Origin of the sequence: Mammaliicoccus vitulinus (assembly GCF_029024305.1) — a bacterium.
Lineage (GTDB): Bacteria > Bacillota > Bacilli > Staphylococcales > Staphylococcaceae > Mammaliicoccus > Mammaliicoccus vitulinus.
The window spans coordinates 288,357-519,042 of the sequence record NZ_CP118974.1 but is presented as its reverse complement, the minus strand read 5'-3'; the positions used below and the strand labels follow the sequence as shown (position 1 = coordinate 519,042).

Sequence of the window (230,686 nt, the reverse complement as noted above, 5' to 3'; positions counted from 1 at the left end):
TCTTTTACCCAGAAATATATATTCTAACTATGACAATTATTTTTTTACGTAATTTTGATGAACATAGATTAATTCTTTTGCCATTTCTTTAATAACTTCTGTGGAAATAAGTTGATCTTCTGCATGCATCAGTAAGAGATTTAGCGGTATTGTTTCTCCACTAGCTTCTGATTGAATTAAATCTTTATGCACTTTATGACCATCAACTAAAAATTGATTGCCTTCAACAATTAAATCTTCAGATTCTTTAAAGTTACCATCTTTAGCTTCTTTAATAGCTTGCATATAAGTACTCTTAGCCATACCTACATGCGTTATAATTTGAAAAGCTATTTGTTCATATTTCTCCATATTATCACCTTATTCCATTAAGCTTTCAGCATGTTTCAACACACTTTCTCCATCCATCATGCCATACTGTTGCATATCTATAACATCTACTGGAACTTTACCGTTCGTGACTTTTTCTACTTGTGCTTTTTGAAATCTCACTTGTGGCCCAAGTAAAATAACATTTACATCATCAATCTTAGATTCTGCTTCGGATAAAGCTAAAGCCTCAATCTCATAGTCTTTTCCTTCTTTATCTGCTGTTTCTTGCATCTTCTTAACTAACATACTTGTCGACATACCTGCTGAACAAACTAATAGTATTTTTTTCATTTACACCATCTCCTGAATATTAAATTTAAAGAACGCCCACGGTTTTAAATAATTGAGTAATTGCAAATCATGAGGCGCGATTCTACCAATTAAATTAACTTGTCCAGTGTTAATCATAGGCTTCAAAGCAATTTGTAATTCTCCTTTATATTGTCCGTATGCTTCATTATCAATCAATATATCTCCTCTTTTAATTGCAATCGTATGATGAACTGGAAATGATTCTGATTTATATTTCACTCTACTTTGAGTAGAACGAATCATATAATCACTAACATCACCTCTATAAAAATGTGCTTCTTCAGTTACAATTTTTCTTTCTAAATCTGTAATATCATCAAATAATTTTGCATCAAATGTGATTGGTTCATCTTTTAAATTGCTAACCATTTTTAATTCTTCTCTTGAAGGGTAACAATTACTAATAATCACGTCGTCAATGAGACCTGTCGCCCATAAATATTGAGCTTGTGTAGAAATCGGCAAGCCCCTATGTTCTTCTAATGTTGGTAAGCCTTCTGTAATTGGCCAAGGTCCGAATTCAGCGATCTCACTTGAAACAAATGCTGCAGTTCTGAGACCATACTTTTTAAATTTTTGGCTACCTTCTAGAAAGAATGATTCACTTATTCCTGCATATCGATGAGGATAAAAATTATGACACCCTACTAAGCATGCTCGATTAGGTTCAAAATCCATCACGTTATCTAAGTAGTGATTCATCACACTCATATTCAGCTCAATCATAATGCCATAAGGATTGTACGTCATGTCGCTTGTCTCTTTAGCCCCAACGCCTTCATCAAGTCTAATACCATCAACACCTAACTCATTAAAAAAAGTTAAATCAGTAGGTTCAATACCTAGTACTTTAAATGTTCTTGGTGCTACATCAATAAATATTTCAAAGTTTAAATTTTTGGCATATTGTATCGTTTTTTCAATAGTAGGTAATAAAGTCGATTTATTCTCCTCTGTTAATTGCAATAAATTCGTAAAAACTCTAGAAAATCCATACTCATGCGCTATTTCAAGGTATTGTATATCTTCAGCTTCATTAGATTTTCCTGGATACAAAGATATTCCTAAGCGTCTCATCATTATCACTTCCATTCGTTATATAATAATTTTTTTATTATTTTGAATATTTTATCTATTTAGTTTATACTATAACAAAATCGAAACGCTTACAAACGAAGGGGGACTTTTTCGTGAATAACTTTGCTACTTGGATGGAAAGTAAACTGTCGGGTCCAATGACAAAGCTTTCCAATCAACGTCATTTACTTGCTATCCGTGACGGGGTCATTTCAGCACTCCCATTCATCATTTTCGGTTCATTCTTTTTAATATTTGCAACGCCTCCACTTCCAGAATCGTGGGCAATCACTCAGTGGGCAACAGCACATGCAGAACAAATTTTAATTCCTTATAGAATGACAATGTTCATCATGAGTTTATACATTGTCTTCGGCATAGGTTATAATCTCGCAAAGTCATATGATTTAGATCCATTGTCAGCAGCACAATTATCTACAGCAGCTTTCTTATTAACGATATCTCCGACAATGGATAAAGATTTAGGTTTCGTCTTACCTATGACTAACTTAGGCGGCCATGGTTTATTCGTCGCAATGTTCGTTGCCATTTTTTCTGTCGAAACATATAGATTGTGTAAAAATAAAAACATTACCATTAAGATGCCACCTCAAGTACCACCGTCCGTTAGTCGCTCGTTTGAATCTTTAATTCCTGTAGTCTTTGTACTCGGTGCAATGAGTATTATTACAGTTGCATTCCAACTCGATTTACATATGCTTGTAGATAAAATTGTAGGTCCACTCGTCTTTGCAGGTGACACATTACCAGGTGTATTAGTACCTGTATTCTTAACAACATTTTTTTGGTCATTTGGTATTCATGGTATGTCAATTGTTGGTACGATTGAACGTCCATTATGGGAAGTTTATTTAGCTAAAAATGCAGAAGCACATGCAGCTGGAGAACCTTTACCACATATAGCACCTGAGACATTCTTCCAGTGGTTCGTGTGGATTGGAGGAGCCGGAGCAACATTAGGACTGGTCATCTGTATATTATTATTTGCAAAATCTCAGTTCTTGAAGAAATTCGGCAAAGCCGTATCAATTCCATCTTTATTTAATATAAATGAACCGGTCATTTTCGGTTTACCAATCGTATTAAACCCAATTATGGTTATACCATTTATAATCATACCAATCGTATTAACAATCATTACCTATATCGCAACATGGCTTGGGCTCGTCAATGCAACAAGCGTAATGGCGCCATGGACACTACCAGCTCCAATCGGTGCATATTTAGCAACAGGAGGCGATTGGCGTGCCATTATTCTTGTCTTGTTTAATATAGCTGTGTCTGTCATTATTTATTTCCCATTCTTTAAAATGTATGACCGGAAAATGGTTTTAGAAGAGAGTGGAGAATCTAAAGAAGAAATTGAAAAAGACATGAAAGAAGGAAACTAAATAATACTTACGTTCATTTATAAAACCCCATCTGTTGGACATCGGCACTGCACCCTTACTAAGGGAGCTCAATAAAAACACTATTTTCTAGGCTGCTAATTTCCTATATTCTATAGGGGATAAGTAGCCTAGTTTTTGTTGAATTCTAACTTTATTATAGTTTTCAATGTAATTTTCGACAATATCTATTACAATGGTATTAGAGCTTCTAAGCTCACTGTTTAAGTAGAATGTTTCACACTTTAGAGAGGCATGAAAACATTCTATTGGGGCATTATCAGCTGGCGTTCCCTTACGGGACATGCTTCTGGTAATGCCTTTTTCTGTACATAGGGCATAGTATTCATAAGAAGTATACACACTTCCTTGATCACTATGTAATATAGTACCTGGTTCCAATTGAAGTTGTTTTAATGTCTCATTTACTAATTCTTGATTTTGTTTATTACCGATTTTATATGCCACAATTTCACCATTGTAAGCATCCATGATAGATGAAAGATACAACATTGTATTCCCGAAGGGTAAATAAGTGATATCTGTTAAAAGTACTTCTAAAGGTTTCTCTGCTTTGAAGTTTCTATTTAATAGATTATGTGTTTTATAATATGCATTCCCTGGTCTTTTCGATTTTTTCATTCGTACTTTACAATTTAAATTATGTTTTTGCATAATCCTTTGTACTTTTTTGTGATTAATTGGTTTATTATTTTTTCTATTTAACAAGGCAGTTATTTTTCTATAACCATATGTAAAACGATGTTTCTTACATAGTTCTATAATTTCTCGTTCATCCTCAGATATACTGAAATCTTTGTTTTTCCATCTGTAATAATTTGATTTTGGAATATCTAAAGTTTCTAAAATGACTTTCACTGTATATTTAGATTTCAATTCATTTACTAATTCAACAACTACCTCTGGGACCACTTCCTTTCCAATTCCTTGTACTTTTTTAAAATTTCATTTTCTACTTCTTTGCGCTTTAATTCAATTTTTAGCGTCTCAACAGTACTCAATTCTTCATTTCCTTTTCCGTAGGAATATTGTTTACCTACTTGTTGATTGAATCTATGTGTTTCCCCATTTCTATACCATTTCCACCACACTTTAACTTGAGATTCATTTTTAATATTTAAAGCATCCATTATTTCTCTTGTACTATATCCTTTAAGTTTCATTTCTACTACTTTATATTTTGTTTCAACTGAATATGCCACTCTTTTCATAGAAAAAACACCTCCGTATAAATTCATTTTAATATGAATTCAACGAAAGTGTTTTTATTTTACTCCCACATCATGGGGTTAGCGCACATCCAACGAATGGGGTTTTTTATTAAAATATAATATCGATAAAGAACCATATAATCATAACGATCATGATTAATGCTTTAGCAATCGAACTTGTTAAGAATCCGAGTAATGAGCCGATACTTGCATTTGTAGCGGCTGTTATATCGCTTTTTTGAATTATTTCAGTAACGAATACTAATACAAACGGTACGAGGATAATACCAAACGGTGGGAATACGAAACAACCAATAATGACACCAACTGCTGCCATTGTTTCTCCTAGTTTAGATCCACCAAATTTCTTCACGAAATAGCTATTCATAATGATATCGGAAAGTATCATAAATATAGTGAATAGCACCATTACTGTCCAGAAAACCCATGATAATTTACTTGAATCGATAGCAAAATGATATATAAAATAACCTACCCATAAAAATAATACTGATGGAATGATGGGTTTGATTAAGCCGATAAAAGCAATGGCAAACATTAATATAATTAATAACCAACTAATTGTTGTCATAATTTTACTCCTAACTTATTTTAGCTTCTTTTTGTGTTGAATGTTCTACTGTAAAAATTAATAATATGAATGCTACTCCAATAGATAAACTTGATACGAAGAACACATTTCCTAAACCTACTATATCACTCATATAACCACCGAGTAAATTTCCGCCTAATTGCCCGATCACCATTGCATTCGCAAATAATGTTGAAGCATATCCTGGAAATTCTGGTAAAATGTCTTGGAAATAGCTGATACCTAATCCAAGTAAAATGGCTAAGAAAAATGCTAATGCTAATTGCCCAATTAACATGGCTACAAAACTATCAAACACGCCTATACTAAAGTAATAACCGAAGCCGAATATTGAACCGACCATGAGCAATGTTTTAGTTTTAAATTTACTTGCAATAATGCCTAAAATAATCATAAATGGCACTTCTAATCCAGCACATAAACTTGCTAAAAAGCCCACATGTGATTCATCATCTTTCAAATACTCTGTAACATACAATGGCATATTTAATGTATACATCCATTGCCCAACATGTAATAGAATAAACGCTAAAAAAGGTATCAATAATGTTGGTTCATATATTAAATTTGGTGCTTTCCTTTCTGGAAAGTTTCCGATTGCGTTGTTAATAATTTTTTTAGGTTCTTTATAAAAAATGATCAATAAGACTAAAACGGTTAAAAATAATGACATCGTTCCACCAAACAAGCCATCATATCCTAATATACCGAGCAATACTGTCCCGATTAATGGTCCAAATAAAAATCCTAATGAAAATGTTGATCGCAAAACGGTATTTGCAAATATACTTCTATCCTTATAAGAGGATTCATTTATAGATTCACGTGCAGAGGCATACATTTGAGGCATTGCAGGTGCAGCAAGTCCTTGAAACATTGCATATAAAACAATGAATATCCAAATTGTATGTATGTAGAAATAAATAGAGAAACATAGCGCACCCATTATAAGTGCAGTAATGATGAGATATTTACGGTTTATTTTCCCACTATCTGAATACCTTGCAACAATTGAGTTCACTGTAAATGATGCACCAGCAGCTAACGCCATTAACAAGCCATACTGGCCTTTTGTCATGCCTAAATGTTGAGTCGCATATAACACTAAAAATGGTACTGTTATAGCAATAGCCATTCCTAATAAACCCATATTTATTAAAAAGAGTTTATAATTTTTTATTTGAAATAATTTCAAAAACATGAATTCACAACTTCCTCTATTTTATTATATGATTGTACTTTAATGCTAATCACCCATTACGTCAATGCTTTATTGATATATTTCACTCTAACATGTAAAATCAATAACAACTATTATTAAAGGGGTTATTATAGTGGAATACAAAGTTGACTACATTTCAATCGGAAAAGTCACAAACATCACATTTGGTGACCAAAAATCTAAAAAAACTGCTATTTTGAAAGAACCATTTAAAGATAACATGTACCTATCTAAAACGGGATTTGTTGAAGATGAACAACAATACAAAGGTCATGGTGGCCCTGAAAAAGCGATTTGTTTCTACAGTAAAGATCATTATCCATATTGGAATGACATCATTGACCTTTTACCTAAATATGCTATTTTCGGTGAAAACATCACAGTATCTGGTTTAACAGAAGAACACTTAAATATTGGAGATAGCTATCAACTTGGAGAGGCAGTCATTCAAGTTTCTTGTCCAAGACAGCCTTGTGCAACCATCGCTCAAAGATACGGTATTAAAGATTTAGTCAAACGTATGGCAAGCACCTTTAAAACAGGTTGTTATTTCCGTGTACTTAAAGAAGGTTATGTTGCTCAAAATGATAATATGAAATTGCTAAATACATACAAGCCACAACTTTCTATTTATGAACTTAACGAAACACGTTTCAAAGATCATAAAAATGCCGAACGCATAGAATATATATTGAATCACGATGGCATAAATGAAGAAACGAAAGATATATTCACTAAATTACAGAAGCGTTTATCATAATCGATACAACTGAGATACTTGGTATATTATTTAAGTTAAGTTCTGTGTAAAAAAGTAAGAGCTTGGAACATTCAGACGTTCTATGTTGCTTGTTTAGCCAGTCTTGCAACTTTCAGGCCTTCTATGTTGCTTGTTTGGTCAGTCTTGCAACTTTCAGGCCTTCTATGTTGCTTGTTTAGCCAGTCTTGCAACTTTCATGCCTTCTATGTTGCTTGTTTGGTCAGTCTTGCAACTTTCAGACCTTCTATGTTGCTTGTTTGATCAGTCTTGCAACTTACAAGCGTTCTATGTTGCTTGTTTGGTCAGTCTAGCAACATAGAGCATGTACTTAAAAGAACAAAAGAAAAAATATTATAGAAATGAATATTACTCACGATTTTGTAAAGTGCTGACGCCCGGGGGAATAGTATGAGTGAGAGACTACAGGCTCGAGCCATACCCCAGGCAAGCATGCACTTTCAAAATCGTAAGATTTTAAAACATATTACGCTATTTACTAAAAAAACAGTAGCGTGAATTGAGCATAATGTCTCTACATTCTTCGTACAATTCACCCTAATTTTACTTTGGTTCGTTCTCACGATTTTGTAAAGCGCTGACGCCCGGGGGAATAGTATGCCGCGCGCGACTACAGGCTCGAGCCACACCCCTAGGCAAGCATGCACTTTCAAAATCGTAAGATTCTATAAAAAAACAACTCATTTCACTGATTTATTCAGCTAGAAATGAGTTGTTATTTATTTTAAGAGGGAATTATGTACCAGCCTCTTATTTTTTACCTATTTCAAGTTTATTAATATAATTTTTTAATACTTCTATGAAAGACTTAATTTGTGGTAACTGCAATACATTATGTTCATAACAAATATATGTTGAACGTGTAAGTGGTTTGCGCATAACATTTAATTTTTTAATTTCAAATCTATTTGTATCAATATCCCCAATAACCAACTCTGGTAAAACTGTAACTCCTACCCCATTCAACAACAATTCTTTACATGTTGCGATTTGATCGACTTTAATAAGCGCATGATATTCTTTCTGTAAATAATCTGAATACCATTCTTCTATTTGCTTTAAATAAATAGGTTCTGCCTGAAACTCTATCATTGGTAATAGATGTAAGTCTTGTTTTCTATTTTTAGGATAAATAAAATAATGTTGTTCATTTAGTAAAAGGTCGTTTTGAACATTCATGACTTCATTCCCTCTCACAACCATGATGTGAAAGTCATTTTGATATTGTTTAATATGTTCACTAGAACCAATTTGTAATTGAATGTCTACATTTGGATATAAGTTAGTATATTCTCCTAGAACTTGTGGAAGTATTGTTTGTCCGATTAATGAAGAAACACCTATAGAAATACTGCCGTTTACTTCTCCTATTTTCGAACTAATTTTATCTAACAATAGACGTTCTTCTTTCAACATTTTTCGTGCATGCTCAATCACAAGTGCCCCTTCATTCGTTGTAATGAGTTGCTTTTTTGTTCTTATAAATATATTTATACCGAAAAAGTTTTCGATAGATTTTAATCTTTGACTCACTGCTGGTTGTGATATGTAGAGAATGTCTGCTGCTTTTCGTAAAGTTTTTACATCTTCTAATGTTACGAGTAACTTATAATCATCTACTTTCAAATGACACACTCCTTACTTTCATTTTATTATAACATGATTTAATTTGACGATTATGAACCACACTACAACTTTAGACCGAAATATAAGTTTTTTTATTTATAAAATTGAAACTCAATAAATAATTCGTTATAGTTGAGCATGTAAATTAAACAGAAAGGATCCAATCATGCTTATTATAGAAATTATCAAATATATTTTTCTTGGCTTGCTCCAAGGTATAACAGAACCTATCCCCGTTTCTTCAAGCGGACATCTTGTAATGGCACAAGAATTTTTAGGATTACATACAGACGGATTAACATTTGAAATTGTTGTGAATACCGCTTCATTGGTTGCTGTTCTCATTTTATTTAGAAAAGACATTATCGAATTAATAATCGACACGCTTAAATATATTAAAGGTGAGCGTACTGAAACTGTTAAAAAGAACTTTCAACTTGCTATGTATTTAGTTATCGCTACTATCCCTGCAGGTATTTTAGGCGTTATCTTTAAAGATGTTATCGGCGATACTAAAAGCGTACTCTTGGTAGGTATCATGTTGATCGTAACAGGTATCGCATTATGGTTTATTAAAAATAAACGTGGTCAAAAGTTAGAACGTGATTTAACACTTAAAGACGCAATCATTGTTGGTTTATTCCAAGCAGTTGCACTCATACCAGGACTTAGCCGAAGTGGTGCTACTATCGTTGGTGCATTAGGTGTGGGTATGAATCAAAAAACAGCTTTTAAATTCTCATTCTTACTTTATATTCCTGTAAGTTTAGGAACAGCTTTACTAGGTATTAAAGATATTGTCGAGACACCACCAGACACATCATTAATGATTTCATATGTATTCGCATTCGTTGCTTCACTTGTAGCGAGTTATTTCTCATTGAAATGGTTACAAGGTATTATGGAACGTGGTCAATTAGGTATCTTTAGTAAATATTGTTTCATCGTTGGACCAATCGCTATCATTTTAGCTTTAATATTCTTATAAAAAAAACGGGGAACGCCATCTTTAAAGGGCTTCCTCGTTTTTCTATATAGAAATATTCAATGATACAGTTATTTAATTACTTTGCATTCATAATTTCATGAAAACAATATCTAATTCTCTTTTCCATACCTTTAAAGTCTGTTTCTAATTTAAACATAATCTCATGAGCTGTAACGTATGCTCTATGAAATTGCGCTTTAGATATTTTCTTCTCATTGAGCATTCTTTCTAAGTCATCTTCATCAACAAGTTCATATTCACCCGACTTCGGTATGACCAACACGTCCAAACATAAATCTAATGTTCTAGCATTACCGAGTTGCGTGATATTCCTCAAATTCACATCAAAATAGTACTGCACTGGTTTGTTTTGTTTGTCGTACATGACAGTTATACTATACGGCTTTTTCTCTGGTAATATTTGCATCCATTTATAACCATTATCCGCCACTGTGATTTCTTTCCCTACAACATTTACCTTTAAAGGTTCCTTGACTTGTACCATTGTAACTAATCCTACAAGTCCTTTAAAATGATTTGTATCCAGCACAACTTCTTTATATTCGCGATTAAGGAGACGTCGCCAATGACGTTTGTCAATATACTTAACTTTCACAAGTTACCAACTCCTTTTTTACATTATATAAAAAAACAAGCCCGATTCAAAGCATTCAAGATAGGATTTCAAAATTAAATTTATATTTATAAAAAAATACTACAAGAAACGTTATGTTTCTTGTAGTATTTCAACAATTAATTTTTAATATATAATTTAAAAATACAAAGTGAATTTATATTTTTAATTCCCGAATTCATGTCTATTCGTTAGATAAATAATGAGATTTATCTTTTAAGAATAAACTTAATATTAATGCAATCACACTAAATAATGTGGCAATCCAGAAAGCATCATTGATACCTTGAACTGTTGCTAATTTATTAAAATATTCTAAAAGTGCAGATGTTCCTGCTTGTTCTCCTCCAACTGATTCAGAAAGTGCTTTAACTTGTTCTTGAATCATAGGATTAGTTGAATCCAGGTTATCTGACATATTAGCTAAATGAGAAGTTGTATTTTGCGTCATCACTGTTACAAGTATTGCTGTACCAATTGATCCTGCTAACTGTCTCACTGTGTTACTAATCGCATTACCATGTGGAATAAGTCTTTGAGGTAATGAATTCATACCTGCAGTCATGATTGGCATCATGATAAAACTCATACCGAATGAACGCACGATATATATAACTAAAATTGTTGTATATGGTGTATCCATATTTAATTGTGTTAATTCCCATGTTCCAATTGTCATGATTGTTAAACCAATTAAAGCAAGTGGTTTAATACCAAATGAATCTAGCATTTTACCAGCAATAGGACCCATGAATCCCATAATTAATGAACCAGGCAATAACAATAGACCTGAATCTAATGGGGAGAATCCACGTAAATTTTGTAAGTAGATTGGTAGTAAGATCATACCACCGAATAAACTCATTGTTACAATTACATTGATTAACGTTGTTAACGTAAATCCTGAATATTTAAGTGCTGACATATCAAGCATTGGATTTTTCATTCTAACTTCACGAACAACAAATAATATCGTAAAGATTAGACCGATAATTAATGATCCTGAAACTGTCACAGACGTCCATCCATCATTACCTGCTTCACTAAATCCATATAATAACATGCCAAATCCTAAAGTACTGAATATAATACCTTGAACGTCAGCTTTCGGTTTAGATGTTTGTTGGTAAATTTTAAACCAAAAGAAACTAATAAATATCGCTATTAGACCTATAGCAAACATACCGTAGAACATAACGTTCCAATGATAGTTTTGAACAATCCAACCTGATAACGTTGGACCAATTGCAGGTGCTAAAATAAAAGCGATACCTAATGTACCCATTGCAGCACCACGTTTTTCTGGTGGGAAGATTGTCATAAATACATTTGAACCTAACGGCATTAATATACCCGCACCAACTGCTTGAATAACACGTCCTGACATCATCAGTGGGAAGTTAAATGATAATGCACATATTATAGAACCAATTGTAAATAACGTCATCGCTATTAGGAATAATCTTCTATAAGAATATTTACTAATTAAAAAAGCACTTATCGGTATTAAAATACCATTTACTAACATGAATCCAGTCATTAACCATTGTCCTGTAGACGCTGAGATACTAAATTCATTATTAATAACAGGCAATGCAACGTTTAATAGCGTTTGGTTTAATATTGCTATAAACATACCGAACATCATTGCAACTAATATTTTATTTCTTGAGATACCTTTTCCGTATACGAAGTTAACATGATTTTTTTTAATTTGTTCATTAATAGGTTCATGCTCATTTAATTCCATACCACGATTAGATGTATCTTCCTGTTCTTCAGTAGATTGATTTTGCTCTACTGAATTCATATCGTTAGAAGTCGTTTTTTCCCTCTCTGTTTTAGACGTTTTATTATCTTCTTCCATTTTTTCAATATGTGAATATTTGTTTTGATCGATGTTTTCTTCATCTTTAGATTTCAATTGAGTCTCATCATTCACGCTTGAATGATCTGAGCTATCTTTAGAAATTGATTTAGTGTTTTTACGTTTTACTACAAACGCGTTAATTCCAACCCATAAAAGGATTGCAATGATTATATAAGCCACCGTAAAGGTTGATGTCATAATACACCCTCCTTAATTCTTGTGGATTCGAACTTCAACATTCATTCCTGGAACAACATTTGTTGATGGCTTAGAATCAAATGTGATTTTCACTGGAACAACTTGCGTCACTTTTGTATAGTTTCCATTACTATTTGATGAAGGCATCAATGAGAAACTTGATGCAGTTGCTAATCCAACTTGAGACACTTTACCTTTAACACTAGCTTCTTGGCCATCGATATAAACGTCAACAGCTTGTCCTCTTTCTACATCTTCAACATCTGTATCATCAATGTTTGCTGTTACATATAAATCATCAAAGTTATATGCATAAGCGATTGGTGATCCAGCTTGAACTAAATTATTTTCTGTTGCTGAAGTTTTGACGATTGTACTTTTTGAAGGTGCTTTGATATCCATATTTTGAGATTCGCCATCTTCACCTTTACCAGCTACCTCGCCAATTTTATCGCCTTTATCGAATGTTTTTCCTTCTTCAGCATCAAAGCTGTTTAAATTACCTGATACTGGGCTCGCAATTTTAATTTGCTCACCGTCAACTTTTGCGTTTTCTGTTTTTACATAATCTGTCGCTTCACTATAATAGTGGAATCCTACTAGGCCGATAGCCACTAAAATCACTATAGTAATAACATTTACAAGCACGATTTTTTTCATTACTCTATTTCCTCCAAATTTCAATGATTTATTTATTATAAGCCTCGTCAACCATGATTTAAACCAACAAATTTCATAAGTTTGTCGGGTTAAAATAGCGGAAAAATCAGATAATTATTCATAATATCTTCATATTTAAAATGAAAATTAATGTATATTTAGAGTTGTTTTTGTTAAAATATATGTTATGTAATTATTCGAGGTGAACTATGAAAAAACATGCTAGACAATTAATAACGAGTAACATGGTTTACTTATTAGAACATTATCATTTTGATGAAATCACTATAAAAATGTTATGTGCTGAATGTGGCATTAACCGTTCAACATTTTATGCACACTTTAAAGATAAATATGAAACGTATGAAGAAATTAAAAGATTCCATATGACGAACTATGAAACTTTAATGGATAATATTGAACAATCTATAACAGATAATCCTGATGACAAACGAAAATACGTTAAACAGTATTTCACAAATGTATTTTATTACATTGCAAGACATCAAAGATTTTTTACAAGCGTATTCGTCGTACATCCTGAGAAAGAATTGATTATTAGTTTTATTAAACTCATAAAGTTTAGATTTGAGAAGTTGATTCGCAGTATAAGTACACTTCAAGATATAAACTTCTTCCTTGATTACACAGTTGGTGGACAAATTGCATCTATTTATAGATGGTTAAAAAATGGTTGTGAAGAAACACCAGAAAAAATGGCTGACATTATGTATCGCAATATTATTAAAATTAATAGATAACCAAAAAAATCACACCTTCATAATTGAAGTGTGATTTTTTGGTTGCTGATAAACAATATTCTTACGAAATATTATAATCTTAAAAGCTAGATAATCCGGTCTTTTCTTGTATTCTATACATGACTCTTTTCCATAGTGATTCATCTTTAAAATCATCATATTGAGCAGTCATCGTATGTTCCTTATTATCCCATGCATCATTAAAAGTTCGAGATAGTTTTGCAAATGCTTCGTCAGTTTGTTTACCTTTAATAATGATATCTGACTCTAAATTGTAATCGCCCATGTTTCTACGCGTTAGATTAGACGAACCTAATATCATAGTAGCATTCTTATTTTCATTTTGCTCAAATAACAAGTATTTCGAGTGATACTGTTCTCCGTTACTGAGCGCCCATTTCACTTTAATATTTCCTTTTGAGCGATTAACTAACTCACTTGCTACAGGCTTATTAGGTACACCTGGTTTTTCTTTTCCAAAAGCTTCTTTATTGATATCTAATATGAGTTTGATTTTCACATTCCTCTTAGATGCTTTAATCAGTTCATTGATCACATCTCTATCAGAAAGGTAAAACATTCCTATAGAAATACGATCTTTAGATTGTGTTTTTTTTATATTTTTAATAATTTGCTCTTTAATTTTTCCTTCTGTTGCCAGTTGCACTGAATAAGTAGCATCATCACGCCAACTATTATGATTAATTTTAAAATCGCTGGCCGAATACTGTGCACCACTCATATTGGCTACTGCTAATTCAGATTTAATCAACGCATTTTGGATAGGTCCTGTTACTCTTACACCGACATTTTGATGATAGCCACTTGAGTCATGTGGATTACTTGAAAGCACCATACCGTGTTTTTCTGTCACAAGCGTTTTTCTATGATTTGCTTTCATATTTAAAATCCCCAAATATCCTCTTACTGTAACATCTGGTGCTTCACTACTTATCGGGTTGCTTAACTTGCCGTTTTCACTATTCCCAAACCATTGAAAGAATGTTCTATATGTACCAGAATAAATTGGATTCGAATCTCTTAATTTATTTAAATCTGTATATTGAACATCTATATTATATTCTTTTAAATCTTTAATATTTTCTGGCGTATAAGAACCGTAAAATGAATTAAGTGGGTCAGTTATCACAATAATTCTCATGTTTGGATTCTCTTGCTTTTTAGCAATTAAAGACTGTGTGAGTCGATTCGCTATGTCTGGATAAGTTTTATCTCCCGTTTTATAACTATTAAATAAGAACATGTCCATAATAATAAAGTCATTCGCTTCATTTATCGTTTCATTAACTTTTTCAAATATTTCTTGATCATAATTCATTTCGTCTCCGGATTTATAAGTAACATCCGTTAATAATTCTACATGCTCAGTCTTAGTTTCAGAACTTGTTTTTGAAACGCCGTGAGGTAAAATTTTAAACACGTGGAAAATACTTACCGCTATAACAAATGCTAATAATATGTATGCAAGCCATAATAAATACTTCTTTTGAAATTTATGCTTCTTTTTTGGATGTTTCTTTTTCTGATTTTTATTTTTTACAGGTGGACGCTTCTTTTTTGTAATTTTTTTAGTTTTATTAGCCAAGTGTTTAATAACCTCCTTTTAATCTCATTATACCAAAATTAAATTGACAACGATGTATTACTTTGTTACTTTTAATGAATATTGAATTTTTCAGAATTTTTAGAGTATATACATAGGAGTGAATTAAATTGACTGAGCAATTAAGACCTTTCCGCGCTGATCATGTCGGAAGTTTATTAAGAACTGAACCATTAAAAAAAGCACGTCAACAATATTCAGAAGGTGCTATATCTGAAGCTGAATTACGAAAAATTGAAGATCAAGAAATTGATCAAATCATTGAAAAACAATTAGAAGTCGGATTAAAAAGTATAACTGACGGTGAATTCAGACGTTCTTATTGGCATTTTGATTTCTTAGAAAATTTAACTGGTATTGAAGATTACGTACCAGAAATTGGTCTTACGTTTAATGGTGTTGAAACTAAAAAACACAATGTAAGAGTAGCTGGAAAAGTTGAATTTAATCCAGAACATCCACATTTCGAGCATTTTACTTATTTACATAAACAAGTAAATGGTAGAGCTATGAGTAAAGTTTCTATCCCGAGCCCTAACCAGTTATTCCATCCAAACATATTAAATCATGATATTTATCCAGATATTAACGAATATGCTAAAGATGTATCAGAAGCTTACCGCCAATCTATACTTAAATTTTATGACTTAGGATGTCGCTATTTACAAATTGATGATGTTTATTGGGCTGGATTAGCAGCAACAAAACAATTAATTAAAAATAGAGAACGTACTGAAGATGAAAAAGCAGAAGCTATTAAATTAGCTGCAAAGGTCGTGAATGACGCTTTAGCAGACTTGCCAGAAGATTTACTGATTACTACACATATTTGTCGTGGTAACTATCAATCCTCATGGGCCATCACAGGTGGGTACGAACCAATCGCTAAAGAACTATTTACAGAAAAATTACAAGGCTTCTTCTTAGAGTATGATGATAATCGTTCAGGCGATTTCGAACCTTTAAGACATTTCAATAGAGATGATGCTTATATTGTATTAGGTCTTTTTACATCGAAGACTGGAGAACTAGAAAACAAACAAAACATTTTAGACAGATTAGATGAAGCTAGAAAATACGTTTCAAAAGATCAAATATGTCTAAGTCCACAATGTGGTTTTGCTTCAACAGAAGAAGGTAATATTTTATCTGAAGAAGATCAATGGCGTAAATTATCTTACGTGATCGAAACGGCAAAAGAAGTATATGGTGAGCTATAAATACTTGTATAAGATAAATTAAAGTCTATAAACAGAGACAGAGGGCACACTTATTAATCGTGTGCCCTCTGTTGTTTTAGTTTTATATAGATTCAAATGCATACTTTTTAATAGCTTCTTCATGCTGTGGATATTGTTCTAGCAAGTGCGCTTGTGTAAACAGTTCAAACTTTTCAAATTGGAAACCTGGTGAACACATACAGCCTACTAATGCATAGTCATTATCCCCTTCAACTGTTGAAGCAAATATTACGCCTTTAGGTACGAGTGCCTGTAATACATCACCATCTTCAATATTAGGCCCTACTTTAACTTGTTCATATTTTCCATCTGGATGTATCATATGAACGGTTAATGTTTGACCAGCATGATAATACCAAACTTCATCTGATTGTATTCTATGAAAATGAGAGATATTATTTTTCTCTAATAGGAAATAAATACTTGTATACATAGCATTATCATCACTTAATGTTTGTTGTGATTTAATGATTTCTTTAAAATATCCACCTTCTGGATGTGGTGTTAAATCAAGCATTTCAATCCATTTATCTTTATTCATAGCTTCTCCCATTACAAATCTACATTATGAAATACTTGTTGAACATCTTCTAAATCTTCAAGAGCATCTACTAATTTTTCAAAAGTATCTTGATCTTCTTCTGATAAAGTAACTTCTGACTGAGCTAACATTGAAAGTTCCGCAACTTCAAAATCTTCTACACCATTCTCTTTAAGAACATTTTGAACTTGTGCAAATTGCTCAGGCTCAGCGTATACAATCGTTAATTCTTCTTCTTCAATAACATCTCTAACATCTAAATCTTCTTCTAATAAAAGCTCAAAAATTTCATCAGATGATTTTTCTTTGAATGCAAATACTGCTGTGTGATTAAACATGTATGCTACAGATCCAGATACACCCATATTCCCACCATTCTTACCGAATGCTGCACGAACATCACTAGCTGTACGGTTAACATTGTTTGTTAACGCATCAACAATTAACATTGTACCGCTTGGTCCAAAACCTTCGTATCTTAATTCATCGTAGTTCTCTTCTGATCCACCTTTTGCTTTTTCGATGGCTCTATCTATAATATGTTTTGGAACAGAATAAGTTTTAGCTTTTTCTAATACAAATTTAAGGTTTTGGTTTGATTCAGGATCTGGTTCACCTGATTTTGCTGCCATATATATTTCACGGCCAAATTTCGCATAAATTCTACTTGTATTTTTATCTTTTTGGGCTTTCTTTTCCTTAATATTATTCCATTTACGTCCCATAATTCCATCTCTCTTTCAAAGTGAGTTATTTAACATACCTATTATACAATATTGATCTAATCTGGCAAAGTTTACCGTTCAATAAAATCTTGGACATAAATAGCGTGATATGTTTTAAAATCTTACGATTTTGAAAGTGCATGCTTGCCTGGGGGTATGGTTCGAGCCTGTAGTCTCTCTCACATACTATTCCCCCGGGCGTCAGCACTTCACAAAATCGTTATAAGTATTCATTTTCCTTATATTTTTTCGTTTGTTCTTTTAAGTATATGCTGTACCAAACAAGCAACATAGAACGTCTGTAAGTTGCAAGACTACCCAAACAAGCAACATAGAAGCTCTGTATGTTGCAAGACTACCCAAACAAGCAACATAGAAGGTCTGTAAGTTGCAAGACTGATCAAACAAGCAACATAGAAAGCCTGTAAGTTGCAAGACTACCCAAACAAGCAACATAGAAAGCCTGTAAGTTGCAAGACTGATCAAACAAGCAACATAGAAGGCCTGAATGTTGCAAGACTACCTAAACAAGCAACATAGAAAGCCTGTAAGTTGCAAGACTGACCAAACAAGCAACATAGAAAGCCTGTAAGTTGCAAGACTTATCAAACAAGCAACATAGAAGGCCTGAATGTTGCAAGACTTATCAAACAAGCAACATAGAAGGTCTGTAAGTATTAAAAGCATAATAAAAAGAGCATAAATTCTTCGAAAAATAAGAATTTACGCTCTTTTACGTTAACCAGTGATGTTAATGTCACAAGCTCTAGTAAACGTATTTTAATCTTTAATAATACTTGCAAGTCTTAATATGTGCATAATAATATTCAGTAGATTTATAAATAAATTAAAGCCCATTTCTCTTGGAGAGAAATTACCGAGTTTCATACGGTTAAAGTCATAAACTGTATATAACAAGAATAAACCTATACCGATTACTGATAATACGGTATGAAAGATTGGGTTATTTATAAATAATCCTAATAAACTTGCGAAAATAAGTGCTATTAATGTAACGAATAAATATTTACCTAAACCTGATGCATCATCAATCATGAAATAGCCTAAAATTCCGAACGCTGCGAATGCACCAATAGCTAACGCTATATTTCCATAAAATGCTTGCGTGCCTAATGCACCTAAATAATACATAAACGATGTATATGATAGTACACCAATTAAGAATGCAAACACATTAGATATAAGACCACCAAATTTTCTAGATGATTTTACAAATAGTGAAATCATTATAAGTACAAATAATCCTATCGTAATTGGAAGTTGAAGAGCAGGTGGTACAAATTGACCTAAATATGTTCCAATCCCAAAAATAACCCAATAATATAAGAAATAAAGCCACGTTTTTCTAATTGCTGAACCATGTGTATCAGCAGCTTCATAAGATCCATAATTATGTTCATAACTCATTCATAATCAATCCTTTTTAAAGTAATACCAACATTTTACATGCAATTACTATATATATCAATCTTGATGTTTCTTCACAATTGTAACAATCTTCCCCTTACATAATTTGCCATATTGCATATGGATGCGTTCACAACAGTTTTGGTAGGGTTATATACATTCATAAAAGCGCATTCTAATTATTGTTTTTTTATTACAAAGTGATTACATACAGTACAGATAATGCTATTTTTGTTACCATTAATGCTATCGAAGGATTTATATATTTGCATGTAGTTTTTATATATTTTAAATAATGAGGAGGATAAGCCTTTGAAAAAATTTGCATTCGCAGTAACAGCAGTTTCAGGTGTTGCAGCTATAGCAGCTCATAACGACGCTGAAGCATCAACTCAACACACTGTAAAAAATGGTGAATCTTTATGGGTTATCGCAGACGAATATGGTGTATCTGTAGACCAACTGAAATCTAGTAATAACATTTCAGGAAACATGATCTTCCCAGGACAAGTCATTACTGTAAACGGAAGTAGTTCAACTGGAGGAAGTGGCTCTCAAGAAAGTACAGCAACTTCAGGTTCTACGTACACAGTTAAAAGTGGTGATTCATTAGATGTAATCGCTCAACAACACGGTGTTTCTGTTGACCAACTTATGAAATCAAATAATTTAAAAGGTTATATTATCTATCCTGGTCAAACTTTAAAAATTGCAGGTGGAAGCGGTAGTGAAACATCAACTGCCCCATCAAACAATACACAACCATCTCAAACGAGTAGTAACCAAACATTTAATGACCAAAACTTATACGACTGGGGTCAATGTACATATTACGTATTCGACCGTAGAGCACAAGCTGGTAGTGCAATAAGCACATACTGGGGAGACGCAAAATATTGGGCAGGCGCAGCACAAGCTAACGGTTTCCGTGTAGATAACACACCTGCAGTAGGATCAATCATGCAATCTACATCAGGTCAATATGGTCACGTTTCTTATGTTGAATCTATTAACTCAGACGGTAGTTTACTTATTTCAGAAACTAACTACAATACGCCTCCTGGTGTAACTGATTATAGAACAATACCTGCTTCACAAGTTTATAACTACTCTTATATTCATTAATATCCAAAGAGTAAGGGACATAACAAAAGAGCTCTTCATTAGGCGATAACCTAGTGAAGAGCTTTTTTGTATTATATAATCTCACGATTTTGAAAGTGCATGCTTGCCTAGGGATATGGTTCGAGCCTGTAGTCTCTCTCGCATACTATTCCCTCAGGCGTCAGCACTTTACAAAATCGTGAGGAAAGTATTATAAAGAATTTTTACTATTTATCATGTGGAGCCTGACTTGATAAATTCACAAGCCCTATTTATAGGCAAACAAAAAAACATCCAAATTTTATAATTAGGATGTTTTTTAATATTTTTATACAAATAACATACAAAAGTGATAAATAACAAATGAAAGTATGATTGAAACTGGTAAAGTTACAATCCATGTAATGATCATTCTTTGTGCTGTTGTCCATTTAACGCCTTTAACGCGTTGTGATGAACCTACACCTAATATAGATGAAGATACAACATGAGTAGTTGATACTGGTAAGTGTATGAAAGTAGCACCAAATATAACGAATGCTGATGATAAGTCTGCTGCTACGCCGTTAGCTGGACGTATTTTCATAATGTTTCCACCAACAGTTTTAATGATTTTCCATCCACCTACTGCTGTTCCAAGTCCCATTGCGGTAGCACAACTTATTTTAACCCATAGCTCAATATCTGTTGTTGTTTGCATATTAGCTGAAATAAGTGCCATCGTAATAATACCCATTGCTTTTTGAGCATCGTTTGTACCGTGAGAAAATGCTTGTAACGCAGCAGTACCAATTTGAATAAATCTAAAGTTTCTATTTGTTTTAGTCAAATTATTATTTTTAAATACTACTTTGAAAATAGAATATACTATAAAACCAACTATAAAAGCTAATATCGGTGATGCAATTAAAGCTAATATAATTTTAGAAAATCCTTGGTAATGTAATACACCAAATCCTGCAGATGCGATAGCTGCTCCTGCAATCGACCCTATTAATGCATGTGAAGATGAACTTGGAATCCCGAAGTACCAAGTTAAAAGATTCCATGCTATTGCCGAAATTAAAGCTGCTAAAATAACAATTGAACCATTCTCTAATTTAAATGGATCTACGATATCTTTTGCAATCGTTTGAGCAACACCAGTTGCCATTAATGCACCAAGAAAGTTCATGATTGCTGCTAATAAAATTGCATGTCTTGGTTTAAGTGCTTTAGTAGATACTGCTGTAGCGATTGCATTGGCTGTATCATGGAAACCATTAATAAAGTCAAAAATTAACGCAAATGCAACAATAGCTACGGTAATAATGAGTAAACTATCCATTTTTCTAAAACTCCTTAGCTATTTTTCATAATAATTTGTTCTAATTTATTTGCTACTAATTGACATTTATCTGCTACATCTTCTAAAGATTCATAAATATCTTTAATTTTAATTAAAGTTACTGGGTCTGTTTCGCTATTGAAAATATATTTGATAGATTGTCTTAAAATGCTATCACAATTCGTTTCATATTCTTTAATGTTAATAGAATGCACACGAATATGTGAGAATTTCTTCTCAGCTACTAAAGTTACAGCTATTTCAATTTCTTTTACAGCTGCTTGGATGTTTTTCACGAATTCAGCCATGTAATCATCTGAATAACTGATAGAGTACATTTCAAACATTGCTGAAGTTTCTTCCATTTCATCTAATACATCATCTAATGCGTCACACAATTCTAAAATATCTTCTCTTTCAATTGGTGTGATGAACGTCTGATTTAAATCAGTGATCATTTGGTGCATAAGATCATCACCATTAGACTCATAGGCTTTTATTTTATCTGAATAAGCTTTTAAGTCGAAATCTGAATCAAAATCCATTTCTCCAAATTCAACTGACGCGCGGCTTAAATTCTCAGCTATAGCTTCTAGCTGAATACCAAACTTATCCTTCTTCTTATTAAACATTTAGTAATCCTCCCAAAATTTACATCTTAATTTACGTAATTACTCTTTCATTGTACTCTTTCAAAATGAATTCGACCACTGTTTATTAATTAATTTTTAAATTTTCGTCTTGTTTGTAAACTTTCTGTATACACAAAGTTCACATTGGTATTTTATAACATAAAAAAGGACTAATGACAAGCATTAGTCCTAAAATAGTTTTATAATACGCGTTGGATAACTTGTTTAGAATGTACATAAGCTAATATTGCAAATAATATATAAATTAAAGAATATAGCGACATGACAATAAGTACTGGTGTGTAGAATGATTGTCCCATGAAGAACCACGCTGATTTAGCTGCGAAATACCCGTGACTCAATCCAATAATTAATGGTAATGCAAAATTAAATCCAATTTTCAATGCAATTCCTTTAGACATATCTTTAGATGTATAACCTAATTTTCTTAATATAACATAGTTTGAAGTCTCATCTTCTGTTTCATCAATTTGCTTAATGTAAATGATACAGCCAGTTGATAGTAGAAATGCGATGCCTAAAAATCCGAGAATAAATAACATGACGCCAAGACTACTTTTAGAGTCCTTATATATCTGTTGATATGAAAGCGATGATTCATTTGACTTTACTTGTTTACTAAAGATTTGTTCTGCTTTATGAACGTCTTTTTCGTCACTTAAATTAATGCCATACTGTTCATTATGATTATCATTTTTCGCTTCATGCTGTTTCATTTGATCAAATGTATGATCTGAAACAACATAAACAGGCGCATTATATGAAATATTAGTTGATAAATAAGTTTCTTTACTAATGGACTTCACTTTAAGCTGCTTAGTTTGATCATTTAATTTATATGATATGTTTTCATCATCATGAACTGTAATCATTTTATCAAGAATATCACTATAACCTACTATAGCAACTTCGTTATCTTGTAAATTCAAATCTTTAAATTCTGATGATTTAGCAATTGTTGAAGGAAATTGAGATGATGTACTAGTCAGTTCATCATCATATGCGAACACTTTAGTATCATCAATCTCATAGCGCGTCACATGATAATTATTTTCCTTGAACTTGATATTATTGTCATTTAGCGCTTTTTTGAATTGATTATTTGCATCTTTGTTTATAAAAATATAATCATCAGGTGCAGTATTCCGAGCAGTTTCTGCTGCATTGTAATATGAGACATAACTTAATGCTAAAAGACCCACTGACATAGCTGAAACAATTGCAATTATTGTAAGCGATAAAGCATTAGTTTTCATCTTATGCATGATAGATGATGTTGAAACGACGTCTGTTACACTAAGCATACCTTTTTTATATTTACGAATGGTGTTGAATATAAGTGATATTGAACACCTAAATAATAGATACGCCCCAACGATCGTTAAGAACAATACAGTGATCATTCTTAAATAAAGACCCATCATGGCATTTCCTTTAAGATTATCAAATATTACACTAGATAAATAGTACCCTCCGATAATCATCAAAATGCCAATTGCACCAAAAATTAATTCATATAACTTAATTTTTTTAATTTTTGTATCTGTAACATTATATTCATTCATAAGTGCTAGAATCGTTTTTCTCTTAATAAACACAATATTTTGAAGAGATATGATCATATAAATGCCAACCATTAAAACGACTGTTTGAATAAAGGCTTCTATACTAAAATTTAAATGCGCTTCTTGCTGAACATCTATAATCTTATACAAAATCATTAATAATATTTTCGAAGAGAAAAAGCCTAGAATGGAACCTAGCACAGCAGTTATTGCAAATAAGATAAAGTTTTCTAAAGCAAATATTTTGAAGACTTCTCGTTTTGTCATACCGATTAACTGGTATAACCCTATTTCTCTTGATCTTCTTTTAATAAAAAGTTTGTTTGCATAAAGCAAGAATACGACGATAATAATCGTTAATATTGTGACACCTATTTGAATACCCACTCCTAGCTTAACGCCAGATTGTAGACCCTTCAAATCTTCTGAATGCTTCAAAGTAACAAACCCGAAAAACAGCATGACACTCATCGTAATTGAAAAGACATACATACTATAATGACGGATGTTACGTCTTAAGTTTTTAATAATGATGTGATTAAAGCTCATTTACAACACCACCTAACACGCTTTGTGTTTTGATGATTTCCTTATAAAATGTCTCTCTATCATCGTCTCCTTTATAAAGTTCAGAATAGATTTTACCATCTTTCAAGAAAATAACGCGATTTGAATAACTTGCCGCTGCGGAATCATGTGTAACCATTATGATTGTAGATTGCGTCGTCTGATTCATTTGATTTAACTTATTTAATAAGTCAGATGCGGATTTAGAATCTAAAGCACCAGTTGGTTCATCGGCAAATATAATAGATGGTTGTCCTATAAATGCCCTTGCTGCAGATGTTCTTTGCTTTTGACCACCTGAAATCTCACTTGGATATTTATGTTGAATATCTAGAATACCTAATGCTTTACTTATTTCTTCATATCTTATTTGCGCTTCTTTTTTTGAAATGTTTTGAATCGTCAAAGGCAACATAATATTTTCTTGAACAGTGAGCGTATTCAGCAAATTATACTCTTGAAATATAAAGCCTAATTCTTTTTTTCTAAAGTTAGACATTTGTCTATTATTCATGTTTTGTAATTGATGTCCATTAATTTCAATTTGACCGTTCGTAGCATAATCAATTGAACTCAAAACATTTAAAAGCGTTGTTTTACCAGAACCTGATGCCCCCATAATGCTAATGAATTCACCTTTTTCTACCGTCATATCTATTTGTTTTAATACTTCTTGTTGATTTTTTTTAGAACCATAAACTTTTACCAGTTGTTCAGTTTTTAAAATACTCATCTTCAGCACTCCTTTGAAATTTGTCTATGATTCCATATTAAAGGCTTTTTTAGTTAAGTTCCTTCGAATCATCGCACATTTTAAGGTTTGAAGTGACATTATTGTCACTTGATTGTTCAAGCGCTGTAAAATGATTAGGATGAGGGAAGATGAGCAATACTGTTGTACCTTCTCCATATGTAGATTGAATATTTACTTTAATGCTTAAGCCATCAGCAATTTCTTTCACCAAATAAAGCCCCATTCCTGTGGCTGTTGACTCTCGTCTATTTGTAGTAGAAGTAAACCCTCTTTCAAATATACGTGGTATATCTCGTGACTTTATCCCTCTACCAGTATCTTGAATCTTCAAATGCATTTGATTATTTTGTTCGAAAGTGGAAATGGTGATCTCACTATTTTCTGTATATTTCAATGCGTTACTTATAATTTGTCTAATGATGGTACGACACCATTTTTCATCTGTATAAACTTTTTCCTGATCGATTTGAATATCATAGCCTATCCTTTTAGCCATACTAATATTACGTGTATGCTGAATTTCACTAATAACCATATCTTTTAAAGAATAATGACCAAAATAAAAATCATTACTTTTTGAAGATAATCTTCTAATATAAAGTTGTTGATCAAGCAAATAGTCTATTCGACTCCACTCATATAATAAATCTTGCTTTAATTCCGCTTCTTCTATTTGATCTAATAACAATTTCATTGCTGTTATAGGTGTCTTTACTTCATGTATCCAATCCAACAAGTCATTTTTAGTCAGCTGAATTTCTTTATTTTGATCGTGAATTGTACGTCTTGTACTTTCATCATAGTTTTGGATATAATCAAAAATTATTTTTTCATATGCAGATTGATTCAACTCTTTATGCTCAATTTCTTTTATTGGAACATCTTTCTTTAAAGCATCATAAAAACGAGTTTCTCTCGTATAAATTAGCCATAAAAATACGCCAAATAAAATAACGTTTATACCTATTAAGTACAGCGCACTTTTGGTTGAAAATGCTACATCTAACCAACTTGTTAAGATTATAATAAGCTGCATAAGCATAAAAAATAATATCCATGTCAATCTTTCCCTAACAAAATATTTTATCATTTTATCCCTCCAGCTCATGAGCTATGTAGCCTTTACCTACTTTCGTTTCTATTAAATCATTGAGTCCAATATCCGCTAATTTTTTTCTTAAACGATTTACATTAACGGTTAAAGTATTATCACTTACAAATTGTTCATCATCCCATAATGCCGTTATAATCTTATCTCGACTCACAATTTCGTTCTTATGATTGAGTAAAATTTCTAATATAAACATTTCATTTTTAGTTAACGATATCTCAGAGCTATTTTTTTCTATGATGTGTTTGCCATAATCTACACGCGCTTTATTCCACAACTTAATTCTAGGTTCATCTTTATTGTATTGATAAACTCTTCTATAAATGGCCTGTAATTTAGCAACGAGCACTTCAGTATGAAAAGGTTTTTGAATGAAATCATCAGCACCAAGTTCCATACTCATCACTTGATCCATAGGATGATCTCTTGAAGAAAGAAATACAATCGGAATATTAGAATGTTTTCTAATCGCTCGACACCAGTAAAATCCATCATACTGTGGTAATTGTATATCAATAATCACCATGTCAGGATCAATCGCTTTATACTCCTCAAAAACTGAACTAAAGTCATTGATTCCATGTACAGACCAATCCCATTTTTCTAGTTGGCTTTTCATTGCTTTAAATAACGTTTCATCATCTTCAATAATTAGTAATTCCATACTATCCCTCTTACTTTGTATATTTTTTGACTTCTCCAGCTAATGTACGTAATTGAAAGTCTTTTATTCTACAATCAACTTCAAAGCCTTTCATCGTCACATTGTGAATAGGCGCTTGTGATAAATAGTAAATACTCCACGGTAATTTAGGTATATAGTTAAATAAATGCACAACAAATTCATTCGTCAGTTTGAGCTTTCTAAATTCCAACACACCATTATCTTCATATTTATTAACCGTAAGTGCGCCTCCAACAACTTTAAACTGAATGATATCTTCATGGATGCTTGGGTTAACTCTTTGTAATTTCAGCAATGGATTGCTTCGATGTTTAAAGTACACATAATACATATCTCCAATTAATTCAGTCGTCATAAGCGTACCACTCGTTTCTTGTAACCAATCAAAATAATATTTTACAACTTGTTCTAAATCCCACTGATAAGGTATAGGCATTCTGTCTACACTTCTGACATCATCAAATTTAGATTTTTGTAACTCTATAGATACAGCTGGTCGTTTAATTGACTGAGCTGTTGTATGAACTTCAATTCCTGTTGAACTTAATATATCTATCGTTTCTTGATCAAATGGAGAACCTGTAATATATATGATTTTCTTTACATTATTCTCTTTGCAAGCTTTTGCCATATTATCACTCGCGATTACATTCAAATTACGAGCAGTGCTTTGCGTCAATTTTGCAGACTTTTTATTAGGATCTAAATAATAAATTGCAATGTCTATATCTTTCAAAGCTTTCGTCATATCTTTTAATACATAAATATCACATTTTCTCCAAGTAACATCTGTATCAGTCATGTCCTCTTCATATTTTGTGATAGTAAATAAATTTCCGATATCTTTTAATGTACTGATTAAATGCTTACCTATATATCCTGAACCACCAGAAATGAGTACATTCGCTTTCATTTTAAGCACTCCTTTACATTCGGACTTTATATGTGTGTTATAATATTTATAACTTATTGCATATTTACCATAAATATAACATTGTTTGTAATTTATAAATAGAAATAGGAGATATTTTATGAAAGAAATCATACGCGAAATTCGAATAAATGATGTAGAAAACTTTAATAAATTATTAGATAGCGTCATTAATCAATCAGAATATCTATTATTTAATCCAGGTGAACACCAAATTTCAATACAAAATCAAACTTTATTTCTAGAAGAAATGATTACAACAAGTAATTCTACGATTATCGTGGCAGAACTAAACGATGCTTTAGTTGGATATGTGACACTTCAAGGTGGAAGAACTAAAAGAAATAATCATGCAGCTAAGATTGCAATGGGGTTGTTACCATCATTTAGAAACAAAGGTATTGGCTATAAATTGCTCCAAGAAACTGAAGCTTGGGCTATAAGACAACAACTTCACCGACTAGAACTAAATGTTGTTACTGAGAACGAACCAGCTTATCGCTTATATGAAAAATTTGGTTTTAAAGTTGAAGGTAAGAGAGAAGATACACTGTTTTTCAACGATAAATATTATGATGAATTTATGATGGGAAAATTATTATAAAAAAACAAACTAAGCGAACTTAGTTTGTTTTTTTATTTATCTTTTTTAATAACTGTTTCAGATTCTTGACTTGCGTTATTCTCATATGGTGATTGTTTTGTATTGGCACCTAAGAACATCATGACACTGTTATAAGTCTTCTTAGACTCTTTTAAATTCATGTGAAATTGGTATTGATGACGTAAACCATGCGTACCATCAAAGAATGAAGTCGTTGTTTCTACACCTTGCTCATTTAAAACTTCATCAAATTCCCTATTTTGTGGATCGAATGGATCAGCATCCCCCACTGTTAAAAATGTAGGTGGATAATATTTCGTTACTTGATCGACAGTAGACAATTGATTTATTTGTGCAAAGTTCTTTTCCCATTCTTTCGTACCCGTATAACTTGTCATAAATAAATCGATTCTTGGAAATTCAGTACCTCTGACAGTTTGCATATTATAAAGGCCACCAAATAGAATGGCACCTCTTAAATAATCCCTCTTAATACTAGGCTTCATATCCATTTGCTGTTGTAACTTAGGATTAGTTTGAATTGCTACATATTGACTTGCAATTTGAGCGCCTGCAGAGTCACCACCATAGAGTATTTGTTTATAATCAATATTAAATTTATTTTTATGTTTCAACGTATATTTAGTTGCTTGATCTAATTGTTCTATCGGTGTTGGATATTGTGAATCAGGTGCTAAAGCATAATTAACATTTACAATGATATATCCTTTTTCAGCGATTTGTGCCAAGTATGGATTTTTAGGTCTTTTATCTCCTGCGATAAAACCACCGCCATGCGTCCAAAATATAACAGGTAATTTTTCGTTTTTCTTTATATTTGAAGGCATAATAACATCCATTTGACTATTTGGAGCGTTGTGCCCGTATGAAACATCACGTATCAATTTCACTTTTTTATTGTTAAGGAGTAATTGATTGGCTCTTTGAGCTTGTAATTGTATTTCTCGTTGCTTATGTTCCTGATATTTATTGTAAATATAAAATCCACTTACAACAACGATAATCGCTACAACCAAAATAAACAATCGTCGTTTTTTTCTCTTCATATGTTTCACTTCCTCATGTAAGAAGATAGTTTAACATATTCAATTATTTTATGCGATATGTTTTTTATTATCTTTTTTTCTTGAAATGTATTTAACAAGTATCGCACCACATATCACTAAACCAATTACACCCATTGCTGGATATAGCTTATCAATTAGTGCTGAGAAACCTACGAAACTTAAACCATACGCTAATAACATTGCTATTGTTAGTAATAAAACATATTTTTTAGAAAACGGCACTGTAAATCTAGCAGTAAATGAATACATTAATCCTAAAATAGTATTATACATAACCATTAACATAATAACTGATAACGCAAAACCAACTATAGGAGAAATCGTTCTAGCTAACGCTAATGTTGGAATTTCTACATCTTTGATACTAGGATATTCAGCTAATAAACCAGAATTAATAAGCGCTAATAATACCAAGTAGATAACGCCACCAATAATTCCACCTAATCCTGAAATTCTACGTTTATCAGCATCTCCACCTATTGCAATTAAAGTACTAAAACCTACAGAAAAGGCTAAGCCTCCGTAAATAAAGCCTTGAGCAATGCCCCAAAACAGACTTGGTTCTTCAACAGTACGATTAACTTCTAAAATACTAACATGTCCATTCATAAAGAAATAACCTGCAATTATAAGAATGATGATGATCAAGAATGGTGTCACCACACCTAAAGCTTTTACAATTTTATCAAAGTCTAATAAGAGCGTTACATAAATAACAGCACACATAATTAATGCGCCTAACCAAGTTGGCACACCAAAACTTTCTTGGAATGCAGAACCGGCACCTGCTATCATCGTGACAGATATTCCAAATAAGAAGAATATCAATATATAGTCGATGACAATACCAGCTTTACCGAATAAATAATTGATAGTAGAACTATGATCATCAGCATCTAGTGCTGTACCAATTTTGGCTACTTGTCTACCAAAAAAGGCTAACATGATTCCTGAAATAATCACCCCTAAATAGCCATACAAACCATAATGGGTAAAGAATTTCATTACTTCTTGGCCTGTTGAAAACCCTGCTCCAACTACGACACCTACATAGGCAAAACCTATTTTTGTTGCTTCTTTAACATTTGACACAAATGTTCCTCCTTATTTACATGTTCAACATATTGACATATACCCCATATATTCAAAAATATTCCATAAAATCAAAAGAGACTGAGTCTGAGACATAAATCCCACTTAAAATAAATCACCCAATCCATAGGAATAATTTTGGATTGGGTGATTTTTATATTTCTAATTTTGTAAAGTGCTGACGCCCGGGGGAATAGTATGTGCGAGAGACTACAGGCTCGAGCCATACCCCCAGGCAAGCATGCACGTTACAAAATCATTATAGTTTAGGACATTTATGTCCCAGACTCAGTCTGAAACCACAAATTTTATTAAGAATTTTCTTCCAATGATTTACTATAGTTTGCTCTTGTAACTGTAAATCCTACAATTACCGCAAAAGCTAATAATACAATACCAAACCAGTATGACTGATGTATGCCCTCAGTCATCGCATGATTAATTTGTTCTGTTGTTGGATTTTTAATACCTTTAAGTGCAGCGGTTTGACCACCATTCATAATACTGACAAATATCGCAATACCTAATGCGCCACCAATTGGTTGTAACATATTGGAAACAGCTGTTCCATGTGGGTACAATTCTTTTGGTAAGGCATTTACAGCATTCGTATTCGCTGGCATTAATACAGCAGAGATACTGATCATTAAAATGATATACACGACTACAAATACCCAAACTGAAATACCTGGGTGAATCGTTGAATAAAATATCGCAACACATAATAGTATAATTAATCCTGGTACAACTAGTTTTCTTGGTCCAACTTTATCAAATATTGCACCCATAAATGGTGATAAGAAACCATTCAATAGAGCTCCCGGTAATAAAATAAGTCCAGCAACTTTAGCACTGAATCCCATTGGTCCTTGTAAGTACATAGGCATAACAATTTCAGAGGCGAACATTGTCATAATTACAACAACAAATATGATGACGCCCTTCGTATAGTTATGGTACTTAAATACTTTTAAATCTAATAACGGTTCTTCTAATTTAAGTTGTCTCAATACAAATAACGTCATCGCGATTAAACCAACAATTAACGTTATAAAAATTGATGGATTAGTGAATCCACCTGCAGTACTACTTACTGAAGATACACTATAAATAATTGATGATATTCCTATTGTAGACAAAACAATTGAGAAAATATCGATTTTAGGTTTCGTAATTTCGCCAACATTTTGCAGATATCTATGGGCAAAAATAAACGTAAATAACATAAATGGAAGGACAATTAAAAATAACCATCTCCATCCCATATAATCTACAATCACCCCTGATAATGTCGGTCCTAATGCTGGTGCAAACATAATGACTAAACCAAATTGCCCCATAATTTTCCCACGTTCATTTTCGCTATATAACATGAGCATAGCATTCATAACTGTAGGAATCATAAGACCTGTTCCTGCAGCTTGAATCATTCGACCTACCAATAACATAGGAAAATTGACTGCTAACCCTGCTATTAAAGTTCCAAGTGAGAATATTGTTACTAACCCTAAAAATAACCTTCTCGTTGTAAACCATTGATTCACCACGGCAGACAATGGCGTTAGTACACCCATTACTAACATAAAACCAGTTGCCATCCATTGGACAGTTGGCGCATCTAAATTAAACACTGACATTAATTCTTTTAATGCAATATTTAAAAGCGTCTCGTTTAAAATCATGAAGAATGTACCAACTAAAAATACAATCATAATTATTTTTCTTTTAAACTGATTATCCATTTATATCTCCTAATATTTATTTTTTATAACTTTCCAATAATGGCATAAAAAATAAACCTAGTCAAACAACTAGGTTTAAGCATTTTGAGATTTAGATAGTTGTGCAAAGTCTACAACAACTTTATCCATTCTCTTAGCCGTTTCTTTCATTATATTTCTAGCAACTTTATTTTCAGGATCTATTTTTAGTATTTGTTTACTGATATCAAAAGCTTGTTTGTCAGAAAGCAAAGGTTCTGGAATTGCATGTAATAAAAGCATTTGCAACAAACTCTTCACTTCTTTGTGCTCGGTCAATACCATCGATCTTTCAGCATGATAATAAGCTGAACGAAACGCACCATCATTTTCACTATAAGGATAGACATGTAACAAAAACGCTAAGTCATGAAGTTCACTTGTTTCTTCCTTCTTAATAGAATCTAATATAAATGTATAAAACATTGTACTTTCTTCTTCGTGAGCTGCTGAAATGAAGTGTTCCTCAAATTCCAAGAAATTCACTTCGGACATCAATCTATATGCAGTATCAAATTCGCCACTTAATATATGACCCTTTATTAAATCTTTCATTCAATGTCCTCCTTCTCTCTATGCAACATTCACCTTATTCTTAAATCTCGTTTTTATAGTTAAAAATATTATAACACATTTTGTAATAAATTACCTTTAAATTCCGTTGGCAAATTAAATTTTAAAATACAAATGGTGATGATATTTGCATCGATGATTAAACCTTGAATCACAGTGTGGGCATACTTCTTTAAGCATATAATCATTTATTGAAAGTGTTTGTTTACACACGCCACACAAAATTGCATGTTCATCGAATTCACTTTTTTCCCATCTTTTAGCTTCATGTTTTTCACATTCATTATGACATTTATAACAAGGATAGAATTTGTTACAACATTTAAATTTAATTGCGATGATATCCAATGGTGTTTGGTAATGCTCACATCTAGATTCATCATCTACTGTTAAACCATATATATTTACCATAGTATCCTCCAAAATTTTTATTCAAACAAACATCTCATAATAATGTCTATTTTGTCAATTTATAATCCATTGACAGAAAACGTTATTTTTAATAGAATTAACATATGAACATATATTCATATGTAGAGGAGAAGATGTTAATGAGTACTTACAATATATTAGACGATGAAACACTGTTACTTGTATCACAAACTTTTAAAGCGTTAAGTGATCCAACACGCGTAAAAATATTACATTTATTATGTACAGGTAGACATTCAGTTGGTTGTATAGCTGAAACACTTTCATTAAGCCAATCTTCAGTATCTCATCAGTTGAGATTTTTAAAGAATCTTCGTCTTGTGAAATTTGAACGTGAAGGAAAGAGTATCTACTACTCCATTGACGACGACCACGTTATTTTATTATTAAAACAAGCAATCGAACACGCTAAACATTAATACAATTTTGGAGGTGTTTTCATGGGACATGAACATCACGGACATGAGCACAACCATGTTCATACAAACAATAAAAAAATATTGCTAATTTCATTCTTTATCATAACGATATTTATGATTGTAGAAGTAATTGGTGGATATGTAACAAATAGTTTAGCATTGTTATCAGACGCTGGTCATATGCTAAGTGATGCAATTTCATTATTTATTGCACTTATGGCTTTTAAATTTGGTGAACGTGTCGCAAACCAACGTAAAACTTATGGTTATCGCCGTTTCGAAATTTTAGCTGCTTTTATTAACGGCATTTTGTTGATTGCAATTAGCTTATATATTTTCTATGAAGCAATTACACGTTTTATAAATCCACCAGAAGTCGCATCAACAGGTATGCTTATTATAAGTACACTTGGATTAATCGTTAACTTATTTATTGCTTGGTTAATGTTTAAAGGTTCTGATACTAAAAACAACTTAAATATGCGAGGCGCCTTTATTCACGTACTCGGTGACTTACTCGGTTCAGTCGGTGCAATAGTCGCAGCACTCATCATGTTAACATTTGGTTGGAAGATCGCTGACCCAATCGCAAGTGTTGTTGTTGCAATATTAATTATAAGAAGCGGGTATGGCGTTACAAAATCAGCATTAAATGTGTTGATGGAAGGCACTCCTTCAAACATCAATATACATGAAATTTCAGAAACAATCACATCCCATCCAGATATTATAGATGTACATGATTTACACATATGGTCAATCACAAGTGATTTAACAGCATTAAGTTGTCACGCAGTTGTAGATAGAAGAAAGACAGTATTAGAATGTGACATTATAATAGAAGAAATCAATCACAAATTAAATGACAAATCCATACACCATGCCACAATCCAATTAGAAACAACAGACCATCAACACGATAGTTCCTTATTATGTTGTATGGATCATAAAGAGCATGTTCATTAAAAAAGTAAGCACGAGGCTTTGTTAGACTCGTGCTTACTTTTTTGTTAATACAGATTTTGATTGAGTTATGGTATTTGTTGAAGTTAAGGTTGAGATAAAATCGGAGTATGACTAGCTTTAATATTTGGTTGGATAGATAATTTAGAACTGAAACGCACAATATCTTTTGAGTCTTCGTGCGTTTTATCCAATATTTACCATAATCGCACGATATCTATTGAGTCTTCGTGCGTTTTATCCATATTTTACCATAATCGCACGATATCTTTTGAGTCTTCGTGCGTTTTATCCAATATTTACCATAAACGCACAATATCTTTTGAGTCTTCGTGCGCTTTGCTTTAGTTTCCCATAACACACATAAATTTATATTTTCATTTGTCGGTATACAACCTTATTAATAGTATACTTTAGTTTTATTTTTCAATTTAACTTTAAAATGACCTTTCATTATATATAAAAGGGTATTTCTATGTACTCCATTACACCATTTCCTTGCTTCTCTCATTGTAAATGGGGCGCCTTTAATACATAACAATTCTTCAAGTGTCTTCAAGATTAGTTCTTTTCTAGAAACTGTCGTGTAGCAATTATGACAAGTAATCATTTTCTGTTTGTTCTCTAGTGATCTTTCTATTATATTCATACAATATGTACATCTTATACCTGGTTTTACATTTTCAAATTTATAAATTGGATATTGGTTAAACTCATCTTCAAATGGGTCGTGAAGCGTTTGTAACGTAGTTTTAATTAAGTAGTTATTTTGGGGTTCGTTGTTTTGAATTAATTGGTTTATTTTTTTAATTTGCGTAGGTAAAATAAATAAATCATCGTTTGTATCACCAGAGAGGGTGAATTTATCATTAGTAAAAACGAGATAACTCTTTACTATTCTTTGTATATTCAACTTGGTAATAATATGCTCTAAATAATATTCGTTTCTCTCTAACTGTGCGGATGGGTATTTAATTATAAATCCATTTTGTCCGATTAAATTGCCGTCTTTAAATTCATATGCGCCGTAATAATTTTTAATTTCAAATTGATATATGACTTTATCTGTTATCACAATAAAATCATATTGATAATATTGGTTGTTTTTCAATTGTAAATTATATATGTACTCTACATGGTTTATAGATTTTAATATACTTATAAATTTATCTTCACCTTCTCTTCCCTTTTTATAATTTTCATACTTTTGTATTTCTTGGTTGCTAAGTTCTATTCTCCCTATTAATGATTCTATTAAAGTGTAATAATTCATTATTATAAAAACACCTCTTTCCTGAATTTTACATTTCCATTTTAATCCAATTCAAACAAAAAATCGAGGCTGGGACAATTGAATTGTCTCAGCCTCGATTTTAATATTGGCAAGGAAATCTTTTTCAAGAAACATAAGATTTCTATCCTACTCCTGATTACTATTATATAAATGATTCAAAAATAAGTTGTTTGCCTGGTACATCTTTTTCATCAAATCCATCTAAAAATGGTTGATTATCATATGGTACTTTAACGCGTTCTACATTTATTGCGCCGTTGTTAACTTCGACGATTCCATATACTGCATAAGCACCGTTGTTTAAACCGACTGATCCTGGATTAAAGTATATTGTTTCAATATCATCAAAGTGATGTAACACGTGATTGTGTCCAAAGGTTACAAAGTCAGCATCTATACCATTGAATAATCCGTGTACATGTTCTAATGATGGGTCAATAATTGGTTCAAATGGATCTTCACTAATATGTTGCTTCATATTTTCTTCGAGTATGCGGTAATGCGTGAAATAAAAGTTTAACCCTTCTATTTCTTGCGTAACTTCACGTTGCAACCCATCCAAGAAGTTATAATATTTTGTATCTAGATGTTCAACTATCCATTGATGATGTTCGTAAAATTTATTTTTCAAACTTTCTGGATAAGGTTCATTATGTGCAACTGCCATAATCGCTTCATCATGATTTCCTGAAATATAAGTCATATCATCTCGATTTGTTACAACTTCAAGAACTTCATTTGTTCTATGACCAACACCGATATTATCGCCTAAGTTATAAATGTGTTCGATATCGTGTCTGCTATCTATATCATCAAGCACCGCTGTTAAAGCATCATAATTTCCGTGTATATCTGTTAAAATTGCAAATTTAACCATAATACAACTCCTTAATGATTAGTTATTAAATTGGTCTACCGCTTCTTTAATGTCTACGTCGCCTGAAACAACTTGAAATTCTTGTCCAATTTTCTTATCATTATTCAACACTTCTACTAACACGCTCGCAACATCTTTACGTGTTACTTTTCCAGGCTCAACTTCTTCAGCTAATTCTACTTTTCCTAATCCTTCGTCATTAGTTAATCCACCAGGATGTACGATTGTATATGGTATACCTGAATTTCTCAAATGTAAATCTGCATAATGTTTCGCAATTGTATAAGGTTTTAAGTCACCTTCGAAAGCTGATCTTCTAGTATCAAATGAAGATACGAGTACGAAATGTTTAGTTCCTACTTTTTTACTAGCTTCTATCGATTTAACAGCACCATCTAGATCGATGATAATTGTTTGATCTGCTCCAGTATGTCCGCCAGATCCAGCAGTGAATACTACTTTATCAGCATCTTTTATTTTTTCAGAAATGTCATCAATATCATCATATTCTAAATCAAGTGGCGCAGTTTTAGCACCTAATTCTTCAAAGAAAGCTGCTTGACTATTTTTTCTAATACCTGCAGTTACTTCATTTCCTTGTTCTACTAAGTCTTTTACTAAATGACGTCCTATTTGTCCATTTGCACCTATTACGAATATATTCATTTAAAACACTCCTTTTAATTTTTTAATGTATAAATTGATAATTACTTAATCTATCAGGGGTAATTAACCTTTCTGTCACTTCATATGGTTTTTCATAATTCATATCTGAAACGACAATTGAACCATCACTTTTCACTTTATTGACGATTGCAACATGTCCTAACTTGCCATAATCTGTTTGTAAGATCGATCCTTCACTAGGTGTACCGTTAACTTTAAAGCCTTCTTCTTTAGCACGATTGTCCCAATTTTTAGCGTCACCCCATGATGACCCAATTCTTTTATCAATCTTTAACCTTTCTTCATAAACATAAAATGTACATTGACCTTCTTGGTAGTAATTTCCTAACGAGCGGTCATCTGTCTTATCATTTTTCTTAATTTGTTCTGTTCGTAAAGCTATTTCTTTTTGCTTCAATTGCGTTTTAATATCTTTAGTATAATCATGTACAAATTCAAAACCACCTTGGCTTTTAAAAAGCAGTGCCATTGCAATAATCGAAGTCCATGTTGCAAGTATAACAATGAAGCGGAATAACTGTTTCATAGCTCACTCCTAAAAATCTTATACTTTAAATATATGAGTAATTTAATATGATATCAAATAAAGTGCCTATTACGATCTTATAAATGCTTATATTTAAAATCCCTTTTGCCAATTAAATGCCATTCGAAATGTTTTTTATGGTACCCTAATAATACAAATAGACAACGAGGTGAATCATATGTTTCAATTTCAACTGGACTACTTTAGAAATGGACAAGGATTCCATTTAAAAACAATTTTATTATCGATTATTTCTTCAGTTATTATGTTCCTATTAATGTTAATACCGGGGATTTCATTTTTAATTGGTGTTATTTCGTTAATATCTTCCCAAGACTACTCTGGAGAACCTTCTGGAGCTGGCCTTGCAATATTTATAATATCCATATTAATAGGGTTTTTACTAACAATTTTATTATATATCTTTGTATTAATTCCTTTGAGTTACGGAATGCTAAAATTTTACAAAGATACTGATTTAGGGATTAATCCACGTTTTAATGACTTATTCATGTTCTTAAAAAAAGGGAATTATGTTAAAACATTAAAACTAACTGTTATTATTGGTTTAATCTGTATCGCAATGTCCATCGCGATATCAATTATCGTCTCCATCGTACAATTGATATTCTACGTAATATTTGGTACTTCAATGGCATTGATGCTAGAAAGTGGATTTAGTGAAAACACTGGAGTAATGTCTGTATCATATGTTGTGTTAATGCTATTCATGATATTAATATTATTCGCTTTATATATACCTTTATATTACTTAAGTATCTTTATCACTAATACCATACTTGTACATATCGACCAAAGATCTTTACCAACACTTACTAAGTTCTCAATTGGTTGGAACATTACAAGTAAAGGGCCACACAATGCTTGGAAACTATTATTCAGCAACATAATATACATTGTGGTTTCAGCTATCATCATAGGCATTTTAACAGGTATATTTGCTATGATCTTGTCATTTATGCCTACTGCTTTACAAATTATATTTGGTATTTTAGGATTCATTCTATACATCATATTCCTGATTGCGATGAATTATTTCATTTATGGAAGCATAATGAACTTCTATCATAAAAATAAAAATGCACTTTATCCGCAAAATAATTAATATATTATAATGAAATGCTCATTCTAGCTGCCAACAGATGTTGGCAGCTTTTTATTTTAAAATCTTACGATTTTGAAAGTGCATGCTTGCCTGGGGTATGGCTCGAGCCTGTAGTCTCTCACGCATACTATTCCCCCGGGCGTCAGCACTTTGCAAAATCGTAAAGGACAAATTATAAAGATTTTTTACTATTTATCATGTGGACCTTCACTTGATAAATTCAAAGTAAAATTCAACATAGAATCAACTCCTAAATAAAATTTCAGCTACTCTATAATATAATTTTTTAATATTGGGCATTTTTTAGCGCTGACTCCTGCGGGAACAGCATGATTCGAAGACTACAGGCTGAGAACATGCCCGCGGAAAGCATGCGCATAAAAAAATGCCGAAAAAGTTTAAGATTTTGCCGACACACTGAAGCTTCCAACATATGTTGGCAGCTTTTTTTATAATAAATCTTTCACACCATATATAGATTGGAATTCATAATCTGGTTCAACTTCTATATATTCAAACTCACTGAAATTTCGGTTAATCCAAGCAGTTTGAAAACCAAACTTTTGAGCACCTACTATATCCCACTTGTTTGACGACACGAACAGAACTTCATTTTTTTCACATTCAACCTTTTCTTCTAACAACATATAGGCGTTTGAATTAGGCTTGTACATCGCAAATTCCTCAAGGGATAAAATATATTTAAAACTGTTCTCTATATTTGAATGCGCCAATACTTTTTCAATCATTTCACGATTACCATTACTAAAAATAACTTTATCAACACGTGTCATTTCATTTAATGTTTGTGATACTTCGGGAAATACTGTTAATCGATCATATGCTTCCATACATTCATGAATATCCTTTAATGAATAATCAAATTCGTTTCGATCAAGTACATATTCAAGTGCGTCTTTTATGACTTTACTAAACGGTTTATATTGATCAACAAGCTGCCTTACGTGGGTATATTCAATAAGTTTGTGTCGCCAGGCTTTAGCTATTTTTTCACCGTTTCCTGGAAATAGTTTCTCACATTTTCCTTGAACACTATTTATATCAAATAAAGTCCCATATAAATCAAAGACAAGAGTTTTAATCATATCATCACTCCTTTTAGCTCCGTTCATTTTATTATATCCAAATGTATATAAAACAATCATATAAAATATATTGTTAGCAATATATTTGTGCACATATGCTAGGCAAACATGGATTTTACAATATAAAAATCACCCAATCCGAAAATGTCTTTACCGGATTGGGTGATTTATTTTGAGAAAGGACATGATGCCGCTTGCTCTATCATTATATTCACAGCAACTAACTGACTTGGAATCTTTATATCAATTAGAATTCTGTCTTACACGATTTAGTTGATTAAAAATTTCTCTGTTAAATAATCAGCTACACCGTTTTCTTCGTTTGTGCGTCTAGTCACTTCTTTACCTAATGCTTTAATATGATCTGGTGCATTTTTCATAACAATTGGATAATCCACATGCTCTAACATTTGTTTATCATTATCACTATCACCGATTGCATATGTTTGAACATCATGATCTATGCCTATATATTTTAAAGCAGCTTGAATAGCCGTTGCTTTGTTTACACCTGATGGCATCGTTTCTAGATTACATGGTGTTGAATGAGAAATTGAAATATTGAGTTCTTCTTGCATAGGTAATATTATTTCTTCCCATTTCTTAATTTCTGATTTATGTTTTTTGAAAAAGTAAAATTTTGAATAGGCATCTTCTGGTATTTCGTCTACCCATTCTAATTTTTCACTGATGGCTTCTTGTCGAGATTTCCATTCATTAATTTCTACATCGCCTGTTTTATCCGTTGTTATTTCTGATAATAGCAACGTTTTATCACGGTTTAAAGCAATTCTATCTTTATAATATGGGAACAATTCATAATATATTTGATGTTCTTCTGCTAGATCAACTAGTTTATGTACAGTTTCCATCGGTAACACATTTTTGAATATCTCTTGACCATTAATATAACCTACCGCACCATTTGATGATAAAATACCATCTACTTCAAAATTCTCAGGTACTAAATACGGAATCTCGTCATATGCTCGTCCCGTAGCTATAAATACTTTAATGCCTTTTTGTCGAACTTCTTGAATAACCTCATTTGTATGTTGAGATACTCTATTTTCTTCATTTAAAATGGTACCATCCATATCTAAAAACACTGCTTGCGTTGTCATGTTGAATCCTCCATATCATTTATCAATATCTATTATTTCATGTGCCTATTAGAAAGGCAATTTTTTAAATTCATATTACTTTTTAGACAATATCGGTCTATCATTCTTAAAGGTAACATCAACATTAATATTGAATAATTCACTCATATTTTTATCATTAACAACAGATTGTATATTTCCAGATTCAAACACTTCTCCATCTTTTAATAATAAGATTTTTTTAAATACAGGGAGTACTTCTTCTAAGTGATGCGTAACATATATCATTGTAGGTCCATTTTTATCTTGACCAATATTGCCGATTCTTTCTAACAAATCTTCTCTTGCCACGAAATCTAAGCCATTTGTAGGTTCATCGAGAATAAGCAGCCTAGGTTCAGACATTAATGCACGACCAATTAATACGCGTGTTTGTTCACCTTGTGATAAAGTCCCGAATCTACGATTAATATAATGTGTAATGCCTAATGTTTCACAAATCGCTTTTGCTTTTTCTTTAATTTGTTCACTAGGCTCTTCATATACACCTATAGAAGCAAAAGCTCCACTTATGACTGTCGTAAATGCATTGTCTTCTTGTCGCATTTTTTTAAATAAAGATTGAGAAACGTAACCAATTTGTTTTCTAATACCGTCAGCAGAATACCCTGGTTTGCCTTGTTTCATATCTAATATTTCAAATTCACCTGAAGAAGGTGCCGTATAAGCATTAATAATATCAAGTATTGTAGATTTACCAGCACCATTTAATCCATACAATACCCAATGTTCGCCATCATTTATTTCCCAAGAAATATCTTTTAATATGTATTTACCTTCACGTATCCAATTAATATTTTTCAAATCAAGAAGCATATTTGCATCCCCTTTATTAAACTATATTTACAATATTCACTTATTGTACATGAAAGTTTAGTTATATTAAAGTTGATTGGATGTGAAGGTAATATAAAACTATTATCACGCAGGATTTATTTCAAATCGTAAACCATCTGGTGAAGTCACAACTTTTGTTTCAACATTTGGCTGTTGTATCATAATATTCGCTAAGCCATAACTGTTGTCTGATTCTTCTCTCGGTTTATTTGATTGCCACGTGTTAATCGCAATATGATGATGATAATTTTTTGTAGACATAAATAAAGCATTCGGAAAGTTGCATACTACCGGATTTAAACTCAAAGTATTTAAATAAAATGATTTTGACGCATCTATATCATTTGTCTTTAAATGTAAGTGCCCAATTATAGCACCATGAGGCATGCCGTTCCATCCTTCAGCTGAAGCTTGTTCAATTAACGCCTCAGCATTTACTTCATGTGTATCCATCTGCACATTGCCATCGTTCCAGTTCCAATTACGTGAATCACGATCTCTGTATACTTCTATACCATTTCCTTCAGGATCATTTAAATATAAAGCTTCAGACACTATATGATCGCCAGCACCTAACGGAACATTTAATTTTGAAGCATGTATAAGAAAGTCAGCTAAATCCGCTGTTGTAGGCAATAATAGCGCAATGTGGAATAAACCCGCTTCTCTCATGCTAGGCTGTCTACCTTCCTTTAATAAATTTAAAGTAATCGTATGACCTGACTGACCAATTTCAAATACTGTTTGGTTTTCAGTCTTATTTATTACTGTTAATCCTATTATACTGTCATAAAAAACAGTCATTTTTTCTAAATCTTTCACATTTAATGTTATACCTTTAACTAATACTGCATCGCTACCGTGAAACATATATAGCACCTCTTTTTTATTTTCTATATCAATAACTTTAGTATACTTTATATACTATAAAAAGTATACTTATATGTCTAGCAATTAAAAAAATCCATAAACGCTCTACCATTTGGTAAATACGTCTATGGATAGTTCTCTTTATAATTCTAATTCTAGTCTCACCATATCTTTGCATTGTGTACCATTCTCAAAAAGTTGATTATCATCGGCAAAAGTTATCATTACTTCACCTTCAACATTTAATTTTGGGAAGTTTTCTTCCTTTTAATAAACCAAACAATAAATACAACAATGCCAATCGCTATAACGGCATACATAATATTGGAATAGACATCCATATAGTTAACGATTTGATGCCAATTATCGCCAACTTTAGCGCCCACGATAACTAAAACTAAATTCCAAATAAGCGTTCCTAAAGTTGTTAATAGTAAGAATAACCATTGATTCATACCGCTCATACCAGCTGGAACAGAAATCAAGCTTCTAATAAGTGGTATAAACCTACAGAAGAATACTGTCCATGGACCATACTTATCAAACCATGCATCAGCTTTTCTTACATCTTCCTTAGTTAATCTAAGATACTTACCCCACTTTTCGATAATTCTTTCGATTCTATCGACGTTAAGTATACGACCAATCCAATATAAAATAACTGCTCCAACAACTGAGCCAATAGTAGATGCAATAACCACTCCGATTATCGTCAGCTCTGATTTAGTCGTCATAAAGCCACCAAACGTCAAAATCACTTCAGACGGAATGGGTGGAAAAACATTTTCTAATAATATCAATAAGGCTATACCTACATAACCAAATTGTTCCATCACACTTGTAATCCAACTCTCCATTAATTTGCTCCTTTAAGTTGTTCTTTCTCTATAGATACCTTTTCAAGCTAAAAAGTAAACCTTTAAAAATAATGATATTTAAAACATAACGTTTAAATATCATTATATAATAAAACAATCATAAGAAGAGTCAGACTTAAGAATGAATATTTATAATTTCACTTTTTTTAATCTCAATGCGTTTGTTACAACACTAACTGAACTTAACGCCATAGCAGCACCTGCAACCCATGGAGCTAATAATCCTAATGCAGCTATTGGAATGCCAGCTGTATTATAACCAAATGCCCAGAATAAGTTTTGTTTTATATTTTTTATAGTAGCATGACTAATTTTAATTGCTTTTGGTATGAGCAACAAGTCTCCACCTAAAATGGTTACATCCGCCGCTTCAATTGCAACTTCTGTTCCTGTACCTATTGCAATACCTATATCTGCTATAGCCAATGCTGGTGCATCATTAACACCATCCCCAACCATCGCTACTTTTTTACCTAAGTTTTGTAATTCTTTTATTTTGTTTGCTTTTTCTTCTGGCAATACTTCTGATATTACGTGATGAATACCTACTTGGTTTGCGATCGCTTGTGCCGTTCTTTCATTATCACCGGTAAGCATTATCACTTCCATGCCTTCTTCATGCAACATTTTAATCGCTTCAGGTGCATGCTCTTTAATTGTATCTGCTACAGCCACGATACCTTTAAATGTGTTATCAATTGCAACTAGCATCGCTGTCTTACCTTCAGTTTCCAAATTAGATAAATCTTTCTCAAATATGTTTATATCAATACCGTGCTCTGACATCAATTTTCTATTACCTACTAAAATCTCTTTACCATTCACATGCGCTTTTATACCGTATCCTGGTATAGCATCGAAATCATCTACATTGTTAATTGTTATATCTTGTTCTGTTGCATATGCCACGATAGCTTCAGCTAATGGATGTTCTGATCCTTTTTCAGCACTGGCCAATAATTGTAAAGTTTCTGCATCTCCAGTATAGTCAGTCACTTCAGGTTTCCCTTTTGTAATGGTTCCAGTCTTATCCAAAACAATCGTATTTAGTGCATGTGTGCGTTCTAAATGTTCTCCACCTTTAAATAAAATACCACTTTCTGCTGCTTTTCCAGTTCCCACCATTATTGATGTAGGTGTAGCCAACCCTAGTGCACATGGACAAGCTATAACAAGAACGGCAATTGCTGCTACAAGTGCATTTTCAAATTGTCCTGCATCAATTAAAGTAATCCATATTACGAAAGTTAAAATAGCTATACCGACTACTATTGGAACAAAGTAACCTGATATAACATCTGCCAATCGTTGAATAGGTGCTTTAGATCCTTGTGCTTCTTCAACGATTTTAACGATTGATGCTAACGCTGTTTCTTTACCTACTTTAGTTGCTTTAATATTAATTAAGCCATTTTTATTAATCGTTGATCCTATAACTTCTTCGTTGATTGATTTTTCTACTGGTATAGATTCACCTGTTATCACAGACTCATCAATAGATGTTCTACCCTTTTCTATAACACCATCTACAGGTACCTTTTCACCAGGTTTAATATTTAATATATCTCCAACAACGACATCTTCTACGGGAATCATCACTTCTTCATGATTACGAATGACTCTCGCTTCTTTTGCTTGTAAGTTTAATAGTGAAGATAGCGCATTTGTCGTTTGACTTTTAGCACGTTTTTCTAAATATTTACCAAACAAGATTAGCGTAATTAAAACTGCACTTGTTTCAAAGTATAAATGCGGCATATACGCTGGATTAGCAATTGTTTTTATCGCTTCATATAAGCTATAAAAATATGCTGCACTTGTACCTAATGCAACAAGTACATCCATATTTGCGCCGCCATTTTTCAAGTTTTTATAAGCGCCAACATAAAATTGCCAACCTATTATAAACTGAACGGGTGTGGCTAAAGTAAATTGAAACCAAGGATTCATTAAAATTTGTGGTAAAGAAAGATTAAACAAATGAACAAACATTGTTAATATAAGTGGCAACGACAAAACACCTGAAACAATAAGCTTTATTTTCATCTGTTTAACTTCATTTTCTTTATATGACTTTTTATCTTTTGAATCATTTTGAGACTTAGCATCGTAGCCAATTTTTTTAATTTTATCAATAATTGATTTTTCATCAATCAATTCTGGATTATATTCAACATTTGCTTGTTCAGTAGTTAAGTTTACAGAAGCTTTTTCAACACCTTCTTGTCGATTTAATACTTTTTCTATTCGACTTGAACATGCGGCACATGTCATGCCATAAATATCTAAATCCACTTTTTCAGTTAGCACACCATATCCTAAATTTTCTATTTTTTTCTTAATATCGGATAAGTTTGTGTCATCATCATTGAATGTAATAGAAGCTTTCTCTGTAGATAAATTGACTTGAGCTTCCACACCATCCATTCTATTCAACACTTTTTCAATTCGACTTGAGCATGCCGCACATGTCATACCTGTCACGCCAACAGTTACTTGTTTAGAATCATTCATTTAATGAACCTCCTCACTTAGAAAATTGTTTAAGTACACTCATCAACTCATCTATCGTCTCATCACCTTCGCCATTTTGAATAGCATCTGTAACACAATGTTTAATATGGCGTTCCGTTACTGCAAACCCTACATTTTTTAAAGCAGATTGAACAGCACTAATCTGCACGAGAATATCAACACAATATCTATCTTCATCAACCATACTTTGTATACCTCTAACTTGCCCTTCAATACGTTTAAGTCGATTAATTACTTTATCTTTTTCCTCTTTCGTTCTTGGTGTTACTGTATGTTCATGTAAAGACTCACCCATAAACTCACGTCCTCTCTTTAATTAATACTATACCCCCCTACCGTATATTATTCAATTTAAATGCTCAAAACAAAAAAAGCCTAGGACATAAATGTCCTAAACTATAATGATTTTATAAAGTTTTTTTGCTATTTATCATGTGGACCTCGACTTGATAAATTCAACGGCTCTATTTATCATGTGGACCCTGACTTGATAAATTCAACGGCTCTATTTATCATGTGGACCCTGACTTGATAAATTCAACGGCTCTATTTATCATGTGGACCTTCACTTGATAAATTCAACGGCTCTATTTATCATGTGGGACTCGACTTGATAAATTCAACAGCTCTATTTATCATGTGGAGCCTGACTTGATAAATTCAATGGCTCTATTTATCATGTGGACCTCGACTTGATAAATTCAACGGCTCTATTTATCATATGGAGCCTGACTTGATAAATTCAATGGCTCTATTTATCATGTGGACCTCGACTTGATAAATTCAAAATAAAATTTAACATAGAATCAACTCCTAAATAAAATTTCATCTATTTTATAATATAATTTGTTAATATTCGGTATTTTTTTAGCGCTGACTCCTGCGGGGACAGCATGATTCGAAGACTACAGGCTGAGAACATGCCCGCGGAAAGCATGCGCATAAAAAATGCCGACAAAGTCTAAAAACTTTGTCGACACACTGAGTCTAGGACATAAATGTCCCAAACGCTTTATATATAAATTATTCTACAGTAACTGATTTAGCTAAGTTACGTGGTTTATCTACGTCACAACCTCTGTGTAATGCTGCGTAATAAGAAATAAGTTGTAATGTAACAACTGAAACAAGTGGAGATAACATTTCATGTACATGTGGTATAACATACGTATCATGATCGTGTTCTAAACCTTCCATTGAGATAATACATGGATGAGCGCCACGTGCTACTACTTCTTTAACGTTACCACGAATTGATAAGTTAACTTTTGCTTGTGTAGCTAAAGCAACAATTGGTGTACCTTCTTCAATTAAAGCAATCGTTCCGTGTTTCAATTCTCCACCAGCAAATCCTTCTGCTTGTATATAAGAGATTTCTTTAAGTTTTAATGCACCTTCAAGTCCAACATAGTAATCCAATGTACGTCCAATGAAGAATGCGTTACGAGTCGTTTCTAAAAAGTCTTTTGCAATTTGTTCCATTTTTGGTGCATCGTCAACAATTGCTGTAATTGCTGTCGTCACTTTTGCTAACTCAGGTATAATATCAACACCTGTTTCTTTATTATGTGCATTAGCCACTACTTGAGAAAGAATTGCTAATACTGCTATTTGAGCTGTATATGCTTTTGTAGAAGCAACAGCGATTTCTGGACCTGCATGTAAGATCAATGTATGATCCGCTTCACGTGATAGCGTAGAGCCTGGAACGTTCGTGATTGTTAATGCTTTATGTCCTAAACGTTTCGCTTCTACTAATACTGCACGGCTATCTGCTGTTTCACCTGATTGTGAAATAAAGATAAATAATGGTTTTTCAGATAATAAAGGCATGTTATAAACAAATTCAGATGCAACATGTACTTCTGTTGGCACGCCAGCCCATTTTTCAATAAACTCTTTACCTACTAAACCTGCATGATAACTTGTACCACAAGCAACGATATAAATTCTATCAGCTTGAGCTACATCGTCGATGATTGCTTTATCTATTTTAAGATTGCCATCTTCATCTTGGTAATTTTGAATAATGTTACGCATAACACCAGGTTGTTCATGAATTTCTTTTAACATGTAATGTTCATAAGTACCTTTTTCAACATCTGAAGCATCGATTTCAGCTTTATAGCTATCTCTTTCGATTACTTCACCATCTTGATTTTTAATGATTACTTCATCACGTTTAACAATTACAATTTCATTGTCTACTAATTCTTTGTAAGTATCTGTAACAGCTAACATCGCAATTGCATCTGAAGCAATAACGTTAAAGCCTTCTCCGATACCAACTAATAGAGGTGATTTATTTTTAGCTACATAAATTGTTTCTGCATCTTGTTCATCTAATAAACCAAGTGCATAAGAACCATGTAATAATGATAATACTTTATTGAAAGCTTCTTCAGTCGTCAAACCTTCATTAGAGAAGTGTCCGATCAATTCTACAATTACTTCAGTATCAGTATCTGATTTGAATGTGATACCTTCTAAATATTCACTTTTTAGTTGTTCATAATTTTCAATTACACCATTGTGTACTAGTGTAAAACGTCCAGATGTAGATTGGTGAGGGTGAGCATTTTCATAGTTTGGCACACCGTGTGTTGCCCAACGTGTATGTCCAATACCAATATTTCCATCGAAATCATCTGAAGCTGCTTTACGTAATTCAGCTATTCTACCTTTTGCTTTAAACACTTTAATTTCTTCTTCGTTTCTAACAGCAATACCTGCTGAATCATAACCTCTATATTCTAGTTTTTCTAAACCTTTAAGTAACAATTCTTTAGCATTTTCTGAACCTATATATCCTACTATTCCACACATAAACAAATTTCCTCCAATTTTAAATAAGCGGTTAGACATTCCAAAATATCGTCCAGTCGCTTTCAATACTTAATTTAATTTATGGCTATTTCAATGACTTTGGACATACAGTCACCTGTATGCTTTAAACATTGAACTTTCGAATGGGCCACATCCGGGATAGCATCCGCCGATAATTCGATAACTATCCTCCTCGTCAACAAAGACAACAACATTCATTCAACATGTATCTGAATATACACGCATCTACAGTCATGTATGATCTTTGTTCAGGCGCTATAAGTTTCCTTATTTTAACAAACCTCACATTCCTCCTTAAGTAAGCTTCCTTCATTCTACAATGAATTAGTAAGTAGTGCAATTATAATACGATATTTCATTTTAATATGTTACTTTCTAACACATTTTTAACTACATTTCCCATTCAGCCAGCTACTCACAATAAAATAAAGAGGCAGAGACAATTAACTTGTCCCCACCTCTATTACTATTATTCAATGCCCATTTCGTCTTTTACAACTTCTGCAATACTATTTACATATCTTTCAGCATCTTCTTCTGTTTTAGCTTCTACCATCACTCGAACTAATGGCTCAGTTCCTGAAGGTCTTACTAATATACGACCTTCACCATTCATTTCAACTTCCACTTTAGTAATGATTTCTGCAACTTTTGTATTTTCTTCTACGCCGTATTTGTCAGAAACTCTTACATTCACTAATCTTTGTGGATATTTTTTCATTTTGCTCGTTAAATCACTAAGACTTTTTCCAGATCTTTTAACGATGCTTGCTAAATGTGCACCCGTTAATAATCCATCACCAGTTGTATTATAATCCATAAGAACAATATGTCCAGACTGCTCGCCACCAAGACTATAAGAAGCTCGTCTCATTTCTTCAACAACATATCTGTCGCCTACTTTTGTTTTATTAGATTTAATACCTTCTTCTTCAAGTGCTTTATAAAAGCCTAAATTACTCATAACAGTAGAAACAACCATATTGTCTTTTAAGTCACCATTTTTAGCCATATCTTGAGCTAAAACGAACATAATTTGGTCTCCGTCAACGATTTGACCCTTTTCATCTACAGCAATAATTCTATCGCCATCTCCATCAAATGCTAAGCCTAAATCAGCACCATAATCTACTACAGCTTTAGCCAATTCTTCTGGATGTGTAGAACCGACATTCAAATTGATATTATATCCGTCAGGTTTACAACCAATCGTTTCACTATTTGCCTCTAAATCTCCAAATAAGTATGGTGCAAGTGAATATGTAGCACCATGCGCGCCATCTAACACAATTTTCAGTCCATCTAAATCTCCATCAACTGTAGATTTAATATAGCTTATATATTTTTGAGCACCTTCAAAATAATCAGAAGTATGATTTAATTGGTTCCCAGTTGGTCGTGGTAAGTTATCTTCTGTTGAATCTAATAGTTTTTCAATTTCTAATTCTTCTTCATCAGTTAACTTAAAGCCATCTGGTCCAAAGAATTTAATGCCATTGTCAGCAACAGGGTTATGAGAGGCACTGATCATTACACCAAGGTCAGCATCTACTTCTCTCGTTAAATATGCAACACCAGGAGTAGAAATAACACCTAATCTCATTACTTCTGCACCAATTGATGAAAGACCAGCAATTAAAGCTGATTCTAACATTTCTCCAGAAACACGTGTATCTCTACCTACTAATACCTTTGGATTCTCACTATTGTGTTTCTTTGATAATACATAACCCCCAAATCTACCTAATCTGAATGCGATTTCTGGCGTCAACTCAGAATTGGCTACACCTCTTACACCGTCAGTACCAAAATATTTGCCCATTATAATTCTCCTTTAATTCCATTAGTTTTTAGAAGTTTCAATTTTTGCTTCAACATCTTTAACATCTGCTTCATCCACACCATCAGGCAAGTCCAAACCAACTGTTTTAGTTGTATTTCCATCAACGTTAGAAACATCAACAGGTACATCTATTGATCCAATGCCATCAAGTACATTTCGTGAACCATATATTTTAACTTCAGTTTTATCTAAATTAATCTCATTTATAATAATACCTTTTGAGGTTGAACCCTTTGTAATGGGATTTAAACTCACTGTTTTACTAGATCTCGCTACTTTTATATTTACATTTACTGTATCTGGTCTAATTTGTACATCCAATTTATTTAAGTTACTATCAAGCACACTGATACCAGCTTTTTCAGTTGTATTGTCTGTTAATTGCTTGTTTTCATCCAACGTTGCTTTAACATAGGCAATTTTATTCAACTCTTCCTGGCCACCAGTAATCGTTACTTGCGATGGACTGATCGTTTCTCCAACTAATTCGTAACCTGAAGCAATTCTATTTTGATTGATTTCAGCTTCAATCGGATATTTTTTCGATACTTTTTCTTGTAATGTAACATTAGCACTTTTTGGAATAACTGTAGCTTTTAACTCATCACTTAAACCTTTAATTTTAAAGTTTTCTTTATATTGACCAACTGATTTATTTCGTAGATCCAATTCTACTTTAAAATTCAATAATTTCTCAGCTTGTAAAATTGTTGATTGAGGTCCTGAAACTTTTACATCTACAGTTTTAGGTGCACCAGACAAATATAATTCTTTCGTATTATATAACGTATCAACAGGTACATCCTCTATAGTATGCGCAGAATTTTTCAATGCATTTTCTGAAAACAAACTTCCGAATACATTATTAACAGATAAAAACATGAGTAATGCTAGTATTAAAGCTACAAAACGTAATCCCCATTTAGACTCTAGCATCTACTTCACATCCTTTCTGCTTTGAACAGAACCAAACCAATGCTCAACTAGTAATTCTCTAAATGCTTCACTTGATATTTCTTTTCTAAGTTTGCCGTTAATCGTTACAGAAATCGAACCCGTTTCTTCAGATACAACAACTGTAAATGCATCTGATACTTCTGATATTCCTACAGCTGCTCTATGTCTAGTACCTAAACTTTTAGAGATTTTCTGACTATCAGATAAAGGTAAATAACTTGCCGCTGTAGCAATTTTTTGTTCTTGGATGATCATTGCTCCATCATGTAATGGCGTATTAGGAATGAAAATATTAGTGAGTAACTCTTGAGAAATGTCAGCATTAATAGGTATACCTGTTTCTATGTAATCTTGCAGTCCTGTTTCTTTTTCAAACACAATTAATGCACCAATTCTTCTTTTAGCCATATATTGCACTGCTTTATCGACACTATCAGTTAACCTTTCTTGTTCTGCTGATGTCGTGACATTGACTCGTTTAAATAAACTTCCACGCCCTAATTGTTCTAAAGCTCTTCTGAACTCTGGTTGGAATATTACAATGATTGCTAAAAAACCCCACTGCAATACAAAATCAAATAGGACTGTAGTAGTTGTTAAATTTAAAAAATTACTTACTGTTCTACCTATTATGATGAAAAATATACCTTTTAATAATTGTATCGCTTTTGTACCTTTAACAACAGTTATAATCAAGTACAATACATACCATACAATAATTAAATCAAGTATACCTGTTATAACCTTTAAGGCACTTAATTCACCAAAAATATCAGGTAACTGCATAGTATCTCCTCCGTGTTTCATTTACCTAGTGCTTATTATAACAATTTTTTAGATATATTGTTAATTTAATTATATATAAAATAAAAAAAGTCTCTTCATTAGAGACTTCTTTATTTAAATATATTCTATAGACAATTGTCAATTACAATAATTTTTCACCGAAGAATGATCCCATCAAACCTATAGCTTGGTGTGCAGTCTTGTTATACTCATCAATAAGAGGATTAACTTCAACTAAATCAGCTGAAACAATCAAATTGGATTCATGTAGCATTTCCATTGCTAAATGACTTTCTCTATATGTTACACCTCCAGGGACAGTCGTTCCTGTACCAGGTGTTTCAACAGGATCTAAAGCATCTACATCAAGAGAAAGATGAATACCATCTGTTTTATCTTTCAAATAATCGATTGTTTCAGAAATGACTTTACTCATTCCAAGTTTATCGATATCTGCCATCGTGTATGTACGGATGCCTACTTCTTTAATATATTCCTTTTCCCCATCGTCTAAATCTCTCATCCCTATTAAGACAACATTCTCAGGTTTCACTTTATTTTTATATCCACCAATATTAGTCAGATTCTCGTCTCCATCACCTAATAACGCTCTTAAAGGCATACCGTGAATATTACCACTCGGAGAAGAATCTAATGTATTTAAATCACCATGAGCATCATACCAAATCACACCCAAATTTTCATAGTGTTTACTAATACCTGCAATTGAACCAATGGATAAAGAATGATCTCCGCCTAGAATGAGTGGGAAATTATTTTTACGCTTTGTTTCATTTACAGCTTCATATAAATTAGTAGAAAACTTAATAACTTCATCTAAATTTCTTAACCCTTTTTGTTCGTTTTTATATTTTTTCATGTCAATGGCTGGTGATTCGACATTACCTTTATCTATTACTTCATGACCTATATTTTCTATTCTTTCTATTAAACCTGCATATCTTAATGCGTCTGGCCCAAAATTAACGCCTAATTTACGCTGACCAAAAGCTGTTGGTGCACCTATAATCTCAATGCATTTTTTCATGAAATAAAATCCCCCTTATTTAGCATTACTATTACATTCTAGTATATGTAAGCACTTACATCAAGCTATACAAGGTTTTGTGGATATTATTAATATATTCCAAATATTTATGCGTATATGTATAAATATATGTATATTTTTCTTATAATAAAAAACAAAAAAAAGAGACGCTAGTATAAACTAGGTCTCTTACTTATGAGCCATAGAGGATTCGAACCTCTGACCCTCTGATTAAAAGTCAGATGCTCTACCAACTGAGCTAATGGCTCTAAAAAAATGGCTGGGCTAGCTGGATTCGAACCAGCGGGTGACGGAGTCAAAGTCCGTTGCCTTACCGCTTGGCTATAGCCCAATCATGGTGGAGGGAGGCAGATTCGAACTGCCGAACCCGAAGGAGCGGATTTACAGTCCGCCGCGTTTAGCCACTTCGCTATCCCTCCAGCTTATTTACTTGAAAATGGTGGAGAATGACGGGTTCGAACCGCCGACCCTCTGCTTGTAAGGCAGATGCTCTCCCAGCTGAGCTAATTCTCCATGAATAAAAAATGACCCCTACGGGATTCGAACCCGTGTTACCGCCGTGAAAGGGCGGTGTCTTAACCGCTTGACCAAGGGGCCATGGCTCCACAGGTAGGACTCGAACCTACGACCGATCGGTTAACAGCCGATAGCTCTACCACTGAGCTACTGTGGAATAATGAATATTTGCCCGGCAACGTCCTACTCTCGCGGAACGTAAGCCCAACTACCATCGGCGCTAAAGAGCTTAACTTCTGTGTTCGGCATGGGAACAGGTGTGACCTCTTTGCTATCGTCACCAGACAAATAAAAATTATATTAGAATGTATTGCACATTCAAAACTAGATAGTAAGCAGATTTTACGGCAAAAAACCGATTTAAAAATTTTGATTAAGTCTTCGATCGATTAGTATTCGTCAGCTACACACATTACTGCGCTTACACCCCGAACCTATTAACCTCATCATCTTTGAGGGATCTTATAACCGAAGTTGGGAAATCTCATCTTGAGGGGGGCTTCATGCTTAGATGCTTTCAGCACTTATCCCGTCCATACATAGCTACCCAGCTATGCCGCTGGCGCGACAACTGGTACACCAGAGGTATGTCCATCCCGGTCCTCTCGTACTAAGGACAGCTCCTCTCAAATTTCCTACGCCCACGACGGATAGGGACCGAACTGTCTCACGACGTTCTGAACCCAGCTCGCGTACCGCTTTAATGGGCGAACAGCCCAACCCTTGGGACCGACTACAGCCCCAGGATGCGATGAGCCGACATCGAGGTGCCAAACCTCCCCGTCGATGTGAACTCTTGGGGGAGATAAGCCTGTTATCCCCGGGGTAGCTTTTATCCGTTGAGCGATGGCCCTTCCATGCGGAACCACCGGATCACTAAGTCCGTCTTTCGACCCTGCTCGACTTGTAAGTCTCGCAGTCAAGCTCCCTTGTGCCTTTACACTCTGCGAATGATTTCCAACCATTCTGAGGGAACCTTTGAGCGCCTCCGTTACTCTTTAGGAGGCGACCGCCCCAGTCAAACTGCCCGCCTGACACTGTCTCCCACCATGATCAAATGGTGCGGGTTAGAAAGTCAACACAGCCAGGGTAGTATCCCACAAGCGCCTCCACGTAAGCTAGCGCTCACGCTTCTAAGGCTCCTACCTATCCTGTACAAGCTGTGCCAAATTTCAATATCAGGCTACAGTAAAGCTCCACGGGGTCTTTCCGTCCTGTCGCGGGTAACCTGCATCTTCACAGGTACTATGATTTCACCGAGTCTCTCGTTGAGACAGTGCCCAAATCGTTACGCCTTTCGTGCGGGTCGGAACTTACCCGACAAGGAATTTCGCTACCTTAGGACCGTTATAGTTACGGCCGCCGTTTACTGGGGCTTCGATTCGTAGCTTCGCAGAAGCTAACCACTCCTCTTAACCTTCCAGCACCGGGCAGGCGTCAGCCCCTATACATCACCTTACGGTTTAGCAGAGACCTGTGTTTTTGATAAACAGTCGCTTGGGCCTATTCACTGCGGCTCTTCAAGGCTTGCACCCTAAAAAGCACCCCTTCTCCCGAAGTTACGGGGTCATTTTGCCGAGTTCCTTAACGAGAGTTCGCTCGCTCACCTTAGAATTCTCATCTTGACTACCTGTGTCGGTTTGCGGTACGGGCACCTATTTTCTAACTAGAGGCTTTTCTTGGCAGTGTGAAATCAACGACTCGCCGGATACATGATCCAGCTCCCCATCACAACTCAACCTTACGAGTGCCGGATTTGCCTAACACTCAGTCTTGTTGCTTGGACGTGCACTCCAACAGCACGCTTCGCCTATCCTACTGCGTCCCCCCATCGTTCAAACAATCATAGGTGGTACAGGAATATCTACCTGTTATCCATCGCCTACGCCTATCGGCCTCGGCTTAGGTCCCGACTAACCCAGAGCGGACGAGCCTTCCTCTGGAAACCTTAGTCAATCGGTGGATGGGATTCTCACCCATCTTTCGCTACTCACACCGGCATTCTCACTTCTAAACATTCCACATGTCCTTACGATCATGCTTCGACACGTTTAGAACGCTCTCCTACCACTATCCTTACGGATAATCCACAGCTTCGGTAATATGTTTAGCCCCGGTACATTTTCGGCGCAGTGTCACTCGACTAGTGAGCTATTACGCACTCTTTAAATGATGGCTGCTTCTGAGCCAACATCCTAGTTGTCTGGGCAACGCCACATCCTTTTCCACTTAACATATATTTTGGGACCTTAGCTGGTGGTCTGGGCTGTTTCCCTTTCGACTATGGACCTTATCACCCATAGTCTAACTCCCAAGTTGAATTATTTGGCATTCGGAGTTTGTCTGAATTCGGTAACCCTAGAGGGGCCCCTCGTCCAAACAGTGCTCTACCTCCAATAATCACCACTTGAGGCTAGCCCTAAAGCTATTTCGGAGAGAACCAGCTATCTCCAAGTTCGATTGGAATTTCTCCGCTACCCACACCTCATCCGCTCACTTTTCAACGTAAGTCGGTTCGGTCCTCCATTCAGTGTTACCTGAACTTCAACCTGGACATGGGTAGATCACTTGGTTTCGGGTCTACGACCAGATACTCATTCGCCCTATTCAGACTCGCTTTCGCTACGGCTCCACATTTACTGCTTAACCTTGCATCAAATCGTAACTCGCCGGTTCATTCTACAAAAGGCACGCCATCACCCATTAACGGGCTCTGACTATTTGTAAGCACACGGTTTCAGGTTCTATTTCACTCCCCTTCCGGGGTGCTTTTCACCTTTCCCTCACGGTACTGGTTCACTATCGGTCACTAGAGAGTATTTAGCCTTGGGAGATGGTCCTCCCAGATTCCGACGGAATTTCACGTGTTCCGCCGTACTCAGGATCCACTCAGGAGAGAAATAACTTTCGACTACAGGACTTTTACCTTCTATGGTTGGCTTTTCCAAAGCCATTCGTCTAATTATTTCCTTTGTAACTCCGTGTTGAGTGTCCTACAACCCCAACAGGCAAGCCTGTTGGTTTGGGCTATTCCCGTTTCGCTCGCCGCTACTCAGGGAATCGAGTTTTCTTTCTCTTCCTCCGGGTACTAAGATGTTTCAGTTCTCCGGGTGTGCCTTCTCACATACTATGTATTCATATGTGGATAACATGACATAACTCATGCTGGGTTTCCCCATTCGGAAATCTCTGGATCAAAGCGTACTTACAGCTCCCCAAAGCATATCGTCGTTAGTAACGTCCTTCTTCGGCTTCTAGTGCCAAGGCATCCACCGTGCGCCCTTAATAACTTAATCTAATATTTCCTTATACATAAATGTTTAAGAAAATAACTGTTATTAATCTGTGATGTCGTCTAAAAAGACGACGCGCGATTATTAAGCTTGTTGAATTTCGTTAGAAATTCACTCGGTTTTTTGCTTGGTAAAATCTATTTGCTTACTTATCTAGTTTTCAATGTGCAATGATGAATGTTAAATAAACATTCAAAACTGAATACAATATGTCCACGTTAATTCCATGACCTAATGGTCATTCCGTAATATCCTTAGAAAGGAGGTGATCCAGCCGCACCTTCCGATACGGCTACCTTGTTACGACTTCACCCCAATCATCTGTCCCACCTTCGACGGCTAGCTCCTAATAAAAGGTTACTCCACCGGCTTCGGGTGTTACAAACTCTCGTGGTGTGACGGGCGGTGTGTACAAGACCCGGGAACGTATTCACCGTAGCATGCTGATCTACGATTACTAGCGATTCCAGCTTCATGTAGTCGAGTTGCAGACTACAATCCGAACTGAGAATAATTTTATGGGATTTGCTTGACCTCGCGGTTTCGCTGCCCTTTGTATTATCCATTGTAGCACGTGTGTAGCCCAAATCATAAGGGGCATGATGATTTGACGTCATCCCCACCTTCCTCCGGTTTGTCACCGGCAGTCAACCTAGAGTGCCCAACTTAATGATGGCAACTAAGCTTAAGGGTTGCGCTCGTTGCGGGACTTAACCCAACATCTCACGACACGAGCTGACGACAACCATGCACCACCTGTCACTTTGTCCCCCGAAGGGGAAAACTCTATCTCTAGAGCGATCAAAGGATGTCAAGATTTGGTAAGGTTCTTCGCGTTGCTTCGAATTAAACCACATGCTCCACCGCTTGTGCGGGTCCCCGTCAATTCCTTTGAGTTTCAACCTTGCGGTCGTACTCCCCAGGCGGAGTGCTTAATGCGTTAGCTGCAGCACTAAGGGGCGGAAACCCCCTAACACTTAGCACTCATCGTTTACGGCGTGGACTACCAGGGTATCTAATCCTGTTTGATCCCCACGCTTTCGCACATCAGCGTCAGTTACAGACCAGAGAGCCGCCTTCGCCACTGGTGTTCCTCCATATCTCTGCGCATTTCACCGCTACACATGGAATTCCACTCTCCTCTTCTGCACTCAAGTTCCCCAGTTTCCAATGACCTTCCACGGTTGAGCCGTGGACTTTCACATCAGACTTAAGAAACCGCCTACGCGCGCTTTACGCCCAATAATTCCGGATAACGCTTGCCACCTACGTATTACCGCGGCTGCTGGCACGTAGTTAGCCGTGGCTTTCTGGTTAGGTACCGTCAAGACTTGTTCAGTTACTAACAAATTTGTTCTTCCCTAACAACAGAGTTTTACGATCCTAAGACCTTCATCACTCACGCGGCGTTGCTCCGTCAGGCTTTCGCCCATTGCGGAAGATTCCCTACTGCTGCCTCCCGTAGGAGTCTGGACCGTGTCTCAGTTCCAGTGTGGCCGATCACCCTCTCAGGTCGGCTACGTATCGTCGCCTTGGTAAGCCATTACCTTACCAACTAGCTAATACGGCGCGGGTCCATCTATAAGTGACAGCCGAAGCCGTCTTTCACTATTGAACCATGCGGTTCAAAATATTATCAGGTATTAGCCCCGGTTTCCCGGAGTTATCCCAGTCTTATAGGTAGGTTACCCACGTGTTACTCACCCGTCCGCCGCTAACATCAGAGAAGCAAGCTTCTCATCTGTTCGCTCGACTTGCATGTATTAGGCACGCCGCCAGCGTTCATCCTGAGCCAGGATCAAACTCTCCATAATAGAAGTAAGCTTGATTAGCTCATCTTTGATTGGTTGAGCCAATCACTCTTTGAAGTACTTTCAGTACTCAATTATCGGAATTAAACGTTGACATATTGTCATTCAGTTTTCAATGTTCATTTGTTATTTGTCTAAACAATATTGTACTAAAAACAATGATTGTTTTCAACTTATTTCTTAACTGTTTTTTAACACGTTTATAAATATATAACATTTAAACCGTATTAACAAGAGTCAATTTTACACTTTTAACAAAAACTTTAAATTGTGTTCGTGTTGTTGTGCTGTCGTTTTCAGCGACCTATTTATAATATCAAGTGGTGTTCTAAAAGTCAACGATATTACCGAACTTTTTTACAAAAAATTAAAAAACACAAAATCCAGGTGTAATAAACCTTTAATCTTGTGTTTTTCATCATAAATCACTTACTTTTCATACCATTCTCTTTATTTAGTTTCTTTGTTTTTCTTTCTTCTAAAGACAGTGCATTAAATTTCGGCAATGTAATAAGTTGATATGCGTTACATAATAATAAGCCAAATATCGTTAAATAAATCCAACTTGTATCTTCCACTCTTAAAAATGGTATAAGTTCTACTGTTGTCATAACGATCATAAAGAACATAGATGGAATCCATAAATTCTTTTTAGATTGTTTGTTTTTAACATTGCTTGTAATAATCGCAAAAATAATCACGACTATCGGTAGCCAAATAAATGAAAGTATTTGATCAGTACCACCAAATCTTAAAAATCTAAAATAGACTAAATCAAATATCGCAAATATCGTAACGACAATTTGTACATGTGGCCATATCTTTCCAAATATACCTATACCTAACTGGTTTATAAACAAATAGATGAAATATGCTAATTGACTTATAGTAGCAACTAGCAATCCAACAACTACAAACCATACTGATGCTGCAATAAAATTACCAATATCTCCTGCAAATAAATACTTCGTCACTTTATCATAACCAAAGACCAAAGATGATATATATGTAACGACAACACCAATAAGCAATGTGTTTCTATAAAATTGAATTAAATATTTTAAGGTCACTAGCTTACCTCCGCACTACTCTTCCATTGTTATATTGATTATATTTTTAGCAATTTGACTATATACTTTACCTAAATCTTCATTCTCTTTATATATAGAAGGAGAAAAATTGTTTTCATCCCACTCTGGTTGACTTAAAGGAAGTTCTCCTAATAATGTTGTTTGAAGTTCTTGCGCTAGCTTCGCGCCTCCGCCTTTACCAAACACATACTCTTTATTACCTGTTTCTTTACTTTGGAAATAAGACATATTTTCAATAACACCAATGATAGAATGATCTGTATGTTTAGCCATTGCACCTGCTCGTGCTGCTACAAATGCTGCAGTTGGATGTGGCGTCGTAACAATAATCTCTTTACTAGAAGGTAACATTGTATGTACATCAAGTGCTACGTCACCTGTACCCGGAGGTAAATCAAGTATAAGATAATCTAATTCTCCCCATTTAACCTCTGTAAAGAAACTTGTGATCATTTTACCTAGCATAGGACCTCTCCATATAACTGGTGCATTCTCTTCTACAAAGAAAGCCATTGAAATAACTTTAACGCCTTCGCGTTCAACAGGTATAATTTGTTCACCTTCTACTTCAGGCTTTTCTTGGATACCCATCATATCTGGCACACTAAAACCATAAATATCAGCATCAACAAGTCCAACCTTTTTCCCTTGTCTTGCTAGAGATACTGCTAAATTGACTGCGACTGTTGATTTACCAACACCGCCTTTACCTGAAGCAATAGCTATAAATTCAACAGGATTATCTTTAGATAGTAATCCTTCTATAGTTTGTTCTTCCATAACTGCTTTAAATTTATCAAGTGCTTCTTCTGACAATTCATCAAATCTAATTCCAACCGTCTTAGCACCATTTTCTTTTAATAAATCAACAATCTCCATTTGTAAATCTAATTGAGGTTGACCGCCTAATTTAGCAATGGCAATCTTCACACTAATATGTTCTTTCTCTTCTTTAATGCTTACCTCAATAATACCGCCTGTTTCTTTAAGTGGTACATCTACAATCGGATCGTGTAATGCTCCCACAAGTTCTTTAACCTGTTCTACAGATAACAAAGCTATGACTCCCCTTCTTAAATGTTTATCTATCCATCTTTATCATTAGTGTAACAAAAAAATTATGATAATAGGTAGTTTAATGTTCAAAAAAAACCACCTGTTTAACAAGGTGGTTTCAGTGTGTCGACAAAGTCTTAAACTTTTCCGGCATTTTTTTATGCGCATGCTTTCCGCGGGCATGTTCTCAGCCTGTAGTCTTCGAATCATGCTGTTCCCGCAGGAGTCAGCGCTAAAAAATGCCAAATATTAAAAAATCATATTATAGAGTAGATGAAATTTTATTTAGGAGTTGATTCTATGTTAAATTTTATTTTGAATTTATCAAGTGAAGGTCCACATGATAAATAGCAAACAATCTTTATAATTTGTCCTTTACGATTTTGCAAAGTGCTGACGCCCGGGGGAATAGTATGCGTGAGAGACTACAGGCTCGAGCCATACCCCAGGCAAGCATGCACTTTCAAAATCGTAAGATTTTAAAATAAAAAAACTGCCAACAAGTTCACTTTAAGTGACTTTGTCGACAGTCTGAAACCACCTATTTAACGAGGTGGTTTTTGAAATCTTATTTTGAATGATTAGGTATTCTAGTATTGTGATGTTTATTTTCTGTTTTAATAAAGAATGAAAGTACCACACCAAAGAATACAATGATTGTTAATACTAAGAATGCGATGTTTATACCGTGTATCATTGCTTGTGATTGCAATATTTGTGCTTTATCGCCAGCACTAGCTGTTTCTAATTGCTCTTGGGACGGATTAAAGTTTTTAGCACCAATTGACATAATTGTTACTAATATTCCTGTACCGATTGAACCAGCAATTGTTCTTAATGTATTCATCATTGCTGTCCCATGCGATAAGACCTCATTCGGTATCGCATTTAAACCAGCTGTATTTACTGGCATCATAATCATTGAAACACCGAACATTCTAATTGTATAAACAACAATTAAATATACTAATGATGTGTCTGAGCTCAAGAATGCGAGCATCAATGTTGTGACTGTTATAATTGAGAAACCTATAATCGCTAGCCATTTCGCACCATATTTATCGAATAATCGACCTGTTACGAGCGACATTACACCTGTTATAATCGCACCCGGTAATAGTAGCAATCCTGATATTAGCGCTGTATAACCTCTTGCATCTTGCATATACATTGGCATCAATAATGATGGACCAATTAAAGATACCATTGAGAAGACACCAATAACCGTTGTTAACGCAAATGTTTTATATTTGAATACTCTTACATTTAACAATGGTGTCTCTAGTTTTAACTGTCTTAATACGAATACTACTAACGTAACAATACCGATAATGAGTGAAGCTATAACGATAGGTGACGAAAATCCTAGCGAACCGGCACTACTGAAACCGTATAATAACGACCCAAATCCTATTGTTGATAAAATAATAGATGGTACATCTAAATGTACATCTTTTGGTTTAGAAATGTTTGTTAAGTATTTCGCACCAAAAGCTAATGCTACAACTGAAAACGGAATAATTGAGTAGAATGGGCTTCTCCAACTAAAATTATCAACTAAATACCCTGATAATGTTGGACCTAATGCAGGTGCAAATGAAATAACTAAACCTGCCATACCCATCGCAAAACCACGTTTTTCTTTTGGGAATAAATTAAAGAGTACAAATTGCATAAGAGGCATCATAACACCTGCGCCCATAGCTTGTAGTACTCTTGCTAACATTAATATACTAAAATTAGGCGAAAGTGCTGCTACCAAAGTACCTATAGTAAATGATATCATCGCCATTAAATAAAGTGGTCTTGTATTAAATTTATCCATTAGAAAGGCAGTGGCTGGTATCATAACACCATTAACTAACATAAATCCTGTCATTAACCATTGTCCTTGGTTAGCATCAATTTTTAAATGTACCATGATTTCAGGTATCGCTGTATTTAATAAAGTTTGGTTTAAAATCGCAACAAAGGCACTCACTAACATCACAGCTACAACTAGATTTCTTTTACCTTTTGAAATGTCCTGAACATTCATGGTTTCAACTCCTTCCAAATATACCTTTGCTATTATGCACTATTTTATTTCGGAAATCAAAATAAATGTTTCATCTATTTAAATTTTTGCTATCTGGATAGAATATCTCAGTACATATATAGAGAATCGTAATAATAATTAAAATTACCCAAAACTCAATTTTGATTTGTGAATAATAAATATGGACTGTGAAATAAAACATAAATGTGCTAACAGTAATGGTTAATAAATGAAAGGTCATACCTTTAAAATACGGATTATCATTTAATTTATTTTTAAATCTGTCTAATAAAAATTCAATAGCCACTAAAGTAAAATAACCAAACAGTATATAACTACCGTAATAGAACAAGTTATCAATCATACTTTTGTTGTAATTAAATTCAGCCAAACCATAATAAATTAAAATTCTACTTAAACCGAACATACCAAATGAAAGTAACACAATGAAAACTGCACCAGACAATGTGAAAATACTTATAATAATCAATATGGACAATAATTGAAAAACATCAAAGCGCTTATTTTTCCTTTTCATACATTGTTACTCCCTTTAGATGAGTTTTCTTCGTTAAATACTTTTTGTTTCTTTAAAAATGATTGACCATGCAATCGTTAATGTTACAGCAACGAGCATCATATAAAGCATAATGTTTTGAATACCATAATTTAAAAAAGAAAGATCTAATACATATATTGAAGCTACAATTAACGATCCCGTTGTGCTTCCAATTGTTTTAAATAGTGTGTAAATCGACATCATTGATCCTAGTTGTTGTGATGGTGCTTCTTCTTGAACGACCACTACGTCTTTTGTATATACTGTTCCGAAAGATATACCCATGACAAATACTGCGAATGGGATAATTACAATCCATTCTACGCCAGTTAACATTGCGAAGCTGCCTACAAACATCGCTAAGAATGCAAGCATATAAATAAATTTTAGTTTTAATTTATCTAATCTACCTAATATGAATGTAATAAATAGCCAACCTACTGACATAGGGAATATCGTTAACCCACTTTGTAAAGGTGAAAAGCCTTGTTCATTCTGCAAATATATCGGCATAAAAATAGTATACCCCATCAACATCGTAGAATATATTAAGTCTGTAAATAGTACTAAGATTATTTTCCTGTTGAATGCTTCAATCGGAACGAATGGATTTTTGATACTTGTTTCTACTTTATATAAACTGAAAACAAGTGCAATTAATATGATGAAACAAATCATTCTTACTATAAAAGGTATGTGCTCAGCTACTATTAATAAGAAACTGGCTACTACACCATAAAATATTAATAATCCTTTATAATCTAATTTCGTTTTCTCAACTGTTTCTTGTTCAAAATTAAAATATTTAATGACAAGCCACATTGATATTAAAGCTATCGGAACATTTATATAGAATAGAAAGCTCCAATTTAAAGATTCTAATATTGCACCGCCTAGTAGTGGACCTACAATACTAGATATTCCCCAAACACTTCCAACTATCCCCATTACTTTATACCTTTGAGGTATAGGAAATGCTAGCTTTGGTATAACTTGTCCTAAAGTCATCATGACACCTGCACCAAGACCTTGCACAATTCTTGAGATGACAAGCAATGGGAAACTGTTGGTCATCTCACTCAATCCACAAAATACACTACCAATTATAAAAACTGATATACCAAATAACACGACCAATTTAATATTTATACGTTTTACTAATTCACCAACAATTGGTGTCATAAATACGACAGCAACTAAATAAACAGTAAAGATTAGCGCGACTTCTGTATCAATATTAAAATCTCTTTGCATTGTTGGTGTTGCTAATGACACGATAGAAGTTTCAATAGCACTCATAAACATTATAAGTACGAGCGCCAACACAATCCCTTTATTCTTACTCATAATTTACACTCTTTCATATACAATTTTTCCATTAACAATCGTTTTAGTTGCTTGAATATTCGCCAACTCTTTTGGATTAGTCTTAAATGGATCTTTATCTAACACTGTAAAATCCGCTTCATATCCAGATTTTATTTTTCCAGTTCGATCAGTTGTTTGTGCAATCTCACTTGCTTGCGTTGTATATAAACTGATTGCATCAAATATAGATAATGCTTCCTCAATAAAATATGCGCCGTCTTCACCATAAGATTGTCTGTTAACAGCTGCATGAACACCAAGCATAGGATTAGGTGTTTCTATTGGTGCATCTGATCCACCACCGATAATAATACCTAAGTCTAACATTGATTTAAATGGATATAAATATCTAGCTCTTTCATTTCCAACTTTCTCTTGAACCCATGGAAAATCACTCGTGATAAATTGAGGTTGCACATCGCATATTACAGGTAATTTAGAAACACGATTTAATAATGTTTCATTCAAAGTACTAATATGAATTAATCTATCTCTTAAACCTTTAGGTGCTGGGTATTTTTCAATAGCATCTAATACCATTTCACAAGCTTTATCACCAATCATATGAACGGCTATAGCACCATCATATTTTCTAGCTAGTTTAACTTTTTCATTTAACGCTTCTTGTGTATATATTGCCAATCCATAATTTTCTCCTGTTGGATCGTTTGAATACGGTTCTTTCATTAAGGCTGTGCTACCGCCAAAAGCACCATCGGCATAGAATTTCATAGCATCAGGTTCTAACCAGCCATCAACAAAGGTAGCTTGTTCATCCATCATTTGTTCATAAACACTAAAATGACGTAACAATCGTACTCTAAACGGTCTTTGATTGTTCTTATCTCCAACAACCGTTTTATAAGCATTCAATACATCTTTATAATCTTCGTAATAACCTAAGTCTTCTGTATGCGATCCAGTTATACCAAATTGATATAAATAATCAATAGCACGTTCTAAATGTTTAGTGAGTGATTGCTCATCTTCATTGGAAGCCAATTCTTCAAATGGTTCCATAGCAGTATCGTAAACCCACCCTGTTAATTGACCATCACGCTTTTCATACGATCCACCATCAGGATTTTCTACGTCATCTTGCATGTTTATCACTTCGAGCGCTTTCGAATTAACGATTGCTGCATGTCGACAAACTCGTTTAATAATCACTGGATGATCTTTACATAGCTCGTCTAAATCGCTTTTATCTAACCGAATACCATTTAATAAGTTTTCATCATATCCTTCAGCTACTAACCACTCACCTGCTTCGAGCGTTTTAGCTTTTTGCTTAATTTTTTCTTTAACGTTCTCTATATTTGTTTCACCGTTTAAAATAACAGAAGATAACCATACACCTGTGCCCATAACATGAATATGCGTTTCAACAAATCCTGGTAACATTGTACCCCCGTTTAAATCGATTACTTCAAAATCATTTTGATTAATCCCCTTCAGATCCTCTTGAGATAAAACTGCTTCTATAATTCCATTATCAACTATAACACCTGCATATGTATCTTCAGAATGATTCATTGTGTATACTGTTCCATTCTTAAATAACTTCTTCATCAGACCCATCTCCTCTTTAAAAATGACTTATGTTAATTTTACATATTTAAAAGCGAAAAAGACACCGATAAAATCGATGTCTTATACAATTAACTTAAAGCAATACGTGTTTGACTGCCGTAATTAATTCTTGTGTTCTATCTTCACCAAAATAATCACGATACCTTTCATCCGCTTCATACATATTTATGATTTCTAAATGTTTATCTTCTGTATAATTCGGCCAACTATAAGTAAGCCATTCTCTATGCAATTCTGTAACTTCTTCTTGTCTTTCTAATGTAGCACCTTGCTGCACAAGTTCATCTAATTGCTCTAATAATTTCTTTTCAATTTGATTTTTACCTTTAATTTCACTTTGACTCATATCTAAGAAATTATCATCGGCCTGGTCTATTTTGTGACCACTTCTATCTTTAACTGTCTCACTTTGTATCTCTTCGTTCTTATTTAACTGCTCACGGTGGAATGCTTCAAACTTTTTTTCATCTGACATGATTATATCCCCCTATTCATATCGATAACTTTCTTAATACTATTTATTTACCCGTTTTATAAAAATCTAACAAAAGAACGATCAACTAATGAATTTTTTCTTAGTTGATCGTTCTTATTCGCGCTATTTTAATCGTCTTTTTTCGCCTTTATTAATATGTTCATTGAACTTTTGGCTATTATTTCTTCGTTGATGTTTAACTAACATTATGATGATATAGACTAATATTAAACCGAATATCAGAGAAATGAACCCCATAAACTGTAACCCAGCTTGTTTGCCATCAGTAAATACAAAGTAATAAAAGAAATAACCTTGAATTAAAACAATAATAGTAAGCACGGTGTAATACAAACGATAGTTCATTTTTACCTCCTACATATAGTACATAATTGCTAGAAAATGAAATATTGAAGCAATAAGAATGAAGAAGTGCCAAATCATATGGAAGTACTTTTTATCTTTTTGAGCATAGAACCAAGCACCTATTGTATAACTAAGGCCACCAAATAGTATGAATAACATAAATATTAATGAAGTTTTGTTAATAATTGCTGGTAACATGAGCACACCCATCCAACCCATTATTAAATACATGGCCAAACTCAATTTATGATTTACATTTTTAGCTGTAGATTTATAAACAATGCCCCAAATGGTAATACCCCATTGTACAGCCATAATAAACCAACCTAGCCATCCGCCTACTAATGCTAAAGCAATTGGTGTATAAGTTCCGCAAATAGCTATATAAATCATACTATGATCAATAATTCTCATAATATATTTTTGAGGTGAAGATGAAGACATTGAATGATAAACTGCTGATGATAAAAACATAAGCATAATGCTAATAATATAAATTGATACACTTGTTGATTTAAGTGCGCCATCACTATTATAACTTTCTACTGCTGCATATGGTAAAAAGAATAAAAGTAAAAATGCTGGAATACCATGCGAAACAGCATTCCCTACTTCTTCTCCAAAAGAAAGAGGCATGATATCTTTAAATGCTTCTTTAACTTTCCCATTTTTTCTTTGTTGAGACGTCTCATTATTTATTTGTTCCATTCAAATACCTCTTTTATAAAAGTTGATTATTTTCTAAATCTTTTTGAGCTGTTTCTATACTATCTTGTCCTTCTTTATTCTTTAAAGGACTGAATTCTTTATTTCTATCTACTTGTAGTGTAGCAAATGTATTTGCATATTTAAAAATATCAAAGTAGAATAACTCAAACTTTAATGACTCAACTTCAACTACGCTGAAATCTTCATCTAATTGCTTAAGTTTTTTAATAGCTAAATGATAAGGTAACGGTTTAGACGCTGCCTCTATTAGAAAATCAAGTTTAAACACATGAATGCCTATATTAGCATTATCAAGTTTATTGACATCTTCAGGTGATAATTCAGAGTACTCGAGCACACGTTTTTTTCCTTCTAAAGATACTAGACGACCTACTTTTTCATCATCATAAGCTTTAATTGATTTAGTCGTAACATCACTATTCTGTTCAACAGTGTAACCGACAAATTCTGGGTCTAACACTTTAACTAAAGCATTATCAATATTATTCAAGAATAAATACTCAACACCATTATCTTTCATTTCTGATAATGAATTTGTTTTATCTAATGATTTAAACACACCACCGTTGCCGTTAGGTGTACGCATAATACGCTTATCAGTATCTAAAATCAACTTACCTTCAGTAGTTAAAGATACAATATGATCTTGCTTAAAAAAGTGAATATAATTCTTGTCATAATCGAAATAATTATGTTCTAAGAAAAATGATAGTGTATCTTTATGGTTAACGTCACTTGTCATAATATACCAATGAATCGGCGTGCCAACTTCATTCACTAAATCACGAAGTTGTTCCGCTTGTCTTTCAAATAAACTTTTATCATTAAAAGAAAAAGTACCTTTTGGACCTTTGTGTCCTAATCTTGTACCTTGTCCACCAGCCATTAATAAGACAGCAAACTTCCCATCTTTAATAGCTTTAAGACCTAGAGATCTATATGATTTCAACTCGTCTTGAGTAAACTGACTTTTAACATCAAAAGCAACTTGTTCTATATCATCTGCTATTTCAATTGGTTTTCTATTTTCATAAACATCTTTATATAAAGCTTCAATTTCATCTAAATCTAATCTGTTAACATCTGATACTAATTGTTCTTTTTCACTACGACTCATCACTTTACTATACTCTAAAAAGTGGTCTTTCCCATGTCTTTTTAACATCGTTTCATCTAGCATTATAATACCTCCGAATATTTGACTCATTATCATTATACGACTTTAGAATGATTTGTCTAAAAATATCACAAAATAATTATAAATAAAATGATTATTTTTAAATTATGTGGGTAAATATAGTAATGTGTTGATTCAAACACAAAATATTCCTATTATAATAGGCCAAGGAGGATTTTATTATGAGTTTAGGAGATAAGTTCAACGACGCGAAAGACAAAGCAGTTGATAAAGGTAAGGACCACGTAAACGAAAATAAAGACGAGTATACTGAAAAAGGTAAAGATTTCGCTAAAGATAAAGGCGAAGATTTAAAAGGTAAATTCGGAAAATAACATAATAAGTATTAAAGCTACATACACAGTTCGTGTATGTAGCTTTTTTTATATAAATAAACGATAAATGTCTTTCCACCATAATATAATCGTAACAATCGAAAAAGCTGAAGACAGACTTAAGTCCACTGCTCCACCTGTTTTAAATACAATAGGCAACTTTACAGATACATCTAATGGATAGAACAATTTAACACCTCTAGGCGTTAACATATCCAAAACGATATGAGATAACATGCCTAATAAAATAGAAACTAAATATGGTTCTGGTGCAGATATCGAATTCAATCCCCAATAGATTAAAAATAAAAATAATAAGGAATGTGTAAACGTTCGATGTCCAAAAATCAGTCTTATAATAAAACTAATTGGGAATAATTTCTTCCCGAGATTACTTTTGAAGTGGCAAATATCTGGTACTAAACTTGATACACCACATAAACTAATTATAGTAAAAGAAGTAAATACATCTTCTCCATAATATATACTTAATGATGACCCGATGAATATACCGCAAGCTAGATGTGTTTTTCCTGTCATATTAAATGATCCTCTTTTCAAAATCGTTTTTATTTATTTTATCACAAAATACCGAACAAGTATACGAACACTTTGTGACTTATGAGTGATATATATCACAAAATGATATTTCAAATGACAAATTTGTGAAAAGAATCACATAAGTGTTGATTTGTATATATACCCTGTTAAACTGTAAGTGTAAGTCATATTAAACATAACCCTATACCATTGTTGAAATAACCCCCTTATTTCACAACAAACAAGACTGTCTACAAAGTCACTAAAAGTGAACTAGTTGGCAGTCTTTTTTGTTAAGCCACAATTCAGTCTATGTGTTCAACGTTCTATTTGAATAAGTTGGATGACAATCTTAGACGTGAGAAACTACAGACTCGAGCCATAACCCAGGCAAGCATGCACTTTACATAATCACAAACATAAAAATCACCCAATCCGTTAGTTTCATTTTCGGATTGGGTGATTCATTTTGAGAAAAGGAATAAGGTTCTACCCTTTTTCTTTAACTTGCTTCTTTATTTATATTCTCTTGATTGCTGTTATTTTCATGAGTTGATTCACTTGTTCTATGTTGCTGCTGTTGGTTTTGCTCGTTGTTATTTGTTTCATCATAATGTTGATTGCTATCATTTGATGGATTTTGTTGTTTATGATCATCGACAGTATTAGACTCATTTGTTTGATAGTTTGAATTTTGATCTGACTGTTGATTACTATCTTGATTTTGTTGTTGATTATCTTTAGGTAACGTACAACCGTCATCTTTACATAAATAACCATCGTGACTTAAATTTTGCCAAGCTCGCGTAAACTCTAAAGTGCTTTCTACTTCATCACATTCTGCTTGAGAATTACCTTGGTTTAACAAACAATTTCTTGCAGTATTATATGTTTCAGTATCAAATTCTTCGGTTTCAGTATGTTTGCTCGGCTTTACGCCATTAACATTTTCTTCTACTGGAATTTCTTCTGTAGATTGTTGTTCTGTATGATCAACACTTTGTTTATTTTCAGTTGTATTTTTTTCTTCAGTTGTATTTTCACTACTTTTTTCTTTCGTTCTAACTTCCGTTGTATTTTCTTCTGTCGTTTTTGTTTCAGATGACTTTCCACCATTATTCGGTTCATTATTCTTAGAAGATTGATTGTCACATGCTACTAGAAATAATAAGCAAACTGTTAAGAGACCATATATCCATTTCATAGAATCACTCCTCGGCCTTTTTGCTTTATCTTTCTTTCTATTCATTTAAAGACACTTCTTTCTTATAAAATAATTAAGCATTTATTAAAACATATGAATATCATACATGATAAACTTATATTAGTAAAAACTATTGTAACATGTAGGAGGTATTTGTTATGTACAAAGATGTTAAAAAGGATGAGTGGACTGGAAGAACTGATAGCACGTCTTTAAGATCTGCATTTAGGTTCCATCAAATTGTTGAATCGATTAATATCGAAAAACAAGATATTCAGCCTAAGAAAGAATTTGAACACCAAATAAACATGGCGCTTATAGGCTTTGAATGTGATGAAGGTGTATCTAGAAACAACGGTAGAACGGGAGCTGTAGATGGTCCGAAACATTTTAGAAAGTCATTGAGTCCTTTACCGATTCATAATGAATATTTACATTTAACCGATTATGGTAATGTCATTTGCAACAAAACTAAAATGGAAGAAGCTCAAGAAGAACTCGGATATAAAATTTCAAAAATTTTATTATATAACCATTTTACAATCATTGTTGGTGGCGGTCATGAAGTGCTATACGGCCATTACCTTGGTGTAAGAAGAGCTAATAGAAATAAAAAAATCGGAATTATAAATATAGATGCTCATTTTGATATGAGAGATTATGATGAACAACCTTCTTCTGGAACGATGTTCAAACAAATTTTAGACCAAGATGATCAAGTTGGTTATTTTGTGTTAGGTATACAAAAAAACGGAAATACGAAAGCTCTGTTTGAAAGAGCCGATGAGTATGGCGTTCAATACATACGTGAAGATGAACTACGTAGTCATTTATCTATAGAAACGATAACTTCTATTAACTCATTTATTGAAGGATATGACGAGATTCTTATAACATTATGTACAGATTCAATAGATGTTAGTTATGCACCTGCTGTTAGTGCACCTTGTATTATGGGGTTACAACCTCAAATCGTACAAACAATTTTGCAGCTCGTTACAAACTCAAATAAAAGCTCAAGCATCAGTATAGCTGAATTATCACCACGATTTGATATTGATAATCGAACGTCGAGATTATTAGCAAACATCGCTTCAAATATCTATCACGATCAAGCAGAAGTAATTCAATCACAATGGGAGTCTTAATCAATGACAGAAACTAAAAAAGGCATTATATATGCTGCATTTGCATATATCATTTGGGGTGTCCTTCCAATTTATTGGAACCTCGTAAATGATATAGGACCTTTCGAAATACTCGCACATAGAATTATTTGGTCCACAGTATTTATGTTGTTATTACTATTATTAACTAAACAACTTTCCATGTTTAAGCATGCAACAGTTAAGTTATTCCAACATAAAAAAATGTTGTTCGCTATCATTGCAGCAGGTTATATCATTACAGTTAACTGGGGTACATTTATATGGGCAGTTAATAACCATCATGTACTTCAAGCAAGTCTTGGCTATTATATCAATCCTTTAATGAGTATCTTTCTAGCGTTTGTATTTTTAGGAGAACGTTTCTCAAAAGCACAATGGATAGCCATTTTATTAGCATTTATCGGCGTGGTTTATATGACGTTTCAAGTTGGAGAATTTCCATACGTATCCATCATTCTAGCAACATCGTTTGCATTGTATGGATTAATTAAAAAAGTTGTAGACATTGATGCATTTAGTAGCATAACAATAGAATGTATTGTCACAATGCCAGCAGCATTGCTTTATATATTTTACTTATCGCAAACTGATGCCATTACATTTGGTATGAATGTTTCAAGCGGATGGTTATTACTATCAGGAGCAGTAACAGCTATACCACTTATTTTATTTAGTGCTGGTGCAAGAAAAATACCACTTTCACTAACAGGATTCATACAATATATCGGGCCAACTATCATGTTCTTTATAGGTATTTTCTTATTAAATGAACACTTTGATATCGATCAATTGATCACATTCATATTTATTTGGGCAGGTATAATCCTTTATAGCTACACTAAATATGTAGAAATCAGTCGTAACCGCAAAAAATTAATAAAAGATATATAGAAATTTAAAAGAGGCACTTCGTAATGAAGTGCCTCTCAGACTGTCAAAAAAGTCACTTAAAGTGAACTTGTTGGCGGTTTTTTATTTTAAAATCTTACGATTTTGAAAGTGCATGCTTGCCTAGGGGTATGGCTCGAGCCTGTAGTCTCTCACTCATACTATTCCCCCGGGCGTCAGCACTTTGCAAAATCGTGGGGGAATAATATAAAGATTTATTGCTATTTATCATGTGGAGTCTGACTTGATAAATTCAAAGGCTCTATTTATCATGTGAAGCCTGACTTGATAAATTCAAAGGCTCTATTTATCATGTGAAGCCTGACTTGATAAATTCAACGTCCCTATTTATCATGTGAAGCCTGACTTGATAAATTCAATGGCTCTATTTATCATGTGGACCTTCACTTGATAAATTCATCGGCTCTATTTATCATGTGGATCTTCACTTGATAAATTCAAAATAAAATTTCATCTATATTATAATATGATTTGTTAATATTCGGTATTTTTTAGCGCTGACTCCTGCGGGAACAGCATGATTCGAAGACTACAGGCTGAGACATGCCCGCGGAAAGCATGCGCATAAAAAAATGCCGGCAAAGTTTAAGACTTCGTCGACACATTGAGAGGCGCTTCGTAATGAAGTGCCTCTTTTATTCATTAAAATATTTCGCCACATGTTGTAGCAAGTAATGCTTTTATTGTGTGCATTCTGTTCTCAGCTTGTTGGAATACTTTTGAATATTCTGATCTGAAAACATCATCTGTTACTTCCATACAAGGTACACCAAATTTTTCGAAACAAAGTGCGCCCATTTCTGTATTCAAATCATGAATAGCCGGCAAGCAATGTAAAAATAAAGTGTCATTTTTACCTGTTAAATTGATGAGGTGTTGATTCACTTGATAATCTTTTAATAGTTCGAAACGTTCTTCAAGTTGATCTTCTTCACCCATCGAGCACCAAACATCCGTGTAAATAACGTCACTACCATAAATACCTTCTTGAATATCGCTTGTAATTAACACTTCACTTTGTGATTTTTCACTAAGTGATTTAGCCATTTCTTGAATTTCTGAACTAGGATGTAGCTCTTCCGGTGCGACAATATGTATATTCACACCAAGTATCGCGCTTGTTACAAGCAACGAATTCGCTACGTTATTGCGACCATCACCTATAAATGTAAGTGTCTTTCCTTCATAAGTGCCAAAATATTCTTTAATCGTTAAAAAGTCAGCTAGCATTTGCGTTGGATGCCACTCATTTGTTAAGCCATTCCATACTGGTACATTTGAAAACTTAGCCAAGTCTTCTACTGTCTTTTGTTCATATCCTCTAAAAGCTATTCCATCAAACATTGAACCTAATACAATCGCTGTATCTTCAACAGATTCTTTCTTGCCTAATTGTAAATCTTCTTTACCAAGATACGACACACTTGCACCCATTTTAGTAGCAGCTACTGTAAAAGCTGAACGTGTTCTCGTAGAATTTTTTTCAAATAATAAAGCAATATGTTTCCCGTTTAAGTAACGATGTGGGATCTGATGCTTTTCTTTGAATTTTAGTTCTATTGCTAAATCAATAAGTGTTTCTAACTCTTCTTTAGAAAAATCAACTTCTTTTAAAAAACTCATCTTATTTAATTCCTTTAACATAGATAATTCCGTCCCAATGAAACCAGCTCCTTATTTATTTATAAAGATAATATTACAACATAGAATCTCATTTGTAAATAGTTATTCAATATATTGCATAAAAATACTAATACTGATTAGTATGACATATTAAACAAAAAAGATAACACAATTTCCTTGTTATCTATTGAAAACGGATACATTATACGTTATGATGTAGTCATCAAACAAAAGGATGTGTTTAGATATGGCAATGAGAGTATCAAAAGACAATAATCAAGTTCATATTCAATGGAGAGTCGCTGACATTACAATTCCAAATAATGAGATTAAAGACATTAAGGAAGATCAGGATATTCACGCTTTGTCTAATGAAGATCAGGATCATATCGTAAGAATTGGTTCAACTTTTGGTAAAACAAATCGTGTCATTATTGAAACAAATGAGAAAGAATACATTATTTATACACATGCTGATAAGAAAATTTATAACGAACTCACGAAAGCGTAAGTTTGAACTTTATAGCATTTAAAATAAACACCGCGAAGTCGTTTAATGATGACTTCGCGGTGTTATTTTTGGCTTATATCATATTAAATATTATGATACATTTTCAATGCATGCTAACATATAGAAGAGGAGTGATGTTAATTATGTTAAGAGAATTAAATGGCTTAAATGCTGTTATTACAGGTGGTTCTAAAGGTATAGGTAAATCTATAGCTATTGCCTTAGCACGTGAAGGGGTAAACGTTTCAATAGCGAGTAGAAATGTCGAAACTTTGAAAGCAACTGCCGATGAATTAAAACAATTTGATGTGAAAGTTTTTTATAAAGAAACAAACATTGCACATCAATTAGATGTCCAACGCTTCATTGAAGATTCTTATCATGCACTCGGTTCAATAGATATCATCATTAATAATGCTGGTATTATGAAAAATAATTCATTTTTAGAAGTAAGTGAATCTGAATTTGATCAATTATTTGAAACGAATGTTAAAGGCATTTACTACGTATTACAAGAAGCATTACCTTACTTAGTAAAACAAAAAAGTGGCGATGTTATAAATATTGCTTCTATGTCAGGCTTAAAAGCAAATGCAACAAGCAGTATCTATTCTGCCACTAAATATGCAGTAATTGGAATGACTGAAGGTATTATGCAAGAAATGAGAAAGCATAATATTCGCGTATCTTATTTAACACCATCAGCTGTATTAACTGATTTAATTGGTGAAACACAATTAAAAGAAGATACAATGACGCATCCTGAAGACGTTGCAGATGTCGTAATAGCACAGCTTAAATTACAGCCAAGAACATTTATGAAAACAGCACAAATTTGGGCGACTAACCCAACACCAAAAGAATAGGAGAGATTATTATGTATGTAGTAACAAATAGAATTAAAATGAAAAAAGGCTTTGCAGAAAAATTAGCACCAATGTTTACTAAAGGTGGCGCTTTACAAGAGATGAAAGGTTTCATCAAAGTAGAAACTTGGAATATGCAAGATATAGAAGAGCATGACGAATTACATGTAAACATGTGGTGGGAAGCATTAGAAGATTTCGAAGTTTGGAAAAATAGTGATGCTTTCAAACAAGCACATAACCATGATGGCGATTCAAATAAAGACAAAGGTGAATCACCAATGTTAGGATCAGAAATTGCGATAGCAAAAGTAGAAACAACAATTGAACCTAAATAGGGAAAAGCTTTTGTAAATAATATTTCTATCAAGCATGCACTATAAAAATAAGCATATCACGCTATTCACTGAAAAATATCAGTAGCGTGATATGCTTATTTATTTTGAGTTGAGCATGATGTCTCAACTTCTTTATTCATTAAAAGAATATGTGAGCTAGTATAACAATTATCGGAAGTGCAATTATCGTACGAATGATATAAATCATAAAGAGTTTTCCTAGGCTTACTGGTATTTTCGAACCTAGTATTACCCCTCCTACTTCTGATAAGTAAATTAATTGCGAAATACTTAAAGCACCTACAATAAATCTCGTCATATCACTCGGTACATCACTGATTAATAAAGATGGTAAAAACATATCTGCAAAACCAATCAATAACGTTTCAGATGCTTCTTTAGCATAAGGAATTTGCATTAATTCAAGTAATGGTACAAATGGCGCTCCAAGAATACTGAATGTTGGTGTGTACTCTGCAACAATTGTTGCTATTGTACCTATTGTCATTACGACTGGCAATACTGCTAACCACATATCCAAAATAGTCTTAATACCATTTATAAAAAATTGTTTAACCCCTGGTGATTTAACAGCTTTTTCTGTAGCTTGTTCAAACCCCCATGTAATTGGGTTATGTGTTTTAGGTATTTTCTCGTTTAATTGCTCAGTACTTCCGTTAGAGTATTGATCCGGAATTTGCTTCAATGGCCAAACTCTAGGCATTATAAATGCTGCAACAACACAAGATATAATAACTGATAAGTAAAACTTGAAGAAATAATCCATTAAACCAATTGTTTGAGCAATAACAATTGCGAATGTGATAGAAACAACTGAGAAAGTTGTTGCTATTACAGTAGCTTCTCTTCTCGTATAAAAACCTTGTTCATATTGTTGACTTGTAATCATAACTCCAACTGTTCCGTCACCAATAAATGAAGCGAGATTATCAACTGTAGACCTTCCCGGCAATTTAAACACTGGTCTCATTACAGGTGCAAACATAGGCCCTAAAAATTCTAGTAAACCGAAGTCCATTAACAACGGAAGGAATAAACCTGCAAAGAAAAATACAGCTAATAAAGTTGGTAATAAATCATTATAAACCATTAAACCTGTGTTTTCGTTTATTACAACACCTGGTCCAAAGTCAAAGTATATAAAAACAGCAAATATGGCACCTATTATACGTACAACTACCCAAATCCAATTCACATTGAACAACTCATTAGTTATCGTTCTTTTAGTAGAACTACTAAAAGCTGTAGAATAAATTAATGACATAACTGCAGAGACACAAATTAAAAGCATAATGATTAACCCTGCATAATCTCCTATCCAATCTAGAGCAGTATTTGCTAAAAATGCAACAGGTAAACTAGTTTCTGGATTGCCTTTATCATCTGTTACTGTTATTGGGATTAAAAAGAGATATATCCCTAATAATGATAATATTATAAATTTTAATCTTCCCACTAAAACACTTGATTGTTTCATACTTTCTCTCCTTTTCGCAAGACTAACTATACACAATAACAAATAAATATTCAATACTATTCATCTCTAATCTTATTATATATTTTTATGTAAGCGCTGTCATTTATTTTTGTAAAATAAAAAATAATAAAAGATAATAATATGTCCTAAAATTCATTATAAGTTATTAACTGAATTTTTAAATATTCAATTAATTGAATATTATCCGTATGATAAATTGATTGTTCACCCTTTTTTGATTCATTCTATACATAAAATATGAACTCATTTTACGATTGTTCGGGTATTAAATTTTGTCTGTATTTTTATAAATCACACTGTTATAATCATGTTTATATGTCAAAAAGAAGGAGTAATACGATGTCGAAAGCACGATTAATCACATTTATGTTAAGTGTATTTGTTGTAGGAATGGTTGAATTGATGATTGCAGGTATCCTTACTTTAATGAGTAAAGATTTAAATGTATCTGAAGCAATAGTTGGCCAACTCGTAACAGTTTATGCATTAACGTTCGCAATTAGCGGCCCAATACTTGTTAAAATAACTAAGAACGTATCTCCAAAGACTGTTTTATTAATAAGCATGGCTATATTCATAATAGGAAATTGCATAATTGCTTTTTCACCTAATTTCACTATATTAGTTATAGGTAGAATATTATCTTCAGCAGCAGCAGCCATAATTGTTGTTAAAATATTATCGTTAACAGTCGTATATTCTAGCCCAAGTGAACGCGGTAAAATGATAGGCCTCGTTTACACTGGTTTCAGTGCGGCCAATGTATTAGGCGTGCCACTAGGTACAAAAATTGGTGACCTAGTAGGATGGAGAATGTCATTTATCTTTATATCTCTTGTAGGTGTTGTTGCACTTATTATGATCACGTTTAATGTAGCAAGCAATAAAATAGATACTGTTGAATCATCACAACAAAACCAAGGATATAAAATCATTGATAAACTTGAAATTATAAAATATTTAAGTATTACCTTCCTTATCCTTGCAGCTAATTATGTTGTTGTCACTTATATCAGTCCATTGTTATCCATTTATGGTTATGATTTAAATATTGTATCAATCGTATTACTCGTTGCAGGTATCGGAGCAATAATTGGTACATCACTCGGTGGATATATAACAGACACATTAGGAAGTAAAAAATGGTTATTAATATCATTAAGTACTTATACATTATTAATGGTAATATTCGAATCATTTTTACCTATATTATTCATTACGTTAATAGGTGTATTCGCATGGAACATCGTTCAATGGGGATCGAATCCACCTATTCAAATTGGTATTATCTCTCAAATTGAAGGAGATACTAGTGCAGCGATGAGTTGGAACATGTCCAGCTTAAATGCAGGTATAGGCGCAGGTTCACTATTAGGAGGCATTTTCGTTTCTTACTTTAATGTCGTTTCAAGTTTATATGTAGCAGCTGCATTAAGCTTTGTCGCATTTTTAATATGCTTAACTTTAAAAAAACAACCTAAAACTCAACAAGCAGCATAAAAAAAGCGACCGAAAAATTAATTTCGGTCGCTTTTTGCATTTAATATTATCGTAATTCTTTACCACTTTGTGATTGTTCTTCTTCATTTGATGAAGCATTTTTTTGTTCGTATTCTTTCTTGCTCATAACATCATCAACATGCATATTAACTTCAACAACTTCAAGTCCAGTCATATGTTTAACTTGTTCTTTTACTAAGTCTGAAACTTTTTTGAAGATTTTAGGAGCTGACTCACCATATTCTAAAATAACTTTTAAATCTACAGCTGCTTGTTTTTCTCCAACTTCAACAGTTACACCTTGAGTCACGCTATTTCCAGATGTGAAACGGCCAGTTAAGTTTGAAGCAAAGCCGCCTTTCATATCTAAAATACCTCTAACTTCTCGAGCAGCAATTCCAGCAATTTTTTCTATTACTTCATCTGAGAAAGATAATGTATTTGAAAATTGTGGTTCTTGAGCTTGTTGTTGTTGAGCTTCACGCTCTTGTTCATTTACACCAGTTTGTTCATTGTAATTACTTTTCACTTTGTTGTTGTCTACGTTTGCCATAATAAATTCTCTCCCTTAGTTTATAATTTGTTTTAATTTTTATTTATATGATTAGCAGTCTAACTAATTCTGTTCAGGAAATTCAAAAACTGCTGAGTACAGTCTTTAATATACCCCAGCCCCACACCTATTAAACATAGGACAAGAATTAAAATCGTTTTCCAAAAACCAATTGTTAAAAATAAAACTGCTAAAATTAACATCGCTATAAAACCAACAATTCTCCATTTATATTCTTTAATAAAATTAATGAATTGATTCGGATCTTGATTTTCGTTTGGCATAATCGGAACCTCCTATCCTTAAGTCTTATAATACTCTTGTATCACTTGTTTTTTGATCTCTAACATTAATCTCAATATTTTTTACAGGTATTTCAGAGAAATGTTCGACATTTTCTTTAATATCCGATTTGATACGATCAGTTAAAGTTTGAACACCACTTGTCTCTGAAACAACAAAGAAATCAGCTTTAATTGTTGCATAAGAATTCTTTTTCTTATTGTACAATTTAGCAATAACATTTGGTTGACGAACTTCATCGTATTTTTGAATTGTTCGATAAACACATTTTTCAACAGAATTTCTAGTTATATAAATGTGACCATCCTCATAGTCACGATGTAAGCCTGGTTTTTTATGTGTCGGTTTAAATGTTGCAAAGAACATTAATAAACCAAAGAATATTAGTACGCCCGCACAAGCAATCAACGTAGGTTCAAACCAACTATATTTTAATAATTGTTGTTGATAGCTCTTAATTTGGCTAATATCTAAATACATAAAAAGAAGCGTGCCTACAACTACTATTATGAATAAGCCTAGGAAAAAATTCTTTAATCTTCTCACTGGCAACTGCACCTCCTATGTAAAGTTCTATTACTACTCATAGTTATACCCCTAAAATGATTTTAAAAACAAAAATTTTATATTTAATTTATACTTTTTGGTAAAATTTTAATAAACTCGGCAAGTTGATTATATCCAATTTCCTTATAAATCTTATTAGAAGTTGGATTATTTAAATCTGTATATAATGTAGTATACTCAAAATCATTTAATAATCTTTGCGTTATTAACGCAACATTTCGACCAGCATATCCATTTTTTCTATACTTCCGAGGTGTATAAACCATTCCTACATGTGCAAAATAGCGACCTACTTTAGCATATTTCACAAAAGATACAGGCACTCCATCTTTTATAAAAAATTGACCCGCTTCATCCTCAATCCATTGTTGAATCAATTTTTCTTCTTGTTCATCTGTCATATGTTTTAGTTCATCTTCTAAGTTCATATCAATCATACTTTTTCTATACCATTCTTTTATTAAATCATAGTCTTCATGAGATAAAACTTTCGTTTCACCTTGTACAGTTTGAAAATCTTTATTCACTTCATGACAAACATATACACCTTCTCTACTTTTTTCTTGCCAAGTATTATAAATATTATTTGCGATATGTATAGTTGAGGTCTTATCACCAGCAATGCCAAATTGTATATGATATTTATGAATTAATTCTTTTACTACTAAAGAAGTTATATCATCATTTATTGTTAATCGTACAATTTGTATAGGGTATGGTGGCGTATGGACGAGAAGTGCAACAACCTTTTCATCTCTATATAGAACTGATACTGAATAATCATCATACTTTCCTTCATTAATAAAATATATAAGACGTTCCACTAAATTGTATTTACCTTGCTGTTTCTTAAGTGAATCAGTGACTTCATTCGGTATATTTAAATTTTCATATGATTTCCATTCCATTATTAATCACCCATTCTCTCATTATATTTATGCAACAATATCGTAAATATACACTATGTAATTGTATTAAATCAATATTAAATTACTTTTTAATTACTAAAAACATTATTAATTAAAGAAAAAGCTGAAATCATCAAATGACGATTTCAGCTTTTATTTATATATGCGTTGATTTTTGCATTAAGTATAAGAAATATGGTGCTCCGACTATTGCAACGATGATTCCTGCTGGTAAGCCGTTTGGTTCTAATACAATTTTACCAATTGTATCTGCTACTACTAACAATATAGCACCGTTTAATACTGCGATTGGCAAGTATAATTGATGTCTCGGCCCTACTATACTTCTTGCAATATGTGGCCCCATTAAACCTACGAAACCAACTCCTCCTGCTACTGACACAGCTGCTGATGATAACACGACAGCTAAAAATACGAGAAGGATTCTTTCTCTATTATTATTTATACCGAACGCTACTGAAACTTGTTCGTTTGTACTTAATACATTTAGTACATTTGCTTTATAGAATAGGAATGGCATAACGATGGCTAACCATGGAACAAATGCAAACACGAACGGCCATTCGTCTCCCCATATATTACCTGCAAACCATCTTGCTACAAATTCCATTTGATCTTGGTCAAATGTAGACATAATGGTAATAGATGCACCACTTAATGCTGTTGATAATCCTACGCCGATAAGGACCATTCTAACTGGGTTAATGCCTTCACCTTTTTTATGGCTAAAGGCAAAAATAACCATTGCTGTAGCTAACCCACCTAGCATACTCACAAGTGGTAATACATATACAAAGTCTCCTGCTTTAATCGTTCCGACAACTAGGAACAATGTAATCATAAAGCCGCTTCCCGCATTAATACCTAATATGCCAGGTTCAGCTAATGGATTCTTCGTAATACTTTGGAGTATTGCACCACTCAATGCCAAACTTGCTCCTGCCAATATTGTAATAATCATTCTCGGCATCCTGAATTCAAACAATATCATTGTATCAAGTTCGTTACCTTGACCAAATATCGTTTTGAAAAATTGGACAAATGTCATGTTAAATTCACCGGTTGTCATGGCAAATCCCATTGAAGCAATCAGTACGACTACTAATATGATAAACGTAATACGTTGTTTTCTAATAATTTTAGGATGTATCATAATATTTTACCGTCCCTTCTCACAAGATAAAGGAAGAACGGTACACCAATAATTGAAATAACGGCTCCAATTGGTGCTTCTCCTAACATTCGCGCTATCATATCTGCAAATAGAAGGATAAATCCGCCTAACAAAGCAGATAAAGGTATCACACGTTTATAATCTGTACCTACCATGAATCTAACGATATGAGGAACCATCAAACCTACAAATGCGATTTGTCCGACAATCGACACGGCAATACCTGCTAAGAACATTGTAGCAACTAAACTCGTATATCTAACGACTGTACTGTTTTGGCCTAGTCCTTTAGATAATGTGTCACCTAAGCTCAGAATCGTAAGTTGTCTACTCATAATGATAAGTACGATTAAAATAACGATAACGATTGGCGTTGATATCATAAGTTGTTTCCAAGTTGTACCACTTACGCCACCAACACTCCAGAATGTTAAAGTTTGATTCAATCTAAATATTAACGCAATTCCTTCACTTGCAGCAGTCAATAGTGCTGAAACAGCTGCACCCGCAAGCACAAGTCTCATAGGACTAAATCCACCGCGTTTAGAAGACCCAACACTCATAACGAGTATGCCACCAATTCCTGCCCCAATAAACCCAGCAAGCATTAGTGTGAAATACCCTGCACTTGGTATTACTGCTAATGTCAGTGCAAGCATCATACTCGCGCCTGCATTTAATCCTAACAATCCAGGATCAGCTAAACCATTTCGTGTCACACCTTGCATAACAGCACCAGATACAGCAAGAGCCATACCTACAATAACTGCGCCAATTTCTCTCGGAATTCTTATTTCTCTTAATATATTATGTTCCTCTATTTGAGGATTATAGTTGAAAATAGCATCATAGACCATTTGGATTGAAGTCGTTTTCGCTCCAAATAAAAATGACAGAAGTAAAACAGCTACAAGTAAAATAATTGTAACTGTTAAAATAATAGGATAGCGATTTTCTTTTACTGTTTTAGTTTGATTCATTACGCTGCCATCCTTTTATAACTTTGTATAATGTTTACATAGTAAATTATAAGTCACAAGCATAGGCTTGCCAGTTCTAGGATCTGTGGAAAGTTCTGCATCAATGTTAAACACTTCTTCTAAAATTTCATTTGTTAACACTTCTTCAGTATTGCCTTGAGCAACGATTTCTCCAGCCTTCATAGCTATTAAATGATCTGAAAAGCGTATAGCTTGGTTAATATCATGTAATACCATAATAATCGTGCAACCTTGTTCTCTATTGAGCTCTTGGACAAGTTCTAATATTTCTAACTGGTGAGATATATCTAAATAAGTTGTTGGTTCATCTAAGAAAATAATGTCTGTTTTTTGAGCAAGGGCCATTGCAATCCATACACGTTGTCTTTGCCCACCACTTAAATCATTTATTGCTCTATATTTGAAATCATTTGTTCCTGTAACGTTTAAAGCCCATTCTATTTCCTCTTTATCTTGTTTAGTTAATCTACCAAAACCTTTTTGATGAGGAAATCGGCCATAAGAAACAAGTTCACCAACAGTCAAACCATCTGCAACATCAGGAGACTGAGGTAATATCGCAATTTTTTTGGCAATTTCTTTAGTTGAGGTTGAATGTAAGTTCTTTCCATCCAGTAAAACTTCTCCAGTTTGTACATTTAAAATACGGCTTAATGCTTTTAGTAAAGTTGATTTACCACAACCATTTGGACCAATTATAGAAGTTACTTTACCATCTGGTATTTCTAAGTTTAAATCATTAACTATTAATTTTTCACCATACCCTATTGAAATGGCTTCTCCCGTTAAACGATTCATAAAGAACCCTCTTTCTATTAAAATTGAATCTATTTATTATGTTTGCTTAATTGTATAATTTTGTAAATGATAATGATTATCATCATCCATATTTATGTATTATATCATTTTATAGGGTCTTTTTCTATCATTTACAGAATAATTTCACCTTATATACATTTTTAACGCAAATAAAAACAAGCTAAGAATCTCCCTTTCTTAGCTTGTTTCAGAGTATCGCCAAAGTCTTAGAGTTTGGCGGCATTTTTTATGCGCATGCTTTCCGCGGGCATGTTCTCAGCGTGTAGTCTTCGAATCATGCTGTTCCCGCAGGAGTCAGCGCTAAAAAATGCCGAATATTAGCAAATCATTTTATAAATTGGAAATGACCATTTAATAATGTACACTTTTGATTGTTTAAGAATGTACAAAAATGTCTTGGATTAACTTTGGACTTAACTCACGACTTGAGCAATGTCTTGGATTAACTTTGGACTTAACTCACGACTTCGGCTATGTCTTGGATTAACTTCAGACTTAACTCACGACTTGAGCAATGTCTTGGATTAACTTTGGACTTAACTCACGACTTCGGCTATGTCTTGGATTAACGTCAGACTTAACTCACGACTTCGGCTATGTCTTGGATTAACGTCAGACTTAACTCACGACTTCGGCTATGTCTGATGTGCACCCCAAAAGTTGAACCTCAAATCTAGCTTATAGGGGTGCATTATTTATGAGAAAAAAATATGATTTTAACTTTAAATTAAAATTAGTAAAAGAGTACTTAGATGGTCAATCAGGTTATAAAGCACTTACCTTAAAACATGACATTTCCAGTTCATCTGTCATTCAAATATGGGTCAATCAATATAAAGAGTTTGGAGAAGATGGCTTACAAGAAAAAAGAAGAAACACTGTTTATACTAGCGAATTTAAATTATCTGTTATAAAATTTAGACAAGAAAATATGTTGTCTTATCGAGAAACAGCTAATCATTTTAAGATTATTAATCCTATAATGGTTGCCAATTGGCAACATCAATTTGATGAAAAGTGTCGTCTTGATCTAGCTAATAAACAAAAGGGACGGTCTATCAATATGGATAAAAAATATTCGGAAACTGATAATAAAAATTCATCTCTAAATGAAAATGAACGTGAAGAACTCGAAAGACTTCGCAATGAAGTTGAAACGTTAAAGGCAGGTATTGCTTATCAAAAAAAGTTACAAGCCTTGACCGACATATACGGAAGCAAAAATCAGAAATAGTAAAGATCATTACGGAACTACACGAAACACTTAATATAAAATTGAGTATTTTATTCAAAGTCGCTAAATTAGCTAAATCTGTATATTATTATTGGATAAATCAGTTCAATAAACCTAATAAAGATGATGAACTGATTAAAGTAATAAAAGAAATATGTAAGGAATCTAATTATACCTATGGTTATCGAAGAGTTACACAAGATTTAAGTAATAGAGGTATCAAAGTAAATCATAAAAAAGTAAGAAGATTAATGAAAGAATTAGGGTTATCTTGTTCGAAATTTACGCATAGAGGGCGTAAATTTCGATCATTCAAAGGTAAAGTTGGTAAGGTCGCTAAAAATATAATAAATCGTAGATTTAAAACACATGTCCCTTTTCAAAAAATAGTGACAGATATTACAGAATTCAAGTTGAAGAATGGCCAAAAATTATATTTATCTCCTTTTATGGACTTATATAGTTCGGAGATTATTAGTTTTGAAATTTCAAAACGTCCTTCGTTAGAGATTGTCATCAATCCACTAAAAGAAATGATAGCTATGCGTCCAGATTTAAGCTATCGTTTAACGATACACTCAGATCAAGGTTGGCATTATCAACATTCGCAATACACTAAATTATTAAAAGCAAATAAAGTATTTCAAAGTATGTCTAGAAAAGGTAATTGTTTAGATAACTCAGTTATGGAAAACTTTTTCGGACTACTTAAACAAGAGATGTATTATGGTCAAGAATTCGAAGATTTTCAGCAACTAGAACAAGCTATACATCGTTATATTCATTTTTATAATAATGAAAGAATCAAATCAAAATTAAAAGGCTTATCTCCTAAAAAATTCAGGAAACAAACCTTTAAAATATCATACTAAAAAAGTTCAACTTTTTGGGTTCAGTACAGTCTTGGATTAACTTCATACTTAACTCACGACTTGGACAATGTCTTGGATTAACGCAGCACTTAACTCACGACTTAGGCTATGTCTTGGATTAATGGAAATGATAATATAAAAATGTACACATATAAACAATCAATAATGTACATTTTTATAATGACATTAACACTTGTTTGGTGAGTCTTGCAACATACAGCATGTACTTAAAAGAAAAAACGAAAAAATATTATAGAAATGATTATTCTCCACGATTTTGCAAAGTGCTGACGCCCGGGGGAGTAGTATGAGTGAGAGACTACAGGCTCGAGCCATACCCCTAGGCAAGCATGCACAAGCAAAATCGTAAGATTTTAAAACATATCAAGATATTTACTAAAAAAACAGTAGCATGATATTCCACACGATTTTAAAATATAAAAAGATCTCTTCACTAGGCTTAACTAATGAAGAGATCTTTTATTTTGAATTTATATTAATCATCTACTAGGAATCCATTTCCGAGTACATCTCTCACATCATGCACGACCACAAATGCATTTTCATCAAATTTTCTAATCATTCGTTTCGTTCTTGATAGTTGTGTTTTAGCGATGACTACATATAGTACATCTGTATCTTTTTTCGAATAATATCCTCTACCATTTAAAATCGTACATCCTCTTCCAATTTGCTCATCAATCATTTTAGCAATTTGATCAGGGTTTTGGGATATAATTGTTACGGCTTTTTTAGGATTTAAACCTTCAATGACAAAGTCCATAACTTTAGTACCAACATATAATGAAATCACAGTAAGCAATGCTTTTTCTAAAGGCATTACAGTTAGTGAAAACATCACTACGATAAGGTCAAAGAATAGAAGAGCATATGATGTATTAACATCTAAATATTTATGAGCTATTCTCGCCAGAATCGTCGTTCCAGCAGTTGTCCCACCAGATAATACAATGAGACCAATACCTAAACCGACCATAAATCCGCCGAAGATCGTGTTGATTAATATTTCATTTGTATGCACAACCCATGAACCAGTCAGACCTAAAAATACCGATATTGCGATAACCGCTATTATTGTATAAATCGTGCTTCTCTTACTTAAGAACTTGTACCCCGCCGCGATTAAAATAGCGTTTAGTATAAACGTTGACCATGCAGGTGATATATCAAATGCATAAAGTAGAATCAAAGAAACCCCAGTTACGCCACCTTCACCTAAATTAGCTGATATAATAAAGGCATTTACGCCAGTAGCAAATAAGAAAGATCCTACTAGTATTAATATCATATCTCGTAATAATCTATTTTTCATGACCTTACCTCCTTTTTATTTTTCAGCAGACATATAGATACTACCACAATCATCAAATCGCCTCAACATACCAATTTCAATTAAAAAAGTGGTAGCCAGTTCGTTAGCTACCACTTTCTTATATTACATTTAAAATTCTTTTTCAAATGGGTCTTGTATATCTTTCAACACTTTAACTGAGTGATTAAACAATGAAGTTTCTTCTTCATCTAATGGTATTTCTATGACTTCTTTAATGCCTGATCTATTAATTAATGCTGGAACACCGATGTAAACACCTTCGTGTCCATACTCACCTTCTAAATATGCTGATACAGTGAGCACGACATCTTGGTTGTTTAGGATTGCTTTCGTGATTCGCATTAAGCCCATTGCTACACCATAATACGTTGCGCCTTTTGCTTCAATAATTTCATAAGCTGCATCTCTTGTTTGAACAAATATTTCTTCGACTCTATGTTTACGAGAGTCATCTTGCTCTATTATACTTCTTAATGGTTTACCAGCGATATTTGCATGTGACCATACTGGTAACTCAGAGTCACCGTGTTCGCCAATAATATTAGCATGTACACTTTGTGGTGCTACATCAAATTCTTCACTTAACAAATATCTAAATCTTGCAGTATCAAGAATTGTACCTGAACCGATAACACGTTCTTTAGGTAATCCTGAAAATTTCATAGTTGCATAAGTTAGTACGTCTACTGGATTTGTTGCGATTAAGAATATACCATCAAATCCTGAACGCATAATTTCATCAACAATAGATTTAAATATTTTCATATTTTTCGCGACTAAATCTAATCTTGTTTCACCAGGCTTTTGCGCAGCACCCGCACAAATTACTACTAAGTCAGCATCATTACAATCTTTATATTCCCCTGCTTTAACTTTTATTGGAGATGGGCCATAAACTGTTCCATGATTTAAATCCATAACATCTCCATTTACTTTCTTTTTATCTAAATCTATGATGACAAACTCATCACAAATGCCTTGATTGATCATTGAGAATGCATAACTTGAGCCAACTGCACCGTTACCTACTAATACAACTTTTTTACCTTTAAATTGTTTCATTATAATCTCTCCCTTTTTATATTTATAGAATGATTGTTAATATGAATGTCCACACACAGATGAAAATTAAAAATCCAATACTATATTTCAAAGTCATTTTAAGTAATTCAGACTCTTTACCAACTTCTCCTACTGCCGCTGTTGCGATAGCTATTGATTGAGGTGAAATGAGTTTTGCTGCTACGCCACCTGCAGTGTTTGCTGCAACAAGCAACGGACCACTTGTGCCTATTTGACTTGCTACAGTAGCTTGGATTGGCGCAAACAATGTATTGTTATTTACAACAGATCCTGTCATAAATACACCAATCCATCCTAATACTGGAGAAAGTAATGGGAATATATGACCTGCTTTTGCAATGCCTTGACCCATAGCGCCTGTTAAACCACCGTAAGTCATAATTTTAGCAATCGCTAATATAAAACAAATAGTTAAAATCGGTAGCCATAATTCTTTAATTGTTAATCCTAATAATTTTGAAGCATCACTAAATTTAAAGTGTTTAGATAATAAAATTGTAATGATGACAGATAATAAAATCGCTGTACCTGTTGCGCTAAAAACATCTATTTTTAATGTAATTAATTTGTTTGTAATTTCATTCATTGTACCAGGAATACTAATATTCCAAACTAATGATGATAGTAAACCACCTTCAGCAAATAATCCTTTAAAGAATGGTGCACTCCATATCATTACGAAAATAGTTAAAATGTAGAATGGGCTCCATGCATATAAAATAGATTTAATAGAATGCTTTTTCGGTTGGATAACTTCTTGATTTGTAACTCTGTATATTTTTTTAGGCTGATAATATTTTGAAAATATTGCTAATGCCACCATTGATAATAATGGCGGAATAATATCAGCGAGTTCTGGACCGTGGAAATAAGTCATGATTAACTGCAAGCCTGTATAAGTTGTACTTACAACTAAAATCATCGGTAAAATTTCTTTAACACCTTTTAAGCCATCTAAAATCATAATCAATAAAAATGGAATAAAGAAATTCAAAATCGGAAGTGTAAGAATAGATATTTGAGAAACTTCTAATGCAGTAATATTACCGTGTAATGCTAAACTATCAACAATTCCAACCGGTATACCAATTGCACCAAAAGCACCAGCAGCACCATTTGCGATTAAACATAACATCGCTGCTTGTAACGGTTTAAACCCAATTTGAATTAAAAGTACACTACATATTGCAATTGGAACACCAAAACCAGCAACACCTTCTAAAAATGCATTAAAACTAAAACCAATTAATAGCAACTGAATGCGTTGATCTTGAGATATTCCTGAAATACTATCTTGAATAATGTCGAACTGGCCAGTACCATTAGAAACTTTGTATAGCCATACAGCCATTACAATAATATAGCCAATTGGTAGCACACCTTGGAAAAAGCCTTCCGTTACAGCACCAATCGCTACAGTATGCGGTAATTCAAATACAAAAAATCCAATAAATAATGTGACTATCAGTGTTGTGATGGATGCATAAATACCTTTCATTTTAAAAACTGTTAAACATAATAGAAATAATATAATCGGTATACTAGCAACAATTGCAGATAAAGTAACATTTTCTAATGGATTAATATTATTTAATAACACAATGAACAACTTCTTTCTTTTTTTATTTTTTAAGATGCACATCTTTTGTATTTGTGATTTATTTCACAATGTAAATATAACACCATCAATTCACTAGGTCAATAGGTTTAGCTTAGATTATGTGAAAAACTTCACGTAAAATTTTAGTATAGTTTTTCGAATTTTTTCAATCTCTTTATTCATCTACATGATTGCGTTTACATTGGTTTGATGAATTTTTTAGCTTTTTATAAATAAAAAAAGCACACCATATACGGTATGCTTAATTTTAATTCTATAAAGTTTAGATTTTCTACCTTTTACTCCGTTAAACTTTGTGTGTTGACGAAGTGTCTATATTTATCGTGGCTTTGTATCAAATCGTTATGTGTACCTGCACCAGTAATTTCTCCTTTGTCTAAGAAGATAATTTGATTTGCTTTCTTAATAGTTGCTAACCTATGTGCAATGACAATTGTCGTTCTATCTTTCATAAGTTCATTCAGTGCTTGTTGAATATAATATTCACTTTCACTATCTAGATTGGCTGTTGCTTCATCCAATAACAAAATATCTGGATTCTTAATGAAGCTTCTCGCTATATCAATCCTTTGCCTTTGTCCACCTGATAATTTAGTACCTCTTTCTCCTATTTCAGTATCAAACCCATGTGGAAATTCCATAATGAAATCGTAACAACGTGCCATCTTTGTATAATGTATCAATGTTTCATCGCTTACCGCTTCATTAATACCATATGTAAGATTATCTCTAATCGTTCCTGACATCATCGCATTAGATTGCATAACATATCCTATTTTCTGTCTCCAATATTTCAAAAATATATCTTCTATAGATTCGTTACCATACAATATCTCACCTTGCTCTATTGGATATAATCTTTCTATTAAGCTGAATAATGTACTTTTCCCAGAGCCTGATGGACCTACAAAAGCTGTTACTTCTCCTGAATGTATAGATAATGATAAATCTTTTATAATGGTCGTATCATCATAGCCAAAAGATACGTTTTTAAATGTAATGTCTTGATGATCTGTTATTGGGCGATTTGAATCGCTTCCTTCTTTCTCTGTTTCTTCTTGATAAATTTCATAAATTCTTTCACTTGCACCAACCGCTTTTTTATAATCTGTTATAAACATAGAAAAGCTCAATATCGGTGCTGATAATTGAACCACATAGAAAATCATAGCGACTAACGTTCCTGCTGTGATGGCACCACTTGAAACTCTTATCCCACCAAATCCTAATATAATCGCAACTGTCAGTGTCATAATGATGCCTGATAAAGGTGAAATAATCGCTCTTATTTTCGCTTCTTTTAAACCTAGGTTATATATACCTAATAATGTTACTTTTGTTTTTTCTAATTCATTTTTTTCTGACGTTGTGACTTTCACTAATTTCATTTCAGTTAATACTCTACCTAGTATCCCGCTAAATTTAGAAATTTCTGTTTGTGTGTCCTTAGATATTTTTCCCATTTTCTTTCCTAATGGAATCATAATACCTATAAAAATTGGCAAAATAAGAACTGTCATGAGCGTCATTTGCCAATCAAGTATAAACAACATTACAATCGATCCTATAAGTGTAAGTAATGAAGGCAACACACTCGGTGCTTTTTCTGAAATGAATAAATTGATTACGTTCGTATCGTCTGTAATACGACTCATCAATTGGCCACTTTCATTCTTATCAAAAAAGCCCATCTTTAAATTGATTAAATGTTTCCAAAGCTTTGCTCTAATAGAGTAAATTGTTTTCTCACCAATTTTACTTAATAAATATGTACCAATCCCGCTCAAAACAGCATTAGCTAAAAATATTCCTATAAATAACCATACCATTCGTAAATCTAAATTTTCCGCATTAAATGTATCTACTAATTTACCGGTAAATAGTGGTACAAGCAATCCACTAAGACTTCCTAATATAGAAAGAAACATTGCCGCAAAAACCATTTTTTTCGGCCAGTCTACCTTTTTCAGTAAATATAGGAGAGGATTTTCATTTTTCATTTTAACAACCTCTTTAATTAATATAATGATTCTATTTGTATTTTACAGCATAATGCTATATACGTACTAATTATAGCAAACTAAATTCACAAAAATTTAATATTCATTTGTTTTCTTATTATACGTATGTTAAATAATATATGTTAAAATGGTGTAGTTAATTTTAAAAATAAATAAAGAGGTCTTATTAATGAAAAAAAGTCTATTAATATTATTTGCACTACTTATGTTGAGCATTCCAGTAACTCAAAGCGCATATGCTGCTGATAACCCAAAATCTCCGACAGAAGTTGCCAATGAAGATGGCCATGGACTCGGAGAAATATACGAACCAGAAGGCGCAATCAACTACAGTTCTGAAACTGGTCAAATTATGTACGAATATAAGATAGATGCCAAATGGTATCCTGCGAGTATGTCTAAATTGATGACATTATATTTAACTGAAAAAGCAATCAACAGTGGTAAATTAGATAAAAATGCTAAAGTTAAAATGACAGACGAAGAATATCGTCTATCAACATTACCTGAACTAAGTAATACAAAACTATATCCTGGTGATGTGTACACGATTTCTGAATTGATGCAAATTACAGTTTCAAATTCATCCAATGCTGGCGCAATGATTTTAGGTAGAGAAACTATGAAAGCCGAAAATTTAGCTTCTGCTAAAAAAATAGATGAAAAAGATAAAGATCCAAATAAAAATTCTGCTTCTAAACAACAAAAGAAAGATTTAGATTCTGATTTTGTAGATTACATGAACGAAACTGCCAAAAAATTAGGCATGAAGCATACAAAATTCTACAATGCTAACGGTGCATCAAACAACTTATTATTAGAATATAAAGCTAAGAGATATCAAACAGACGAAGATAATTATTCTACTTCTCGAGATTTCGCTATCTTAACACAACATCTCGTAAAACAATATCCAGATATTTTAGAGTACACAAAATTAGTAGCACCAACTGTTCACTACGTTACATATTATACGTACAATCATTCTTTAGAAGGTGCTGATATGTCATTAAAAGGCACTGATGGACTAAAAACCGGATCGAGTGATATCGCAGATTATAACCATGGTCTTTCAACTAAAAGAGATGGTTTAAGAGTCAATCAAATTCTTTTCGGTGCTGGAGACTATAATAGTGTCGGCGGTGAAAAAGAACGAAATATGATGGGTAACAGCTTAATGGAAAAATCATTCAAAGAATACGAATGGAAAAAAGTGCTATCTAAAGGAGAACAAGAAATTAACGGCAAAAAATATTTTGTAACAGATGACCTTTATGACGTTGTACGTAAAGGCGTTGATTATAAAGTTGTCCTAGAAGATGGTAAAGCTCATATTGATTATAATCGGTCATATATAAATGACAGCTATGGCCCACCAACAGTCAATGTGGAATCTCCTGCCAAGCATAAATTTAACGAAACAAAAGAAAAAGTCTCAAGCGATGATAATAGACCGATTATTATGACGGCTTCAATTTTACTTGTTATAGGGATATTGTTATTGTTAACTTGGTTATTAAAACGTAAGAAAAATAAAAAATAATATTAAGGCTTAAGCCCGACAACAAATACGTCACTTTAGTGTAGAATAGTATTAAACTATTTTATATGAGGTGACGTATTTTTGACTCAATTTTTACCAAACTTTTTATCAGAACCCATTCATTTATCATTAGTTATGATTACGATCATCGCTCTAATATATGTATTTGTTCATCATAGAAGACAACAACCTATTTTAAGTTTGATAGACATCATTTTAGGATATTTCCCTATTTTAATTCATGAGATGGGCCATGTTATAGCCAATAAGCTATCTGGTGGTAAACCTAAAGATTTAGTGGTTGTCTGGCGTAGAAAAGAACGTATAGAAACCGGTAGACAAGGTTATGCTATTACAGGCTCTAAATCAAGATTAAATCAATTTATAACGACATTGTTCGGTTATATTATGCCACCTATTATGCTTATTTTAGGCGTATGGCTTAAACACCATACATATGGACCGATATTCTTACTTATCCTTCTTTTAATGTTTTTATTCTATGTCATACTTACATCTAAGAAATTTATCCCAAGCATCATTTTAGTTGTTATAGCTGTAGCATTATACGAAGTCATTTCAGCTCCGAACATACATGACTTTGGACAAATTACGACTTATATATATCATTTGAGTTTAGGTACATTATTAGGTGAAGTTGCCCAATCTAGCATTACGATATTCTTATTAACGTTCTCAAGAGCGCGACAAGAATGGGATGGTAGTCAATTAAGACAACTCACTAAAATTCCTACAGTAGTCTTTAGTTTTATTTGGATTGTGATTAATGTTTATGCTGTTATGTATACGTTTAATGTTTTATGGACATAAAAAAACCAATAAAGAATCGTGTTTGTTTCCGATTCTTTATTGGTTATTTTTTTATGCCAAATAAGTAGGATGCGTTTGTTTCACTAATCATAATCGTTTTGCTATTGAGCTTCAGTTCTATAATTTGATTCAAACTGTCTTTCTTACTGATTGTAACAATGTCTCCAATATGCAATTCTTGATTGCTCAAATAGTCTAGTAAATTGACGTAGTCCATTACACGTTTAATTTCAACGTCGTCCCCTAGTTCAAATTCATTTAGTGAGGTGTTATATCGTTCTTCAATTTGATTCTCTCTCGGAATGATACCGCCATGAGGACAAGTATCAGGATATCCCATCAATTTATCTATCTTATCAATAAAACGATCAGATACACGATGCTCTAATATTTCCGCTTCTTCATGCACTTCATCCCATGAATATTCTAATTCTTCTATTAAAAATCTTTCGATAAGTCTATGCCTTTTAATAATATTTGCAGTATGATTTAAACCTTTTTGTGTTAATTTCACACCTTTATATGGACGAATGTCTACATAATCATCCTTTTTTAAACGTAACATCATTTCACTTACAGATGACGGTTTAATGTCTAAATCATGGGCTAAATTTTTATTTGATACATAATCCGTTGTTCCATTTAACCCGAAAATTGCTTTTAAATAATCTTCTTGTTCTTCAGTCAACATCTGATCTGACCTCACTTTTATTATCATATTTTTTATTGTACCACGATTTATTTTTACAAGCTATCTCTTGACTTTGCCTAATTTTATAATATAATCTAACTATAGTTTAGGTTAGCCTAAACTTATTTTTAGAAAAAGGTGATAACATGTTACAGGTCAAAAATATGGATTTATTTATAGGTCAACAGCACATATTACATGATGTTAACTTAACAATTGAATCTTCGGGAGAGTTAATAGGTATTATGGGACCAAATGGTGCGGGTAAATCCTCGTTGATTAAATCCATTTTAGGTGAATTTAACGCAACAGGTGAAGCTTTTTGGAATGGTAAACCGCTTAAACAGCAACTTACACAATTGACTTACATTCCACAAAGAAACCAACTTGATTTAGATTTCCCTATTACCGTTAAAGACAGTTTAATAACTGGCTACTATCAAACTTCTGGTTGGTTTAGACCTATTAAAAAAGAAGCTTATATAAAAAGAGATCGACTATTGGCTGACTTACAGTTAACTGATTTGAAAGACAAAACATTAAACCAGTTAAGCGGCGGGCAATTACAACGTGTTCTCTTAGCTAAAGCTTTAATGAAAGATGGCGATTTGTTATGTCTTGATGAACCCTTTGTTGGTATTGACTTTAGAAGCGAAGAAATCATGATACAAATATTACGACAATTAAAATCAGAAGGTAAACTGATTCTAATTGTTCATCATGATATTCATAAAGCTAAAGCGTATTTCGATAGAATCCTCCTCCTCAATCGATCAATCAAGTTCTTTGGCTCAGCTTCAGAAGCTTTATCAGACGAAAACATTAAAGAAGTATTTTTAAAGGAAGGCGTTACATTATGATTAACGAATTTATCTCATCACTCATTAACTATAATTTTTTAAGTAGAGCTTTAATTACAGCTATCATAGTAGGTATTGTCTGTGGCGTTGTAGGAAGTCTTATTATATTAAGAGGTTTGTCATTAATGGGTGATGCCATGAGCCATGCTGTTCTACCAGGTGTTGCACTCAGTTATGTATTTAATATCCCAATGTTTATTGGTGCGCTTGTTTCAGGTATGCTAACAAGTTTTCTTATAGGATATATTTCACAACATTCTAAGACAAAGAATGATGCTGCGATAGGCATTATTTTTACTGCATTCTTTTCTCTAGGTATTATAATCATAAGCCAAATCAACTCCTCAACTGATTTGTATCATATATTATTCGGGAATATTTTAGCAGTAACTTCTAATGCCTTTTACACAACAAGCATCGTCAGTATCATCGTCATTGCTTGTGTCATTATATTTTATAAACCACTACACTTATCAACTTTCGATCCAATCGCTGCTAGAATGAGTGGTTTAAACGTTAAATTGATTCATTATTTTGTCATGATTTTATTAGCACTTGTTACCGTGGCCAGCTTGCAAACAGTTGGAATTATTTTAGTAGTTGCATTGCTGATTACACCAAGCTCAACAGCATTTTTAATAACTAAATCATTAAAATCGATGATGATTGTTGCGAGTACAATTAGTGCAATATGTGCGGCCTGTGGCATGTATATAAGTTACCTATACAACTTACCTAGTGGTGCTTGCATCGTACTAGTCTGCTGTTTCGTTTATATGATTACATTCGCCATACATAAAGTTAAATTAAAATTTATTTAAGGAGCGTATTATGAAAAAATTATTATTTCCGCTTTTAGCTTTCATCTTATTATTAAGTGCATGTAATCAGACATCTTCTCAAGATAATAAACATTTAAAAGTCGTGACAACAAACTCTATACTTGCTGATATGACTAAAGAAATTACCAAATCAAATGCTAAAGTCACAAGCATCGTGCCTATAGGACAAGATCCACACGAATACGAAATTAAACCTAAAGACGTTAAGGCACTTACAGATGCCGATGTAATTATATATAATGGCTTTAACTTAGAAAGTGGTAATGGTTGGTTTGAAAAAGCGCTAGAACAAGCCGGCAAAAAAATATCTGATAAAGAAGTTATACAAGCAACAGAAGATGTCACACCAATCTACTTAAAAGGTGGTAATGGAGATAAAAGCAAAATTGATCCACACGCTTGGTTAAGTATTGAAAATGGCATTAAATATGTGAATACGATCGAAAAGCATTTAAGCAGTTTAGATGAAGAACATGCTAAAGTATATAAGGCAAATTCAGAAAAATATAAAGATAAACTAGACAAATTGCACAACAAAACGTTAAATGCATTAAACGACATAAGCGAAGATAAACGTGCATTTATTACAAGTGAAGGTGCATTTAAATACTTTGCAAAAACATATCATATAAAACCAGGTTATATTTGGGAAATCAACACAGAGAAACAAGGAACACCAGACCAAATGAAACAAGCCATTAGCTTCGTTAAAAAGAATAACCTTTCATCATTGATCGTCGAAACAAGCGTAGATAAGAAAAGTATGCAAACTTTAGCAGAAGAAACAAATCTTGAAATTAAAGAAGAAGTCTTTACAGATTCAATCGGCAAAAAAGATTCTAAAGGAAATTCTTACTACAACATGATGGAACACAACGCCCAAGCAATACACAATAGTATGAAATAACAAACTAACTTTACGACAACACTATCGTGTAAAAAAACATATCACGCTATTACTGAGAAAAATCAGTAGCGTGATATGTTTTTTGAATTGGGCATGATATCTTTTGAGTCTTCGTGCGTTTTATCCATATTTTACCAAAATCGCACGGTATCTTCTGAGTCTTCGTGCGCTTTACCCAGATTTTACCAAAATCGCACGATATCTTCTGAGTCTTCGTGCGTTTTATCCATATTTTACCAAAATCGCACAATATCTTTTGAGTCTTCGTGCGTTTTACCCAGATTTTACCAAAATCGCACGATATCTTCTGAGTCTTCGTGCGTTTTACCCGGGATTTTAACAAGTCAGACTCCACATTGAAAATGATAATTTAATAATGTACACTTTTGATTATTTAAGTATGCAGTTAATCCAAGACATTACACTAAAGCGTCTTATTTTTTCGTTATAAAAGATTACTTTGATTTTGTAAAGTGCGGACGCCCAGGGGAATAGTATGCGTGAGAGACTACAGGCTCGAACCATACCCCTAGGCAAGCATGCACTTTCAAAATCGTCAAACTACATAAAAAAACATATCGCGCTATTACTGAGAAAAATCAGTAGCGTGATATGTTTTTTGAATTGAACATGATATTCAAGACTCATTCTATTTTAAAGTTGAGTCATCTTTTTTCATAACTTGCTTATATTTACTAAATGTTTCTTTATCATTTTTAGCAAATGCTTCGTTCATAATTTGTCTTTTTTCTGCTCTTTTTCTTCTGTCTTTTTTCGTTTCTTTTCGATCATATCTGAAATTTAAAGATGTTCCTTTTTTCGTAAATTCTTTCATATACATATACGAACCAGAATTATACGCTGCTCTAATAATCATATGACCTGCAACTGGTGATGTTAAGTATAAGAATAATATCGTTAATAAAGTACGTACACTAAAGTATTCTTTCGTAACTAAGAAATAAATAAATACACCTGTTAATGTAAGTAATACTGATAAAGTAGAGCTTTTAGTGGCAGCGTGACTTCTTAGAAATGTATCTCTAAATCTAACAATACCTATTGCACTTATTAAAGCTGCAATTGATCCTAGTAAGATTGATAAAGCGGCAATTAGACTAACGATCTCGCTTAGATTCAAAGACACGACCCCCTTCTATGAAACGCGATATACCAACAGTACTTAAGAAGGATAGTATCGCGATTATAAGACTTGCCTCTAAATAGCTGAATGTATCATAAATAATGCTCAACACACCCACAACTGAAACTAATATTGCACCAATTGCATCAAAAGCGATAACTCTATCTGCTGTAGTTGGCCCAATAATCGTTCTGAAAAGTACGACAACAATGGAAATACCATAAATAACAAGTGCTGTTTTTATAATTGTTAAAATGATAAATGACATCATTTAAGCACCTCCCAGATTAGTTTCTCATATTTCTTGATTTGCTTCGTTAAAATTTGTTTTTCTCGTTCTGAAATATCAATAGCATGTATAAAGAATCTTGTACCGTCAGGCGATAGTCTTAACACGACTGAACCTGGTGTTAACATAATCAATAAGGTTAACAGCGTAATAGCCCAATCTTGTCTTAATGACGTTTCATACGTTACAAGACCTGGATTTACTTTATTTGTTTTGAAAAGGATATAGTTGATTGTTGTCATACTTGATGTTACAAGTTGATAGTTGTATACACAAATAAACTTGAATATAATCCATACTTTTTTTAAGTAGAAAACGTGACCAAAAAATCTATGCATTAAGTAGACAATAAATATCCCTATAAAATACCCACCTATGAAGGTTGATAAGTGAAATTTATCTTCATCTTGAAACAAAGTCCATAAGAAGGCGATTAAAATGTTCAATAATAGTTGTGCCATTATTACTTCGCCTCCACTTCTACATTTGGAATAATTTCTTTGATATATGATTGTTCGTTCATATTAAAATGAGCAGCCAATTCTGAAATATTCAAGACATATTGAGAAGCTACACCTAACACAACTGTTGCAATCGTCAATATAATCATGGCATATAATTTATTTTTAGATAATACAACTTTCTTTGCTTGTAGCGTACCTTCTCGTCCGAAATACATGACTAAAAATACTCTGAGCAAGCTGTACATAGCGATTATACTTGAGAGTATCATCACGATAACACCTATTGTATATCCATTCTCTAATGCACCTTTTATGATTAATAATTTCCCAGGAAATCCACTAAACGGCGGTACACCACCAATTGATAATATTGTAATAAAGAATATGACACCTAAACTCGGATAGTATTTAATTAAACCACCAAATTGGTCATAATATCTAGATCCAGCTAACAATACAAATGTACCAATGATTAAAAATAATAAAGTTTTGATAATCATATCATGACTGACATAAAATATAGCGCCAGATATACCATCACTATTATTTGCACTTAAGCCAAGTACTGCAAAACCTATCGACAGAATAACTTGGTATGCTGCAATCTTCTTAATATCTTTAAATCCTAATACACCAATACATCCAATAAGCATCGTAATAATTGCCATTATATATAATAAGAAATGCGTCACTTCAGGCTTTTCATCGAACATGAGTACCATAACTCTAATTAGTGCATATACACCAACTTTTGTCATAAGACTCGCAAACAATGCAGCTAACTCTGTATTTAATGCAGCATATGCTTTTGGTAACCACATAAACAATACGAGCGCAGCTTTACCACCGAAGACAAATATCATAATAATTGCTACTAAAGTGACAGTCGTCGGCTGATTACTGTCACTAACCCTCATCGCAATATGTCCGAAATTGAGCGTACCTAATGTTCCATATAAATATGCAACGCCCATTAAGAAGAACCATGAGCTTACAACATTAATGACAACGTAGATTATACTCGCTCTCAATTGCTCAATCGATTGTCCCAGTGTTAATAACACAAATGAAGACAAGAGCATAATTTCAAACATGACATATAAATTAAATATATCTGCTGTTAGAAAACTACCATTTACACCAGTTAGTAAAAACAGTATAAACGAAGGTAAAAAGTATCTATTCGCATCTCTTTCTCGTTTACCAAAACCAAAATAAATGATCACTGTAACGACAAAACAAGAAACAGTCGTGAACAGAAGACCTAGTTCATCACCAACAAACTGTATACCAAAAGGTGGCTGCCAGTCTCCAAAATTAATAACTAACGCTTTATTTAAACTGACTTCTACTAAAAGCCAGGCGGTTATTATAGTCGTAATGGTTAAACTTGTTATCGCGATACGTCTTGTTAACGTTAATCGTTCTTTAAAGAAGAACAGTATTAATCCAGTAACTAAAGGAACGAGTAATGGTATTAATATTAAATTATTCATCTACATCTTCATCCTCACCGCGTAACGCCTCTATTCTGTTCACTTTCGTTAACTTAAATGTTCTATAAACAAGCACTAATAAAAATGCTGTAACAGCAAAACCAATAACGATTGCCGTTAATATTAATGCTTGAGGTAAAGGATCGACATAATCTTTGCCTTCTCCATTTATAAGGGGGACATTATTCCCGCCAAATTCGCTCATTGATAAAATCATTAAGTTTGCTACGTGTGTATAAATTGCTGTTCCGATAACAATTCGAATTAAGTTCTTAGATAAAATCATGTATGTTCCGACAAATGTCAAAACGCCTATTATAATTACAAGTATTAAATTCAACTGTTATCACCACTTATCGCAAGCATGATTGTTACAACGGCCCCTACTACTGTGAGTAGTATTCCGAGCTCAAAAAGTGTAACACTTGATAAATGAATTTCACCTAACAATGGCAATGTCATATATCCATCTTCATGAGTTAACATTGGGTGTCCAAACAACATAGGTATAATGCCTGTTGCAATGGAAATTAAACAACCAATGATTGTAACTGCTCTAAAATCTAATGGCATCGAGTGAACAACTGTTTCAACATCAAAAGCTAAAAACATTAAGATAAAGGCTGAACTAAAAACAAGTCCACCTATAAATCCGCCACCTGGGTTATCGTGACCTGCAAGAAAAATATAAAATCCAAACGTCAAAATAATAAAAATGGCTATTTTGGATATTGTTTCTAATACAACATCATTTTCTTTCATTAGGCTCACCCTTTCTTATCTTAAATTTAACTAGTGTGTATATACCTAATCCAGCAATCAATATAACAATGCCTTCTAACATTGTATCTAGCGCTCTAAAGTCACCGAGTATACCATTTACGATGTTTTTAACACCTGCTAATTCATCTGCATTTGCATAATAGTAAGAAATTTTATCGAACAGACTATCTTGTTGCATCATAATCACGAAGATTACGACAAACACAGCCATTAATAATGAAATCGCCAATTTAATGAATTCACTTAAGACATTTGGATTGTCTTTTTGTACGTTTGGCAAATGATAAAATACTAATAAAAACAATACTGTTGTAATTGTTTCAATAACGAGTTGTGTTAATGCTAAATCTGGTGCTTTCATAAATATAAATACAACTGCGATAGAATAACCAATGACACCATTTAATATAGTCATCGTCATTCTTTCACGTATAAACATCAATGCTGTCGCAGTAATGACGATATTAATTAATATAATAATTTCAAATGTAGAAGCTTCCGTAATATGATAATAAGCAATATCATAAATGCCCACTTGATAAATACCATATCCTATTATGACAAAGAATATGACGTATATAATGTGTAAATATTGATTCAATTTATTATTCATAATACCTTGAATCAAAAGCGTACTTACGCGATCTAGTAGTCTCATACCTTGTGAATAAAGTGTATTAATTTCAAATTGTTTAGAAATCTTACTATAAATCACGTTCCACTTAGGCAAGAGTACTAGTAATATACCTATAATATAAATACCTATCGTTAAGAATAATTCTACTGTGAAACCATGCCACGCTTTAATATGAGGTATATGATTCATAATTTGATCGTCATGGAATATATCTCTCAATGCTGGACCAATTAAATACTCTCCTAACACATTAGGCACAAAGAATATAACCGGAACAAACAACACAATGATAAATGGTGCGATTAATAGTCCACCACCATCGTGACGAGGTACTTTAGGTAATTGTTCTTGTTTAATTTTCCCAAAGAATGGTTCTTTGATTAGCTTCATACAATATACAAATGTGAAAATACTTCCTACAAAACCTGCTGTTATCATAACAATCGACATTGTTTGATTAAATATATCTGTATGTCCCGTTTCAACTAAACTGGTAAAAAATTTCTCTTTACTTAAAAATCCATTAAACAAAGGAATACCAGCCATTGATAGCGCACTTATCGTCATGACAACTGCTGTTATTGGCATAATTGTTCGTAATCCGCCGAGCTTGTTAACATCTCTCGTGCCTGTTTCATGGTCAATAATTCCGACGCCCATAAAGAGTACACTTTTGAAAATAGCGTGATTAATTAAGTGGAATATCGCTGCAAATAAACTTGCTAAAAATATTTCATTATCCGCTTTAAAACCATTATTTAAAGCAAGTAGTCCTAATCCAATCATCGTCATAATCATACCGAGCTGACTGATTGTAGAATAAGCTAGCATTGCTTTTAAGTCTTTCTTATTTACTGCAAAGAATGATCCTACCAATAACGTTATAAGCCCAATCGTAACGACCGTGTATACAACCCATTCACTCTGACCAATAATTGGTGTAAATCTTAATAGTAAATATAAACCTGCTTTAACCATAGTCGCTGAATGCAAATAAGCACTCACTGGTGTCGGTGCTTCCATAGCATCCGGTAACCAAATATGGAATGGAAACTGTGCTGATTTCGTAAATGCGCCGAGTAAGATTAAAATGACTGCAAGTACAAACCATGGCGATTCAAAAATTTTATCTGCCATACCTACTTGTTCAGTAATTGTATTCGTACCCGTAATACTATATAGCAGAATTAAACCTACTAACATAGCCATTCCACCGAAAACAGTAATTAAAAATGATTTCAAAGCGCCTTCTTGACTTTTTTCGCGCTGATACCAATATGAAATAAGTAAGAATGATGAAATACTCGTTAATTCCCAAAATGTATATAATAAAATTGTGTTATTAGAAAGTACTACACCTAACATTGCTAACATAAACATTAATAAATACGTATAGAACCTTGGGAGATTGTCTTTTTCATGGGATAAATAGTAAATAGCGTAAAGGAAGACACCCGCACCTATTAATGAAATAAGAAGTGCAAAAATTAAAGATAAACCATCTAGTCGTAAATCTAAGTTAACATCTATAATAGGTATCCATTCTTTAAAATATGTAACTGAATTACCATTGTAGATATACTTAATTTTACTAATGAAATAAATGGAACTAAGTAATGGAGCAATTAAACTTAGCCAACCTGCAAATCGACTAAACTTTGTATTCATAGTCATAAGAACTATTGACATTACAACTATAATCATGAAAAACAGCCATACTAAAGCCATACACTAACTCCTTTCTCTTTATATATTAAGTTCTATTGTTGTTTCTTTTTTTATTGTTGTGACATCAATAAATTTTAGCGTTTCTAATAAAGATTGATGACCAAGATACTTTTGAATAATAGAGACTGAAACGCCTGATTTGAATGCATGATATGCAAAAGTCTTTCTTAAAGAGTACAAACCAATATTTTTCAAACCTACTTCTTCAGCAGCCACATGAATAATTCTATAAGCTTGTTGCCTCGATAGTTGTTTTTTCGTTTTGATGGACATAAAGACAAAGTCATCTCTTTTAAGCCCTTCATCTTTTATAAAAGATGACAAACTTGATCTTAAATGTAGAGGTATAACAACTTTGATTAAGTCTTCCTCATCATTTATCCAATTATTTTTAATATCATTATCTTCATCTAATAAATCCTCAACTGTTATGTTCAATAATTTATTTACTTTCATTCCAGTATGAATAGCTAAACTAAACAATAAATAGTCTCTTTCACTATGAGATTTAAGCACTTCATACATCGCTCTTATATCATTTTTATTCTTAATTGGAGATACTTGTTGCATACATTTTGTCCATCCTTCCTAATTAAGGTACATATTAATAATAATATATATTTGAGTAACATGAAAGAAATTTCTACATCTTTTTGTCGATTTTACATAGATATTTCGATATATAAAGTGAAAGGAGGTTTTAAATATGGAAACAGTTAAAGATATTAACATCATATTATTACACCAATATTTAGATGAAGCTTCTAAAGTAAAAACTGTTCAACGAAAATTTAATGCCATCAATTTAAATGTCACAAACGAACAAGTTAAAACCTTTAAAAGCATCATCGAAACATTAAGCGACGAAAATTTCAAAGATGCTTATATCGTCAAAACAATACAAATAGAAAATTAATGCTATCTCAAAAGAAACTGGAGGTGAAAACATGAGAAGAGTATTAGAACTAACATTTAAAACATCAACTGAAAAAACATTTACACTTCAAATCCAAAACCCTAAAGCGGATTTAACAAAAGATATTGTTGAACAAGCGATGAATAAAATCATGAAACTAAACTTATTTGATTTATCAAAAGGCGAATTAGTTTCAATCCATTCAGCACAGTATATTGAACGTAGTACTCGCCCACTTATTAAATAATAATTTAAGACAACAAAAACATACTGGGACATAAATACCCATTCTCAAATAAAGAAAGCTAATCCATAATTTTCGGATTAGCTCTCTTTATTTTATTTATAAAATCTACGATTTTGAAAGTGCATGCTTGCCTAGGGGTATGGCTCGAGCCTGTAGTCTCTCACTCATACTATTCCCCCGGGCGTCCGCACTTTGCAAAATCGCGGAGAATATTATATAGATTTTTTGCTATTTATCATGTGGATCCTGACTTGATAAATTCAAAATAAAATTTCATCTATTTTATAATATGATTTGCTAATATTTGGTATTTTTTTAGCGCTGACTCCTGCGGGAAAAGCATGATTCGAAGACTACAGGCTGAGAACATGCCCGCGGAAAGCATGCGCATAAAAAAATGCCGGCAAAGTCTAAAAGACTTTGTCGACACACTGAAACCACACGCAAAATTTTTTGAGTGTGGTTTCTTTTTTTATATATCTTGTACTAACTCTTTATAAAGCGCTTTATGATTTTCATCCATATAATAATAAACTTTTCTTTCATCGAGATTACTTCTATATTTATCAATTAAACCTTTTCGATATAGTTTCGCTAAATTTGTACCTATATTTGATGGTCTAGTCTCAAGCTCTGTTAATTTACCACTGAGTATTTCTTTTATTGTAATTTCTTTTGCTCTAAATATTTCCTCTAATATAATGAAATCAACTAATGATAAACGCTTATCATTTTTTAAATTTGTTATTTTATTTTCATAATCAATCATTTCTTGAATTGTTTGGTTAAATATATCTGTCATTTTAAACCCTCCCGATTTATATTCTCCCGATTTTTAATAGTTCACAACACACAAATTGCGTTAATTATTATTGTAAACAGTTTTAAATTCATATTTTGATTAAATCAATTAAAATATTTGATTTATTATAAAGTATCTTATCCACTTTATTGAATTAGGTAACATTTACTTACTTTTTTTGATATCATGGGAATATGAAGATTTAAAATGTGACAATATTTGATGTTTTATTCCAATATTTGTCTTTCAACAGAGGTGATTATTTGTATAATTATAAGATTACAATACATAAAGAGAGTATTATTAACCCTAAAAAGTTAGGATTTGGCGCATTATGTTTCATTCTTGAAGGTAAAGCTGAACTAACATTAAATCATACGAGCTATATTTTTAACGTCGGTGATTTATTCTACTTACAAGATAATGATAACTATTTACCTATTATCAACAAAGGTTTAGTTGCCATTCTTCATATTAGTTACTCAACGATGGAAAGCTTAAGTGGCGAGGAAGCTTTTGTCTTTAAAATTCCTAAAACAACCAAGACAAACGAATTGAATAGATACAAACATCAACTTAAAGATTTGTTTATTAGGTGTCTTTTAGCTGACTTAACTAACGTGAAAATTAGACGTAGTCATTATGTTGTAGAAATATATAAAATTATGTATGAACGATTTAGAGTGGACACTAAAAATTATGGACATATCGAAATAGAATTAAGCAGTCTTATTTATAAAGTGAAACAATATATTGATCATCATTACCAAGATAGACTTTCGCTAAATAGTGTAGCAAGCCAGTTTTATATTTCTCCCGAGCATTTATCAAGAGAATTTTCGAAACAAATGGGCACTACATTTATTCAATATTTAAAAGAAACAAGGTTATTCCAAGCTACTTACGCTTTATTGTTCACGCAATTTAAGATTGAACAAATTGCCAATAGTCATGGTTTCTCAAGTTACCATAACTTTAATCGACAATTTAAAGATCAGTTTCATGTAACGCCAAATCAATACAGGTTGCAATATAAGCTGCACAAAGAAAAAAAGGAAAACGAAATAATCTCCAAAGATTATAAAGCATCCCTCATTGAAAAATTACAAAAAATGATGCACAATAAATCGCTCGTTCATGAGTATAAAAAATTATCATTAAATGATATTCCACTTAAGACTTTAGTCGCGCATCATAAGACGTATTTACATATTGGTGATGTTTATGATTTCTACACACCTTTTCTCAAAGAAATTTTAGTGAATGTTGAGAAGATGATCCAAACACCTATCATTGTTATTCATTGTTCATTGAAAAAATTCTTTAATGACGATCAGACAAATCATTATAAACAGAATTTAGCATTTTGTTTAAGTATGTTCTCAGATACTCGTATCATTCCTTCAATAAAGATTTACGATATTGATTTGGACGATCCTAATATTAAAACGAATTGGCATGAACTGATAGATATCATACATAACTACTTTTATAATAAAAACGGAGAAATTTTCTTTGATGTGAACTATGAAAAAGTTTATCAGATGATACCTCAAATAAGAGAAACAAAAGAGAGACTTCAAGATATAAAAATTATGCTAAATGCTCCGAATCCATTCGAATATGTTTATGAAGATTTGGAAGTAGATATAGCGCAATTTAAAGACATAGACGGCTTTACTTTAAGTTATAATTTTAATGATTTATATGATTTAGATGAAATGAATAACTATGATATTGCTAAAATCACAAATCAATATACAGAACAATTGATTCAAAACATGGCATATTTAAAGTCTCATGATAAAGAAGTGATTCCGATAGAATGGAATGTTTTAAATGGCGACACATATTCAAGCAGTGACTTTTATTTTAATGCGTCAATCATGTTAAAACATTTATTAAGTATTACGAACTATATTTCAGGAACTGGGTTCTGGCTGATGGAAGAGTCATCCAATAAATATGCATCCATTAAACAACCGCTATCGTTATACTTAAAATACCATTGTAAAAGTCCTACAAATTACTTGTTAACGATATTGGGTCATTTTAATGGGCATCAATTTTATGAAGGACCGAATTACATTAAATTTGAAATACACAACAAAATATTTTATTTATTATTCAATTATGAACTTTATCACCCTCATGATATCAATTATCAAAATAATATAGGTATTATTTTACCTTTTCGAGATATACCATTCGATAAGTTTAGAATTACGAAAATTACTTTTGACCAAGATAATGGAAACATATTTAAAGCAATTAGAAAATTAGATCACAATGACGGCAATTTAGATTACTTGAATACCGTTTTATTAGATAGATATTGCTCCCCTGATATTCAAATGGCTGATTATAACAGTAACAATATAGAGGAAACATACTATGTAAAAACAAATGGCGTAAAATTACTAATCGTCCAAAATAGAAGCTAAGTTAATATAGAATAAAAATAGGTATTTCAAAATAAAATCTTACGATTTTGAAAGTGCATGCTTGCCTAGGGGTATGGCTCGAGCCTGTAGTCGCGCACGTCTACTATTCCCCCGGGCGTCAGCACTTTGCAAAATCGTGGAGAATATTATAAAGATTTTTTGCTATTTATCATGTGGAGCCTGACTTGATAAATTCAATGGCTCTATTTATCATGTGGGCCTTCACTTGATAAATTCAACAGCTCTATTTATCATATAAAAAAAAAAAGCGTAAATTCTTATTTCAAAGAATTTACGCTCTTTTTAATTAATCTAGTTCTAAGTTTGAACGATAATTATCAACAACTTCTTTTTTACTAGCATCACTAGGTACGAAGTAATATAATCCATCATCTAGAATTGCATCTTGTCCTTCTAATTGATTTCTATCGACATTATCTAATGCGTCGCTATATTTTGATCTCAAACTATTTATTTGAGAAATCTTCAAGTCTGTTTGAACATTATCACCTAAAGTATCAAAGATTTGATTGATTTTTGGTAATGAACCAACACTAACGAGTTCGTTCGCTAATGCTTGAATAACAAGTTGTTGACGTTCTTGTCTACCAAAGTCTCCTCCAGCGCCGTCTTCTTTTCTACTTCTAATAAACGCTAATGCTTCTTCGCCATTAAGCTTATATTTTTGTCCTTTAACATAAGAGTTTCCTTTTACTGTAAACGTTGCATTACTTGTAACTGTTACGCCTCCAGCTTGGTCTACTAATTCTTTAACACCATCCATATTAATAGATGCATAATGGTCAACTGGAACATTCATAAGTTTCTCTAATGAATTAATCGCCATTTTAGGACCACCATATGCGTATGCATGGTTAATTTTTTCAACAGAACCTTGTCCTACTATTTCTGCTCTTGTATCTCTTGGAATACTTACCATAACAGTCTTTTTCTTATCGGGATTGATTGATAATAATACGATTGAATCCGATCTTTCTCCCCCACCATCAGCTGCTCTAGTAGAGTCTGAATCTATTCCAAATAAAGCAATCGATATCGGGTCACCGTTAACATCGACAGCTTTCTTTCGTAATTCTGATTTATCTCTGTCTAATGGATTATGTATTGAATTCCCTAATGCAAAAAATTTATATACAAAAAATGCCAACACTATTAAGAAGGCTAATAATAAAATAATTACTATTGTCGTAACTATTTTAAAGGCTGCTGACTTTGGTTTTTTCGTCGAACGCTCATATTGATTTGCCACGTGCTCTCAGTCCATTCTAGTTTTTTTCTTTATTATACATTTATTTTTTATACTTTGCCAATGCCAACATAATTATGTGCACAACTTAAATTAAAATATAAACAATAGTATTTTTATACTAGGATTTTCCACTTATTACTGGAAAATATATACATTATATGATAAAGTATTCTTGTAAATCTACAACGTTACTTGCTTTAAATTTTTAGACATATTAAACGGGAAAGAGGATGAGATTCGGCGATCTCATCCTCTCTTTTTACGTCTTTTTTTAGTAGTATTTGATTTAATAACTTTCGTCGTTATGTCATACTCATCAGGATATCTAACTCTAACAATATCACCATAAAATAAGCGTTGTTCTCCATACCTTTTACAAAGCGATAATTCAGGATAAACTTCTTCAACTTTCGCAATATAATTATAGGATTTATCTCTCTTCAATACATCAATAAAATATCCAGATTCAATATCTTTATTTGTTCCTGCATTAATAATAAATGACGTATCATCTAGTATTCTTATAATTTCAACTTGTTTCATAATTTCACGCTAGCCTTCTTTAATTCTTAAAATATGAAATATTATGATAAGTACTTAGTTGACTGATTTTAAAGTTTCATAGAGTTGAAGAATATTTAATATGAGATTTCTCTCTTCTTTACGATCAATTTTTTTATTATTTAATAAATTTTTTACTGTTTTTTTCTTTACATTACATAATTTGGCAATAGATTTATTAGTTAAATTATACTCTTTTTTCAATGTTTTTTCAATATAGTACTTAGAGTATTTTAATGCGTCTTTATTTTCTCCAATCGCCTCAAAATAGTTGAGTCTTTTTCCAATCTCATTTCTTTGTACATCTGTTAATACGCCTTGATTACCATGTAATAGTAATTCGTACTTTTCTTTTGGCAGATTTAATAGCTTTCGTAATTGCTTGTCGTCTAATTCGTATTTATTTGAAACGTTCTGTATTCTTTCAGCATAATTTTTTTCATTAGCCTTTGCCATTCTATCACGTCCTTTGTTACTATTTTATATACCCAGAAATAGAAATTTTAAGCAATGATTTCCATAACATGATATGTTGGAAATACATTAATAATCTTAGGAAAGGTGCGATTACATATGCTTACACTTACAGATTCTGAAATTGAAAAACAATATTTTATGAAGGATGCTATTAAAGATACTCTGGCGTTATTTAACAAATTGGAACAAGAACAAATTATAGTTGAACATCGAACAGTTATTGAAATGCCTAATACGCACAACGCTATGCTCTATATGCCTTGCTTAGATTTAAAAGAAAAGCTTGGGACAATTAAAGTTATTTCTATTTTTCCTGATAATCCAAAAGTGAATTTATCTACTACACAAGGCAAAATATTAATTACTGAATTAGAAACTGGACAACATAAAGCAATCATCGATGCGAGTTATTTAACAAGGTTAAGAACAGGTGCATTAAGTGGTATAGCGACTGACTATTTGAGCAGGAAAGATAGTCGTGTTTTAGGTGTGATTGGTACTGGGGGTATGGCGTTCGAACAAGTTTTAGGCATACTTGAAGTAAGAAACATTGAACATATCTATTTATTTAATAGAACATTTAAAAAAGCACAACTCTTTAAAGAAAAACTGCAAGACTTTGGTATTAACGTAGAGATCAGCGTAACTCAAGATGTACAAGAAGTTGTACAACAAAGCGATATTATAAACTGTGCAACACGTTCAAATGAAGCTGTATTTAATGCTAAAGATTTAAAGGAAGGTACACATATTAATGGTGTTGGTTCATACCAACCTTCAATGCGCGAAATCGATATTAACGCAATAAAAAAATCATCCAAAATAGTATTTGATGATATTGGCGGTGCTCAAACCGAAGCTGGAGAATTTATTCAAGCTGAAAAAGAAGGCCACTTTAGTTTTGGTAGTACATACGGGGATTTACAACAACTCGTATTACACAAAATAAATGGTCGTGAAGATGAAACTGAAACGACGATATACAAATCCGTTGGCGCTGCTCATTTCGACTTGGCAGTGGGTATAGGCGTATTTAAAAAATTATTTTCGTAATCCATTTAAAGGACGATTACTATAAAAAGCATCATGTCATTAGTTAACGCCTACTGACATGATGCTTTTTTTGTATAAACTTTACAATCAAAATCTTATTATTCTATATACAATTCCACAGCATCTCTAGTTTTACTCATTGTTACAACATGCTCATCATAATTTCTAGATAAATAACTATAAAATAAAATATCTATCGTCATAAGTTGTGAAATAAGCGAACTTGTTGCTGCAAGTCTCAAACTTTTTTCTGAGCTTGCATCGTGTATTAAATAAAAGTCCGCAATTTTTGCTAAAGTAGATTGTTCTGACTGTGTAAGTCCAACTGTTTTCACACCATATTTTCGAGCAACTTTTGCTAGAGATATTGTTTCGTTATTCTCACCTGAATTGGAAATGCCAATCAATATACAGCTTTTACTATGTGAAGCAATTGCTGTCGCTAAAAAATGTGTATCTAATGAATGAATGACTTGTTTACCTATTCTTGTGAATTTTTGATATAAATCTTGTGCTACTAAACTGGAAGCACCCACACCAAACACGATCATCGTCTGCGTATCGTATAATTGATCCACAATTTGATTGATACTTTCATCAGAAATATGTTTTTCAGTCATTTCAAGTGTGTGTGAAGCTCTCGTTATCAGTTTCTTACTGATTGAATCAACAGTCTCGTCTTGTTTAATTTCTTGATAAATACTTTGTTCATGTTGAGGTAAATATCTAGAAATCGCTAACTTCAAATCTGTGAAACCTTTAAAATTCAATTTATGTGTACATCTAATAACAGAAGCCGCACTTGTGTTTGTTATCTTTCCTAATTCTTTAGCGCTTAAATTAATCGTTTTTTCAGGGTGTTCCATAAAATATTCAGCTATACGTTTTTCGTGTTTCGTTAAATGAGACATTTGTTCTTTTATAAATAAGAGTAAATGTTGATGTTCCATATCATTAGTCCTCTTCCAATTCTTGTGCTGCAGTCATTTCTTTATTTGTACCAAATAAGTATGTCGCAACAAATCCCCCTAGATAAGCTGCTAACAATCCTGCAATATATCCTAAGTACATATTATCAGAAATTAAAGGAATAAGAGATACACCACTTGGTCCGATTGCTGTGGCGCCAACGTGACCGAGGCCACCGATAACAGCACCACCAACACCCCCACCAATACAAGCAGTAATAAATGGTCTGCCTAATGGTAATGTAACACCGTATATTAATGGCTCCCCAATGCCTAAAATACCTACTGGCAATGCACCTTTTAATAAATTAATAATTTTTTTATTTTTTCTACATTTAAACCATAACGCAAATGCAGCACCTACTTGTCCTGCGCCTGCCATAGCTAATATCGGTAATAAATAAGTCGCGCCTGATTGGTTAATCATTTCAATATGGATAGGTGTTAAAACTTGATGTAATCCAAACATAACGAGTGGTAAGAAAGTTGCGCCTAATATAAATCCGCTGAATGCGCCACCTATATCTAACACCCAATCGATAACCCCTAACAATCCATTTGAAACAAATCCAGCTATAGGCATGATTAAGAAAATCGTACCGAGGCCCATTATAAATAATGTAATGGTCGGTGTAACAATAATATCTACAGAACTTGGTACAATTTTGTGTAGTTTCTTTTCAATTAATGACAATATCCAGACAGCGAATATGACACCAATGACACCACCTTGACCAGCAGCTAATGGCTCGCCATTAAATATGTTCTTTATCGGACTTTCAGGATCCATACCAGTGAGCATTGTTGTACCACCAATGACACCACCTAGTCCAGGTGTAGCACCAAACTCTTTAGCTGCATTAATCCCAACGTAAATAACGAGATATGCAAAAATACCATTTTTGATGATATCAAATATTAATACAAATTGTTCCCACGTTGCTCCATCTAATGTTCCAGCAGCTAACATATTTGAAATCACTGCTGCAATACCACCTATTAAACCTGCACCAACAAACGCAGGTATTAAAGGTACGAATATATTTGCGATAGATCTTAATACTTTTTTAAACGGTGATTGATTCTTTTTGTTTAAATTTTGTTTGAATAAATCCGCTTCTTTTTCTACTTGCTCCTTATTTGATGCTTTATGTTTAATGTCCTCCCCTAAATCGACACCAATTATTGAACTCATTTCATTTGCTACTTTATTAACAGTCCCTGGTCCAATAACGACTTGAAGCATATCATCTTCTACAACACCCATTACCCCTTTAATATTCTTGAGACCTTCAAGGTTTACTTTACTATAGTCAACGATGTTCATCCTAACACGCGTCATACAATGAATGACTTTATCTAAATTATCTCTTCCCCCGACTTCTTTCAAAATAGCTTGTGCAATTTCTCTTTCTTTTGACATAACCTACACACCCCTTAGTTTACGTATTTCTTACGAATCCCTTAGCTTGTTTCAGCTTTTCAACTGCTTCTGCTTTCGTAATTTGATGCATCCCCATCACGATTGCTACTTTTACTTGTTCGTCACTTTCTTTAAACAACCTCATACTTTCATCATCTGTACAGTCTAATACTTCTTGAATCATATTAACTGCACGTTGCTTTAACTTTTTATTCGTTGGTTTGACATCAATCATTAAATTCTCATACACTTTACCGATACCGACCATCGCCCCAGTTGATATCATATTAAGAATTAATTTTTGTGCTGTTCCTGCTTTAAGTCTTGTTGATCCTGTTAATACTTCTGGACCAACATCAACTTGCACTGGGAAATCAGCATGCTTTCCAACTTCAGATTGTCTATTACATGTGACACAACCAGTAGCTACTTTAATACTTTGAGCATATTTCAAACCACCAATGACATATGGTGTTCGTCCACTAGCAGCTATACCGATGACAGTATCATGCACATTAATTTTTAAGTCTTTTAAATCTTGCTCCCCTAGCCTTTCATCATCTTCTGCCCCTTCTACAGCGACTGTCATAGCAGTAGGACCACCCGCAATCAGTCCCACAACTACATCAGATGTCACACCAAATGTTGGCACACATTCTGCAGCATCTAAAACGCCTAATCTACCACTCGTTCCCGCTCCCATATAAATTAATCTCCCACCATTGTTTAAACCTTTTATAACTTGTGTAATAAGATTGGCTATAGCCTTATTTTCTTCTTTAATAAATTGGGCAACCTTTTGATCTTCGTTATTCATCACTTCAACAAACTGCTCAGGTGTTAAAGTATCTAACTTCGAAGAATGTTCATTCCTTAATTCTGTCGTTAAACGGCTAATATCCATCTAATCTTCCCCCTTAATAAACTGAAAAGCTGTTCCCGCATCAATCAAGTCAATGCACGGCAAATCTTGTTCACATACGTAACCTATAACATTTACCGCGTCATTATGATTTAAGTGTTTATTCACAATCTGTAATTCATTCATGTAACGACCATACTTTATATTATCTAAAGTAATGGCACCCCTTTTTCTTGCAACCGTGTTTTCAGGCAACACTTCTTCCCGAAAAGTTTGCCTTGCTTCTTCCGCTCTAATCACATCTCTTGCTTTGTCTTTTCTATTATGAAAAATTCTCCCAATAACATAATCTAAATGCTTTGTTTCGGATTGTACTTGAAGTGACACGATTCCATTATTAAAGAAGGTGTTGAATTGATTAATCGTTGGTTGATTGATATGCGTATCCCCTATACAAATATCATCTACACCTAGTGCTAATAACTCGCTAGCAGCAACTAGAGGATGGACTTTTCTATGATCTTCTAATGTAGGTAACCCTTGATAAACAGGACTTCTAAGCGTTGTTCCCGGAACAAATGCCATTATTGAAATATCAGGAAATAATGACTTCAACTCATTGTTCTTATTTATAAAGAATTGTTTATCCAACCCTGTTTCAGGACGAGGATAGTAATTATGTGCAACCATGATGCGCGTCATATCAACGTTTTGAGATTTTAATTGCGTGAGTAAATTCAGAGCGTCAGTACTCGCATTACATACAATTTTCAATTCATCTAATAAAGACATAATATCCTCAAGTTCTAAAGAGATATCCAACCTTATATAATCAATACCAATCTCACTTAACCCTTGCGGTTCTTTATATGATAGACCTAAATTGTGAAACGCATGAGGACTTGCATCAGCTATAATTTCAGCTTTGCTTCCTACAAGACGTTTCAATTCTTTTAGCTTTTCAAAATATTGACTTGAGTCCTCTTCAGGAATTTGAAGAGAAGTAAACACATACTGAAATCCTTCTTCTAACATTGTTTCAATATAAGCATGATCAAAAGATTCACCTAAATATACTGAAAAACCTAACATATCAACACACCCTTTTTGGAATCGTTTACATTATCTCATTTTTGGAATTTAATTTCAATATTTATATGATTTATTTACATTTTTGAAATGAAATTACACAAACAAAAACAGCCTGGGACATAAATGTCCTAAACTATAATGATTTTGTAAAGTGCATGCTTGCCTGGGGTATGGCTCGAGCCTGTAGTCTCTCACTCATACTATTCCCCCGGGCGTCAGCACTTTACAAAACTAGAAATATAAAAACACCCAATCCGAAAATGATGCCAACGGATTGGGTGATTTGTTTTAAGTACAATTAATTATTTTTATTGATCATGTCTTTTATTAATTGATTTACTTGTTCGATATTTTTACTTTGTTGATTCAATAGAGCCATAACATTTTGGTCGTCAGTTTCTGAACTTTGATTTTTTTGTTCTTTATCATTGTCGTACTGACGCAATGCTTCATATAATACTTCGTCTTTTGAATTTGAATCAATCTTATCGTATAATGCTTTCGTTTTTGGACTGACTTCTATTGTAGCTACACTTATATCTTCAGAACTTTGTGCAACATGATTATTTTCACTAAGTGCATGTCCTTCAATATCTATTTTAGGCAAAATTGTGTTTAACCAGTTTGGTAAGTACCATGATGCTCTACCGAATAGTTGAGTAAGTGCTGGTATGATCGTCATTCTTACAATAAAGGCATCGAATAATACGCCGAATGCTAATGCAATACCCATTGATTTAATCATGACATCATCTTGGAATACGAAACCTATAAATACACTGAACATAATAAGTGCGGCTGCTACGATTACAGGTCCACTTTCTTTAAGTCCTACTTTAATTGATTTCGTATTGTTCATTGTACGCACGTATTCTTCATGAATTCTGGACATTAAGAATACTTCGTAGTCCATTGCCAATCCAAACAACAGTCCTATTGTAATGACTGGTAAGAATGCGAGCAATGGTCCCGTTGAATCTACTCCAAATACGCCACTCATAAATCCATCTTGCATAATAAGCGTCGTAAATCCTAACGTTGCTACTAATGATAATACAAATCCTAACACTGCTTTAAGCGGAATAATAATCGATCTAAACACAACCATTAATAGTACAAATGCTAATAAGATAATAACACCTGCAAATAATGGAATGGCGTCATTAAGTTTTTCTGACATATCTATATTGATTACACTTTGACCAGATATTTCCGTACTTAAATCATACTTATCTTTCGAGTCTTTATTGTAATCTCTTAAATCATGAACTAAATCATAAGTTGATTCTGCATTTGGTCCTTTTTCTGGCAGAACTGTGACTAGCGCATAATCTTTATCTTTATTGAGTTGAGGTGGTGTAACTGTTTCAACATTTTTGATATCTTCAATGTCTTTCATGACATTTTGTAAATCTTTTTGTAATGCTTGTTGATCATCTTTTTTATCTGAAGTGTCTACGAGCATCACAATTGGTCCATTAAACCCTTCACCAAAATCATCAGAAATAATATCATATGCTTTTTTCTCAGTTGAACTATCAGGTTTCATGCCATTATCTGGTATACCTAATCGCATATGTGAAGCTGGCAGTGCAGCAGCAATTAAGATAATTAAACCGATAAGAATTGCAATCCACGGTTTACCTACTACAAATTTAGACCAAGGTGTATCTAAACTTTCATTTGAATGAATTTTACGTTTTTTAGGGTGTATTTGTTTATGAAACACACTAATTAATGCTGGAAGTAACGTAATTGAACTGAGTACAGCAAAGATGACACTTAATGCAGAAGCAAAGCCCATTGTAGCTAAGAAACCAATGCCTACTAATGCAAGCCCACATACTGCAATGACAACTGTGACGCCTGCGAATATAACTGCGCTACCAGCTGTTCCTAAAGCTAAACCGATTGCTTTAATATGATCCTTCTCAGTTTTAATAATTTGTCTATATCTAAATAATATAAACAGTGCATAATCTATTCCCAGTGCTAAACCTATCATCACGGCTAGCGATAACGTAACGTTCGGAATATCGAATGAATATGTTAATAATGCGATTGTACCAATACTTGAACCTAATCCAACAATTGCACTGATAATTGGCATCCCAGCAGCAATTAATGAACCAAAAGTTACAAGCAAGACAGCGAAAGCAACAATAATCCCGATTGCTTCAGAGCTGCCCCCTATTTCAGTATTTGCATTTAATGCATTTCCCGTTAATTCTGTCTGTATGTCATCATCTACTGATTTCATAGCATCTTTAACTTTATCGACAGAATCTGATTTTATAGATGTTTGAGATACTTTATAATTGATATCTGCAAAAGCAGTTGTTTGATCTTTATTTATTTGTTTATTTTCATAAGGATCTGTAATTTCTTTTATATCATCATCTTTATCTTTAGCATCTTTTAAGGCAGCTTGAATATCTTTCATCGCTTTTGGATCTGTTATGCCTTTTTTATCTTCACTCTTAAAGACAACTCTCACATTTGCCTTTTCACTATCTTGATTAAATTCTTTTTCAATTTTATCGTTCGTATCGATTGATTTAATACCATTCATTGTAATGTCGTTATCAAAAGTGGGTTTATTAATCGTCAATGGTGTAACAATACCTACCAAAACAATTAGCCAAATAATAATCGTTAACCACTTATGTTTAGCAATGGATGAACCCAATCTAAATAAAAAGTTCGCCAAAATATTTCCTCCCTTAAATCTACTCTATAGTTTATGCATACAGTGTATACAACATAACGCATATAATAACACTTCAGTACATACCAAAAAAGAGATAAAATCCCAAATGTGTATACTTTGTCTACACTTTTAAAATAATGTAGAAAAGCCGTTTACTAAACGTTCACATTTGGGATTTATAACTTTTATAATAATAATAGAATTAAGGCGATGATTGCAGGGCCACCTTGTTTCAAAATAATCGATTTAGAACTTGTAAGACTACCGTATATTGCTGCTAAAATAATAAATATTAACAACACCGCTACAAACTCTTTAGGATTTGTAGAGAAAAAAGCACCATAGAATAAGGCTAAAGCTAACAATCCGTTATATATACCTTGATTTTTCAGAAGTACTTGAATGTTTTTATCCTTTAATACTTGCTGCTTTAAATTAAATGTTTGTGATGTTTTTTTAGAGTCTGTTGCAATCGTTTCTAAATACATAATGTACAGATGTTCAACTGCAACAATAACTACAAAAATCGTCGCTAATATGTGCATAACAAGTCTCCTTTATAGAACAGTTTGATTTTCTTTTTCATGTATCATTTCAATGATTTCATTTTCCTCATTCATAACTGCTACTTTTGGTGCATGCGTTCTCGCTTCTTCATCAGTGACTTGAACATAATTCATAATAATAATGACATCATCTACTTGAACTAATCTTGCAGCTGCACCATTTAAACAAATTTTACCACTGCCTCTTTCACCTTCAATAACATAAGTTTCAAGTCTTGCACCGTTATTATTATTAACGATCGCTACTTTCTCATTCGGTAATATATCTACCGCATCTAAAATATCTGCATCTATTGTAATACTACCTACATAATTTAAGTTGGCCTCAGTCACTCTAGCACGATGAATCTTCCCGTTCATCATAGTTCTAATCATCGTATTCATCTCCATATCTATATTTGTATGTTCGTTATTATCATACAATGATATTTTAATCCGTCAACTATTATATCCTATTATTACTTTTAAGTGCCTATAGAACAAAATAGTGCGTACTTACATTTTATCGTCTTACACTTTATACTAATCCATACAATAATAAAAAGGAGTTTTGAACATGAATTTCACACAGTTTCATAATGGAAATAATATGCCTAGTGTTGGTCTAGGTGTTTTTAGAGTAGAAAATAACGATACAGCTAAAGATGCTGTCAAACATGCCATTCAATCAGGATATAGAAGTATAGATGCAGCATTTATATATGGAAATGAAACTAAAGTTGGCGAAGGTATCGCTGAAGGTATCAAAGCAGCAAATATCTCAAGAGATGACTTATTTATCACATCTAAATTATGGTTAGATGACTACGGAAAAAATAACGTAAAAGAAGCCTATGAAAAATCTTTAAACCTACTAGGACTAGACTATTTAGATTTATATTTAATGCATTGGCCAGGTACAGATGCAGATTTAATGTTAAATACGTGGGAAGGTCTAGAAGCATTATACAATCAACAATTAGTTAAAAATATTGGTGTAAGTAACTTCAATATAGATCACTTAGATATCCTATTAAACAAAGCAACTGTTAAACCAGTCTTAAACCAAGTAGAATTCCACCCATACTTAACACAAACAGAATTGAGAAATTATTTAAACAAACACGATATAAAAATGGAATCATGGTCACCACTTATGAATGCAGAGATTTTACAAGACGAAGTAGTAAATAACATTGCTACAGAAATAAACAAATCTCCAGCGCAAGTCATCATACGTTGGAATATCGACCACGATGTAATTACAATACCAAAATCCGTTACACCATCACGCATTGAAGAAAACTACGACGTATTTAACTTCAGCTTAAACGAAGAACAAATGCAACAATTAGACGCACTTAATCAAAACAAACGCATAGGACCTAACCCAGCAGAATTCAACGGTTAAGTTGTTGAGAGAATCGTACAGTATCTTTCGAGTCTTCGTGCGTTTTATCCAGATTTTACTAAAAGCGCACGATATCTTTTGAGTCCTCGTGCGTTTTACCTAGAATTTACCAAAAGCGCACGATATCATTCGAGTCTTCGTGCGTTTTACCTAGAATTTACCAAAAGCGCACGATATCATTCGAGTCTTCGTGCGTTTTACCTAGAATTTACCAAAAGCGCACAATATCTTTCGAGTCTTCGTGCGTTTTGGTCGTAACAATCATTGAACAACATAATCCTAATTTCACTTGGATTCGTTCTCTACGATTTTAAAATATAAAAAGATCTCTTCACTAGGCTATAACCTTCTGAAGAGATCTTTTATTTTGAGAACGGGTATTTATATTCAATATTTTTAATTTCCAATATATTAGTTTTTTTCAATTATACACAAGCTAATTATTAATTTATTTGTATTATACAATTATTATTAGAACATCTTATTTTAATATATTACATATTATTTTTTACTTATTATATTGCGTTAGTAGTTAATTTTTTGGTATTATTTAGGAGTAAACTAATTTCGCGGGAAACATTCAACAAATGAATAAAAATGAAAAACTCAACATTTTAATCAAGGAGCAAACAACCAAGACATATACACCTGAAAAACCTAAAAAATAGGAGGATTTTATGGAAAATATTATTCACTACGAACTATTAAAAAAAGACATCTTCAACAACATATTCGATGAAACACAACTAAAACGTATGGATATACTCACTTTGTATTATTTAGCTGAAATGAATGAAGATGAAGTATACGTTCGAAAACTTCGAAAACTTATGTTTAATCCATCATCTTCTGAATTAACAGGCGCATTAAAAACACTAGAATATTTAAATTATTTCAAAAAAGTTAGAGACCCATTAGACGAACGCTCTATTATATTGAAGAATATTGACTATGAAGCAATTAATTCCACTTTATGTATTTGCAAAAATATCACAGTGGATCATTTAGATCGATTCGATTCAGATGAAGAAAAAACAGTATTGTAAGTATGTATAAATAAATCACCCAATTCGAAAATGAAACTAACGGATTGGGTGATTCTTATTTCCTCTCATATACATGAGCAAATTTCAATCATATTTTTATGGATAGGATATACTTGTATTAAAATATAGAGTTGGAGAAACTTATGAATTATAGACGTGCTATGAGAAGAGACGTAGATGGCACTATTCGTGTTTGTTCAGAAGGAGGATTACAATGTTGAGATTAAGTGTATTAGATCAAGCGCCTATATCTAAAGGGCACACACCTGAAGAGACACTACAACATACTATTAAATTAGCTAAATGGGCTGAGTCGCTAGGATACCATCGTTATTGGGTTGCTGAACATCATAATACAAGCGGTTTAGCGAGTTCATCACCGGAAATCTTAATGACACAAATTGCCGCTTCTACTCAAGAAATCAGAGTTGGATCTGGAGGTATATTACTTCCTCAATATAGCCCATACAAAATTGCAGAGAACTCAAAAACTTTATCTGCTTTATACCCTAATCGCATCGACATAGGATTTGGAAATTCACCAGGTGGTTCTCCAATTACTCAAAAAGCTTTAACAGATCATCATATTAAACCGAAAGAAGACTTTTATAGACAAGCGTCAGATTTACAAGGATTCATGCACAATACTTTGCCTAGAAATCATGAATTCAGACTCGTTAAAGCTGGACCTCGTATAGATAATCCACCTGCAATGTGGCTTTTAGGTCTGACAGAAAATGGTGCAAAAAATGCAGCACAACTAGGGATAGGATTTGTATTTGGACATTTTATTAATCCGAAGTACGGTAAAGTCGCGATGAAACGCTATTATGAAGAGTTCACACCATCAGTAAATCATAAAGAACCTGCAACAATTATTTGCATATTTGTCGTATGTGCAGAAACTGACGAACAAGCAGAAGCACTTGCTATCACGCAAGACAGATGGCTATTAAACGTTGGGAAAGGATTAGGTACAAAAGTACAACCACCTGAAGAAATAAATAGTGATGAATACAGTAATGAAGAATTAGAACAAATTAAGAAAAATAGAAATAGATGTATAATAGGATCACCATCGACAGTTAAAAAGCAGCTTAATCAACTAGCTGAAGCATATCAAACAGACGAATTTATGATCATCACAAATATATATAACTTTGAAGATAAGAAGAAGTCATATAAATTGATAGCAGAAGAAATGTTGTAATGAGAATTATAGATTGTGTATCATATTCGGTACTAACTTTAATGTCTATTTTACAATTAACATATTAAAGGGGTCTGAATGTTGCTTGTTTGATCAGTCTTGCAACTTTCAAGCGTCCTATGTTGCTTGTTTAATCAGTCTTGCAACTTAGAGCCGTTCTATGTTGCTTGTTTTGTCAGTCTTGCAACTTACAGGCCTTCTATGTTGCTTGTTTTGTCAGTCTTGCAACTTTCAGGCCTTCTATGTTGCTTGTTTTGTCAGTCTTGCAACTTAGAGACCTTCTATGTTGCTTGTTTGGTCAGTCTTGCAACTTTCAAGCGTCCTATGTTGCTTGTTTGGCCAGTCTTGCAACTTTCAAGCGTCCTATGTTGCTTGTTTGGTCAGTCTTGCAACTTTCAGAGCTTCTATGTTGCTTGTTTTGTCAGTCTTGCAACATACAGCGTGTGCTTAAAAGAACAAACGAAAAAATATAAGAAATATGAATGTTCCTCACGATTTTGTAAAGTGCTGACGCCCGGAGGAATAGTATGCCCCGCGCGACTACAGGCTCGAACCATATTCATAAAGCAACCACAGGCAAGCATGCACTTTCAAAATCGTAGATTCTATAAAAAAATAACAACTCATTACTAGCTGAATAAATCAGTGAAGTGAGTTGTTATTTATTTTGAGTTAGGATTTATATCCTGGACTCTTATTTATTTTTTAATTCAAGAATCGTTTACCATCTAATCTTCTACATATTTATCGCTAGCTGCTTGTAGTGCGAAGATATAAAATAACACTGATATGACAATTAATGAGATGATTCCGACATCCCATCCTCCTAATAAATCATGTAAAAATCCGATTAAGAATGGTCCTATGGCAGCTATAAAATAACCAATCGATTGTCCGAATCCTGATAATGACATGCTTCCTGCGTTTGTTCTTGCACGTATTGAAAAGAATGTCATACATAAACTGAATCCTGCTCCCATTCCAAACCCTGCTATTATAATGCCAATAACTAATACTATGTATGATTGACTGAATAACAAACTAAATCCTAATACAAACAGCATACTTACAATTGTTACGAGTAATTTTTGATTTTGCATTTTAGATGCGATTATTGGAAATATAAATGTCATTGGTACTTGTGAAAATTGGTTTAGCATTAATAAAAAGCCTGCTGCTGTTGGTGACATACCTTTATCTACTAAAATGGTCGGCATCCAAGCTATAACCGTATAAAATACCATTGATTGCATCGCCATTGTTAATGCCACTACCCAAGCTAATTTGGATGTGACCATTCTAACCTTTGGTCCTTGTACTTTAGCTTGCATTGCTTTTGTCGCTTGTAATTCTTCTTGTTTGCCACTTTTAACTTGTGGCCACCAAAATACGATAGCTAATATCGTTAATACAACCCAAAATGATAGTGATAAACGAAATCCTAGTGGTGTTATTTCAGACAATGGATAACTTAATCCGCCACCTAATCCTGCAGTGAAATTCATTGTGGCACTATATACACCAGTAAATAATCCTATTTGTAATGGGAATCTCCATTTTACATAGCTAGGTAAACATACGTTTCCAAAAGCGATAGCGATACCTAATAGAATTGTTCCGACTATAAATAACCCTATATCTCCTGATACGCGTAATAACAACCCTACTAATAATATTAATAAAGCATATAGAATGGTGCTCGACATCGTAAGCTTAGTCACGATTTTAGATACGATCGGTGAGACAAAGCCAAAAATAATCAACGGAATCGTTGTTAACAGTCCTGCAAGGGTGTTACTGATTTCTAAGTCTGATTTAATTAATTCTATTACAGGTCCTACCGATGTTAAAGGCGCTCTTAATGTAGCTGCTACGAATATCATGCCAAAAAGAATTAGCCATATTTCTTTAAATTTATATTTCTTAATATTATGCTCCAAATTTTCCACCACCACGATTATGCTTTATATGTATTAAACTACTTGAATATAGTTGAATTCATATAAGTAAATTAACTTTTTAAACCAAAAAAGACTGTCGATAAATTAAAGACTTTATCGACAGTCTAACATGAAAGCATCGCTTACTGCTCGTTTGTTTTTTATATTTTATTCTTAATTTAAAATTGTTCTGATAGAATTTTTTGTTCTAAGAAGTTAAGCATATAATCAGGGCTACCAGTCTTAGCATCTGTACCAGACATTTTGAAACCACCGAATGGGTGATAGCCTACAACTGCTGCTGTACAACCTCTGTTCAAATACAAGTTACCTACATCATAATCTTCACAAGCTTGTCTCCAATGCTCACGATTATTTGTAAACACTGCACCTGTTAAACCGTAGTCCGTATCATTCGCTACTTCTAATAGTTCTTCAAAGTTTTCTCCTTTTGTAAACCCAACGACTGGACCGAAAATTTCTTCTTGCATAATTTGATCGCTAGATTTTAAATCAGAGATAATTGTTGGATGAACAAAGTAACCTTTGCTGTCATCCGTTTTACCACCAACTTCAAGTTTACCTTCTTTACTGCCAATTTCGATATAATTTTTAATTTTATCGAATTGTTTTTGATTGATAACTGGTCCCATATACACATCAGAACCGCCTTCTGTATGATCAACTGTCAGTTCTTTTGTTAACTTGATTGATTTCTCTAGAACTTCATCATAGACATCTTTGTGCACGATCGCTCTTGAACAAGCTGAACATTTTTGACCAGAGAAGCCAAATGCTGAATCTACAATTGCTTGCGCAGCTAAATCTGTGTCGACATTTTCATCTACAACAATTGCATCTTTACCGCCCATTTCAGCTATAACGCGTTTTAAGAAGTTTTGTCCTTCTTGAACTTTAGCAGCTCTTTCAAAAATACGTGTTCCAGTTGCTCTTGAACCAGTAAATGTGACAAAGTGTGTATCTTTATGATCTACTAAATGATCACCTATTTCTTTAGGTTCACCTGGTACAAAGTTAACAACACCTTTAGGAAGACCAGCTTCTTCTAAGACTTCAATAAGCTTATATGCGATTAAAGGTGTATCTTCTGCTGGTTTTAATAATACTGTATTACCCGCGATAATGGGTGCTACTGTCGTACCAGTCATAATTGCAAATGGGAAGTTCCATGGTGGTATCGTAACACCAGGGCCCATAGGTTTATAAATATATTGATTATGCTCGCCTTCTCTATCAAAGACTGGCTTACCATGTGCCAATTCCATCATAGAGCGTGCATAGTATTCTATAAAGTCTATTCCTTCATTTGTATCTCCATCCGCTTCATTCCATGGTTTACCAGCTTCATAAACCATTAAAGCAGAAAATTCGTGTTTTCTTCTACGAATAATAGCAGATACTCTTATTAATAATTCAGCTCTTTCTTCAGGAGTCCATTTTCTCCAAGTCTTATAAGCTTCTTTCGCCGCTTCCATAGCTTGATCGACTTGTTCTTTAGTAGCTTTAGAAACTGTTCCTAGGACTTGTTGATGATTAGCGGGATCTACAGATTCATATTTATCATCTGTAAAAATTTTCTCTCCATTAATCACGAGAGGAATTTCTTTACCAAATTCAGCTTTAACTTGTTTTAAAGCCTCTTTAAAAGCCTGTTGATTCTCTTCATTTGTAAAATCTGTTGCAGGTTCATTGTGAAATTCTACTACCATCCTAAATACCTCCTAAATATATAAAACTAATAAGAGGGAAATACCTCTTATAGAACATTTTACTATTCTATTTCCATTTTTATCAAGTAAAGGGCTTTCAAGAATGAAATATTCATCAAAATAAAGAAAAATGTCCTAAACTATAATGATTTTGTAAAGTGCATGCTTGCCTAGGGGTATGGCTCGAGCCTGTAGTCTCTCACTCATACTATTCCCCCGGGCGTCAGCACTTTACAAAATCAGAAATATAAAATCACCCAATCCGAAAATGATTCCAACGGATTGGGTGATTTATTTTAAGTTAGGATTTATATCCCAAATTCTTTCTTTGTTCTATCATATATTTGTTTTATATCTTGAGGTGTCGTTTCGCAACAACCGCCTACTATTTGAACGCCTTGTTCAATCCATTCTATTGATTTTTGAATAAGTAATGCATTATCTCCTTCACCTATCCAAACTTTCTCAATAGGGTCGAACGTTTTACCGCCATTAGGATACAATGCGATGACTTGTGGTAATTCAAGCAATCCTTTATGAATAGCTTTGTCTACACTATTAATACTTGAACAGTTAATACCAAATACAGGCACGCGATCGACATGCTGACTAATATAATGAACTACCTTTTCAAAATCAGTACCATCTGATAAATTACCTTCATCATTAACCGTACATGATATCCAAAAAGTCATTTGATCACTATAGTTCGGAATGATATATTCGACAATCGCTTTAATCTCATTAATATTAGGTACCGTTTCAAATACGAAATCGTAAATACCTCTATTAATCAAAGCATTTATACGTTCTTCATGAAATTGAACATAGTCTTCAACTGAGATGTCATATTCTCCAGTATATTCTGAACCATCACTCAAATATGCGCCATATGGGCCCAAGCTTCCAACTACGACTTGCTTATCTGTTACAGCTGCATTTATGTTATTAACCGCAACATCAAATAATTGTTCTATCTCTGTAGTCGACATACCAATAGATTTAAACGTAGCAAAGCTCGCTTGATATGTACTCGTCAACACGATATCCGCGCCAGCATCCGTAAATGCTTGATGTGCTTCTCTTACTTTATCAGGTTGATGGATCAACACTTCACTAGACCATAAAGAAGAATTCAAATCACATCCATAACCTTCTAAAGTTGTCGCTAAACCGCCATCTAACACTAATGTTTGTTCATGATTGATTTTATTTAGAAGTCTCAATAGTTTGACCGTCCTTTTTATGATATTTTACAAAGTAAAAAATAATCGCAATTATAGCAAATGGTATTCCAAAGTATAAGGCCGGAAATTGATTAGAATCAAACACCATACCTACACATGAAATTAAACATAAGATAAAGCCAATAATGGGCACACTTTGATGTATTTTCATGTGCTTGTTTAAACGTTTAGCATTAAAATAAGATAAACAAATGCTCATCCAAACAATGACAACAGCTAAACCTGCAATTGATACGAGCACAATATATAATGAGTCTGCTGCATAAACACTTGAAAATAATGCTAATAACCCTCCACACATACTGAATATTGTAGCGCGTATCGGCATGTGATGTTTATTTAATTTTTTAAAATAGTTTGGAAACATGCCTTCATTAGATAAACTCCACACCATTCTACTCGCAGCATACAGTCCTGAATTTGCTGCAGATAACAGTGCCGTAATGATCACTAAATTCATGATATCTCCAGCATATGGAATACCCATATTTTGAAAAATAACAACAAAAGGACTTTCTAAAGATTTGCCTTGATAACTCGGAATTAAAATAGAAATAACAACCATTGTTCCGATAAAGAAAATAATTAACCTCCATAAAGTTGCATTAATCGCTTTAGGAATCACTTCTTTAGGATTTTTAGTCTCACCAGCTGCAATACCAATTAGTTCAGTACCACTAAATGCATAATTGACTGCTAACATCGTTAAAAATACAGCGCCTAAACCGTTAGGAAATGAAGGATTAGTATACCTAGACTTAATTGTTTCTAACCCATTATATCCACTGTAATGAATAAGGCCGAATAAAGTTAATGCACCTAAAACAATAAAAACAATAATAGCTAAGACTTTCACTAAAGAAAAATAAAATTCAACTTCAGCATAAAACTTAGTCGATATAATATTAAAAACGAGTACAAGTATTATCGCAATACTTGAAAATATGTATACAGGTGCGTCTGGCAACCATTTCTGCATTAAAATACCTACTGCAGTAAACTCCGAACCAAGTGCAACAGTCCACGTTAACCAATAAAACCAAGCGACGATATATCCTATAGAAGGATGAATATATTTAGAAGCATATACATGAAACCCTCCCGTAACAGGATGTTCAATGGCCAATTGACCTAAACATAACATCACGAGATAAACTAACACTGCACCTACTATATAAGATAACATCGTACCTAAAGGACCAGCTTGTTGCAAAGTATAACCAGAACTTAAAAAGAGACCAGTACCGATTACACCACCAAAACTTAATAACATAATATGACGTTGTTTCATATCGCGCTTATATGACTGACTAGACACAAAATACCTTCTCTCTAAATTAAAAATATCTTTAATTCTATATCTTTCGAATAATTCAGTCAACTCAAAATTTTCTGCAAACAGTATATATAAAGCATAATTGATATAAAAAGGATAATATTTCATGTGTTTTATAAGATTCACTTTTATAGTTAAATGAACCCAGACAAGAGGCTTATTCAATAAGCGCCTTGCCTGGGTTCATTTAATCATCATGCTATACATTAACTTTCGAGTGCTTTTTTTAATTTTTCTTGAATTGTAGCTACATCATCTTCTGTTGGGCTAAATTCAAACTTTTCATTATTTATAAAAACTGTAGGTATACCTTTAATACCTCTTTCAAATGTTTCTTGATGTATCGCTAATGATCGATCGTCTGCATTTTTTTGTGGAGATAAACTAAGATCATACTCCATTTTTCTTTCTATCGTTTCAAAATTCAATGTCCATTCTTCTTGTGTATCATATAGGTGACGTATAATCTTCAATGTTTCTTCAGGATCATTATAATCTAGATGAATATTTGCAACAGTACCTTTTAATAGCCTTTGTTTCGTCTTATCAAAATGCTTAATCACATATTGAACACTGCCATCATTGATATAAGGTTCTAAAACTTCATCAGCTGCTGCAAAATAATGCGCACAATATGGACATGCGAAATTTATAAATGCTTCTACTGTTATATTTGCATCTTTATTGCCTAAAGTTAAATGTTGTATTTCTGTCATCACGATTACCTCCTATATATATTGTTATATTAATTTAACCATTTCATCGACTATAATGCTAATGATTAAATTCAGAATTGTTAATCAATTATCATTAACTATAAAAAAGCATACAAAAAAACACCTCATAACTAAGTTATGAGGTGTTTAACTAATAATTTAATATTAGTTTTTGTTAACGTTAACCGCTTGAGGTCCACGTTGGCCTTCTTCGATATCAAATGTAACTGAAGCGCCTTCGTCTAATGATTTGTAACCTTCAGTTTGAATTGAAGAGAAATGTACGAATACGTCGTTACCATTTTCTCCTTCGATGAAACCATAACCTTTTTCTGCGTTAAACCATTTTACTGTACCTTTATTCATAATAAAAGTCCTCCTGTGTGCTTTTGCACGATATATTTGCAATAATCAATCTTCAAACTTAAATGGACTTTATTAACAATGAATAAAACTACCAATTAATTTAATCTCGAAATATCACTTGAGACTTACTATACAGTATAAATTAGAAAATGTAAACCCTTATGTTAAAAATAACTTTTTTTCTTACTTTTATCACTCATAATCACTACAAATAATATTTTTCAATTACCTTTAATGATTCGTCTAATTCATATATAAGCGGTGCACCTGTTTTGATTTCTAATTCCGATATTTCATCATCGGGTATATCTTCTAAATATTTAATGAGTGCTCTTAAAGAATTTCCATGGGCAGACACAAGTGTTGTTTGATGATTTAACAAACTTGTAGAAATATGATCTATCCAAAATGGTATCACTCTGTCTAATGTATCTTTCAAACTTTCTGATACCGGCATAATTCTTCTATCTAACATTGCGTATCTTCTATCATTTAAATATGTTTCTCTTAACTTTTCATCCGCTTCTGGTGGTCTAGTATCATATGATCTTCTCCAAATATGCACTTGTTCTTCACCAAACTCTTCTCTTGCTTCATCTTTATTCTTACCTTGTAGTCCTCCATAATGTCGTTCATTTAAACGCCAACTTTTATAAACAGGTATCCATAATTGATGAGAATGTTTTAATAATAAATAAGTTGTTTCAATGGCCCTAGTTAATAGAGAAGTATACACAACGTCTATTTCTATTTGTTGTTTTAATAATTTTTCACCTGAGATTCTCGCTTCATTATAGCCTTGTTCTGATAATGCCACATCCGCCCAACCTGTAAATAAATTTTGAGCATTCCATTCACTTTGACCATGTCGGCATAAAATTAATTTTGGCATATGATTCTCTCCAATCTATACACTTGTTATATCCATTGAAACACTAATCCCTTATTTTTTAAAATAAAAAGAAAGCATACCACTACAAATAATATTCCAAATTACGTGAATCAGTTCTATAATTAACTATTATATAATCGGATGACCTTTCAGCCATCTTAATTTTTTTTACAAAAGGTTGGATTAACATGATTTCAAAAATGATTAAAATCGTACTTCAAATCTGTGTTCTTTATTTAATTACCTTATTAGGTAGTTGGATTCAGGAAACGTTAAACATTCCAATTGCTGGCAGTATTATAGGACTCGTAATATTATTCTTACTATTGCAGTTCAAAATTATAAAAGAAGACTGGATAAAAGATGGTGCGAACTTATTATTAGGGACAATGATATTTTTCTTTATCCCTTCTATTGTAGGTGCAATGGATTTAATGGAACAAATGAATTCACAATTTATCTTCTTAATCGTTTTAGTCGTTGCAAGCACATGTAACGTTGCTTTATGTTCTGGATACGTTGCTGAAAAAATGATAAAACACAGTTATATAGAAGAAAGTAGTGATAACTCATGATTATTAAAGCATTATTTATGATTGTTTTAACAATTATCATGTACATATTCTCACTATTTATTCAAAAAAAATTTAAAATAGCGCTACTCCATCCTGCCCTAGTATCCTCGATTGCAATTATATTTGTGCTCATTATCTTAGGATATGATTATCAAGATTATATGACAGGTGGTAAGTGGATTTATAACTTTTTAAATTGCACAGTTGTATGTTTAGCCTATCCTTTATATTTGTATAGAACGATGATCGTCAAACATTTCAAAGTTATTATAACAAGCGTACTTGTCGGAATATCCGTCAATCTCATATTAATGTTCACCGTGTTAAACGTCTTAGGTTACTCAAAAGAAATGATCGCTTCACTATTGCCTAGATCCATTACAGCAGCAGTTGGTGTTCAAGTATCACAGCAAATAGGAGGGACAGACAGTTTAGCCGTACTGTTTATTATCGGGACAGGGCTGATAGGAAGTATACTAGGCTCATATTTAATAAAAATAGCTAACTTTAAATCTTGCATTGCAAAAGGACTCACGTACGGAAATGCTTCACATGCTATAGGTACCGCTAAAATATTAGAAACTGATATCGAATCGGCTGCTTTTAGTTCAATAGGTATGATTTTAACTGCGCTGATCAGTTCTATAATCTTACCGGTGTTTGTTTTATTGATATATTAGTCTTCGTGCACTTTATCCGGATTTTACTTAGATTATTCTCCACGATTTTGTGAAGTGCTGACGCCCGGGGGCATAGTATGCCGCGCGCGACTACAGGCTCGAGCCATACCCCTAGGCAAGCATGCACGAACAAAATCGTAAGATTTTAAAACATACAGGACTTCTATGTTGCTTGTTTGGTCAGTCTTGCAACATACAGGACTTCTATGTTGCTTGTTTGGTCAGTCTTGCAACATACGGACCTTCTATGTTGCTTGTTTGGTCAGTCTTGCAACATACGGGCGTTCTATGTTGCTTGTTTGGTCAGTCTTGCAACATACAGGACTTCTATGTTGCTTGTTTGGTCAGTCTTGCAACATACAGGCGTTCTATGTTGCTTGTTTGGTCAGTCTTGCAACATACAGGACTTCTATGTTGCTTGTTTGGTCAGTCTTGCAACATACAGGACTTCTATGTTGCTTGTTTGGTCAGTCTTGCAACATACAGGCCTTCTATGTTGCTTGTTTGGTCAATCTTGCAACATTCAGCATGTACTTAAAAGAACAAACGAAAAAATATAAGAAAAATGAATGTTCTCCACGATTTTGTGAAGTGCTGACGCCCGGGGGAATAGTATGAGTGAGAGACTACAGGCTCGAGCCATACCCCTAGGCAAGCATGCACGAACAAAATCGTAAGATTTTAAAACATATTATGATATATACTAAAAACAGTATTGTGAGTTGAACATGCACTTTCAAAATCGGATAATTCAATATACAAAAATCTCTTCACTAGGCGATAACCTAATGAAGAGATTTTTTTGAGTTTAGTCTTTAAGTCCTAAACTTTTTATTCTAAATTTGCATGATTATTTTGCATTGTCGTTTCACTAACTTTTAATTCTCGCATTAAATCTATTACGATACTATCTAAATATATTTGAGCACTTTGTTCGAATAGGCTTCCTAGCGGTTGCTCTGATCCTTGCTCATCATATTTTGTACCTGCTGGCAATTTAATCACTTGATTTGCAATATCTGCTATCGGTGAGCTATCTTGCGTTGATAGCAATATAACTTCTGCACCAATGTCTTTTGCTTTTTGTGCGAGTAATTTTAAGTGTTCTGTTTTACCTGATCCTGAAACGATAAGTAATATGTCATCTTGTTTAATCGATGGTGTTGTTGATTCACCAACGACATGACTTTTCTTACCTAATTGATTCAATCTCATTGCAAAACCATTTGCGACAAATGCTGAGCGTCCTTTTGCAGCTACAAATACAGCATCTTTAGATAAAAATCTCTCTAAGACTTGCTCTGTAACTTGCTTACTCACTTGATTTAAAGTATCTTCTATTTCATTAAGAATTACTTTATAGTTATTCATATTATTTACCTTCAATAATATCTCGGCATAATTTAGCAGCTGCTTTTGGATCTTCAGCGTTCGCTATTCCTCCACCAACGATAATTAGATCTGGATTTTCGTCTGCAACTGATTTAATTGTTTCAGGTGTAATACCGCCTGCTACAGCTACTTTAGATTGCTTAATAACAGATTTTACTTTGCGTAAACTTTCTAATGGAGATTCACCTTCAGCTTGTAAATCATATCCAGTATGAACAGCTATATAATCTGCACCTAATGCATCTAATTCTTTAGCGCGTTTTTCTAAGTCTTGAACGGCAATCATATCTACTAATAATTCTTTGCCATTTTTATGTGCTTCTTCAACAGCACCTTTAATAGATGCATCTTCTGCAACGCCTAAAATTGTGACGATATCAGCACCAAATTTAATAGCTTGGCTCACTTCATAACCAGCTGCATCCATAATTTTTAAGTCAGCAAGAACTTGAACATCTTTAACAGATTGACTTAATAATTCAACAGCACCTAAACCTTCGTTAATTACGATTGGTGTACCGATTTCTACTATATCTACATATTCTTCAACTTGTTGAGCTAATTTGGCAGCTTCTTCTTTATTTAATAAATCTATTGCTAATTGTAATTTCATAGTATTTATATCTCCTTTGTATTTCTTACTTAACATCATCAATTATGATACAATATACAAAAATAAGCAATACTGACAAATATGTCACTTAGTGAAGAAACGGGGTCGTATCATGTTACTCATCAATTATAAAGAAACGGAATATTATAATTCTAAAGACTTAGCATTATCGGTTATCGGTGGCCGATGGAAGATACCAATCATCTGGCATTTACTTCAAGAAACACCATTAAGACTCAATCAGTTAGAAAAAAAATTACCAGATATTAACCAACGAATGCTGATTAGACAATTAAGAGAACTTGAAGAGGACCATATTGTTAGTCGAACTGTTTATCCAGTCGTTCCGCCTAAAGTAGAATACAGTTTAACTGAAATCGGCAAAGATTTAGAACCTGTCGTAAATGGGATATGTAACTGGGGAGACGAATATTTATCATTTTTACAATCCATTCCTAAAGAGCAATAACATATGACTTTTCATAAAGTTAGATTTTGCTAAAATAAAATAAAAAGGGGTTATTTTATGACATCACAACAGCTTACTCAAGAAGAACAAACAGAACTTATCACTACCTTAAAAAAACGTTTTGAAAAATTTCCAGAACGACACGAACATATCGAATGGTCGGATGTAGAAAGCCACTTACAATCTAATCAAGAAAAATTATGGTCACTTCATGAAATGGAACGTACAGAAGGAGAACCTGACGTTATAGGATATGAAGATGATCAATATATTTTTGTAGACTGCTCAAAAGAAAGTCCAAAAGGCCGCAGAAGTGTATGTTACGACAGAGAAGCACTAGAATCTAGAAAAAAATATAAACCAGAAAAAAGCGCGATAGATATGGTAAATGAAATGAAAGTCACATTACTTACAGAAGAACAATATAGACACCTACAAACACTTGGAGAATTTGATAAAAAATCATCAAGCTGGGTAGAAACACCAGAGAAAATTAGAAACCTTGGTGGTGCATTATTCTGTGATTTACGCTACGACACAGTCTTTACCTATCACAACGGAGCCGATTCATATTATGGCGCAAGAGGTTTCCGTAGCATGTTAAAAATATAAATTAAAGCTGTCTTAACGATCCACGTATAGTGATTTGTTAAGACAGCTTTTTAATTCACGATTAAAATCCAACAACAAAGCAGCACTTATAACCACTTGCACCTTCAATCAAACCGGTTATGACATAACTACTGACAACATCGTACAAAACACATACGATATATATAAAGGAGGCATGGATATGAAAGATAAATTCAATGTACACTTACAAATTGATGCATCTACTACAATAACTGATGTCACCATCAACACATATGAACAAGAAATTGGTAACAACCTATTAAAATATATACAACAATATGAAACGCCTAACGGGAAAATAGGCATTAAAACTTCACAAGGTGTTTATCTCATTACGAAAACAGACATTATATTCGCAGAAGTATTTGATAAACAGCTTACCATTGCGACAACAAAAGAAACATATACGACTAGAATGTCACTCAATGCCTTACAACAATCATTGCCCGAAAATAAATTTGTACAAATTACTAAATCATCCATCGTAAACATAGAACATATCACAAAAGTATCCACTTCCTTTTCAGGAAATTTGTATGCAACACTTATAAACAATCAAAAAGTGACGATATCCAGAAGATACGTCAAAAACTTAACTCAAATATTAGGAATATAAGGAGGAGAAAATCATGAATAAAACATTAAAATCAACCCTACAAGGCATTGGCATAGGAAGTAGCATCATGCTCATATTCATCGCCATATTTGAAGTTACAATAGGATTCCAAGAAGTATTCAGCGTTTACCTATTCGGTGCAGTATGCGGATTCTTACCAATCGTTTATGAAGTAGATCGCATACCTTTACCCTTCAAACTCATCATTCATTTAGGAGGCAGCATCTTAACATTCTTCATCATCTCAACGATAAACCATTGGGTACCATTACAACCAGAGCCCCTAATAGGCGCACTCACAGTATTCACACTCATATTCATTGTAATATGGTTGATATTCCTCATAATCAACATACAACAAAGCAAGAAAATTAATACAAAACTTAAAAAAATGTAAAAAAAAGCCCTTAAGGTCATCAACCTTAAGGGCCTTCTTTATAATATTCAATATCCCACTTTTAAAGTTCGAAAATATTTATTCCCACTATATCTTCTACAATATCTTCCACATTTTATCTATAATATCTTCTACAATATCTTTCACATTTTTCTATAATTCTTTCTAAAATGAAAGGAGTCCTCAAAATAAGTAACCTCCCTAACATTTCAATTAGGATAATACTATATTAAATTAGAACTAAATTCTAATAAACGTTGTTATGATCATTGGTTTAAATTGTACCTATAATTCTTCTCAGAAATCCATAGAGTAATTCCAAACTCTATATAACCTATAAATCACTATATCATTAAGGAATGTATGCACTCTATTAAATTAAATATCTATCTATATATGAGAAATTAAAAAGAAAGTATTACTAAATCGAAGCTATTAGGAAGGAAACAATCACATATCTTATCAATATAATCGTTTGAATTACATTATACCTACTATAATCTTGTGTTTTGAAAAACACTATTTAAATACAAGCAAATCTCATTGATTCTACAAACACTTGCATTAAGCGAAGTAGAATTCTGTTTTAATACTAATAAACTTTTGTCATCTACATGTTTCTTTACAGTTACGACAATAAATACCGAATTGTAAAATTCAGTCGAATCGCTAAGAGACTCTCCAAACCTCTCATCAATATCATCCTGTAAATCTTTAACATTTAAATCTTCAGGAATCGCATATTCCTCAGTCCTAAATACGCCACCTTTACCATCGGTGATGTACCCCTCTAAATCGTACAGTTCTAACTTAATAATCTTATACATACATCCTCCCTTTCAAGAGTGAATTATAGGTTACACTTACATTATATATAATTACCATTTAATGTCAACTACTTTTTATAAAGTTTTTATATAATTTTTCAAGAATACGTTAGAATACCCTTTTTATAGGTGATTTATTAGGTAACAAGCGTCCAAATTCTTGAATTAATGTACTAAATTTCATAATAAAAACACTCCAATTATTCTTTGGAGTGTTTCTTTTGCTCTATACTTTCATTACCTATCCTATTACAACGCACCTTTTATTCTTTGATCTGTTACAATCAACAGCACGTTTCCTTGCTCTATTTCTTTTATATATTTTTCCGCTTCTTCTTTTTTTACATTAAGTATTTCTAATTTTCTTAGAAATTCATCTTCTTTATATGTGTAACCACCTATATCTTGTCTATTATAATTCACATTTTCTAATTCGGTTTGGCTAACAATCTTTTCTGTGTGTTCTTCGCTTGATGACAATACATAAATATCTTTTTGGCTAATGCCTGTGTCTTTCAGCGTATTAAGATCCGCTTCTAAGTCTTTTTCATTTGTATATACTTTTACAACAGGGTTCATAAATACAACCTCCATCCAATTACTTATTATGTGTTTTTAAATCATTATAGCGTTCTTTAGATATATAGAAATTACTGTTGTCTATGATGAAATCAAAGACTTCTTCTTTCGTAATTCCATTTGGTAATTCGTACGTAACTTCTATTCTTTCATCTTCAATAGCATCTACTAATTTGATTTGTTCGGGCTGAACGGCTATTGCCCTTTTATTATATTTCAGTTTAATGTCCGTTTTCCGTTCTTCAATCAACTGTAATTGATCGATTTTAAATGCTGCGTTAACGAGTTCTTTTATTCTTTGTTCTCTTTTACGTACGCTTCTTCTTTTTTTGAAATCTTTAATATATTTCATTCTAAGAATAAGGTATAAAATCAAAATAATAATTAATGATACGATAAATAAAAGTGTACCCATCTCTCATCCCACCTTTTATGTTATAAACTCTTCAAACGTGTATAATAATCTTGTTATTATATGTTTTAATTCCCTTTATTATTTTTATTAAACTCCATGCTCTTTTACTTTTCTATTTGAACATTCAAACTATTATATGTACAATGAAATTAATAATTAAATAAGTAACCACTGGAAGTGCCTTATTAGAGGCTGAGACTAAAGTAGTGACTTTGGGATTCCCTGAACCTGATCCAGTTCATACTGGCGTAGGAAAGTGGCGTATCTAAAGAAGCTAATTTTTGCGCTATTTTTCTATCTAGAGAAATAGCGCTTTTTTATTTGGAGTGATTCAATTGTTTATTGCCGTTTCACCGTACAAGTATTTGGAACATATTGATTTAGATCATTACATTAGCATTTCTAAGGAGATTGATTTGTTATTGCTCAGAGTGCCTATGAGTCGTGATTCGCTATGTCATTCTATTGAGTATTTAATGGACCATGGTTTTCCTAAAAATAAATTAATGATTCATTCAGATACTTCTCTGCTTGAATTATATGACTTAAGTTTTATTCATTTTCGAGAAAATGATGCGCAAGCTTTTCTATATAAACAAAGTCATGCTCATATTTCAGTGAGCATGTCGACACATTCATCTGAGAGCATTCAACAAGCGCAAATGCATCATTTAGATTTTGTGTTCTTTGGCCACATCTTTGAATCAACTTCTAAAGAAGGCTATGTTCCTAGGACAGCTGCAGAAATCAAACGTGCTACTTCTATTGATATACCTATTTTTGCAATTGGTGGTATTGATCAACATTCTCTTCAATTTCTTCCTAAAGGTTTTCAAGGCATTTGTGCAATTTCGTTTTTCAGAGATTCTAGTACCAAAGAAATTGATTCTTTAAGAAAGGTGTGGAATGCATATGTATGATGTGGTAATTATCGGTTCTGGTGTGATTGGTATGTCTATTGCACGAACGCTAAGTGATAAGGATTCTTTATCTATTGCCGTAATTGACCGAGATGTCCCTGGTTTACATGCTTCATATAAAGCTGGTGGCATGTTAGGTGCTCAAAATGAATTTGTACAAGATACAGCTCTTTACCAACTTGCATTACGTTCAAGAGATTATTTCAAATCTTTGAGCCAAGATTTATACAAAGAAACAAATATTAATATCGATTATCAAGAACATGGCTTAATTAAAATGGCTGCATCAGAAGATGATATTGAATGTTTAAAAGCACAATATCACTTTTTGAATCAGCGAGATCGTTCTGTGACAACGCTTAGTGAAAATAGTTTAAAAGACCTTTGTAACGACTCAATTGATTTCAATCATCATGCCATTTACATTCCTAATGATGGTCAAATTAATGCTTCTAAATATACGAAAGCATTGTTGAAATCTATTAACAATAAAGGCATTGACCGCTTATATCATACCGAGGTCAAATCTTTAAAGCGTTTGAAAGACTGTTATAAAGTTCAAACTTCTCACAGCATTTTGCTTGCCAAAAAAGTTGTTGTAGCTGGAGGTGCATGGAGTAATGACTTACTAGAAAACTATCAAATCGAACCTAAAGTAACAGGGGTTAAAGGTGAAGTGTTGTTACTAGAGCATGAACATCTTAACTTAAAACAAACTTTGTTTATGACGAATGGCTGTTATATCGTACCTAAACGAGGCAATAGATTTTTAGTAGGTGCGACGAGTTATGTAGATGATTATTCTGTTGGTACTTCAACTGAAGGAGAACAATGGTTATTTAACAAAGCAGCCGCATATATTCCACTGTTAAACAGCAGCAACATTATTCATAAATGGTCAGGTATTAGACCATACACTGATCATGAGTGGCCAATCATGGATGAAATAGATAATGGACTGTTTCTCGTTACTGGCCATTATAGAAATGGCATTTTACTTTCACCGATCATTGGAAAGCTCATGGCAGAATGGATCGTCAATGATCAACCACCATCATTAATTAAAGATTTTAAAGCTAAAAGGAGTGTTCATTTATGAAATGTATCATTAATGGAGATGAATTTAATTTCGATGAGGCATTAACTTTGTCGGACTTACTACAGTCACTGGAATTAGATCAAGAAAGAATCATCGTGGAGTGGAACGACACACTTGTTAAAAATGATCAGTTTAATGAAATTGTCGTTAGAGAATCAGATCGATTAGAATTATTAGAATTTGTTGGAGGCGGATAAAATGTTAAAAATAGGACCATATGAATTAAACTCAAGATTATTATTAGGCACTGGTAAATTTGAAGATGAACAAACGCAATCGGAAGCCATTGAAGCTTCTGGGACAGAAGTCCTTACATTTGCTGTTAGACGAATGAATTTATACGACAAATCACTTCCTAACCCGTTGGCTAACGTAGATTTAGAAAAATTTATTACGTTCCCTAATACTGCTGGTGCTCATACGGCAGAGGAAGCTGTGCGCATCGCAGAAATTGCGAATCATGCTGGCTTATGTAACCTTATTAAAGTAGAAGTTATTGGAGATGACAAAACGTTATTGCCTGATCCAATTGAAACATACAGAGCTTGTGAAATACTATTAGAAAAAGGTTATATCGTTTGTCCATATATTTCATGTGATGTTGTCTTAGCTAAACGATTAGAAGCATTAGGTGTGCACGCGATTATGCCACTCGCTTCTCCAATCGGTACAGGTAGAGGTATCAATAACCCACTGAATTTAAGATATATAGTTGAACAATCTAACGTGCCTGTCATTGTAGATGCGGGTATTGGTTCTCCAAAAGATGCTTGCTTTGCTATGGAACTCGGCGCAGATGCAATTTTATTAAACACAGCTATTTCCGGTGCTAAAGATCCAGTAATGATGGCTAAAGCTATGAAATTAGGTATAGAAGCTGGTCAATTAAGTTACAGTGCTGGTAGAATTCCTGTTAAATATACCGCTCAAGCATCTAGCCCTACAGAAGGTTTAGGATTCTTATAATGAATCGTTATGAAAGACAAATGAAGTATCAACAATTTGGAGAACAAAGCCAAATACAACTACAACAAACGAATATTTTAATTATGGGTGCTGGTGCGCTCGGAAGTCATGTCGCTGAATTGTTAGCCCGAATGGGTGCGCACAAATTATCCATTATCGACATGGACATTGTAGAGTTATCTAACCTACATCGACAAGCACTTTACGATGAGCATGATGCCAAAGAAATGTTACCTAAAGTATTCGCATTGAAAGAAAAAATAAAGCACATTAATCACAATGTTGAATTAAATGCGATCCATCAAGAAATCACACCTCATAATATAGAAGACATCATTAGCAACATACAACCTGATATAGTGATAGATGGCATGGACCAGTTTGATATGCGCTTTTTAATCAATGAAGCTTGTCATAAACTACACATCCCATGGATTTATGGCGCTGCAGTCGGAAGTAAAGGAACCGTTTATGGCATTGATTTTACTGGACCATGTTTAAAATGCATACTCAATACAGTTCCACAAACTGGTGAAAGCTGTGCGATTAATGGTGTATTACCACCCGTTGTTCAACAAGTCGCAAGTTTTGAAGTATCTGAGTTATTGCGCTTCGTTTCTGGAAAAGGTTTTTCTAAGAAACTTGTGACACTTGATACTTTTGAAATATCTACTCGTGCAACAAATATTGATATATTAAAAAACGATCAATGTACCGTTTGTGAACAAAATATTTATCACGCTTTGAACGCGTCGCCTAGTCCATCTATCGAATCACTTTGTGGAGATGCATTTTTGTTCAGATTTAAAGAACATGCATTTGAGTTCGCACACTATTTCCCAGGTCATATTGCTAAAGAAAATAGCTATGTTAAATTCATAAATTATGATGATGTTAACATGACTTTATTTAAAGATGGTCGCATGAACGTTAGAGGACTTGAAACAAAAGAACACGCTGAAGATATGTATCAACAATTAATTAAATGTATAAAATAATAAAAAAGTCTGGGACATAAATGTCCTAAACTATAATGATTTTGCAAAGTGCTGACGCCTGAGGGAATAGTATGCGAAAGAGACTACAGGCTCGAACCATATTCATTAAGCAATCTCAGGCAAGCATGCACTTTCAAAATCGTAAGATTTTAAAATATAAAAAGATCTCTTCACTAGACTTAACTAATGAAGGGATCTTTTATTTTGAGTATGGTTATTTATGTCTTTGGCTTTTTTTGATGATCTATAATCTCTTTTAATACGACTGCCTGGTTATGTTTTTCATCTTTAGCGCCGTACAATAAGACAATTTGTTTATCATTGTTTTTATATATTTCTTTTAATTTTTCTAAAGCTTCTTGCTGTTCACCTGATTTAAGTTCTTGTTTATATTTTTCTTTAAAAGAAGAAAATTTATCTTCATCGTGATTAAACCATTTTCTCAAAGAACTAGAAGGCGCGATTTCTTTTAGCCAATAATCGAGATTTGCTTTATCTTTGGATATACCTCTCGGCCATACACCATCGACTAATACTCTAATGACATCTTGCTCGTCACTTTCATAAATTCTTTCTATTTTACAACTCATGATTCATCCACTCCTTTTTATAATGATAACCGTTATTACGAGCTTTTAAACCATTAAAGAAAACGCTTAATGTGTTATACTATATCTCAAATGATAGGTGTAATTCAAAATAATAAATCTCGAATATGATGATTGGAGTGAATTTTTTATGACTCAATACGACAACCAGAATTTAAAAGAAAAATACTTAAATTTATTAGCTGAAAAGTTTGATGAAGAAGAAAAAGTAGCGACTGAAATTATTAATTTACAATCTATATTAGATTTACCTAAAGGAACTGAACATTTTGTGAGTGATTTACATGGTGAATATCATGCTTTTCAACATGTATTAAGAAATGGATCAGGTAATGTACGGGCAAAAATAAATGATATATTCAAAGAGACACATTCTGAAGAACAAATTAGTGAACTTGCGGCATTAGTTTATTATCCGGAAGAAAAACTAAAGCTTATAAAAAATCAATTTGAAACAAAAACAGATTTAAATGAATGGTATATTGAAACAATTCAACAAATGATTCATCTCATTTCGTACGCATCAAGTAAATATACACGTTCTAAGTTACGTAAAGCATTACCGAAGCAATTTGTATACATAATCGAAGAACTTTTATATAAAAGCAATGTCTATAACAACAAGACCACTTATTATGAAACCATCGTTCAAAAAGTTATATCTCTTGGCCAATCAGATAAATTAATTATCGGCTTAGCTTATACAATTCAACAACTTGTAGTCGATCATTTGCATGTTGTGGGAGACATCTATGATCGTGGCCCTGAACCTGACAAAATTATGGAAACATTGATTAACTATCATTCTGTTGATATTCAATGGGGAAATCATGATGTGCTTTGGATTGGTGCATATGCAGGCTCTAAAGTATGCTTAGCAAATATATTAAGAATATGCGCTCGTTATGATAATTTAGATATTATTGAAGATGCATACGGTATAAACTTGCGCCCATTAGTCAATTTAGCAGAAAAATATTATGGAGATAATCCAGCATTTTATCCGAAAGAACATACAGAAAAAAAGCTATCAGCAGATGAAAAGCTACAAATCACAAAAATTCATCAAGCCATTGCCATCATTCAATTTAAGTTAGAAAGTCCAATCATTAAACGTCGACCATCTTTCGATATGGAAGAAAGATTAGTTCTTGAAAAAGTTGATTATGACAAGCAAGAAATCACTGTGTACGGTCATACTTATCCACTTGAAAATACTTGTTTCGAAACTATCGATCGAGAAAATCCAGCACATTTAATCGAAGAAGAAGAAGAAGTTATCAATAAACTCCTTCTCTCCGTTCAAGAATCCGAAAAGCTTAAACGTCATATGAACTTCTTAATGAAAAAAGGTAATTTATATTTGAAATACAACGGCAATTTACTTATTCATGGATGTATTCCAGTAGATGAACATGGCAACATGGAAGATATGGAAATTGACGGTAAGATGTACAGTGGAAGAGAATTACTTGATCAATTCGAACATCATATTAGAGAATCATTTAGCCATAAAAATGAAACAGATGATTTATCTACAGATTTAATCTGGTATTTATGGACGGGTAAATATTCTTCCCTATTTGGTAAACGTGCCATGACAACATTTGAAAGATATTTTATTAAAGATAAATCTTCTCATAAAGAAGTGAAAAATCCATATTACTATTTAAGAGAAGATAGTGAAATGTGTCGTAAGATGTTGGAAGAATTCGACTTAGACCCAGAACAAGGCCGTATTATAAACGGACATACACCTGTTAAAGAAATAGATGGTGAAAATCCAATCAAAGCAAACGGTAAAATGATTGTCATAGATGGTGGATTTTCCAAAGCATATCAATCTACAACAGGTATTGCAGGATACACGCTACTATACAACTCATTCGGCATGCAACTCGTTGCCCATAAACACTTTGGCACTAAAGAGAATGTACTTTTAAACGGTGCAGACGAGCTATCTGTACGACGTGTTGTTGATGAAGAACTCGAAAGAAAAAAAGTACGCGATACTAACATCGGAGCTAAATTACAAGAAGAAATTAACATGTTACAAGAGCTGATGTCTTATCGTTATATAGATTAAAGATAGATTTAATTGATTGTGGAAGTGGATCTGAAGTGAAGCGCACAATATCTTTTGAGTCTTCGTGCGTTTTATCCATAATTTACCAAAATCGCACGATATCTTTTGAGTCTTCGTGCGTTTTATCCATAATTTACCAAAATCGCACGATATCTTTTGAGTCTTCGTGCGTTTTATCCATATTTTACCAGAATCGCACAATATCTTCTGAGTCTTCGTGCGTTTTGCCCGTAAATTTATCAAGTCAGGCTCCACATGATAAATAGCAAAAAATCTTTATAATATTCTTCACGATTTTGCAAAGTGCTGACGCCTGAGGGAATAGTATGAGTGAGAGACTACAGGCTCGAGCCATACCCCTAGGCAAGCATGCACTTTCAAAATCGTAAGATTTTAAAACAGATCACGCTATTTACTAAAAAACACCCAATCCGTTTAATTCATTTTCGGATTGGGTGTTTTATTTTAACCATTTTGCAATAAATACATTTTATGATAAATACCTTTTTCTTTTATCAGTTCATCGTGCGTGCCGCGCTCTACTATTTCACCTTTGTTCAATACAAGTATTTGATTAGCATCTTGTATTGTCGATAGCCTGTGAGCAATTGCTAATGTTGTTCTACCTTTACGCATTTTTTCTAATGACATTTGAATTTGTGCTTCTGTTTCGGAATCTATATTAGCAGTTGCCTCATCGAGAATTAATATTTTCGGATCACTCGCTATTGTTCTCGCAAATGCTAACAATTGTCTTTCTCCACTGGAAAAGGCACTTCCTTTTTCAATTACTTGATGGTCATATTTCCCTGGTAATTTATTGATAAATTGATCAGCGTTCACAAATTCAGCCGCTTCTCGTACTTTTTCAAAAGTCATCGTAGGATGATACAACGTTATATTCGACGTAATTGTTCCATAAAAGATAAATGCATCTTGTAACACAAGCCCGATATTATGTTTCAAATCATTTTTAGGTATCTCTTTAATAGATTGATTATCAATTAAAATATCACCTTGATGAAATTCATAAAACCTCATAAACAAATTAATAATTGAGCTTTTACCAGAACCGGTATGTCCAACGAGTGCTACTGTTTCTCCAGGATTTGCGGTAAATGAAATGTCTTTTAATACATCGTTTTTGCCATCATAACTAAATGTAACGTTTTTAAATTCAACTTTACCTTCACTGATATGATAATCTTTTCTCTCTAGTTGTTTCGGTTCCACCATATCATTATCAATCAGTTTAAACACTCGACTAGCTGAAACAAGCGCTTGTTGAAGCACATTTAAATTTTGACTGACTTGGTTAATCGGTTCAAAGAAACGTTCCATATATTGTACAAAAGCAAATACAACACCAGCTGTTACGCCCCCTGAAAAGCTCAATATACCGAAATAACTAAGAATCATAATAACTGCAAAGACTGAAATCATACTAATTGCAGGTCTTAACAATAGTCCATCAATTCGGACTGTCTTCATATTAAATTCATAGTGCTCGTCATTGATGTCGTTAAATTCACGTTGTAATCTTTTCTCTTGGTTAAACACTTGAATAATTCTCATACCTTCAATCGATTCAGCAAGTTTAGCATTCAAATCAGATAAAAGTTGTCTTGCTTGTGAGAAGTATATAGCAGAGTATTTTCGATAAAGTGCGAGCACTAATATTATAACTGGCACAAATATAAGCGCCATCAACGCTAGTTTAAAGTCTAATATAAACATCATGACATAACTTGAAATGACCATAAATATTGCCATTAAAAAGGATGCAAATACGCCGATGAACATTTCTACAATCGCTTCAGTATCATTCGTTAATCTAGATACAATACTGCCACCAGGTTCCTTATCAAAATAGCGCATACCTAATTGACCAATTTTATCAAATGCATCAATTCTTAATTGTTGGATAACTTTAAACGCTAAATATTGAAAAAGATAAACATTCCAATAAGTCGTAATAGCGCCTATAACTTGTATCGTAAAGAATACAATAATTAATAAAGTCATATCACTTTCTGGAAATACTTGCGGTGTTAAATAATCATCGATAAATACTTTTACTAAATAAGGTGTTGCAATGCTTGCTACTGTTGAAATCGACAACATTAAAAAAGCTAGCGCAATAATACCTTTGAAGGGGAATGTATATTTAATCAATCTTTTAAGTACTGCAAATTGATCTTTAGCAGTTAAATTATGATTTTGTGCCATCGTTGTCATCCCCCTTCGCTAGTTCATCTAGACTACTTGCAATTTCTTCGTGTAAAGCTTGTGCTTGATACGTTTCATAATACCAACCTTTATGACGCATTAACTCATGATGTGTACCCCGCTCAATAATTGTGCCTTCATCCATAACAATAATGATATCCGCATGACTTACCGCACTCATTCTATGTGCCGTTATAATATTTGTTTTACCTTGTCTAACGTTCTGCATATTTTCTAAAATATGTTCTTCAGTTTCAGCATCTACTGCAGATAACGAGTCATCTAATATCAGTACTGGTGGATTCATAATCAATGCACGCGCGATAGATATCCTTTGTTTTTGACCGCCGGATAATGATACGCCTCTTTCTCCAACTACTGTATCGTATCCTTCAGGGAAACTTAAAATATCTTCATGAATATAGCTTGTTTTGCTCGCGTTATAAACGATTTCATTCTCTAGTGATGGATCACTAAACGCAATATTATTACGTATCGATGTTGAGAATAAGAAATGATCTTGCGGCACATATCCAAATTGTGCTCTTAAACTACTAATATCGAAATAGCGTAATGGATGATCACCATATTTAATTTCGCTAGCTTGTTCAGTATCAAACTCACGTAATAACAAGCGGATAATTGCACTTTTTCCTGAGCCCGTTCTACCGACAATACCGACCGTATCACTTTTAGAAATTGTAAATTGAATATCATGTAAAGCGATACTGTCATCATTTGGGAAATGAAATTCTTTAATATCAAACTGAATATCACCTTCAGGAATTTTGTCCGTCTCGACTTCTGTATTAACACCATTTTTAACATTTGTAATCTCATTTATTCTTTCATAAGATGCATGTCCTCTTTGAACAATATTAAAAAATAGCCCTAGTGCTAACAGTGGCCAGACCATCATTCCTAAATACGTTGTAAATGTAACAAGTTGGCCTATCGTAATATCATCATTAATCACCATTTTTGCACCATAGAAAATGGCTAAAAAGTAACTGACACCAATAACTGACATAATGGTTGGATCAAATAATGCATCAATTTTAGAAACTTTTAAATTTTTGTTTACAACATCATCACTTAAACGTTTAAAATCTGCTTGGTCATCTTTTTCATATCCGAAAGTTTTTGTAACTTTTATACCAGCAATACTTTCTTGTGTCTTATCATTCAATTGACTAAATGCAGCTTGTGCTTTTTTAAATCCACGATTGAGCAACTTACCGTAGTAACTCGTTAATACGATCATGATAGGTAGAGGTATCATGACAATTAGCGTTAAACGCCAGTCAACTGTAATTGCCATCGTGATTAATACAGCCCCACCGGACATCAACGAATCTGCAATCGTTAACACACCACCACCCGCAGTATTCTGAACGGCTCTTATGTCATTTGTAGCATGTGCCATCAAGTCCCCTGTACGACGCTCTTGGAAAAACGAAGGACTCATCGAAGTATACTTATGGTAAAGTCGAGATCTTAATATCTTACCCAATCTCATACTCGCCCCAAATATCATAATGCGCCAAAAGTAGCGAAATACATATGTAAGAACTGCAGCAAGAAAAAGTACTATGACATAAATCAAAAGTGTTTTCTTCGTTAACGTATTAAAACTTATACCATCAATAACCTTCCCAATAATTTGCGGTGGCAATAAATCAATTAAAGCTACTAATAATAATATTAATAGACCAATAATATAATTCTTTTTTTCTTCTTTAATAAACCATCCTAATTTTAAAAATACTTTCAAAACAGACCACCCTCCCCTTATATCTTTACTTTAAAATTTTATCACAAAAAATTAATTAAACACTTGAAATAATTGAATTTTGTCACTTTTCTAACAAATTCATACTAATGGCCTATATGTTGAACAGATAAATAAGTGATTTTTGAATATGGTTGGCTTTGAGAACTGGTGTTCAGCGATTTATCAAGCATGAACAAGCAAAATCATGAAATTTATAATAAAAAAACTCTTCACTAGGCTATAACCTAATGAAGAGAAATTTTATTTTATACTAATTTCTTCTAACTCCAACTGTATATTTAATTGTTCAAGCATTGTTTCAAAATCTTCTATTCTATAGTTGTCGTTCGTTGTAACTAAAGATTTTATAATACCATTACCTTTAGACGTCTTCTGTCTCACTTTTTCAATAATAGTATGTGCTGGATTTATAAACATAATGTGTGGGTATAATTCTTTGAAATAACTGTACAGCCAAGGTAAATGAGTCGATGATAAAGTAAATACATCGATATCTTCGTGTTCCTCTATAATATGATCAATAAACTTTTTTACAGCAATTAAAGTATGATACTTATCTGAAATAAACGTACTCGTTTCAACCAGTTCAACTAATGACGATGCATTAAATTTATAAGCATCACCTTCAGATAATTCTCTTTGAATATAAGTGTCTAATTCTTCACTTTCAATTAACGATTGAGCACCTAAAATACCAATTTGTTTAGAAGTCGATTTCTCAACTGCTTCTTTTATAGGCGGATAAACACCAATCACTTCAGTTTTAAAGTCACTTTTCACATCATCTAACACAGTTATCGTTGGCGCGTTTGATGCGATAATAATCACACTTGGCTCCCATTGTTCTAAAAATTGTACAGTTTCCTTGATAACCTCTTTTAATTCACTTTTAGATTTTTGACCATATGGAAATTGATTACGATCGGCTAAATAAATTAAATCTTGTCCCGGAAATTCCTTTTTTAACAATTCAACAATCGAGTAACTACCTATTCCCGCATCAAAAACAGCAATTGGTTTAATTAATTCATTTTGTAAATGCGTCATCTTTATCCCCTTATTTAGATTTCTAACAATTCTTTTGGCGTTGGTACTACCTTTTCTTCAACAACATCATAAAATCCACCTTTTTGATAACCAGTACAATGAACTTTAGTTTTTGTCGAGATTTCAAATTCAAGTTCCCATTTCAATTTACTCACTTTCACTAACCAACATCTACCAATTGGTTTATCATGAATATTTAATGGTACTTTATAGTCAGCTTCCGTTCTCATCAATATAGGCGATATATTATTTTTCATCATTTCAGAGTAAGTTATATGTTTATTAATAAATGCAGTTCTTAAATCTTCGAACCACTTTACATAAACTATGTTACTCACTATTCCCATAGCATCTATATCGTAAATGTTGATTTCAATTTCCTTTTCAGCGACTAATTTTCTTTCTTGCATTTAAAGGACTCCTTCAGTCATTTTTTCCTATGTACTTTTCATTATCACTTAAAGTACTTCGCTAAATCAACCCTAAGACTTAAGCCACATTTTTACATATAAAATTATTCTTTACTTTAAGCATTCTATCACGAGGCAAAGAAGAAGTTATTTTGAACATTTTAACTACTGCTTTTGATTCATTTGACGGAGGAGTGATTCTCACACTTTAACAATGGTGCATAAGAATGAATTCAATAGTCTATTTATTTATATTATAAAAAAGTGGTTAAGTCATATGACTTAACCACTTAACTGCTATTCAACTGAATATATTAGTTATTTTCATTGTGATTTCTTTTACGACGACCAAGTAGGAATAATGATCCTAATCCAGCAAGTAATCCACCGAATAAAGTAGTGTTAGTTAAAGGCTGTTCACCAGTATCCGGTAAACTTTGTTTGTTTTCACCTTTGCCATCGCGATCATCATTTATAGTAGCTGCTTTAGCAGTACCATTGCCGTCATTACTGTCTGAACCAGATCCAGGACCCATACTTACTTTTGAATCGCTGTCTGAATCTGAGTCGCTATCTGCGTCTGAATCGCTATCTACATCAGAGTCACTTTCTGAATCAGAGTCGCTGTCTGAATCTGAGTCGCTATCTGCGTCTGAATCGCTATCTACATCAGAGTCACTATCTACATCAGAGTCACTTTCTGAGTCTGAGTCGCTGTCTGAGTCTGAGTCGCTGTCTACGTCTGAGTCACTATCTACATCAGAGTCGCTATCTACGTCTAAGTCACTGTCTACGTCTGAATCGCTATCTACGTCTGAATCGCTATCTACGTCTGAATCACTATCTACATCAGAGTCGCTGTCTACATCAGAGTCACTTTCTGCGTCTGAGTCACTGTCTACGTCTGAGTCACTGTCTACGTCTGAGTCACTGTCTACGTCTGAGTCACTGTCTACGTCTGAGTCGCTATCTACATCAGAGTCGCTATCTGAGTCTGAATCGCTATCTACATCAGAATCACTATCTACGTCTGAGTCGCTATCTACATCAGAGTCGCTGTCTGAATCTGAGTCGCTGTCTACATCAGAGTCACTATCTACGTCTGAGTCGCTATCTACATCAGAGTCGCTATCTACATCAGAGTCGCTGTCTACATCTGAGTCACTATCTACGTCTGAGTCACTGTCTACATCAGAGTCGCTATCTACATCAGAGTCGCTATCTACATCAGAGTCGCTGTCTACGTCTGAGTCGCTGTCTACGTCTGAGTCGCTATCTACATCTGAGTCGCTGTCTGAATCTGAGTCGCTGTCTGAATCTGAGTCGCTATCTACATCTGAGTCACTATCTACATCTGAGTCGCTGTCTGAGTCTGAGTCACTGTCTACATCAGAGTCGCTATCTACATCAGAGTCACTTTCTACATCTGAGTCGCTATCTACATCTGAGTCGCTGTCTGAGTCTGAGTCGCTATCTACATCTGAGTCGCTTTCTACATCAGAGTCGCTGTCTGAGTCTGAGTCGCTATCTACGTCTGAATCGCTATCTACATCAGAGTCACTATCTACATCAGAGTCGCTATCTACGTCTGAGTCACTGTCTACGTCTGAATCGCTATCTACGTCTGAATCGCTATCTACGTCTGAATCGCTATCTACATCTGAGTCGCTGTCTGAGTCTGAGTCGCTTTCTACATCTGAGTCGCTTTCTACATCTGAGTCGCTGTCTGAGTCTGAGTCGCTGTCTACGTCTGAGTCGCTATCTACATCTGAGTCGCTTTCTACATCTGAGTCGCTTTCTACATCAGAGTCGCTGTCTGAGTCTGAGTCGCTATCTACGTCTGAATCGCTATCTACATCAGAGTCACTATCTACATCAGAGTCACTATCTACATCAGAGTCACTTTCTACATCAGAGTCACTTTCTACATCAGAGTCACTATCTACATCAGAGTCACTATCTACATCAGAGTCACTATCTACGTCTGAGTCACTGTCTACATCAGAGTCGCTGTCTGAATCTGAGTCACTATCTACATCTGAGTCGCTGTCTGAGTCTGAGTCGCTATCTACATCTGAGTCGCTATCTACATCAGAGTCGCTGTCTGAATCTGAGTCGCTATCTACATCAGAGTCGCTATCTACATCTGAGTCGCTGTCTGAGTCTGAGTCGCTATCTACATCTGAGTCGCTGTCTGAGTCTGAGTCGCTTTCTACATCTGAGTCGCTTTCTACATCAGAGTCGCTGTCTGAGTCTGAGTCGCTTTCTGAGTCTGAATCGCTGTCTACATCAGAGTCGCTGTCTACATCAGAGTCGCTATCTACATCAGAGTCGCTGTCTGAGTCTGAGTCGCTGTCTACGTCTGAGTCGCTATCTACATCTGAGTCGCTGTCTGAATCTGAGTCGCTGTCTGAATCTGAGTCGCTATCTACATCTGAGTCACTATCTACATCTGAGTCGCTGTCTGAGTCTGAGTCACTGTCTACATCAGAGTCGCTATCTACATCAGAGTCACTATCTACATCTGAGTCGCTATCTACATCTGAGTCGCTGTCTGAGTCTGAGTCGCTATCTACATCTGAGTCGCTGTCTGAGTCGCTATCTACATCTGAGTCGCTTTCTACATCAGAGTCGCTGTCTGAGTCTGAGTCGCTATCTACGTCTGAATCGCTATCTACATCAGAGTCACTATCTACATCAGAGTCGCTATCTACGTCTGAGTCACTGTCTACGTCTGAATCGCTATCTACGTCTGAATCGCTATCTACGTCTGAATCGCTATCTACGTCTGAATCGCTATCTACGTCTGAATCACTATCTACATCAGAGTCGCTGTCTACATCAGAGTCGCTATCTACATCAGAGTCACTTTCTGCGTCTGAGTCGCTATCTACGTCTGAATCGCTATCTACGTCTGAATCGCTATCTACGTCTGAATCACTATCTACATCAGAGTCGCTATCTGAGTCTGAATCGCTATCTACATCAGAGTCGCTATCTACATCAGAGTCGCTGTCTACATCTGAGTCACTGTCTACATCAGAGTCGCTATCTACATCTGAGTCACTATCTACATCAGAGTCACTATCTACATCAGAGTCACTATCTACATCAGAGTCACTATCTACATCAGAGTCACTATCTACGTCTGAGTCACTTTCTGAGTCTGAATCGCTATCTACATCAGAGTCGCTATCTACGTCTGAGTCATTGTCTACATCAGAGTCGCTACCTACGTCAGGATCGCTATCAGAATCAGAATCACTGTCTGAGTCACTATCTTCTTCAACCGTTACTTTTGATGGCACTTCTTCTGTTGATCCATCTGGATATGTCACTTTTACTGGTATATCTATTGAATCTCCTGGTTGGCTATTCGCCGGTGGCGTTACTGTTACCACACCTGTGTCTGGATCTACTTCAACTGTCCAGTCTTCTGGAATGTTACTGCCTTCTGGGATCTCAAATTTCGTATTTGGTGGTAAATCTTTATCTCCAGTTTGTTCGACATTTACAGGTTGACCTGGTTTTGTTGTGCCTTCTTCATATCCTGGGTCATTTTCATCTTTATAAGTTTTGTCTACTGTAACTCTGTTCGAGGTACTATCAGTCGAACCATCAGGATATGTTATTTCTATCGGAATTTCTACAACCGTTCCTGGGTTTATACCAATCGATGGAGTCGATGTAATTTCTCCAGTGTTTGGATTTATTGTAACCGTCCACCCTGAAGGTATACCTCCTTCTTTAATTTTGTATGTTGAATTCGGTGGAATTACTTTATTACTACTATCTGAAGGTGGTGGTGATGTAACTGAAATACCTGGTTTAGTATGATCACCTGGGTAAATTGGATCAAATATATCAGATGACAAAGTCTCTTTCGGTGCTGTAATTGCAATACCATCTAATTTCGTTCTCATTATTCCATAAGAATATCTATTTGGCATTTGACTTGAAGTAATTAAAAAATTATATTTTTTTGATTTATCAATACCCAATTCATCTGTTGTTGCTTGCCATGTTTTACCTGCATAAGTTGCAGTCATCATACCAGTTTTTGCATTGTAACTTAGAAGCACATCATTAAATCTTTGACCATGAAATTTACCATCGTAAATATTAGTTGCATTATCCGCATATATAATCTTATTAGCAGGTTTATCTTTAGTCCCTATCGCTGTTGTACCTACCTGTTTACTTGTTCCATCAGCAGTATTCGATACAAAAGTACCATAACCAATTTTAACTGCACCAATTTGATTTAAATTATTTGTTTTATCTTTATCCATTGGGTCAGCTACGCCTTGGATATTATTATAAGAAGTATCTATTTTAAATCCAGCTGAATTCACTAAACCTTTGTCTCTTAAAATGCCGCCTTGCTTTAAGAAATCAGCTCCAGTTCCTTCAGTAAAAATAAATCCCCAGCCATCTGAATTCGTTGTATTTGGTTGATTTGAATTAGCTACAGGCACTGTTATAACAAAGTCATTGTTAAAATCAATTTTGTTCTTATATTCTAAAGCACCCTTAGTCCCAGTATTTGTGTTAGTATTTTCATTTATTGCAGTAATAACACCTTCACCCGGAAACTCTTGTGGAAACTGCTTATGGGTTACATCTCCATAATAATTAAAATTATCAGTTCCATTATTAGTAACCATAATATTTTCAGCTTCTCTAACACTTCTCAATAATGAAATATTATTTGTATTTGCAGTTCTTGTATTAGTATTTATAGAACGGACTATAGCTTTTGGTTGGCTATCTTTTTCATTTGAACTTTCTTTCAATGCTTCGCTTAATACAAGTTTCTCGACATCATTATTTGTTAAATTAGAAATGTCTTTTGGTAATGCTTTTAAAAGTTCTGTTTTTTCTTTATCAGTTATTTCTTTTTTGTTATATATATCCTTTGCAACTGATTCTACTAAATCAACTTTTTCTTCTGTGCTCACTTCTTCTGTTGTTCTAGCTTCTGCTGCTTTTTCTTCTGTGCTCGCTTCTTCTGTTGTTCTAGCTTCTGCTGCTTTTTCTTCTGTGCTCGCTTCTTCTGTTGTTCTAGCTTCTGCTGCTTTTTCTTCTGTGCTCGCTTCTTCTGTTGTTCTAGCTTCTGCTGCTTTTTCTTCTGTGCTCGGCTCTTCTGTTGTTCTAGCTTCTGCTGCTTTTTCTTCTGTGCTCGCTTCTTCTGTTGTTCTAGCTTCTGCTGCTTTTTCTTCTGTGCTCGCTTCTTCTGTTGTATTAGCTCCTGCTGCTTTTTCTTCTGTGCTCGCTTCTACTGTTGTATTAGCTGCTGTTGCTTTTTCTTCTGTGCTCGCTTCTTCTGTTGTATTAGCTCCTGCTGCTTTTTCTTCTGTTGTTGGACTTTCCACACTATTTTCTTCTGTTAATGATGATTGTTGTTCACTTAATGGTTCTTCAGCTTGATTGACCTCATTATTATTTTTAGATTCACCTTGTATTGATGTACTATTTGCTGACTCATCAGCTTTAGCTTCATCACTCAAACCAAAAAGTAACGTTGCTCCAACTAAAATTGAAGCAGTACCGACAGTAAATTTTCTAATAGAGTACTTGTTCAGTTTATTAGAAATAAAATCTAATTTCCCCCGGTTTGATTTATGCTTTTTTTTCACTCTACATTCCTCCCATGTATTATCATTTATACCTTGATAAGTTTTATTTTTTGAGCACTTATCATAGGTTATTATACTTTGCAATTTTATATTAAACAATATTTAAATATTAAAGATAATATATATAAATATAGTTTGTATTGTACAACGTTGTAATTAACGATTAATATAAAATACTATATATCCTAGAAATATGCATATTTTTAAACTTTTTTTATTAATTTTATAATTCACTTTTAAATGAACACGACAATCTCGACTAATCAAATCAACATTATTACTATTCAAATATTTAATATGCATTAATGTATATCCAATTAATTTCAATTTATACTATAAAAATGAAGTGGACATTAACATCCAAAATTAACTTAAAAAAGCGCAAATTCTTTAAAAATAAGAATTTGCGCTCTTTTTACTATAATTATAAAATATTTGATAGCGATTAAAGCTAAACCAATTTATTCACTTTAGATTCCACTTGGATTTTCTCCTCACAATTTTACAAAGTGCTAACGCTTGAGGAAATCGTATGAGAGACTACAGGATTGAATCATACCCCTATTCAAGCATGAACTTTCGAAATCGTAAGGTTTTCAAACATAAAAATATTTCTTCACTAGGCGATAATCTAATGAAGAAATATTTTAGATTATCGGAAAAGTCACTTAACGTGAACTTGTTAGCAGTCTTTTTTCGTTGAGTTCCAATTAAAACTTTGAGTCCAGCATTCTATTTGAATAAGATGGTTGTTAATCTTAGACATTGTATGTTTTCGGGTTAGGAATGGTAGAATCTTAGACTATGACCGGTCATGGATTAATGAAAATATAAGTTAATAATGTACACTTTTGATTGTTTAAGTACGTACAAAAATCTATTGGATTAACTCAATACTTAACTCATGACTTGCGCTATGTCTTGGATTAACTCCTGACTTAACTCACGACTTGCGCTATGTCTTGGATTAACTCAATACTTAACTCACGACTTGGGCCATGTCTTGGATTAACTCAATACTTAACTCACGACTTACGCTATGTCTTGGATTAACTCAATACTTAACTCACGACTTGCGCCATGTCTTGGATTAACTCCTGACTTAACTCACGACTTACGCCATGTCTTGGATTAACTCAATACTTAACTCACGACTTACGCTATGTCTTGGATTAACTCAATACTTAACTCACGACTTGCGCCATGTCTTGGATTAACTCCTGACTTAACTCACGACTCAGGTCATAACTGTACTAAACCCAAAAAACAAACCAAACGTTTGTCCTCGTTTGGTTTGTCAACTATCTAAAATGAGGCTGAGACATAAATTTTCAACTTCTTATTTGAGACTGAATATTTATGTCCCGCACTTTTTGATTATTTTATTTTAATTCTTCACCATTTGTATCGATTACATTTTTATACCAGTAGAATGAGTTTTTCTTAGTTCTTTTCAGTGTTCCCTTGCCTTCGTTATCTCGGTCTACGTGAATTAAACCATATCGTTTTTTCATTTCGCCTGTTGTGAATGATACGATATCAATCACGCCCCATGGTGTATAACCCATTAGTTCTACGCCATCTTCGTCTACCGCTTCGATTGATGCATTGATATGTTCTCTTAAATAATCAATTCTTTCTTGATCGTCTATTGTTCCGTCTTCTTTAAATTCGTCTGTTGTTCCGAATCCATTTTCTACGATGAATAGTGGTAATTGATAGCGATTATACAATGCGTTTAATGTATATCTAAGACCTACTGGATCGATTGCCCATCCCCATTGACTCACTTTAATATATGGATTAGCAACTGAATTTGATAATCCTCCGTTTACAATGTTATCTTCAACACTTTGTTGTGCATCGTGTTTAACCACTGTAGACATGTAATAACTAAATCCAATATAATCTACAGTTCCATTTTTCAAGATTTCGTCATCGCCTTCTTGCCACTTAATGTCGTATCCTTTTTTCTCAAACATTTTAAGTGCATAACCTGGGTAATAACCTCTTACTTGAACGTCTGGGAAGAAATATCTTAGACGACTTGCAATTTCCGCTTCTAAAATATCTTTAGGATTACATGAATATGGATAAATCGGCACGTGTGAAATCATGTTTCCAATTACAAAGTTAGGATTGATTGCTTTACCTTTTGTAACAGCAAGTGCACTTGCGATTAATTCATTATGTGCGACTTGATACAATACCTCTTCTGCATCTTCATCTTCTGACAATGTGACGCCTGAGTTCGTCCATAAGAATAGTGGATTACTTGTATCCATTTGGTTATTGATTTCATTAAATGTCATCCAATATTTAACTTTATCTTTATAACGATTGAATACTGTTTCTGCAAAATGTACAAAGAAATCTACAACTTTACGATTTCTGAAACCGCCATATTCACGTGCTAAATGTAAAGGCATTTCGAAGTGTGACAATGTTAATACGGGTTCTATATTGTATTTTAATAACTCGTCAATTATGTCATCATAGAATTTCAAACCTTCTTCGTTTGGCTCTGTTTCATCTCCATTTGGAAAAATACGTGTCCAAGCGATTGAAGTACGTAAACATTTCAATCCCATTTCATTGAATAAACCGATGTCTTCTTTATATCTATTATAAAAATCTATACCTTCATGGTTTGGATAGAACTTGTCTGCTTCAATTGTTTCTGTAATTTCTCTCGCTTTTCCATGTTCACCAGCTGTCATAACATCATGGACGCTTAATCCTTTTCCACCTTGATCATATCCACCTTCGAATTGGTTAGCAGCTAATGCGCCACCCCATAAAAAGTCTTTATTTAATTTAGCCATGTTAAAATCTCCTTTATATTTTAATGATATTTAAAATCACATCACCTTTGTTAGATGTTGATGCAGTTACTGGTATAACTTCACTGAATTCTGCACTGTTCGTTACTATAATCGGCGTAATCGTGTTATATCCCTGTTCTTCTAATGATGTTTTTTCGAATTTGATTAAAGGCGTTCCAGCAGATAATGTATCGCCTTCTAATACTAATACTTCAAATCCTTCACCATTAAGCTCTACAGTTTCTAAACCAATATGAATTAATATTTCAGCCCCATCTAATGTATTAATACCAATCGCGTGTTTCGATGGTGCAATCATGGTTACTTTTCCTTCTACCGGACTATAAATGATACTCTCATCAGGTTCTATTGCTATACCTTTACCCATTAAACCTTCTGAAAATACTGGATCTGGCACTTTTTCAAGCTGAACAATATTTCCTGATACAGGTGAAGCAATTTCTATTTCTAATTTCTCATTAGGAATGATTACATCTGATTGATTAGGATCAGCATTTTCTACTTGTTCAGTTGTATCTTCACCATAACCAAAAATTTGAATTAAAATGATTGGTAAGATGATCCCAATCGCAGTACCGATTAAAATACCCCAAATTGACGATGTATTGTCTGCATTATAGCCATTTACAATTGTTAGTGGACCTGGCAATCCTGCATAAGCATAATATTTAGGGTTGAAGAAACTAGCAACAAATGCGCCAATTGCACCACTGATACATGCAATAATGAATGGCTTTTTAAATCTTAAGTTCACACCGTATATTGCTGGTTCTGTGATACCAAAAATACCTGTAATCCCTGCAGATGATGACACTCTTTTAACTTCTTGGCTCTTAGCTTTAATAAGCACACCTACTACTGCACCAACTTGAGCGATAACGGCAATCGTTTGGTAAGCTTGGAATGAGTCACTTCCATGTTGTTCAAAGTTTGCGAGGACGACTGGTGTGATACCCCAATGTACACCAAATATGACAAACACTTGCCATAAGCCACCGATAATTGCGCCTGCTAACCAAGGTGCAACTTCTACAAGTGAATTGTATCCATTTGCTATTCCATGTGCTGCCAATGTTGAAATTGGACCAATCACTAATAATGTCACTGGTACCATAATAATGATAGATAAGAATGGTACAAACAGTGGTCTTACAACTTCATGAATTGTCTTGTTTAAGAATTTTTCTAAGTAAGATAAAATCCAAACGAGTAATAATGGAGGTAAAACTGAAGATGTGTATACTGTTTCAGTTAAAGGCATACCGAATAATCTAACTGTTTCTCCATCTCCAATTCTATCTAGTATTGCAGTAAAATCCGGACTCACTAATGCTGCTGAACAAGCGATAGCGATATACATATTTACATTAAAATGTTTTGCTGCTGTAATCGCAATAAAAATTGGTAAGAATGTGAACGGTGCCCAAGATATAAAATTGAACACTTCATAAGTTCCCGTTTTAGCAAATGAAGGTACAATTAAATTAATTAATATGAGTAAACCTTGTAAAATACCTGCAGCTGCTAAAATATAAATGAATGGTGCAAATACTGCTGACATGGTAGCAATAATTCTGTTTAATACGCTTCCTTTGTTTTCTGATTCATTTTGATTTTGGCCCTGATTCGAACCGCCAATCAATTCATCAAACGACTTATGAACTTCTCCTACATTATGCCCGATAACAACTTGGAATTGTCCATTATTTTCAACAACTGTGACTACACCATCAATTTTCTTTACTTTTTCTTTTGCAGTTGGGTCTGATCTTTTTAACACTAGTCTTAAGCGTGTCGCACAATGAGTACTTTTAACAATATTCTCTTCCCCGCCTATGACCTCAAGAATTTCTTTCGCTATTCTTTCATTCTTATTCGCCATAATTCCACCTCGATTATCTCGTTTTCTATTTTGTATACACTTACATTATAATTATACCGATACAATTTGTAAAGATAGATATAAATTTATATAGTACTATTAATTTAACAAATGCTATAATGTAAGTATTATCAAGAAAAAAGTGGGGTTTAATATGCTTAAGTACGAGTTAATCGCAGAACGTATAGAAGCGTTAATAGAGAATGGACAATATGAAGCTGGAGACAAATTACCTAGTGTAGAAATATTGAGAGCTGAATTTAATGTTAGTAAGAGTACAATTATCAATGCTTTAAAAAATCTTGAAAAAGAAGGCTTGATATATCAAGCAAGAGGAAGCGGTATATATGTCAGAAACCCTAAAAGAGATGGTTTCTTAAATTTATTTACTGCAGATGGATTTTCAGATGATTTAAAAGGTCATGAAGTTACAAGTAAAGTCTTGAAAGTGACCGAAATGAAACCTGAAGAATATATTAAAAATCAATTAAAATTAAAAGATAATGAATCCGTATACTATGTAGAACGTATTAGATATGTAGATAGCAAAGTGTTTTGTATAGAAACATCTTATTTCAGTAAAAATGTAGTACTTTATATGAATGAAGAAATCGCTAACGGCTCTATATTTGATTACATAGAAAACAATTTAAAAGTCAAAGTCGGTTTCACAGATATTTATTTCAAAATCGAAAAATTATCTCAAGAAAATGCCCAACACTTAGAATTAAAAGAAGGCGATCCCTCATTAGAATATGAACAAATATTCTATACAAGTACTGGCATACCGTTTGACTATTCTAAAATCATTTTCCATTACGAAAACTCACAATTCTATATACCGTCCATTAAGTAAAAATTGTTTGGGACATAAAGATACATGCTCAAAATAAAAGATCTCTTCATTAGGTTATCGCCTAGTGAAGAGATCTTTTTAAATTTTACGATTTCGAAAGTGTAATATCCCCACTTTTTCATGAGCATTCCTATTGATTTAACATCTTTTCTAAGTATAATAATTATAGTTAGTTTAATTTTTATTATAGAGAGGAAATTTTATTATGTCACAAGTATTATTTATTACTGCTCATCCACATGATGAGACTGTTTCATTTTCAATGGCAACAGCTAAAGCATTTATCGAAAGTTATAAAGCTACAAATCCTAACGATGAAGTCGTTCATATTGATTTATATAATTCATACATTCCACAAATTGATGCTGATGTGTTTGCAGGTTGGGGTAAATTACAATCAGGAGAAGCATTTGACGCACTATCTGAAGGCGAACAAGGTAAAGTACGTCGTCTTAACGAATTAAGTGATCAATTTGTTAATGCTGATAAATATGTGTTCGTAACACCATTCTGGAACTTCTCATTCCCTCCAGTAATGAAAGCATATTTAGATTCAGTATCTGTAGCAGGTAAAACTTTCAAATATACTGCTGAAGGTCCAGTTGGTTTATTACCAGATAAAAAAGCACTTCATATACAAGCACGCGGTGGATATTACAGTGAAGGCCCAGCAGCTGATTTAGAAATGGGTCACCGTTATATCGGACAAATGATGAGTTTTTATGGCATTACTGATTTCGAAGGATTAATCGTAGAAGGACACAATGCTAATCCAGAAAAAGCAGAAGAAATTAAAGCAGATGGTATAGAACGTGCTATAGCTTTAGGACAAACATTCTAATATTATTTATATTTTTTAGAGGCTAAGACAAATTAATTTGTCTTAGCCTTTATTTTTATATTGTCTGTAATAGTCGGCATAGAAAGTCAGTATGTTGCAAGACTCGCCAAACAAGCTACATAGAAAGCCTCTATGTTGCAAGACTTATCAAACAAGCAACATAGAACGCCTGTATATTGCAAGACTCACCAAACAAGCTACATAGAACGTCTGTATGTTGCAAGACTTACCAAACAAGCAACATTCAGACCCCGCTTCCGCCACAAGCAGCATGTCGGATAAATAAATCTTTTAAATTTAATTCCTATCGAACTCTTTTATTCATTTTATTTGTCATCGTAAACGTTTACACATACAATGTAAATATACACTAAATGTGAGGTGATGAGTTATGGTAAATGTAAATAACCAAGGAATAAAACTTTATGTATTAGACAATGGACGTATGAAAATGGACAAAAACTTAATGATTGCTGGTTCGAATCAAGCCACTTTAGACAATCCAAATGCTCCAAACGAAATGTTTGAATTCCCTATTTATACTGTATTTATCGATCATCCTGAAGCAAAAATTTTATTCGATACAGCTTGTAACCCAAATTCTATGGGAGATAACGGAAGATGGATTAATCAGACACAAAAAGCATTTCCGTACACTGCTGATGAGTCTTGCTATTTACCTAACAGACTTGAACAAATTAATGTTGATCCAAGTGAGGTAGATTATGTTGTGGCATCACATTTACATCTAGACCATGCTGGTTGTCTTGAATATTTTACAAATGCTACTGTAATCGTTCATGATGACGAACTCAATGGTACGATGCAAACCTATGCTCGCAATCAAAAGGCTGGTGCCTATATTTGGGCGGATATTGATGCCTGGATAAAAAATGACTTAACTTGGAAAACGATTAAACCATATGAAGATAATTTAGAAATTGTTCAAGGTGTCAAAGTACTTAACTTTGGAAGCGGCCACGCATGGGGAATGATTGGTCTTGAAGTAGAAACTCAAGAACTTGGAACACTCATTTTAGCTTCTGATGCTATTTACACTCAAGAAAGTATGGGAGACATTTTAAAACCACCTGGCATTTTATATGATTCTGTCGGATGGGCAAAATCAGTCGAAAAAATTAAACGATTAGCAAAAGAAAAGAATGCTCAAATTTGGTTTGGTCATGATGGAGATCAATTTGAAGGATTCAGAAAATCTACAGATGGATATTATGAATAAGGACAAATATTGAGGAGTGTTAATTGATGAAGACGAGAGCTGCTGTATTACATGAAATGGGTTTATCAAGTCCTTATGCAGAGAGTAAACCTTTAAAAATAGAAACACTTGAATTAAACAAACCTAACCAAAATGAAGTACTCATTAAAATTGGTGCTGCTGGTTTATGCCATTCAGATTTATCTGTTATTAATGGAAGTAGACCGAGACCAACTCCTATGGCGCTTGGACATGAAGCTGCTGGTGAAATTATTGAAGTCGGCGATAATGTAACAGACTTCGAAGTTGGCGATCACGTCGTTTGTACATTTATTCCAAGCTGTGGTCATTGTTTACCTTGTAGTGAAGGTCGTCCTGCCCTTTGTGAAAATGGTGCTGCTTCAAATGAAAAAGGTGAACTACTTGAGGGTGGAAAGAGACTACATAACGAAGCAGACAACATGTATCACCACTTAGGTATCTCAGGATTTGCTGATTATGCTGTAGTATCACAACATTCAATTGTAAAAGTCGATAAAGACATTCCTTTTGAAAAAGTAGCCATATTCGGTTGCGCAGTTATTACAGGAATTGGTGCAGTTATTAATACGGCTCAAGTTAAGCCAGGTAGTTCAGTTGCCGTTGTAGGTCTAGGTGGAATTGGTCTAAACGCCATTTTAGGCGCTAAATTAGCTGGAGCTGGCGAAATCATTGCAATAGATATTAATCCTAATAAATTTGAATTAGCTAAAAAGCTAGGTGCTACTGCTACATTTAATTCAGGAGATGAAGACATCGTTGAACAAATTAAAAATTATGTTGATGGCGGTGTAGAGTATGCTTTTGAAACAGCAGGTGTAGTTCCAGCTATGGAAGTTGCGTATAAAATAACAAAGCGTGGTGGCTCAACCATAACAACAGGATTACCAGATCCAAAACATGAATTCTCTTTTCCACAAGTTACATTAGCTGCTGAAGAAAGAACAATTAAAGGTTCTTATGTAGGAAGTTGTGTACCTGTAAGAGATATACCGAGATTTATTGCACTATATAAACAAGGACGTTTAGATATTGATGAATTACTTACGGACACATTATCATTAGATGAAATCAACGAAGGCTTTGATCGCTTAGCAAAAGGTGACGCAGCGAGATTAGTTGTTAAAATGAATGATTAAAATTTTTAATAGAGTCTGGGACATAAATCCCAACTGAAAATAAATCACCCAATCCATTGGAATCATTTTCGGATTGGGTGATTTTATTTTATCTTTGTTACTTTTGTTATGAAAGTATACAATTATAGTTAAAGAATGATTCATTATTTTAAAGGGGATGAAATTTATGGATACTGCATTTAACACAACGAAAGAGTTTGCTGAGGCTCTAGATAAGGCAGATGTTTTACATCATGTGCGTGATCGTTTTTACATACAACCTCATGAAATATACATGGATGGTAATTCTTTAGGTCTTGCTTCTAAAGATGCTGAAGCTTCATTACTAAATGCTCTAGAAGTGTGGAAAAAGGAAGGCATTAAGATTTGGAATATTGAAGATAGCAAATACTACCATTATTCTAAACACATCGCTTCACAAATGGCACCGTTAATTGGTGTTGAATCAGATGAAGTGGTTATAGTTGGTAGTACCACTTCAAATATTCATCAAGCTTTAAGTACCTTTTACGAGCCTACCGATAAAAAATATAAAATATTAGTCGACGATTTAAACTTTCCTACTGATCGTTATGCGGTTGATAGTCAAGTACGTCAAAAAGGTTTAGATCCTAAAAATGCTGTTAAAGTCGTCAAAAGTTCAGACGGTGTATTTATTGATGAAGATGCGATTATTGAAGCTATGACAGATGATGTTGCACTTATTCTATTGCCTACTGTACTTTATCGAAGTGCACAAGTACTAGATATGAAAAAATTAACAATGGCGGCTAAAGAACGCGACATCATAATCGGTTGGGATTTATGTCATGCTATCGGGGCAATTGAGATGGATCTCACACAAATTGATGCTGATTTTGCAGTATGGTGCACGTATAAATATTTATCAGGCGGTCCAGGTGCTACAGCAGGATTGTATATTAATAAAAGACACTTCAATCGAAATCCTGGTACAGCTGGATGGTTTGGTAACAAAGACGAAACACAATTCCAGCTTAATCACACTTTCGAACATCAACCTGATGCATCCGGTTGGCAAGTTGGTACGCCTAACATTCTTTCTATGGCACCACTTGAAGGTGTACTTAATATTTTCAACGAAATTGGTATGCATGCTATTAGAAATAAATCTTTACATATCACTGCATATTTAATGTACCTTATTGATGAAAAACTGTCCGACTATGGCTATTCAGTTGGTAATTTACGTGACGATTTCAAACGTGGTGGCCATGTTTGTTTAGTTCACAATGAAGCGTATCGAATCAGTCTCGCACTTAAAGACAAAGGGGTTATACCTGATTTTAGAGAGCCAAACGTCATTCGATTAGCACCCATTGCTTTATACACTTCATATGAAGAAGTCTATAAAGTCGTTGAAATCTTAGAAGAAATTGCACAAGACCATTTATATGAACAGTATAGTAACAAGCGTGGACTTGTCGTATAAAGAATCAAGTTTTATAAAGGAGCAACAACATGTACAAGAAATACGGAGAGATTTTTCGGTTTATTATCGTTGGTGGCATTAATACAATCAACTATTACTGGGTATACTTACTATTGCTGAAAGTTTTAGATATTAACTATTTAGTAAGTCATATTTCAGGATTTATCATCAGCTTTATTATATCTTTTTATCTAAATTGTTATTTTGTATATCATGTACAACCGACAATTAAGAAATTCGTTCAGTTCCCTATTACACAAGTTGTGAATATGGGTTTGCAAACTTTATTATTATATATATTTGTACAGTGGCTACATTTGAATGAAACATTCGCACCATTTATTGGCCTCGTTATCACCATACCTATTACTTTTATATTGTCTAAGTGGATTTTAGTAGGTAAATAAAGCCGTTGAATTTATCAAGTCAAGGCTCACATGATAAATAGCAAAAAATATTTATATCTTTCCTCCACGATTTTGTAAAGTGCTGACGCCCGGGGGAATAGTATGAGTGAGAGACTACAGGCTCGAGCCATACCCCTAGGCAAGCATGCACTTTCAAAATCGTGAGAGTTTAAAACAAGAAAATTTCTTCACTAGGCGAGACCTAATGAAGAGATTTTTTATTTTGAGTATAGGTACTTATATCCCTTACTCACTATTTTGCTACAACAAGAACATAACGAAGAATGGTACAACTGCTACAACTACGACTCCTACTAGAACGAGTGAAATACTTGCCATAGATTCTTCTACTTCACCGAGTTCTTTCGCTGCTGCTACACCTAATGTATGTCCACTTGTACCTAATGCCAGTCCTCTTGCGATAGGATTTGTGATGTTAAATAATTTCAATAATTTATTACCTAGTGCCATAATAATTACTGCGTTTAAAATAACTGCTAATGATGTTAATTCTTTAATACCTGATATGCCTTCTGAAACTGGTAATGCGATAGCTGTTGTCGCAGCTTGAGGTAACATAGATGCGATAATATCATCACCAAATTGGAATGATTTGGCCACAATATAAATGATGACTAATGCTGCTACTGTACCTACTGCAATACCACCCATAATATGGTGCCAATGCTTTTTCAATATTTCACGCTTTTTATACAAAGGAATTGCGAAACATATTGTTGCTGGTTCTAGGAAGAAATTAATAATATCTCCACCAATTTTATAATTTTCATATGGTATGCCTGTAGCTTTTAAGAATACGATACCACCTACCATGCTGAAAAATAATGGCGCAAATAAGAAAAATCCTTTTGAACGTTTAAATAAATATGTACCGATTAAGAACAGTCCTACTGATAATCCGATACCAAAATATGGTGTATTGACCCCTAAATGTTCCATCATGCGTAATCACCTGCCACACCTTTATGTTTAATATCTTTCGTACTTTTAGCTGTTTTTTCACTCGGTTTAATAATCATTTGTGAAAATATGCCTGTACATACGAGTAATAAAATTGTTGAAATGATGATCAATAATATGATGAGTATTGGACTAGTACTTAATACGCCTAATGAATTAATAACTGAAATACCAGCTGGTACGAAGAGGAATCCAATATTATTTGTTAATGCTGTGCCGACCGCTTCTACTTGTTCTAATTTTACGATTCCTGTTGTTAATGCGACAAACATCAATACTAAGCCAATTACTGATGCTGGCATTGGTATTGGCATGAAGCTTTCTATTACATGAGATATCAATAATATAATTGATATGGTTAATACTTGGTGAAAGAAGTTATTTACTTTTTTCATTTTGACAACCTCCCGAATTAATCTGTTAAGGTTATCTTATTATGAAAATAATTAAATAAAGCGTTTTCATGGCGAGATGCAATATTTCAAGGCTAAGTTACCATTTTAATACTGTGAAAATTATACTAACCCAATTTCTGATTTAAATGGCTTCATATATGAACGACTCACTTGTAATTTGATGTTACCGGTCAATGTTACTTGATACGTGGAGTTAAACCAGTGTTCAACAGATTGGATATGCTTTTTATTGATGATACTTGCACGATGTATACGAATAAATTTAGATTGATTGAGCTTTTTTTCATAATAACTGAGCGGCTCATTTGTTTCATATTCTGTTTCTACAGTATTAATTGTCGTCACGCCTTGATTCACTGAAACAGCAATGATGTCATCTAAATTCAATACATAAATGCGGTCTTCTATTTCAATCGGCAACACTTCATCTTGATTCACAAGCTTTGTTTCATTTAATTGAGATGACTCACTGTTTGTAATCTTCTTAATCGCTTGCTCAATTCTCGCTTTTTCAAAAGGTTTCAATATATAATCTGTAGCTTCTAACTCAAATGCTTGTACTGCATAAGTATCATGCGCTGTCGCAAATATGATGTGTGGAACATGTTTCATTTTATTAATTTTCTTTGCTAAGTCTAGACCACTTTCTTCCATTAAGTTAATATCTAAGAAAATGACATCAAATTCATGAGATAACAACTGTTCCAAAGTTTCTTCGATATTTTCCGCTTCTTCTATTTGACTGAATGATCCAATTTGATTGAGTAAATATTTGAGTTCATTACGTGCTAACGGTTCGTCATCAACGATAAGTGCATGCATTACATATCCACCTCTCTATATTTATGTGGTATTTCAGTACTTACTGTCGTACCTTGATTGCTCGTCTCAATTTCCAATTCTGCTGTTTGACCAAATAATCCCATTAATCGTTTATTTAAATTCTCAAGTGCACTACCTGTTCCCGACTGTGATTCTACGATAGTCTTTCCTAACAATTCTTTCTTACCTTCTGGAATACCTTGGCCATTGTCTTTTACAGCTAATTTAATCGATTGGTCATTGCCACTTACTGTTACCCAAATTCGATTATCATCTTTTCGGTTTGTAAAGGCATGTTTAATGGCATTCTCTACTAATATTTGAATCACAAAAGGTGGCACAAGTGCAGTTTGATATTGATGAGGTATATTACATTCAATAACAAAGTGATCTGGATACCTTGCTTGTTCTAAAGCGATATAGGCACGAACTTGCTCGAGCTCTTTCTCTATCGTAATCGTATTATTTCTCGCACCTTGTAAATTAGAACGAAAGAAATGACTCATTTGTAACAATAACTGACGTGCTTTTTCATGATCTATTCGAACGAGTGCAGAAATGGTATTCATCGCATTAAAGAAGAAATGAGGATTCACTTGAGCTTGTAATGACTTAATTTCAGCATCTTGTAATAACTTCTGTTGAGTCTCTACAGCACCTAGTTCCAACTGGCTAGAGAATATTTTTGCCAAGCCTTCAGCTAACCTTTTCTCTACAAATGTTAGATCATGGTAATCTGTAAAATATAATTTCAATGTGCCAACAATATCCTCATGTACATATAACGGTATAACTATAGCCGCTTCAAGCGGACAGTTTGGATGCTGACACCCTATATCTTTACTTGAATAAACTTCTTTTTGATTTCCTGTTTCAATCACTGCTTTGGACAAATCTGTAATAATCGTTTTGTCAGGTGTGTGATGATCACTTGCAACGCCAACATGCGCTAATATATGCGTCTTATTAGTAATGGCTACTGCTGATACTTTCATTAAATCTTTAATGATTTTTGCTGCTTGATGTGCTGATGATTCTGTTAAACCTTCCTTAAAATAAGGCAACGTCTGATTAACGAGTTTTAAAACGTCATGGGTTTGAATAGCTCTCATTTGCTCTTCTTGTTTGACGGTTGAAATGATAATAGACATAAATATAGCTGTTCCTAAACCGTTTATAATGATCATTGGAAGTGCTATAAGCTGTACAAGTTCCCATGCATCAGATTTTTGAGAAGAAAATAATAATATACAAATCATTTGTATCACTTCTGTAGAAGCACCTACTAAAGCACTTTGTGTAACAGATAAATAGCCTTTAGATTTCATGGCATATGTGCCAAAGTATCCAGCTACTAAACCAATCACGATTGATGATATTAAATAAGTATATGCATCTGCACCACCTATATAAACTCTAAATATACCGGATAATACACCTACAAAAACCCCTACAAAAGGTCCACCGATAAGACCAGCAACACCTATTGTTAATACGCGTGTATTAGCGAGCGATACTTCAGGTCCAAGATGTAGATAAATCATACTCGAAACGATTTCTCCATTATGTATTGCGACACCTGTAAAATTAGAGAGCAATGCAAATGATGAGAATACAATAATTAAACGCCATTTTACATACCATTTTTCACGTTCGCCCATCATATTTTTAAAATACGATGTATTCATTAATATATACGCGACTAGTATAATCAGACCAACCCGTTCTAATAATAAAACAAATAAATTCAACATATTTACACCTATCGATTCTTTATTTTTCACGTACATTTATATCAATAAACATTTTACCATATGAATGATGAAATCTATTGAATGAAAAGTAAATGATATAATATTCTATATATAACCAATGAACAAAGGGGATATGACAATGAATTTACAAAATGCATTACCAAATGAAATTAGAGCGCAAATTAGAAGCGGAGCATTACAAGTACCTACAAGCGGAATGGCAAAAGGATATGTGCAAGCAAATGTCGTTATTTTACCTTCCAAATATGCGTATGATTTTTTAAAGTTTTGTTTTAGAAATCCTAAGACATGCCCATTACTTGATGTTTCTGAAGTAGGTTCACCTTCATTTATGAAGTACGGTAAAGAAGCGGATATACGAACTGATGTAGGATTATATAGATTATATAAAGATGGTAAGTTTGTCGAAGAATATCAAGATATTACAGACTTGTATACTGATGATCTGGTTAGCTTTCTGATTGGTTGTAGCTTTACTTTTGAACATGCTTTACTAGAAGCTGGCATTCCAGTTAGACATATAGAAGAAAATCATAATGTACCTATGTATATCACAAATATACCAGCAACACCGAGTGGTACTTTCCAAGGAAATATTACAGTGAGTATGCGTCCGATGACGATGGCAGAAGCCATTAAAGCAACTGAAATTACGACACAATTTAAAGAAGTACACGGCACACCTATTCATATCGGAAACCCAAGTGAAATAGGCATTCAAAATTTAGCTACACCTGACTTTGGAGATTCTGTAAATATTAAACCTAATGAAGTACCCGTGTTTTGGGGATGCGGTGTCACACCACAATCGGTAGCTTTAGATGCCAAGCCCGAAATTATGATCACACACGCGCCAGGTCACATGTTTATAACAGATGTGAAAGATAGCGAAATGAGTCATTAATTAATATAAACTAGAGAAAAAAATAGAAATATAAAAATCACCCAATCCGAAAATGATTCCAACGGATTGGGTGATTTATTTTGAGTTGGGAATGATGTCCCAAACTTTTAATTGGATGAAGTTGGTGTGTTCAGAACTCCTATGTTGCTTGTTTAGTAAGTCTTGCAACATTCAGACCTTCTATGTTGCTTGTTTAGTCAGTCTTGCAACTTACAGACCTTCTATGTTGCTTGTTTAGTCAGTCTTGCAACTTACAGGCTTTCTATGTTGCTTGTTTCATCAGTCTTGCAACTTACAGGCTTCCTATGTTGCTTGTTTGGTCAGTCTTGCAACTTACAGACTTCCTATGTTGCTTGTTTGGTTAGTCTTGCAACATACAGTCATTCTATGTTGCTTGTTTGGTCAGTCTTGCAACATACAGACCTTCTATGTTGCTTGTTTAGTCAGTCTTGCAACATTCGTACCTTCTATGTTGCTTGTTTGGTTAGTCTTGCAACATTCGTACCTTCTATATTGTTTGTTTGGTCAGTCTTGCAACTTACAGACCTTCTATGTTGCTTGTTTAGTCAGTCTTGCAACATTCGGACCTTCTATGTTGCTTGTTTAGTCAGTCTTGCAACATACAGACCTTCTATGTTGCTTGTTTAGTCAGTCTTGCAACTTTCTATAGTTCAGTACGTAGCTCCCATAATTCTGGGAAGAAGTTCTGGTCAATAACACGTTTTAAATAGTTCACACCTGAACTGCCTCCAGTACCCATCTTAAATCCAATAATTCTCTGTACGGTCTTCATATGTCTAAATCGCCATTGACTATATCTATCTTCAACGTCTGTGAGTTTTTCTAGCAATTCGTATAATTCAAAGTGTTCTTCTGAATTTAAGTATATTTCTTTAAATGCTTCTTTGACGGAGTCATTTCTTACATAATTTTGGGTAACTTCTCTATCCAATACCTCTTTATCAATATCGAATCCTGCTCTACTTACTGCTTTAATCGTTTCATCATATATACTTGGTCGTTCAAGTTGTGTTTTCAGCTGATTATAAATCGTTGGTTCTTTTTCATATATTTTTAAGGCATGTGTTGTTTTGTATCCGAGGCTATATTCGATCATTCTATTTTGAAAAGATTGAAATCCTGAAGCATTGCCTAAATCATCTCTAAATTTCAAATAATCACTTGGTGTCATTGTTGATAAGACTTCCCATACTTGAATGAGTTGTTTTTGAATATTACCAACTCGCGCTAACTTTTTAAAAGCTTGTTTATATTGATCTACTTTAATGTCATCACAAGCTGAATTTATTTCATGGATAATCAGATTCATCCAAAGTTCTGAAACTTGATGTACAATGATAAATAACTTCTCATCGTGTGCATCTGTTAAAGTATGTTGTGCTGAAAGTACCTTATCTAAACCTAAATATTCACTATACGTCATATCTTCTGTGAAATCTGTTTTAACACTTTCCCCTTTAATTGAATCATCTTGGTATTTGCTCATGACTATTCCCCCTTTTTAGCAATAACCGCTCTAATTGGCGACCCATCTGCACCTACAATATTCAACGGTAACCCTATAAAGTCATAATAACCTTGTGCAACATTTTCTAATAACAAGTTCTCAATATTAATAATATCATAACGATTGAATGCATGATGATTATCTAAAGTCTTAGAATCTATGTCATCCACTGAAGGTACATCAATTCCAAATACTTTTATACCAATTGAAGATAAATAAGCTATCGCATCTTCTGTTAATACAGGAACTGTATCAGGAAACACATCTGAATGTGCTTCATACTTTGTCTTAATCATAACAATAGTCCCTTTAATATCGACATGCTCTAATAGCTCACGTGTAATCAGTTTTTCACCAATAAATTCTACTAATGTAGCCTCACCGATCAGCCTATTCACATCAATTTCATGAATTTTTATACCGTCATTATCGAAATGAAATGGGGCGTCCATATGTGTTCCAATATGCGTGCTTGTTGAAATGCTCCCAATATTTACAGAACTTGTTTCTTCCTTAGTTGCTGATAATTTAAATTGGAATGGTTCATCTCCTGGCCAATTTGCAATATCATTTGTTAACGTTTGTGTAACATCAATCCACATAAACATGCTCCTTTACATATGTAATCGTTATCATCTTACCTTTTTATCTTTCTATTGTACATGAATTTCATGATTTAATGGGTCTATCGTTTTGTAATCATTGATATTTGGGTAAACTAATATTGAGGTGAAATAATATGTCATACATACGTGTACATGGTGCAAACCAGAATAACTTAAAAAACATTAATATAGATATCCCGAAACATCAACTCACTGTCTTCACTGGAAGATCAGGTTCCGGAAAATCATCGCTCGTTTTCAATACGTTAGCGGCAGAATCTGAGCGTTTATTAAACGAGACTTATTCAAGTTATGTTCAAAACCAACTGACATCTTATGAAAAGCCTGACGTTGATAGAATTGAACATTTACCAGTAGCTATGATCATTAATCAAAAAAGATTAGGTGGTAATTCACGTTCTACTGTAGGTACTATTTCCGATATTTACGCTTCAGTTCGTCTTTTATGGTCAAGAATTGGCGAGCCATTTGTCGGTTATTCTAACGTTTTTTCTTTTAATAATCCAAGCGGCATGTGCGAACGTTGCCAAGGTTTAGGTTATGTTGAAGATATCAACTTAAATGAGTTATTAGATTATGATAAATCTTTAAATGAAGATGCGATAAAATTCCCTTCATTCAGACCGGATAGCTGGCGTGGTAAACGCTATTTATATAGTGGTCTATTCGATAATGACAAAAAGCTTAAAGATTATACTCAAGAAGAAATGGACACTTTTCTATATACAAAACCAAAAAAGCTTAAAAACCCGCCTGACAATTGGCCAAAAACTGCTAAATTCGAAGGTTTAATCCACCGTTTTAGACGTTCATTTTTACTCAATGATAATTTCGAAAAGAAACGTTTTTTAGAAGATGTCAATAGAGTTGTCACTTCTCATAAATGTCCTGAATGTGATGGCAAGAGATTAAATGACAAAGTTTTGAGTTGCAAAATTAATGGTCTAAGCATTACTGACTTTACAGCACTTCCAATAGATGATGCTATTACCTTTTTAAATAAACTTAAAGATGAAAAAGCAACATATATTATCAAACCATTATTAGAACAATTAAATGCTTTATCATACGTCGGACTCAATTACTTAACACTTGATCGCAAGACACCTTCTCTTTCAGGTGGAGAATCTCAGCGCATCAAATTAATACGTCATTTAAACAGTCCTTTATCTGACCTCGTCTATATTATTGATGAACCAAGCGTCGGTTTACACCCTGAAGATATCGAGAAAATTAATGATATTATGAAATCCATTCGAGACAAAGGCAACACCGTGCTCGTTGTAGAACATGACCCAGATGTCATTCAAATAGCAGACAACATTATAGATATCGGACCTGGAGCAGGTAAACACGGTGGAGAAGTAACCTTTACAGGAACATATCATGAACTATTACATTCTGATACTTCTACAGGCAAAGCTTTAAAACGTCAACATAAATTAAAATCAGCGCCTAGAAAAGCACAACAATATTTCAACTTAAAAAACATATCCGAAAATAATTTATCAAATGTGTCCGTTGATATACCTAAAAATATCTTATCTGTTATAACAGGTGTGGCAGGCTCTGGTAAAAGTACATTACTAAAAACAGGACTGAAATCTCATACAGCAACGACATTCATCGATCAAAAACCCGTGCATGCATCCAATCGTTCTAATTTACTAACCTATATGAATCTCTTTGATGAAGTAAGAGACTTTTTCAGTAAAGAAACAGGATTGAAAAAAAGTATGTTCAGTTATAATTCAGATGGCGCATGCCAAGAATGTCATGGTAAAGGTATAATCAAAACAGAACTTGCATTTATGCCAGATTTTTCACAAGTGTGCGAAGTATGCAAAGGGACAAGATATCAACCAGAAGTATTAGAAGCTAAAGTAAACGGCTATTCAATAGCAGATGTATTAGCATTGACTGTTGAAGAAGGTATCGACATGTTCAAAAACAACCAGAAAGTATACACAAGACTCAAACATTTAGAATCAACCGGTCTGCATTATATGACGTTAGGTCAATCACTTGATACTTTATCAGGCGGAGAAATACAACGCGTTAAACTCAGTCGATATTTAGACCAATCCGCTTCAAACCAAATATTTATATTTGACGAACCAACAACTGGACTGCATGAAGATGATATACCAACACTGCTATCATGTTTTGAACAACTCATTAATCAAGACAATACCGTCATACTAATCGAACATAATTTGACAATGATGACACATGCAGACTGGATAATCGACGTCGGCCCCGGAGCAGGCGCAAACGGCGGTAAAATATTATATAGCGGAGAACCAAACGCCCTTCTCAACATTAAAGAATCAGTAACCGCTAAACATTTAAAAAGATATGTAGAAAGATAAGAAAAACCGGCGCCTTTTTAGGCGTCGGTTTTGTTTTCTTTTGTTTTTTCTATTACATAATCGTAATTACCTTCGTATTTTGTTAGCTTTTTATCTTTTAATAGATAAGTTGTATCGAATAGTTTATTCAAAAAATACCGATCATGTGAGACTGCAATGATTGTTCCATTGTAATCTATCAGTGCATCTTCTATAGTTTCTTTTGCGTCTATATCTAAATGGTTCGTTGGTTCGTCTAATACGAGCACATTAAAGTCTTGATTCACTATTTGTGCCCAACGCAACCTCATCTTCTCTCCACCACTTAGGCTGCTTATTTTGTTAAATACGTCTTCTCCATAGAACATAAATTGTGCAAGTATATGTCTTGCTTGTCCTTCTGTAACATGAACTGCTTCTCTAAATGTAGCAATTACTGATTGATCTTCAATGTCTTCAAATGTATGTTGCGATAAATAGCCTATTCTTAAATTGGATGCACGCTTAACTATTCCTTCGTCTGGCTCTATTTGATTCATCATCATTTTTAACAATGTACTTTTCCCTGTTCCATTATCTCCTATGATTGCTACATGTTCTTTTCTTCTAATGAGCAAGTCTATTTCTTCAAACAATATATCTTCATACATTTTTGAAACGTGCTCTAATTCTATAACGTCATTTGAAACGCGCTGTCCTTCTGCTAAGTTTACGTTCATCTTTTTGTGTTCTAATATTGGTTTATCTAATCTCTTTATTCTATCTAATGCTTTCTCCATACTTTTTGCACGTTTGTACATTGCAGCATTTGGTGGCTTTGCCTGACTTGCCCATAATCTCAATTGTTTAATTGAGTCTTCCATTTTCTTTATCTTCTTTTGTTGTGTTTGATAAGCTTCAAATTCACGTATAATTCTCGCTTCTTTTTCTTTAACAAAATAACTATAATTTCCATGATATATATGCAATTGGCCTTGATCGATTTCTGCTATTTGATTTACTGTATCATCTAAAAAATATCGGTCATGTGAAACAATGACAACTGCTCCAGAATATTGTTTTATAAAATCTGCTAACCAATCAATAGATGAAATATCTAAATGATTCGTCGGCTCATCCAACAATAATAATTTAGGTTGTTGTAATAGTATTTGAGCTAAACCGACTTTCGTTCTTTCTCCTCCAGACAATTTCCCCCACGTATGACTTAATAAGTGGTTGATTTTTAATCCGTGGCTCACGCGTCTTATTTGAGCATCTCTTTCATAACCACCACGTTCTTCAAATTGTTCTTGCAAGTGCCCATATTTTTTTAATAACTGTTCCATTTGGTCAGTTTGATTAGCCATGTCGGTTTCAATTGACTGCATTTGCTTTGAAATATGATTGATTTCTTCAAACACTTCAGATAAACATTCATATACTTGCTTATCATCTTCATAAGTCGGTAATTGATTCAAATATCCAATTGATATATTCTTTTGCCAGCTTATTTGCCCCTCTGTCGGCGATTCTATGCCAGCCATCAATTTTAATAAAGTACTCTTACCTTCTCCATTTCTTCCAACTAAACCTACACAATCTCCTTCATTCAAGTCATATTTGATATTTTCAAAAATGACCTCACCTGTATAAGACTTAGTTAATTTAGACATATTGATAATATTCATATTGCTTCCTCCAAAATTGGACTATAAGGAAGCTGGTGTCAGACATTCCTTATAGCTATATTTTCTTTCAAAAAAGACACACTTCACCAATTTTGAAGAAACATTTGCAAATTTGTTGCGAACGATTACTAAAAATCTGCAACTATGAGCTAAAAGAAACATCTAAAACACCTCCGTTCATTCAAGTTATATTTATTATATAGTTCGTATTATTAATTTTCAATGGTATTCATCATTCTAAATCTTCGCCGATATTCACTTCTGTGACATAATTATCGTCCATAGTAAATATAATGATATTGCCCCCAACAATGAATCTATAATTTTTTCCGTTACTAGTTTCTTCTATAGTATAATCATTTCCATATGCATTGATAATTTGTGATTGAGTTATATGTTTCTTTTTCACAGGAAACTTTACACTAGCCGCATATTCACTTTCATGTTTATCACCAAAATAGTAAGTTTGATCATAAGATGTTCTATGCGTAAATGCTCCTCCGTCATTCGACTGGGGCTGTACTACTCTGAACCCGTTCATTGTGATATTCTTATACTCTAAAGCGTTGATGAAGGTTGAATCTAAAATAAAGCTACCATCATAGCCTGTATATCCTTTAAACTGATAATAAGGTGTTGTTGCAGCTTCGACATCATTACCGTTTTGACTAGGTATATCTATTATTCCAAAGATTGTTCCGATAGAAATACTAGTTGCAATTGTTAATTTCGCCACTTTATTCATTATCATCACTCCCTTTTAGTATAATTGTACACCTATATATTACAATAACATTACAAATATTTCAAAGATATTACGCACCACTATGATTAGTATACAAGTAGTAATAATACTGATAATTCAGTCTTTTGAAGATATATTTCTTCTTATCCCTACTCGCACTAACAAACTCGGATTTTCTACAATTATTTTTATAGCGGTTAAATGCTTCATAATCTTAAATTCCTCTTAAAAATTATAAATTCCAATTTTCTTTCTATATGATAGCACATCGACAAACGCTATTTTTTAAAGCTGAACATTCTCTCTTAATATTGAACTTCAAAACTGTCATGAAAGCATTTCGATACTCCATTCATATTTAGACCTTTTTCCCATCCAATTGTATACAATCGGTAAATTTAAGTGTATTATTACAAAATATAACGTTGGTAATTCATTATTACAATATATCTTTCACATTGTAATCTTTTGTTATTTGACTGTAATTTACAAAGCCTCTATTTATGTTATTGTTGGTTTGTCCCATTTTTAGGGAAGAATTATTAACTAACAAAGAAATCATCATCTAAAAATAAAATATTAATAAATAAAAAAATTATTCGGAGGGTTTTAAAATTATGAAAAAAGCAATTTTATCTTCATCATTAGCAGTAGCAATCGGAGCAACAGGGGTAGCATCTACACACGTAGCAGATGCATCTGAACAAGGCGTAAATAAAGAGCAATTAGCTCAGTTAGCTCAATCAAATTCATCAGAACTTAATGCACATGCTGTCCAAGAAGGCGCATATGATATTAATTTCGCATTAGATGGTTATGAGTATAACTTCCAATCAGATGGTCAAAACTTTACGTGGGAATATCACGCAACTAATGCCGCTGACTCAGAAAGCACTCAAGCTCCTGTAGCTGAGCAACAACAACCAGTTGCTGAACAAAACGTAGCTGAACAAACACCAGCTCCAGCAGCAAATAACACTGCTAGTGAACAAGCAACTCAAGAAGCTCCACAACAAGTTGAAGCTCCAAAACAAGAAACACAACAAGCTACAACTCAACAAGCTCCACAACAAGTTGAAGCTCCAAAACAAGAAACTAAAACAGCTCAAACATCTTCAGCTTCTGAAGGTTCAAATGTAAACGTTAATGATCACTTAAAAGCTATCGCTCAACGTGAATCAGGCGGTGACTTAAAAGCTGTTAACGCATCTTCAGGTGCAGCAGGTAAATACCAATTCCTACAAACTACTTGGGATTCAGTAGCTCCTGCTCAATATAAAGGTGTATCACCTACAGAAGCTCCAGAAGCAGTACAAGATGCAGCAGCTGTTAAATTATACAACACTGCAGGCGCTTCACAATGGGTAACTGCATAATTAAATAAGCAGTACTTAAACTAAATTTTTATTCAACACACTAATCCAACGCCCACGGCAATAGCCGAGGGCGTTTTTTTATTGATTAAATATTTCATTTACATAATGCGCAACTTCGGGAAATTGAGTATAACCATCCCTATCACAAAAATGACCATCATGATTGATTGTTATAAACTTTGAATTCAATCTTTTCGATAAATTTTCGCTCAGTTCATATGGAACAACGCGATCATTTGTTGCAACAACACTTACAATATTAGGTACTTGCGCTTGAAGTTTGTCAAAATCTATATCCGTATGTTGTATGTATTCATCAATTTTATTGAGTTCAGGGATAACTTCATAAAATCCTGCAACCAATATGATCCCTTTAACGTTAATGTCACCATCATATTGAGAAAGATAATTCAGCAACGTAACAACACCTAAACTATGTGCTACAATCACATTTTCACCAGAAGATAAATCAACTTCGTTCCTTAATGTCTCATTCCAATCTTTCAAAACAGGATTCGAAGCATTCGGAAAATCTAAAATTTTACTCTGAACACCTTGAAACTGTTCAGTAAGCCACTTAAACCAATGTTTATGACTATTTGCGTTATAGCCATGTGCGATATATAAATATTTGTCCATAAGTATCACCTTTCATCTAATTGTATATAGCGTTATTATACCTTAACATGCTATCAGTTTATAACGATGTTTATTCTCGTAAAGAACATGCATGAATAAGATTAAACAAAAACATCCTATCACTAGAACGTTAATCTAGTGACAGGATGTTTCATTTAATTAGGCTTAATATTCGCCTCTATCTACTTTATGATAACCTCTTAAGAAGTATATAAGTGTCATTGCTGATAGGAATACGATACCGATAATAACGGATACTCTTGTTTCTGCATTAAATAACATACCGATAAGTACTAAAATAAAGAACCCTAATGTCAGATAGTTTGTATATGGTGCGAATGGCATTTTGAATGGATGATCTTTAATTTCTTCAGGATGTTTTTTTCTAAATTGAATGTGACTGAATAAGATCATAAACCATGGTACCATCCCTGGTAAAATAGAAGCACTATATACGTATACAAATATATTTTCAGAACCATCTATAAATAATGGTAATAAGATGTTTAAAATAACACCTATAAAGATACCAATTGAAATTGCTAATACTGCAAAGAATGGAACGCCTGTTTTCATTACTTTTTTAAATATACGAGGCATTTGTCCTTTTTGAGCTAACGTGTATACCATACGACTTGAACTAAATATTCCAGAATTACAACCAGACATTGCTGCTGTAATTACGACAAAGTTAATTAATCCTGCTGCAATTGTAATACCCACTTTTGCAAATGTTGCAACGAATGGACTACCTACATTACCTAGTTGATCCCATGGATAAACTGTTACGATAACGAATATTGCACCTATGTAGAAGATTAAAATACGCCATATAACACCGTTTACAGCTTTCTTTATGTTTTTCTGTGGATCTTTCGTTTCACCTGCTGTAATACCTATTAGTTCTACACCTTGATAGGAACCAACAACCATTGATAAAGCAAAGAAGAAGCCTACTATACCATTAGGGAAGAATCCTCCGTGTTCAGTTAAATTACCTAAACCTATAGCATTTCCGCCATTTCCTAGTCCAAAGAATATTAAACCAAACCCTGCAACAATCATTAAAATAATTGTTACGACTTTTATCATTGCAAACCAGAATTCAAATTCACCAAAAGCTTTAACTGAAGCTAAATTGGCTGCTGCTAATGTAATGACAACTATGACACCAGGTATCCAGGTTGGTAAGTCTGGCCACCAGTATTGCATATATTGTCCGACTGCGATAACTTCACTCATTCCTACTACTATCCATTGGAATATGTTACTCCAAGCAGTTACATAGCCTGCTACTGGATGTAAATAATCACTTGCATAGTTGGCAAATGAACCAGTTGTTGGATATAAGTATACTAATTCTCCCATTGCTCTCATTACTAAATACAAAAATAGCCCTGCTACTAAATAAGCAAATATAGCCGATGGTCCAGTCCATTTAATCGTACTAGATGCACCCATAAATAAACCTACACCGATTGTTCCACCAAGTGCAATCATCTGAACTTGGCGTGAGCTAAGACCCCTTTTTAAATGATTGTCTTCCATTATTTCGTGTCACTCCTTGTTTAAATTCATCAAATTTAAATGCGTCAAACTTCATGGGACAATTATACTATAAAGTGTCAGAAAATAAAGCATTCTTGGAAAGCGTTTTCCTATTTTTATTATTTTATATGTATTATGTTCACTATATTGTAATTTATTCTATAACTTTCTCTTCATTTTATAAAAAGTGATATTTCAACTTCTTAGTTAAAATACCACTTTCATAATTTATTTATTTTTGTAAAGTTTGTTCTATTGTTTTATTTCTTCCTGCTTGTGATCCAACGAGCATGATGAGTAATGATGTTATCAGTAAAATACTAAATGAAGCATTCCAGCTTTGTGTGACATCATGCAATATGCCGAAGAATAACGGTCCGATTGCTGCAAATAAGTAACCTACTGATTGAGACATTCCTGATAATTTAGCAGCTGTATGACCACTTTCTGCTCTTAGTCCAAAGAACGTATTGACTAAGCCAAATGCTAGTCCACTTGCGATGCCTATTAATATGATACCTACAAATGCCCAGCCAGGTTGAAGCATTAACGTTAATATTCCTAGAACAAATAATAAACCTGTCACAAAAGTAATGACCACTTGATTATTCATCTTTTCAGCAAATATCGGTGTGACAAATGTAAGTGGAATAATGGCTAATTGTAGAATAGATAAATAAATACCCGCTTCATTAATGGGTGTACCGTTACTTAATAAAAATTCAGGCAACCAATTGATGAGTGAATAAAATATCATAGACTGTCCACCCATTAATAATGTGATTTGCCACGATAACGGCGATTTCCAAACATTGATATTAGTACTTGTTTGAGAAGAATTTACATGATCATGTTTTTTCAATTGAAATGACCATACAATAATACCTAATAAAGTTATCACACCTATTAAACTAATCGCGATACTATAGTTATACTGCTTAACTAATGGTGCAGTTATATATGAAGAAAGGCTACCAAATATGTTCATCACAACTGTGTAATACCCTGTCATAATACCTATGCGTAAAGGAAAATTCATTTTTATTATGCCTGGTGTTAAAACATTTCCAAATGCAATACCTACACCGATTAAAACTGTGCCTAAATAAAGCCAAGATATGCCTGTTATCGCTCTCAACATAATTCCTAAAAATATAAATATAAGCGCACCGAATACAGTACGTCCTATACCAAATCTATTACTTATTTTTGCAGCAAACAACGAAATAACTGCAAAAGAAAGTAACGGAATAATTGTAATTAAACTGACTGATGTATTAGATAAACTTAATGTTTCTTTAATTGATGGTAAAGCTATTCCAACCGAAGTAATTGGTGCTCTTAGAGTTGCCCCAATTAATAAGATGCCTATAAACAGTATCCAGCTTTGTTTATTATTTCTATTAATATTATTCATCGTGTATGATACTCCTTCAATAATTTTTCTGCTATAATGTACTTAACGTTCGTTATAAAGAACACATTATATTGTACAATGCGTTCGTTATAAAGTAAATAGGAGTGTTTTATTTATGAAAGATATCCATACAATCGTCGCACATAATTTATCACAATACCGCACATCACAACAATTAAGTTTGAGCACAGTATCCAAAAGAACTGGCGTAAGTAAAACGATGCTCAACCAAATTGAGAACGGACAATCTAACCCTACAATCACAACATTATGGAAAATAGCTAATGGATTACATCTACCTATATCAGATTTAATCTCCAATAAAGATGACAATATCAATTGTGTGTCTAAAGCAGATATCGTTCCAATCTATAACGACGATCAAACAGTCATCATATATCCTTATTTCCCATTCAATATAGATAAGAACTTTGAAATGTTTAATATGGAATTAAAAGGCAATGCCGAAATGGTATCAGAAGGTCATCATGTAGGATCAGAAGAATATATTATCGTTCATAAAGGTGTATTAGAAATTGAAATAAATGGGCATAAACATACAATTAAACAAGATGATGCTATACATTTCGAATCAGACGTTACACATACGTATCGCAATATAAGTAATGAAGATGTTCATTTAACAGCGACTATTCAATATAATAAATAAGAAAACGACCAATGATTATTGGTCGTTTTCTTATAGGGATCGAGTCTGAATGTTGCTTGTTTGGCTAGTCTTGCAACTTACAGACGTTCTATGTTGCTTGTTTGATCAGTCTTGCAACTTACAAGCGTTCTATGTTGCTTGTTTGGTCAGTCTTGCAACTTACAGTCGTTCTATATTGCTTGTTTGATCAGTCTTGCAACTTACAAGCGTTCTATGTTGCTTGTTTCGTCAGTCTTGCAACTTACAAGCGTTCTATGTTGCTTGTTTCGTCAGTCTTGCAACATACAGACCTCCTATGTTGCTTGTTTGATCAGTCTTGCAACTTACAGACGTTCTATGTTGCTTGTTTCGTCAGTCTTGCAACTTACAGACGTTCTATTTTTCTTGTTTATCAATCTAATATTTCATTCATCGTTCTATTTACACTACCTGCATACATAGAACCAAACTTCACTAAATGCACCATTAATAAATAAAGCTCATAAAATTTTATTCTTTGATTCGCGCCTTTACTTAAAGGTAATGTCTCATTATATGCATCGTAAAATTCATTCGTAAATCCTCCAAATACACGTGTAGCACCGAGATCAAATTCTCTATCTCCATATAAAGGCGATGGATCGAATAAAGCAGGTTCTCCGTTTGATAAAAACATAAAATTACCTGCCCATAAATCTCCATGTAAGAGTGAAGGCTTACTATTATGATTTTCTAAAGCTTTTACAATCTTTTCACGTACTTTTTCAAATAATAAAATTTCATCGTTAGACCATAATTTTCTCTGAACAATTTCATCTTTCAGTTGGTCTAACCTTTGTTCTACAAATATATTGATCCACGAGTCTTTCCATCCATTTTCAAACGTAATATCACTACCATGATATGGTAAATGGAAACCAAACTTGCCATGTGGTTCATGATGACTATGCAACTTCGCAACAAGTTTACCAAGTTCCCTTTGACTGCCGGAGCGACCTTCTTCAAGATAGCTCAATACTAAATAAGCATCATCATGAATTTGTCCGTAACCTTTAACTACAGGGGCGGTAATACCAGCCGCTTCAAATGCTTCTAAACCGGCGATTTCTGCAGCATAAAATGTTTCACTTCTATTATGTTGAACGAGCAAGAAATATGGTCCATCTTTAGTTTCTACTTTATAAGCCTCGTTAACATCTCCACCACTAACGGGTATAATTTCTTTAATATTATTTATAGGTAATTGTGATTGCCAATCTTTATTCATGACTATCCCTCCTATGTTTATTGTATAAGAAATATATTATTGTTTAAAATAAGAATGCTTTTATGTCCCAAATCTTATTAATAACTTCATCGACCTGCCGCTTTGTTTTATATTTTCAACGCTTCGATCTGTTCAAGTACAGGTATTAATAATGCTCCTTGTTCCGTGAGCTTATAATATATATTAGGTGGCATGATCTCTTCTATTCTAACTTGTAAAAATTGATTTTCTACTAATAATTCAAGTGATTGTTTAATCATGTGTTGATTATAATGCTCGAGTTCAGAGAGTATGATTCTTTGCTCTTGTTCTTTATTGCTCAATTTAGCCAAAACTAAAAGACCATAATTGTCTCCTAATTGTCCAAGATTATGAATGACTTTTTCTTCATTGATCGGTCGCATTACATTACCTCTTTTCGTATAAAGCATCTTGAAAACTTCCTTAAACTATAACACAGCACATAATTCTTTCATTATATTAGTTAGTTCTAAAGTCTCATTGTTTATAATGAGCTTTTTATTTAAAATTAAATTAAGCTTAAAATCATATACTCAAAGGAGTTATAAGCATCATGAAGAAAGACTCAATGCTCATTATGAGTTATGCAATTATTTTACTATTAATCATTGTATCTATTTTTACTAAATACATATACCCGATAGATCACGCTGTTTATCATTTTATTCAAAATAATACAATTGAATTTAGGTTACATAATTATTTATCTATCGTGTCTTTTATATTCTCGCCATTACATACAGTTTTTTTAATAGGCATCATATTTATAGGTTTGTATTTCTATAACAAGCAGCACTTCTTACCTTATTTAATTTTCACGATTACTGCTCTCATTACAGGAACATTGCTAAAATATATTATCCAAAGACCGAGACCTTCAGATTTAATTGAAGGATTTAGCTTTCCAAGTTTGCATACTTTAATATTATTTGTAGCCTTATTTGTATTGCTCGCTTTATACAACACATATATCGTAAAGTGGATTTCTTCTATTTTAATCATTTCAATGATGTGTTCAAGAATTTATTTAAATGCTCATTTCTTTTCTGATACGGTAGCTAGTTTAATCATCGTTCATTTAGTGTATTTAACTGTAAATAAGATTTTGGAAAGACATCCTCTTTCATAAAAGTTCTCTTATTTAATTTTGTGCTATCATAAAAATAAAGGAGATGTTCATATGAGATATAATGCATACAATCAACCTATTGGTGACGCCGTTCAATCTTTTCAACAAGCTGATAAACCGAGCATTGAAATGCTTGAAGGCAAATATAGTAAATTAGAGCATTTAAATACGAGTCATCTAGACGATTTATTTGAATTGTTATGTGACACAGATAATGATCTAAATTGGACTTACTTACCAAATGAACCAATTCACGATAAAGATGAATTTAGTACTTTAATTAATAATCGTATCCATTCCGAAGATCCTTATTTCTTTGCGATAGTTGATAAAACTACTGACAAAGCTTTAGGTATAATATCACTGCTACGTATTAATACTAAAGCTTCATCTATTGAAGTTGGCCATATCCATTATTCACCTCTTTTAAAAAGAACACGCATTGCTACTGAAGTTCAGTACTTACTCGCTAAATACGTATTTGAAACATTAGGATATAGACGATATGAATGGAAGTGTGATAGTTTAAACGACCCTTCTAAACGCGCAGCAAAGAGATTAGGATTTACATATGAAGGTACTTTTCGACAAGCGTTAGTATATAAAGGTAGAAATAGAGATACAGATTGGTTCTCTATTATAGATAAAGAATGGCCAAATATTAAACAACAATATGAGCATTGGTTAGACGAAAAGAACTTCAATAGTGATGGTACACAAATTCATAAACTATCCATCCTTTAAATATTTATATGCATATTAAAAATTGTTTATTAAATTATACGAAGTGTCTTTTTTTGTACTCATAATTCGATTTTGTAATGATAACGATTTTGTAAAAAATAACAACTCATTTCTAGCTGAATAAATCAGTGCAATGAGTTGTTATTTATTTTGAGTTGAGTCGGGGGCTGAATGTTGCTTGTTTACTCAGTCTTGCAACTTTCGGACCTTCTATGTTGCTTGTTTGGTCGGTCTTGCAACTTACAGGCCTTCTATGTTGCTTGTTTGGTCGGTCTTGCAACTTACAGGCTTTCTATGTTGCTTGTTTCGTCAGTCTTGCAACTTACAGGCCTTCTATGTTGCTTGTTTGGTCGGTCTTGCAACTTACAGGCTTTCTATGTTGCTTGTTTCGTCAGTCTTGCAACTTACAGGCCTTCTATGTTGCTTGTTTAGTCGGTCTTGCAACTTACAGCATGTACTTAAAAGAACTAACGAAAAAATATATGAAAATAAATATTCCTCCACGATTTTGTAAAGTGCTGACGCCCGGGGGAATAGTATGAGAGAGACTACAGGCTCGAACCATACCCCCAGGCAAGCATGCACGAACAAAATCGTAGATTTTACAAAACAACAACTTATTTCACTGGTACTGGCCATGTTTCAAGATTCTCAGCCATTTCCCAGAACATATATTCATAGTAGCTTGTCTTTACAATAATATCTTCTAAACGATTAAGTTCTTCTTCAGTCTTACCTTCTGCAACTGTATCCATTAATTGAATGCAGTCTTCTTTAAATGTACTAAATTCTTCAGATGCATACATATTAACCCATTCTCCATATAGCGGATGATCCTTTACACCTTCAATTTCAGCTAACTTCAAGCCTATATAGCTATAGCTCCATGTACACGTTAAAATTGCAGCTATAACGTTCTCAATTCCACCTTGTTGGGCCAAATTTAACATATAACTCGTATAAGCTACTGTTGTTTGGGCTGGTTCTGTTTGTTCAAGCTCTTCTTCAGATATATTAAATTGTTTAGCATAACTACGATGTAAATCCATTTCTGTATGCAACGTACCGTTTGCTAGATCTGCATAAGTCGTCATCATCTTTAAATCTGTTGATTTAGCAGCCCCAATGGAAAATAGTCTCGCATATTCAATCAAATACACGTAATCTTGTTTCAGCCAATGTTTAAATTTCTCTTCATCAAGTGTCCCATCGCCTAGTCCTTGAATAAACGGATGTTTCATATAAGATTCCCATATTGGTTCAACTCTTTTAAATACGCTATCTGTAAATTTCATTTTTATCCTCCTTTTTTATAAAAAAAACACTATTTTCAATAAGAAAATAGCGTCAACTTAAACTTCAACTAAAGATACGCCACTTTCCTACGCCAGTACAAGCTGGATCAGGTTCAAGGAATTTTAAAGTCTCACTTTAATCTCAGCCATTTAAAAGGCACTTCCAGTGGTTTATTGCTTATTATATTTAATTTTCATTCACCTACAACATATCGGTTTTAAGATTCATTTGCAAACAAAATTATAAACAACTCTTACTACATGATTCTAAATAAGCTTTAGCATTTTGATTAACTTCTTTAAAATCAATACCTTGTTTCATCGCTGCAAACACACAACCACAATAACACTGTCTATAAATTTCATATTCATTACACATCTTTATAGACCTTTCATAACCTTTATTCTTCTTAAAATCACTAGGTAAATAATAGACATGAAAAATATCTTGCACTTCCATCCCCAATTCATTAATCAATTGTGCATTTTTCTTAGGAGACAATGTTAAAGCACTGGCAAAGTAATCATATCCAAGATTCGCAGCAGCTTCGGCTACAAGTTCTAAACGCATTTCAAAACAAGCCGTACATCTCAATCCGCCTTCATTCTCTTCAGCTAAACCTTTGCCTTTAACCATCTTCATAAATTTATGAGGTTCATAAGGCGCTTCAATATATTTCACGTTCGTATTCATCCGTTCATTAAAACGCTCAACAAAATCTTCTTGAACCTTTGCTCGTCTTTCATACTCACGCTTAGGATGAATATTAGGATTCGCAAAATATATGGCCACATCCGCATATTGCGTTAAAAGCTCTAACGTATATGTACTACAAGGTGCACAACAACTATGAATTAAAATGCTCGGTCGCTTATCACTACGTTGCCATTCATTAATCATCTTACGCATCACTTTGTCATAATTAATCTTTTGATTTTTCATTTTAGCAATAATACTATTCGCAGAAATCACGTTCATTACCATTCCTTTTCAACCAAATATTGTTATTTTTACAATATTTTATACCATTAAAAAGATGATAGCAATATCATAGTGAAACAGCTATTTGAGTCGGTTAATATCATTTAAACACCTTCTGATACTGTACATATCCTGATAAATAATGTTCTATATCATCAATGCGCACTCTATATCCGTGGTGTTTGATAAAGAACGCATTCAGTAAGAAGGCTAATTTGTTTTATTTTCATAACTTTTAATAGAATACATAGTTGAATTACTTCTCTTTTCTAAATATGTTCTCCTTCTTCTTTCCTCTTGCTAGCTCATCAACCAATTTGTCTAAATATCTGATTTCTTGCATGAGTGGTTCTTCGATTTCTTCAACGCGTATGCCACATATAACACCTTTAATTAGTTTTCTATTAGGATTTTTATTCGGTGCTTCTTTAAAGAATGTTTCAAAATCAATTTTGTTTGCTAATATTTCTTCTAATTCCTGCTGACTATATCCCGTGAGCCAATTGATAATTTCATCTACGTCGTTTTTGGTTTTTCCTTTTTTCTCTACTTTAGCAACGTAGTTCGGGTATACGCTTGATACAGACATCGTGTATATTTTTTCATTCTTCATATTTATGCCTCTCTTCTTTTTCTTTTTTATATACAAAATTGGAATTTCACTTCACATTCAAGAACTTGTTCATCGTCAATATTCTTCAATAGGTCATTTATTTTTACTATGTGTTTTTGGGTTTCTCCTACTTCTTCAACTTCTTCTGAACTGGTCTTTGGCTTATAAATATAGCAACTATTGCTAGTACTAACAACGATGACGCAAAAATAAGTGCACCATTGTAATTATCTGTATCTCCAATTAATATTCCTGCAAAGTAAGGCGCTATTACTTGCCCAAGACTGTAGATAAATGTTAATAACGCTACTAAATTTTTACCTGAAATTGCACTCATTAATTGGCCTCGTGACATAAATAGCGTCGTTAAGCCTAAGAAAGTTCCTCCAAACAAACATGAACTGATAATTAAACTTACAGTGTTATGTGAAAATACTGGTAATATGACGCCTATAAATTGGAGTATAAATGCTAGATAGATTGCTTTAATAAACCCAATTTTATTTCCTAAAATAGACCATAATATACAAGATGGTATTGCCGCTAAACCTACAAACATCCAACTTAACGCAGCATATCCTTTCAGATTTGGAATAGATTCAACAATTGCCACTAAGAATGTACCTGTTACAATATATCCCGCACCTTCTAATAAATAAGCAATTGAGAAGAATACCATAAACCACTTTGTATATGCTTCACTTTTATTATTTACATTTAAGTTCTTGTTCTCTAAATTTATAGGTTCTTTAATATCTTTCATTAAGAAAATAACAACTGACCCCATCACTAAAGATGCGACACCTAATATGATCCATGTAGATGCCCATGTTTCGCTATCCGTATACAGTTGAACAAAGATACTGCTCGTAAATATTCCAATACCCACGCCACTATATAAGAACCCAGATAAATGAGACTTGCCACCTTTATTTAAAGATTCTAATACAACATTAGAAGCAAGCACAAATACAGTACCACTTGTAATACCGGCTACAAATCTTAAAATATTCCACGTTACAAAGTCATGTGTAAAACCCATCAACAATACAGAAATAATGTTTATTAATAAGTATATTTTTAAATCAATAACCTTACTTTTCATAATCAAGAAAGTCGGAATCATGGCACCGATTAAATAACCTAAATAATTAATCGTCGCCAATAGTCCAGCATCTTGATTGCTTAAATGAGTTGCTTTTTGCATGAAAGGTAAAACGGGCGTGTATGAAAATCGACCAATCGCCATAACGATAAAAAGTGATAACATACCTAATAATAGTTGTTTATAAGCTTTACTAGATGACAATTTACGCACCTCTTTTTCTCTATTAAATAATATTATCTACTTCTTGCTATATTTATACAATCCTAAATTGAATATCTTTTAAATTCCGGATGTTCATACTGCCAACATATCACACGAAAAGATATGTCTATAAAGGAGTAGTCTGAGCTTAATGTTGATATCCATTAAGCTCAGGAAATTTATTTACTGTAGATCTCTTTACCAAAATCGCACGATATCTTTCGAGTCTTCGTGCATTTTATCCAATATTTACCAAAATCGCACGATATCTTCTGAGTCTTCGTGCGTTTTATCCAGTATTTTCCAAAATCGCACGATATCTTTTGAGTCTTCGTGCGTTTTATCCAGTATTTAACAAACTCGCACGATATCTTTTGAGTCTTCGTGCGTTTTATCCAGATTTTACCAAAATCGCACGATATCTTCTAAGTTGAACTGCACCCTGTCAAGTAGACAACTAAAAAATGAAATTTGGGCTGTCTTCATATTTAAGCTATGAGGGCAGCCATTTTTAATGTAATTCGATCTTCATTAAAAAACTTAATGTATTGATTGATACTATGCTTTGCTTTATCAATATTTTCAAAACTATGCATCTTACTTCCTTTAAATAATTCGCTTTTTATTATGCCCCATACATTCTCCATAGGTCCATTATCAATGCACTTGCTTACACGAGACATACTTTGAATCATGCCGTTTTCTTTTAAAATCTCTTTGAATGATGGACTTGTATATTGATAGCCTCTATCACTATGCAATAAAATACCCTTGGTATTTTTGCCTCTTATTGCTTTTTTTATGGTTTTAAATACAAACTCATTATTGTTGGATAAATTGATTTCATGACTGATTATTTTTTTACTACCAAGATCATAAATTGCACTTAAATAAGCTTTCTGCCCGGTTTTCAATCTGAATTCAGTCACATCAGTTAACCATTTTTTATTTGGAACTGTTTCATTAAATTCGCGATTAAGTACATTTTCTGCGACATAGAAAGGTGTGCTCTTTATATATTTCTTTCGCTTTCTTCTGATAACAGCTTTTAAACCTATTTGTTTCATTAGTCTGTATATACGTTTGTGATTAACTTTTTTCTGTAGCTTTAATCTAATATAAATGTATATACGTCTATAACCATAAATGCCTTCATACTTATTAAATATATCTATGATATCGCCGATTAATTCTTTGTTTTCCTGTTCTAATCGTGGTGCCTTTCGGCTCATCCACTTATAATAACTCGCTCTAGAAATTTCTAGTACTTGGCATAACCATACTATTGGATAAGTATCTTTTAGCGATTTGACCGTTTTGTACGATGCTTCTTGCCTGATTTTTGTTTCATCAACTGCCTCTCGATCTCTTCCTCTTTTTTTAATACTTCGTTTTCCATTTCTAAATATTTATTTCTTTCTTCAAGTGCTTTTATACGCGCATTCAACTCTTCTTCTGGTGTCATGATGCTTTGTGGCTTACCTTTACCTCGACCATCAATAAGACCATCTTTACCATGTTCTTTATACTTTTGAATCCAACTGTAAAGTTGGCTATATTTTAAATTGAATTTTTCAGAAGCTTCTTTGTACGTTATATTGTGATCTAAGCAGTATTTTACAATCTCAATTCTTTCTTCTAATGTCGTTTTTTTAGGATTCACGATATACACCTCGGGTTCATGTGATTTATTTTTCTTACCCTCAGTATACTGAATTATCCACTGACGTACAGTTGATTTACTTCTTATGTTATATCTAATAGCTAAACCTTCTAGTGAAATACCTTTGTTTAAATAATCTTGAGCTACCTTCTCTTTTAACTTCCTTGAATATTTGGGTCTAGAAGCATGTGGTATTAGAATATCTATCCCGTGTTCAAGATACATATGATATTTGTATCTTAATTCTTTAGAATTATAGTTCAAATCAAGTTTTCTTAAAGCAGTTTCAAAACTATAACCATCCTCAACTATTTCAAATAATTTTAAAAATGTCTCAACAGATAACTTTATTTTTCTCTTCATATATAAAAACTCCCTTCAAAGTTTTGTTTTTAACTGTCTACTTTGAAGGGAGCATATCAAGTCTTCGTGCGTTTTGGCCGTAACAATCATTGAACAACGTAATCCTAATTTCTCTTGGTTACGTTCTCTACGATTTTAAAATATAAAAAGATCTCTTCACTAGGCAATTGCCTAATGAAGAGATCTTATATTTTGAGTTTAGGTATTTATGTCCCAGACTCCTAAATTGTTTTTTAATTTTTATAAATCTGCTACTTTAATAACTTGTTTACCAAAGTTATCACCTGTAAATAATTTACGGAATGCGTTTGGTATTTGGTCAAATCCTTCATCTATTGTTACTTCTGATTTAATTTTACCTTCTTGCACCCATTGCGCCAATTGTTCACTAGCTTCTTTAACATCTTCGTTAAATTGCGCAACTATAAAGCCTTGCATAAGTGCTTGGCTCTTGATAAGAACTTGCTGAATACGAGGACCAATATCTTCTCCTTTAAGATTATATGAAGATATTGCACCACATACTGGAATTCGTGCAAATTTATTAAGGTGTTTAAATACTTCGTCAGAAAGTTCTCCGCCTACATTTTCGAAATATACATCGATTCCGTTTGGCACTGCTTTTTCAAGTTCTTCAGCAAAATTATCTTTCTTATAATCTATACCTTCATCGAAACCTAATGTTTCCGTTAAATAATTCACTTTTTCTGAACCACCTGCTATACCAACTACATGAGCGCCTTTAAGTTTAGCAATTTGTCCAACTACTGATCCTACTGCTCCTGAAGCTGCTGAAACAACAACTGTTTCTCCTTCTTGAGGTTTACCAATTTTCAACAATCCTTGATAAGCAGTCATGCCTGGCATACCTAGTACACTTAAATATAGGTATAATGGCACTTCGTCAGATGCTATTTTAGTTACATATTTTTGGTTAATTGTAATATATTTTTGCCAAGGTAATATTCCCGTTACAATATCTCCTTCTTGCAATTCACTTGAGTTTGACTGAACGACTTCTGCAACAATATGTCCGTTAAAAGGTTTATCTATTTCATATGACTGTGTATAACTTTTTGAATCATTCATTCTACCTCTCATATAAGGATCTACCGATACATATATCGTTTTTAATAATACTTCGTCGTTATTTGGTTCTCTTACTTCTATATCTTCATATCTAAATACTTCATCTTGAGGAATACCTTCTGTTCTTTTAGCTAATACGATTTGTTCATTTTTCATGATTGTTCCTCCTCATTTATTATTAAAAATTTTTATATCCTTTTTCTTCACGATAGTAAATATTAGACTTGATATTTAAGTTAGTCAAACAGTCTGTTTAACCTTTAAATATTTCCTCATATTTAATTACTTTCCCTTAAACTTCACTAAATATTCAAAATAAGTACACATTAATTCCTTTTTAGAAATAAAATTACACTAATCTAATTATTTAAACATATAGAATTTTTAGATAAATCTATGTATAATTATCTGCCGGAGGTGCAACATGAATCAATTTTTCAAGAAGAAACAGTGGCTTTCTTCTCAATCAAATAAAAAACTTAAAAAAACACTCGGCGCATTTGATTTAACAATGCTTGGGGTCGGTGCTGTTGTAGGTAGTGGTATCTTTATTTTACCAGGTGAAATATCTTCAACTATTACAGGTCCAGGAATTATGATTTCATTTATTATTGCTGCAATTGGATGTGGTTTAGCAGCATTATGTTACTCAGAATTTTCATCAAAAATTCCTCAAGCAGGAAGCGCCTATACATATAGTTATTATGTTTTCGGTGAAGGTATCGCTTGGATATTAGGTTGGGCATTATTGTTAGAATATGGATTGGCAATAGCTGCTGTAGCTAGTGGTTGGTCGTCATATGTGATCAATTTATTATCCGGTATGGATATTCATTTAGTAAAAGCATTATCTGGATCATATGATCCTAGTAGCGGTCAATACTTCGATTTACTGTCTTTTTTAATTATTATCATCATCGGTGCATTATTAGTTAATGGCGTAAGAGAATCTACTCGAATTAATAATATTATGGTTATTATTAAAATTTTGGTGGTTTTATTATTTATTATCGTAGGTGTCTTCTATGTTAAACCTGAAAATTGGACGCCTTTCTTACCATTCGGTTTCAATGGTGTATTAACTGGTGCATCAATGGTATTTTTTGCTTACATTGGCTTTGATGCTGTATCATCAGCAGCTGAAGAAGTTAAAAATCCTCAAAAAAATATGCCAATAGGTATTATAAGTGCATTAACAATTTGTACAATCTTGTATATTATTGTTTCTGCTGTTCTAACTGGTGTTGTGCCGTATCAGCGATTAGAAGGCGTTGGCGCACCTGTAGCTTTTGCACTACAATCGATTAATCAAAATTGGATTGCAGGATTTTTATCATTAGGCGCGATAGTAGGTATGACAACAGTCATATTTGTGATGTCTTATGGTGGTACACGTTTAATATTTGCAATGAGCAGAGATGGATTATTGCCAAAAGTATTATCGAAAACAAACGAAAAACAAACGCCGGTACACAATACAATTATACTCACAATATCTATGGGCGTTGTGTCAGGTCTTGTACCTCTATCACAACTCGCTTCATTAATTAATATCGGAACATTGTTTGCTTTCTGTACAGTTTCAATAGGTGTATTGTTCCTAAGAAGAAATCATACACTTCCAACAGAAGGATTTAATGTGCCATTCTATCCTGTATTACCTCTAGTATCTTTTGGCATATGTTTATATCTTATGACAAACTTATCCCGTACAACATGGATAGCATTTATGATTTGGTTTATTTTAGGAATCATCGTTTACTTTTCTTATGGCATTAAACATTCGAAATTAAAAGCTGAATAAAAATATTAAAATTCCAAGCTTTCAAAATTTACAATTCTTTTTTATTCTGTCATGATGCATCTATAGTAATTAAAATTGATAGAGAGAAAGAGGTTTTTTTATGATTATCATAAATGCTAAATTCCAAGTTCAAGCACAATCTGTTGAACAATATGAATCATTAGTTAAAGATTTAGTTGAAGCGTCAAGAAATGAAGCAGGCAACATCGGTTACGAACACTTTAAAGCTACAGAAAATGAAAACACTTATTTAATGTACGAAATATGGGAAAGCCAAGAAGCTATAGAATCTCATAATAATAGTGAGCATTTCCAAACTTTCTTTAGCAGTGTCAAACCATTACTTGCTGGACCTTCTGATATTAAAGTGAGTTTAAGCAAAGAATAAATAAATAAATAAATTTTAAGCCGATAGAGAGCATTTGTCATGCTCATCTATCGGCTTTTTTATAGCTTTATATCATTATTTCCAAACGGGTTTATCTGAACCTCTTACCATTAACACTGTGTCATATTTACCAGGTGTTTCAGACATTTCGACTTGATCCGTTACACCTACGTATGTGCCTAAAGGTGTTTCCGCTTCAAATTGCTCAGGTGCAACGATGCGATGTTCCTCGTTACTATTAGATGCTTCTTGAGCATATGCTTTATCAAAGATACCTAAAGACATTAAATATGCTGAAACTTTACTTAATGAAACAGACACACTATAACTACCGCCTTCTACAGCTCTTCTTTCTAAAGCTTTAATTGTCCCTAATTCTAACAACCAAGAAATAACATAGTCATTCACAACTACGATTGGAGGTAGTTCAGGTTTCTCATCTGTTCCTTCTAAAGTCATGACGCCGGTCACGCTACCTGCAGTTTGATCAAATCCATTTCTATTAGCCCACGGACCTGTATGTCCATGTAAATTTACAGAAGCATGGATTATACCAGGATGTTGTTCAGCTAATTCTTGTGCTGTAAGTTGATATTCTTCCATAAATCCGTGTCTTTTATTTATAAAAAACACATCTGCATCATTTAATAATTCATCCAATTGAGCTCTATGAGAAGGTTGATGCTTAATATCTAAATACGTTGAACGCATACCTACATTTGATGTTAAATACATTGTTTCAACTTCAAGCTCTGTTGGTCTCCATACATTTAATACATCCGCACCATGTAAAGCAAGTCCTCTACCTAATCCTGCACCAGCAATAACGTGCCCCATACCTAAAGCGCGTATACCACTTAATGGCTGTTCTGGATTTTCTGTAAATGGTTTAGGGTCAGATTCACCAATTTTTTTTATTTCAATAAGTTCTGATTCTGCAACATGCTTAAATTGTTCTTCTTCTATAAATTCTTCCAGTGAACGCACGAGAGGCATCACGATTCCTTTTTTGGAACCTGCTTCTTCTAAATCATGCCCATTCCACTGCTTAATTGCTTCAGTAACCGCTTCTTTAGAGCCACGACAATTTAATAAATCCAATACATGTTCTTTCGCATTCGGGTATGGGTTTAATGGCATTACCCATCTATTATCTTTCGTTTCATAAAAGCTAAATCTAAAGGGTGTATGAGGATCTTCTTGGCTTTTAGCCGGAAATCCATTTAAAGTTTCCCATTTACGCTCATAAAATGGAGATAGTCTTTTCACAGCTTTTCTTATATCGACATATATATCTTGGCCTTTTCCTCCTCTAACTTGCCATAGATGTGCTAATGCAACCGATTTGGCTGCTAGTCCTAAACCTGCTAATCCTGCAATCCTTAAAGTACTTGGCATAATCGGATCTTTACCGTAAAAAGTCACTTTCCCACCACTATCAGCAGTTGAATAACCTACTGAATTAAGAATTTCTTCTAAGGCAACATTCAAATCAAAAGTATCATGATTTAATCTATTATGTTTATTATTTAACAAAGTTTCTTTTAAATCTTTGGAATCTTGTTTCATTATTTTCTCCTCCTTAACGTATGAACACTGTCCATTATAAAAACGTTCGACATTGAAAAACAATATGTGTAACATGATAAATACAACACATTCCTCATTTGTGTTGCATATATCAAAAGGATGAAAATAATGAATCATAAACGTAAAAATTCAAAAAACAAAATACAATCTGCTTTATTGAATTGTCTTAACACAACTCGTCTTGAATCTATAACTGTTAAACAACTGTGTGAGCATGCAGAAATTAACCGTTCTACGTTTTACAGACATTACCCATCAATAGAAGCATTAGCAGAACAAACAATAACAAGTCACTTTCAATTACTCTTTGGAGAACCTTATACTTTTTATTTAAAGCATCATAGCATTAGCGAATCACAATTTTACATCGCCAATAATATCTTTAGTCATATATCACATTATGCTTATTTTTATAAAACGATGTTCAATTACTATTCAGACTTTTATATACTACTCAAAAATCATATACAACAAAGATATATCATGTTCTTCGAAGACACAGGCGCTGAAAACGACATGTTGTTAGAAAAAGAAATAGTAGCAGAATACATTGCTTCAGCATATAGTGGGATGATACAAGGATGGATTAACCAATCATTCCGTACCTCCCCTGAAGAAATGGCGCAAAGACTCATCTTGTTAAACTCAACAGGACCCATTAAATTATTAATAGACGCTGAAAAAAAGAGAGATAGAAGGTAAAAAAGCCAAGGCATCACACGCCTTGGCTTCAGACTGTCAACAAAGTCACTTAAAGTGAACTTGTTGGCTTTTTTTAGTAAACGGTATGATATGTTTTAAAATCTTACGATTTTGAAAGTGCATGCTTGCCTAGGGGTATGGCTCGAGCCTGTAGTCTCTCACTCATACTATTCCCCCGGGCGTCCGCACTTTGCAAAATCGTGGAGAATAGTATAAAGAATTATTGCTATTTATCATGTGGACCTTCACTTGATAAATTCAACGGCTCTATTTATCATGTGAGCCTTCACTTGATAAATTCAATGGTCCTATTTATCATGTGAGCCCTGACTTGATAAATTCAACGGCTCTATTTATCATGTGGAGCCTGACTTGATAATTTCAATGGCTCTATTTATCATGTGAGCCCTGACTTGATAAATTCAAAATAAAATTCAACATAGAATCAACTCCTAAATAAAATTTCATCTATATTATAAAATAATTTGCTAATATTTGGTGTTTTTTTAGCGCTGACTCCTGCGGGAACAGCATGATTTGAAGACTACAGGCTGAGAACATGCTCGCGGAAAGCATGCGCATAAAAAAATGCCGGCAAAGTTTAAGACTTTGCCGACACACTAAAGCCAAGTCATCACACACCTTGGCATTTTATCTACATAAATTCTGAAATTGTTTCAATTATTAAGTATACATTGAGCACGCTCAGTACAATTGCTAATACCCACGCTAAAATACTCATCCATGTTCTATTTACAAATGTCTCACCCATTATTTTCGGATTATTTGTTGCCATAATAAGCGGAATGATACTAAATGGTAAAGCTAAACTTAAGAACACTTGTGTAAATATTAACAAATCTTCAATTTTAGTTTCGCTAGATCCATATAACCATAAACAGAGAAACACAGGAATTACAGCAATGATTCTTGTGATCACTCTTCGTAACCATGGTTTTAATTTAATTTTCAAAAATCCTTCCATAACAATCTGGCCTGATAACGTTCCAGTAATGGTTGAATTTTGACCGGATGCTAATAATGCGATGGCAAATAATGTACTCATTAATGCGCCACCTACTGCACCACCAACATGTGAATGGCTTAGTGCATCATATAAATCAAAGAATCTCCCTAGTGCTTCATGACTTCCGAAAAATAATGCAGCACCTAGCACTAATATTAAACAGTTAATAACAAAAGCAATTGATAATTGTATATTTGAGTCGATTGTAGCATATTTAATTGCGCTTTTTTTACCTTTGTCTGTTCTTTCGTAATTTCTTGATTGCACGATAGATGAATGTAAATATAAATTGTGAGGCATAATAGTCGCACCGATAATACCTAATGCAATATATAAAGCACCTTTATTTGTTACGATTTCTGAACTTGGTATAAAGCCTGCAAATAATGAACTTGTTTCAGGTGAAGACAAGTACACTTCAAACATAAATATTACAAGTACCGTAAATATAAGCACACCAACAATAGCTTCTATTTTTCGAAAACCGAGTTTAATAATCATAAGTAACAGTAGAACATCTAATACTGTTATTGTGACACCCAGTACTAACGGTATATTAAATAGCAAATTCAATGCGATTGCACTACCAATTACTTCAGCAATGTCCGTAGCCATTATAGCTAATTCAGCTAATACCCATGAAAATATACCTAAACTTTTATTCGTCATATGCTCTGTTACTTGAGCTAAATCCATGCCGCTCGCAATACCTAATCTCGCACACATACTTTGTAATAACATAGCAGAAAGACTAGAAATGAGAATGACAAATAATAATATATATCCATACTGTGCTCCTCCAGCCATTGAAGTAATCCAATTACCTGGATCCATATATCCAACAGCCACAAGCAAACCTGGCCCTAAATACATTAGGAATTTTCTAAAAGCATTTGCTTCTGCATCAAAAGAGACAGTACTATTAATTTCTTCTAAACTTTTCCCCATTTCGAACACCTCTTATACCAAGAGGATAAACCCATTTCTTTATTTTGTAAATATTTTTATTAGGTATACCTAAACTTTTTTAATTAGAAAAAATCTATTGCCCATTTGTTTAAGGCAATAGATTAAAATTTTATACAGTTTCTTCTTTTACTAATGGATTATCTGGTTTAATAAAGAACCACATGATGATGGCGAATACTACTGGAACCATCATTAATTGTAACGTCCATGTCCAACCAATTTTGTCTGCTAAGAAACCAGCTAATATCGGACTTAATAATGCTCCAATATTACCCCATAAGTTCATCCATCCTGAAACAGTACCCGCAAAGTTACGACCTAAGTCTGTAGCTGTTGCCCAACTCATTCCCATTGATAAACCGACTCCACCAAGACAAAGTGATAACCAGAAGATAGTCATATATAACTGACTCGTAGCTAACGCAAAGTACAGTGATATACAGAACACGACGAATCCAGTAATTGCGATAAAACCACGTGCGACGAATTTAGATTTACCACTTGATAAAATTTTATCTGAAATTGTTCCACCTAACATGATTAGTATAAACATCGCTAACCACGGTGCACCAGCAATAAATCCCATTTTTTTAAATTCTACATGATGCTCTTCGTGAATATATGTAGGTAACCAAATTAAAAATAATGTAATGATAAACTGTACTACAAAGTATTGTGCGGCAATGGCATAAAAGCTAAAGCGACTAAAGAATAATTTCCAAGGTGCAGTTGTTTTTTCAGTATCAACTACATCTCGCGTTTGCATAATGAATTGTTTCTCTGCTTCATTGACCATTTTATGTTGTTCTGGTAAATCTTTCGCAATTATAGCCCATAAAATAGCGATAACAACACCTATTAAACCAAAGATATAGAATACTGCTTCCCAACCAAAAGATGTCATAATCGCAATTGTAACGATTGGCGCAATAACAGGACCAAAGTAAGACCCAGCTAATAGTGCAGAAGAAGCACGACCTTTTTCGTTCTTATTAAACCAATAACTATTAAAAACAGCATTTGATGGGTACATTGGTGCTTCACCTACACCAAATAAGAAACGCACGAAATATAGAAAACCGTGGTTTTTAACAATACCCGTTAAAATTGTGAAAGCACTCCACCATAATAATGCGATTGTCAGCATCTTTTTAGGTCCGAATTTCTCTGCAAGCATCCCCGAAGGAACTTGCATCAACGCATACCCTAATGAAAAGAATGACGCTAAAAGACCAAATTGTGTTTTGTTCATGTTCAAATCTTCCATCATTGGTCCTGCGATAATCGAGATATTTGAGCGATCCATATATGCAATAATACCTATAATAAAGAAGACGACGGCAAAATACCATCTTATATTTGTTCTTTTTTGTTTCATAAATATCCAACTTTCTTAATTAATTTTCCTTAAAATTCATGCGGTCATATGATGACTTAATGATTAATAAGTTGAATATAGCATAATTAGGAAACGCTTACAATATAAATTTAAAAATATTATTATGTTTTAAATTGTGAATAAATACACAATAATAATTAAGATGTTACGTTCGATAATCAATTCGATTATTTTGGTTAACGTAGCGTATTAAGGGTAGTGTATTATTACAACATATATCATGACAGTCAGGCAAAATAAACGTTATATCAAATAAAGGGCGTGGGGAGAATGAAGAAAGTTTATCAATTAATAGGGACCGGTGCATTAACAACAAGCTTATTACTTGGCATAACAACTGTTGGAAATACAGATCATGCAATTGCAGCTCAATCAGAGTCTGAAACAACACCATGGTATAACTATGATGGCTACACATACAATAATCCCAACTTCGTATTAGAACATTCTTTTGTAGAAGCACTGTACGCAGATAACGTTACAATTAATGGATATCAAACAGAAGCTGACGCTAAGACTGGCACTGGTGGAGAATCCACAACTGTCTATGATACTAAAATCTTAAAAGATAAAAACGGTAAAGTCGGCACATCATGTTTGATGTTAAATCAGGTGTCGTTACTCAACAAGCATTCAAAAAAGCTCATAAAGAGACAATGATTGTTGATGAAGGAGATCAATTTTTAAAGTACGGTACATTGAATCAATATTATCTCGCATCGTTTGATGAAAATGGTTATTTAGTGCATATGGAAATTGATGTCATACCTCAATAATTCAAAAAAACCATCACATAACATTAAGTGATGGTTTTTGAATTATTTTATTTTCTCTTTTAGAAGCAAAGTTTAGTCGAAGTGATTATAGCCTCTTTCACGCTTCTTACTTATTCGTGTGTTTCGATACAGTAACTTTCAGCGCCACAATGTGGGCATGCCAATTTTCTTGTTTGGTAAGTATGATTCGATTTGAACCATTCTACAAATAGTGGTTTGAATTCATTTTGACAATTCGGACATAAATAACGCACGACAGAATAGTATTTTTTAGATGCAAGCACAGCATATATGAATATAAATGGATATATTAAAATAATTGGTTTCCACTTCTTCTTCATAATGGACATGATGATACTACTATATTGAAATGCCCCTACTACTAGTGATATCCCCATAAATTTTCTTCTGAACGTCTTCATTGTTTGATGTTTTTTTATTTTATTATTTAAGTTAAGTACATTTGATACGGGATATTCACTTTCTTTACTAATATTCTCTCTTACAAATTTAATTTGTTCTACTTGTTCAGCTTGTTGTTGAATTTCATCTTCAAGTTCAATGAGTTTCTCGCTTAATAAAACATTCAGTGTGTTTATGGATTGATTAGAATTTATGAGTTCTTTAATTTCTTTTAACGAGAAGTTCATATCCTTCAAAGTCAGCACAAGTCTTAATTCGTTAACGTCCACTTCTGTATAAAGTCTACGGTTATTTTCAGATGTATTGCTAGGACTTACAATCCCTTTCTTATCATAATATTGAACAGTTCTAACTGTAACATTACATAATTTCGCTACTTCTCCAGTTGTCATATGCATTTTTATCTCTCCTATCTTCATTAAACATTACATCAATATATAATTATTGTATTTCGTTACGCAACGTCACAATCAAGTATTAAATATCGTTCAATTGAACATGCTTCCAATTTAGACTACGAGAAGGCTAATCTCGTAAATATATCTACAAAATCAAATTCATATAATCATGTCTTAAAAACGCTTCAAGACACTACCTACATTTGACTAATATATTCACAAGCGTATAATAATTATCCGTACATAAATTTTAACAACGAAATTTATATTAATTATAAAAAATTTGAATAGGAGATTTTATGAGTAGTCAAAACCAAAATAAAAAAATTAACCTAACACAACTTGTACTATTAGGTCTAGGTTCATTAATAGGTTCTGGATGGTTATTCGGAGCATGGGAAGCATCAGCTATTGCAGGTCCTGCAGCCATTATCTCTTGGATTATTGGGTTTATCGTTATAGGATCTATCGCCTATAATTATATAGAGATTGGTACAATGTTTCCACAATCAGGCGGTATGAGTAATTATGCCCAATATACACATGGTTCCCTTCTAGGTTTCATTGCAGCATGGGCCAATTGGGTATCGTTAGTAACAATTATACCTATAGAAGCAGTCTCAGCTGTTCAATATATTAGTTCTTGGCCATGGGATTGGGCTAAACCAACTAGTCAACTAATGCATGATGGCTCGATTAGTAACATGGGATTATTTGCAGTATTTATTATTATCATCATATTCTCATTATTAAATTACTGGTCAGTTAAACTTTTAACTTCATTTACAAGTTTGATTTCTTTCTTCAAACTAGGTGTGCCATTAGTAACAATCATTATGTTAATGATTTCTGGATTTGATACTCGAAACTATGGTTCATCAATGGGTGAATTCATGCCATATGGTAGTGCACCGATTTTTGCTGCTACTACAGCATCTGGAATAATCTTTTCATTTAATGCTTTCCAAACGATTATTAACATGGGGTCTGAAATACAAAACCCTGAAAAAAATATATATCGAGGGGTTCTCATTTCATTATCCTTAAGTGCAGCTTTATATATTATTTTACAAAGCACTTTTATCACTTCTATGCCAGCAGATATGCTTTCTGAAAGTGGTGGTTGGAGCGGTATTAATTTTGATTCACCATTTGCAAACTTAGCAATCATATTAGGTTTAAATTGGTTAGCAATTCTATTGTATTTAGAAGCCGTTGTTTCTCCATTTGGTACAGGCGTATCATTCGTAGCAATTACAGGTCGTGTATTACGTGCAATGGAAAAGAACGGACATATCCCTAAGTTTTTAGGAACAATGAATTCTAAATATCATATTCCACGTGTAGCAATTATATTTAATACCATTGTAAGTATGATTATGGTATCGCTATTCCGTGATTGGGCAGTTTTAGCAAGTGTCATTTCTACCTCTACACTTGTAGCTTATTTAACTGGTCCAACAACCGTTGTCTCATTACGTAAAATGGCACCAAATATGCATAGGCCATTCCGTGCAAAAATGTTAGGTTTTATGGCGCCATTCTCATTTGTTGTAGCGTCACTCGCAATTTATTGGGCTATGTGGCCAACAACTGCTCAAGTAATATTCATTATCATTTTAGGCTTACCAATTTATTTCTTCTATGAATATAAAACAAATTGGAAAAACACTAAAAAACAAATCGGCGGTAGTATTTGGATTATCGCATATCTCATTATACTTTCATTCCTATCGTTTATAGGAAGTAAAGAATTTAATGGACTTAATTGGATTCACTATCCTTATGACTTTGTCGTGATTTCAATAGTTGCCTTAGTGTTCTATAAATTGGGTACGACAAGTTACTTTGAAGGTATTTACTTTAAAAAAGCTAAAAAAATAAATGCTGATATGAAAGAGAAATTATACAATCAATCAAAAGAATCATAATTCCCCTAATCATGTTAAGACTGATCCTGGGACATTAATATAAAAGAGCGTAAATTCTTAAAAATAAGAATTTACGCTCTTTTTATTTTATCTTTTGAGTCTTCGTGCGTTTTGACCGTAACAATCATTGAACAACGTAATCTATATTTCACCTTAATCATTCCCCACGATTTTGTAAAGTGCTGACGCCCAGGGGAATAGTATGCGTGAGAGACTACAGGCTCGAGCCATACCCCTAGGCAAGCATGCACTTTCAAAATCGTAAGATTTTAAAACATATCATGCTATTTACTAAAAAACAGTAGTGTGAATTGAGCATAATATCTCTACAGTCTTCTTACGTACACCCTAATTTCACTTAGATATTCCCCACGATTTTGTAAAGGGCTGACGCCCGGGGGAATAGTATGTGCGAGAGACTACAGGCTCAAGCCATACCCCCAGGCAAGCATGCACTTTCAAAATCGTAATATTGCAGATTAAAACACTATTATCCAGCATTCATCACAATGATGTACACAAAACTTAATTACATTTGTGACTAAAGATTGTACAACTCTTTGATTACCTATGTTAAGTTATGTGTAACAACAAAGGAGGGATTCAAAATACAAAAAGAAAACTTTAATATCATTTCAGAAATGATTCAAAACCCCAAAATTAAAGGTAAAGACTTAGAATCGATGTTTAACATTTCACGCAGACAACTTGGATACAGGATTCAAAAGTTAAATGACTGGTTTAAAGAACAAGATTATCCGGAAATCGAACGAACTAGCCAAGGTTATTTTATCGTTGATGACGCAATTAAAGATTTCTTAAATGTACCAAATGAATCCACCTCTCAAAAAAATGAGCAGGTATACACTGCCTATCAACGCGCGCACCTCATTTTATTGATGTTGTTTAGTGAAGAAGAAGGTCTTTCATTAAATCACTTCTCAATAGATTTAGAAGTAAGTAAAAATACCGTACTGAATGATATTAAGAAGTTGAAAGAACTTATCGTACCATATGAAGTTCATCTTCAATACAATCGTACTAATGGTTACTACTTAGTAGGTAATGAGTTTGAAATACGTAGGCTTCTCATGAGGCTTATCGATAAAGTATTCACAATGCATTTTTCTCAGTCAGATATTGTAACAGGATTGAAAATTGATGAAGATAAAATTGATTTAATCGATCGTCACATTACAAAAATCGAACAATATTTAGACAGGAAGTTCATTGATCAAAGTACTCGAACATTACCATACAAACTTTACTTAATTTTACGAAGAATAAAGCATGACAAAATAGTTTCATCATTTTCTATTGGATATGATGATTTATCAGATACTAAAGAATATCAAGCAACCGAGATACTGACCTCAGATTATCCTGATATTCCAAGACAAGAAAAGTTATTTATAACATTACAATTATTATCAACAAGTGTTCAATGGTCAGAAGTCAGTGATGTTCAACACATTCCAGAGCTTAAAAAAGCACTTGATGAGATGATTGATCAATTTGAAAAAATTACTTTTATTACATTTACAGATAGAGATGCTTTAATTAATCAATTGATGCTTCATATGGAACCTGCGTTCTATCGTATTAGATATCAATTATCGGATATAGATGGCTTAGAAAATTCATTGAAAGAAGATTATAAAGAACTCTTTCATCTCGTAAAGCTATCATCTAAACCTTTAGAGAAATTTTTCGGTCAATCATTGCCAGAGAATGAAATTGCTTATTTAACCATATTAATTGGAGGCAGTTTAAGAAGGCAAGATGAAGAAATCGAGCAAAAAGTTAAAGCAGTTGTCGTTTGTACGCAAGGTACTTCCATTTCACAGCTGATGTTACAAGAACTACGCAGTGTATTTCCAGAATTCATTTTTCTAGATGCATTATCGTTACGTGATTTCAATCAGTACGAGTTAGATTTTGACATTGTCTTTTCACCAATGCATATCATGACGAATAAAAGATTATACATTACTAAAACGATATTAACGGCTCAAGAAAAACACGAATTACGTCAGCACGTATTTGGTCAATTAAACAACACGGTAGAAACTGAAATACAAGTTGAAAAAATGATGTCAATTATAAGAGAACACGCAACAATTCATGATGAAACGGAACTTTCTAAAAAGGTTAAAGAACAATTTGAAGATACACATGCTTATTCATCCGTGAAAGCATCGACATTATCCATCAATAGTACTTTAAACTTACAAGATTTGTTGCCGATCAATCACATTAACTTTGTTCATAGTGTCGCCGATATACATGAAGCCATCCGCTTAACAGCCGACCCACTCGTCAAAATGAAGTATATTGATGCTCAATATATAGAAAAAATGCATGAAGCTTTCGATGATACTTATATGGTAATTAACCAAAACATTGCCATTCCTCATGCTGACGGAGAACAAGTTGTTCATAGAACATCTATGAGCATGTTGATATTAGAACAACCGCTTGAGTTAAGTACAGGATTAAAGGTGCATATTTTCGTCGTCATAGCTGCAACTGATAAATTTAAGCATTTGCGACCTCTACTCCAATTGAGAGATATGTCTCAAGATCAAGCAGTTATTAAACAAATGGTTAATACAGATTCAAAAAAGGATGTTTTCGAAATGATTCAACACTTTTCAAAAATAGATTAAATCAAAGGGGTTGCATAACATGCAAGATTTAAAAATCGATGTCTCGAACGTCATTCTTGATGTAGAGGCTGCGACAAATGTGGAAGCATTGAGTAAGTTAGCCGATGTCATGTATCAAAATGGTTACGTTAAAGAGACTTACAAAGATGCTGTCATAGAAAGAGAAAGTTCATTTGCAACTGGTTTACCAACTGTATATTGCTCAGTAGCAATCCCGCATACCGATATACAACATGTCCAATCAAAATCAATTGGTATTGCAGTTTTAAAGGAAACAGTTCCATTTGTCATCATGGGAGAGTTAGAAGAAACAACTGATGTTAAATTAATTTTCATGTTAGCAATGGATAAAGAAGATGCACAACTTTCACTATTACAAAAATTAATGGGTATTTTCCAAAATGATCAATTACTTTCATTAATCGCCAACGCACAAGATAAACAAACAATTGTAGATGCAATAGACAAAGAATTAAGTGAAGCATAAAAAATATAAATGGAAGAGTCCGGTGAAAACATCGACTCAAATTAGGAGGAAATAATTATGAAACAAGTATTAGTAGCATGTGGAGCAGGAATCGCAACGTCAACAGTGGTAAATAACGCAATTGAAGAAATGGCTAAAGAACACAATATTAAAGTAGATTTAAAACAAATTAAAATCACTGAAGTTGGTCCTTACGTTGATACGGCTGACTTATTAGTTACAACAGCAATGACTCAAAAAAAATATGATTTCCCAGTAATTAACGCACGTAACTTCTTAACTGGTATCGGTATTGAAGATACGAAAAAAGAAATATTAGACGTATTACAAAGTTAAAATAATTAAATTTAAAAACTAGCATGAGGTTGAAATAACAATAATATTTCATCCTCATTCTTCTAAAAAAGAGGATGGTGTAGGGAATGAATGGTTTCGTAAATTTTATTCAAGCATTTCTTGATTTAGGTGCAACGGTTATTTTACCGATTGTCATATTCTTATTAGGGATATTCTTCAGACAAAAAGTCGGAGCAGCATTTAGATCTGGTTTAACAATTGGTGTTGCCTTCGTAGGTATTTTCTTAGTAATTGATTTACTTGTTAACAACTTAGGACCAGCTGCACAAGCAATGGTTAAAAACTTAGGCGTTAGCTTAAATGTTATTGATGTAGGTTGGCCTGCAACGTCTTCTATTGCATGGGCCTCAGTAATAGCAGCATTCATTATTCCATTAGGTATCGTTATCAATGTCATTATGTTATTAACTAAGACGACGAGAACGATGAACGTTGATATTTGGAACTTCTGGCACTATACATTCTGTGGTGCTATGGTTTATGCAATTTCTGGTAGTATTTGGCAGTCACTTGTTGCTGCTGTATTATTCCAAATCGTCTGCTTAAAAGTAGCTGACTGGACTGCTCCAATGATGAGTGAGTTCTATGATTTACCAGGTGTATCAATCGCAACTGGTAGTACAATTTCTTATGTCCCAGGTATTTTCTTAGTTAAAGGACTTCAAAAAATTCCTGGCATTAACAAATTAAATGCAGATCCAGAAACAATTCAAAAAAGATTCGGTGCTTTCGGTGAATCCATCTTCGTAGGCCTTGTCCTCGGTTTAGCTATCGGTTTATTAGCTGGGTACAATGTTGGAGATGTTATTAACTTAGGTATGTCTATGGCAGCTGTAATGGTATTAATGCCTCGTATGGTTAAGATTCTTATGGAAGGTTTAATGCCTGTATCTGAATCCGCACGTACTTGGTTAAACAAGCGTTTTGGTGACCGTGAAATTTATATCGGCTTAGATGCTGCTGTAGCTTTAGGACATCCAGCAGTTATCTCAACTGCTTTGATTTTAGTTCCAATCACAGTGTTATTAGCTGTTATTTTACCTGGTAACCAAGTATTGCCTTTCGGTGACTTAGCAACAATTCCATTTATTGTAGCATTCATCGTTGGTGCAGCGCGTGGTAACATCATTCATTCTGTTATCGTAGGTACAGTTATGATCGCTATTTCACTATACATCGCAACTGATGTAGCACCTATTTTCACAAGTATGGCTGACGGTACAAGCGTTAAAATGCCATCAGGATCATCACAAATCTCAAGTCTTGACCAAGGTGGTAACATCTTAAACTATATTATCTTCAAGTTCTTTGATTTGTTCAACTAACATTAAGGGGATGACATTACATGAAAGCATTAGTCAAAACAGCACCAGGATTTGGCAACTTAGAAATATTAGATAGAGATATTCCAGAACCAGGAAAAAACGAAGTCAAAATAAAAGTTCATTACGCTGGTATTTGTGGCACAGATGTTCACACGTATGAAGGTCATTACAACGTAAACTTTCCAGTAACACTCGGTCATGAATTCTCCGGTGAAATCGTAACAGTTGGAGAGAACGTTCAAGATTTTGAAGTTGGTGACCGTGTGACTTCTGAAACAACTTATTATATTTGCGGTGAATGTGAATATTGCCAAACGGGTGATTATAACTTATGTAACCATCGTAAAGGTTTAGGTACACAACAAAATGGCGGTTTCACGCAATACCTTGTTGCAAGAGCTGCAAGTGTTCATAAATTACCAGATAACGTATCTTATAAAGCAGCTTCTATGACTGAACCGTTAGCGTGTGCACACCATGCAGTATCTAAAATTGAAATACAACAAGATGATATTGTTGTTGTAATGGGTCCCGGCCCTATCGGCTTACTTGTAGCGCAAGTCGTTAAAAGTAAAGGTGGCAAAGTCGTTATTACTGGATTAGATAATGATAAAGCACGTTTAGATAAAGCTGAAGAACTTAATTTAGATCATGTAGTGAATATTCAACATACAGATTTAAAAGAATACGTAAATCATATTACAAATGGTTATGGTGCAGATGTCGTATTAGAATGTTCAGGCGCTGTACCTGCTGCTAAACAAGGACTCGATTTATTGCGTAAAAAGGGAAATTACGTTCAAGTTGGTATTTTTAAAGACGCTGAAATTCCATTTGATTTAGAAAAAATCGTTCAAAAAGAAATTAGAGTAGTCGGAAGCAGAAGTCAGAAACCTGCTGATTGGGAACCATCATTACAATTAATGAGCTCAGGACAAGTAGACGCAGAAGCACTCGTTACAGCTGAACTTGATATTACCGAGTGGGATGAAGGTTACAATCACATTAAAGGCGGCGAAGGTATTAAAGTCTTACTTCGCCCTATCGAATAAATAAATCATCTTTTAAAGATAAAAAGGAGAATGTTGATTATGGTTGAACACATGTTAGATTTTATGCTTGGACCGATGAGAAGTATTACAGGTATTTATATGGATAACTTATTAATTTGTAACAGTGCTGTTTTCATTAGTTATTTTGGAGCAAAACTTTTCAAGAAAAAGAAAGTCACTTCAGAACAAACGTCATAACATGTAAAAACAGAGGGGAGGATAAATGATTTGAAAGCCCTAAATTTGTACGACATTGAAGATTTAAGATTTGAAGATACGGATAAACCCGAACTTAAATCACCTGATGATGTCATTATTAAAGTTAAAGCAACTGGTATATGTGGATCAGATACATCTCGATATAAGAAACTCGGACCATATAAAGAAGGTATGACATTTGGACATGAATTTTCCGGTATAGTTGAGCAAATAGGCAGTGAAGTCACAAGCTTAAATGTCGGCGACACTGTAACAGGCTGCCCTGCCGTCGTCTGTCACCAATGTCATTATTGCGAAAAAGGCGAATACTCTAGATGCGAAAACTTATATGTTATCGGATCCTATGAACCAGGTTGTTTTGCAGAGTTTGTTAAACTACCCGCAAGCAACGTATTAAAACTCCCAGACAATGTTGATTTAGACACAGCAGCCATGGTTGAACCATCTGCAGTTGTTGCACACGGATTCTATCGCACACATATGAAACCAGGTGCAACAGTAGCCGTTATGGGATGCGGAAGTATAGGTCTATTAGCAATACAATGGGCCAAAATATTCGGTGCTGCAAAAATTATTGCAATAGATATTGATAGTCACAAACTAGAAATTGCAACGCAACTAGGCGCAGATTATACAATTAACTCAATAGAAGAAGCGTTAGATCAAGCAATATCAGCTATACCGGAGAAAATTGATGTCGCTGTAGAATCAGCAGGGTCACCTTTTACTATAGGACAAGTACTCACTTTGCCAACTAAAGGCGGAGAAGTCTTATTATTAGGCATTCCCTATTCAGATATCGAAATCAAAAGACAACACTTTGAAAAAATATTAAGAAATGAGCTAAACGTTATAGGATCTTGGAACGGCCTATCAGCGCCCTTCCCTGGAGAAGAATGGACAGCCACATTACACTATATGTCTACAGGAGAAATCAATGTGGACCCTATTATTTCAGATAGACTCGAGTTAGAAAAAGGCCCAGAAACATTTTATAACTTAGTAAACAAAAAGAAACATTATGACAAAGTAATCTTTCATCCATAAATAAACATGACCATAAATCAATAATGACTTAAGAGGAAGCTGGGACACATAATGTGCCCAGCTTTTTATAATTGGATGAGGTTGAGTGTTTGGCGGGAGCTGGGTCAGGGGTCTGCGGTCTGAATGTTGCTTGTTTGGTCAGTCTTGCAACTTACAGGCTTTCTATGTTGCTTGTTTCATCAGTCTTGCAATATAGGGAAATATTTTTTGGGTTTCTTACCATTACTATTAAAATGCTTATCACATATTCTTCTTAATGTATGTTTATTCTCAACACCACACCACTCCTGTGCTTCTACTAAAGTAAATGGTTCACCCTTACATAGATATAATTCTATTAAATTGTACAAGTATAATTTATTTCTTTTATCTTCAAAATTACAGTATTTACAGTGAAAATATTTTTTACGATTTTCTATTTCAATTGTACTGACACTCCAACATTTCGGGCATTTTAAACCTGGTCTTAAACATGACATCGGAACTCTCTTAACATTTTTATAAACATGTGAAAAATCTCTATGCTCCCGTTGAAATAATTGTAAGATCTTTGCATTTTCTATAATGTTCTTATTTTTAAACATGTATTTAAATTTATGTAATTCAGTTGGTAATAAAATATTGAAATGATTTGGTATTGAACCTTTTAAAGTGAATTTGGGGTTTGTAAAAATAAGATAAGAATGTAATGGTTTATCAATATTAAAGACGGATATTAAGGAGTTTAATTCATGATTGGCTCGGCGTAATTGCTGAAAAGGTGTGAAAAACATATTTCCAAATTCACTAATAAGCTGACTATCTTTTATAGTATAATCTCCAGAATAATGTTTAATTTCAAAGTGTAGTATAGCGTCATCTGTTACAATTAAGAAATCAATTTGAACACGATTTTTATGACTTATGTGAAAATCATATAAATAATTAAGATCAGGATATTCATCTAGAATACGTTTAACAAAAACCTCGCCTTCCAGACCTTTAATGTAGTTTCTCGTTTCTTCATCAAGTTTTTCCTGAATAATTCTATTTTTAATAGCTAATAAATATTTTTGACTGTTCATAGATGTACCTCCGAATTTCTTTACAATTATTATAGAGAATGCGAAGGAAAAGTTAAACTAAAATATCAATCTTAGGTATATATAAATAGGTAAATCTATTTCATGATTAGACTTCTAGGATTTTTGTCTTTATTCAGCGGGCGTGTCTTCGATTATATATATAAAACAACCCCCGAAATGATCAATCAGGTCATTTCGGGGGTTTATCATTTAGCTGTTTTGTTTTGAGAATGCTTTACCAATTGCGTCGAGTTTTTCTGGTGCGTCTAATGCGCCCATTTTTACTTCGATAAAATGCATTTGGTTTGGTTCTTTATCAATTTGTAAAAATACATTTTTTAAATCTTCAGATGTTTCTACATCGTGAACGGCCACTTTATCTTTACCACCGAATACTGCTGGTAACAGTTTATAATCCCACATGTGAATATCATTATATGGTTGATTTTCTCCATGGATTTTACGTTCTACTGTATAACCATCGTTATTGATTACAAAGATAACTGGTTTAAGGTCTTCTCTAATCATTGTGGAAATATCTTGAGCTGTTAGTTGTAATGACCCATCTCCTATTAATAAGATGTTTCTTCTATATAAATCAGACATTTGAGTGCCTATTGTTGCTGGTAATGTATACCCTATTGAACCCCATAATGGTTGACCAATAAACGTATTATCTTTATATAAATTCAAATCATACGCACCAAAGAATGATGTTCCTTGTTCTGCTAAAATAATATCATCAATTCCTATAAAATCTTGCATCATTTTAAAATACGTTTCTTGAGTTAATGGCTCATTATCGATTGTGTAATCACCTTTTTCAGCACGTATATTTTCTGGGAAATGTGTTTCATTTTTATATTGTATGTTCAATAATCCATCTACAAGATTAGGCAATGTAAATTCAGATGTTACAGTATCATTTAATTTAAAATCATGATGGTTGATCATGACTACATCATCAATATCAAAGCCATATGAATATCCTGCAGTTGCTGAGTCTGTTAATTTGGCACCAATATTTAAAATGGCATCACTGTTATCTACATAATCTCTTATCTTTTCTTCTGCAATGCTGCCGTCATAAATCCCCATATAAAATGGGCTTTCTTCATTAAAAGCACCTTTCCCTAAAGATAATTGGGCTACAGGTATTTGAGTTTGTTCAACAAATTGTTCTAATTCATCATGTAGTTTAAAACTATTGATTTCATGACCTGTGATGATAACTGGTTGTTTAGCTGTTTGTAATTTTTGTTCAATCATTTCGATATATTTAGATACATCTTGATGAATCGGTTCAGGTATTTTATACGCTTCTTTAACATCTATTTCAGACTGTGCAACATCTATTGGTAAATGCAGATGAACAGGTCTTTTTTCTGATATTGCTGCATTGATGAGTCTTGGAATCTCTGTTTGAGCATTGTCTACCGTGATATAACCTTGAGCAGTTGTAATTTCTTTGAACATTTTTCTGTAGTTATCAAATTTACCTTCACCTAAAGAATGATGAACATATTTACCCGCTTCTTCTACAGCAGTCGTTGGTGCCCCAGTAATTGCTACAACTGGTACACGTTCAGCATAAGATCCTGCTATGCCATTTACTGCGCTTAATTCGCCAACACCAAATGTTGTAACCATTGCGCTTATACCATTTAATCTTGCATAGCCATCAGCTGCATAACTCGCGTTTAATTCATTTGTATTGCCTACCCATTCCATATCGTCTCTACTAACAATGTCATCTAAAAATGTTAAATTAAAATCTCCGGGTACACCATAAACTTTCTTAACACCCGCTGTACTTAATGCATCCATTAAATATTCCCCAACACGTTTTTTCATAGCCGATTCCCCTTTTCTATTTATACGGATTTTAATAGGTCAATATACTTGACCTATTAACTTAAAAAAATAACAATTTGATCTCATATCAAACGTTTAATAATATCTTTAACAATTATTATTATATTATTACTTATAATTTAAGTCAATAACATTGACCTAAAAATGAATTTTTCGAAACTATCCTTTATAATAGGAAAAAAGGAGTCGACACAATGGATAATAAAAATAATTATGATCATATGCTTTTTTACTTCGCATACAAAACATTTATAAATACAGCTGATGATATTATAAAAAATCACGGCATGAGCAGGCAGCATCATAGATTTTTATTCTTTATAGATCAAATGCCTGGTATCACAATGAAAGATTTACTAGACACGCTAGAAATTTCAAAACAAGCATCACACGCATCACTCAAGAAATTAAAAGAAAAAGGATTAATCAGATACGTAGATTCAGATAACGATAGAAGAGTAAAACAATTATATCCTACTGAAGAAGGCAGTGAACTCGTTCACACTTTAAACAAAGCTCAAAACGAACTACTACAACAAACATTTGAAGAAGCCGGCACAGACTGGCATGACATCATGGAACACCTCGCTAGTAAAAAAAGCGGCTTTAAAAATGTGAAATCCATTAAACCGAATATATAAGAAAAAGCTGCCCCACAACTGTGAAGCAGCTTTTTTCTATTCCTCTGTATTGAACATACTATTAATAACTAAGCATATGAAAAATAATGTAATAATAATGATGAAACTATATGGTACTTGTTCCAACCAAAACCACGTTAAATGCATATCCGTAAATTGATTAAGCTGCTGAACAATATATCTTGTCATTAATAACCCTGATAATATAAATATCAAAATGCGCGTTATCTTTTTAACCACATTTATCATTACTATATCATCTCCCCTTTGGTATTTTAATTTTCCAATAAGTAAACATTCTCAAAAGATACTCTAATGGTCCATATCTTAAATATTTTTGATACCAACTTGCTAAAACCATTTGTAAAATATAAATTAAAACAAAACTTAAAAAAGTTAATACGAGTATGTTTTTCCCAAACAAACCTAATCCATAGCTATAAAGAATTAGTGTCCCTATCACACTTTGCATCATATACATGGATAAAGACATTTTTCCTAAGTTCTCAAATCCTCTAAATATGATATTGTCTTGATATGTCTGGTATAAATATTTAAACAAACATATAAATCCAATTGCCAACACGATGCCAAAGGTAGTTGCCAAACTTTCAGAGATATTCTCATTAGATATCCATAAATAAGATGACTTACCTACTAAAGAAACCGGTATAAGATAAATAAATAATTTAGAAAATCGTGTTTCTCTTATACTTTTCTCAAACCATTTATATCTTGATAAACAAATACCTAATGTAAAATAAGGTATTTCCATGAAAATGATGAATATAAAGAACCAGCCCATTGCATCTCCTAGTTCATTTTTCATTTCTAATAGCATAGGGTCTTCTATTTGTTCATCCACGTTACGAATATCCCAGTAACTACCTTCACTAAACATTGATTTGATGTCATGTACATATGTCGCTTTATCACCTTCATTTAAAAAGGGCTCTGAACTATCAAATAATGAAATGATTGATATCGCCAAAATAAATACGAAACCTATGATTGTAACCCATTTAAAAAATCTACTTTTTAAAGATATAAATGGTATAACTACTAACATAGATATAGCATAACCAAATAATATATCGCCTTCCCATATGAAATAAGCATGGAAACTACCAATTAACATTAAAAACAGTGCGCGTCTTAATAATTTAACTCTTGGATGTTTAACTTGTTTTGTTTTCATAGATTGATACAATTTGTCTAATGAAAAACCAAACAAAATCGCAAATATAGGCATAAAGCTTCCTTCAAACAAAATTTTTATAAAGTGATAAATACCTTTGTTAATTGCATCTAAATGATAATGTTCTATGTATAAATGACCTGTTAATCCAAATTGAAATATTAATAAATTGGCCATAAATATCCCAAATAAACTAAAACCTCTTAGTGCATCCACAACTTCTATTCTCTTCATTTTTGCCACCTCACATACTATTTTACCAATTTTAAATAAATTCCGACTTATGTAAATCTTAAATCTACCTTAATTTTACAGAATGCAGTAGATATGGTTAGAATTGAGTTATACAATTATTTATATAGAGGTGTTATAAGTGACAGCAAAAATATTAATAGTAGAAGATGATTTTGATATACAAACGTTAATTAAAATCTCTCTATCAAATAAACAGTTAGGAAAAATATATTTAGCAAATGATAAACTCGAAGCTGAACAATTACTTAAGAACGATCATTTCGACGTAGTCCTTCTTGATTTAAATTTAAAATCAGAAAATGGCTATGAACTTGTTAAATATTTTAAAAATAAAGATACTAAACTGATCGTCGTAACTGCTAAAGATACAGATTTAGATGTTTATAAAGGGTTTGAAAATGGTGCTGTAGATTATGTGAAGAAGCCATTCGATCCAATCGAACTTGCTTATAGAGTTGGTGTACATATTCAAAGTAGTCATACACACAACAATAAAAATTTAAAAGTTAATTTAGATACAACTGATGTCGTCATTGATAATGAAAAAGTAAATTTAACATCGAGAGAATATGATCTACTGATGTATTTCATTAAAAATACAAACAAAGTCGTAACGAAAAGCCAAATTTATGAGCATGTTTGGGGATATTCAATAAGTGTAGATGATAATACTTTAATGGTTCACATTAGAACGTTACGCAAGAAAATAGAGAATGATGCTAACAATCCTCAACTTATCCAAACAGTACGAGGAAAAGGTTACATTTATAGAGGTTGACGATATGAACAAACGATTCACTTGGAAATTCACAAAATATATTTTTATTTTTCTAACCATCACTTTAATTTTAGCTAGTGCTGGTATTGGTTTATTTTTAACGAATATTGTCAAATTGGCTTACAACGATTTAAATACAGCAGATGATTTTTACATGGAAATGTCAATATCGAAAGAAGACAATGGTTACAATTTAAGTAATGATTTAAAACAAAAGTTAAAAGAAAATAATGTACAACTATACATTATCGATAATCAAGGAAACGCACTGTACCCTAAGAAACATAAAAACATTAAAAATAAACTGATTGATAATATTTATAACACAACAACAATCCCATTTAAAAACGATCATTTAAGTGTAGCGCTTATTTATCCACAAAAATACAAACATAACTTGAACAACAAAGAAAATATAGACATAACAAAACTTATCAACAGCTTATATATTAATAATTACAATGCATACCAGCATATCGAGAAAAATAATCAAATGATGTTCATAGAAAATCCAGCACATCAAAAAGTTGTATATACTACTGAGTTTACTGAAATTGAAAATAATACTTTTAAATTTTTAGCCATCTCATATTTATTACTATTACTACTCAATATCATTTTAGTTATTATGTTCGCATTTATTATTTCAAGACGTATTTCTAAACCGTTATTCTTTTACAACGATTGGATAGAAAACCTTTCTAAAGGTAAGTTATTTAAACCTAGTTCTAAACATTATAATAAAAGAACTAAGAAACTTTTCAAGGAGTTGAATGCTTCTGTAGAAAAGCTGAATTTACAACTTACAGAAGATAAAATTTATCAAAATCAGATCAACTATTATCGAGAAAAGTGGCTTAGCCAAATATCACATGATTTAAAATCGCCATTAACTTCAATATATGGTTATGCAAGGTTGTTATCATCAGAAACAATAGATACTAAAAAATATGCCATCTTAATATCAGACAAAGCATCTTATATGACAGAGCTCATCGATAGCTTAAACAAAAACTTTAAACAAGAAACAGATCAAATGAATGTTCATAAAGAAGCATTTAACGTTTCAGAAACTTTAAATCAACTTATTAAATCTATTCAATACAATAAATTTGAAATAAATAATCATCTTTCATCAAAAGAATTTTATGGAAATAAATTGTACTTCGAACGCATGATGATGAATTTAATAGATAACAGTATTGATCACAATAAACAAAACCCTAAAATTCAAATCACCATTCAAAATCAAGAAGATGGGTTAATTGTAGATTACAAAGATGATGGTAAAGGCATCAACAAGACAGCAGAGAAAAACATGCTACATTCAAACTTTACAACGAAGGACAACAAAGAAGGACATGGTATTGGGTGTACAATCATTATGGATTGCATATCATTCCACAATGGTACATTCAAAATATTACCAACAAAAAAAGGTGTTCATTTCAGAATACTTCTTAAGTAAGGATGTGGAAATCATGAAAGAAAAATGGATTTATGGCGGTACGTTCGGACTAGCTATGATATTTATTGCAGTGGTTACGCAATTATTTATTTTCAATACAATTGATTGGACCGCTATAATAGGCATATCCATTGGAAGCACCGTTCTATTATTAACAACAGATATTTATTCATATGAAAAACATAATATATTCAAAAAAGAAAACTTAATATTCATACTTGTATATCTTGTTACACTGATAGTAATTAATTTACTTATCCCTTCAGAATTCAGAATTTATCCGCTTTGTGTAGTAGTAGTGATTATTTTGATTTATGATATAAGTAAGCGAAGAAAAAAGAGAAAAAAAGAAAAGACGCTCACTGACTGAGCGTCTTTTTTGTATGTCATTTCTAATGACTTGCTTCTGGTTTCATTTCTTCTTCATGGTAATTAAAATATTTATTCGATATATATTGTTGAATGATCAGCACGATGGCACTAGCACTCCAATACAATGGTAAAGCTGCTGGTGTATTCATGCTCACAATTAAGATCATTATTGGGCTTAAATACATGATATATTTCATTTGTCCGTTTGATTCTTCTGGTAAATATCGTGTTGATAAATATGCTTGTAATAAATATAACGCGCCCGCTATAAGTGCCATAAATATGTCTGGCGTACCAAGGTTAAACCATGCAAAGCTATGACTTGCGAATGCATCGTTATGTGATATAGCAAAGTACAACGCCATAAGTATTGGCATTTGTATAAGCATTGGTAAGCAGCCCATATTCAATGGGTTCACGTTATTATCTTTATATAAAGCCATCATCTCTTGACTATATTGTGTACGTTCTTGATCATCTTTAGCTGCTTTCATTTTCTTATTAATTTCATCAATTTCAGGCTTTAACTGTTTCATTTTAAATTGCATTTTCTTTTGTCCTTTAAAAGAACGCAACATAAATGGCATGACAATTAATCTTACACATAAGGTAACGATGATGATACCAATGCCGTAACTGTTGTTAAAGAATGAAGCGAAAAATTCAATAAGGTAAACGAATGGTTCTACAAACGTTGAGTGGAACATGCCGCCTTCTTGTGGTGCACACCCACCTAGTAATAATGTTATTGCTAAAAATGCTGAAATTGTATATAATTTCTTCAAAATTTCTCCTCCAATATATTAAATATGAATTAATATATTGGCAAAGCGTCTTCTTCGTCGACGGTCTTGGATAAACAACGTATTCTCCACCTTAGTATTGGTACAATCCATACAAACATGTATTGATCCTCTACTTCAGTTGAAGACCTTATAACCCAATTTTTGTGGAGCTTGATGCTTGCTTGCATTTGCAAGTAAACATACAAGAGCGTCAATAATAATGGAACAAAATAATGAAAACTAAATGCTACATAATTGATTACAATGTCTTCTCCTAATAATCCTATGAGCCATTCCATTACGACCTCACTCCTTTCAAATTGAATTTCTTCTTTTAACTATACATGCTGAAAGAACATTATTCAAATATTATATTACTCAAATTCATTCGCGAATTACTTTTAAAAGCGCTATACATCTTGATGTCCATACGTCCCGAAGACTTACGCAAGACAAACCGAAGACTTCCCTATCATTTGATGTTCTTCCACTTGTATATAGTCATCATTAAATAGTTTACTTATGAAGGTTGGTGATAAGATTGTTCTATAATATAGAAGCTTTAAAGGAGCCAATATATAACCTAATAAAAATCACCCAATCCGAAAATAATACCAACGGATTGGGTGATTTTTATATTAAAGTTGTATTAAGGTTTTTTGATAAACGCATATAAACTGATAATAAGTATGAATATCATTCCAATAATTACTGAAACTCTAGTTTCAGAATTGAATAGCATACCGATGACAACGGCAATAAGCATTATAATCGTTATAATGTTACTTACCGGTGCGAATGGCATTTTAAATGGATGGTCTTTGATTTGTTCTCTTTTTCTAAAGTTAATATGACTGATTAAAATCGCAAACCAAGGTACCATACCTGGTAGCACACCTGCACTAAATACATATACAAATATATTTGTGTCTTTTCCCAATATTAAAGGTAATGTGATGTCTAGAATAATACCTAAGAAAATACCAATTGATACTGCAATAACTGCAATATGAGGAACACCGTTTTTATTCGTTTTATAGAATATTTGAGATATTTGTTTTTGTTTTGATAATGTATAAAGCATACGACTCGTACTAAATATACCTGAGTTACAACCTGACATGGCTGCTGTAATCACGACAAAGTTTATAATAGTTGCTGCTGAAGTAATACCTACTTTGGCAAATGTCGCAACAAATGGTGAACCAATTTGATTCACTTCATCCCAAGGATAAACGGTTACGATGATGAAAATAGAACCAATGTAAAATATAAGTATTCTCCAAACAACGCTATTAATTGCTTTTACGATATTTTTCTGTGGATCTTTCGTTTCACCTGCTGTAATTCCGATTAACTCAATACCAATGTATGAGCCAAATACGATTGATAATGCAAAGAAGAATCCGCTGAACCCTCCTGTGAAGAAGCCTCCATGATCCCATAAATGACTGATACCAATTGGATTAAAGTTGTTTCCTATACCAAATAATATTAGTCCTAAACCTGCAATAATCATTAAAATAATCGTTACAACTTTTACTGCCGCAAACCAAAATTCAAATTCTCCAAACATTTTAACTGATACTAAATTTGCCGCTAATAATATAACAACAACTGCTAATCCTGGTATCCATGAAGGTAAATCTGGCCACCAAAATTTGAAATAAGATCCAACTGCAATGACTTCACTCATGCCTACAATAATCCAGTTGAAAATACTACTCCCAGCAGTTACAAATGAAAATGACGGATGAATATAATCATTAGCAAATTTAGCAAACGATCCTGTATCTGGATAAATATAGACCATTTCTCCTAATGCTCTCATTATAAGAAACACAAACACTCCAGCAATTGCATATGCCAATAGAACTGAAGGTCCAGTCCATTTAATGGTACTAGTGGCCCCCATAAATAAACCTACGCCAATCGTACCTCCAATAGCAATCATCTGCATTTGTCTTGATGTTAATTCTCTTTTTAAGTTATTATTCATGTTCGACCCTTCTTAATATGTATACATTGAATTTTCAATAAACATTTATTTAAATATTTTACAAATATAGCATTTTTAATATCTACATTCCAATAGTCTTGCTTAAAATAAATAATAAATTTATTTTCTTAATCACAAAATCTACACAATTGTGCTAAATACTACCAGTTTTTCCTAAATTTCTATATAATAAATAACTATGTTTATATTTAAACATTACTAAAAATAAAGAGAGAAAGGATTATTATCAATGACTACTGTAAATAATATATCCAAAACTGAACTACACTGCCATTTAGATGGATCTGTAAGCATAGAACTGATCCAACAATTAGCACGTGAACAACAAGTGAATATTAATATAGAAGATATTCAAGTCGATCAAGCGTGTGAGAGTCTAGATGAATACTTGAAATCTTTCGATACGATATTAAAAGTATTACAAACTAAAGATAGCTTAGAAAAAGCCGTTATAGATGTTGCTCAGCAAGCACATCATGACAACATCAAATATATAGAAATCAGATTCGCCCCACTTTTCCATATGGATAAAGGATTAAATTTAAAAGAAATATTAGAAGCCGTTAATAATGGTGCTAATAAAGCAGAATCATTATATCAAATCAAAGTGAATATGCTTGTATGTGGTATGAGACATCATGAAAATAAAACAAATATTGACCTTTTTACAGAAGTAAATGCACTTAAAAATGAAACTCGTCATGTTGTTGGTTTTGATTTTGCTGGACCTGAAGAAGCATTTCCTACCAGTGCGATACAAGAAGCCATTCAATACTCTAATCATTCAAATAGTCACTTAACATTGCATGCAGGTGAATGTGGTTGTATACATAATATAATAGAAGGTATTGAACTCGGAGCACGAAGAATCGGTCACGGTGTAGCTGCTATTAGTGACAATACTGCTCTAGAATACATAAAAAATCGTAATGTATTACTAGAAATTTGCCCAACGAGTAACTTGCAAACAAAAGCCATACAAACATTAGATGAACTCAACATAAGAAAACTTATAGAACAAGACATCCCGTTTAATATCAATACAGACAATAGAACCGTTTCAAGTACTAATTTAAATACTGAATACGAACTATTGTACAATCATAACTTAATGACAATAGATGAAATTAAAGACATTAATATTAAAGCAATCGAGCACGCATTTCTATCTGATAATGAAAAAGAAAACTTAAAATCTAAATACTAAAGTCAAAAAAGCATTTGCCGCAAAAGCAAATGCTTTTTTTAATCAATATATTCATAAATCATGCCTACTTTCGATAAAAACTGTTACACTTCAAAAGCATTCGTTTTAACATTGATTTTTTTAAGAAATCGTTCTATTTTCGCTTGCTGTTTCCCATTGACTTTACTGCCATCAGCTACTATACCTTTTATTTCTTTCGTTGATATAAGACCACTTTCTGTTTCATTTTCTAATTTTTGAACATGGTCACCTAATTGAGAAATTGTTTGATTGTAAGCTGTGAAATATTCACTCAATCTATTCGTTTCTTTTTGATATCCATTCGGAAGTTTATTTTTTTCTATATAGTTTGCAAAGTTTCGATCATTTTTTTCTTCCAACTTGCGTCCTTCTTCTAATTGATTCGCTTCTTTCTTAGTTAAAGGTTTGTGTTCCCAAATTTTTCCTTCTATATTTGAAGTTACTTTATAAATATTTTCATTTGTATCTAAGTATCTTTGAATACTTTTATGTATTTGTGATTTTGATAGTGTTTCATTTTTACTATCTGACTCGAAAACGATACTTGGTAATTTTGCATTTGATTTATCGCTAGTTTGTTTTTCTTTATGTTTACCTTCATTCGTCGAGCTTGCTGCTGTTTTTTCATCATTTCCACACCCTGAAATTATCGCGATTAAACAACATGATAAGATGACTGATATTATTTTTTTCATTCTTCATGTTCTCCCTTTATATATATTTAAAAACTATTTATATACATAGTAACACTATGATGGATGCTTTACTACCATAATCTGTAATATGTCACTACATTGTAAACCAAATTTAAATAAAGGTTTACAATAGTAAAGATTATTAGTATTCTATTAATAATTATAAAGGGGGACAACATAATGAATTTAGGCACAAATATAATTAATGGACAATACTTAACTTTTAATGAGGCATTAAATATATATCAAGATAATGAAATTGATACTTTAACACTTGTAAATGAAGCTTACAAAGTACGTTACCACTACTATGGTAAAAAAGTTAAACTTAATATGATTTTAAATGCTAAAAGTGGTATTTGCCCTGAAGACTGTGGTTATTGTGGACAATCTAGAGATGTTAAGAAGAAAGAACAACGTTATGCACTTATTCCAGAAACTCAAATTGTCGATGGTGCAAAAGTTGCTTCTGAAAATAAAATAGGCACATATTGCATTGTCATGAGTGGTCGTGGTCCTAGCGATAAAGAAATATCTCACATTACACGTTCAGTAGAAGAAATTAAAAGAAATCATCCACAATTAAAGATTTGTGCCTGTCTTGGTTTAACTAACGAAGAACAAGCTGAATCTCTTAAAAATTGTGGCGTAGATCGTTATAACCATAATATTAATACAAGTGCTCATTATCATGATGAAGTTGTTACGACTCATAGTTTTGATGATCGTGTGAACACAATCAATATTATGAAAGAGAAGAACATTTCGCCTTGTTCAGGCGTGATATGTGGTATGGGGGAATCAGACGAAGATATTATCGATATGGCTTTTACACTTAATGACTTAGATGCAGATAGTATTCCAATCAACTTTTTACACCCTATTAAAGGAACAAAGTTTGGAAGCATGGATGACTTAACACCTATGAAATGCATTAGAATATTATGTATGTTTAGGTTAATTAATCCTACTAAAGAAATACGAATCGCTGGTGGTCGTGAAGTTAATTTAAGAAATCTTCAATCACTATCTCTCATGGTCGCAAATTCTATTTTTGTTGGCGATTATTTAATTACAGATGGCCAGCCTAATCAACTAGATTACGATATGATACAAGATTTAGGATTTGAAATTGATGGTTGAAACATTACATAAATTTAAGCGTCATTATATGGGTACTCATATTATCTAAACCAATTTCTTTATTTACTTTAGATTTCTTCACTCGGCTATAACGGCACTGCACCCTATTAAGACGATATTAGATTTTCAAACGATTAAGAGACTCCTTATTGAAAAAGGAGTCTCTCAGACTGTGGATGAACCAAACGTGGACAAGCGTTTGGTTTTTTTGTCATTTTTACATGTTTCATTCAAATTTCATACTAAAAAAGTTCAACTTTTTGGGTTCAGTACAGACATTGCCCAAGTCGTGAGTTTATTCCGGAGTTAATCCAAGACATCGTCCTTGTCGTGAGTTTATTCCGGAGTTAATCTAAGACTTCGCCTATGTCGTGAGTTTATTCTGTAGTTAATCCAAGACTTTGCCCATGTCGTGAGTTTATTCCGGAGTTAATCCAAGACATTGCCCATGTCGTGAGTTTATTCCGGAGTTAATCCAAGACTTCCCTCATGTCGTGAGTTTATTCTGTAGTTAATCCAAGACTTTGCCCATGTCGTGAGTTAAGTCTGCAGTTAATCCAATAATTCATCACTTTTTTAAATTTTCTGGAGGTGTTAAAAATAGAAAATATACAACTATAAATACTATTAAAAATAGTATTATGAAACCAAGATATTTAATAAAATTATTAGATTTTAAGAAGCCAAATATTAATAAAGAAATTGATAGAACCCCTAGGAATAATAAGATTATTGACATAGAATTCCTCCTTTTATGATATTATTAGCAAATCAAACAATACCATTAACCAATATTAATTTAAATAATGAAGTTAGAATCCAACAAAAAATAGGCTGCTAATTCCCTATAAAATATAGGGAATTAGCAGCCTAGAAAATAGTATTTTTATTAAGTTACCATTTTAAGGATGCAGTTCCTAAACTAATGAAGAGATCTTTATATTGAGAATGGGTATTTATGTCCCAAACTGTTCTTTATATAAACATATTATTTATCGTTTGATTCAGCTTTACGCTCTATTTTCGCTAATGTTTTTTCTGCAAACGACTTACCACCGATACCGAATGAGA

212 protein-coding genes, 6 tRNA genes, 3 rRNA genes, 2 pseudogenes and 2 riboswitches (1 of these 225 running past the window's edge) are annotated in these 230,686 nt (G+C 33.2%); of the genes and pseudogenes, 73 read left to right on the top strand and 150 right to left on the bottom strand.

The genetic code is table 11. The annotated features are described in order from the left end of the window. Positions 1-36: 36 nt before the first annotated feature. From PYW35_RS02445 to PYW35_RS02435, 3 genes are read right to left on the bottom strand one after another with little or no spacing between them, the layout of a single operon-like run. Entirely contained in the window at positions 37-351 is a 315-nt protein-coding gene (locus PYW35_RS02445; RefSeq protein WP_103322645.1) for a PTS sugar transporter subunit IIA, read from the bottom strand. Positions 352-360: 9 nt separating this feature from the next. Beyond that, on the bottom strand, positions 361-663 hold the full coding sequence (locus tag PYW35_RS02440) for a PTS sugar transporter subunit IIB (protein ID WP_103322644.1): 303 nt from the start codon (positions 661-663) through the stop codon (positions 361-363). After that, positions 664-1,761, bottom strand: a complete 1,098-nt coding sequence (locus tag PYW35_RS02435) for a DUF871 domain-containing protein (RefSeq protein WP_103322643.1) — start codon at positions 1,759-1,761, stop codon at positions 664-666. A gap of 113 nt (positions 1,762-1,874) precedes the next feature. Here PYW35_RS02435 and PYW35_RS02430 point away from each other — a divergent pair, with 113 nt between their 5' ends. Then, positions 1,875-3,173, top strand: a complete 1,299-nt coding sequence (locus PYW35_RS02430; RefSeq protein WP_016913061.1) for a PTS sugar transporter subunit IIC — start codon at positions 1,875-1,877, stop codon at positions 3,171-3,173. An 87-nt stretch (positions 3,174-3,260) separates the two neighbouring features. Here the strand turns inward: PYW35_RS02430 and PYW35_RS02425 are convergent. The 3 genes from PYW35_RS02425 to PYW35_RS02415 all read right to left on the bottom strand — a co-directional run bounded on the left by PYW35_RS02425 (position 3,261) and on the right by PYW35_RS02415 (position 6,216). Then, a protein-coding gene (locus tag PYW35_RS02425) for an IS3 family transposase (protein WP_204107796.1) occupies positions 3,261-4,402 on the bottom strand; the annotation gives its coding sequence in 2 pieces (ribosomal slippage) (positions 3,261-4,132 and positions 4,132-4,402; 1,143 coding nt in all). Between the two features lie 109 nt (positions 4,403-4,511). After that, positions 4,512-4,994 (bottom strand): DUF456 domain-containing protein, encoded by a 483-nt coding sequence (locus tag PYW35_RS02420; protein ID WP_016913217.1) that lies wholly within the window; start codon positions 4,992-4,994, stop codon positions 4,512-4,514. 10 nt (positions 4,995-5,004) lie between these two features. Next, entirely contained in the window at positions 5,005-6,216 is a 1,212-nt protein-coding gene (locus PYW35_RS02415; protein ID WP_016913218.1) for a sugar efflux transporter, read from the bottom strand. 133 nt (positions 6,217-6,349) lie between these two features. Between PYW35_RS02415 and PYW35_RS02410 the strand changes: the two genes are divergently transcribed. Continuing rightward, positions 6,350-6,997 carry an MOSC domain-containing protein gene (locus tag PYW35_RS02410; protein WP_103322222.1) on the top strand — a complete coding sequence of 216 codons (648 nt, stop codon included), beginning with the start codon at positions 6,350-6,352 and terminating at the stop codon, positions 6,995-6,997. A gap of 768 nt (positions 6,998-7,765) precedes the next feature. On the opposite strand, the gene PYW35_RS02405 is transcribed toward PYW35_RS02410, so the two are convergent. Further along, positions 7,766-8,641, bottom strand: a complete 876-nt coding sequence (locus PYW35_RS02405; protein WP_103322221.1) for a LysR family transcriptional regulator — start codon at positions 8,639-8,641, stop codon at positions 7,766-7,768. 166 nt (positions 8,642-8,807) lie between these two features. Here PYW35_RS02405 and PYW35_RS02400 point away from each other — a divergent pair, with 166 nt between their 5' ends. After that, a complete protein-coding gene (locus tag PYW35_RS02400) occupies positions 8,808-9,629 on the top strand; it encodes an undecaprenyl-diphosphate phosphatase (protein ID WP_016912528.1) in 822 nt (273 codons plus the stop codon). Between the two features lie 76 nt (positions 9,630-9,705). On the opposite strand, the gene PYW35_RS02395 is transcribed toward PYW35_RS02400, so the two are convergent. From PYW35_RS02395 to PYW35_RS02385, 3 genes are all read right to left on the bottom strand, one after another. After that, on the bottom strand, positions 9,706-10,245 hold the full coding sequence (locus PYW35_RS02395; RefSeq protein WP_016912527.1) for a ribonuclease FAU-1 family protein: 540 nt from the start codon (positions 10,243-10,245) through the stop codon (positions 9,706-9,708). A gap of 202 nt (positions 10,246-10,447) precedes the next feature. Beyond that, positions 10,448-12,331 (bottom strand): DHA2 family efflux MFS transporter permease subunit, encoded by a 1,884-nt coding sequence (locus PYW35_RS02390; RefSeq protein ID WP_103323266.1) that lies wholly within the window; start codon positions 12,329-12,331, stop codon positions 10,448-10,450. A 12-nt stretch (positions 12,332-12,343) separates the two neighbouring features. Further along, positions 12,344-12,991 (bottom strand): HlyD family secretion protein, encoded by a 648-nt coding sequence (locus tag PYW35_RS02385; protein WP_103323265.1) that lies wholly within the window; start codon positions 12,989-12,991, stop codon positions 12,344-12,346. Positions 12,992-13,200: 209 nt separating this feature from the next. Here PYW35_RS02385 and PYW35_RS02380 point away from each other — a divergent pair, with 209 nt between their 5' ends. Further along, positions 13,201-13,752 carry a TetR/AcrR family transcriptional regulator gene (locus PYW35_RS02380; RefSeq protein WP_016912524.1) on the top strand — a complete coding sequence of 184 codons (552 nt, stop codon included), beginning with the start codon at positions 13,201-13,203 and terminating at the stop codon, positions 13,750-13,752. 79 nt (positions 13,753-13,831) lie between these two features. Here PYW35_RS02380 and PYW35_RS02375 read toward each other — a convergent pair whose 3' ends face one another. Beyond that, positions 13,832-15,358: a phospholipase D-like domain-containing protein gene (locus PYW35_RS02375; RefSeq protein ID WP_103323264.1), complete on the bottom strand. Its 1,527-nt coding sequence runs from the start codon at positions 15,356-15,358 to the stop codon at positions 13,832-13,834. A gap of 128 nt (positions 15,359-15,486) precedes the next feature. Here PYW35_RS02375 and PYW35_RS02370 point away from each other — a divergent pair, with 128 nt between their 5' ends. Next, positions 15,487-16,596: a 5-methyltetrahydropteroyltriglutamate--homocysteine S-methyltransferase gene (locus PYW35_RS02370; protein WP_103323263.1), complete on the top strand. Its 1,110-nt coding sequence runs from the start codon at positions 15,487-15,489 to the stop codon at positions 16,594-16,596. 82 nt (positions 16,597-16,678) lie between these two features. On the opposite strand, the gene PYW35_RS02365 is transcribed toward PYW35_RS02370, so the two are convergent. The 3 genes from PYW35_RS02365 to PYW35_RS02355 form a co-directional block, all read right to left on the bottom strand. Beyond that, positions 16,679-17,158, bottom strand: a complete 480-nt coding sequence (locus tag PYW35_RS02365; protein WP_169925699.1) for a cupin domain-containing protein — start codon at positions 17,156-17,158, stop codon at positions 16,679-16,681. A gap of 11 nt (positions 17,159-17,169) precedes the next feature. Further along, entirely contained in the window at positions 17,170-17,883 is a 714-nt protein-coding gene (locus tag PYW35_RS02360) for a YebC/PmpR family DNA-binding transcriptional regulator (protein ID WP_016912520.1), read from the bottom strand. A gap of 780 nt (positions 17,884-18,663) precedes the next feature. Beyond that, positions 18,664-19,311, bottom strand: coding sequence for a Bax inhibitor-1/YccA family protein (locus tag PYW35_RS02355; RefSeq protein WP_016913238.1), 648 nt, complete (start codon positions 19,309-19,311; stop codon positions 18,664-18,666). A gap of 312 nt (positions 19,312-19,623) precedes the next feature. Here PYW35_RS02355 and PYW35_RS02350 point away from each other — a divergent pair, with 312 nt between their 5' ends. Continuing rightward, positions 19,624-20,436, top strand: coding sequence for a LysM peptidoglycan-binding domain-containing protein (locus PYW35_RS02350; RefSeq protein ID WP_016913239.1), 813 nt, complete (start codon positions 19,624-19,626; stop codon positions 20,434-20,436). Positions 20,437-20,743: 307 nt separating this feature from the next. Here PYW35_RS02350 and PYW35_RS02345 read toward each other — a convergent pair whose 3' ends face one another. The 7 genes from PYW35_RS02345 to PYW35_RS02315 all read right to left on the bottom strand — a co-directional run bounded on the left by PYW35_RS02345 (position 20,744) and on the right by PYW35_RS02315 (position 27,990). Beyond that, positions 20,744-21,742 (bottom strand): inorganic phosphate transporter, encoded by a 999-nt coding sequence (locus PYW35_RS02345; RefSeq protein WP_103323261.1) that lies wholly within the window; start codon positions 21,740-21,742, stop codon positions 20,744-20,746. Positions 21,743-21,756: 14 nt separating this feature from the next. Beyond that, positions 21,757-22,374 (bottom strand): DUF47 domain-containing protein, encoded by a 618-nt coding sequence (locus tag PYW35_RS02340; RefSeq protein ID WP_016912538.1) that lies wholly within the window; start codon positions 22,372-22,374, stop codon positions 21,757-21,759. 200 nt (positions 22,375-22,574) lie between these two features. After that, entirely contained in the window at positions 22,575-24,509 is a 1,935-nt protein-coding gene (locus tag PYW35_RS02335) for an ABC transporter permease (RefSeq protein ID WP_103323260.1), read from the bottom strand. Next, positions 24,499-25,260 carry an ABC transporter ATP-binding protein gene (locus PYW35_RS02330; protein ID WP_016912540.1) on the bottom strand — a complete coding sequence of 254 codons (762 nt, stop codon included), beginning with the start codon at positions 25,258-25,260 and terminating at the stop codon, positions 24,499-24,501. Before PYW35_RS02330 ends, PYW35_RS02335 begins: the two co-directional genes overlap by 11 nt. 49 nt (positions 25,261-25,309) lie before the next feature. Then, entirely contained in the window at positions 25,310-26,371 is a 1,062-nt protein-coding gene (locus tag PYW35_RS02325) for a sensor histidine kinase (protein ID WP_103323259.1), read from the bottom strand. Position 26,372: 1 nt separating this feature from the next. After that, complete coding sequence (locus tag PYW35_RS02320) at positions 26,373-27,056, bottom strand: response regulator transcription factor (protein ID WP_103323258.1); 684 nt, start codon at positions 27,054-27,056, stop codon at positions 26,373-26,375. 10 nt (positions 27,057-27,066) lie between these two features. Then, positions 27,067-27,990 carry an NAD-dependent epimerase/dehydratase family protein gene (locus PYW35_RS02315; RefSeq protein ID WP_103323257.1) on the bottom strand — a complete coding sequence of 308 codons (924 nt, stop codon included), beginning with the start codon at positions 27,988-27,990 and terminating at the stop codon, positions 27,067-27,069. 118 nt (positions 27,991-28,108) lie between these two features. Between PYW35_RS02315 and PYW35_RS02310 the strand changes: the two genes are divergently transcribed. Then, positions 28,109-28,612, top strand: a complete 504-nt coding sequence (locus PYW35_RS02310) for a GNAT family N-acetyltransferase (protein WP_204107795.1) — start codon at positions 28,109-28,111, stop codon at positions 28,610-28,612. Between the two features lie 32 nt (positions 28,613-28,644). Here PYW35_RS02310 and PYW35_RS02305 read toward each other — a convergent pair whose 3' ends face one another. The 5 genes from PYW35_RS02305 to PYW35_RS02285 form a co-directional block, all read right to left on the bottom strand. Further along, positions 28,645-29,679, bottom strand: a complete 1,035-nt coding sequence (locus PYW35_RS02305) for an alpha/beta hydrolase (protein ID WP_103323255.1) — start codon at positions 29,677-29,679, stop codon at positions 28,645-28,647. 48 nt (positions 29,680-29,727) lie between these two features. Then, complete coding sequence (locus PYW35_RS02300) at positions 29,728-30,792, bottom strand: YkvI family membrane protein (RefSeq protein WP_103323254.1); 1,065 nt, start codon at positions 30,790-30,792, stop codon at positions 29,728-29,730. Between the two features lie 311 nt (positions 30,793-31,103). Then, on the bottom strand, positions 31,104-32,534 hold the full coding sequence (locus PYW35_RS02295; RefSeq protein WP_103323253.1) for an MDR family MFS transporter: 1,431 nt from the start codon (positions 32,532-32,534) through the stop codon (positions 31,104-31,106). Positions 32,535-32,609: 75 nt separating this feature from the next. Next, on the bottom strand, positions 32,610-33,107 hold the full coding sequence (locus tag PYW35_RS02290) for a hypothetical protein (protein WP_103323252.1): 498 nt from the start codon (positions 33,105-33,107) through the stop codon (positions 32,610-32,612). Between the two features lie 114 nt (positions 33,108-33,221). Then, positions 33,222-33,536: a CHY zinc finger protein gene (locus tag PYW35_RS02285; protein WP_103323251.1), complete on the bottom strand. Its 315-nt coding sequence runs from the start codon at positions 33,534-33,536 to the stop codon at positions 33,222-33,224. 140 nt (positions 33,537-33,676) lie between these two features. Between PYW35_RS02285 and PYW35_RS02280 the strand changes: the two genes are divergently transcribed. Both PYW35_RS02280 and PYW35_RS02275 read left to right on the top strand, forming a co-directional pair. Further along, positions 33,677-33,976: an ArsR/SmtB family transcription factor gene (locus PYW35_RS02280; RefSeq protein ID WP_016912821.1), complete on the top strand. Its 300-nt coding sequence runs from the start codon at positions 33,677-33,679 to the stop codon at positions 33,974-33,976. A 21-nt stretch (positions 33,977-33,997) separates the two neighbouring features. Continuing rightward, on the top strand, positions 33,998-34,942 hold the full coding sequence (locus PYW35_RS02275; RefSeq protein ID WP_103323250.1) for a cation diffusion facilitator family transporter: 945 nt from the start codon (positions 33,998-34,000) through the stop codon (positions 34,940-34,942). A gap of 397 nt (positions 34,943-35,339) precedes the next feature. Here PYW35_RS02275 and PYW35_RS02270 read toward each other — a convergent pair whose 3' ends face one another. The 4 genes from PYW35_RS02270 to PYW35_RS02255 all read right to left on the bottom strand — a co-directional run bounded on the left by PYW35_RS02270 (position 35,340) and on the right by PYW35_RS02255 (position 38,323). Further along, positions 35,340-36,212, bottom strand: a complete 873-nt coding sequence (locus PYW35_RS02270) for a nuclease-related domain-containing protein (RefSeq protein WP_103323249.1) — start codon at positions 36,210-36,212, stop codon at positions 35,340-35,342. Between the two features lie 163 nt (positions 36,213-36,375). Further along, the gene (locus tag PYW35_RS02265) at positions 36,376-37,110 is read right to left on the bottom strand and encodes a metallophosphoesterase family protein (protein WP_016912819.1); all 735 of its coding nucleotides are present in this window, start codon (positions 37,108-37,110) and stop codon (positions 36,376-36,378) included. 18 nt (positions 37,111-37,128) lie between these two features. Then, complete coding sequence (locus PYW35_RS02260) at positions 37,129-37,776, bottom strand: SDR family oxidoreductase (protein WP_103323248.1); 648 nt, start codon at positions 37,774-37,776, stop codon at positions 37,129-37,131. Positions 37,777-37,798: 22 nt separating this feature from the next. After that, entirely contained in the window at positions 37,799-38,323 is a 525-nt protein-coding gene (locus tag PYW35_RS02255) for a CHAP domain-containing protein (protein WP_103323247.1), read from the bottom strand. 178 nt (positions 38,324-38,501) lie between these two features. Between PYW35_RS02255 and PYW35_RS02250 the strand changes: the two genes are divergently transcribed. Beyond that, a complete protein-coding gene (locus tag PYW35_RS02250) occupies positions 38,502-39,449 on the top strand; it encodes a hypothetical protein (RefSeq protein WP_103323246.1) in 948 nt (315 codons plus the stop codon). Positions 39,450-39,898: 449 nt separating this feature from the next. Here the strand turns inward: PYW35_RS02250 and PYW35_RS02245 are convergent, their stop codons facing one another. The 31 genes from PYW35_RS02245 to PYW35_RS02095 all read right to left on the bottom strand — a co-directional run bounded on the left by PYW35_RS02245 (position 39,899) and on the right by PYW35_RS02095 (position 70,415). Next, on the bottom strand, positions 39,899-40,555 hold the full coding sequence (locus PYW35_RS02245; protein ID WP_103322602.1) for a haloacid dehalogenase type II: 657 nt from the start codon (positions 40,553-40,555) through the stop codon (positions 39,899-39,901). 269 nt (positions 40,556-40,824) lie between these two features. Beyond that, a complete protein-coding gene (locus PYW35_RS02240; RefSeq protein WP_103322603.1) occupies positions 40,825-41,679 on the bottom strand; it encodes an HAD family hydrolase in 855 nt (284 codons plus the stop codon). A gap of 75 nt (positions 41,680-41,754) precedes the next feature. Continuing rightward, complete coding sequence (locus tag PYW35_RS02235; RefSeq protein WP_016912784.1) at positions 41,755-42,534, bottom strand: ABC transporter ATP-binding protein; 780 nt, start codon at positions 42,532-42,534, stop codon at positions 41,755-41,757. Positions 42,535-42,639: 105 nt separating this feature from the next. Continuing rightward, positions 42,640-43,425, bottom strand: coding sequence for a VOC family protein (locus PYW35_RS02230; RefSeq protein ID WP_103322604.1), 786 nt, complete (start codon positions 43,423-43,425; stop codon positions 42,640-42,642). A gap of 242 nt (positions 43,426-43,667) precedes the next feature. Beyond that, complete coding sequence (locus PYW35_RS02225; protein WP_016912782.1) at positions 43,668-44,282, bottom strand: DedA family protein; 615 nt, start codon at positions 44,280-44,282, stop codon at positions 43,668-43,670. A gap of 150 nt (positions 44,283-44,432) precedes the next feature. Further along, positions 44,433-46,817, bottom strand: coding sequence for a heavy metal translocating P-type ATPase (locus PYW35_RS02220; RefSeq protein ID WP_103322605.1), 2,385 nt, complete (start codon positions 46,815-46,817; stop codon positions 44,433-44,435). A gap of 13 nt (positions 46,818-46,830) precedes the next feature. Continuing rightward, positions 46,831-47,133 carry a metal-sensing transcriptional repressor gene (locus PYW35_RS02215; protein WP_103322606.1) on the bottom strand — a complete coding sequence of 101 codons (303 nt, stop codon included), beginning with the start codon at positions 47,131-47,133 and terminating at the stop codon, positions 46,831-46,833. Between the two features lie 728 nt (positions 47,134-47,861). Beyond that, positions 47,862-49,664, bottom strand: coding sequence for a glutamine--fructose-6-phosphate transaminase (isomerizing) (glmS, locus tag PYW35_RS02210; protein ID WP_103322607.1), 1,803 nt, complete (start codon positions 49,662-49,664; stop codon positions 47,862-47,864). Between the two features lie 490 nt (positions 49,665-50,154). Next, a complete protein-coding gene (gene glmM / locus PYW35_RS02205) occupies positions 50,155-51,507 on the bottom strand; it encodes a phosphoglucosamine mutase (RefSeq protein WP_016913010.1) in 1,353 nt (450 codons plus the stop codon). 21 nt (positions 51,508-51,528) lie between these two features. After that, positions 51,529-52,464: a CdaR family protein gene (locus PYW35_RS02200; RefSeq protein ID WP_103322608.1), complete on the bottom strand. Its 936-nt coding sequence runs from the start codon at positions 52,462-52,464 to the stop codon at positions 51,529-51,531. Continuing rightward, positions 52,465-53,271 (bottom strand): diadenylate cyclase CdaA, encoded by an 807-nt coding sequence (gene cdaA, locus PYW35_RS02195; RefSeq protein ID WP_016913008.1) that lies wholly within the window; start codon positions 53,269-53,271, stop codon positions 52,465-52,467. It abuts the gene before it with no gap. A 142-nt stretch (positions 53,272-53,413) separates the two neighbouring features. Next, positions 53,414-54,319, bottom strand: coding sequence for an arginase (gene rocF, locus PYW35_RS02190; protein WP_016913251.1), 906 nt, complete (start codon positions 54,317-54,319; stop codon positions 53,414-53,416). Between the two features lie 196 nt (positions 54,320-54,515). After that, positions 54,516-54,588 (bottom strand) — tRNA-Lys (locus PYW35_RS02185). 8 nt (positions 54,589-54,596) lie between these two features. Next, positions 54,597-54,671 (bottom strand) — tRNA-Gln (locus PYW35_RS02180). Positions 54,672-54,675: 4 nt separating this feature from the next. Further along, a tRNA-Tyr gene (locus tag PYW35_RS02175) sits at positions 54,676-54,759 on the bottom strand. Between the two features lie 18 nt (positions 54,760-54,777). Beyond that, a tRNA-Val gene (locus PYW35_RS02170) sits at positions 54,778-54,853 on the bottom strand. 12 nt (positions 54,854-54,865) lie between these two features. Further along, positions 54,866-54,937 (bottom strand) — tRNA-Glu (locus tag PYW35_RS02165). Position 54,938: 1 nt separating this feature from the next. Next, positions 54,939-55,013, bottom strand: a tRNA-Asn gene (locus tag PYW35_RS02160). Positions 55,014-55,026: 13 nt separating this feature from the next. Continuing rightward, positions 55,027-55,141: ribosomal RNA gene (gene rrf / locus PYW35_RS02155) — 5S ribosomal RNA — on the bottom strand. A gap of 84 nt (positions 55,142-55,225) precedes the next feature. Then, a 23S ribosomal RNA gene (locus tag PYW35_RS02150) occupies positions 55,226-58,152 on the bottom strand. A 255-nt stretch (positions 58,153-58,407) separates the two neighbouring features. Then, positions 58,408-59,963 (bottom strand): 16S ribosomal RNA (locus tag PYW35_RS02145). Together the 16S, 23S and 5S rRNA genes with 6 tRNA genes alongside form the textbook arrangement of a ribosomal RNA operon. Positions 59,964-60,385: 422 nt before the next feature. After that, positions 60,386-61,030 (bottom strand): KinB-signaling pathway activation protein, encoded by a 645-nt coding sequence (locus PYW35_RS02140; protein WP_016913232.1) that lies wholly within the window; start codon positions 61,028-61,030, stop codon positions 60,386-60,388. A 15-nt stretch (positions 61,031-61,045) separates the two neighbouring features. Then, positions 61,046-62,107 (bottom strand): Mrp/NBP35 family ATP-binding protein, encoded by a 1,062-nt coding sequence (locus tag PYW35_RS02135; protein WP_016913233.1) that lies wholly within the window; start codon positions 62,105-62,107, stop codon positions 61,046-61,048. 568 nt (positions 62,108-62,675) lie between these two features. After that, the gene (locus tag PYW35_RS02130) at positions 62,676-64,145 is read right to left on the bottom strand and encodes an MDR family MFS transporter (RefSeq protein ID WP_103323010.1); all 1,470 of its coding nucleotides are present in this window, start codon (positions 64,143-64,145) and stop codon (positions 62,676-62,678) included. Between the two features lie 70 nt (positions 64,146-64,215). Then, a complete protein-coding gene (locus PYW35_RS02125) occupies positions 64,216-64,683 on the bottom strand; it encodes a SepA family multidrug efflux transporter (protein WP_016912649.1) in 468 nt (155 codons plus the stop codon). 33 nt (positions 64,684-64,716) lie between these two features. After that, positions 64,717-66,051 (bottom strand): multidrug efflux MFS transporter SdrM, encoded by a 1,335-nt coding sequence (sdrM, locus tag PYW35_RS02120; RefSeq protein WP_103323009.1) that lies wholly within the window; start codon positions 66,049-66,051, stop codon positions 64,717-64,719. Between the two features lie 3 nt (positions 66,052-66,054). Beyond that, positions 66,055-67,644 carry an amidohydrolase gene (locus PYW35_RS02115; RefSeq protein ID WP_103323008.1) on the bottom strand — a complete coding sequence of 530 codons (1,590 nt, stop codon included), beginning with the start codon at positions 67,642-67,644 and terminating at the stop codon, positions 66,055-66,057. Positions 67,645-67,738: 94 nt separating this feature from the next. Continuing rightward, the gene (locus tag PYW35_RS02110; protein WP_016912646.1) at positions 67,739-68,140 is read right to left on the bottom strand and encodes a TipAS antibiotic-recognition domain-containing protein; all 402 of its coding nucleotides are present in this window, start codon (positions 68,138-68,140) and stop codon (positions 67,739-67,741) included. Positions 68,141-68,263: 123 nt separating this feature from the next. After that, entirely contained in the window at positions 68,264-68,506 is a 243-nt protein-coding gene (locus PYW35_RS02105) for a hypothetical protein (RefSeq protein WP_103323007.1), read from the bottom strand. A 9-nt stretch (positions 68,507-68,515) separates the two neighbouring features. Further along, a complete protein-coding gene (trhA, locus tag PYW35_RS02100) occupies positions 68,516-69,214 on the bottom strand; it encodes a PAQR family membrane homeostasis protein TrhA (RefSeq protein WP_103323006.1) in 699 nt (232 codons plus the stop codon). Between the two features lie 13 nt (positions 69,215-69,227). Further along, entirely contained in the window at positions 69,228-70,415 is a 1,188-nt protein-coding gene (locus PYW35_RS02095; RefSeq protein ID WP_103323005.1) for a UTP--glucose-1-phosphate uridylyltransferase, read from the bottom strand. A 179-nt stretch (positions 70,416-70,594) separates the two neighbouring features. On the opposite strand from PYW35_RS02095, the gene PYW35_RS02090 reads away from it, so the two are divergent. After that, positions 70,595-70,747, top strand: coding sequence for a hypothetical protein (locus PYW35_RS02090; protein ID WP_016912642.1), 153 nt, complete (start codon positions 70,595-70,597; stop codon positions 70,745-70,747). A 48-nt stretch (positions 70,748-70,795) separates the two neighbouring features. Here PYW35_RS02090 and PYW35_RS02085 read toward each other — a convergent pair whose 3' ends face one another. Beyond that, positions 70,796-71,287 carry a metal-dependent hydrolase gene (locus tag PYW35_RS02085; RefSeq protein WP_016912641.1) on the bottom strand — a complete coding sequence of 164 codons (492 nt, stop codon included), beginning with the start codon at positions 71,285-71,287 and terminating at the stop codon, positions 70,796-70,798. 502 nt (positions 71,288-71,789) lie between these two features. Continuing rightward, positions 71,790-72,491 (bottom strand): hypothetical protein, encoded by a 702-nt coding sequence (locus PYW35_RS02080; RefSeq protein WP_103323004.1) that lies wholly within the window; start codon positions 72,489-72,491, stop codon positions 71,790-71,792. 158 nt (positions 72,492-72,649) lie between these two features. Here PYW35_RS02080 and hutG point away from each other — a divergent pair, with 158 nt between their 5' ends. Then, positions 72,650-73,639 carry a formimidoylglutamase gene (hutG, locus tag PYW35_RS02075; protein ID WP_016913195.1) on the top strand — a complete coding sequence of 330 codons (990 nt, stop codon included), beginning with the start codon at positions 72,650-72,652 and terminating at the stop codon, positions 73,637-73,639. 3 nt (positions 73,640-73,642) lie between these two features. Continuing rightward, positions 73,643-74,551: an EamA family transporter RarD gene (rarD, locus tag PYW35_RS02070; protein WP_103323003.1), complete on the top strand. Its 909-nt coding sequence runs from the start codon at positions 73,643-73,645 to the stop codon at positions 74,549-74,551. 660 nt (positions 74,552-75,211) lie between these two features. Here rarD and argF read toward each other — a convergent pair. Next, positions 75,212-76,213, bottom strand: a complete 1,002-nt coding sequence (argF, locus tag PYW35_RS02065) for an ornithine carbamoyltransferase (RefSeq protein ID WP_016912500.1) — start codon at positions 76,211-76,213, stop codon at positions 75,212-75,214. A 226-nt stretch (positions 76,214-76,439) separates the two neighbouring features. On the opposite strand from argF, the gene PYW35_RS02060 reads away from it, so the two are divergent. The 3 genes from PYW35_RS02060 (at position 76,440) to PYW35_RS02050 (ending at position 77,907) form a co-directional block, all read left to right on the top strand. Continuing rightward, on the top strand, positions 76,440-76,703 hold the full coding sequence (locus PYW35_RS02060; protein ID WP_016912501.1) for a SunI/YnzG family protein: 264 nt from the start codon (positions 76,440-76,442) through the stop codon (positions 76,701-76,703). 143 nt (positions 76,704-76,846) lie between these two features. Continuing rightward, the gene (locus PYW35_RS02055) at positions 76,847-77,569 is read left to right on the top strand and encodes an SDR family NAD(P)-dependent oxidoreductase (protein WP_016912502.1); all 723 of its coding nucleotides are present in this window, start codon (positions 76,847-76,849) and stop codon (positions 77,567-77,569) included. Positions 77,570-77,580: 11 nt separating this feature from the next. Continuing rightward, entirely contained in the window at positions 77,581-77,907 is a 327-nt protein-coding gene (locus PYW35_RS02050) for a heme oxygenase (RefSeq protein ID WP_103323002.1), read from the top strand. Between the two features lie 139 nt (positions 77,908-78,046). Here PYW35_RS02050 and PYW35_RS02045 read toward each other — a convergent pair whose 3' ends face one another. After that, on the bottom strand, positions 78,047-79,405 hold the full coding sequence (locus tag PYW35_RS02045) for a YjiH family protein (protein ID WP_016912504.1): 1,359 nt from the start codon (positions 79,403-79,405) through the stop codon (positions 78,047-78,049). 360 nt (positions 79,406-79,765) lie between these two features. Between PYW35_RS02045 and PYW35_RS02040 the strand changes: the two genes are divergently transcribed. Continuing rightward, entirely contained in the window at positions 79,766-80,926 is a 1,161-nt protein-coding gene (locus PYW35_RS02040) for an MFS transporter (RefSeq protein ID WP_103323001.1), read from the top strand. Positions 80,927-80,972: 46 nt separating this feature from the next. On the opposite strand, the gene PYW35_RS02035 is transcribed toward PYW35_RS02040, so the two are convergent. From PYW35_RS02035 to PYW35_RS02005, 7 genes are all read right to left on the bottom strand, one after another. Then, positions 80,973-81,479, bottom strand: coding sequence for an Asp23/Gls24 family envelope stress response protein (locus tag PYW35_RS02035; protein WP_103323000.1), 507 nt, complete (start codon positions 81,477-81,479; stop codon positions 80,973-80,975). Between the two features lie 59 nt (positions 81,480-81,538). After that, on the bottom strand, positions 81,539-81,766 hold the full coding sequence (locus PYW35_RS02030) for a DUF2273 domain-containing protein (RefSeq protein ID WP_371868286.1): 228 nt from the start codon (positions 81,764-81,766) through the stop codon (positions 81,539-81,541). Between the two features lie 22 nt (positions 81,767-81,788). Further along, a complete protein-coding gene (gene amaP / locus PYW35_RS02025; protein ID WP_026023261.1) occupies positions 81,789-82,328 on the bottom strand; it encodes an alkaline shock response membrane anchor protein AmaP in 540 nt (179 codons plus the stop codon). Positions 82,329-82,411: 83 nt separating this feature from the next. After that, entirely contained in the window at positions 82,412-83,257 is an 846-nt protein-coding gene (locus PYW35_RS02020) for a GNAT family N-acetyltransferase (protein ID WP_204107794.1), read from the bottom strand. Between the two features lie 157 nt (positions 83,258-83,414). After that, positions 83,415-84,431 carry a FecCD family ABC transporter permease gene (locus PYW35_RS02015; protein ID WP_016912510.1) on the bottom strand — a complete coding sequence of 339 codons (1,017 nt, stop codon included), beginning with the start codon at positions 84,429-84,431 and terminating at the stop codon, positions 83,415-83,417. Next, entirely contained in the window at positions 84,428-85,432 is a 1,005-nt protein-coding gene (locus PYW35_RS02010) for a FecCD family ABC transporter permease (RefSeq protein WP_016912511.1), read from the bottom strand. The genes PYW35_RS02015 and PYW35_RS02010 overlap by 4 nt, the downstream gene beginning before the upstream one ends. Positions 85,433-85,447: 15 nt before the next feature. Next, the gene (locus PYW35_RS02005; protein ID WP_016912512.1) at positions 85,448-86,251 is read right to left on the bottom strand and encodes an ABC transporter ATP-binding protein; all 804 of its coding nucleotides are present in this window, start codon (positions 86,249-86,251) and stop codon (positions 85,448-85,450) included. Between the two features lie 718 nt (positions 86,252-86,969). Here PYW35_RS02005 and PYW35_RS02000 point away from each other — a divergent pair. Together PYW35_RS02000 and PYW35_RS01995 are read left to right on the top strand one after the other, a co-directional pair. Continuing rightward, on the top strand, positions 86,970-87,506 hold the full coding sequence (locus PYW35_RS02000; RefSeq protein ID WP_103323507.1) for a helix-turn-helix domain-containing protein: 537 nt from the start codon (positions 86,970-86,972) through the stop codon (positions 87,504-87,506). Further along, positions 87,482-88,378 (top strand): IS3 family transposase, encoded by an 897-nt coding sequence (locus PYW35_RS01995; RefSeq protein WP_204107880.1) that lies wholly within the window; start codon positions 87,482-87,484, stop codon positions 88,376-88,378. The genes PYW35_RS02000 and PYW35_RS01995 overlap by 25 nt, the downstream gene beginning before the upstream one ends. Before the next feature lie 496 nt (positions 88,379-88,874). On the opposite strand, the gene PYW35_RS01990 is transcribed toward PYW35_RS01995, so the two are convergent. The 4 genes from PYW35_RS01990 to PYW35_RS01975 all read right to left on the bottom strand — a co-directional run bounded on the left by PYW35_RS01990 (position 88,875) and on the right by PYW35_RS01975 (position 94,436). After that, complete coding sequence (locus tag PYW35_RS01990) at positions 88,875-89,711, bottom strand: YitT family protein (RefSeq protein WP_016912490.1); 837 nt, start codon at positions 89,709-89,711, stop codon at positions 88,875-88,877. 129 nt (positions 89,712-89,840) lie between these two features. After that, positions 89,841-90,794: an L-lactate dehydrogenase gene (locus tag PYW35_RS01985; protein ID WP_016912491.1), complete on the bottom strand. Its 954-nt coding sequence runs from the start codon at positions 90,792-90,794 to the stop codon at positions 89,841-89,843. 22 nt (positions 90,795-90,816) lie between these two features. After that, entirely contained in the window at positions 90,817-92,415 is a 1,599-nt protein-coding gene (locus PYW35_RS01980; RefSeq protein WP_103322635.1) for an L-lactate permease, read from the bottom strand. Positions 92,416-92,714: 299 nt separating this feature from the next. After that, positions 92,715-94,436, bottom strand: coding sequence for an ABC transporter ATP-binding protein (locus PYW35_RS01975; protein WP_103322636.1), 1,722 nt, complete (start codon positions 94,434-94,436; stop codon positions 92,715-92,717). A gap of 190 nt (positions 94,437-94,626) precedes the next feature. On the opposite strand from PYW35_RS01975, the gene pbp4 reads away from it, so the two are divergent. Then, positions 94,627-96,000: a penicillin-binding protein PBP4 gene (gene pbp4 / locus PYW35_RS01970; protein ID WP_103322637.1), complete on the top strand. Its 1,374-nt coding sequence runs from the start codon at positions 94,627-94,629 to the stop codon at positions 95,998-96,000. Positions 96,001-96,081: 81 nt separating this feature from the next. After that, positions 96,082-96,831: a M50 family metallopeptidase gene (locus tag PYW35_RS01965; RefSeq protein WP_103322638.1), complete on the top strand. Its 750-nt coding sequence runs from the start codon at positions 96,082-96,084 to the stop codon at positions 96,829-96,831. A gap of 43 nt (positions 96,832-96,874) precedes the next feature. Here the strand turns inward: PYW35_RS01965 and PYW35_RS01960 are convergent, their stop codons facing one another. Next, entirely contained in the window at positions 96,875-97,522 is a 648-nt protein-coding gene (locus PYW35_RS01960) for a metal-dependent transcriptional regulator (protein ID WP_016912496.1), read from the bottom strand. Positions 97,523-97,668: 146 nt separating this feature from the next. On the opposite strand from PYW35_RS01960, the gene PYW35_RS01955 reads away from it, so the two are divergent. From PYW35_RS01955 to mntC, 3 genes are read left to right on the top strand one after another with little or no spacing between them, the layout of a single operon-like run. Further along, the gene (locus PYW35_RS01955) at positions 97,669-98,382 is read left to right on the top strand and encodes a metal ABC transporter ATP-binding protein (RefSeq protein WP_016912497.1); all 714 of its coding nucleotides are present in this window, start codon (positions 97,669-97,671) and stop codon (positions 98,380-98,382) included. After that, a complete protein-coding gene (locus PYW35_RS01950; protein ID WP_026023260.1) occupies positions 98,382-99,203 on the top strand; it encodes a metal ABC transporter permease in 822 nt (273 codons plus the stop codon). The genes PYW35_RS01955 and PYW35_RS01950 overlap by 1 nt, the downstream gene beginning before the upstream one ends. Before the next feature lie 10 nt (positions 99,204-99,213). Further along, the gene (mntC, locus tag PYW35_RS01945) at positions 99,214-100,131 is read left to right on the top strand and encodes a manganese ABC transporter substrate-binding lipoprotein MntC (protein ID WP_103322639.1); all 918 of its coding nucleotides are present in this window, start codon (positions 99,214-99,216) and stop codon (positions 100,129-100,131) included. Positions 100,132-100,780: 649 nt separating this feature from the next. On the opposite strand, the gene PYW35_RS01940 is transcribed toward mntC, so the two are convergent. From PYW35_RS01940 to PYW35_RS01905, 8 genes are read right to left on the bottom strand one after another with little or no spacing between them, the layout of a single operon-like run. After that, the gene (locus tag PYW35_RS01940; RefSeq protein WP_016912806.1) at positions 100,781-101,272 is read right to left on the bottom strand and encodes a Na+/H+ antiporter subunit G; all 492 of its coding nucleotides are present in this window, start codon (positions 101,270-101,272) and stop codon (positions 100,781-100,783) included. Further along, complete coding sequence (locus tag PYW35_RS01935) at positions 101,250-101,546, bottom strand: Na(+)/H(+) antiporter subunit F1 (protein ID WP_016912805.1); 297 nt, start codon at positions 101,544-101,546, stop codon at positions 101,250-101,252. Before PYW35_RS01935 ends, PYW35_RS01940 begins: the two co-directional genes overlap by 23 nt. Then, positions 101,543-102,025, bottom strand: a complete 483-nt coding sequence (locus PYW35_RS01930; protein ID WP_016912804.1) for a Na+/H+ antiporter subunit E — start codon at positions 102,023-102,025, stop codon at positions 101,543-101,545. Before PYW35_RS01930 ends, PYW35_RS01935 begins: the two co-directional genes overlap by 4 nt. 2 nt (positions 102,026-102,027) lie before the next feature. Continuing rightward, positions 102,028-103,524 (bottom strand): Na+/H+ antiporter subunit D, encoded by a 1,497-nt coding sequence (locus tag PYW35_RS01925; RefSeq protein ID WP_103322641.1) that lies wholly within the window; start codon positions 103,522-103,524, stop codon positions 102,028-102,030. After that, complete coding sequence (locus PYW35_RS01920; protein ID WP_016912802.1) at positions 103,517-103,864, bottom strand: Na(+)/H(+) antiporter subunit C; 348 nt, start codon at positions 103,862-103,864, stop codon at positions 103,517-103,519. Before PYW35_RS01920 ends, PYW35_RS01925 begins: the two co-directional genes overlap by 8 nt. Then, complete coding sequence (locus tag PYW35_RS01915; RefSeq protein ID WP_016912801.1) at positions 103,861-104,286, bottom strand: monovalent cation/H+ antiporter subunit B; 426 nt, start codon at positions 104,284-104,286, stop codon at positions 103,861-103,863. The genes PYW35_RS01920 and PYW35_RS01915 overlap by 4 nt, the downstream gene beginning before the upstream one ends. Next, positions 104,273-106,672, bottom strand: a complete 2,400-nt coding sequence (locus PYW35_RS01910) for a DUF4040 family protein (protein WP_103322642.1) — start codon at positions 106,670-106,672, stop codon at positions 104,273-104,275. Before PYW35_RS01910 ends, PYW35_RS01915 begins: the two co-directional genes overlap by 14 nt. Before the next feature lie 18 nt (positions 106,673-106,690). After that, complete coding sequence (locus PYW35_RS01905; RefSeq protein WP_016912799.1) at positions 106,691-107,242, bottom strand: tyrosine-type recombinase/integrase; 552 nt, start codon at positions 107,240-107,242, stop codon at positions 106,691-106,693. 136 nt (positions 107,243-107,378) lie between these two features. On the opposite strand from PYW35_RS01905, the gene PYW35_RS01900 reads away from it, so the two are divergent. Together PYW35_RS01900 and PYW35_RS01895 are read left to right on the top strand one after the other, a co-directional pair. Then, a complete protein-coding gene (locus PYW35_RS01900; protein WP_016912798.1) occupies positions 107,379-107,588 on the top strand; it encodes a DUF1659 domain-containing protein in 210 nt (69 codons plus the stop codon). A gap of 31 nt (positions 107,589-107,619) precedes the next feature. Then, entirely contained in the window at positions 107,620-107,835 is a 216-nt protein-coding gene (locus tag PYW35_RS01895) for a DUF2922 domain-containing protein (protein ID WP_016912797.1), read from the top strand. 472 nt (positions 107,836-108,307) lie between these two features. Here PYW35_RS01895 and PYW35_RS01890 read toward each other — a convergent pair whose 3' ends face one another. Further along, positions 108,308-108,637, bottom strand: coding sequence for a MarR family transcriptional regulator (locus PYW35_RS01890; protein ID WP_016913207.1), 330 nt, complete (start codon positions 108,635-108,637; stop codon positions 108,308-108,310). Between the two features lie 263 nt (positions 108,638-108,900). Between PYW35_RS01890 and PYW35_RS01885 the strand changes: the two genes are divergently transcribed. Further along, positions 108,901-111,081, top strand: coding sequence for an AraC family transcriptional regulator (locus PYW35_RS01885; RefSeq protein WP_103322215.1), 2,181 nt, complete (start codon positions 108,901-108,903; stop codon positions 111,079-111,081). A 307-nt stretch (positions 111,082-111,388) separates the two neighbouring features. Here the strand turns inward: PYW35_RS01885 and PYW35_RS01880 are convergent, their stop codons facing one another. The 3 genes from PYW35_RS01880 to PYW35_RS01870 all read right to left on the bottom strand — a co-directional run bounded on the left by PYW35_RS01880 (position 111,389) and on the right by PYW35_RS01870 (position 113,368). Continuing rightward, the gene (locus PYW35_RS01880; protein ID WP_016912464.1) at positions 111,389-112,351 is read right to left on the bottom strand and encodes an LCP family protein; all 963 of its coding nucleotides are present in this window, start codon (positions 112,349-112,351) and stop codon (positions 111,389-111,391) included. 246 nt (positions 112,352-112,597) lie between these two features. Continuing rightward, positions 112,598-112,894 (bottom strand): hypothetical protein, encoded by a 297-nt coding sequence (locus PYW35_RS01875; RefSeq protein ID WP_016912463.1) that lies wholly within the window; start codon positions 112,892-112,894, stop codon positions 112,598-112,600. Between the two features lie 54 nt (positions 112,895-112,948). Further along, a complete protein-coding gene (locus PYW35_RS01870) occupies positions 112,949-113,368 on the bottom strand; it encodes an HTH domain-containing protein (protein WP_016912462.1) in 420 nt (139 codons plus the stop codon). Between the two features lie 117 nt (positions 113,369-113,485). On the opposite strand from PYW35_RS01870, the gene PYW35_RS01865 reads away from it, so the two are divergent. Then, a complete protein-coding gene (locus PYW35_RS01865) occupies positions 113,486-114,442 on the top strand; it encodes an ornithine cyclodeaminase family protein (protein WP_103322216.1) in 957 nt (318 codons plus the stop codon). A gap of 98 nt (positions 114,443-114,540) precedes the next feature. Here PYW35_RS01865 and PYW35_RS01860 read toward each other — a convergent pair whose 3' ends face one another. From PYW35_RS01860 to panD, 7 genes are all read right to left on the bottom strand, one after another. Next, complete coding sequence (locus tag PYW35_RS01860; RefSeq protein WP_103322217.1) at positions 114,541-115,392, bottom strand: MurR/RpiR family transcriptional regulator; 852 nt, start codon at positions 115,390-115,392, stop codon at positions 114,541-114,543. Positions 115,393-115,396: 4 nt separating this feature from the next. Then, positions 115,397-116,833, bottom strand: coding sequence for a PTS transporter subunit EIIC (locus PYW35_RS01855; protein ID WP_103322218.1), 1,437 nt, complete (start codon positions 116,831-116,833; stop codon positions 115,397-115,399). 19 nt (positions 116,834-116,852) lie between these two features. Continuing rightward, complete coding sequence (gene murQ, locus PYW35_RS01850) at positions 116,853-117,737, bottom strand: N-acetylmuramic acid 6-phosphate etherase (RefSeq protein WP_103322219.1); 885 nt, start codon at positions 117,735-117,737, stop codon at positions 116,853-116,855. Continuing rightward, entirely contained in the window at positions 117,738-118,787 is a 1,050-nt protein-coding gene (locus PYW35_RS01845) for a MupG family TIM beta-alpha barrel fold protein (RefSeq protein ID WP_103322220.1), read from the bottom strand. 298 nt (positions 118,788-119,085) lie between these two features. Beyond that, entirely contained in the window at positions 119,086-121,497 is a 2,412-nt protein-coding gene (locus tag PYW35_RS01840; RefSeq protein ID WP_103322866.1) for an MMPL family transporter, read from the bottom strand. A gap of 185 nt (positions 121,498-121,682) precedes the next feature. Next, positions 121,683-122,042 carry a DUF1304 domain-containing protein gene (locus PYW35_RS01835; protein ID WP_103322865.1) on the bottom strand — a complete coding sequence of 120 codons (360 nt, stop codon included), beginning with the start codon at positions 122,040-122,042 and terminating at the stop codon, positions 121,683-121,685. 12 nt (positions 122,043-122,054) lie between these two features. Then, positions 122,055-122,438 carry an aspartate 1-decarboxylase gene (gene panD, locus PYW35_RS01830; RefSeq protein WP_103322864.1) on the bottom strand — a complete coding sequence of 128 codons (384 nt, stop codon included), beginning with the start codon at positions 122,436-122,438 and terminating at the stop codon, positions 122,055-122,057. A 181-nt stretch (positions 122,439-122,619) separates the two neighbouring features. Between panD and PYW35_RS01825 the strand changes: the two genes are divergently transcribed. The 3 genes from PYW35_RS01825 to PYW35_RS01815 all read left to right on the top strand — a co-directional run bounded on the left by PYW35_RS01825 (position 122,620) and on the right by PYW35_RS01815 (position 125,709). Beyond that, a complete protein-coding gene (locus PYW35_RS01825; protein ID WP_103322863.1) occupies positions 122,620-123,453 on the top strand; it encodes an aldo/keto reductase in 834 nt (277 codons plus the stop codon). 677 nt (positions 123,454-124,130) lie between these two features. Further along, positions 124,131-124,499, top strand: a complete 369-nt coding sequence (locus PYW35_RS01820) for a transcriptional regulator, SarA/Rot family (protein WP_103323132.1) — start codon at positions 124,131-124,133, stop codon at positions 124,497-124,499. Between the two features lie 214 nt (positions 124,500-124,713). After that, complete coding sequence (locus tag PYW35_RS01815; protein WP_103323131.1) at positions 124,714-125,709, top strand: LLM class flavin-dependent oxidoreductase; 996 nt, start codon at positions 124,714-124,716, stop codon at positions 125,707-125,709. 728 nt (positions 125,710-126,437) lie between these two features. Here the strand turns inward: PYW35_RS01815 and PYW35_RS01810 are convergent. From PYW35_RS01810 to PYW35_RS01780, 7 genes are all read right to left on the bottom strand, one after another. Continuing rightward, entirely contained in the window at positions 126,438-127,649 is a 1,212-nt protein-coding gene (locus PYW35_RS01810; protein WP_239102469.1) for a CynX/NimT family MFS transporter, read from the bottom strand. Positions 127,650-127,828: 179 nt separating this feature from the next. Beyond that, the gene (pruA, locus tag PYW35_RS01805) at positions 127,829-129,379 is read right to left on the bottom strand and encodes an L-glutamate gamma-semialdehyde dehydrogenase (RefSeq protein ID WP_103323130.1); all 1,551 of its coding nucleotides are present in this window, start codon (positions 129,377-129,379) and stop codon (positions 127,829-127,831) included. 308 nt (positions 129,380-129,687) lie between these two features. Beyond that, complete coding sequence (gene mmuM, locus PYW35_RS01800) at positions 129,688-130,605, bottom strand: homocysteine S-methyltransferase (protein ID WP_016913018.1); 918 nt, start codon at positions 130,603-130,605, stop codon at positions 129,688-129,690. Next, positions 130,589-131,917 (bottom strand): amino acid permease, encoded by a 1,329-nt coding sequence (locus tag PYW35_RS01795; RefSeq protein WP_050997844.1) that lies wholly within the window; start codon positions 131,915-131,917, stop codon positions 130,589-130,591. Before PYW35_RS01795 ends, mmuM begins: the two co-directional genes overlap by 17 nt. 251 nt (positions 131,918-132,168) lie before the next feature. Next, positions 132,169-132,678 (bottom strand): thioredoxin domain-containing protein, encoded by a 510-nt coding sequence (locus tag PYW35_RS01790; RefSeq protein ID WP_016913016.1) that lies wholly within the window; start codon positions 132,676-132,678, stop codon positions 132,169-132,171. 165 nt (positions 132,679-132,843) lie between these two features. Beyond that, the gene (locus PYW35_RS01785) at positions 132,844-133,044 is read right to left on the bottom strand and encodes a cold-shock protein (RefSeq protein WP_016913015.1); all 201 of its coding nucleotides are present in this window, start codon (positions 133,042-133,044) and stop codon (positions 132,844-132,846) included. A gap of 205 nt (positions 133,045-133,249) precedes the next feature. Next, on the bottom strand, positions 133,250-133,936 hold the full coding sequence (locus tag PYW35_RS01780; protein ID WP_016913014.1) for a 2,3-diphosphoglycerate-dependent phosphoglycerate mutase: 687 nt from the start codon (positions 133,934-133,936) through the stop codon (positions 133,250-133,252). Between the two features lie 188 nt (positions 133,937-134,124). Here PYW35_RS01780 and PYW35_RS01775 point away from each other — a divergent pair, with 188 nt between their 5' ends. Together PYW35_RS01775 and PYW35_RS01770 are read left to right on the top strand one after the other, a co-directional pair. Further along, positions 134,125-134,511, top strand: coding sequence for a CidA/LrgA family protein (locus PYW35_RS01775; protein WP_103322489.1), 387 nt, complete (start codon positions 134,125-134,127; stop codon positions 134,509-134,511). After that, a complete protein-coding gene (locus PYW35_RS01770) occupies positions 134,508-135,191 on the top strand; it encodes an LrgB family protein (protein WP_103322490.1) in 684 nt (227 codons plus the stop codon). Before PYW35_RS01775 ends, PYW35_RS01770 begins: the two co-directional genes overlap by 4 nt. Before the next feature lie 831 nt (positions 135,192-136,022). On the opposite strand, the gene hxlB is transcribed toward PYW35_RS01770, so the two are convergent. Continuing rightward, entirely contained in the window at positions 136,023-136,562 is a 540-nt protein-coding gene (hxlB, locus tag PYW35_RS01765) for a 6-phospho-3-hexuloisomerase (RefSeq protein ID WP_103322491.1), read from the bottom strand. Position 136,563: 1 nt separating this feature from the next. Continuing rightward, on the bottom strand, positions 136,564-137,196 hold the full coding sequence (gene hxlA, locus PYW35_RS01760; protein WP_016912631.1) for a 3-hexulose-6-phosphate synthase: 633 nt from the start codon (positions 137,194-137,196) through the stop codon (positions 136,564-136,566). A gap of 112 nt (positions 137,197-137,308) precedes the next feature. Between hxlA and PYW35_RS01755 the strand changes: the two genes are divergently transcribed. The 4 genes from PYW35_RS01755 to PYW35_RS01740 all read left to right on the top strand — a co-directional run bounded on the left by PYW35_RS01755 (position 137,309) and on the right by PYW35_RS01740 (position 139,311). Next, a complete protein-coding gene (locus PYW35_RS01755; protein WP_016912630.1) occupies positions 137,309-137,665 on the top strand; it encodes a winged helix-turn-helix transcriptional regulator in 357 nt (118 codons plus the stop codon). A gap of 57 nt (positions 137,666-137,722) precedes the next feature. Further along, on the top strand, positions 137,723-138,277 hold the full coding sequence (locus PYW35_RS01750; protein WP_103322492.1) for a DUF4256 domain-containing protein: 555 nt from the start codon (positions 137,723-137,725) through the stop codon (positions 138,275-138,277). A 181-nt stretch (positions 138,278-138,458) separates the two neighbouring features. Beyond that, a complete protein-coding gene (locus PYW35_RS01745; RefSeq protein WP_169925679.1) occupies positions 138,459-138,914 on the top strand; it encodes a LytTR family DNA-binding domain-containing protein in 456 nt (151 codons plus the stop codon). 13 nt (positions 138,915-138,927) lie between these two features. After that, the gene (locus PYW35_RS01740; protein WP_103322494.1) at positions 138,928-139,311 is read left to right on the top strand and encodes a DUF3021 domain-containing protein; all 384 of its coding nucleotides are present in this window, start codon (positions 138,928-138,930) and stop codon (positions 139,309-139,311) included. Positions 139,312-139,805: 494 nt separating this feature from the next. Here PYW35_RS01740 and PYW35_RS01735 read toward each other — a convergent pair whose 3' ends face one another. The 3 genes from PYW35_RS01735 to PYW35_RS01725 all read right to left on the bottom strand — a co-directional run bounded on the left by PYW35_RS01735 (position 139,806) and on the right by PYW35_RS01725 (position 141,132). Further along, positions 139,806-140,138, bottom strand: coding sequence for a hypothetical protein (locus tag PYW35_RS01735; RefSeq protein WP_016912626.1), 333 nt, complete (start codon positions 140,136-140,138; stop codon positions 139,806-139,808). Positions 140,139-140,387: 249 nt separating this feature from the next. Beyond that, entirely contained in the window at positions 140,388-140,717 is a 330-nt protein-coding gene (locus PYW35_RS01730; protein WP_016912625.1) for a YflT domain-containing protein, read from the bottom strand. 19 nt (positions 140,718-140,736) lie between these two features. Next, complete coding sequence (locus PYW35_RS01725) at positions 140,737-141,132, bottom strand: hypothetical protein (protein ID WP_016912624.1); 396 nt, start codon at positions 141,130-141,132, stop codon at positions 140,737-140,739. 163 nt (positions 141,133-141,295) lie between these two features. Then, positions 141,296-141,404: riboswitch (TPP riboswitch) on the top strand. Between the two features lie 54 nt (positions 141,405-141,458). Here PYW35_RS01725 and PYW35_RS01720 point away from each other — a divergent pair. Genes PYW35_RS01720 through PYW35_RS01700 form a run of 5 tightly spaced genes read left to right on the top strand, consistent with a single transcriptional unit; the run spans position 141,459 to position 145,115 of the window. Next, positions 141,459-142,052 carry a thiamine phosphate synthase gene (locus tag PYW35_RS01720; protein WP_103323066.1) on the top strand — a complete coding sequence of 198 codons (594 nt, stop codon included), beginning with the start codon at positions 141,459-141,461 and terminating at the stop codon, positions 142,050-142,052. After that, positions 142,045-143,151, top strand: a complete 1,107-nt coding sequence (gene thiO, locus PYW35_RS01715; RefSeq protein ID WP_103323067.1) for a glycine oxidase ThiO — start codon at positions 142,045-142,047, stop codon at positions 143,149-143,151. The genes PYW35_RS01720 and thiO overlap by 8 nt, the downstream gene beginning before the upstream one ends. Further along, positions 143,148-143,348, top strand: a complete 201-nt coding sequence (gene thiS / locus PYW35_RS01710) for a sulfur carrier protein ThiS (RefSeq protein WP_016912621.1) — start codon at positions 143,148-143,150, stop codon at positions 143,346-143,348. The genes thiO and thiS overlap by 4 nt, the downstream gene beginning before the upstream one ends. Position 143,349: 1 nt before the next feature. Beyond that, complete coding sequence (locus tag PYW35_RS01705) at positions 143,350-144,117, top strand: thiazole synthase (RefSeq protein WP_103323068.1); 768 nt, start codon at positions 143,350-143,352, stop codon at positions 144,115-144,117. Continuing rightward, positions 144,117-145,115, top strand: a complete 999-nt coding sequence (locus PYW35_RS01700; protein ID WP_103323069.1) for a ThiF family adenylyltransferase — start codon at positions 144,117-144,119, stop codon at positions 145,113-145,115. The genes PYW35_RS01705 and PYW35_RS01700 overlap by 1 nt, the downstream gene beginning before the upstream one ends. Positions 145,116-145,333: 218 nt before the next feature. On the opposite strand, the gene PYW35_RS01695 is transcribed toward PYW35_RS01700, so the two are convergent. Continuing rightward, positions 145,334-145,705, bottom strand: a complete 372-nt coding sequence (locus tag PYW35_RS01695; protein ID WP_103323070.1) for a DUF488 domain-containing protein — start codon at positions 145,703-145,705, stop codon at positions 145,334-145,336. A 148-nt stretch (positions 145,706-145,853) separates the two neighbouring features. On the opposite strand from PYW35_RS01695, the gene PYW35_RS01690 reads away from it, so the two are divergent. Next, complete coding sequence (locus PYW35_RS01690) at positions 145,854-147,809, top strand: fructose-1,6-bisphosphatase (protein WP_103323071.1); 1,956 nt, start codon at positions 145,854-145,856, stop codon at positions 147,807-147,809. A 465-nt stretch (positions 147,810-148,274) separates the two neighbouring features. Here the strand turns inward: PYW35_RS01690 and PYW35_RS01685 are convergent, their stop codons facing one another. The 8 genes and pseudogenes from PYW35_RS01685 to PYW35_RS01655 all read right to left on the bottom strand — a co-directional run bounded on the left by PYW35_RS01685 (position 148,275) and on the right by PYW35_RS01655 (position 163,657). Further along, on the bottom strand, positions 148,275-150,038 hold the full coding sequence (locus PYW35_RS01685) for an ABC transporter ATP-binding protein (RefSeq protein WP_103323072.1): 1,764 nt from the start codon (positions 150,036-150,038) through the stop codon (positions 148,275-148,277). Continuing rightward, the gene (locus PYW35_RS01680; RefSeq protein ID WP_103323073.1) at positions 150,022-151,812 is read right to left on the bottom strand and encodes an ABC transporter transmembrane domain-containing protein; all 1,791 of its coding nucleotides are present in this window, start codon (positions 151,810-151,812) and stop codon (positions 150,022-150,024) included. The genes PYW35_RS01685 and PYW35_RS01680 overlap by 17 nt, the downstream gene beginning before the upstream one ends. Positions 151,813-152,073: 261 nt before the next feature. Continuing rightward, entirely contained in the window at positions 152,074-152,880 is an 807-nt protein-coding gene (locus PYW35_RS01675; RefSeq protein WP_103323074.1) for a glutamate racemase, read from the bottom strand. A 14-nt stretch (positions 152,881-152,894) separates the two neighbouring features. Further along, complete coding sequence (locus PYW35_RS01670) at positions 152,895-153,290, bottom strand: acyl-CoA thioesterase (protein ID WP_103323075.1); 396 nt, start codon at positions 153,288-153,290, stop codon at positions 152,895-152,897. Positions 153,291-153,604: 314 nt separating this feature from the next. Next, entirely contained in the window at positions 153,605-158,251 is a 4,647-nt protein-coding gene (locus PYW35_RS01665) for a YPDG domain-containing protein (protein WP_478212111.1), read from the bottom strand. 509 nt (positions 158,252-158,760) lie between these two features. Then, positions 158,761-158,929: pseudogene (locus PYW35_RS13315) on the bottom strand (YSIRK-type signal peptide-containing protein); the annotation flags it as partial. A gap of 1,382 nt (positions 158,930-160,311) precedes the next feature. Continuing rightward, positions 160,312-161,754 (bottom strand): 6-phospho-beta-glucosidase, encoded by a 1,443-nt coding sequence (locus tag PYW35_RS01660; protein ID WP_103322903.1) that lies wholly within the window; start codon positions 161,752-161,754, stop codon positions 160,312-160,314. Between the two features lie 13 nt (positions 161,755-161,767). After that, positions 161,768-163,657: a beta-glucoside-specific PTS transporter subunit IIABC gene (locus tag PYW35_RS01655; protein WP_103322904.1), complete on the bottom strand. Its 1,890-nt coding sequence runs from the start codon at positions 163,655-163,657 to the stop codon at positions 161,768-161,770. A gap of 154 nt (positions 163,658-163,811) precedes the next feature. Here PYW35_RS01655 and PYW35_RS01650 point away from each other — a divergent pair, with 154 nt between their 5' ends. From PYW35_RS01650 to PYW35_RS01625, 6 genes are all read left to right on the top strand, one after another. Next, positions 163,812-164,513: a GntR family transcriptional regulator gene (locus PYW35_RS01650; protein WP_103322905.1), complete on the top strand. Its 702-nt coding sequence runs from the start codon at positions 163,812-163,814 to the stop codon at positions 164,511-164,513. Positions 164,514-164,718: 205 nt separating this feature from the next. Further along, entirely contained in the window at positions 164,719-165,354 is a 636-nt protein-coding gene (locus PYW35_RS01645; RefSeq protein ID WP_016913040.1) for an FMN-dependent NADH-azoreductase, read from the top strand. A 391-nt stretch (positions 165,355-165,745) separates the two neighbouring features. Beyond that, on the top strand, positions 165,746-166,594 hold the full coding sequence (gene ahlS / locus PYW35_RS01640) for an AhlS family quorum-quenching N-acyl homoserine lactonase (RefSeq protein WP_103322906.1): 849 nt from the start codon (positions 165,746-165,748) through the stop codon (positions 166,592-166,594). 26 nt (positions 166,595-166,620) lie between these two features. After that, complete coding sequence (locus PYW35_RS01635; RefSeq protein ID WP_103322907.1) at positions 166,621-167,751, top strand: zinc-dependent alcohol dehydrogenase family protein; 1,131 nt, start codon at positions 166,621-166,623, stop codon at positions 167,749-167,751. Between the two features lie 166 nt (positions 167,752-167,917). Further along, positions 167,918-169,201 carry a kynureninase gene (gene kynU, locus PYW35_RS01630; RefSeq protein ID WP_103322908.1) on the top strand — a complete coding sequence of 428 codons (1,284 nt, stop codon included), beginning with the start codon at positions 167,918-167,920 and terminating at the stop codon, positions 169,199-169,201. A gap of 29 nt (positions 169,202-169,230) precedes the next feature. Then, a complete protein-coding gene (locus PYW35_RS01625) occupies positions 169,231-169,608 on the top strand; it encodes a GtrA family protein (protein WP_016913126.1) in 378 nt (125 codons plus the stop codon). 261 nt (positions 169,609-169,869) lie between these two features. On the opposite strand, the gene lrgB is transcribed toward PYW35_RS01625, so the two are convergent. The 4 genes from lrgB to PYW35_RS01605 all read right to left on the bottom strand — a co-directional run bounded on the left by lrgB (position 169,870) and on the right by PYW35_RS01605 (position 173,581). Next, entirely contained in the window at positions 169,870-170,571 is a 702-nt protein-coding gene (gene lrgB / locus PYW35_RS01620; RefSeq protein WP_016913076.1) for an antiholin-like protein LrgB, read from the bottom strand. Beyond that, a complete protein-coding gene (gene lrgA / locus PYW35_RS01615; protein WP_016913075.1) occupies positions 170,568-170,984 on the bottom strand; it encodes an antiholin-like murein hydrolase modulator LrgA in 417 nt (138 codons plus the stop codon). Before lrgA ends, lrgB begins: the two co-directional genes overlap by 4 nt. A gap of 120 nt (positions 170,985-171,104) precedes the next feature. Further along, on the bottom strand, positions 171,105-171,827 hold the full coding sequence (locus tag PYW35_RS01610; protein WP_016913074.1) for a response regulator transcription factor LytR: 723 nt from the start codon (positions 171,825-171,827) through the stop codon (positions 171,105-171,107). Continuing rightward, on the bottom strand, positions 171,827-173,581 hold the full coding sequence (locus PYW35_RS01605; protein WP_103322909.1) for a sensor histidine kinase: 1,755 nt from the start codon (positions 173,579-173,581) through the stop codon (positions 171,827-171,829). Before PYW35_RS01605 ends, PYW35_RS01610 begins: the two co-directional genes overlap by 1 nt. A 139-nt stretch (positions 173,582-173,720) precedes the next feature. On the opposite strand from PYW35_RS01605, the gene PYW35_RS01600 reads away from it, so the two are divergent. Next, on the top strand, positions 173,721-174,506 hold the full coding sequence (locus tag PYW35_RS01600) for a putative hydro-lyase (RefSeq protein WP_103322910.1): 786 nt from the start codon (positions 173,721-173,723) through the stop codon (positions 174,504-174,506). A 664-nt stretch (positions 174,507-175,170) separates the two neighbouring features. Here the strand turns inward: PYW35_RS01600 and PYW35_RS01595 are convergent. Together PYW35_RS01595 and PYW35_RS01590 are read right to left on the bottom strand one after the other, a co-directional pair. Beyond that, a complete protein-coding gene (locus PYW35_RS01595) occupies positions 175,171-176,013 on the bottom strand; it encodes a tryptophan 2,3-dioxygenase (RefSeq protein ID WP_103322911.1) in 843 nt (280 codons plus the stop codon). Positions 176,014-176,015: 2 nt separating this feature from the next. Continuing rightward, positions 176,016-176,636 carry a cyclase family protein gene (locus tag PYW35_RS01590; protein ID WP_103322912.1) on the bottom strand — a complete coding sequence of 207 codons (621 nt, stop codon included), beginning with the start codon at positions 176,634-176,636 and terminating at the stop codon, positions 176,016-176,018. A gap of 137 nt (positions 176,637-176,773) precedes the next feature. Here PYW35_RS01590 and PYW35_RS01585 point away from each other — a divergent pair, with 137 nt between their 5' ends. Next, positions 176,774-179,032 carry an ATP-binding cassette domain-containing protein gene (locus PYW35_RS01585; protein ID WP_103322913.1) on the top strand — a complete coding sequence of 753 codons (2,259 nt, stop codon included), beginning with the start codon at positions 176,774-176,776 and terminating at the stop codon, positions 179,030-179,032. A gap of 17 nt (positions 179,033-179,049) precedes the next feature. Here PYW35_RS01585 and abc-f read toward each other — a convergent pair whose 3' ends face one another. Both abc-f and isaB (PYW35_RS01575) read right to left on the bottom strand, forming a co-directional pair. Then, the gene (gene abc-f / locus PYW35_RS01580; protein ID WP_103322914.1) at positions 179,050-180,681 is read right to left on the bottom strand and encodes a ribosomal protection-like ABC-F family protein; all 1,632 of its coding nucleotides are present in this window, start codon (positions 180,679-180,681) and stop codon (positions 179,050-179,052) included. Between the two features lie 232 nt (positions 180,682-180,913). Continuing rightward, entirely contained in the window at positions 180,914-181,426 is a 513-nt protein-coding gene (isaB, locus tag PYW35_RS01575) for an immunodominant staphylococcal antigen IsaB family protein (RefSeq protein ID WP_103322915.1), read from the bottom strand. A 617-nt stretch (positions 181,427-182,043) separates the two neighbouring features. Here isaB (PYW35_RS01575) and PYW35_RS01570 point away from each other — a divergent pair. After that, positions 182,044-182,802 carry a transglycosylase family protein gene (locus PYW35_RS01570; RefSeq protein ID WP_103322916.1) on the top strand — a complete coding sequence of 253 codons (759 nt, stop codon included), beginning with the start codon at positions 182,044-182,046 and terminating at the stop codon, positions 182,800-182,802. A 78-nt stretch (positions 182,803-182,880) separates the two neighbouring features. Here the strand turns inward: PYW35_RS01570 and PYW35_RS01565 are convergent, their stop codons facing one another. The 3 genes from PYW35_RS01565 to PYW35_RS01555 all read right to left on the bottom strand — a co-directional run bounded on the left by PYW35_RS01565 (position 182,881) and on the right by PYW35_RS01555 (position 186,406). Further along, positions 182,881-183,441: an RBBP9/YdeN family alpha/beta hydrolase gene (locus PYW35_RS01565; protein ID WP_016912845.1), complete on the bottom strand. Its 561-nt coding sequence runs from the start codon at positions 183,439-183,441 to the stop codon at positions 182,881-182,883. A gap of 165 nt (positions 183,442-183,606) precedes the next feature. Further along, complete coding sequence (locus PYW35_RS01560) at positions 183,607-184,989, bottom strand: amino acid permease (protein ID WP_103322917.1); 1,383 nt, start codon at positions 184,987-184,989, stop codon at positions 183,607-183,609. Between the two features lie 232 nt (positions 184,990-185,221). Beyond that, on the bottom strand, positions 185,222-186,406 hold the full coding sequence (locus tag PYW35_RS01555) for a CynX/NimT family MFS transporter (RefSeq protein ID WP_103322918.1): 1,185 nt from the start codon (positions 186,404-186,406) through the stop codon (positions 185,222-185,224). A gap of 115 nt (positions 186,407-186,521) precedes the next feature. Here PYW35_RS01555 and PYW35_RS01550 point away from each other — a divergent pair, with 115 nt between their 5' ends. Then, complete coding sequence (locus tag PYW35_RS01550) at positions 186,522-187,076, top strand: helix-turn-helix domain-containing protein (RefSeq protein ID WP_103322919.1); 555 nt, start codon at positions 186,522-186,524, stop codon at positions 187,074-187,076. 391 nt (positions 187,077-187,467) lie between these two features. Here PYW35_RS01550 and PYW35_RS01545 read toward each other — a convergent pair whose 3' ends face one another. Together PYW35_RS01545 and PYW35_RS01540 are read right to left on the bottom strand one after the other, a co-directional pair. After that, positions 187,468-188,322 (bottom strand): fructosamine kinase family protein, encoded by an 855-nt coding sequence (locus PYW35_RS01545; RefSeq protein WP_103322920.1) that lies wholly within the window; start codon positions 188,320-188,322, stop codon positions 187,468-187,470. A 107-nt stretch (positions 188,323-188,429) separates the two neighbouring features. Further along, positions 188,430-188,726 (bottom strand): winged helix-turn-helix transcriptional regulator, encoded by a 297-nt coding sequence (locus PYW35_RS01540; protein ID WP_169925690.1) that lies wholly within the window; start codon positions 188,724-188,726, stop codon positions 188,430-188,432. Positions 188,727-188,896: 170 nt separating this feature from the next. On the opposite strand from PYW35_RS01540, the gene PYW35_RS01535 reads away from it, so the two are divergent. Together PYW35_RS01535 and PYW35_RS01530 are read left to right on the top strand one after the other, a co-directional pair. Next, positions 188,897-189,472: a phosphatase PAP2 family protein gene (locus PYW35_RS01535; RefSeq protein WP_103322922.1), complete on the top strand. Its 576-nt coding sequence runs from the start codon at positions 188,897-188,899 to the stop codon at positions 189,470-189,472. A 51-nt stretch (positions 189,473-189,523) separates the two neighbouring features. After that, positions 189,524-190,216 (top strand): GNAT family N-acetyltransferase, encoded by a 693-nt coding sequence (locus PYW35_RS01530; protein ID WP_103322923.1) that lies wholly within the window; start codon positions 189,524-189,526, stop codon positions 190,214-190,216. 617 nt (positions 190,217-190,833) lie between these two features. Here PYW35_RS01530 and tenA read toward each other — a convergent pair. The 6 genes and pseudogenes from tenA to PYW35_RS01500 form a co-directional block, all read right to left on the bottom strand. Beyond that, entirely contained in the window at positions 190,834-191,511 is a 678-nt protein-coding gene (gene tenA, locus PYW35_RS01525) for a thiaminase II (protein WP_103322924.1), read from the bottom strand. Between the two features lie 67 nt (positions 191,512-191,578). Then, a riboswitch (TPP riboswitch) is annotated at positions 191,579-191,686 on the bottom strand. 66 nt (positions 191,687-191,752) lie between these two features. After that, positions 191,753-192,484 (bottom strand): epoxyqueuosine reductase QueH, encoded by a 732-nt coding sequence (locus tag PYW35_RS01520; protein ID WP_103322926.1) that lies wholly within the window; start codon positions 192,482-192,484, stop codon positions 191,753-191,755. A 265-nt stretch (positions 192,485-192,749) separates the two neighbouring features. Beyond that, positions 192,750-193,106, bottom strand: coding sequence for a DUF2200 domain-containing protein (locus PYW35_RS01515; RefSeq protein ID WP_103322925.1), 357 nt, complete (start codon positions 193,104-193,106; stop codon positions 192,750-192,752). 127 nt (positions 193,107-193,233) lie between these two features. Next, positions 193,234-194,415, bottom strand: a complete 1,182-nt coding sequence (locus tag PYW35_RS01510; protein ID WP_169925691.1) for a YbfB/YjiJ family MFS transporter — start codon at positions 194,413-194,415, stop codon at positions 193,234-193,236. A gap of 488 nt (positions 194,416-194,903) precedes the next feature. Then, positions 194,904-196,460 (bottom strand): annotated as a pseudogene (locus tag PYW35_RS01505) (IS3 family transposase). Positions 196,461-196,681: 221 nt separating this feature from the next. Next, the gene (locus tag PYW35_RS01500; protein WP_103323141.1) at positions 196,682-197,686 is read right to left on the bottom strand and encodes an NADP-dependent oxidoreductase; all 1,005 of its coding nucleotides are present in this window, start codon (positions 197,684-197,686) and stop codon (positions 196,682-196,684) included. Positions 197,687-197,954: 268 nt separating this feature from the next. Between PYW35_RS01500 and PYW35_RS01495 the strand changes: the two genes are divergently transcribed. Then, positions 197,955-199,334: an amino acid permease gene (locus PYW35_RS01495; protein WP_016913022.1), complete on the top strand. Its 1,380-nt coding sequence runs from the start codon at positions 197,955-197,957 to the stop codon at positions 199,332-199,334. A gap of 100 nt (positions 199,335-199,434) precedes the next feature. Then, positions 199,435-199,722 (top strand): putative quinol monooxygenase, encoded by a 288-nt coding sequence (locus PYW35_RS01490; protein WP_016913021.1) that lies wholly within the window; start codon positions 199,435-199,437, stop codon positions 199,720-199,722. Positions 199,723-199,797: 75 nt separating this feature from the next. On the opposite strand, the gene PYW35_RS01485 is transcribed toward PYW35_RS01490, so the two are convergent. Beyond that, positions 199,798-201,291, bottom strand: coding sequence for a CoA transferase (locus tag PYW35_RS01485; RefSeq protein ID WP_103323142.1), 1,494 nt, complete (start codon positions 201,289-201,291; stop codon positions 199,798-199,800). Between the two features lie 129 nt (positions 201,292-201,420). Between PYW35_RS01485 and PYW35_RS01480 the strand changes: the two genes are divergently transcribed. Beyond that, positions 201,421-202,014 (top strand): TetR/AcrR family transcriptional regulator, encoded by a 594-nt coding sequence (locus PYW35_RS01480; RefSeq protein WP_169925697.1) that lies wholly within the window; start codon positions 201,421-201,423, stop codon positions 202,012-202,014. 655 nt (positions 202,015-202,669) lie between these two features. Here PYW35_RS01480 and PYW35_RS01475 read toward each other — a convergent pair. Next, positions 202,670-203,989, bottom strand: a complete 1,320-nt coding sequence (locus tag PYW35_RS01475) for an Nramp family divalent metal transporter (protein WP_016913170.1) — start codon at positions 203,987-203,989, stop codon at positions 202,670-202,672. 130 nt (positions 203,990-204,119) lie between these two features. Next, positions 204,120-205,388, bottom strand: coding sequence for a pyruvate MFS transporter (locus PYW35_RS01470; RefSeq protein ID WP_103323145.1), 1,269 nt, complete (start codon positions 205,386-205,388; stop codon positions 204,120-204,122). Positions 205,389-205,679: 291 nt separating this feature from the next. Between PYW35_RS01470 and isaB (PYW35_RS01465) the strand changes: the two genes are divergently transcribed. Further along, complete coding sequence (gene isaB / locus PYW35_RS01465) at positions 205,680-206,069, top strand: immunodominant staphylococcal antigen IsaB family protein (protein WP_103323146.1); 390 nt, start codon at positions 205,680-205,682, stop codon at positions 206,067-206,069. A gap of 226 nt (positions 206,070-206,295) precedes the next feature. On the opposite strand, the gene PYW35_RS01460 is transcribed toward isaB (PYW35_RS01465), so the two are convergent. Beyond that, the gene (locus PYW35_RS01460; RefSeq protein ID WP_103323147.1) at positions 206,296-207,006 is read right to left on the bottom strand and encodes a MerR family transcriptional regulator; all 711 of its coding nucleotides are present in this window, start codon (positions 207,004-207,006) and stop codon (positions 206,296-206,298) included. A 299-nt stretch (positions 207,007-207,305) separates the two neighbouring features. Here PYW35_RS01460 and PYW35_RS01455 point away from each other — a divergent pair, with 299 nt between their 5' ends. From PYW35_RS01455 to PYW35_RS01420, 8 genes are all read left to right on the top strand, one after another. Beyond that, a complete protein-coding gene (locus PYW35_RS01455; RefSeq protein WP_103323148.1) occupies positions 207,306-208,937 on the top strand; it encodes an APC family permease in 1,632 nt (543 codons plus the stop codon). A 641-nt stretch (positions 208,938-209,578) separates the two neighbouring features. Further along, on the top strand, positions 209,579-211,606 hold the full coding sequence (locus PYW35_RS01450) for a BglG family transcription antiterminator (protein WP_103323162.1): 2,028 nt from the start codon (positions 209,579-209,581) through the stop codon (positions 211,604-211,606). A 19-nt stretch (positions 211,607-211,625) separates the two neighbouring features. Further along, on the top strand, positions 211,626-212,093 hold the full coding sequence (locus PYW35_RS01445; RefSeq protein ID WP_016912050.1) for a PTS sugar transporter subunit IIA: 468 nt from the start codon (positions 211,626-211,628) through the stop codon (positions 212,091-212,093). A gap of 57 nt (positions 212,094-212,150) precedes the next feature. Then, positions 212,151-212,429, top strand: a complete 279-nt coding sequence (locus tag PYW35_RS01440; protein WP_016912051.1) for a PTS sugar transporter subunit IIB — start codon at positions 212,151-212,153, stop codon at positions 212,427-212,429. Positions 212,430-212,515: 86 nt separating this feature from the next. Further along, the gene (locus tag PYW35_RS01435; protein WP_016912052.1) at positions 212,516-213,775 is read left to right on the top strand and encodes a PTS galactitol transporter subunit IIC; all 1,260 of its coding nucleotides are present in this window, start codon (positions 212,516-212,518) and stop codon (positions 213,773-213,775) included. A gap of 20 nt (positions 213,776-213,795) precedes the next feature. Next, positions 213,796-214,827 (top strand): zinc-binding dehydrogenase, encoded by a 1,032-nt coding sequence (locus PYW35_RS01430; protein ID WP_103323149.1) that lies wholly within the window; start codon positions 213,796-213,798, stop codon positions 214,825-214,827. 39 nt (positions 214,828-214,866) lie between these two features. Continuing rightward, positions 214,867-215,025: a hypothetical protein gene (locus PYW35_RS01425; protein ID WP_016912054.1), complete on the top strand. Its 159-nt coding sequence runs from the start codon at positions 214,867-214,869 to the stop codon at positions 215,023-215,025. 30 nt (positions 215,026-215,055) lie between these two features. Further along, positions 215,056-216,093 (top strand): galactitol-1-phosphate 5-dehydrogenase, encoded by a 1,038-nt coding sequence (locus PYW35_RS01420; RefSeq protein ID WP_103323150.1) that lies wholly within the window; start codon positions 215,056-215,058, stop codon positions 216,091-216,093. A 179-nt stretch (positions 216,094-216,272) separates the two neighbouring features. Here the strand turns inward: PYW35_RS01420 and PYW35_RS01415 are convergent, their stop codons facing one another. Both PYW35_RS01415 and PYW35_RS01410 read right to left on the bottom strand, forming a co-directional pair. Further along, positions 216,273-217,157, bottom strand: coding sequence for a nuclease-related domain-containing protein (locus PYW35_RS01415; protein ID WP_103323151.1), 885 nt, complete (start codon positions 217,155-217,157; stop codon positions 216,273-216,275). A gap of 210 nt (positions 217,158-217,367) precedes the next feature. Beyond that, positions 217,368-219,011 (bottom strand): alpha-keto acid decarboxylase family protein, encoded by a 1,644-nt coding sequence (locus PYW35_RS01410; RefSeq protein ID WP_103323152.1) that lies wholly within the window; start codon positions 219,009-219,011, stop codon positions 217,368-217,370. A 215-nt stretch (positions 219,012-219,226) separates the two neighbouring features. Between PYW35_RS01410 and PYW35_RS01405 the strand changes: the two genes are divergently transcribed. Next, positions 219,227-219,673 carry a MarR family winged helix-turn-helix transcriptional regulator gene (locus tag PYW35_RS01405; RefSeq protein ID WP_016912057.1) on the top strand — a complete coding sequence of 149 codons (447 nt, stop codon included), beginning with the start codon at positions 219,227-219,229 and terminating at the stop codon, positions 219,671-219,673. A 36-nt stretch (positions 219,674-219,709) separates the two neighbouring features. On the opposite strand, the gene PYW35_RS01400 is transcribed toward PYW35_RS01405, so the two are convergent. Next, on the bottom strand, positions 219,710-219,922 hold the full coding sequence (locus PYW35_RS01400; protein ID WP_103323153.1) for a hypothetical protein: 213 nt from the start codon (positions 219,920-219,922) through the stop codon (positions 219,710-219,712). A gap of 7 nt (positions 219,923-219,929) precedes the next feature. Beyond that, positions 219,930-221,105: a DUF418 domain-containing protein gene (locus PYW35_RS01395; protein ID WP_103323154.1), complete on the bottom strand. Its 1,176-nt coding sequence runs from the start codon at positions 221,103-221,105 to the stop codon at positions 219,930-219,932. A gap of 139 nt (positions 221,106-221,244) precedes the next feature. On the opposite strand from PYW35_RS01395, the gene PYW35_RS01390 reads away from it, so the two are divergent. Genes PYW35_RS01390 through PYW35_RS01380 form a run of 3 tightly spaced genes read left to right on the top strand, consistent with a single transcriptional unit; the run spans position 221,245 to position 223,742 of the window. Continuing rightward, positions 221,245-221,904: a response regulator transcription factor gene (locus tag PYW35_RS01390; RefSeq protein ID WP_016912060.1), complete on the top strand. Its 660-nt coding sequence runs from the start codon at positions 221,245-221,247 to the stop codon at positions 221,902-221,904. Between the two features lie 4 nt (positions 221,905-221,908). Then, the gene (locus tag PYW35_RS01385; RefSeq protein WP_169925698.1) at positions 221,909-223,372 is read left to right on the top strand and encodes a HAMP domain-containing sensor histidine kinase; all 1,464 of its coding nucleotides are present in this window, start codon (positions 221,909-221,911) and stop codon (positions 223,370-223,372) included. A gap of 13 nt (positions 223,373-223,385) precedes the next feature. Beyond that, entirely contained in the window at positions 223,386-223,742 is a 357-nt protein-coding gene (locus tag PYW35_RS01380) for a hypothetical protein (protein ID WP_103323156.1), read from the top strand. 22 nt (positions 223,743-223,764) lie between these two features. On the opposite strand, the gene yidC is transcribed toward PYW35_RS01380, so the two are convergent. From yidC to PYW35_RS01365, 3 genes are all read right to left on the bottom strand, one after another. Further along, positions 223,765-224,529 carry a membrane protein insertase YidC gene (gene yidC / locus PYW35_RS01375; protein ID WP_103323157.1) on the bottom strand — a complete coding sequence of 255 codons (765 nt, stop codon included), beginning with the start codon at positions 224,527-224,529 and terminating at the stop codon, positions 223,765-223,767. A 29-nt stretch (positions 224,530-224,558) separates the two neighbouring features. Continuing rightward, positions 224,559-224,828, bottom strand: a complete 270-nt coding sequence (locus PYW35_RS01370) for a hypothetical protein (RefSeq protein ID WP_103323158.1) — start codon at positions 224,826-224,828, stop codon at positions 224,559-224,561. Positions 224,829-225,178: 350 nt separating this feature from the next. After that, positions 225,179-226,528, bottom strand: a complete 1,350-nt coding sequence (locus tag PYW35_RS01365) for an amino acid permease (protein ID WP_103323159.1) — start codon at positions 226,526-226,528, stop codon at positions 225,179-225,181. A gap of 250 nt (positions 226,529-226,778) precedes the next feature. Between PYW35_RS01365 and add the strand changes: the two genes are divergently transcribed. After that, complete coding sequence (gene add / locus PYW35_RS01360; RefSeq protein ID WP_103323160.1) at positions 226,779-227,756, top strand: adenosine deaminase; 978 nt, start codon at positions 226,779-226,781, stop codon at positions 227,754-227,756. 83 nt (positions 227,757-227,839) lie between these two features. On the opposite strand, the gene PYW35_RS01355 is transcribed toward add, so the two are convergent. Further along, positions 227,840-228,472, bottom strand: a complete 633-nt coding sequence (locus PYW35_RS01355; protein WP_103323161.1) for an NDxxF motif lipoprotein — start codon at positions 228,470-228,472, stop codon at positions 227,840-227,842. A gap of 180 nt (positions 228,473-228,652) precedes the next feature. On the opposite strand from PYW35_RS01355, the gene bioB reads away from it, so the two are divergent. After that, on the top strand, positions 228,653-229,615 hold the full coding sequence (gene bioB / locus PYW35_RS01350; protein WP_103323406.1) for a biotin synthase BioB: 963 nt from the start codon (positions 228,653-228,655) through the stop codon (positions 229,613-229,615). A 568-nt stretch (positions 229,616-230,183) separates the two neighbouring features. Here bioB and PYW35_RS01345 read toward each other — a convergent pair. Both PYW35_RS01345 and PYW35_RS01340 read right to left on the bottom strand, forming a co-directional pair. Then, positions 230,184-230,354 (bottom strand): hypothetical protein, encoded by a 171-nt coding sequence (locus tag PYW35_RS01345; protein WP_204107875.1) that lies wholly within the window; start codon positions 230,352-230,354, stop codon positions 230,184-230,186. Between the two features lie 249 nt (positions 230,355-230,603). Further along, positions 230,604-230,686: the end of a mechanosensitive ion channel gene (locus PYW35_RS01340; protein ID WP_016912179.1), read on the bottom strand. The gene runs 856 nt beyond the window's last position; 83 of the gene's 939 nt are visible here — the last part of the coding sequence; the start codon falls outside the window, past its right edge; its stop codon occupies positions 230,604-230,606.

Excerpts from the sequence above, each read along its gene's own strand:
- PYW35_RS02130 (WP_103323010.1), bottom strand. The coding sequence starts at position 64,145 with ATGAATGTTCAGGACATTTCAAAAGGTAAAAGAAATCTAGTTGTAGCT.
- PYW35_RS01445 (WP_016912050.1), top strand. The coding sequence starts at position 211,626 with ATGCAAGATTTAAAAATCGATGTCTCGAACGTCATTCTTGATGTAGAG.
- PYW35_RS02040 (WP_103323001.1), top strand. The coding sequence starts at position 79,766 with ATGTCGAAAGCACGATTAATCACATTTATGTTAAGTGTATTTGTTGTA.
- PYW35_RS01425 (WP_016912054.1), top strand. The coding sequence starts at position 214,867 with ATGGTTGAACACATGTTAGATTTTATGCTTGGACCGATGAGAAGTATT.
- PYW35_RS01625 (WP_016913126.1), top strand. The coding sequence starts at position 169,231 with ATGTACAAGAAATACGGAGAGATTTTTCGGTTTATTATCGTTGGTGGC.
- PYW35_RS01590 (WP_103322912.1), bottom strand. The coding sequence starts at position 176,636 with ATGTGGATTGATGTTACACAAACGTTAACAAATGATATTGCAAATTGG.
- PYW35_RS02330 (WP_016912540.1), bottom strand. The coding sequence starts at position 25,260 with ATGAGTATTTTAAAAACTGAACAACTGGTAAAAGTTTATGGTTCTAAA.
- PYW35_RS02260 (WP_103323248.1), bottom strand. The coding sequence starts at position 37,776 with ATGAATATATTCGTAATAGGTGCAAATGGACAAATAGGACGTCATTTA.
- PYW35_RS02095 (WP_103323005.1), bottom strand. The coding sequence starts at position 70,415 with ATGCTAGATGAAACGATGTTAAAAAGACATGGGAAAGACCACTTTTTA.
- PYW35_RS01565 (WP_016912845.1), bottom strand. The coding sequence starts at position 183,441 with ATGGACAAATATTTATATATCGCACATGGCTATAACGCAAATAGTCAT.
- PYW35_RS01845 (WP_103322220.1), bottom strand. The coding sequence starts at position 118,787 with ATGTTAGGTTTTTCAGTATATTTAGGTGAATCTTTTGATCATGCTTAT.
- PYW35_RS01490 (WP_016913021.1), top strand. The coding sequence starts at position 199,435 with ATGATTATCATAAATGCTAAATTCCAAGTTCAAGCACAATCTGTTGAA.
- rarD (WP_103323003.1), top strand. The coding sequence starts at position 73,643 with ATGACAGAAACTAAAAAAGGCATTATATATGCTGCATTTGCATATATC.
- sdrM (WP_103323009.1), bottom strand. The coding sequence starts at position 66,051 with ATGAGTAAGAATAAAGGGATTGTGTTGGCGCTCGTACTTATAATGTTT.
- PYW35_RS01415 (WP_103323151.1), bottom strand. The coding sequence starts at position 217,157 with ATGAACAGTCAAAAATATTTATTAGCTATTAAAAATAGAATTATTCAG.
- lrgA (WP_016913075.1), bottom strand. The coding sequence starts at position 170,984 with ATGAAAAAAGTAAATAACTTCTTTCACCAAGTATTAACCATATCAATT.
- PYW35_RS01985 (WP_016912491.1), bottom strand. The coding sequence starts at position 90,794 with ATGAAACAATTTAAAGGTAAAAAAGTTGTATTAGTAGGTAACGGTGCA.
- PYW35_RS01355 (WP_103323161.1), bottom strand. The coding sequence starts at position 228,472 with ATGAAAAAAATAATATCAGTCATCTTATCATGTTGTTTAATCGCGATA.
- PYW35_RS01755 (WP_016912630.1), top strand. The coding sequence starts at position 137,309 with ATGTTACTCATCAATTATAAAGAAACGGAATATTATAATTCTAAAGAC.
- argF (WP_016912500.1), bottom strand. The coding sequence starts at position 76,213 with ATGTTAAAGGAATTAAATAAGATGAGTTTTTTAAAAGAAGTTGATTTT.
- PYW35_RS02360 (WP_016912520.1), bottom strand. The coding sequence starts at position 17,883 with ATGGGACGTAAATGGAATAATATTAAGGAAAAGAAAGCCCAAAAAGAT.
- PYW35_RS02420 (WP_016913217.1), bottom strand. The coding sequence starts at position 4,994 with ATGACAACAATTAGTTGGTTATTAATTATATTAATGTTTGCCATTGCT.
- PYW35_RS01645 (WP_016913040.1), top strand. The coding sequence starts at position 164,719 with ATGTCACAAGTATTATTTATTACTGCTCATCCACATGATGAGACTGTT.
- PYW35_RS01910 (WP_103322642.1), bottom strand. The coding sequence starts at position 106,672 with ATGGCTTTAGTATGGCTGTTTTTCATGATTATAGTTGTAATGTCAATA.
- PYW35_RS02355 (WP_016913238.1), bottom strand. The coding sequence starts at position 19,311 with ATGAGTTATGAACATAATTATGGATCTTATGAAGCTGCTGATACACAT.
- PYW35_RS01650 (WP_103322905.1), top strand. The coding sequence starts at position 163,812 with ATGCTTAAGTACGAGTTAATCGCAGAACGTATAGAAGCGTTAATAGAG.
- PYW35_RS02365 (WP_169925699.1), bottom strand. The coding sequence starts at position 17,158 with ATGAATAAAGATAAATGGATTGAAATGCTTGATTTAACACCACATCCA.
- PYW35_RS01700 (WP_103323069.1), top strand. The coding sequence starts at position 144,117 with ATGAATCGTTATGAAAGACAAATGAAGTATCAACAATTTGGAGAACAA.
- PYW35_RS01440 (WP_016912051.1), top strand. The coding sequence starts at position 212,151 with ATGAAACAAGTATTAGTAGCATGTGGAGCAGGAATCGCAACGTCAACA.
- PYW35_RS01935 (WP_016912805.1), bottom strand. The coding sequence starts at position 101,546 with ATGATGTCATTTATCATTTTAACAATTATAAAAACAGCACTTGTTATT.
- hxlA (WP_016912631.1), bottom strand. The coding sequence starts at position 137,196 with ATGAAATTACAATTAGCAATAGATTTATTAAATAAAGAAGAAGCTGCC.
- PYW35_RS01895 (WP_016912797.1), top strand. The coding sequence starts at position 107,620 with ATGAGAAGAGTATTAGAACTAACATTTAAAACATCAACTGAAAAAACA.
- PYW35_RS01365 (WP_103323159.1), bottom strand. The coding sequence starts at position 226,528 with ATGAATAATAACTTAAAAAGAGAATTAACATCAAGACAAATGCAGATG.
- PYW35_RS02295 (WP_103323253.1), bottom strand. The coding sequence starts at position 32,534 with ATGGATAATCAGTTTAAAAGAAAAATAATTATGATTGTATTTTTAGTT.
- PYW35_RS01785 (WP_016913015.1), bottom strand. The coding sequence starts at position 133,044 with ATGAATAAAGGTACAGTAAAATGGTTTAACGCAGAAAAAGGTTATGGT.
- PYW35_RS02250 (WP_103323246.1), top strand. The coding sequence starts at position 38,502 with ATGTTTCAATTTCAACTGGACTACTTTAGAAATGGACAAGGATTCCAT.
- pruA (WP_103323130.1), bottom strand. The coding sequence starts at position 129,379 with ATGGTAGTAGAATTTCACAATGAACCTGCAACAGATTTTACAAATGAA.
- PYW35_RS01595 (WP_103322911.1), bottom strand. The coding sequence starts at position 176,013 with ATGAGCAAATACCAAGATGATTCAATTAAAGGGGAAAGTGTTAAAACA.
- PYW35_RS02215 (WP_103322606.1), bottom strand. The coding sequence starts at position 47,133 with ATGGGTGAGTCTTTACATGAACATACAGTAACACCAAGAACGAAAGAG.
- PYW35_RS01955 (WP_016912497.1), top strand. The coding sequence starts at position 97,669 with ATGTTACAGGTCAAAAATATGGATTTATTTATAGGTCAACAGCACATA.
- PYW35_RS01555 (WP_103322918.1), bottom strand. The coding sequence starts at position 186,406 with ATGAATAATATTAATAGAAATAATAAACAAAGCTGGATACTGTTTATA.
- PYW35_RS01795 (WP_050997844.1), bottom strand. The coding sequence starts at position 131,917 with ATGAAACAACGTCATATTATGTTATTAAGTTTTGGTGGTGTAATCGGT.
- PYW35_RS02110 (WP_016912646.1), bottom strand. The coding sequence starts at position 68,140 with ATGTCAGATGAAAAAAAGTTTGAAGCATTCCACCGTGAGCAGTTAAAT.
- hxlB (WP_103322491.1), bottom strand. The coding sequence starts at position 136,562 with ATGAATAACTATAAAGTAATTCTTAATGAAATAGAAGATACTTTAAAT.
- PYW35_RS01430 (WP_103323149.1), top strand. The coding sequence starts at position 213,796 with ATGAAAGCATTAGTCAAAACAGCACCAGGATTTGGCAACTTAGAAATA.
- PYW35_RS02235 (WP_016912784.1), bottom strand. The coding sequence starts at position 42,534 with ATGCTTCTTGATTTGAAAAATATTAATTGGATACGTGAAGGTAAATAC.
- PYW35_RS02305 (WP_103323255.1), bottom strand. The coding sequence starts at position 29,679 with ATGAAGAGAAAAAAACGACGATTGTTTATTTTGGTTGTAGCGATTATC.
- PYW35_RS02010 (WP_016912511.1), bottom strand. The coding sequence starts at position 85,432 with ATGAATCAAACTAAAACAGTAAAAGAAAATCGCTATCCTATTATTTTA.
- PYW35_RS02200 (WP_103322608.1), bottom strand. The coding sequence starts at position 52,464 with ATGCTAGAGTCTAAATGGGGATTACGTTTTGTAGCTTTAATACTAGCA.
- glmM (WP_016913010.1), bottom strand. The coding sequence starts at position 51,507 with ATGGGCAAATATTTTGGTACTGACGGTGTAAGAGGTGTAGCCAATTCT.
- PYW35_RS01545 (WP_103322920.1), bottom strand. The coding sequence starts at position 188,322 with ATGAATAAAGATTGGCAATCACAATTACCTATAAATAATATTAAAGAA.
- PYW35_RS02055 (WP_016912502.1), top strand. The coding sequence starts at position 76,847 with ATGTTAAGAGAATTAAATGGCTTAAATGCTGTTATTACAGGTGGTTCT.
- mntC (WP_103322639.1), top strand. The coding sequence starts at position 99,214 with ATGAAAAAATTATTATTTCCGCTTTTAGCTTTCATCTTATTATTAAGT.
- PYW35_RS01705 (WP_103323068.1), top strand. The coding sequence starts at position 143,350 with ATGTTAAAAATAGGACCATATGAATTAAACTCAAGATTATTATTAGGC.
- PYW35_RS02415 (WP_016913218.1), bottom strand. The coding sequence starts at position 6,216 with ATGTTTTTGAAATTATTTCAAATAAAAAATTATAAACTCTTTTTAATA.
- lrgB (WP_016913076.1), bottom strand. The coding sequence starts at position 170,571 with ATGATGGAACATTTAGGGGTCAATACACCATATTTTGGTATCGGATTA.
- PYW35_RS01660 (WP_103322903.1), bottom strand. The coding sequence starts at position 161,754 with ATGGCTAAATTAAATAAAGACTTTTTATGGGGTGGCGCATTAGCTGCT.
- ahlS (WP_103322906.1), top strand. The coding sequence starts at position 165,746 with ATGGTAAATGTAAATAACCAAGGAATAAAACTTTATGTATTAGACAAT.
- PYW35_RS01535 (WP_103322922.1), top strand. The coding sequence starts at position 188,897 with ATGAAGAAAGACTCAATGCTCATTATGAGTTATGCAATTATTTTACTA.
- PYW35_RS02280 (WP_016912821.1), top strand. The coding sequence starts at position 33,677 with ATGAGTACTTACAATATATTAGACGATGAAACACTGTTACTTGTATCA.
- PYW35_RS02345 (WP_103323261.1), bottom strand. The coding sequence starts at position 21,742 with ATGGATAGTTTACTCATTATTACCGTAGCTATTGTTGCATTTGCGTTA.
- PYW35_RS02115 (WP_103323008.1), bottom strand. The coding sequence starts at position 67,644 with ATGAAGAAGTTATTTAAGAATGGAACAGTATACACAATGAATCATTCT.
- PYW35_RS02125 (WP_016912649.1), bottom strand. The coding sequence starts at position 64,683 with ATGAAAAGGAAAAATAAGCGCTTTGATGTTTTTCAATTATTGTCCATA.
- rocF (WP_016913251.1), bottom strand. The coding sequence starts at position 54,319 with ATGAAAAAATGCATTGAGATTATAGGTGCACCAACAGCTTTTGGTCAG.
- PYW35_RS01515 (WP_103322925.1), bottom strand. The coding sequence starts at position 193,106 with ATGAAGAATGAAAAAATATACACGATGTCTGTATCAAGCGTATACCCG.
- PYW35_RS01405 (WP_016912057.1), top strand. The coding sequence starts at position 219,227 with ATGGATAATAAAAATAATTATGATCATATGCTTTTTTACTTCGCATAC.
- PYW35_RS01875 (WP_016912463.1), bottom strand. The coding sequence starts at position 112,894 with ATGAAACAAGTTGAAATTATAAGAATACTAGATGATACGTCATTTATT.
- PYW35_RS01930 (WP_016912804.1), bottom strand. The coding sequence starts at position 102,025 with ATGGCACAACTATTATTGAACATTTTAATCGCCTTCTTATGGACTTTG.
- PYW35_RS02320 (WP_103323258.1), bottom strand. The coding sequence starts at position 27,056 with ATGGAATTACTAATTATTGAAGATGATGAAACGTTATTTAAAGCAATG.
- PYW35_RS01605 (WP_103322909.1), bottom strand. The coding sequence starts at position 173,581 with ATGTTGAATTTATTTGTTTTATTATTAGAACGGGTTGGTCTGATTATA.
- PYW35_RS01925 (WP_103322641.1), bottom strand. The coding sequence starts at position 103,524 with ATGAATAATTTAATATTAATACCATTACTCGTTCCTTTAGTTACTGGA.
- thiS (WP_016912621.1), top strand. The coding sequence starts at position 143,148 with ATGAAATGTATCATTAATGGAGATGAATTTAATTTCGATGAGGCATTA.
- PYW35_RS01570 (WP_103322916.1), top strand. The coding sequence starts at position 182,044 with ATGAAAAAAGCAATTTTATCTTCATCATTAGCAGTAGCAATCGGAGCA.
- PYW35_RS01635 (WP_103322907.1), top strand. The coding sequence starts at position 166,621 with ATGAAGACGAGAGCTGCTGTATTACATGAAATGGGTTTATCAAGTCCT.
- PYW35_RS02335 (WP_103323260.1), bottom strand. The coding sequence starts at position 24,509 with ATGAGCTTTAATCACATCATTATTAAAAACTTAAGACGTAACATCCGT.
- PYW35_RS02230 (WP_103322604.1), bottom strand. The coding sequence starts at position 43,425 with ATGTTTCACGGTAGCGATGCAGTATTAGTTAAAGGTATAACATTAAAT.
- PYW35_RS01345 (WP_204107875.1), bottom strand. The coding sequence starts at position 230,354 with ATGTCAATAATCTTATTATTCCTAGGGGTTCTATCAATTTCTTTATTA.
- PYW35_RS02255 (WP_103323247.1), bottom strand. The coding sequence starts at position 38,323 with ATGAAACAGTTATTCCGCTTCATTGTTATACTTGCAACATGGACTTCG.
- PYW35_RS01455 (WP_103323148.1), top strand. The coding sequence starts at position 207,306 with ATGAGTAGTCAAAACCAAAATAAAAAAATTAACCTAACACAACTTGTA.
- PYW35_RS02220 (WP_103322605.1), bottom strand. The coding sequence starts at position 46,817 with ATGAATGATTCTAAACAAGTAACTGTTGGCGTGACAGGTATGACATGT.
- PYW35_RS02265 (WP_016912819.1), bottom strand. The coding sequence starts at position 37,110 with ATGGTTAAATTTGCAATTTTAACAGATATACACGGAAATTATGATGCT.
- PYW35_RS02080 (WP_103323004.1), bottom strand. The coding sequence starts at position 72,491 with ATGAAATGGATATATGGTCTCTTAACAGTTTGCTTATTATTTCTAGTA.
- bioB (WP_103323406.1), top strand. The coding sequence starts at position 228,653 with ATGAATTTAGGCACAAATATAATTAATGGACAATACTTAACTTTTAAT.
- PYW35_RS01380 (WP_103323156.1), top strand. The coding sequence starts at position 223,386 with ATGAAAGAAAAATGGATTTATGGCGGTACGTTCGGACTAGCTATGATA.
- PYW35_RS02435 (WP_103322643.1), bottom strand. The coding sequence starts at position 1,761 with ATGAGACGCTTAGGAATATCTTTGTATCCAGGAAAATCTAATGAAGCT.
- PYW35_RS01775 (WP_103322489.1), top strand. The coding sequence starts at position 134,125 with ATGATTTCAAAAATGATTAAAATCGTACTTCAAATCTGTGTTCTTTAT.
- PYW35_RS01530 (WP_103322923.1), top strand. The coding sequence starts at position 189,524 with ATGAGATATAATGCATACAATCAACCTATTGGTGACGCCGTTCAATCT.
- PYW35_RS02240 (WP_103322603.1), bottom strand. The coding sequence starts at position 41,679 with ATGACAACGCAAGCAGTGTTTTTAGATATGGATGGTACCATTTTAAAT.
- PYW35_RS02290 (WP_103323252.1), bottom strand. The coding sequence starts at position 33,107 with ATGAAAGATTTAATAAAGGGTCATATATTAAGTGGCGAATTTGATACT.
- PYW35_RS02225 (WP_016912782.1), bottom strand. The coding sequence starts at position 44,282 with ATGGAGAGTTGGATTACAAGTGTGATGGAACAATTTGGTTATGTAGGT.
- PYW35_RS02390 (WP_103323266.1), bottom strand. The coding sequence starts at position 12,331 with ATGACATCAACCTTTACGGTGGCTTATATAATCATTGCAATCCTTTTA.
- PYW35_RS01890 (WP_016913207.1), bottom strand. The coding sequence starts at position 108,637 with ATGACAGATATATTTAACCAAACAATTCAAGAAATGATTGATTATGAA.
- abc-f (WP_103322914.1), bottom strand. The coding sequence starts at position 180,681 with ATGAATATTATCAATATGTCTAAATTAACTAAGTCTTATACAGGTGAG.
- PYW35_RS01860 (WP_103322217.1), bottom strand. The coding sequence starts at position 115,392 with ATGGAACATCAACATTTACTCTTATTTATAAAAGAACAAATGTCTCAT.
- PYW35_RS02270 (WP_103323249.1), bottom strand. The coding sequence starts at position 36,212 with ATGAATTATTACACTTTAATAGAATCATTAATAGGGAGAATAGAACTT.
- PYW35_RS01670 (WP_103323075.1), bottom strand. The coding sequence starts at position 153,290 with ATGCAAGAAAGAAAATTAGTCGCTGAAAAGGAAATTGAAATCAACATT.
- PYW35_RS01450 (WP_103323162.1), top strand. The coding sequence starts at position 209,579 with ATGATTCAAAACCCCAAAATTAAAGGTAAAGACTTAGAATCGATGTTT.
- PYW35_RS01790 (WP_016913016.1), bottom strand. The coding sequence starts at position 132,678 with ATGACAGAAATACAACATTTAACTTTAGGCAATAAAGATGCAAATATA.
- isaB (WP_103323146.1), top strand. The coding sequence starts at position 205,680 with ATGAAGAAAGTTTATCAATTAATAGGGACCGGTGCATTAACAACAAGC.
- PYW35_RS01915 (WP_016912801.1), bottom strand. The coding sequence starts at position 104,286 with ATGAAAGAAAATGATGTTGTATTAGAAACAATATCCAAAATAGCCATT.
- PYW35_RS02440 (WP_103322644.1), bottom strand. The coding sequence starts at position 663 with ATGAAAAAAATACTATTAGTTTGTTCAGCAGGTATGTCGACAAGTATG.
- trhA (WP_103323006.1), bottom strand. The coding sequence starts at position 69,214 with ATGGAACAAATAAATAATGAGACGTCTCAACAAAGAAAAAATGGGAAA.
- isaB (WP_103322915.1), bottom strand. The coding sequence starts at position 181,426 with ATGAATAAAGTGGCGAAATTAACAATTGCAACTAGTATTTCTATCGGA.
- PYW35_RS01725 (WP_016912624.1), bottom strand. The coding sequence starts at position 141,132 with ATGGGTACACTTTTATTTATCGTATCATTAATTATTATTTTGATTTTA.
- PYW35_RS02045 (WP_016912504.1), bottom strand. The coding sequence starts at position 79,405 with ATGAAACAATCAAGTGTTTTAGTGGGAAGATTAAAATTTATAATATTA.
- PYW35_RS01690 (WP_103323071.1), top strand. The coding sequence starts at position 145,854 with ATGACTCAATACGACAACCAGAATTTAAAAGAAAAATACTTAAATTTA.
- PYW35_RS01855 (WP_103322218.1), bottom strand. The coding sequence starts at position 116,833 with ATGTCAAAAGAAAGAGAAATTGCACAAGCTATTTTGAAAGAAGTCGGG.
- PYW35_RS02245 (WP_103322602.1), bottom strand. The coding sequence starts at position 40,555 with ATGATTAAAACTCTTGTCTTTGATTTATATGGGACTTTATTTGATATA.
- PYW35_RS01435 (WP_016912052.1), top strand. The coding sequence starts at position 212,516 with ATGAATGGTTTCGTAAATTTTATTCAAGCATTTCTTGATTTAGGTGCA.
- PYW35_RS02445 (WP_103322645.1), bottom strand. The coding sequence starts at position 351 with ATGGAGAAATATGAACAAATAGCTTTTCAAATTATAACGCATGTAGGT.
- PYW35_RS01735 (WP_016912626.1), bottom strand. The coding sequence starts at position 140,138 with ATGTATAAGATTATTAAGTTAGAACTGTACGATTTAGAGGGGTACATC.
- PYW35_RS02090 (WP_016912642.1), top strand. The coding sequence starts at position 70,595 with ATGAGTTTAGGAGATAAGTTCAACGACGCGAAAGACAAAGCAGTTGAT.
- PYW35_RS01470 (WP_103323145.1), bottom strand. The coding sequence starts at position 205,388 with ATGAAACAAAAAAGAACAAATATAAGATGGTATTTTGCCGTCGTCTTC.
- PYW35_RS02005 (WP_016912512.1), bottom strand. The coding sequence starts at position 86,251 with ATGAATCGTTTAACGGGAGAAGCCATTTCAATAGGGTATGGTGAAAAA.
- PYW35_RS01485 (WP_103323142.1), bottom strand. The coding sequence starts at position 201,291 with ATGAAACAAGATTCCAAAGATTTAAAAGAAACTTTGTTAAATAATAAA.
- PYW35_RS01460 (WP_103323147.1), bottom strand. The coding sequence starts at position 207,006 with ATGCATATGACAACTGGAGAAGTAGCGAAATTATGTAATGTTACAGTT.
- PYW35_RS01865 (WP_103322216.1), top strand. The coding sequence starts at position 113,486 with ATGCTTACACTTACAGATTCTGAAATTGAAAAACAATATTTTATGAAG.
- PYW35_RS01770 (WP_103322490.1), top strand. The coding sequence starts at position 134,508 with ATGATTATTAAAGCATTATTTATGATTGTTTTAACAATTATCATGTAC.
- PYW35_RS01820 (WP_103323132.1), top strand. The coding sequence starts at position 124,131 with ATGGAAAATATTATTCACTACGAACTATTAAAAAAAGACATCTTCAAC.
- PYW35_RS01975 (WP_103322636.1), bottom strand. The coding sequence starts at position 94,436 with ATGAAAAATGAAAATCCTCTCCTATATTTACTGAAAAAGGTAGACTGG.
- PYW35_RS01750 (WP_103322492.1), top strand. The coding sequence starts at position 137,723 with ATGACATCACAACAGCTTACTCAAGAAGAACAAACAGAACTTATCACT.
- PYW35_RS01410 (WP_103323152.1), bottom strand. The coding sequence starts at position 219,011 with ATGAAAAAACGTGTTGGGGAATATTTAATGGATGCATTAAGTACAGCG.
- PYW35_RS01400 (WP_103323153.1), bottom strand. The coding sequence starts at position 219,922 with ATGATAAATGTGGTTAAAAAGATAACGCGCATTTTGATATTTATATTA.
- PYW35_RS01395 (WP_103323154.1), bottom strand. The coding sequence starts at position 221,105 with ATGAAGAGAATAGAAGTTGTGGATGCACTAAGAGGTTTTAGTTTATTT.
- PYW35_RS02380 (WP_016912524.1), top strand. The coding sequence starts at position 13,201 with ATGAAAAAACATGCTAGACAATTAATAACGAGTAACATGGTTTACTTA.
- PYW35_RS01825 (WP_103322863.1), top strand. The coding sequence starts at position 122,620 with ATGAATTTCACACAGTTTCATAATGGAAATAATATGCCTAGTGTTGGT.
- PYW35_RS01655 (WP_103322904.1), bottom strand. The coding sequence starts at position 163,657 with ATGGCGAATAAGAATGAAAGAATAGCGAAAGAAATTCTTGAGGTCATA.
- PYW35_RS02020 (WP_204107794.1), bottom strand. The coding sequence starts at position 83,257 with ATGGAATGGAAATCATATGAAAATTTAAATATACCGAATGAAGTCACT.
- kynU (WP_103322908.1), top strand. The coding sequence starts at position 167,918 with ATGGATACTGCATTTAACACAACGAAAGAGTTTGCTGAGGCTCTAGAT.
- hutG (WP_016913195.1), top strand. The coding sequence starts at position 72,650 with ATGTACAAAGATGTTAAAAAGGATGAGTGGACTGGAAGAACTGATAGC.
- PYW35_RS01475 (WP_016913170.1), bottom strand. The coding sequence starts at position 203,989 with ATGGGGAAAAGTTTAGAAGAAATTAATAGTACTGTCTCTTTTGATGCA.
- PYW35_RS01675 (WP_103323074.1), bottom strand. The coding sequence starts at position 152,880 with ATGACGCATTTACAAAATGAATTAATTAAACCAATTGCTGTTTTTGAT.
- PYW35_RS02315 (WP_103323257.1), bottom strand. The coding sequence starts at position 27,990 with ATGAAAGCGAATGTACTCATTTCTGGTGGTTCAGGATATATAGGTAAG.
- PYW35_RS01815 (WP_103323131.1), top strand. The coding sequence starts at position 124,714 with ATGTTGAGATTAAGTGTATTAGATCAAGCGCCTATATCTAAAGGGCAC.
- thiO (WP_103323067.1), top strand. The coding sequence starts at position 142,045 with ATGTATGATGTGGTAATTATCGGTTCTGGTGTGATTGGTATGTCTATT.
- PYW35_RS02400 (WP_016912528.1), top strand. The coding sequence starts at position 8,808 with ATGCTTATTATAGAAATTATCAAATATATTTTTCTTGGCTTGCTCCAA.
- cdaA (WP_016913008.1), bottom strand. The coding sequence starts at position 53,271 with ATGCAGTTACCTGATATTTTTGGTGAATTAAGTGCCTTAAAGGTTATA.
- PYW35_RS02325 (WP_103323259.1), bottom strand. The coding sequence starts at position 26,371 with ATGATAAAATATTTTGTTAGGGAAAGATTGACATGGATATTATTTTTT.
- PYW35_RS01585 (WP_103322913.1), top strand. The coding sequence starts at position 176,774 with ATGTCATACATACGTGTACATGGTGCAAACCAGAATAACTTAAAAAAC.
- PYW35_RS02015 (WP_016912510.1), bottom strand. The coding sequence starts at position 84,431 with ATGATACATCCTAAAATTATTAGAAAACAACGTATTACGTTTATCATA.
- PYW35_RS01685 (WP_103323072.1), bottom strand. The coding sequence starts at position 150,038 with ATGGCACAAAATCATAATTTAACTGCTAAAGATCAATTTGCAGTACTT.
- PYW35_RS01480 (WP_169925697.1), top strand. The coding sequence starts at position 201,421 with ATGAATCATAAACGTAAAAATTCAAAAAACAAAATACAATCTGCTTTA.
- PYW35_RS02310 (WP_204107795.1), top strand. The coding sequence starts at position 28,109 with ATGAAAGAAATCATACGCGAAATTCGAATAAATGATGTAGAAAACTTT.
- PYW35_RS01500 (WP_103323141.1), bottom strand. The coding sequence starts at position 197,686 with ATGAAAAATGAACAAATCGTATTAGCTAAAAGAACAGAAGGTATTCCT.
- PYW35_RS01745 (WP_169925679.1), top strand. The coding sequence starts at position 138,459 with ATGAAAGATAAATTCAATGTACACTTACAAATTGATGCATCTACTACA.
- add (WP_103323160.1), top strand. The coding sequence starts at position 226,779 with ATGACTACTGTAAATAATATATCCAAAACTGAACTACACTGCCATTTA.
- PYW35_RS02035 (WP_103323000.1), bottom strand. The coding sequence starts at position 81,479 with ATGGCAAACGTAGACAACAACAAAGTGAAAAGTAATTACAATGAACAA.
- PYW35_RS01610 (WP_016913074.1), bottom strand. The coding sequence starts at position 171,827 with ATGCATGCACTTATCGTTGATGACGAACCGTTAGCACGTAATGAACTC.
- PYW35_RS01495 (WP_016913022.1), top strand. The coding sequence starts at position 197,955 with ATGAATCAATTTTTCAAGAAGAAACAGTGGCTTTCTTCTCAATCAAAT.
- panD (WP_103322864.1), bottom strand. The coding sequence starts at position 122,438 with ATGATTAGAACTATGATGAACGGGAAGATTCATCGTGCTAGAGTGACT.
- PYW35_RS02060 (WP_016912501.1), top strand. The coding sequence starts at position 76,440 with ATGGCAATGAGAGTATCAAAAGACAATAATCAAGTTCATATTCAATGG.
- PYW35_RS01600 (WP_103322910.1), top strand. The coding sequence starts at position 173,721 with ATGAATTTACAAAATGCATTACCAAATGAAATTAGAGCGCAAATTAGA.
- PYW35_RS02340 (WP_016912538.1), bottom strand. The coding sequence starts at position 22,374 with ATGTTTAATAAGAAGAAGGATAAGTTTGGTATTCAGCTAGAAGCTATA.
- PYW35_RS02000 (WP_103323507.1), top strand. The coding sequence starts at position 86,970 with ATGAGAAAAAAATATGATTTTAACTTTAAATTAAAATTAGTAAAAGAG.
- PYW35_RS02285 (WP_103323251.1), bottom strand. The coding sequence starts at position 33,536 with ATGGTAAATATATATGGTTTAACAGTAGATGATGAATCTAGATGTGAG.
- PYW35_RS01905 (WP_016912799.1), bottom strand. The coding sequence starts at position 107,242 with ATGCAACAAGTATCTCCAATTAAGAATAAAAATGATATAAGAGCGATG.
- tenA (WP_103322924.1), bottom strand. The coding sequence starts at position 191,511 with ATGAAATTTACAGATAGCGTATTTAAAAGAGTTGAACCAATATGGGAA.
- PYW35_RS01540 (WP_169925690.1), bottom strand. The coding sequence starts at position 188,726 with ATGCGACCGATCAATGAAGAAAAAGTCATTCATAATCTTGGACAATTA.
- PYW35_RS02050 (WP_103323002.1), top strand. The coding sequence starts at position 77,581 with ATGTATGTAGTAACAAATAGAATTAAAATGAAAAAAGGCTTTGCAGAA.
- murQ (WP_103322219.1), bottom strand. The coding sequence starts at position 117,737 with ATGGATATTAGCCGTTTAACGACAGAATTAAGGAATGAACATTCTTCG.
- pbp4 (WP_103322637.1), top strand. The coding sequence starts at position 94,627 with ATGAAAAAAAGTCTATTAATATTATTTGCACTACTTATGTTGAGCATT.
- PYW35_RS02085 (WP_016912641.1), bottom strand. The coding sequence starts at position 71,287 with ATGACAGGAAAAACACATCTAGCTTGCGGTATATTCATCGGGTCATCA.
- PYW35_RS02105 (WP_103323007.1), bottom strand. The coding sequence starts at position 68,506 with ATGAACTATCGTTTGTATTACACCGTGCTTACTATTATTGTTTTAATT.
- PYW35_RS01370 (WP_103323158.1), bottom strand. The coding sequence starts at position 224,828 with ATGGAATGGCTCATAGGATTATTAGGAGAAGACATTGTAATCAATTAT.
- glmS (WP_103322607.1), bottom strand. The coding sequence starts at position 49,664 with ATGTGTGGAATAGTAGGATATATAGGTTCAGAAAATGCTAAAGAATTG.
- PYW35_RS01695 (WP_103323070.1), bottom strand. The coding sequence starts at position 145,705 with ATGAGTTGTAAAATAGAAAGAATTTATGAAAGTGACGAGCAAGATGTC.
- PYW35_RS01730 (WP_016912625.1), bottom strand. The coding sequence starts at position 140,717 with ATGAACCCTGTTGTAAAAGTATATACAAATGAAAAAGACTTAGAAGCG.
- PYW35_RS02385 (WP_103323265.1), bottom strand. The coding sequence starts at position 12,991 with ATGAAAAAAATCGTGCTTGTAAATGTTATTACTATAGTGATTTTAGTG.
- PYW35_RS01560 (WP_103322917.1), bottom strand. The coding sequence starts at position 184,989 with ATGGAAGACAATCATTTAAAAAGGGGTCTTAGCTCACGCCAAGTTCAG.
- PYW35_RS01740 (WP_103322494.1), top strand. The coding sequence starts at position 138,928 with ATGAATAAAACATTAAAATCAACCCTACAAGGCATTGGCATAGGAAGT.
- PYW35_RS01780 (WP_016913014.1), bottom strand. The coding sequence starts at position 133,936 with ATGCCAAAATTAATTTTATGCCGACATGGTCAAAGTGAATGGAATGCT.
- PYW35_RS01900 (WP_016912798.1), top strand. The coding sequence starts at position 107,379 with ATGGAAACAGTTAAAGATATTAACATCATATTATTACACCAATATTTA.
- PYW35_RS01550 (WP_103322919.1), top strand. The coding sequence starts at position 186,522 with ATGAAAGATATCCATACAATCGTCGCACATAATTTATCACAATACCGC.
- PYW35_RS01870 (WP_016912462.1), bottom strand. The coding sequence starts at position 113,368 with ATGGCAAAGGCTAATGAAAAAAATTATGCTGAAAGAATACAGAACGTT.
- PYW35_RS02275 (WP_103323250.1), top strand. The coding sequence starts at position 33,998 with ATGGGACATGAACATCACGGACATGAGCACAACCATGTTCATACAAAC.
- PYW35_RS01835 (WP_103322865.1), bottom strand. The coding sequence starts at position 122,042 with ATGCACATATTAGCGACGATTTTTGTAGTTATTGTTGCAGTTGAACAT.
- PYW35_RS01960 (WP_016912496.1), bottom strand. The coding sequence starts at position 97,522 with ATGTTGACTGAAGAACAAGAAGATTATTTAAAAGCAATTTTCGGGTTA.
- PYW35_RS01385 (WP_169925698.1), top strand. The coding sequence starts at position 221,909 with ATGAACAAACGATTCACTTGGAAATTCACAAAATATATTTTTATTTTT.
- PYW35_RS01990 (WP_016912490.1), bottom strand. The coding sequence starts at position 89,711 with ATGAAAAATAGATTATTACGAGATATGATATTAATACTAGTAGGATCT.